Source organism: Streptomyces sp. NPDC029159 (assembly GCF_055564055.1).
The window spans coordinates 487723-666304 of sequence record NZ_JBVHWT010000002.1; the positions used below are offsets into that span (position 1 = coordinate 487723).

Sequence of the window (178582 nt, forward strand, 5' to 3'; positions counted from 1 at the left end):
GGCCAGAACCAGTACGGCAAAGCGGAGAACCGCGTCGTCAAGATCGTCCGGGACGGCGACACCCACCACATCAAGGACCTCAACGTCTCCGTCGCCCTCTCCGGCGACCTCGAAGAGGTCCACCTCTCCGGCTCCAACGCCAACTGCCTCCCCACCGACACCACCAAGAACACGGTGTACGCCTTCGCCAAGGAACACGGCATCGAATCGGCGGAGCAGTTCGGCATCCACCTCGCCCGCCACTTCGTCACCAGCCAGGAGCCGATCAAGCGGGCCCGCATCCGCATCGAGGAGTACGCCTGGGAGCGGATCGCCACCTCCGACGGCAACTCCCGCTTCATCGGCGCCGACGAGGTCAAGCACTCCTTCATCCGCAAGGGCCAGGAGACCCGCCTGACGGAGATCACCTACGACGGCGAACGCTGGCAGGTCATCTCCGGTCTGAAGGACCTCGTCGTCATGAACTCCACCCACTCGGAGTTCTGGGGCTACATCAAGGACAAGTACACGACGCTCAAGGAGGACTACGACCGGATCCTCGCCACCGAGGTCTCCAGCCGCTGGCGGTTCAACTGGACCGACGACGACCAGCGGATGCCCCACTGGGAGCGCTCCTACGCCCAGGTACGCAAGCACATGCTGGAGGCGTTCGCGGAGACCTACAGCCTCTCGCTCCAGCAGACCCTGTACCAAATGGGGTCCCGCATCATCAACAACCGTTCCGAGATCGACGAGATCCGCTTCTCGCTCCCGAACAAGCACCACTTCAAGGTGGACCTGGAGCCGTTCGGTCTCAAGAACGAAGCCGCCGACGGCGCCGTCTACTACGCCGCGGACCGCCCGTACGGCCTGATCGAAGCCACTGTTCTGCGCGACGGTGTCGAAGCCCTGATCCCCCAGGATCTGACCAACCTCTGACGGCTTGGACGCAGCGCCGTGCCTCGTGACCCCTCCCCACGCCCAGGGGGGAGGGGCCGCGAATCCTTGAGGGGACCCACCCATGGCACAGCTCCCGCACGACCGGCACCAACCCGCCCCACCGGTCCACCCCGTGGACGAGAAGCCGGGGCCCAAGCGGCTGATTCCCGCCGCGCTCCAGCACATCGCCGCGATGTACGCCGGGGTCGTCACCCCGCCGCTCATCATCGGCCAGGCCGTCGGGCTGGACGCCGCCGGCCGCACCCGCCTCATCGCCGCCGGACTGCTGATCGCCGGCTGCGCCACCCTCCTGCAGACCCTCGGCATCCGCAAGGCCGTCGGCAACCGCCTGCCCTTCGTCAACGCGGCCAGCTCCGCCGGGATCACCCCGATGCTCGCCATCGCGGAGACCACCGCCAAGGGCCACCAACTCCCCGCAATCTACGGGGCGGTGATGGTCGCCGGAGCCTTCTGTCTCGCCGTCGGACCGTTCTTCGGCAGACTGCTCCGCTTCTTCCCGCCGCTGGTCACCGGCGTGGTCATCACGCTCATCGGCGTCACCCTCATGCCGGTACCGGTCGGCTGGGCCCAGGGCGGCGACAAGCACGCCCCCGGGTTCGGCGACATGAAGAACCTCGCCCTCGCCGCCTTCACCCTCCTGGTGATCCTGCTCATCCAGCGCTTCGCCAAGGGCTTCGGCAAACAGGTCGCCCTGCTGCTCGGACTGGTCATCGGCACCCTCGCGGCGCTCCCCTTCGGCATGGCGAGCTTCGACGGACTGCGCTCGGCGCCCGTCGCCGCCCTGCCCACGCCCTTCGCCTTCGGCCCGCCGGAGTTCCAGCCCGCCGCGATCCTCTCGCTCTGCATCGTGATGCTCGTCCTGATGACGGAGTCCGCCGCCGGAATGCTCGCGCTCGGCGAGATCTGCGACCGCCGCTGCGACGGCGCCACTCTCACCCGCGGCCTGCGCACCGACGGCCTCGCCACCCTCCTGGGACCGCTCTTCGGCGGCTTCGCCACCAGCGCCTTCGCCCAGAACGTTGGCGTCGTCTCGCTGACGCGGGTCCGCAGCCGCTACGTGGTCGCCGCCGCGGGCGGCACCCTCCTCGTCCTCGGCGCGTTCCCGGTGCTCGGCGCGGTCGTCTCGCTCGTCCCGATGCCGGTCCTCGGCGGCGCCGGCATCGTCCTCTTCGGCTCGATCGCCGTCAGCGGCATCCGCACCCTCGCCGAAGCCGGGCTCGACGACAGCTCCAACATCATCCTGGTGGCCGTCTCGCTCGGCGCCGGCATCATCCCGCTCGCCGCGCCCACCTTCTACGCCGACTTCCCCGCCTGGGCACAGACCGTCCTCGGCTCCGGCATCAGCGCCGGCGCCCTGGTCGCCGTCCTGCTCAACCTGTTCTTCCACCATCTCGGCACCCGGAGCACCGCACGGACAGCGGTACTGTCAGCCGCCTCGTCCGGCTCCGGCACTCAAATCTCCTAGGGCCCTGCCGTGCCCGACCGCCGTAGTGAAAGCAGGAAGCCATGACAGCACCGGCAGCACCGGCAACCCCTGACAGGGCGACCGAGCGGTTCGTCATCGAGAACTGTGCCGTCGCGACCGTCGACGCCCACGACACCGTCCACCCCACCGGACACGTCGTGATCGCCGGCGCCACCATCGAGGCGGTGGGCGCGGGCCCGGCCCCCGAGGGCCTCGCGCACGTCACCCGCCGTATCGACGGCACCGGCCACCTGGTCACCCCCGGGCTGGTCAACACCCACCACCACTTCTACCAGTGGATCACCCGCGGCCTGGCCACCGACCACAACCTCTTCGACTGGCTGGTCGCGCTCTACCCGACGTGGGCCCGGATCGACGCGCCGATGCTGGCCGCCGCCACCCAGGGCTCCCTCGGCATGATGGTCCGCGGCGGCGTCACCACCGCCTGCGACCACCACTACGTCTTCCCCCACGACGCCGGGGACCTCGTCACCGCGGAGCTGGAGGCCGCCGCCGCGATCGGCGCCCGGCTCACCCTCGCCCGCGGCTCGATGGACCGCAGCGAGAAGGACGGCGGGCTGCCGCCGGACTTCGCCGTCGAGACCACCGAGGGCGCCCTGCTCGCCACCGAGGCGGCGATCGACACCCACCACGACGCCTCCTTCGGCTCCCTGGTCCACCTCGCCGCCGCCCCCTGCTCCCCCTTCTCCGTCTCCACCGAACTCCTGCGGCAGAGCGCCGAGCTGGCACGCCGTAAGGGCGTACGGATGCACACCCACGGCTCGGAGACGGTGGAGGAGGAGAAGTTCTGCCACGAACTGTTCGGCATGGGCCCGACGGCCTACTTCGAGACCACCGGCTGGCTCGGCGACGACGTGTGGATGGCCCACTGCGTCCACATGAACGACGCCGACATCGACGCCTTCGCCCGTAGCGGCACCGGCGTCGCCCACTGCCCGTCGTCCAACGCCCGCCTCGCCGCCGGCATCGCCCGCGTCCCCGACATGCTCGCCGCCGGCGTCCCGGTCGGCCTCGGCGTGGACGGCACCGCCTCCAACGAGTCCGGCGAACTCCACACCGAACTGCGCAACGCCCTGCTCATCAACCGCCTCGGCGCCCACAAGCAGGCCGCGCTCACCGCCCGCAAGGCGCTGCGGCTCGGCACCCACGGCGGCGCCCGCGTCCTGGGCCGCGCCGCCGAACTCGGCTCGCTGGAGCCCGGCAAACTCGCCGACCTGGTGCTCTGGAAGCTGGACGGACTCGCCCACTCCTCCATCGCCGACCCGGTCACCGCGCTGGTCTTCGGCGCGGCGGCACCGGTGACCCTCTCCCTCGTGGGCGGCCGCCCGGTCGTCGAGGACGGTCACCTCACCCGCGTCGACGAGGAGACCGTCGCCCGCGCCGCCCGTGACGAGGCGCGACGCCTGACCCGGATCGCCGCCGGGGACTGACCCGGCGCCGCTCCCGTGGCGCCGCCGGACACCGACGGCGCCACCCACCGAACCCGGCCGGGAGGGACGGCTCCCGGCCGGGCTCGCGGAACCCCAGCGGCTCCGCGAGCGCCCGACCCCGGGGACGCGGGGCGCACCCCGCGTCCCCGGGCCGCCGGACCACCGCCCATCCGCGGCCGTGCCCGCCACGAGCACCGCACCGCCGCGCCCGCACCCCGCCCACCGGCGTCCCGTGTCACACCGCCCACCCGCGCGGTCGTTCCCGTACACCCCCCACCGCGCCGGCACCCCGCAGCGCGCACCCGCACCACTCCCTCCGTGACAGCAAAGTGCGCTCCCCGCAGGAGCGCGCGGAAATCGACAGGAGGCCCGCAGTGGCCGCAACGCCGGGGTCGGACCGGAGCACGCATCCGGTCGACGAACTCCTCCCGCCCCTCAAGATGTTCACCAGCGGTCTGCAACACGTGGCCGCCATGTACGCGGGGGTGGTCGCCCCGCCGATGATCGTGGGGCCGGCCTGCGGGCTGAGCCCCACCGAGACGGCGTTCCTGGTGGGCGCCAGCCTCTTCACCGCGGGCATCGCCACCCTCCTGCAGACCCTCGGCTTCTGGAAGGTCGGCGCCCGGCTGCCCTTCGTCAACGGGGTGTCGTTCGCCGGGGTCACCCCGATGGTCGCGATCGGCAAGGCCCAGGGCCCGGGGCACGCCCTGCCGGTCATCTTCGGCGCGATCATCGTCGCCGGGGTGCTGGGCTTCTTCCTGGCCCCTTACTTCTCCAAGTTGGTCCGCTTCTTCCCGCCGGTGGTCACCGGCACCGTCATCACCCTCATCGGTGTCTCCCTGCTGCCGGTCGCCTTCAACTGGTCGCAGGGCGGCGACGCGTCGGCCTCCGACCACGGATCGCTCACCCACATCGCGATGGCGGCGGTGACGTTCGTGATCGTGCTGGTGCTGCGGCGGGTGCTGCGCGGCTTCCTGCGGCAGATCTCCATCCTGCTCGGGCTGATCGCCGGCACCCTGCTGGCGATCCCCGCCGGCCTCACCGACTTCTCCGCCCTCACCGGCGCCGCCCCGGTCGGCTTCCCGACGCCGTTCCACTTCGGCGCCCCGCAGTTCAACGCCGCCGCCGTCGTGTCGATGTGCATCGTGATGCTGGTCTGTATGACCGAGTCGACCGCCGACATGCTCGCCCTCGGCCGGATCGTCGGCCGCCCCGCCGACGAGCGGACCATCGAGGGCGGACTGCGCGCCGACACCCTCGGCACCGCCCTCAGCCCGCTCTTCAACGGCTTTGCCACCAGCGCCTTCGCCCAGAACATCGGGCTGGTCGCGATGACGAAGGTCCGCAGCCGCTTCGTGGTGGCGACCAGCGGCGCGATCCTGCTGCTCCTCGGGCTCTGTCCGGTCGCCGCCTCGGTGATCTCCCTGGTGCCGCTGCCGGTGCTGGGCGGCGCGGGCATCGTGCTGTTCGGCTCGGTCGCCGCCAGCGGCATCCAGACGCTCGCCTCGGCGGCACTGGAGAAGGGGGAGAACGCGCTGATCGTCGCCGCCGCCGTCGGCATCGGCCTGATCCCGATCGCCGCGCCGGACTTCTACCACGCCTTCCCCAAGGACCTGCTGGTCGTCCTGGACTCCGGCATCAGCACCGGCGCCCTCGTCGCCATCGTCCTCAACCTGGCCTTCAACCACCTCGGCAGCCGGTCGGCGGCTGCCGGGGACACGGCGGACGAGAGCGAGGACGAGGCCGCCGGGCCTCCGCCGCCGGCTCCGGCGCCCGCCGCTCCCGCGTCCCCGGCGCCCGCCGCGCCGACCGTCCCGCCGCAGCCCGCCCGCCGCACGGCCGACGGCACGGCCCGGTTCCCCGGCCACCGCCGCTGAGCACACCGGCGGCCCGCGCCGGACCCGGCCATGACCGGATCCGCCGCGGGGCACCCCCCCCCTTCCCCCTTTGTTTTCCCCCCCCCCCCCCTGCCCCCCCCCCCCCCCCCCCCCCCCCCCCCCCCCCCCCCACCCCCCCTCCCCCCCCCCCCCCCCCCCCCCCCCCCCCCCCCCCCCCCCCCCCGCCACCCGCTTCCCCTCGGGGTTTCCCCCTCCCGCACCGGCTCAGCCGATGTGGAAGTCCTCGCCGTAGACCTTCCACTTGAGCGGCGTGTGCAGATCGAGATTGCCGTCCTTGAGGAAGACCCGCTGCGCGGTGTCGACGCGGCTGGTGTCGCTGTGCGCCTCCTCCTGCTGCATCGCCCACACCCGGGCGTCCAGGAACGCGTTGAGGTACTTCTTCTCGTCGCCGCCCTGCGACGGCGGCTTCGCCTTCTTCAGCGCCCGCTCGCGGATGCTGGAGAAGCTGGTGTCCTCGTCACCGTCGCCGTGCATGACGATCGCGTCGTAGTACGCGAACTGCCCCAGCACCCCGAGCTTGTCCGCCTTGCCCTGCTTGACCGCCGGGTTGAAGTACACCCGGTCCCGCTCGTCGTTCTGCGCCTTCTGGAAGTCGGGGTCCTTCGCCGCCTTCTTCCAGTCCTTCACGTACGCGTCGCCGAGCCCCGCGTGCGAGTCGCTCCCGTCGACCTTGCGCAGCGCCGGCAGGTACTTCGCCAGGACGTTGTCCGGCTTGCGCTTGGCGTACAGCTCGACGAGTTCGAGCATGTCGTGGGTGCCGGAGCAGAAGCCGATGATGCCGGCGGTGTAGCCCCGACCGTCGCCGATGTCCTCGATGTACTTGTACTGGTCCTTCCAGTCCAGCGAGGAGTTCTCCGCGCTGGAGACCAGCTCCATCGCGATCTCCTTCTTCGCCGGGTCGTCGAGCCCCGACGCCGCGCGCGGGGAGCGTGCGGAGTGTGTGGCGGAATCCGATGTGCCGCCCGGGATGGCCGTTGCCGCGACCGCGGTCGCGGGAACGGCGAGCAGTGCCACGCCGAGGACGACGCGGGTGGATATTTTGGTCACACGTGACCCTATCGACCGAGAGCGCATACGATCCTCCGGTTCCGGAGTGGGCTGTGGGGAGTTCCCCAATCGTTAGGAAGCTTTCCTACCAGACTTCAGGGGACGCGTACAGGAGTCGCGCACGACCCCGGGCACGCCGATTCCCTTATGGATCAAGGGAGTTGAGAGGGGAGTGGCCCTGGGCCGGGAGCGGCGGACGCGCCGCGCGGGCCCGTGACCGGCGAAGGTGTCCGCCCAGCGCCCCGGCGCGGCTCCGCGCCCGTGGCCGCCCGCCAAGTGCCGCCCACCGCGCCGCCGCACCACATACAGTTGGCGCATGGCCGAGGAGACGCGGAACAGCGTGGGCGGTCAGGCCCATATCAACAGCCTGGTGCAGGCCGATTCGATCCAGGAACTGCACCTGCACCAGTCGACGCACCGGCCGCCCTGTCAGCTGCCGCCGGAAGTCCCCCACTTCACCGACCGTGACGACGAACAGGCCCTCGTCCTGCGGACCGTACGCGACTGGGAGCGCGAGCGCCCCGAGGCCCGGCGCCCGCTGATCGTCACGCTCCGCGGGCTGCGCGGCGTCGGCAAGACCACCCTCGGCTTCCGGCTCGCCCGGACCCTGCGCGAGGGGTACCCGGACGGCGTCCTCTACGTCGACCTCGACGGTATGCGGCACGACGGCGGCGTCTCCGTCGGCGATGTGATCGCCCGGCTGCTGCGCGACCTGGGCGTGACGCCGGAGTGGGTGGAGCCGACGTTCGCCGGACGCGCCGCGCAGTACTGGGACCGCACCCAGCACCGCCGGCTGGTCGTCGTCATCGACAACGTCCGCTACGCCGCGGAGGCCGAACCGCTCCTCCCGGCGTCCGCGGGCAGTGTGGTGATCCTCGCCGGGTCACGGCGCCTGGACGACCTGGAGTACGCCGCCGAGGTCGAGCTGTCCCTCGAACCGCTGCGGGAGGCCGACGCCGTACGGCTGCTCCAGCGCATCGTCGACGACCCCGAACTGTCCGCTGCGCCGCAGACCGCCGCCGAACTGGCCCGGCTGTGCGCGGGATCGCCCGCGGCGCTCCGCGTCGCCGGACGCTGGGTGCGCAGGCACCGGCACCGCGGCTGGCCGCGGCTGATCACCGGACTCGCCACCGAACTGAGGGAGAAGGGCGTGCCGGACATCGAGCCCGTATGGGATGCCGCCTACCGCGACCTCGGACCGCAGGCGAGGCGGCTGTACCGGCTGCTCGCCGCGGAGGCGTGCGACGTGCTCTCCGAGGCGGCCGTGGTGGCGCTGCTGGGCGCCGGTCAGGAAGCCGCCGAGGACGCGCTGGCGGAGCTGGCCGACACCGGGCTGGTCGACGTGGTGTGCGACCCGGCCGAGGAGGGCGCGGCCGGCCCGCCCGTCCGGCGTCCGCGGATGCACCCGCTGGTCCGGGCCCACGCACTGCGCCGCGCCCGCGACGAGGGCGGCCCGCAGGAGAGCGCCGACGGCCTGCGCCGCGTCGTCGGCTGGTATCTGCGCCAGGCCCAGCGCGCCGACGCACAGGCCGCCGGTACGCGGCTGACCCTCGCCCCGCCCGCCCCGCCGGTGCCCGGCGCCGACGACACGGACCTCACCGCGCCGGAGCCGGAGCGGAAGGCCGTCGCCCACCGCTGGCTGACGGCGGAGCGGCGCGCCCTGCACACCTGCGTCCGCATCGCCCACGACGCCGGCTGGTACGACCTGGCCTGGGCGCTGTGCGAACCGCTCTGGACGCACATGCTCGACCACCCGCGCAGCGCCGAGTCCGCGGTGACCTTCGCCCTGGGCCGGGACGCCGCACAGCGCGCCGAGAACCTCCGGGCCACGATCCGGATGCGCTGCCAGCTGGCCCGCCCGCTGTGGGAACAGCGCCGGTTCGCCGACGCCGGGCGCGAGCTGACCGCGGCGGTGCACGGCGCCGAACTGCTGGGGGAGGAGCCCGACGACCGCAAGCTCTACGCCTCCGCGCTGGAGTTCCGCGGCCGCCTCGGGGCGGAGGGCGGCCGCTGGGCCGACGCCGTCCCCGACTATGTGCGCTCCCGCGCCATCCACCGTGAGATCGACAACGACTACGGCGCGATGCTGCTCACCTACCAGCTGGGCCTGGCCCGCGAAGCCCTCGGTGAACTCGATCTCGCGGAGACCGAGTTGGCCGCGGCGTACGCGGCGGCGCAGGAGCTGGGGCGCGACCGGATGATCGCCCGTACCGCCTTCGCCCTGGGCCGGGTGGAGCAACGTCAAGGCCGCCCCGACACCGCGCGCGACCGCTTCGGGGCCGCGCTCGACGCCGCCCGGCGGCGCGGCTCCACCTTCGAGGAGGCGCGGGTCCTCGACGCCCTCGCCGCGCTGGAGGAGGAGGCCGGACACATGGAGGCGGCGGCCGGGCACCGGGAGCGGGCCGCGGCGATCCGCGCGCGGGAAGGCGGGGCGGCCCCCGCCTCGTAACGCGACGTCGGAGGCGTGCGGTGGCCGCTCCGCCCACGGACGGGCAGGGCGGCGGTGTGTTCCCTCCGGCGTACCGGGCCGACCCGGCCGGTGGTGCGCTGAGCTGCCGCGATCCGATATGATCATGGTGCAACTTCGCCTCCGGGAACGGCGGGTGGAGCGTGCGTCCGTGGTCCAAGGAAAGACGCCCACCAACCGGTGGGAAATGTAGGTGCAAGGCCTGCCGGGCGCTCTGGACAAGGTCCCTTCCTCAGCCGAGGAGGGGACCTTTTTCGTGAGCCGACGGTCCATCGGGGGACAGGTCAGCCGAAGGGCACCCGCTCCAGCCAGAAGTCCACCAGCGCCGCGTCGCCCTCGACCGTCAGGCCGTCACCGGCGGCCGGACGGCGGCGGTAGAGCGCCAGCAGCAGTGCGGTGAGCGGGCCGCGGACGGTGGCGGCGGCCCGCTCGCGGGTGCGGCGCCGGACGATCGCGTCGCCGGTGAAGTCGACCAGCCAGGCGGCCGCCGCCTCCGGCGGTGCGTCGGTGGCCCGCAGCGCCACCGTGCGCCCGGGGCCGAGGAGGTCACGCATCGCGGGGTGGATGTCGAAGTGCATCGGCAGCGTCCCCAACTCCAGCCACTCCTCCACCCCGTCGAGGGCGACCGGGGCGTCGAGGGCGTACGGCACGCCCAGCGCGAGGAACGCATCGGCCCGGTGGATCGCCGTCTCGTGGACGAAGCGGCGGGCGTAGAACGCCGCCGTGCCGCCGGGAACCGGTGTCCACAACGGCGCTTCGGGCCCGGCCATCCGGAGCGTGGCGGCGAGTATCGCGGCGCCCTCCGTGAGCCACGGACCGAGGACGTCCGGGTCCTCGTGTGCGTACGGCGTCAGATCGCGGAAGTGCGCATCGGACGGCGGCGCCGAGGCACTGGTGCGGACGATCTCCGCGGCCCAGCGCTGGGCGCCCCCGAGATGGCGCAGCAGCTGCCCGGCGTTCCACCCCGGACAGGACGGCACCGGTGCGGTGAGGTCGGCACCGGTCAGCGCCGAGGCGAGCAGCCCGGTCTGGCTGACGATCTCGGCGCACCGGCTCTCGAAGGTCATCCGGTCGAAGCGCATCAAGCTCATGTCCTCCATGCGTTCACGGTAGGACCGGCCACTGACAACGCCCCCTCCCCGCGCCCGGACCGGAGGGTTCCGGGCCCCGGAGCTCGCACGGCGAACAGGCCCGGGACGCCCGGCTCACAGCTCCCGGCGCGCCTGCTCCGCCGTCGCCTCCGCCACGCGGACCCGGTACGTCCGTTCCCCGACCGTGCAGGTCAGCGCCGTGGGCACGGCGGCGTCCGGGGTGGCGGTGAGCCAGGCGTGCAGCGCGGACAGCACCGCCGCCTGGTCCGGGCGGACGATCCGCCCCGCCTCCTCGTACGGTTCGGTCCGCGCCGCCAGCAGGGGGCCGCCGCGGCGGCGCAGGACCGACAGCGACGGGGTGAGGACGGCGGCCACGGTGCGCCGTCCCGGGTACGCGGCGAACGCCTCGTCGATCCAGCCGGCCGTGGTCCACGCCGCGTCGCCCGGCCCGCCCCGGGCGCGGCGGAACAACAGCGCCGCACCCTGGGCCAGATGGACCCCGGCCGCGTCCTCCTCCACGGCGAGATGCCCGGCCGGGGCGTCGGGACCGTCGTCACCGGGGTGGTCCTCGGGATCGTGGTCCGCCGGGTGGCGCACCACGGAGACCGCCGTGCCGTCCACCCGGGTGCGTACCGCGCAGGCCGCCGGGAGCGGTGCGGCGGCGCGCGGTACGGGCAGCAGCCGGGGTGCGAGGGGTGTGGTGGGCGGCGTCAGGTCCAGGCAGGCGTAGAGCCGGGCGCGGAGCCGGGGCAGGGCGTTGCCCTGTTCGGCGAAGGCCGCCGCGGCGGCTTCGGTGACCCGCTCGGCGCGGTGCGTACGCAGGGCCTCGGCGATGTCCCCGGGCTTCTCGAAGACGGGGATCGCCGCGAGGAGACGGTCCATCGGGGTGCCGGGGATCAGCTCGTCGCCGCCGTCGCACACCGACAGCAGCGGGCGGCCCAGCGCCGCCGCGTACAGCGCCGTCGACCCGTGGTCGCACAGCACGGCATCGGCCGCCACCAGGACCGACGCCCACTCCTCGTACGGCGTGGCCATCGTCAGACCGGCGGCGAGGGCGGGCGCGAGCCGTTCGGTGAGTTCGTGGCGGCCCGCGCTGCTGTACGCGTTGGGGTGGATCAGCAGGGCCAACCGGTATTCGTCCAGCGGCAGTTCGCGGGCGAGGCGGGCGGGCAGCCCGGGATGCCGGGCGAGCAGCGACCGCGGGCCCCACGTCGAGGTGAGGGCGATCAGCCGGCGGCCGCCGGCGCCGAGCGCGGCGCGGTAGCGGTCGCGCAGGCCCCGGGAGGCGAGCAGCCGGTCCAGGGTGGGATCGCCGACGACCGCGGCGCGGGCGGCGGCCGCCGGGCTCCGGGCGGCGAGCCGGTCGATCTGCCCCGGGTGGGCGAGGGCGTGCAGCGTGGCCAGCGGGGTGCCGCCCCGCACCAGATAGGCGGCGTCGAGCCCGGACGCGGCGCGGTCCGAACCGTCGGAAGGCAGCGACTTGTTGAACCCGGCGCCGTGCGGCAGCAGCGCGAGCGGCCCGCGCAGCCGGTGCAGATCGCCCTTGGGGCTGGCCGCGAGCGTCAGGTCGTAGGGGGTGCCGAGGGCCTCGCTCCAGGGGACGGTGCGGGCCCCGGCGGCCTCCAGTGCCGCGAGCGCGTCGGTGGAGAAGTCCGAGCCGGGGACGAGGGAGAAGACCCGGGTGATGCGGTGGTCACCGGCGAAGACCGGGAGGATGTCGAGGAGGCGGTGCAGCGCCACCGCGGAACGCGCCGCGAAGAGCACGGTCCGTGCGGTCTCCGCCGTCCGCCGCCCTTCGGATAAGGCGTGGCCCGCCGGCCGGAGCGCGTCACCGCCGGGGCGGACGGGCTCGGGCGGGAACGACGGCATGCGGAAGAGCGTACTCGGCGCCCGCCGCCGCCCCGCCGCCCGGTGCGGGCAATCGGGGCGGCGGTGGAGGGCGTGCCCCTGTGGCCACGCCCTCCACCGGTACGGGGCCGGGCTCAGCCCTCCAGCACCGCGTACGCCGGAAGGGTCAGGAAATCGGCGTAGTCGGCATCGAGGGCGACCTGGAGCAGCAGGTCGTGCGCCTGCTGCCAGCGGCCCGTGGTGAACGCCTCCTCGCCGACCTCGGCCCGGATGTCGGCCAGCGCGGTGGCGGCGACGGAGCGCACCAGTTCGGCGGTGACCTTCTCGCCCGCGTGGTCGCCGTCCTCGAAGACGACGCCCGCGTCGACCCACTGCCAGATCTGCGAACGGGAGATCTCGGCGGTCGCCGCGTCCTCCATCAGGCCGAAGATCGCGACGGCGCCCAGGCCCCGCAGCCACGCCTCGATGTAGCGGGTGCCGACCTGCACGGCGTCGACCAGGCCCTGGTACGTCGGCTTCGCCTCCAGGGAGTCGATGGCGATCAGGTCGGCCGCCTTGACGTCGACGTCCTCGCGCAGCCGCTCCTTCTGGTTCGGCCGGTCGCCGAGGACCGCGTCGAACGAGGCGCGGGCGATCGGCACCAGGTCGGGGTGGGCGACCCAGGAGCCGTCGAAGCCGTCCCCGGCCTCGCGGTCCTTGTCGTTCGCCACCTTCGCCAGCGCCTTCTCGTTGGCCTCCGGGTCGCGGCGGTTGGGGATGAACGCGGCCATCCCGCCGATGGCGTGCGCACCGCGCTTGTGGCAGGTGCGGACGAGGAGTTCGGTGTACGCGCGCATGAACGGCGCGGTCATCGTCACGGCGTTGCGGTCCGGCAGCACGAACTTGGCGCCGCCGTCGCGGAAGTTCTTGACGATGGAGAAGAGGTAGTCCCAGCGGCCGGCGTTCAGCCCGGAGGCGTGGTCGCGCAGCTCGTAGAGGATCTCGTCCATCTCGTACGCGGCGGTGATGGTCTCGATGAGGACCGTGGCGCGGACGGTGCCCTGGGGGATGCCGACGTAGTCCTGGGCGAAGACGAAGATGTCGTTCCAGAGGCGGGCCTCCAGGTGCGACTCGGTCTTGGGCAGGTAGAAGTACGGGCCCTTGCCGAGGTCCAGGAGCCGCTGGGCGTTGCGGAAGAAGTACAGGCCGAAGTCGACCAGCGCACCGGGGACGGGCTTGCCGTCGACCGTCAGATGCCGCTCGTCGAGGTGCCAGCCGCGCGGCCGCATGACGACGGTCGCCAGCTCACCGGCGTCCTTGAGGGCGTACGACTTGCCCGAGCGCGGGTCGGTGAAGTCGATGCGGCGCTCGTAGGCGTCGGTGAGGTTGAGCTGGCCGCCGATGACGTTCTCCCAGGTGGGAGCGGAGGCGTCCTCGAAGTCGGCGAGCCAGACCTTGGCGCCGGAGTTCAGCGCGTTGATGGTCATCTTGCGGTCGGTCGGGCCGGTGATCTCCACCCGGCGGTCGTTGAGCGCGGCGGGCGGCTCGGCGACCCGCCAGGTGTCGTCCGCGCGGATGTGCGCGGTCTCGGGCAGGAAGTCGAGGGTGCTGGTCCGGGCGATCTCGGCGCGGCGCTCGGCACGCCGGGCGAGCAGCTCGTCGCGGCGCGGGGTGAACCGGTGGTGCAGCTCGGCCAGGAAGGCGAGCGCGGCGTCGGTGAGGACCTCGTCCTGACGCGCGGGCACGCGCGCGGGGTCGACATCGGCGAGGGCCAGCGGGGACGGCGCTGGTGCGGACATGAGCTGTCACTCCATTCAGCGGCGGTGCCGAGCGGCCGCCGGGAGGCCACGTGGCACGGGGTGCCGCGGGGCCGGACGTACGGTCGCGGGCGCCGTTCGGGTTCAGGGCGCTTCTGACCAGTGGAGACTAGTTTCCTTATCGCGGAAGTTCAATCGTTTGTTGATGTCGAGATTCTCCGGGTCGACAGAAGCGGGCCCGTGGTGGCTCCGGGTGCCATGCCGCGAGCGGGGTGGGCGAGCGGGTGCGGGCGGGGGTGCGGCTTGTTTTCAGGGAGGGAGCCTGAAGGTTCCGGCGCGGCCGGGGCGCCCGCCTTCAGGAAGGGTTCCTGAAAGTTCCCCGCGCGGTGCCCGCCCCTCGGCCCCGGCCGAGACCGTCCCGCGCCCGCCTCAACTCCCTTCCCTCCCACTGCTGTTCACCCGAGGAGGTGCAGATCCTCCGGGGTGTCGATGTCGTACGCCGCCGCGATGTCCGCGCACTCGACGAGGGTCAGTGCGGCGGCGTGGTGGCGGAGGTAGGCGCGGGCGCCGCGGTCGCCTTCGGCGGTCGCGGCGATCTCCGCCCACCGGTCCGCGCCGAAGAGCACCGGATGCCCGCGCCGCCCCTCGTACGCGGCTGCCGCCAGCGCGTCCGGACCGTCGTACGCCGCGGCGACCCGCGCCACCGCCTCCGGGCCGATGCCCGGCTGGTCGACCAGCATGACGAGCGCCGCACCGCACCCCGAACCGGCGAGCGCGGCCAGGCCCGTCCGCAGGGATGAGCCCATCCCGGAGGCCCAGTCGGGGTTGGTGTGCACGGCGCAGCCGGAGAGGTCCGCGCGGGCCCGCACCTCGGACGCCGCGGCGCCCAGGACGAGGTGGACGGGGCCGCAGCCGCCCTCCCGCAGCACCCGCGCCGCATGCTCCACCAGCGGCCGGCCGCGGAACTCCAGCAATGCCTTCGGGCGCCCGCCCAGCCGCCGCCCGCCCCCGGCGGCGAGCAGCACTCCCGCGACCTCCCCGGGGCGGGGCGGGCGTCCCGGGGCCGGTGCCGTGGTGGACGGGTGCGGTGTCGATGTCATGGGGGAGTGCATACCCCATGACATCGTGTCCCGGAGCCGCACCCCGGGGCCGGGCGCCGCCCGCCGGTGCCGCACCGGCTCGCGATGCCCCTTCCGCGTCCGGCCCCTTCCGGGCTGGGCCGGTTCGCCCGGCGTCAGCCCGCGTCGCCCGCCGTACGCGGACGGGGGATCCACGGCCGCAGGGCGCCGCGGACACCGTGTGTACGCTGCTCCGCGAGGCGGCGCTCGGTGACGTACCGGTGCATGTGCTCGACGGTGATCTCCGAGGCGTCCGCGAGGCCGTAGGCGCGGCAGATCAGTTGGACCACGCTGGTGTGGCTCCGGTCGGGGGCCACTTCGTGGCCGTGCTCCGGCTCGGGGTCGCTGTACGGGTCGCGTTGAGAGTCCATCGCGTTCTCCGATTCTGGGATATACCGGATATGCCCGGAAGGATGCTGCTCCGTCCCGGCGTCCCGTACGCCTGTCCCGGCGGACGCTCACGCGGAAGGCGGGGAGGGGGAGCAGATGTGCGGAGGAATGGTCCGGCCCCTACGGGGAAGCCTGGAGGGTTCTCCGGGGCGCACTGCGCAGGCCGCGCGCCGTGCGCGACGGCGCGCGGCGGGTGGTTCGCGGCATCCTCGCGCTCCGCCGAACGGGTCCGATTCCGCGGTGGCGCGCTCGCTCGCCCGAGGTGAGGAGCTCGACGGATCGCGTCCCGCATATGGCGCATCCGGCGCGCCGTGGCGTTAACTGTCCGGCATTGTCGAACGCTCAACTTCCTTGGAGGGCGCCGTCGTCGTGGAGCAGAGACAAAGGGGGCGCGGAGGTCCGGGTGTGGCCGGGGTCGATCCGCGGAGGTACGAACTGCGCACCGCGGTGGCCCGGCTCCGCCGCGAACTGGCCCTGTTGTCCTACGAGTTACCGGACCGTGCGGTGGCCGACGATGAGCTGGCCGCCCTGGACGCGATGGTCCGTGAAGGTCTGCCCGAGGTGCCCCGGCTGCGCCGCTCACTGCTGCTGATCGCCGGCGCCGTCGGATCCGTCAGCGCCCTGTCGCCCGCATGGGCCGATGTCCGCGCGGGCGTCGAGCGGTTCTGCGGGCCATCCGGGCGCCGCTGAGGCACCGGCTCAGGAGTGCGCGCACCGGAGGGTGGCCGGGGCGCGCACCCCGGAAAACGACCGGCCCCGGGGCATCCACCCCGGGGCCGGTCCCCGTATGCCACGGGCCGACCGGCGAACCGGGACCCGTGGCACATACGGGAAGGAGTGCTCAGGCCGGTGTCTGATTCGCCAGGGCCACCGACAGCTGGGCGGCGACCTCCTGGAGGACCGGCACGATCTTCTCCGTCGACGCCTCGGTGACCCGGCCGGTCGGCCCGGAGATGGAGATTGCCGCGGAGGTGGGGGAGTCGGGGACCGGGACCGCGAAGCAGCGGACGCCGATCTCCTGCTCGTTGTCGTCGACCGCGTAGCCCAGGCGCCGGACCTCGGCGAGCGCGTCGAGGAAGGCGTCCGGGTCGGTGATCGTCTTCTCTGTCGCCGCGGGCATACCGGTCCGTCCGAGCAGCGCCCGGACCTCCTCCGGCGGGTGTCCGGCGAGCAGTGCCTTGCCGACGCCGGTGGAGTGCGGCAGGACCCGCCGGCCGACCTCGGTGAACATCCGCACGGCGTGCCGGGAGGGGACCTGCGCGACGTAGACGATCTCGTCGCCGTCGAGCAGCGCCATGTTGGCGGTCTCGCCGGTCTCCTCGACCAGCCGGGCCAGGAACGGCCGCGCCCAGGTGCCGAGCAGCCGCGAGGCGCTCTCGCCGAGGCGGATCAGACGGGGGCCCAGCGCATACCGGCGGTTGGGCTGCTGACGGACGTAACCGCAGGCCACGAGGGTGCGCATCAGGCGGTGGATGGTGGGCAGCGGGAGGCCGCTGCTGGCGGACAGCTCGCTGAGGCCGACCTCGCCCCCGGCGTCGGCCATCCGCTCCAGCAGATCGAAGGCGCGCTCGAGGGACTGGACGCCGCCGCTCGCGCCCGCGGGCTTGGCATCGGCGGCGGAGGTGCTGGCGCTGGACGGCGGCACGTCGCTTTCCTTTCGGGGCGGAGGGGTCGGTCTCGGCTGGTACGGGCGCCGGGCCCGACCGGTGCAGCCTACCGGTCCCGTTTCCCGGACACACGGCGTATCGCACAGTCGTTCGCGCCGGTCAGCGCCTCGGTCACGGAAGTCCGGCCGGGCCGGCGATCTCGCGTCCGGGATCCCTTGACCTGGTCGGCGGCCCTGGTTACGTTCTGCTTCTCGAAACTTATTATCCATTTGGCGGAATCATCTAGCCGTGTGAAGAGGTTTTCCGCTCTCCCGTCGCGAGGGTCGGCGCGCGGCTCCCCGGGCGGTGTCCGCGGGGCCCGGAAGGGTCTTGACGGGTCCGGGCCCGCCGGTGAAACTCCTTCAACAGTCTGTTGAAGACCTGGTGAGCGCCGATGTGCGGCCCGGCCGTCCGGCTCCGCGACCGGTCGTCGACGACACGGAGCACGAGAGACGAGGAGGGGACCGGGTGTCCGAAGTAGAGCTGGTGCTGCGCAGCACGCGCGTCATCACCCCGGAGGGGACGCGCGCCGCGTCCGTCGCCGTCAGCGGCGGGACGATCGCGGCGGTCCTGCCGCACGACGCCGCGGTGCCGGACGGCGCCCGGGTCGAGGACTTCGGCGACGACGTCCTGCTGCCCGGCCTGGTGGACACCCACGTACACGTCAACGACCCCGGGCGCACCGAGTGGGAGGGCTTCTGGACCGCCACCCGCGCGGCCGCCGCGGGCGGCATCACCACGCTCGTGGACATGCCCCTCAACAGCCTCCCGCCGACCACCACCACCGCCCACCTCGACACCAAGCGCGAGGTCGCCGCCGCCAAGGCCCATATCGACGTCGGCTTCTGGGGCGGCGCGATCCCCGGCAACGTCAAGGACCTGCGCCCGCTCCACGACGCCGGGGTCTTCGGCTTCAAGTGCTTCCTGTCGCCCTCCGGCGTGGACGAGTTCCCCGAGCTGGACCAGGAACAGCTGGTCCTCGCCCTGGAGGAGATCGCCGGCTTCGGCGGCCTGCTGATCGTGCACGCCGAGGATCCGCACCACCTGGACGCGGCGCCCGTGCCCAGCGGCCCCAGGTACGCCGACTTCCTCGCCTCCCGCCCCCGCGTCTGCGAGGACGACGCCATCGCCGCCCTGATCGCGCTCGCCCGGCGGCTGCACGCCCGGGTGCACGTCCTGCACCTCTCCTCCGCCGACGCGCTGCCGCTGATCGCCGCGGCCAAGGCCGAGGGCGTCCGGATCACCGTCGAGTCCTGCCCGCACTTCCTGACCCTGACCGCCGAGGAGATCCCCGACGGCGCCACGGAGTTCAAGTGCTGCCCGCCGATCCGCGAGGGCGCCAACCAGGACGCGCTCTGGCAGGGCCTGGCGGACGGCACGATCGACTGCATCGTCTCCGACCACTCGCCGTCCACCGCCGACCTCAAGACCGCCGACTTCGGCGCCGCCTGGGGCGGTATCTCCTCCCTCCAGCTGGGCCTGCCCGCCATCTGGACGGCGGCCCGCGCCCGCGGCCACTCCCTGGAGGACGTGGTCCGCTGGATGGCCACCGCCCCCGCCGCGCTGGTCGGCCTCGGACGGAAGGGCGCCATCGAGGCGGGCCGGGACGCCGACTTCGCGGTCCTCGCGCCCGACGAGACGTTCACCGTCGATCCGGCCGCCCTCCAGCACCGCAACAAGATCACCGCGTACGCCGGGAAGACCCTGCACGGCGTGGTGCGCTCCACCTGGCTGCGCGGCCACAAGATCAACGACGGCGCCACCCTCGCCGCGCCCACCGGGCAACTCCTCACCCGCCCCTAGGGGGACCCACCGCCGCCCGGCCGCACCGGCGGCCGGGCGCCGCTCAGCCTTCCAGCGCGTCCCAGAACATCAGCTCGTACGCCTGGAGGAGCCGGCCGTGCCGGTGTGCCTCCAGCGGCCGGGCCTGGCCGGTCTCCAGCCCGTGCGCGACGGCCGCCAGGGCCCGCCGGTCCAGTTCCGGCGACGGCGCGGCGAAGAGGTCGAAGAACCCGCACGCCGCCTCCGGGAGGCCGTAGTGCTCCCGCATCGCGCCGCCCACCCGGGCGCAGTAAGCACCCCAGGCGGCGATGTTCGCGGTCACCGCGATCACCACATCGACCGGCTCCACACCGAGCGCCAGCCGCGCCACGTACGAGGGGTACGCCTGGCAGCCGGGCCGCGGCTCGTAGCCGTCGACGGTGGACGGGGCGATCTCCAGCGCCTCGGTCAGCTCCGCCAGCCGCTCCAGGGCGACCGTCTCGCCGTCCGCGAGGAGCTCGAAGAAGGCGGCGACCGGCGGATCGGCATCGGCCCGGTGCGTCAGATGGCGGAGACTGAGCCGGTCCGAGGTGATCACCCGGTGCTGTTCCAGCGCGAACGTGGTGAACACCGTGCGCGGCGCCTGCCCGGCGGCGATCCGCTCGACCGTCCGGTTCGCGCCGGAGTCCGGGGCGAGGGCGCGTACGGCGGCGTCGAGCACGGCGTCCGCGGTCGGCCGGGGCGCGGTGTCGGCGGGTCGGACCATGGCGGGATCTCCTCCGGTACGGGACGGCCGCCCACGGCGCCGCACCGTGCGCGGCACGCGGCCCGGCGGCCGAGGTGTGCTCTCAGCGTGCGGGCCCGGCACCGGGCGGCCCGCCGACGCGCCGGGAGGGCCGGGGGAGCACCGCCCGCACGGGCCCGCCCGGCCCTCCCGGGGCCCCGGTGGCGTCAGCGCGTCTTGGCGGCGAAGACCAGCACGCTCATGAACGCCAGCAGCACATGCGTCGCCACGACGTAGATGAACACCCGCACGTAGAGCCCGCGCGGCGGCTTGTTCTCGACGTACTTCCGTTCGCTCGCGGGCGGCGGCGCGACGGCGTCGGAGTCGGCGGGCGTCCCGGGGACGGCAGGGGTGGAGTGGTCGGGCACGGCGTTCGTCCTTCCCTCACGAAGCGGTGCGGTGCGCGGCGGCTCCGCGGCACCGAAAGCGGTGGGCGGTCTCACAGGCCGCGTCGTGGGGTGTCGTCCCCCAGGCACAGCTCGGCGGCGCCGCTCTGCAACAGCGTGTGGACGAAGAGCATCTCGGCGCCGGCCCGGGTGGCCGCGGCGATGCGGTGCGGGGTCAGCGAATCGAAGTGCGCCGCGTCACCCGGGCCGAGCAGATGCACCGCCTCGCCGAGCGTCAGCCGCAGCTGCCCGGTGAGGACGTACAGCCACTCCTCGCCCGGGTGCACCCGCACCAGATCGCCCTGCGCCCGCTGCGGTACGTGCACCCGGAGCGCCTGCATGGCCCGGCCGGCGCCGCCGACCGTCCAGTACGTCCAGCCCCCGGCCTCCGACGGCTCGGTCCGGCCGGCCCGCATGATCGGGTCCCGCTCCGGAGCGGTCTCGCCGAGAAGGTCGGATACCGTGGTTCCGTACGTGCGTGCCAGCGCGAGCAGCATCGGCAGCGAGGGCTGCCGGCGATTGGTCTCCAGCCGGGACAGGTGCGCGGGCGACAGCCCGACCCGCCGGGCGGCCGTCTCCAGCGTCAGCCCGCTGCGGCGCCGCAGATCGCGCAGCCGGGGCGCGACGGTGGGCAGCTCCGCCGCCTCTGCGGGGGCGTCCTGCGGGGTCTCGGTCATGTACTCGGTATAGCCAGCCTTGACCTCAGAGGCAAAAGTTTTGCCAGAGAGGCAAAGTCCGGCGGCTCGTTCTCCTCACCCCTCCCTCGATCGTTCCGCGGGCTTCGCGGGGTTCCCGGCTGCCGGTGGAGGGGCCGGGGCGATGCGTCCGCGAGGGAATCGGCGGGCGATGCGGGGAGTAGTAACGGCCGCCCGGCGTGTGGGAGTCGGGTGGAGGTGACGGTGTCTCAGGGGTGCAGGGAACGGCAAGGGGGCGTGGACGTGGCCGTGTTGCGCCGTTCGGGGGATCCTTGTGAACGACCGGGAAACTTCCGCTCCTTGGCATTGACAGGGTCATGTCTACGCGCGTCATGCTTGGGGGCATGAGAATCCCCCCACGGATCACCCGGATCGGCGCCGCGGGCGCCCTCGCATCGGCCCTTCTCCTCGGTGGCACCGCCGTCGCGGCCACCCCGAGCACCGCCACGGCGCACGCGGCGGTCTCCGCGCAGCACGTGCAGGCGGCGAGCGTCGGCAAGATCTGCCAGTCGAAGCTGCCCGCCGAGGCCCACGACACCCTCGACCTGATCGCCAAGGGCGGCCCCTACCCGTATCCGAAGGACGGCACGGTCTTCTCGAACCGCGAGGGGATACTGCCGCAGCAGAGCTCCGGCTACTACCACGAATTCACCGTTGTCACCCCGGGCTCCCCGGACCGCGGCGCGCGCCGCATCGTGACCGGTGAGAAGAAGCAGGAGGACTACTACACCTCCGACCACTACGCGACCTTCAACCTCGTCGACTTCGGCTGCTGAGCCGGCGCCCGGTACCCACCGGGCACAGACGGCGGCCGGGATGCTGCGGGCATCCCGGCCGCCGTTCGCGTTGTCCGGGGTCTGCGGGCGGGGGTGGAGGTGCCCCTGCCGCCCCTGTTTCCCCTGCCGCCCATCCCTCTCTGTCCCTGTCCTGTAACCGTTGCGGGCGGTTCCCGTCTGCGTGGCGGGCCGGCGTCCGAGGTCAGAGTGGTCGCGGTGAGTTGCCGTGCGGGTAACCCTGAAAGATCCCTGGGATGTCGCCGCTTCAGGGACGTACGGTGGCCCCCCGCGGGAGAATTGTCAGTGGCTGCCGGTAGCGTTCCGGTCGAATCAAGAAATGACCGGGCATCGGTGGTAATACTCCGACCTGTCGCGGGTCGCCCGCGCGCGGAGACCGCCGCACCGGCCGCGGCCGGGTGGCACGGTCGTTCATGGACGAGGAAAGGGCGGCGAACTGCCGTGTATCGCTGGGAGATCACCCGGGCCGCGCTGGCGCAGCGGGTCTTCGCCATCGTGCGCAGCACGACGTACGACGAGGCGAGCGCCACCGCCGACACCCTGCTGTCGGCAGGCGTCACCACCTTGGAGATATCCCTGACCACACCGTTCGCGCTGGAGGCCGTCACCACGCTCACCCGTGAGCTGGGCGAGGACGCGGTCATCGGCGCCGGGACGGTCCTTGACGCGGTGTCGGCCCGGATGGCGGTCGACGCCGGGGCCCGCTTCCTGTCCTCGCCGAGCCTGGACGAGGAGGTGATCCGTACGGGCCACCGCTACGGCATCCCCGTCTTCCCCGGTGTCGCCACCCCGACCGAGATGGTCCGCGCCCTGGAGCTGGGCGCCGACGCGCTCAAGGTCTTCCCCGCGGCGGAGCGCCGGCCGTCCTGGCTCGGCGAGATCCGCGCCGCCCTGCCGCAGGCGCCGCTGCTCCCGGTGGGCGGGTTGAGCGTGGAGAGCGCGCCCGAGTGGATCGCGGCGGGCGCGGTGGCCGTCGGCCTCGGCTCCGCCCTCTCGGACGGCGACCGCGACACCGTCACCAAGCGCGCCTCCGCCCTGCTGTCCCGGCTCGCGGAGGCCGCCTCGGACACCCCGGTCCCGGAGGGCGCGATGGAGTTCTACGAATACTGAGGGCGGCGAGGGCGTCCCCCGTGTGCTGAGGGGAGTGACCGGACGCTCGTCGTTCCGGGGCCGGTTCGGTCCGGTGCGGCGAGCGCCCGGGGCGCCGCGGTCGGCGGTGGGTGGTTCACGTCCAGACGACGCACCCCTGTCGCTCCAGCGCCGTCACCAGCGGGTGGTCGTGTGCGACGGCGTTCCACCGCAGGTCCAGCTTCTCCAGCGCGGGCAGGCGGACGACCCACCCCGGGAGCTGCCCGAGGCGGTTGCTCCGCAGGTCGAGATGGCGCAGGCGCGGCAGTTCCGCCAGCGCCTCGGGCAGTTCGGTGAGGGCGTTCTCCCGCAGGTCCAGATGGCGCAGATCGTGCAGCCCGGCGACCGACGGTGGCAGCCGGGTGAGGGCATTGCCGCGTAGCCACAGTTCCCGCAGCCGGTGCAGCCGGCCGATCGTGCCGGGCAGTGCGGTGAGCCGGTTGTGGTGCCGATGGTCTCCGGCAGGGCGGTGAGGAGGTTCTCGCCGACGTTGAGGTAGCGCAGCCGCGTCAACCGGCCCAGCCGGTCGGGGAGCCGGGACAGCTTGTTGTCGTGGAGGTAGAGGCAGCCGTCCAGCCCGGTCAGCGCGCCGAGTGCGTCCGGCAGCGAGGTGAGGGCGTTGTGCCCCAGATCCAGGGTACGGAGCCGCCGCAGTCGTCCGATCTCCGCCGGGAGGGCGGTGAGCCCGGTGTCGGCGAGGATCAGTACGCGGAGGTCGGTCCGGTCCCAGACGGATGCGGGGACGGTTCCGAGCGGTTGGCGCCACAGGTTCAGGGTGTGCGGTGCGGTCATCTGTCCTCGGGGTCTCGGTCGTGTCTCCTCGTCGGACGCGATGACGATCAACCGGCCACCAGACCCGGCAAACCGCCCTCCTTCGCGACCCGTTCCAGCTCGTCCAGGGCGGAGAGGGCCCGGCGGGCCGCTTCCGGGTCGCGGGCGGCGAGGCCGCTCGCGGCGAACTCGTCCTCGTCGAGGCGGAGCACCTGGGAGCCGTCCGCCGACACCCACAGGTCGAGGTCCAGGTCCTCGACCGTCAGCTCCGCCGGGCCCGGGGCGCCGGCGCGGAGCACGGCGGGGCGGGTGATGTCGCAGTACCAGCCCTTGAGCGTCCCCCGGCCGTCGCGTACCTCCTTGACGGCGTACCAGCGGTCGCGCCAGTAGTGCTCGGTGAACTCGTCGCCGGGCTCGAAGCGGACGAAGCCGAAGTCGCGGACCCCGGGCGCCGCCCAGGCGGCCAGGACCGAGATCCGGGAGCCGTCGTCCGCCAGCACCTCGGCCGGATACCGGATCTTGGTCCGTCCGGCCTTGGTCAGCACCACGTCCAGCTGCTGGGGCATCGCACTCTCTCCACTCTCTCGCGAAGCGCTCGTTCGGCAAGTACGGCTCAGTGTGGCGGACTTGGGAGATCCGTGCAGGTGGGAATGGCATCGGTGCCCCGCACCCCGTCCCACCCACCGATCACCCTCTTCACCCCCCGCGCCCCCTCTGCCACGCTGTCCGCGCCACCCTCTGACCCCGACCCCGCGCCGTCTACAGGAGCCCGCCCCCATGAAGCGTTCTGCCGTCCTCCCCGCTCTGGCCGTGCTGCTCGCCGGCACCGCTGCCGCGCCGTCCGCGGCCACGCCTGCGCCGGCACCCGGTGCGGCGCCGACCGCGGCGGAGGCGCACCGTCCGCAGCCGGGCATCTCGCTGCTGGACACCGTGGCGCGCCGCGGGGTGCTGCGGGTCTGTACGACCGGGGACTACCGGCCCTACACCTACCGGGACCCGAAGACCGGCGCGTACAGCGGTGTCGACATCGACATGGCGAAGGACCTGGCGAAGAGCCTGGACGCCAAGCCGCGGTATATCGCGAGCACCTGGGCGTCGCTGGTCGGGGACCTCACCGCGGGGCGGTGCGATGTCGCCATGGGCGGCGTCTCGATCACGTTGCCGCGGGCCCGCAAGGTCGCGTTCACCGAGCCGACCCGGGAGGACGGCAAGACGCCGATCGTGCGCTGTGCGGACAAGGAGAAGTACGGGACGCTGAAGCAGATCGACCGGCCGGAGACGCGGGTGGTCGTCAATCCCGGCGGGACGAACGAGGAGTTCGCGCGGGCGCGGCTGAAGCAGGCGAAGATCACCGTGCACCCGGACAACACCACGATCTTCGACGAGATCATCGCCGGTCGCGCCGATGTGATGATGACCGACGCGGGGGAGACCCGCTACCAGGCGAAGATCCACCCGGAGCTGTGCGCGCTCCACCCCGACCAGCCGTTCACCTTCTCCGAGAAGGCGTACGCCGTGCCGCGCGGCGACGCCGAGTTCACCGCGTACGTCAACCAGTGGGTGCACCTGGCGACGCACGACGGGACGTACCAGAAGTACGAGGACGCCTGGATGAAGTGACCCGGGGCACCCCGCAACCGTCAGACCAGCCACTTCCCGGCGCGCATCAGGGTCCGGCCGGTCATCTCGGCGACCGTGCCCCACGCCTGGATCACCTCCGGGGTGACCTGGAAGAAGACGTACGAGGGGTGGTCCTCGCGGGGGTCCCAGCCGTCCTTGGCGGCGAAGGCGTCGCCGACCCCTTCCGGCAGCTCCTCGCGGGGCAGCATCCGGGCGGTGCCGTGGACCAGGACCACGTCCCGGGGGTGGCCGAAGGCGAGCCGGGCCCGGCCCGAGGCGCACAGGTTGCGGCCCGTCGGGTTGGTGTCGCGGGTGGCCAGCCAGACCGTCTCGCCGTCCCACCAGAAGGCGAGCGGGACCAGGCACGGCTCGCCGGTGGCGTCGGCGGTGGCGATCCAGACGTCGTTGTCCCGCGCGAGCCGATCCAGCGCCGCACGCTTGCGCCGCTCCGGGCTGCGGGGCCCGTCGGGGGAAGATCCGGTGGTCGTCATGGAAGAGGAGGGTATGGCGTACGACACCCGGCCCACAACGGAGCGTGAGCAAACCGGGCGGAGCGGCCCCTCCCGGCCCCGCCCGGCGGCATCCGTTCCTCCCGTTCTTCCGCCGCGGTCCCGCTCCGGGGCCGCCCCTGAGCTACGCTCCCGGGCCGGAGCCACCGCCGCCGGCCCGGAGCCAGACCCCACGAACCGGTACAGATCGCAGGTAACGGATACTTGGTCGGTTGGGGCCGGCGTTCCGGGAACGGCATGCGGCGACTCCCCGACAGAGCGTGACAATCGGCGGAAGGGCAAGACCTCGTGGCAAGGGTTCGAAGAGGCGTACGCGTCATGGGCGCCGTGCTGGCTGCGGTGCTCGGCGCCTCCCTCGCGGGGTGCAGCAGTACCGGAGGCAAACGTGCCGAGGACGCACGGGCGGCGCAGGTCGCCGGCGGCAAGGCGGCGGTGAACACCCCCAGGTGGACCTTTGCGATGGTCACCCACTCCGGGGACGGCGACACCTTCTGGGACATCGTCCAGAACGGCGCACAGCAGGCCGCGGCCAAGGACAACATCAAGTTCGTCTACGGCCACGACAAGGAGGCCCAGCGCCAGAGCCAGCTGGTGCAGTCCTACATCGACCAGAAGGTCGACGGCCTGATCGTCACCCTCGCCAAGCCCGACGCCATGAAGGCCGTCGTGGCCAAGGCCGAGAAGGCCGGGATCCCGGTGATCACGGTGAACTCCGGCGCCGAGGACTCGAAGAAGTTCGGCGCGCTCAGCCACATCGGGCAGGACGAGACGGTCGCCGGTGAGGCGGTCGGCGAGGAGCTGAACCACCGCGGCCGCAAGAAGGCCCTCTGCGTCCTGCACGAGCAGGGCAACGTCGGCCACGAGCAGCGCTGCGACGGCACGAAGAAGACCTTCAAGGGCGAGCTGCAGAAGCTGTACGTCGAGGGCACCAACATGCCCGACGTGCAGTCGTCCATCGAGTCCAAGCTCCAGGCCGACCCGTCGATCGACGCGGTCGTCACCCTCGGCGCGCCCTTCGCGCCCACCGCCGTCAAGGCCAAGGAGCAGGCGGGCAGCAAGGCCGAGATCGACACCTTCGACCTGAACTCGCAGGTCGCCGACGGTCTCAAGGACGGCTCCCTCGGCTTCGCCGTCGACCAGCAGCCCTACCTCCAGGGGTACGAGGCCATCGACCTGCTGTGGCTGTACAAGTACAACTCCGACATGCTCGGCGGCGGCAAGCCCGTGCTCACCGGCCCGCAGGTGATCACCAAGAAGGACGCCGCGGCGCTCCAGGAGTACACGAAGCGGGGCACCCGATGAGCCCGGCCGGAAAGGGCGCCTCCGCATCGCTCACGGACGCGGCGACCGGCGACGAACGGCTGCTGCGCCGCTCCCCGCTGCACCGCCTGATGGGCCGCCCCGAGCTGGGCTCGGTCGTCGGCGCGATCGCCGTCTTCGTCTTCTTCGCCTGCGTCGCCGAACCCTTCCTGCGGGCGTCCAGCCTCTCCACGGTGCTGTACGCCTCGTCGACGATCGGCATCATGGCCGTGCCCGTCGCGCTGCTGATGATCGGCGGGGAGTTCGACCTCTCGGCCGGGGTGATGGTGGTCAGCTCGGCGCTGATCTCGTCGATGTTCAGCTACCAGATGACCGCGAACACCTGGGTCGGCGTCGGGGTGTCGCTGCTGGTCACCCTCGCCATCGGGTTCTTCAACGGCTTCCTGCTGACCCGTACGAAGCTGCCCAGCTTCATCATCACGCTCGGCACGTTCTTCATGCTGACCGGCCTCAACCTCGGCTTCACCAAGCTGATCAGCGGCACCGTCTCCACGAAGTCCATCGCCGACATGGAGGGCTTCGACTCCGCCCGCGCGGTCTTCGCCTCGCATCTGACGCTCGGCGGCGTCGACATCCAGATCACCATCCTGTGGTGGCTCGTACTGGTCGCCGTCGCCACCTGGATCCTGCTGCGCACCCGCGTCGGCAACTGGATCTTCGCGGTGGGCGGCGGCGACGACGCGGCGCGCGCGGTCGGCGTCCCGGTCGTCAAGACCAAGATCGGGCTCTACATGGGCGTCGCCCTCGCCGCCTGGATCTCCGGCCAGCACCTGCTGTTCTCGTACGACGCGATCCAGTCCGGCGACGGCGTCGGCAACGAGTTCCTGTACATCATCGCGGCGGTCGTCGGCGGCTGTCTGATGACCGGCGGCTACGGCTCGGCGATCGGCTCCGCCGTCGGCGCGTTCATCTTCGGCATGACCAGCAAGGGCATCGTCTACGCACAGTGGAACCCGGACTGGTTCAAGTTCTTCCTCGGGGCGATGCTGCTGCTCGCCACACTGCTGAACGCGTGGGTGCGCAAACGGGCGGAGGAGAAGGCATGACGGCCCTCGTCGAGCTGGCCGGAGTCAGCAAGTTCTACGGCAACGTCAAGGCGCTGGAGGGCGTCTCGCTGGAGGTGCACGCCGGGGAGATCACCTGCGTACTCGGCGACAACGGCGCCGGCAAGTCCACCCTCATCAAGATCATCGCGGGGCTGCACCAGCACGACGCCGGCACCTTCACGATCGACGGGGAGGAGACCCGCCTGGTCAACCCGCGCGACGCCCTCGACCGCGGCATCGCCACCGTCCACCAGGACCTCGCCGTCGTCCCGCTGATGCCGGTCTGGCGGAACTTCTTCCTCGGCTCCGAGCCGACCCTGGGCCGCGGCCCCTTCCGCCGCCTGGACGTGCGCACCATGCGCGAGACCACCCGCAGTGAACTGCTGCGGATGGGCATCGACCTGCGCGACGTCGACCAGCCCATCGGCACCCTCTCCGGCGGCGAGCGGCAGTGCGTCGCCATCGCCCGCGCCGTCTACTTCGGCGCCAAGGTCCTCGTCCTGGACGAGCCGACGGCGGCGCTCGGCGTCAAGCAGTCCGGCGTCGTCCTGAAGTACGTCGCGGCCGCCCGGGACGCCGGGCTCGGCGTGGTGTTGATCACCCACAACCCGCACCACGCCTACCTCGTCGGCGACCGTTTCGTCCTCCTCAAGCGCGGGGCGATGGCCGGCAGCCACGCCCGGTCGGAGATCTCGCTGGAGGAGCTCACCCGCCAAATGGCGGGCGGCAGCGAGCTGGAGCAGCTCAGCCACGAGCTGGCCCGCGAGGCGCCCGGGGAATTCCCCGGCGGTCACCGCCCCGGCTGAGCGCGCCAGGGGGCGCGCGGCGCATGCGCCCGCGCCCCCACGTCCGCGGTGCGCCGGACCTGGCCGGTGATGCACAATCGCACCAAACCCGTGCACCCGGGGGTCTCGACGACCGGAAGGGAAGGCCCCCGCACCGCAGCCCCGGCGGAACCCCCGCCCGCACACCGAGGCCCGACCGGCCTCCCGACCCGCAGGGACGAGACGACTCTTGCGCGCACACAGCCGACCGGGCCACCACCGCAGCCACGGCGAGGTGGGCCGATGAGCACGTACCGTGAACGCGTCCCGAGGGGGCCCGCCCGGGCGACCGTGCTGCGTACCGCCGGGACCCGCGAGCGCCGCTCGCACCTGACCGCACCGCGCGTGCCGACCGTCGGCATCGACATCGGCGGCACCAAGGTCATGGCGGGCGTCGTCGACGCCGACGGGGCGATCCTGGAGCAGGTCCGCACCGAGACGCCGGACAAGTCCAAGAGCCCGAAGGTCGTCGAGGACACCATCACCGAGCTGGTCCTCGACCTCTCCGACCGCCACGATGTGCACGCGGTCGGCATCGGCGCCGCCGGCTGGGTCGACGCGGACCGCTCCAACGTCCTCTTCGCCCCGCATCTGAACTGGCGCAACGAACCGCTCCGCGACCGCCTCGCGGGCCGCCTCGCCGTCCCCGTCATGGTCGACAACGACGCCAACACCGCCGCCTGGGCGGAGTGGCGCTTCGGCGCCGGACGGGGCGAGGACCACCTCGTCATGATCACGCTGGGCACCGGCATCGGCGGCGCCATCCTGGAGGACGGCCAGGTCAAGCGCGGTAAGTACGGAGTGGCCGGCGAATTCGGCCATATGCAGGTGGTGCCCGGCGGCCACCGCTGCCCGTGCGGCAACCGCGGCTGCTGGGAGCAGTACAGCTCCGGCAACGCCCTGGTCCGCGAGGCCCGGGAGCTGGCCGCCGCCGACTCCCCGGTCGCGTACAACATCATCGAGCGGGTGGGCGGCAACGTCCCCGACATCACCGGGCCGCTCATCACCGAGCTGGCGCGCGAGGGCGACGCGATGTGCGTCGAACTGCTCGCCGAGATCGGCCAGTGGCTGGGCGTCGGCATCGCCAACCTCGCCGCCGCCCTCGACCCGTCCTGCTTCGTCATCGGCGGCGGCGTCAGCGCCGCCGACGACCTGCTGATCGGCCCCGCCACGGACGCCTTCCGCCGCACCCTCACCGGCCGCGGCTACCGCCCCGAGGCACGTATCGCCAAGGCGCAGCTGGGCCCCGAGGCCGGGATGGTCGGCGCCGCGGACCTCGCCCGGCTGGTCGCCCGCCGCTTCCGGCGCGCCAACCGCCGCCGGGTGGAGCGCTACGAACGCTACGAACGGACCGGCCGCCGATGACCACCCAGGACCTCACGGGCGCGGCTGCCCCGTCGCCCGCCGCCACCCCGCGGCGGGAGACGCCCCGCTGGCTGATGGCCGTGATCGTCTTCCTGCTGATCGCCATCCCCGCGGGCTACATCGTCATCTCCGCGGAGCAGAGCCGCGACAGCGGCGAGATGAAGGAGGCCGAGGCCGCCGCGACGGGCCTGACCAACGCCTTCCCGTCCAAGGTGCAGCAGCGGATCTACAACGTCCCGGTGCCGCTCGGCTCGACGCCCGTCTACTACTACGAGACGAACTCCTGGGACACCAGCTCGCTCTACGTCCAGTTCCGGACCAACGGCGTGGGCCTGGACCGCTATCTGAAGGAGATCGGCACCAGCACCGACGCGCTCAAGAAGGGCGAGGTCACCATCACGCCCCGGCAGGCGGCGCAGGTCGGCTGGGACTTCACCGGCGACGGACAGTTCGCCGGACTGCGCCAACACCGCGACAAGCCGCAGCCCTCGCAGCAGATCACGGTGAGCTTCGACGAGCCGGGGCACCCGGTGGTGCACACGGTCTCGACCGTCACGTTCTGACCGGCGGGCGAGGCCGGCGGCCGGACCCCAGATCCCGAGGAGCCCGGATGCGCACGTTGATCAGCACCGCCTTCGTCTCGCTCGACGGCGTCATGGAAGCCCCGGGCGGCGAGCCCGGCTACCGCAACTCCGGATGGACGTTCCACGACGTCGACTTCCTGCCCGAGGCGTACGAGATCAAGGGCCGCGAGCAGGAGGAGGCCACCGCGCTGCTGCTGGGCCGGGTCAGCTACCAGGAGTTCAGCCGCGTCTGGCCGGACGTGGCGGACTTCGCCGGCTACCTCGCGATGCCCAAGTACGTCGTCTCCACCACCCTCACCGAGGACGCGCTGGCCACGAACTGGGGCGAGACCACGATCCTGCGCTCCCTCGACGAGGTCGCCGCCCTCAAGGAGACCGACGGCGGCCCGATCCTGGTGAACGGCAGCGCCACCCTCAACCACCACCTCTCGGACGCCGGGCTGATCGACCGCTACCACCTGCTGGTCTTCCCGCTGCTCCTCGGCGCGGGCAAGCGCCTGTTCAGCACCGCCGACCAGCCCACCCGGAAGCTGAAGCTGACCGAGCACGCGACGTATCCGAACGGGCTCCAGCTGAACGTCCTCGACGTGGTGCGGTGACGGTCCCGGCGCGCTCCGCGCCGCGTCCGCTCAGGAGTCGCTGTGCCGCTGGTTCTCGACGCGCAGGCCCTCGGCGAGGCTCAGCATCCCTTCGGTGAACGCGCCGACCTGCTTCGACCGCATCTCCCGCAGCATCGCCTGCGCGGCGGCGACCGCCGTGACGACCATCTCCTCCAGCGACCGCGGATCGTCCGGGTCGATGACCGACGGGTCCACCCGCAGCGAGGTCAGGTTCCCGTCGGAATCCACCTTCGCGGTGACCAGCCCGCCGCGCGCATGCCCGGTCATCTCGCTGTCCTTCAGTCCGCCCAGACCGGCCAGGTTCCCCTGAAGGTCGCGCATCCGCTGGGTGAGCGCGGCGATGTCGAAGGACGAGCTGTCGGCCATGGGTGGGGCTCCTTGCGGGGGTGCGGGAGGGCGTGGACCGGGCCGCACGGCGGCCACGGGCAGGGACGGGTGGTCCCCGGCCATCCTGCGGTCCGGGCCGGTGCCTGCCCAGGTCCCCGTTCTGGGGATCTCCGCCCCGGCCCGGCGGCACCACGGACGGGTCCGGGGCGCGCCCCTGCGGAGCGCCCCGGACCGCCGGCTACTGCTCCCCCTCGCAGATCCTGACGACCAGGTTCGCAGGGAGGGAAATGCCCTGCATCCTGGCCACCAACCCGGTGCCGGTGCGGTGCCACAGCACGCTGTCGCCCAGGCGCGCGAAGCCGTACTCCGTGAGCATCCCGGGGGTCAGCACCGCCCCGTCGGTCTCGACGAGTACCAGGTCCGCACCGGGGTCGAAATCGCTGGGCGCGGCGAGCCCGGCGGCCCGGCGCAGCAGCGCCATGACGATGTCCGGGGCGTTGGCGTCGTCCCAGAACATCGCCCCGCGCAGATGCAGGACACGCGGTGGCTGCCCGTCGCCCCGGCCGCCCGTCGCGAGCAGCGGCGCCACGGGGCTCTCCGCCGTCAGCGCCTCGGCGTCCAAGGTGCCGAGCCGGTAGCGGATGTGGCCGAGCGCCGAGCCGGTATGCGCCGATGCGTCGGAGCCGGCCCATTCGGTGACCTCGACCCGTCCGAGGACCCGATCCTGGTTGACGACGAGCGGTACCAGGAGAGCAGGGACGGCCGGGGCGGTGTCCTGGGCGGCACCGGGTGGGTGCGCCGGGGTGGCGTCCAGGTTGGCGAGCGGCAGCGGTGCCGGTGCCGGGCGGCCCGGCGCCTGCTCCGCCGCGGGCTCCTGGTCCTGCGGCACCGGAGCCGACAGGGTCTGCGGTGCCGGTGCTGTCGCCTGCGGCGTGGTGGCCTGTGTGGCAGGCGGTGCGAGCGTCCGTGGCGGTGACGCCGGGGCGTGGTGCGGCAGGAGCTGCTGGAACTCCTCCACCGGCGGCACCACGAACTGCTCCGGCCCCGGCACGGTGATCGTGACCTGGAGCGAGGTGTCCTCGTCGCCGCTGTTCACCCCCTCATCGGTCCAGGAGCTGACGGGGTGCGGTGCGGCGGTGCTGCGGCTGCCGGAGCCCGAGCCGCCGGTCTGGTGGGCCGAGTTCTCCGGGGCGGAGCGGTCGCGCCGGGGCGCGCCACCCACGCGGCGCCGCTTGCGCCGGTCCTCCGTGCCGATCCAGGAGGCGACGGTGTCCGGCGTGCCCTCGGGCAGACCGTCGACCAGCGCCAGCGGTTCGCCGGCGAGGAATGCGGTGCGCTGCTCCTCGGTGAGCAGGTCCTGCACCTGCTGGGGGAGGGCGGCGAGGTCGTCCGCACGCTGCGCCCGGGACGCGGTTTCCGCCACGGCATGTGCCGCTGCGGGGCCTTCCACGAACAGGGCCCTCGTCACCCGCGCGATCGCGTCGGCCAGGCCCGCCCGGCGTCGGTCCGCCTCGGCGTCGGTGCCGATGACCGGGGGCCACCGCAGAATCCCGGACGCGAGCCCGGCCCGCTCCTGGTCGCCGTACGCCACCAGCTCCTGCGGGGTGAGGTCGTAAGCCTCCGCGACCTGTGCCAGAGCCAGGGGAACGGCCCCCAGTTCCTGCGCCAGTCGTACGAGGTGTGCTGCGTCTTCGCCCACGAGGTTCAGGGCGAGCAGAGTGCGGGGCACGGTGCGGAGCTGTTCGGCCAGTTGCACCAGGCGGGGCCGCGACTCGTGCGGCAGGTCGAGGACGTGGGAGAGGTTCACCAGGTCCCGGGCGTGGAACCAGGGGTGGCGGGCCGCGTCGTCGAGTGCGTGGAACCGTTCCGGGGCCAGCCCCAGATCCTGGGCGCGCCAGGCGGCGACGGCCGGGAGCACGCCGTCGTGGTGTGCGACGGCGTACTCCCACAGCTCGCGGAGTCGCCAGGGTGCGGTGTTCTCGTAGCCGTTCTCCGGCAGCAGGGGCGCCTGCGGGTCGTGCACCGCCAGGTGTTGGACGAGTGACGCGAGTTCGTCGAAACCGGCGTCCCAGGTATGGAGCGCGGTGAGCAGCTCGATGACGCGGGGTGCCTCGTTTCCGCCGCGCTCGGTCACGTCCAGGACATCGAACCCCAGCTCCTCCAGCAGCGGTTCGAATTCCTCATCCCGCCAGTCGAGGAGGGTGTCGCCCTGCTCCGCGAGGTTTTGGAGGTAGTCCTTGAACGCGGTGAGCAGAGGGTGCTGTTCGTCCGCCAGGCCGAGGGTGTCGGTGAGGTACCGGAGGTTGAACGCCACGGCCGGATCGACGTGCAGTTCTTCGGCGAGTGCGCGGACCTCGTCCACCACGGGCCGTTCGATGTCCGCACTGTACTCGTAGAGGACATGCATCAGGTCGCTGTGCGCGCCGGCCTCGTGGACGTAGTCGGCGATGGCCGCGAAGGTGACGTCGGCGTCGAGGAGCTCCCGGTACTGCTCGGCGCTCCGGTTGCCCCCGGCGTTGCCGACGCGGCCTGCCTGGGAGGCGACCTCCTCCTCCACAGCCGCCATCAGCTCCTCCCCGCCAGGGGGCAGCGGGAGTTCCTGCCGGATGTCGACCTGCATGACGATCGCCCTGACGGCGGCGGAGTCGTCGATGCGTTCGAGGAAGGCGGGGAAGTCCTCGTGGCGCATCGCGTCGAACGGGTGCCCGGCCATCAGGTGGAACAGGTGCAGCGGCGAGAGCCACCGTCCGGCCCATTGCCGTTCGGCGGCGTTGCCGGGGCCGGTGAACGCGGGGTCGGACAGGGTCCGGAACAGCCAGGCACGGTCCTGCGGGTCGTAGGCCCGCGCCAAGGCGGCGAAATCCCGGAGGATCTGCCAGTACTCCGCGGGGTCCGGGAGGCCGAAGACGCGGCAGAAGTGCTCGATGGCGGCCTGCTCGTCGTCCAGCAGTCCTGGCTGTACCGACCAGTGGGTGCCGGGGAGGGTTCCCTGCCGGACCGGGGCCTGGGCGAGTCCGTCGAGCGCTGCGACGATCCGCTGTACCTCCGGGCCGGACTCCTGGAACTGCCCGCGGGCCAGCGGGGCGAACAGCTCCCGCAGAACATCGGGTGCGGCGAGCGAGTGGAGTGTGTCCAGCCGCAGGGGGCGGTGCCTGAGCACCTGGTGGAGGGCGTGGGGGGTGTCGCTCAGTCCGAGGGCGTCGAGCGACTCCTGGAGGGCCTCCGGATCCGGGACCTCACCCGTTGCCCGGGCCAGGGCGGCGAACTCGGCCATCGAGATGTCGAGCATGTGGTGCAGGGTGCCCAGACGCAGCACCTGTTCGGTGGTGAAGCCCGTGAGTACGCTGCCGTGTTCCTGACGCAGGGCGGACGCGACCACGCCGGACACGGGCAACGGCGCGAGGCCTCCCCGTGCCGGAGGGGGATTGACGCTGTATGCGGGCAGTTCGACGAGGTCGGTGTAGGACGGCGGGCGCGCACCGGTGCCGGCCTCCGGCACCGGGTTGATCACCGTGCCTTCGGCATCGATCTCGCTGAGGGACCTGCGGAAGTCCATGTGGCGCTGCATGCGCCGGGCTTCCGTGCCGATCCAGGACCCGATGGTGCCCGGCGCCGTCGCGGACAAGCCGGGCCGCAGCGTCACGGGTGTGCCGGCGAGGAACGCGGTGTGCTGTTCTTCGGTGAGCGTCACCGGCTCGCCCGCGAGGAATGCGGTGCGCTGTCCGTCGGTGAGCCGGTCCCGCACCTGCCGGGGCAGGGCGGCGAGGTCCTGGGCACGCTGGTGGTCCGACGCGGCCGCTGCCGCCTGGCGAGCTGCTGCCAGGCCGTTGCGGAACAGTGCCCTCGTGACGTGGTCGGCCGCGTTGCTCAGCGCTGCCCGGCGGCGGTTGGTCTCGTCGTCGTTGTAGGGGCCGAGGACCGAGGGCCACCGCAGGAACTGGGCCCCCAGCCAGGGCCGTGCCTGTGCGCCGGACGCCAGCAGGGCCTGCGGGGTGACGCCGCAGGCGGCGGCGACCTCGGCCAGTGCGTAGGGCATTTCACCTATGGCCTGGGCCAGGGCCACGAGGTGTGCTGCGTCCTGGCCGGTCAGGCCGAGGGCGAGCAGGTCGCGGGGCACGGTGCGGAGCTGTTCGGCGAGGTCGACGAGGTCGGGTCGTGCCTCCGCGGGGAGATCGAGGTCGTGGGCGAGGTCCACCAGTTGCCGGGCGTCGAACCAGGGGTGGCGGGAGGTGTCGTGGAGTGCGTCGAAGCTTTCTCGGGTCAGCCCCAGCTCCCGCCGCAGTTCCTGGGCGGAGTTCTCCTCCGGTGCCTGGGCGGAGGCAGAGCCCTCCCCGGAGTTCTGGTGGTGCGGTGCGGCGGTGCTGCGGCTGCCGGAGCCGGAGCCGGAGCTGGAGCCGCCGGTCCGGTTGGTCGCCTCCTCCGGGGCGGAGTTGTCGCGTCGGCTGCTGGGCGTGCCGCCCACGAGGCGCCGCCTGCGCTGGTCCTCCGTGCCGATCCAGGACGCGACGGTGTCCGGTGCGTGCGGGGGGAGTCCGGCGCGCTGGGCCGGGGACAGTTCCACCCGCTCGCCGGCGAGGAAGGCGGTGCGCTGTTCGTCGGTGAGCAGGTCCCGGACCTGCTCGGGGAGGGCCGCGAGGTCGTCCGCACGCTGTGTCTGCGACACGGCCGTCGCGGCTGCCTGCGCTGCTGCCGGGCCGTTGCGGAACAGTGCCCTCTCCACCTGCCTGACCGCGTTGCCCAGCGCCACCCGGCGACGGCGGGCCTCCTCGTGGGTGCCGATGGTCGGGGGCCACCGCAGGATGCCGGAAGCGAGCCGGAGCCGTTCCTGAGTGCCGCCCGCCAGGAGTTCCTGCGGGGTGACCCGGTGGGCCGTGGCGACCTCGGCCAGTGCGTAGGGGACGTCGCCCAGTGCCCGGGCCATGTCCACCGAGCGTGCTGCCGCCGGGCCGGTCAGGCCCAGGGCACGCAGGGCGCGGGGCACGGCGCCGAGCTGTTCGGCCAGTTCCACCAGGCGGGGCACCGACTCCGGGGGCAGCGCGAGGTCGTGGGCGAGGCCCACCAGCTCCCGGGCGTGGAACCACGGGTGCCGGCGCGCGTCATCGAACTCGGTGAACCGCTGCCGGCTCAGTCCCAGTTGCCGGGCGCGCCAGGTGGCAAGGGCTGGGACGAGGGCGTCACGGTGCGCGACGGCGTACTCCCACAGCGCGCGACGCTGCTGATGCGTCCATTGGCCGTAGCGGGGCGTCCGCCTCCCCGGCGGTGCCACGTATTCCGCGAGAGTGGGAAGCTCCTCGATTCCCACGCCCCATGTGTGGAGTGTGGTGAGCAGCGAGATCACGGAGGAGGCTTCCTCGCTGCCGGGCAGGACCGGGTTCAGGACGCCGATGCCGTGCTGTGCCAGCAGCGCTCCGAGGTCCCCATGGGCCCAGCGGAGGAGGGTGTCGCCCTCCTCTGCGCGGCCCTGGAGGTAGCCCGTGAACACGCCGAGCAGATGGTGCTGTCCGTCCGGCAGGCCGAGGGCGTCGGCGACGCGCAGGAGGGTGACGGCCAGTACCGGAGCGACGTGCAGTTCTTCGGTGAGTGCGCGGACGTCGTGCACCACGGGGCGTGCGGCGGTCGCGCTGTCCTCGTAGAGGGCGTGGATCAGGTCGCTGTCCGCGCCGGCAGCCTCGTGGAGGTAGTCGGCGATGGCCGTGAGTGTGATGTCGTTGTCGGCGAGACGCCGGTACTGCGCGACGGTGCCGAAGCGGAGTACGTGGTGGGCGACGTGGCGTTCCATCGCCGCCATGAGCGCGTGTCCGCCGGGGGCCAGCATGTACTCGTGCTGGATGTCGACGCCCATGATGAGCGAGCGGTTGGCCGCGGCATCGTCGATCCGGTCGAGGAAGTGGGCGAAGTCTTCGTTCCGCATCTCGTCGAACGGATGCCGGGCCATCAGGAAGAACACGTGCATCGGCGAGAGCCACCGTCCGGTCCACCGCCGTTCGGCGGCGTTGCCGGGGCCGGTGAACGCGGGGTCGGACAGGGCCCGCAGCAGCCAGGCCCGGTCCTGTGTTCCGTAGGCCCTGGCGAGGGTGGCGAAGTCCTGGAGCAGCCGCCGGTTCTCCTCGGTGACCGGGAGGCCGAAGGTGTGGAGGAAGTGCGCGAGGGCGGCGTGTTCGTCGTCGAGCAGTCCGGGCTGTACCGACCAGTGGGCGCCCAGCACCGCTCCTTGCAGGGCGGGGCGTCGGGCCAGATCGTCGAGGGCCTCGACGACTTGTTGCACCTCCGGGCCGGACTCCGGGATCTGCGGGCGGGCCAGTGGCGCGAACAGCTGCCGCAGCACGTGGGGTTCGGCGAGCGAGTGGAGTGTGTCCAGTCGGAGGGGGCGCTGCCTGAGTACGTGGTGGAGGGCGCGGGGGTGGTTGCTCAGGCCGAGGGCGTCGAGTGAGGCCCGGAGGGTTTCGGGCTCCGGGACTTCGCCTGTGGCGTGGACCAGGGCGGTGAGGTCTTCCATCGGGATGTCCAGGACATGCTGGATGTCCAGCATCTGCTGGAGGGGACCCAGGTCGAGGCCATCCTGCGCCGGAGGCGGTTCTTCGCTGTATCCGGGCGGATCGATGACGTCGGCGTAGGCCGGTGGGCGGGCACCGAGAGCGGCGGACGGTGCGGTGTCGATCATCAGGCCCTCGACGTCGACTTCACCGAGGGGTTCGGAGTAGTCCATGCGGCGGCGCCTGCGCTGGTCGTCCGTGCCGATCCAGGACGCGGTGGTGCTTGGCGCCTGCCGGGGTGTGCCGGCTCGCAGCCTCACGGGTCCGTCGGCGAGGAAGGCGGTGCGCTGTTCGGCGGTGAGCGTTGCGGGTTCGCCGTCGAGGAAGGCGGTGCGCTGTTCTTCGGTGAGGGTGAGGGGGGCGCCGGTGAGGAGCGCGGTGTGCTGTTCGGCGGTGAGTGCCACGGGATCGTCGGCCAGGAGCGCGGTGCGCTGTTGGGCGGTGAGGACGACAGGTTCGTCGGCGAGGAACGCGGTGCCCTGCTCGGCGGTGAGCTCCACTTCCTGGCCGGTCAGGAACGTGGCGCGCTGCCGTTCGGTGAGCAGGTCCTGTACCCGCCGGGGGAGGGCGGTGAGGTCGTTTGCGCGCTGTGCTTGTGAGACGGCGTCCGCCGCTGCCTGTGCTGCTGCGGGTCCTTCCTGGAACAGCGTCCTCGTCACCTGCGTGATCGCGTTGCCCAGGGCCCTCCGGCGACGGCGGGCCTCGGGATCGTCGCCGGGGCCGAAGACCGGGGGCCACCGCAGGAACTGGGACGCGAGCCAGGTCCGTCCCTGGCCGTTGAGGGTCACCAGTACCTGCGGGGTGGTGCGGGAGGCCGCGGCGACCTCGGCCAGTGCCAGCGGAACGACGCCCAGAGCCTGGGTCGTGGTGATGAGGTGCGCTGCGTCCGCGCCGGTCAGGCGCAGGTCGCGCAGGGCGTGCGGTACGGCACCGAGCTGCTCGGCGAGGTCCGCCAGGAGGGGCCGGGCCTCTTCGGGCAGGTCGAGGTGGTGGCCGAGGTCCACCAGTTCCCGGGCATGGAACCAGGGGTGGCGGGCGGGGTCGTTGAGGAGGTCGAACCGGTCCTGGGGCAGTCCCAGTTGCTGCGCGCGCCATGCGGCGACGGTCGGGAGGAGGGCATCGCGGTGCGCGACGGCGTACTGCCACAGCACGCGGCACCGCTCGGGTGTCGCTTCGTCGAAGCTGCCCGCCAGCTCCGGTGCCTGGGGGTCCTGTGCCGTCAGGTACTCGATGAGTGCCGGGAGTTCCTCGATACCGGCGTCCCATGTGCGGAGCGCGGTGAACAGCGAGATGACGTGGGCGGCTTCGGCCCTGCCGCGCTCGCTCGGTCCTTCGGCGTCGAACAGGTCATCGACATCGAAGCCGTACTCCTCCAGCAGCGGTTCGAATTCCTCATCCGTCCAGTGGAGGAGGGCGTCGCCTCGGTCCGCGCGGCCTTGGAGGTGGCCCGTGAGTACGTGGAGCAGGTGGTGCTGTCCTTCCTGCAGGCCGAGGACGTCGGCGACGCGCAGGAGGGTGACGGCCGGGGCCGGGCCGACGTGCAGCTCTTCGGCGAGTGCGCGGACGTCGTCCACCAGGGGGCGTTCGACGGTTGCGCTGTACTCGTAGAGGGCGTGGATCAGGTCGCTGTCCGCGTCGGTCCCGTGGACGTGGTCGGCGATGGCTGTGAGCGTGATGCCGTTGCCGACGAGACGCCGGTACTCCGCGGCGCTCCGGTCGCCTCCGGTGTCGCCGATGCGGCCTGCCTGGTGGGCGACCCACCCCGTCAGCGCCGTCATGAGCGCATGCTCGCCGGGGGGCGGCGCCAACTGCTGCCGGACGTCTGCCTCCATGTCGGCAGCGGCGGAGCCGATCCGCTCCTGGAAGTCGACGAAGTCCTCGTAGCGCATCTCGTCGAACGGGTACTCCGCCATCAGGAAGAACACGTGCATCGGTGAGAGCCACCGTCCGGTCCACCGCCGTTCGGCGGCGTTGCCGGGGCCGGTGAACGTGGGATCGGACAGGGCCCGCAGCAGCCAGGCCCGGTCCTGTGGTCCGTAGGCCCTGGCGAGGGTGGCGAAGTCCTGGAGCAGTCGCCGGTTCTCCTCGGTGTCCGGGAGGCCGAAGGTGTGGAGGAAGTGCGCGAGGGCGGCGTGTTCGTCGTCGAGCAGTCCGGGCTGTACCGACCAGTGGGCGCCCGGCACCGCGTCTCGCAGGGCGGCGTCCTGCAGCAGTTCGTCGAGCCCGGCGGAGACCTGCAGCACCTCCGGGCCGCCCTCCTCGACCTCGCGGCCGACCAGGGGGGCGAACAGGTCCCGCAGGACGTGTGGTGCGGCGAGGGAGTGGAGTGTGCCCAGTTGGAGGGGGCGCTGCCTGAGCACCTGATAGAGGGCGTGGGGCGTGTCGGTCAGTCCGAGGATGCCGAGCGATTCATGGAGGGCTGCCGGATGCGGGATTTCCTGCATGGCCAGGACCAGGGTGATGAGGTCGTCCATCACGATGCCGAGGAGGTCGGGCAGGGGGCCGAGGAGCAGGATCTGCTCGGTGGTGAAGCCCGCGAGAGCGTCGCCGTGTTCTTCGATCAGGGCGGCCGCGGCCATCGACGTCGCGTCGGTCTCCGAGCCCTCGTCGTCGGTCCGGCTGCTGTGCCGGTCTTCCGTGCCGCCGGTCCAGGACACGACGCGGCGCAGTGCGCTCCGGGGCGGAGCGGTGCGCTGCTCGTCGGTCTGCCGGGGAAGGGCGGCGAGGTCGTCCGCACGCTGCGCCTGCGACGTGACGTCCGCCGCTTCCTGCGCCGCTGCCGGGCCGTTGTTCACCGGTTCCCGGGCGGGGTCCTCCGCCGGTACCTGGGCGGAGGCAGAGTTCCCCCAGGAGGCGAAGAGATGCTCGGGGACGTCTGTATCGGATGTATCGGAGCTGCTCGAACCGGAACCGCCGGCCTGGAGGGAGGTACGCAACGAGGCGAAGATGTCGTCCAAGTCGCGGGGCGTGCCGCCCACGAGACGCCGCCTGCGCCGCTCCTCCGTGCCGATCCAGGACCTGAGGGTGTCCGGGGTGCTCCGGGGCAGACCGGTCCGCTGCTCTTCGGTGAGCGTCACCGGCTCACCGGCGAGGAACGCGTGGCGCTGCTCTTCGGTGAGCCGGTCCTGCACCCGCAGGGGGAGGGCGGCGAGGTCGTCCGCACGCTGTGCCTGGGAGACGGCTTCCGCGGCCGCGCGGGCCGCTGCGGGCCCGCCCAGGAACAGCGTTCTCGTCACGCGCCTGATCGCGTGGTCCAGGCCGGCCCGGCGACGGTTGGCCTCGGCGTCGGTGCCGATGATCGGGGGCCAGCGCAGGATCCGGGACGCGAGCCCGGCCCGCCCCTGGGCGCCGGACGCCATCAGCTGCTGCGGAGTGGTGCCGAACTCCTCCGCGACTTCGGTCAGCGCCAGTGAGAGGGTGCCCCACTCATGGGCGAGTCGCACCAGTTCGGCGGCGGCCCGGCCGGTCACTCCCAGGCTCAGCAGCGCGTCCGGCACACCTTCCAGCCGCTCGGTGAGCGCCACGAGGTCCGGCAACGCGTCCGCCGGCAGCGCCAGCGCGCCGGCGAGGTTCCGCACCGGCTGCGTGGCGTCCACCGGGAGGGAGACGGTCTGCAGCGACGTGTCCGGTTCCTCGGCGTCGGCGTCGACGTCCGCCACGGCGAGCGCGGGCGCCTGCGCGGTGACGTGGACGTAACCGTCGTCCGTACCGCTCTCCTGCCACGTCACGGTGTACGCCGCCGTGGCCGGGTCCGCGGCCAGCTCGTCGTGGACGTACGCCTCCTCGAACGCCTGGCGCGTCAGGGGCTCGCCGTACGCGAGGACGGTGGTGTCGTCGACCGCTTGGACGCGCCACAGCAGGGCGCCGGGGGTGGCCGGAAGTTGCTGGGCCCGGACCAGGTCCAGAAGGAGGGGGTCCTGCCGGTCCGCGGCGTGCCGTGGCGGGACGAAACGGCCGGACGGCGTGTGGATGGCGGTGCGCGGCGCGTCGCCGAGACCCAGCAGGGTGGCCTCCGGTGAGTACCGCAGGGCCAGCAGGTCCGACACCCGGAAGACGAGGCCGAGGCTTTCGCCGCCGTAGCGGAGGGCGCCGCGCTCGTTGGCGCCGTGGAGCACCACCTTGACGTAGGCGTCCGCGAAGTCATGGGTGTGCCAGAGAGTGGTCTGCGCGGTGCCGTCGACGCGGCTCATCGCCCAGCCGGAGCTGGTGACGGACAGGCCGGCGGAGCGGTTGAACGACATCGGGCCGCTCACCGTGGCGACCGGCGCCTGCTCGCCCTCGCCCAGCGGGACGGCCTGGCCCCAGCCGGCCGAGAGACCCTGGCCCAGGCTCGTACCGAACGACATCCCGTTGTTCTGGGAGCCGTAGTCGCTGCGCTCGGACGTCCCCGGACGCCAGCCGAGGGACGCGCCCTGCGCGGCGGGCAGCACGGCGATGTCGAGCACACCGGTGGTGTCGGTGAACGGGCCGCCCAGGCTGCGCAGCGCCGGGCCGACGGCGGCCGGGGTGCCGGTGAGGCCGTGGAGCAGCACATGGCGGGTGAGGACGTGCGGGTCGAAGTACCGGTGCAGACCGTCCTGCGAGAACTGCCCGTCGCGGACCAGATCACCGAGGCCCGAGCCGTGGTTTCGCAGCGCCGCCGTCACCTGATCGAACAACTGCCGTACCGCGTCGGGGTGGAAGACCACGCTCACGGACTTCTGGGACAGCTCGGACGCGGCGATCGCGAACCGGTCGGCGCGCGCGAGATCGGTGTCCGGACTCGGGGCGATCAGCTGGGTGACGACGGGCCGCGGTCGCCGCGTGGTGGGCAGGTGGTCCGGCAACTGCGCCAGCGGGACGGTGATCTCCTCGCGCAGCGTGACCCGCCCCGTGTGCACGGTGGGCCCGCTCATCGCCTGGAAGGCGCGGGCGGCTTGGCGGGCCAGATCGAGGCTGAGGGTGTTGACGCCGCGGGACGGCACCACCGACCGGCGGAGGCTGATCTCCAGCACCCCGTCCAGCCGGAAGGTGGCCAGGGTGCCGGAGACGGTGTACCCGTCATGACGGCGGGTCAGCACGCTCGTGCTGAGGCTCTGCGACGTACTCGTCGAGTGGCTCAGCGACGCCGAGCCGCCCGAGAACATCGGGGTGAGCGCGTGGCCCGTCGCCGTGCCGCGGCTCCTGCCGAGTTCCTGGCGGGTGTTCCACTGGGTGTAGCGGCTGACGGTGCCGGGTGTGAGCCGGTGGGTGAAGCGCGCGCCGCGTCCTTCGGGGTCGCGGTGGAGGCGGAACACCAGTTGCAGATGGGTGGTGTGGCCGGTTCCGGGCACGGTGGTGTGCAGCACCATCCCGGCGCCGGTCATGGCGTCGGCCATCGCGTGCAGGGTGCGCGGGGTGAGGACCGTGTCCAGGGTGCCGGCCAGCGCCGTGCCAGGCGTCTGCGGCGACCACTGGGAATCCAGGGCGGCCTTGGCGTGGGTGGTGAGGAGCGCCCCGACCTCCGTCATCACCTTCTGGGTGAGGGTGGCGGGGCTCTCCAGGTCGTCCCCGTGCTCCGCCGCCTCCGCCAGGTCGCTCGCGTCGGCGGACGGCAGGAAGCGTTCGCTGACCGACGCCGGCGGCAGTGCGGTGACCGGCAGCGAGTCGGGGACCGTCCGCTCCTCGGCGGGGTCGACGGCCGGCCACTGCGGGGTGAGGAAGGTGATGCCCTGCGGGATCTCCACCTGGTCCGTCTCGACCTCCGGCGACCAGTCGCGGAGCTGGTTGACGTTCTTGGACTGCACCGTCAGATGCCACACCACCCGCCCCGTGCGGGGGCGGTGCGGCAGCGCGCCGCGCGCCACGAAGCTGCCCGGGCAGACGTTGGTGATCTCCGCGAGGCTGCGGCCCTTGCTCGGGGAGGAGGACCGCTCGTACCCCAGCCCGCCCGTCGTGTCCCCCGAGCCGCCGGTGAAGGTGGCGGAGTGGGCGTGGTTGAGGTGGTTGGTGGTGACGCTGCGGACGTCGGAGAAGCCCGCGGAGTACTCCGCGAGATCCATGGTCGACAGCGTGACCGGCTCACCGGCGTCCACCACATCGGTGATCTCCGCGCGGAAGAGCAGCCGGACCCGGCGGTTGGTCAGCACCCCGTCCAGGACCACCTGGGTGGCCGCCGAACCGGCGCCGGTGTGCAGCGCCGCCACCAACTGGTCGTGGGTGAGCGCCGTCTCCAGATGGACCCGCGCCTGGTGGGCCGGGACGCCGTGCGCCGTCAGCAGCTCCAGGGCGCGCCGGCGCAGCGCGGCGGTGCCGGACACCCCGAGTACCCGGTCGTGCTGGGTGAGGGTGACCGGTCCGGGCGCCGGCGCGGTGACCGGTGCGGCCGGGACCGGTGCGGCCACCGGGATCAGCCAGCGCGCCTCGGCCTCGATCACCCGCGGCCGGGCGGGCGACTGCCCGGTCCGTGCCGTGCCGCCGGAGTCCGAGGGGCGCAGCGCGCGCACCAGACGGTGCACCGCCCCGGTCAGGCCGGGCGCCGGAACCTTCCGTACGGTCACGGACGTGAGCAGCCGCACCCGGTACGTCAACTGGTGTGCGGGACCCGCGTAGTTGAGGCCGGACAGCAGATAGGCGTAGGACGTCAGGCCCTGCTTGGCGGTGTGGCTGCGGGAGAACAGCTGGACATCGCTCCCGTGGCCGGCGTGGGGGCCCCAGCCGGTCGCCACGCCCACGCTCAGTGCCAGCTTGGTGCTGTGCGACTGGGAGTTGGCGAAGTCCCGCATGGCGCTCGGCCACAGGTCGAACCCGGCCGCTGCCAGATGGACCGCGGACAGCGGTGCGATGCCCTCCCCGGGCCCGGCGGGCACCCGCTCGGCACGCACCTGGAAGTGGACCGTCTCGGTCTCCCCGTCGGCCAGCGGCCGGACGAAGGTACGGCGCAGCCCCTGCTCATCGAGGGCGGCGGACGGGTCCCGGTCGCCGAACAGCTCCGTGAAGCGGGCGCTCAGCGACTGGGTGTGGAAATGGGTGTCCAGGAATGTCTCCAGGGCCACCAGCTCCGCCGCCGTCCACTCCGGCGCACCGGTGGACCGCCGCTCGTGCAGGAACTGCTCGCGCAGCTGCTCCCGGACGTCCGTGTGGTGCCCGTGCCGCGTCAGGCCGGACAGCCCGACCGGGCCGTACAGGCCCGAACTGCCCGTCGGCTGCGTCAGCTCGTCCGGGATCACCGGCGCGGGGGAGTCGGCCTGCGTCGGGTACGTGATCGGCACCGGAGGCTGGGGCAGGCCGCCCCGGCTCTCGTCTTCCACGATGCTGTGCAGCGCGTGCTGGAAGGCGTCGGCCAGCTCCTCGGGCACCCGTACGACGGCCGCGACGTTCTCGCGGAACTCCCGGCCGAGGTGGTCGCCGAGCGGCCGCACCCCGGCCTCCAGCCGGACGGTCAGCAGGAACGGCACGCTCCGGCCGTTGAAGCGGGCGCTGTGCCAGCGTCCGCCGCCGGTGTCGCCCGCGGAGGTGAACGACGCGGACGTACCGACGTCGAGCTTCACCGGGAACTGGAAGGCGGGCAGGGCGGTGCCCAGGCCGGTGGTCTCGCCGGCGGAGAAGGAGAAACCGCCGCCGGTGGAGGCGGAGGCGCCCTGCAGCTCCAGCCAGCGCAGATTGAGCACGGTCGGCAGGGCGCTCGCGTCGCCGATCCGCTCGACACCGGTCACCTGCCCCGACAGCCCGCCCTGCAACGTCCGGCCGCCGCGGAGCGGCACCGGCGGCAGCGTCATCCCGCCGTTCAGGATGCGGGCGAGGTCGTTGAGCACGCTCAGTTCGCCGAGCCGGTTGTGCAGATACTCGTGGAGCGGGCTGCTGGGCCGGGCGTCGGCCGGGTAGGCGTGGATCAGCTGGTCGCGCAGGCGCCCGAGCCCGCCGATGTGCTGCCCGACGGAGAAGAACCGCAGGACCTCCTGCGTGAACCGGCGGCGCAGCGCGTCGGGCGCGGCGGCGGGCAGCGTGGCGTGCCACGGCGTGACGGTCCGGTTCGTGGCCGGCTCCACCAGCTCGGTGGGGAAGGCGACGAGGAGTTCGCCCTGCTCCGAGCGGGTCCGGCCCTGTACCGGCACCCCCGGGCCCGCCGTGGTGACCTCCAGCCGGACATCGGCGAAGGTGAAGTGCGCCAGCTCGCCGCTGTAGCCCAGGGACGGGTTGGTGTACGCGTTGGTGCTCCGGCTCTGGTCGTACGAGCGGGACGACGACAGGCCGACGCTCGCCTTGGGGGTGACCGGGACGTTGCCCGGCGCCAGCGGCACCTTGACGGCGGCGCTCAGCCCGACGGAGGCGCCGGCGTTCTCCGAACTGCCCGTCGAACGGTTGGTGGTCGCCTCCTGCGGGCCGATCAGCTTCTCGCCGTACGGCCGGTAGGGCGAGGCGGTGGGGGTGGCGCGGTGGCGGTGGATGCCGGCCAGCCGGACGCGGACGGTGTGCTCGGCGTGCCGGGAGCCGCCGGGCACGATGAGCGTCAGGCCCCCGTCGACGAGCCGCCGGGACAGGTTGTTCGCCCCCAACTGGTCCAGATATCCGCCGAGTTGGGCGCGGACGGAGGACGTCAGGCGGCCGTGGAGCGCCTCGCCGATGTCGCCCGCGGCCGGCAGCAGCGACGCGACCAGGTCACCGAGGACGCCGGAGGGCGGGCCGCCGGGCAGGACGCTGCCGTCGAAGCGGATGTCGCCGAAGGCGACGACGGAGCCGAACAGGCCGAGCGGGAACTGTGCCGACTGCCCGGCGACCCGCTCGACGCCGAAGCCGACCGGCGGCACGGGGGCATCCGGGAAGGTCACGTGCAGTTCGTCGTACGTCCGGATCTCCTGGTCCGCCGGGGCGGCGAAGACCTGCTCCGTCCCGACCGGGCGGGAGGCCGGTGCGGTTGCGGGGAACTCGTAGAACTCGATGACCTCTTCGACGATTTCCTCGAAGATGCCGCTCCCGTCGTCGGCCTCGTCGTGGAGTCCGCCGTCGGTCCCGCCGTCGCCCTCCTGGGCCGTTGCGCCGACCGTTCCCGTGGCCGGGCCGGTGGAGAGCCAGTAGGTCTCGAAAACCTCGTAGACCTCGTCCGCGAACTCTTCGCTCGCCATGACGGCCGTGTCCGGCTCGGACGCCGCGGGGAGGAGGCCGCGCGTGTCCTGCAGCGTGCCGGTGGACGAGGGGGCCGCGGCGTCGAGCGCGCGCAGGGCGTCGAGGTCGGCGGGGAGTTCGGGGAAGAGGTCCGCGTCGTCGCCCAGCGCGCGCAGGGCGGACGGCTCCGTGAGCAGCCTGCCGGTGGCGTCCACGTCGACGGAGTCGACGGTGACCGGACCGGCGGGCAGCAGCACAGCGGCGTCGGTGTGCCACAGGGGGCCGCCGGACTCGGTCCAGAGCACCCGGCCGTCGAGGTTGACGGCGAGCAGCGACGGGCGCGGGGCGCCGAACCGTACGAGCGAGGTCGCCCCCGGACCGGCTGCCAGGAGCTGCGCGGCGACCTGCCGGGCCGCGACCGGAGGCACGGTCCCGCGGGGCACGGCGGCCAGGCGGTACCGCAGCGTGAGCCACTGGTCGAGGAGGGCCGGCGGCTCGACCACGGCGGTCGCCGGTGCGCCCGGCGCCCGGTCGGTGCCGGACGGCGACTGGGGCAGCACGGTGCCGACGTCGATGGTGACGGGGGCCTGGTGGCGGGCCCCGACCGCGCGGAGGCGTTCCACGGTGAGGGGCTGCCCCCGCCGCTTGGCGTCCTGCGCGACGCCGACCAGCAGCCGGCGGCTCTCGTCGTCGATCTGTGTGGTCCGTGTGGTGGGGAAGACCTCCCGGACGAGCCCGTCGAGCACCGCGGGCGTCAGGAGGGCGGGCGCGTGCCCGGCCTCCCGCGCGGCCAGGTCGACCAGTCGGCGCAGGGCGATGAGCCGGGGGACGGCGTGGCCGTGGCCGAACCGCTCCGTGGGGTGGAGCGCGTCGTAAAGCGCCGTCAGGCCGGCGTCACGCAGGGGCTCCAGGGCGCTGTTCGCCCGCCGGCCGCCCAGCCACGCGAGGTGCGGCTCCGCCGGGGCGACGGCCTGGTGCGCCGCCGCGTCCTCGGTCCGCGGCGGCTCCTGAACGGTGTCCCGCGGCGCCTCCTCCACGGTGTCCCGCGGCAGCTCCTTGTTGGACTGCGGCGCCGGCCGCGGTACGTCGATGACGGCGGGCGGCACCATGGCCCCGGCCGGGACCGCAGCGGCGGCGTGCGGCGCCGAGGCCGCGGCCTGCTGCGGGGTGAAGGTCCGCCACGCGCCGCGGTTGCCCTGGGCGTCGTGGTAGAGGAGGAAACTGAATTCCTTGATGTGCGGGGTGGCGGCCACCTTGGTGGTCGGCGCGACGACGTTCATGCCGGTGGCGTCCGCGAGCTGCTGCGCGATGGAGTTGCCCGCCGCGTCGGTGGCCGCCGCCTCGCAGGCGGCCAGCAGGATCCACGCCTTGTTCCCCGCGCGTTCCTTCAGCGCGACGACGCTGTCGCGCCGCCGCAGCATCCGGCCGAAGTGCGTGCCCGACATCCGGACCGGCCTGCCGTTCACCGGAACGGTCAACCAGCCCTTCTCCCCGTGCAGCAGCGCCAGATACAGATCGTCGCCCGCCTGCCAGGGCACGGTGTCGAGATCGCTCCCGGACACCGTGTGCCGGACGAGGTGCCCGCCGTCCCCGTCCGGGACGCGGACCTGCCGCTCGGGGTCGAAGTGCGCGAAGTGCCGCTTGGTGAGGTCGAGATCGGTGTGGGTGAGCAGCCGCTCCCGCATGTCGTCGGCGGTGTGGAAGGAGCGGCCGGCGGGCCGCAGGGAGCCGGGGGAGACGATGAGGAGGTTGTCGATGTCGGCTGCCTTGACCTGCGCGCCGTCCGACGTCGTCAGCTCCAGCTCCGACTCCCGGGCGCCGTCCTCGACGAGTTCCAGCTCCAGCTCCGGCGGCTCGGCCTCGCGCCGGAACCACTCCCGCACGCCCGGGTGCAGCAGCTCCCGCAGCGGAACGGTCTGCTGCGGGGCGTGGTAGGCGGCATACGCCTCGGCGAACCACGCGCCGGGCGTGGCGAACTGGTAGGCGGACACCGCGTGGGCGCGGGCGTCGGCAAGGTAGCTGAGCCACGCGCCGGATTCCGGGTGGGTCTGGTAGATGCGCCCGTCGTGCTCCAGCAGGCCGGCGCCGCCGCCGTCCCGCGTCCACGGCTGGGCCATGGCGTCCCGCAGGAGCGTGACCATGGCCGTCAGCTTCCCGAACAGCTCCGCGTCGCCGTCGGCGAGCTGCTCGGGGATCCGCGCGATCCGCTGCGGGTCCGGCCCGTCGGCCTGCGCCACCGGCGTGAGGTGGGACGTCACCTCCGTGACGAGGCCGTCGAACGTCCGGGCACCCGGGGCGGCCGGGGCGAAGGTGGTTGCGGTGAGACCCGCGAGAGCGAGGAACGCCGTGGCGACCTCGGAGATCTCCCCGCCGGTGTACGTCCGCCAGCCGCCGAACTCCGGCTTGTGGGCGTGCTCCTGCGCCCACCGCGTCCGGGCGTCGACGGAGCGGCCCACCTCGTGCCGCAGTACCCAGTCGACGAGGTTGCCGCGCGGCGGCACACCGGAGATCTGGCGCGGCGCCCCGCTGGGAGCGAGGAGGTCGGCGGTGGCAAGGCTCTCGTGGTCGCCGGGTGTGACGAGATCCCGCACCCACCGCAGCGCGGTGTCGTCGGCACCGGGCCGGGTGGCCAGCCACGACGGCATGCGGAACGGGCGGGTGAGACGGAGGGTCCGGTCGGCGGGTCGCCAGGCGCTGACGGCCGTGCCGGTCGTGTCGCCGGTGACCGCCGTGAGCTGCGGGTTTTCCTCCACGTCGCGGCGCGGCAGGGCGCCGAGAACCTGCTCGATCCGGTCCAGCATCAGGTGGCCGAAGTGATAGCCGTCGTCCGGTCCGGCACCGATGAGCGTGCCGAACCGGCGGCTCAGCTCCGCCTCCCGCGCGCTCGCGCCGGTGTTCCGCAGCCAGCCGCCGACCGTGCGGGCCGGGGCGGCCGCCACCGGATGGGGCTGCGTGGCGCTCTGGGTGTCCGGGGCGGGCAGATCCCAGGCCGGCGCGGAGCCCTGCGGGGCCTGACCGGACGCGTGGGTGCCGGAGGGGGCGGGAGCCGTCTGCTCACCAGGGGTGGCCGTCGAGTCCAGGGCGAGCGAGCGCGCGAACGCGGCGGACAGGTAGGCGGCGGGGTCGGAGAGCCCTTCGGGGATCTCGAACAGGCCCTCGGGATCCGAGGCCGGCAGCATGGTGCGGAGCTCCACCGCCAAGGGGTCGGTCTCGCGCAGCATGTTGTCCCGGATCAGGGTGTCCAAGGTCCGCTTGGCCCAGCCCTGCGACGGCGCGTTGTCGGGATCGCGGCGCCACCGCTCCACGCCCAGCCTGGCCTTGTGCAGGCGGGTGCGCTTGATGTGCTTGTCGGTGTGTTCCCAGAGCAGGCCCACACCGCGACTCCGGTGCTGCTCGTCCGTTTCCCGCAGCGAGTCCGGCACCGGGACGCGCGGCATGATGGCGTTGAGGGAGTAGGCGTGTTCATCGGTGATCACCACGACGGTGCGGCCGGGGGCGGGGACGACGGTGCCCCGCTCGCCGAACGACCACCTCTCGGGGTGCGCGCACATGTCCGCGTAGAGGCGAGCCCGCACCTCGGGGAGCGGTTCGTCGAACTGCTGCGGCGGGTTCTGCGGATCCCACCGATCGACCCCGACCGCCCCCAGCCACTCAGTGACGGTCAGCGGCCCCGACTCCAGAGCGGGGTCCATCACCCTCAGCGACTCCCCGCCGCCCGCCTCCTGGACGGGGATCGCCGCGGCGATGTGGTAACGCCAGACCACGGATTCGGTGCCGAGCCGGGCGGCGACGCCCCCGGCGTGCGCGGACTCGACGGTCAGGTCCGGGTCGGTACGGGCGACGATGATCTTGCGGACGGCGGTGTCCCATTGCCGGAGCCGCATCGCGATGATGTGGGCGCGGAGGAAGCACCCGTCCTCCGGGTGCCGGTTGGGCAGGGGAAGCGGCGCCGTGTACCCCGGATGCTGGTACTTCAGCGCCCTCAACCGCTTGTACCAGTTCCGCGCGCCTCGCTCGGAGACGGGCGCCGTACGGGTGACGTCGCCGAGTGCCTTGGCGGTCTGCAGCAGGAACTGATCGGGGTCGGGGACGAGCGCGGCGGCGAGGGTGAGGCGGTACCGCAGCCCGTCCTGGTCCAGCCTCGCAAAGGCGTCCTCGACGGACCAGATCTTGCGCAGGTCCCGGCGCAGCCCCCGGACCATGTCCAGGGTCTGGGGGACGAGGCGGTCGCGCAGGAGGAGGTGGAGCCGCAGCGCGAACGCCTCGACCTGCGGCAGCTGGGGCAGCGGAATCCCTTCGGCGACATGGCGCAGATCGATGTCCCACCGGCCGCCCGGTGTCGCCGGACCGTACAGGTGCTCAAGGATCCGTGCGGCGTCCGCCGGGGTGAGCGTGCGCGTGCGCCGCACGAGGAGGTCGAGGGCGGCGGGGACCGTGCGGCCGGTCACTCCGTGGAACATGCGGTCCATGTCGTCGCGGGCGAAGCCGTCGGTGCGCCGGGCGTGGCGGGCCACCAGCGCCAGCAGCGCGGGCACGTCGATGGCCGGCGAGGTCAGGTGACCGACGAAGGCGGCGACGAACTCCTGGTTGGCGATGGCCTGTGCCAGAGCCGGAGTGACGGCCTGGGGCGGCTGGACGGGCTGCTGCTGCGACGTGTCGTGCGAGGCGCTGCCGTCGGAGACCTGGGCGTGGGCCGGGGCGGCGGTCTGCGGTGCCGGGGCACCGACCGCGAGGGTCCCCTTCGCCGTGGTGAGGTGGGCGAACGCCGCGCGCTGCGCCCGGTCGTGGCGCATCCACGCGTCCCGCAGGGCCGTCGCGGCCGCGTCGAGCCGGGCGCGTGCCCTGGTGAGGTCCGCGTCGAGTGCCTCCAGGGCGGCCCGGTCCGCGGGCTGCGTACCACGCCGGGCCTGCCGGTCGGACCGGACGAGCGCGTCGTACTCCCGCAGGCTCGCCTCGACGTCCAACTGTGCCCGCGCGTACGCCCCGGCGGCGCCGAACTCGTGGACGACATGGTCCTCGGCGCTCTCCAGCGCACCGTCCACCACGGTGGGCGGCATCTGAAGCACCGTCACCGGGTGGTGCGCCGCGTCCGTGAGCGCCGGTGTGGCGGACTGCGCGAGCGGTGCCGCGCCGAGCGGCAGCAGCCACTCGCCCACCTGCCGGGGGGCCGGGGCGTTCGCCGCCACGGGGGACAGACCGGCGCGCCGCGTCGCGGCGTCCAGCAGTTGCTGTGCCACCGCCGACTTCTCCTGGGCCGCGGCCCAGGTCTGGTGGGCCCGCTGCGCCTTCCGCCCGGCCTCCGCCAGCTGCGTCGCCGCCTGCTGCACGGCCGTCCGCGCCTGCGACAGCCGCTTCTTCGCCTGTCGCAGCTCCGCGTCGGCCGGCCTCCGCCGCCGCACGTCCGTGGCGTGTGCCTGGTCCGCCGGCGTGCTCTGCCCGGCCAGGATCAGCTTGACGTAGACATACATCCCGCTCAGCAGCGCGGCCTGGGCCTGCTGGTGCGCCCGGTCGGCCGCCGCGTGGGCGCTGTCCGCCTCCTGGCGCGCCGTGGACGCCTGCCGAAGCTGCGCCGCGGCCTCGTCGGCGTCCACCCGGAACGCCGGCAGTGCCGCGGTCGCCTCGGCGGCCAGCGCCGCCTGCCACTCCGCCCGCACCCGGGTGAAGTGCCGTTCCGCCCGCGCCACCGGTGCGTCGAACGCGGCGTGTTCGTCCGCCGTGTGCTCCGCCCGGGCCCGCCGCACCGCGCCCGCGGCCGCCGCCAGCTCCTCCAGGGCGGCCTGGGAACGGGTCAGCGGCCGCGGCAGCCCGGACACCGAAGGCACCGCATGCGGGACGGTCACGACCTGCGTCGTTGCGGGCGCGGCGGGGAACTCCTCGTGCGAGGCGGTCCGGGCCGTACCGAATGCCGCCTTCCCGGACGCGAAGCCGGCCAGCGCGGGAGAGCCGGTCCGCGTGGCGGACGCCGGGCCGGCGTCGTCGTGGTGCCAGGACGTCGCGAGGTCGTACGGCGCCCAGACCCGGCGGTAGGCGGTCATCAGGTCGTCGGTGAACCGCTCCCCGAGGCGGGTGCGGGTGGCCTCGTCGAGCGTGTGGGGGCCGGCCAGGGCGTCGAACGCGGCGCCCGCGGCGCGCAGCGCGGCCGGGACCTCCGCCTCGAAGTGGAGGTGGGCGTCGAGGGTTTCCGCCAGCCGCGCGCACCGCAGCCGCCAGTCGATGAGGCCGCCGGTCAGCTCCGCCGGCCCGGAGTGCGCCCCGGCGAAGGACGCGTCGAAGTCGGCCGCCGCACGCTCGCGGAATCCGGCCGCGGCCCGTTCGGCCGCCTCGTCCGACAGCGTGAGCGCAGGGTTCGCGGCCCGCCACTCCGTGAGCGCCTGCGCGAACGCCGCCTGTGTCCCGGCGAGCGCCGACACCTTGGCGGCGACCGCCACGAGCCGCGGGTGGAGCACAGCGGCACTGGTCAGCCCGGTGTACGTGGCCTCCCAGCCGGCCGGCGCCTGGTCATCGGCGACGGCCCGGTCGAACGCGGCGTTCACCGCGCTCGCGGTGGCGTGCTGCACCGGCGCGACGGCGGCGGCGAGCGCCTGCGCGGGCGCCAGGGCGGGGAAGTGCCGCAGGAACGCCTCCGCGTCCGCGTGCTCGGCCAGCGGCGTGGCGGCGTCCGTGACGTCCTGGAGCGCACGCGTCAGAACCGCCTCGCGGGCGGCCTGGCGCGCCAGTTGCGCCGGCAGCTCCGCCACCGTCGCCTCGTACACCTGCTGCCACCGCGCCAGCGCCTCGGGGCTCTCCCCGCGTGCCGCCGCGAGGGTGTCCGGCCGCAGATTCCGGGAGAACGCCGTGTTCACCTCGGTCAGGTGCCGCTCGCGCAGGGCGTCGAGCCCGGCCCGGGACAGAGCGGTGCCCTGTGCCCCGAACGACGTGAGCAGGGTCCGCTGCTCCTTCGACGGCTGGTCCGTGAAGGCCGCGACGGCTTCGTCGAACTCCCGCTCCGCGCGCCGGAGTTCATCGATACGGAAGGCGCGCAGGTCCAGTGCCTCGGGAAGCGGGGCGAGCAGCGTGTGCAACTGCCGCACCCCGGCCCGGACGTTGGCGGACAAACGGGTGCCCCGGGCGTCCGCGGGCGCGGCGAAGGTCGCCCGGACGTGGACGTCGAGCCGCTGCGCGAACAGCTCCCACTCCTCCTCCGCGACCCGCGCGATCAGCTCCTCGTCGAGCGCGAAGGCGGGGGACGCGGCGCCGGGGGCGAGCAGCGCCCGGCTCCAGGACTGCACGGCGCGGTCGAAGGCGGCACGGCCCCGTGCGTGGGCGGTCTCGCGTACGGCGTCCACGGCCATCCGGCCCAAGGCGGACTCCCGCAGCTCCTCCGGGGTGACACCGTCCTCGCGGAGGCGGGAGGCATCCTCGGTCAGCTGCTCCGCCTCCTGCGGCGACAGCGGCCGGCCGGCGTCCCGCGCCCACTCCTCGACGCTCTCGCGCACCTGCTGCCGGTGCGCGGCGTCCTCACTCTCCCGGGCGAGCAACTCCCCGTATTGAGACGTGAGGTGGTGCTCGGCGGCGTGCATGACCGTTGTCCGCCAGTCATCGGGCGCCGCATGCGTCGGGACGGGCGTGGCGAGGGCCGGTGCATCGGCGAGCAGATCCGGGTTCTCCCGCAGCTCGGCGCCGCGCCGCAGCACCGCCATCCGCTCCGCGTACGCCTGCTTGACCTCGGCCGACGCGCTCGGGTCACGCTCCAGGGACTCGATCGCCTGCGCGCGGTAGAGGTGCCGCTCGGCCTCGAACCAGCGGGTGGTCGCCGCGCTCCAGCCGGAGTCCGGCACGAAGTCGTAGGAGCGGCTGTACGTCGTGAACTCGCCGATGAGGTGCCCCATCGGCGCGGCAAGGGTACGGAGCCGCTGTGCCGCGGCGCGGACCGTGCGGTTCCACTCCTGGGAGATGTCCCGCGCCTGCCCGTCGGCGGCCTGCGCGGTGTGTGCCTCGACGTACTCGCCCTCCAGCTGTGTGAGCTGGGCCTTGTACCACTCCGACGCCCGGTCGTCCCAGAAGTGCTCGGTACGGGTGAAATCGTCCTCCCACGTCATCCAGCCGGGGGCCTGGCCGGACCGGGGTGTGAGCGGGCCCTGCCGGAGCGCCGCGCGGAACTCCTGCCGCAGCCCCTCCCGCTCCGCCCAGTCGGCGCGGGCCTGCCGGTACGCGGGGCCCACCGTGCGCGAGGCGGCATCGGCAGCCGCGCTCTCGGTCAGCCCGTCTTCGACACCGCGGGCGAAGTGGCTGTCGAACTCCCCTCGGAGGCGGGCGGCCTGCCGTGTCGCGTCGAAACCGCGGTGCAGGGCGTCGGTGCCGAGGTGGGAGCGGTGGTACTCCCAGGACCGCTGGGACAGGTCGTCGGGCCGGAAACGGCTCGGCTGCCGCAACAGGGAGGGTTCCTGAACGAACGTCTGCTGCTGGGCGTGCCCGGAGCCCTGCGCCCCGACCGTGTGCAGCTCCGGCGACGCGTGGGTGGTCCCCGGAGCGGCTGGCACCTGCTCCCGGGTACGGCCCGGGCCCTGCGCGGACTGCTCCCGGGTGGCCTGTTCCCGGACCTGCTGCTCCTCGGGGCGCCGGCCGGCGTTCTGCTCCTGCGGCGTGGCCTCGGTGATCTGCTGCTGCGCCGAGGGGCCGTCCTGTGTGCGCTCCGGCGTACGGGTCAGATCCTGGGCGGTGGGCCCCGGGGTCCCGCGCTCCCCGGTCAGCTCCCGGCCGGGGCCGTGCGCGGCATCCCTGCCGGCGGGGGGAGGCACGGAGTCACGGGTGCCTACGGGCGCGGTCTCCGCCGGCTGCTGCCCCTTCGGGTCCGGCGCGGGGTGCGGCTGCCGCTGCGCCCACGCGTGATCCAGCCCCTTCTGGAAGTCGTCGATGCCGTTCCGTTCGACGTCCAGCCAGTTCTTGAGATCGGTGGCACCGGGGTGACGGAAGTGGTCCTCCAGGGCGACCCAGTCGCGCCGGAACGCGGCGGCCACCTCGTCGCCGCCGGACCACCTGCCGCGGTCCGGGACGTGGTGGAGCAGCTCGTCGCCGAACTTCCTCTCGAAGATCTCGCCCGCCTTCCGGGTGGCGAGCTGCCGGGCCTCATCGATCCCCGTCTCGGCGGCGAAGCGGTCCACAACGGTCCGGGACTCCTCGCGCCACTGGTGGAAGCGCGGATCGCGGCCGCCGCCCGCCAGCGGCGACCGGCCAGTCCGCGCGCCGCCCAGATGCTTGTCGGCGACCTTCTCCAGCTCCGCGGCGAGCTTGTCGTGCACCCGCTCGACGCTCACCGGGTCGTTCAGCAGCGACGACGACTCGGCGTCGGCCCGCGACCGCAGGTCGTGGAGCCGGCCCTCCAGCTCCTCGTGGAACCGCAGCCGCGCGGCGAGCGCGCGCTCGCCGGTCATCGCCGCCATGGCGTTCCGGCCGTGGCCCGCCGCGCGCCCGGCGGCGTGCGGATCGGCCTTGCCGCCCGCGTGGAACGTGTCGAACGCGTCGTCCACCGCGGCCCGGAGATCCTTCTCCAGGCTCCGCATGGCCGTGCCGACCAGCTCGCGGTCCATGTCGTGCCGGAACGCCACCTCGTACAGCTCGTCCCGCAGCTCCGGCAGCTGCCGCTCGATGTGCAGCTGCTCCTCCAGCTTCCGGGCGGCGCCGTTCAGCACCAGATCGGATGCCTCGCGCGCCTCGACGCCCGTGGCGTGGAGGCCCCGCGCGTCGCGGTAGGTGTCCAGCAGCCGGCCGCGGGCGGTGGTCCGCCACTCGTCGCGGGCGGCGCTCTGCCCGGCGCGGTCCGCGCCGCCGAGGTCGTACCGCTTCATCAGGTCGTCGGCGTGCCGCTCCGCCCGGCGGGCGAAGTCGAGCAGGTCGCGGACGGTGCCGACCGCGTCGCCGCCGTCCGCCCCGGCCTTCCGCGCCGCCGCCAGCTCGTGCGCGTACCGGTCCTTGACCTGGCGGACGAGGTCATCGGGCAGCGGGTCGGTGCGGAACTCCGGGGTGGCCAGCGCGTCGTCGACGGCCTTGTCGGCGGCCGGGGCCCAGTCGCCGTCGCGGTAGCGCCGGTCGAAGCGGGTGGGCAGCTCGTCGATGACCTTCTGGTGGGACGCCGACCAGGAGTCGTGCAGCCCCTCCCGGTCGGCGCTCTTCACCAGGCCGGATTCGGGCAGTTCGGTGAGCTTGTCGAACCGGCCGCGCAGCTCCGTGGCGGCGTCGTCCAGCACCGCCTTGATGTCGGCCGCGCCGGGCGCGTACGCCGTGTCACGGCCGATCAGGTCGCGGAAGTGGTGCGCCCCCGAGTCCTCCGCCGCGTGCGCGGCACGCCGGGCGGCCGCCGCCGCGTCACCTGCGGCGTCGGCGGCGCGCAGGGCCTGCGCCGCGGCCTTCTCCGCCGCCTCGGCGGCCTCCCTGGCGGCGGACAGCAGGTCCGCCGTGTGCGCCGCGCCGCTCTGCTCGACCCGTCCGGCCGCCGCCGCCTGGGCGGCATCCCACGCCCGGGCGGCCGCGTCCCGCGCCGCGGTCGCGGCCTCCTCGGCGGAACGGGCCGTGCCCTGGGCCTCCTTGACCGTGGCGACGTCCCCGTGCAGCTCCTCGCCGGGGGCGGTGCTCTCCCGGCCGTGCGGAGTGGCCCGCTCCTCGGCCGCGAGGGACTTCGGCGGCACCGCCTCGCCCGGGCCGCCCTTCCCGGCGACCCGCTCCAGCGCCCCGGCGGCCTCCTTCGCGGCCGCGGCCGCCTGCCGCGCCGACCCGGCCGCTTCCTTGGCCAGCCCGGCGGCATGCTCCGCGGTCCGGGCCGCACCTTCGAACCGCTGGTGCGGCGGCTGCCACTCCCGGGCGGCGTTCCGTACGTCGTCGGCCAGGCGCGCCAGGTGGCGATCCCGCGTCCCGGCCACATCGACGAGCGTCTCGTAGTGGTCCAGGAGCCGGTCCCGGGCCGCTTGGTGCTCGGCCGCACGGGCCGCGTCGTACGGGACCTCGGGTGCCCGCTCAGGGGTGTGCCAACTGACGCCGTCCAGCCGGCCGTCCGACCAGATCTTGCCGTGTCCGGACATCCAGTCGTGGTGGAACTCCTCCCACATGCGGTCCGCGGTGGAAGGCTTCAACTCCGGGTGTCCCGAGGCCAGTTCGTCCCAGGCGGCCCGTGCTTCGGCGGTCGTCTGCGGCAGCCGCTCGGCGCCCGCCCGCAGCTCCGGCGTCGCCTTGCCGATGTCGGTGAGCGACGAGTCGAGCTTCGCCAGCGCGTCGTCGACGTGCGTGGGGGAGTAGTCGGTGCCCAGGCCCTTGCGGATGTCGGTGACGGCGCGGTGCCGCAGCTCGTTCTGCCAGCCGCGTACCTGCTCGCCGTGGGTACCGAGGTCATCGGCCGGACGCTGGTGGCTGTTCCACCGCTCGTGGACGCCGCTCTCGAAGCGGAACCGCCCGTCCAGGCTCCGGTCGAGCTTGGACAGCCCGTTCTCGGTGAACTCCCTGATGTCCTGCGCGCCGGTCTTCATCGGCTTGTGGCGCAGGTCGTCGAGGAGCGTCTCGGCGTCGCGCTTCAGTGAGGCGTGGACACTGTCGGCCAGCGGCCCCTTCGTGTGCGCGGGGCCGGGCCGGTTCGCGAGGTCCTTGTCGAGGCGGGTGGGCAGATCGTCGACGAAACGCCGGAGGTCCTTACCCGCCTGGATCTCCGCGTCCAGCCGCTTGATCAACTCCTCCTCCCGCAGCGGCCACTTCTTCACCGCGAGGTCACGGGCGAGCTGCTGCTCCTTGGCGCTGAGCTGGGCGAACGGTCGCGTGCGCCGCTTGGTGGCGAGCAGCTTCGCGGCCTCCTCGTCCACCAGATCGCCGAACGCCTGCTTCCCGCCGTGCGCATAGCGCTGGTGCAGCGCGGCGCTCTCCTCCTTGCTCAGTCCGGCGCCGAACTCCTGCCAGGCGTCGAGGTGCTTGTCGACCGTCCCCTGGAACTCGATCTCCCGGCCCAGCCGGTCGGGCAGCCCCTTGCGCAGGCCGTCGGCCATCTGGTCGAACCGCTGGCCCTTGTTGCTCACCTGCCAGTGCGGCTTCGACTTCAGCTCGCCGTACGTGGCGTCCGCGGCATGCCCCAGGGCCTCCTCGTACTCCTTGGCGGCCCGGTCGATGAGTTCCGGCTCATGGCCCTCGGCGCGCCACTGCGTCCGTGCCTCGGCGGCCTTCGTCTCGATCCGCGCGTCCACCTTCGCCTGGAGCTTGTGGAGCTGGGCGCGCCCCCGGATGGTGTCGCCGAGCTTGTCCAGCTCCTTCTGCCACTGCTGCTCAGCCTTGGTGAGGTCACCGGGGCGGACGTCACGCCCTTCCCGGAACGGCCCGAAGAGGTCGTCGAACTTCGTGCGGGCGTCGCCCACCAGCCCGTCGAAGACCTTCTGCCGCTCGACGTCGTTCAGCGAACGGAGCGCCTTGGACGAGCCGGTGGTGTCGGTGAACTTCTCCTGGAGCTTCCGGCCGCCGTCGGCGAAGTGCTCGTCCGAGGCGAGCTTCTGGGCCCGCTCGGTGGTGGCCAGCTTCTCGGCGGTGTTCTTCTTCAGGGTGTCGCTCTCGGCGGCCCACGTCTTCGCCTTGGCGGCGTCCGCCTCCTTCGCGGCGGCCGCAGCGGACTGCTCGGCCTCGCCCGCCGCACGCCCGGCGGGACCGCTGCCCGCGTGCAGGGGGGCGCTGGGGCCGGGGCCGTGGTGGACGGCGTCGTCCGCGGTGCGGGAGATCGCGGCGTGGTCGGTGCTGCTGCGGCTCCCGGCCGCGGCGTCGTGGACGTCGCCGTCCTTGCCGGCGGAGGACGCCGAGGTGGGCTCCGTGCGCTCCGGCGCCCCGGTCTGCGTCCGCCCGCTCTCGTTGCGGGCGTTGTTCCTGGTGGCGTTCCCTTCGCTCTTGGTCGTCAGCTCCTTCGACGAGCCGGCGGCGGTGCGGTCGCCGGCCGGCTTGTGCTCGACCGACGGCTTGTTCTCGGGGGGCGTCGCCGGCGTGGACTTCTGCGCTGTGGGCTTCCCCTCGGTGGACGCCGGCTGGGGCTCGTTCCGAGCCGTCTGCTGCGGCCTGCCGTGCTCCGCGCCGGACTTGGCGTCCTTCGCCCCGGGCGTGGTGACGTCCTGGGGCTTGGTGTTGCCGGGGGTGCCGGTGGCGTCCTGGGTCTTGGCGTTGCCGACGTTGCCGGTGGTGTCCTGCCCCTTGGTGCCGTTGGGCGTGAGGTTGTCGCCCCGGCCGTTGGGGGCCGTCTGGTGCGGCGTCTCGGACCTTGCGACGTCGCCCGCGGGGGCGCGGCCGGGCGGCGTGGCCTCCAGACGCGCCTTGCCCGGGACGTTCTGCAGGCCCCCCTCCCCGACGTTCTGCGTGCCCTTGCCCTGTGCGCCGGGGTTGTTCGCACCGTGCTCGGACACCTGCGTCACGGGCGGCACCCCGGTGTGCTCGTCCGCCGTCCGCGACGATGTCGGCGCGCCCTTCTGCGACGGCGTTGCCCCCGGGCCGCTCTGCTGCTCGGGGCGGCCGGCGGGGGCACCGCCGGGCCGTTCGTCGGCCAGCGGCGCGCCCGCGGGGGGCGCGGTGTTCCGGCCCGCCGGGACGTGCGCGGGCGCGGGGTCGACATGCGACAGGTTCGGGCTGTGCGTGGTGCCGGGGCCGGTACCCGGCTGGTGCGGTACCTCGCCCTGGGGGTGGGCACCGTTCGGCGGCTGGTGCGGCATCTCGCCCTGGGGCCGGGCGCTGTTCGGCGGCGTGACCTGGGTGCGGGGCGGGACACCGCCCGGGGTCTCGCGCGGCGGACCCGCCGGGTGGGGGTTGGCGTTCACCGGGATCTCGCCGCCGGGGCGGACCGGGTCCGTCTTCAAGGGCTGGACGTTGCCGCGGTTCGGGAGGACGCCACCCGTCTCGTGGGGCAGCTTGTTGACGAGATCGCCGTTGAGGTTGCCGAGGCCCGGCGGCGGGGCGACCGACCCCTTCGGCGCGCCGAACCCGGCCGCTCCCGTGCCGCCGCCCATCGGCGGCGCCTCGACCTTCGGGTCGAACTTCGGCGCCGTCAGCTTCGGGCCGCGCCCCAGATCGCCCAGCCCCCGCCGCAGCGCGCCCAGCCCCTTCAGACCCGGGCCGAGGAGGCTGAAACCGCCCGCGAGGCCGATGTTCAGGGCCTCGTGCTTCCACCACTCCTTGCTGCCGAAGTCCGGCATGTCGGTGTGGGTGACGGCGGACGCGAACGCCTCCGCCGCCATGTCGGCACCGATCTGCACGACGACGTTCAAGATCACGTCGATGGCGACGGCACCGGCGTAGGCGGCGGCCAGGGCGATGCCCTCCATGACGACGCCCATGGCCTCCAGTACCGAGGTGAGCGCCGCCAGGATCGTGCCCAGCGGCAGCAGCACCGCCAGGGCGACGACGGCGACCAGGGAGAGCAGGCCGATGATCATCGTCTTGATCGCCTGCATCTGCGCCGCGTGCAACTCCTTGGCCTGCACGTCCTTGATGAAGTCCCCGTACGCGTTGATCGCGTTCCCGACGTCCCAGGCGTGGTTGATGGCGGGCTTGAACTTGCTCTCCCGCACCAGGGCCCAGGCCCAGACGACGGCCATCTCGTGGGCGTCACCGGACCACTGGATGTCCTGTACGGAGGTGTCCATGGCGGTCAGCTTTTCCCACAGCATGTCGCCGAAATCAATCCACGCGTTGCCGAGGACGTAGATGTTGTCGGCAATGGTCGGATCGGGCTCGTACATGGCGACATCACCTGGTGGAGAGAGACGGAAAGGAAAGGGGAGAGCCGGGCCCGGGGAAGGCGCGAGCTGGGAATATCAGCGAGACGTCAGCGGAACGCAAGAAAAACGCAAGCGAGCGTCAGCGGAGAGGTGTGACGACGTACTGCGGAATTCACGACGGGAATACTTCGCTGATCGCGGACTTCGTGGGGTCGGTGATGCTCTCCTGTTTTCCCGGGGGAGCCCACCAGGTGAGGAGTCCGCCGGCGAAGGCGCCGAACTCCTGAGCGGCCGATTCCTCCGCGGAGAGGTAATTGTTGCCCGCCAGCGTCAGCGAGAAGGCGACCCGGGCCAGCACGCTGTTCGCCTGGCTCTCGGTGTCGCCGCCCTTGCCGAAGAGGCTCGTCATGCAGGCGTCGAGGCGCTGGAAGAAGGCCCCGGCCTCCTCCTGCGTCTGACCCGCCCAGCCGAGCTGGAGGTCGGTGAACGACTTGAAGATCTTGGACACCTCGTCACCGATGTCCGAGACGAGCCCGCCCGCACCGTCGGGCCCACCGATCTGCTCCCCGTACGTGCGGAGCGCCTCGCCGTCGACCCTGATCGACTCGTGTACGCCGCCGACCTGGCCGTATATGACCGGGGGGCCGGACTGGGGTTCCTGGCTGGGGCTCACCGTTGCTCCTGGGGCCGTACGAGGGAGCCGCCTCCGCACCAATGGGCAGGAAGGCTCCCTGAGGGATGTCCGGACGCAGGCGCCCGCCGGACGGCAGGGACACGGTGGACGCCCTCCGCGTGCGGGGTGCCGTCCGGGCCCGTGCGGACCGGACGGCACCCCTGGTGCTACTTGTGGAAGTTCTTCGTGTTCTTGGTCTCGACCTCTTGGTACATGTCGTACGCCGCCTGCATCCGTCGCTTCATCTCGTGCAACAGCGTGACCAGCGTGTCCATGTGCTCGCTGAACTCGCGCTGGAGGCCGGAGAAGGTCGCGCTGGACCGGGACTGCCAGACGGACTCGGCGAGCCGGAAGGCTTCCTTCACGGCGGCGATGTCCGCCTCGATGGCGGCGGTGCATCCGCCCACCGTGCCGATGGTGTCGTGGAGCCGGTCCAGCTCGATCCGGAACTCGTTGAGGGTGAAGCTGCGAGAGGCCACACGGTGACTTTAAGTGCGCGGATGACTCCGAAGCAGGTCCCTCTTCCGACGCCTGCCGCGTCACTGATCAGGGGCGACGGGACGTCACCGAACGGGGACCTGTCCGCTGTGTACCTGCATTGGATGGGATGGGTGGAACCGGCTTTCACCCGGGGTGATCACGGCGGAAGGGCACTTGTGGCAGTGGAACCGAAAGACTCCCGGTACGGTCCCCACCGGACGCCCATCTCGTCCGACGGCGACGGCGGGGACACGGGAGGCGACGGGGCGCCGCCCCCCGGCGTCACGAACCTGCCCGTCCTGTCGATGCTCTGGACCCAACCCGAGACGATCACCACCGAGGTGCCGAAGGCCGAGGGCGGCGAGGGGGAGAAGGCGCCGACCAGGGCGCCCAGCCACGCGGCCTTCACCATCAACATCGGCAACCTCGTCGACAGCATGGAACTCCTGCGGACCTCCTCCACCGACATGGTCACGGGGTACGAGAGCCTGAAGTCGCAGGTCCTCGCCGCCGACGCCGCCCACACCGTCTTCGGCGAGCAGGCGACCTACAAGGACAACATCCCCAAGCCGCGCCCGAACCAGCTGGTGGACAGGCGCAACCCGCACGAGCCGACGTTCTTCGAGCCCGACGTCGGCCCCCTCATCAAGGACGACCCGGGCGTGCGGGCGGCGGCCGAGAAGTTCGGCCCGGTGATGTACCCCAGCATGAAGAACGTGCTGATGGAGTGCGCCAACGCCATCGAACTGGTCGGCCGGTACATGGTCCTGATGGATCGCGCGGGCACCTACTACGCCCACGCCGACCACAACTCCGCCTTCCCCGAGCCGACCGGCAAACCCATCGTGGACGGCTGAGCCCGCCGACGTACCGGCAGCAACGGGCCGGGTCCCTGCCGATTCCTCGCGGAGCGGCAGGGACCCGGCCCGTCCGGTTACGCGGGTGCGCAGCTCAGCTGGACCGGCGCGGCGACGTCGTGCGCATACTGCGTCGCCGCCGTGTGGTCGACGCCGGTGTTGAACATCCGCAGCGTCACATGACCGCTGCTGACCTTGAACGGGCCGGGCGACAGCCACTTTCCGCGGCTGTTGACCTGGTCGATGTCGAACGCGGCGGCGGGGGTGCCGCCGCTGCGGTCGGCGTCGTAGATCGCGTACTTGGCGGGGTGGCCGCCGACGTAGAGGATCTTCGGGTTGTTCGGGATGTACACCGCGAGGCGGCAGGTCGCGGCGCCCTTGATCTTGGCGCGGTAGTCGAACTTCCACAGCACGTACTGGTCGGGGTCGTACTTCGTCGACGATCCCGACATCGGCAGGGAGACATACCGGCCGGTACAGCCGGAGCCCGTGTAGCCGCCGGTGCCGGACTTGACCCAGCCCTCCCGCTTCAGGTTGAAGTTGGCGTCCTTCATCCAGACCCCGGCGGTGGGGCTGGACGGGCAGCCGTACCCTGCGAGGGCGGTGAACGCCGGGGCGACGCTGCGGGTCCGGAACGTGCCGTTGCCGCTGGTGGTGGGGGTGGGGGAGGCTTTCGGGCTCGGCGGGGTGTGTGAGGAGCCCGTGGTGTCAGGGGCGTTCGGCGCGGGTATGTGCCGGCGCCCGTCCGGGGTGAGGTCCTGGCTGCCCGTGCCACCGATGCCGCCGATGCCGCCCGTCCCGCCGATGCCGCCCGTCCCGCCCGTACCGCCGCCGGTCCCGGCGCCGCCGGTGGGGGACTCCTTGCCCTTCTCGTGGTGGTCGGCCCCGGCGGTGGCGGCCGCCGGGGCCGCCTTGCCGGCGGCCTCGGTCTTCTTCTCCGCCGGGCTGTTGAGCGCGCCGATGGCGAGGGCGCCGAGGCCCAGCACGGCGACGACCGCGATGCCGATCGTCACCAGCCGCTTGCCGGGCCTGCCCTGCTCACCGTCGGAGCGGACGCCGCCCACGAACGCGGAGACGAAGCCGTGCCGGTCCTCCTCCGGCAGGCGCCCCGGCGACTCGGCAGCGGGCTGCGGGGACTTTTCCTGGTCAGCCACGTACGTACTCTCCAATTGTCTTGCCGTAAGGGACAGGCGGCAGAATACCGCTCACCGGCAATCGGAAAAGGCCCAGGAGAAAATCAGAAATCACCCGGCCGATTTGCCTTCCGGGGCCGTTCCGGGCGATTGTGTGACGCCCCGGCGGAGCAAGTGGTGTTCCGCTCCGCGACACCGTCGATCCGGGTGCGCCGATCGGTGCGGTACGTTGGGGCGCATCGCCTCGGTTCTCCGCTAGTGTGCCGCTCGGGGGAACGGGGAACGACGCGTTGATCTGACGACAGGAATACGCATGTCCAACTGTGCGCGCATTGTCATTGTCGAGCGCCAGAATCTCGTCCGGTACGGTCTGGAAAGGGCGCTTTCCCGGGCTTCGTGGCTCACGGTGGTCGCCTCGGTGGAGTGCGTGCAGGACCTCCCGCTCGCCCCGGGCCCCGACGCCCCCGACGCCATCCTCTACAGCCCGCCCGCGTACGACCATGCGGGCACGGAGTCCCCGGCGCGGACCCTCGAACGCCTCGTCGCCTGCGCCCCGGTGCTCCTGGTGTCCGGCTTCGTCCAGCCCTACCGCCTGCTGGGTGCCGTCCGCGCCGGGGTGCTGGGCTGTGTCACCGACCAGGTGGACGACGAGGAACTGCTGCGCGCCGTCGGCACCGTCGTCACCGGCGGCTTCCATCTCTCCGCCACGCTCGTGCCCCGGCTGCGGACCGAGCTGGAGCAGCCCGGCGGCATCGAGCCGCGCTCGCTCGCCCGCCGCGAGCTGGAGGCGCTGCGGCTGCTCGCCGAAGGGTTGACGCATGGTCAGATAGGCCGCCGGATGGGCCTGTCCGAGGCCACGGTCAGCACGTACATCAAGCGCATCCGGGCCAAGCTCAACGTCGGCAACAAGGCCGATCTCACCCGCACCGCCATCGAGTTGGGCCTGCTGCACGAGCCCCGGCCGAAGCTCGGCGCGAGCGCCGTGGTGCCGCTGGTCGCGCCGGGCCGGGTGTCCGGTGGGCGGCTCACGGACCGGGCGTACGCAGGATGAGCGCCGCCATGTCGTCGTGGCCGTCGCTGGGGTGGCGGTCGGCGAGGGAGCGGCAGAGCTGGTCGACCGGCTCCCGCGCGTGGTGCCGGGCGAGCGCCGCCAGTGCGGTCATCCCGTCGGTCAGCGGCCGGTCGTGGCGTTCGATCAGCCCGTCGGTGTAGAGGATCACGATGCTGCCCGGCGGCAGTACGCGGGAGTGGTCGGGCCGCGGCCGGGTGGTGTCCACCCGGAGCGGCAGTCCGGGCTCCGCGTCCAGGTAGTACGCGGTACCGTCCGGCGGCACCACCAGGGGCGGCGGGTGCCCGGCGCTGCTCCACCGCAGCCGCCAGCCCCGGTCGGCGGCGTCCAGGCGGGCCACGCACGCCGTGGTGAGCAGCTGGCCGCCGGTCATGTCCATGATGCGGTCCAGCTGGGTCAGCGCGGCGCTCGGCGGGGTGCGGCCGTCGAACGTCAGCGCCCGCAGCATGTTGCGGGTCTGCGACATGGCCGCCGCCGCTTCCAGATCGTGTCCGACGACATCGCCGATCACCGCGATGCACGAGTCGTCGGAGAGCTTCACCGCGTCGTACCAGTCACCGCCGAGCTGACCGGGCGTACGCGCCGGCCGGTAGATCGCGCCCGCCTCGAACGGCCGCAGATCCAACAGCTCCGGCAGCAGCAGCCGTTGGAACCGTTCGGAGCTGTTGCGGACCTGGTCGTACAGGCGGGCGTTCTCGATCGCCACCCCCGCGGTCCCGGCGAGCGCCAGGATCACGCCCTCGTCGTGCCGGTCGAACGGCTTCCCGTCCCTGCGGTCGGAGAGATAGAGGTTGCCGTAGATCCGGCCGCGTACCGAGATCGCGACACCGAGCAGGGAGCGCATCGGCGGGTGCCCGGGCGGAAAACCCGCCGAACCCGGGTGGGCGGCGATGCGGTCCACCCGCAGGGGCTGCGGATGGTGGATGAGGTGCCCCAGCAGCCCGCGCCCCCGCGGCAGCTCCACCCCGGCGAGACCGGCCAGCTCCTGTGTGGTGAGGCCGAGCGGGACGAACTCGGCGAGGTGCTCACCGCTGTCGTCCAGGACGCCCATCGCACCGTAGCGGGCGCCGACGAGATCCATCGCGGTGCGGACGATCCGCCGCAGCACCGTCGGCAGCTCCAGCTCGCTGCTGATGCTGACCACCGCGCCGAGCAGCCCCTGGAAGGTGCGCTGGGCGCGCGCCAGATCGTGCATCTGGTCGCCGAGACGGTCCAGATCTGAACTGAGCGGCAGGTTGAACAGCGACAGATACGGCACGTCGGCCGGCTCGTCAGGCGTCGTCTCCTCCCGCTCCTGCGCCACCGGCTGCCCCTTGCCCACCGCCACCGGAACGCGTGAACGACGCGCTCACCTCGACGTACATACCCTCCCATAAGAGCACGGACCGGATATGCCGCGCCTGGTGTGGGACGGCTGCGGTGCACCGTCCGGGGGAACCTAAGGGCTGTGCCGCCGCCCGGACGTCTCACCTCCGCGGGCCCCCGCGGCCGGGCGCCGTGCGGTGGGCCCGTGCCAGATGGTGCTGGAGGCGGGCGTGGCGGAACTGGTAGACCGCGCCCGCCTGCCGCAGCACCCCGCGCCGGTAGGCGTCGTCGAGGAAGGTGGTGACGGCCCACGGCAGCCGCCCGGTCAGCGGCAGCCAGAACCGGCCGAGCACCAGCCACTGCCCCCAGGCGGTCAGCGCGAGCGCGTACCCCAGGGCGCCGCCCACCACGCTGAGCGTGCCGAGCACGAGCCCGGCGGCGGGGCTCCACAGCAGGGGACCCAGCACCCCGCGCAGCAGCCCGACCGCGACCGCGGCGCCGCCCCCGACCAGCGCCCCGAAGAGGGGCGCCCACACGGCGAGCCGGGTCAGCACCGTCGCGCGGTGGGTGCGCAGCAGGCCCCGCGGATGGGCGGCCGACCGCAGATCGAGGGGGCGCTCCACCAGGCTCAGCAGGCAGAAGCTCAGCCCGGCGGCGACGCCGAAGACCAGCCCGTAGAAGAGCCCGTCGATGGTCGCGGCCCGCAGCCCGGCCGGCCAGCGGAAGCGACTCTGCAGCAGGCCGACGACCACGCCGTAGCCGACGCCGAAGACCGCGCCGCCCAGCGTCCCGACGGCCAGCCGGGGGCCGGCCGTGCCGCGCGGCGCTCCGCCGCCGAGGCGCAGCCGCACGGCGGACGGCGCCACCTGTACGTCCCGGACCGCGAAGGTGAGCCAGTGGACGAGCCCGAACATCAGCCCGGCCAGCAGCCCCACGACCGCCCCGTCCACCAGCGGGTACGGGCTGCCGACGGCGGCGGCCAGCACGGCGTCGGCGAGACCGACGGCCACCCCCGTCACCAGCGCGGTGACCGCCGTACGGGGACCACGCCGCAGTCCGCCGCCCAGCCGCCACCACGCCAGGTCGGGGGTCTCCAGCCGGTGGAGGTGGTGGGCGAGGTGACCGAGCCAGTGCCGGGCGCGGTCCGGAGCGACGGCGCGGCGGGGCCGGGCGCCCGGCGCCGACGGGGGCGGGCGGCGGTAGACGGTGGGCAGAAAACTCTCCAGGAGATGGTCCTCCAGCGCCTCCGGGCCGCCGAACCGCTCGCCGTCCAGCAGCTCCGCCGGATCGTGGTCCGGGGTGTCGCTGTAGACGGCGCGGGCCAGCGCGACCATCAGCGGATTGGTCAGGACGGCGGCGAGCGGCGGTGCGGGGTGCGCGCGCAGGGCGGTCAGCACCGGCTCCCAGGCGTTGGCGGCGGGCCGGGCGCGGCCGGGCTTGCGGGTGGTGCGGGGCAGATAGGCGGCCAGGTCGTCGAGGGTGAGGTCGGTGAGTTCGACCGCCGCGGCGGAGGTGAGGACATCGGTCTCGGCGACCGCGGCGGCGTACTCGGCGGGGCGGCTGGTGAGCAGCAGCGGGAGGGTGGTGGCGTTGAGGGCCTCCAGCGCGGGGCGGCGCAGTCCGGCGGCCATCTCGTCGAAGCCGTCCAGCACCGGCAGCACCCGCCCCGACTCCACCAGCGCGGCCGCCAGCGTCGTCCCGCCGGGTCCCTGGGCGGCGTAGCCGGGGTGGTCGCGGATCAGCCGGTCGGCCAGCCAGTCCCGCAGGGGGACGGCGGCCGGGTTCCAGGCACCGATGCTGAAGATCACCGGTACCGGTTCCGCGGCGGTCCGCGACGCGAGATGGTCCAGGACGAACCGGAGCGCCAGCACCGTCTTGCCCGAACCGGACCGCCCCAGCACCACCAGCCGCCCGGACGGCACCCGCCGGTACAGCGCCGCGACGCCGTCCAACCGCCCGTCCAGCGCCAGCGGCCCGGCCGCGGCACCGGGCGGCAGGCGGCGGATGTTGGCCCAGTGATCGGCCAGCTCCTCGGCGGCGGCCCGCCAGCGGACCGGAAGGGGGAACGGATCCTGGATCTGCCGCTGCTCCTCCTCCCGGCGCCAGCGGGCGGCCACCGCGGCCGCCAACTGCTCGACGGCGTCGGCCAGCGGGTCGGGGGAGGGTGGGGGAGCGGCGGCGACCGGGGCGGCGTCGGCGGCCGCTCGCGCCGCATCCGCGTCGGGGGCCGTACCGGCGCCCGGCTCGTACGGTGTCATGCCCGGGGCCGGGCCCGGGTCCTGAGCCGCATCCGGTGCGTCCGCGTCCCGCGCCGCCCCGCCGCCCATCGCCGCCCGCAGCAACTCCCCGCGCTCGTCGGGGCCGAGCGGCAGCGCCCGGGCCAGCTCCTGCACCGTCGTCATCCGCGGATTGACGCGGCTGCCGGTCTCCAGGCCGCGGATGGTGCGGACGCTCACCCCGGAGCGCTCCGCCAGCTCCTCCTGGGTCAGCCCCGCACGGCTCCGCAGCCGCCGCAGCACCTCGCCGAACACACCGGCCACAACCGACGTTCCCTCCCCATGAGATGGCGTCCCTTCGCAGGTCGAGGACTGTAGCGCGGCCACCGGCCACATATGGCCGCCTCGGCGTCCTGTCCACGGTTCCTCCACCGGGCCACCGTGACCTGCGGCCACCGGCGCGCCCGCAACCGCCGGACGACCGCACCACGGAACGGGGACACCACATGCCGACACCGGCCACCGACCGGGACCACCCGCACCTCACACCCCTCACCGCCCGGGAACGCGAGGTGCTCCACGCGCTCGGCCACGGTCTGGACGACGCCGGGATCGCCGACACCCTCGGCCTGCCCGTCCCACTGGTCACCGCACAACTGGCAGGGATCCTGCAGAAATTGGGCCTGCGCGACCGCACCGCCGCCCTCGGCCACACCGCCGACCGCGCCCTGGTCGTCCCCGGCCTCGGCCCCCGCCCGCACCGGACGGCACCGGCCCCCGGCCCGCGCCTGCGGATCTCCCTGCTCGGCCCGTTGCGGGTCCGGCTCGCCGGGCGCCCGGTCGACGTCGGCCCGGTCCGCCAGCAGGCCGTCCTCGCGGCGCTGGCGCTGAAGTCCGGACGCTCGGTCAGCCGGCGGGAGTTGCTGGACGGCGTCTGGGGACTGGAATCGCCGGACGCCGACGTCGTACCGGTCTACGTCTACCGGCTGCGCAAACCCCTCCGGCTCGGCGCGTGCCCGGACTCGGTGATCCGGCGCGACCGGTACGGCTACGGGCTGGCCCACGGCGTCGCAGAGGTGGACGTGGCGCACATGGAGGACGAGGCCACGGCCGCCGCGACGGCCGCCCGCGCCGGGGATCTGCGCACCGCGGTGCGGCACAGCTCCCGGTCGCTGGAGCTGTTCCGCGGCGAACCGCTGGCCGGGCTGCCGGGCCCGCTGGCCGAGACGGAACGGATGCGGCTCGCCGAACGCCGGGTCGCGCTGGCCCGGCGGCGCGCCGCATGGCTGCTGCGGCTCGGCCGGGTCGCCGACGCGGTCGCCGCCCTCACCACGCTGGCCTCGGAGGAACCGCTCAACGAACCGGTCGCCGCCCTCCTGATGCGCGCCCTGCACCACGACGGCCGCCGGGCCGAGGCCCTGGCCGTCTTCGACCGCACCGCCCGCCACCTCACCGACGACCTCGGCGTCCCACCGGGCGAACTCCTGCTGCGCGCCCGGTGGTCGGTCCTGCGCGGCGGCGCCACGGACACCGACACCGACAGCGGCGCCGCCCGGGCGGGCGCCGCCTGACCGGCACCCGGCAGGACCGGTCCACCGGCCGTCCCTCCCCGTACGCTCACGCCGCGCGCCGACCACCACACCCTCACCTGCTGTCACGCACCAGCTCGTTCATCCGGCTCAGGCCGGGTCTTCCAGGGCTTTGATGAGGAGATGGGACAGACGGCGGAACTCCTCGGTGTTGGCCCTGTCGAACTTCTCCAGTGCCGGAGCCAGCCGGGCCTCAATCTGGAGGAAGGTCTCATCCACCACCTTGTGTCCCTTGGCCGTGAGGTGGTTGTCCACCACCCGGCCCCGGGCTGGGGAGCGCTCCACCAGCCCCTCCTCCTGCAGGGTCCGGACGAGACGGCTGACGGCCTGCGGCGTGTGGACCGCGGCGCGCGCGAGCTCTGAAGCGGAGGCGCCGGGTGTCCGCTTCAGCTCCCGCAGCACCGTCCACTGCCCGAGGGTGAGCCCCAGAGGGTGGATGACCTGCTCGATCCGGTCGGCGAAGTGCTGCCGAATGACCCTGGACAGTGCGCCGATTTCGATCCCCTGAGGTAGCGGGTCGCCCGAGTTCTTCATGGTTGACATTGTACTCGTCGCGTTCTATGTTGAATCGAAGTTCAATATGGAATCCTGATTCTAGATCGGTCGGCTGCTCGCTCAAGCGATCGAGGTGTCCGTTTCGAGCCGGGGCACAGGTCCTGGGCCGACCGATCTGTGGAGTCGACTCGGCTTCCGCCCCTCCCCACGTCCGTATCCGGAGACAGGCCATGCCCGTGCCCGCAGCCGCCCGTGCCACATCGGAGTCAAACGCGCGACAGAAAGCCCTGCCCGGCCGGCTGGTCGTACTCCTGGCCACTTCCTGCGGGCTGACCGTGGCCAACCTCTACTGCGCCCAGCCGCTCCTGGAGATGCTGCGCCGGACCTTCCAGCTCCAGGACTCGACCGCCGGCCTGCTGGTCACCCTGACCCAGCTCGGCTACGCCGCCGGCATGGTGTTCCTGGTCCCCCTCGGCGACCGCATCGAGAACTCCCGTCTGGTCTCCGTCCTGCTCACCGTCACGGCCCTGGCCATGGCCGCCGGCGGTCTCGCCCCCACCTTCACCGTCCTGCTCATCGCCGCGCTCGTCGCGGGCGCCACCTCCGTCGTCGCACAGGTCCTCGTCCCCTACGCCGCCGACCTCGCCCCCGATCACCTGCGCGGCGCCGTGGTGGGCAAGGTCATGAGCGGACTGCTCGCCGGGATCCTGCTCTCCCGCACCGTCGGCAGCCTGCTCGCGGACGTCGCAGGCTGGCGCGCCGTCTACCTGGTCTCCGCCGCCCTGATGGCGATCCTGGCCCCTGTCCTGCGCCGCGCGCTGCCCCGCCGGGCCCCCACCAGCACCGATTCCTACACCGCGCTGCTGCGCTCCACGGCCCGCCTGATCCGCGTGCACCCGCAGCTGCGCCGCCGGTCCTTCTACCACGCCTGCATGTTCGCCGCCTTCAGTGCGTTCTGGACGACCATCTCCTACGTCCTGACCACCGCGCCGTACGACTACTCCCAGCTCCAGGTCGGCCTGTTCGCCTTCGTCGGCGCCGCCGGCGCGCTCGTCGCCCCTCTCGCGGGCCACCTCGCCGACCGAGGGCTCGTCCACCGGCTCACCCCCGTGACCTGCCTGCTCGCCTCCGCCACCCTCATCTGGGCCGGCCTGGCCGCCCACCAGATCCTCGTCCTCGCCGCCGCCGCAGTCCTTCTGGACGGCGCCGTGCAGTGCTCCCTGATCTTCGGACAGCACACCATCTACCAACTCGACGCGGACGCCCGCGCCCGGATCACCAGCGTCTACATCGCCACCTTCTTCATCGGCGGCGCCATCGGCTCCCAACTCGGCACCCTTGCCTACCACTTGGGTAACTGGCATGCGGTAGCCCTCACCGCGGCAGCCTTCCCCGTCATCGCCGCGCTCGCCTGGACCACCGACCGCCAGTAGTCCCGCCTTGCGGAGTTCGGCGAGAAGGATCTCGTGCAGGCGGGGGCGGGAACTGCTGCTGCGGCGCGCCCGCGAGCGGGACGGCGAGCCCCGTCGCCCCGGACATGGCCGTGAGCAACAGCACCAGCAGCGAGGCGCTGCGGCGGGACGCCGGTACGTTCGTGCGGGGAGCGTCGGGAGTCTCGCGGCGCGTGTCCCGGGTGGCAGGATGCACGCTGTTCCGCAGAGGACACCGTCTTACGGGCCGGGCTCATGGCGGGCGCCCGGAGGCGGAGCGATCAAGGTGATGGCGGCGTCGAGGAGAGCCTGGACCCGGCTCGGTGTGAACCTCTCCGGCTCGATGGGGAACATCATCATCCAGCCGTCGCCGATGGCGCCGAGTTGGTCGGCGAGCAGGTCGGCGGGGATGTCGTCGCGGATGATTCCCTGCGCCTGCCCGGTGGTGAGGAGTGAGGCGAGCGCGTCGCGGTGGCGGGCGTAGCGCTGCTCGATGACGGCGGCGAAGGCCGGTTCGTACCGTGCGTGGACGAGCAGTTGGGACATCACGGGCCAGAACTCGGGATCGTCCGTGGTCCGCAACAGCCACCGCTCCAGGATCGCCCTGACGTCGGGCCGGCCCCGGCCGGCCGTGAGCATGGCGTCGAAGCCGTCGAACCGGCTCTCGGCCAACGCGGTGACCAGTTCCTCCTTGTTCGCGAAGTAGTACGTCACCGCTCCGGTCGTGCATCCCGCGCGGTGGGCCACCTTGCGCAGCGAGGTGTTGGCGTAGCCCTCCTGCGCGATCACCGAGGCCGCCGCCCTGAGCAGCTCGGCCCGCTTCGCCGCGCGGTCACCCGTCGGGCGGCCACGCCGCACGACGGGCTCGGTTCCACCGTCGTCGTTCGCTTGTCGGATCGGGTTTTCGGACACCCTGTGATTCTGCCACACAATTAACGTAACTACTGTTGTGGAAAATGCTGAGGGCTCGTTACGGTGCTGCCACCACCTGACCTACGGGAGGAACAGCCCATGCAGGAGTCAGTGAGGGAAGAATTCCGCAACGACGGCGCCGTTCTCGTGAAGGACTGCCTCGACACGGCGCAGTTGGCGCGGTGCCAGGAGGCGTACCACTGGGCCGTCGAGCACGCCGGGCCCCACGCGACCCGGATGTTCAACGGGACCGAGCAGCAGTCACACGTCGACAACGCCAACCCGCTCGCCAAGTCCCGGCTGGACGCGATGGTCTCGTCGCTGCCGTTCGGCCGGCTCTTTGCCGACCTGTGGGGCTCGCGGCACGTGTGGTACTTCGCCGAGGAGATATTCCTCAAGGCCGGCGGACGAGGCGGGCGCACCGCCTGGCACCAGGACACCGCGTACCTGCCCTGGGCCGGCGAGCACTGGGCCAATGCGTGGATCAGCTTCCAGGCGCTCCCGAAAGCGAACTCGTTGGAGATCATCCGCGGCTCCCACCGCGGCACCCAGTACGACGGGGCCACCTTCGCCGACCCTCGCGATCCGACCGAACCCCTGTACGGCGGCGGCGTATTGCCGCGCCTGCCGGACATCGACGCCGAACTCGCGCGCGACCCCGACGCCTACGACGTGCTCTCCTGGGCGACCGAGCCCGGCGATGTCGTCGTGCTCCACCCCCGCTCGCTGCACGGCGGTGCGCGCGTCGACGCCGCGTGCCCGGAGCGCCACACGCTGGTCCTGCGCTTCTTCGGCGACGACGCGACGTTCCGGCCCCTCCCGGAGGAGAACGAGCACTTCGCCCGCAACGGCATCCTCTTCGTCGAGGAGATGGCGAAGCTGAACGCGGGCGACCCGTTCCGCTCGCCCGTCTTCCGTCAACTCGTCTGACCGGGCTCCGAGATGAGGTCACACGGAATGAAACGCCGATCGATCAACCCGCCTTCCACCGAAGCGCTGTACGACAGGCTGCACTTCTCGCAGGCGACCCGCGTCGGCGACACGATCTGGGTGTCGGGCCAGGTCGGGATCGACGCCTCCACCATGACCCCCGCCGACGGCATGGACGCCCAGGCCCGCATAGCGTTCGACGGCGTGCGGACCGTACTCGAAGCCGCAGGGGCGAGCCTGGCCGACATCGTCGAGCTGACCACGTTCCACACCGGTCTCCGGGAAGACATGACGGAGTTCGCCCGGGTCAAGGACGAGTACCTCCCCGACCGTTACCCGTCGTGGACCGCGGTCGGAGTGTCCCAACTGGCCCTTGCCGGACTGCTGGTCGAGATCCGCGCCGTCGCCGTCGCCGGCAGCGGCGACGACCGGCCCGACCGCTCGCCGGTCGGCTGACACCCACCGCATGGCATCGGCATGGGCCGGGGGGGGGGGGGGGGGGGACCCCCCACCCCCCCCCCCCCCCCCCCACCCCCCCCCCCGACCCCCCCCCCCCCCCCCCCCCCCCCCCTCCCCCCCTCCCCCCCCCCCCCCCCCCCCCCCCCCCGGCCCTGCGCGACGCGCACCCGCCCGGACACCGCAGGCCGCCGACGAAGGAGTGAGGACCATGCCCACCACGGGGTACACGGAAGCCGAGTACGGCGGGGTCACCGTGCTCGTCGGCGGCGAGCGGGGCGCCTACCCGTTCGGCAACTCCCTGCTCGTACGCGGCACCGAGGCCACGCTGGTCGTCGATCCGTCGCTGTCGCTCGTCGCGTCGGCGCCACCCGCGGACGTGGTTCTGGTGAGCCACGCACACGAGGACCACGTCGCCGGTCTGGGACGCTACGACGTTCCCGTCCACGTCCACGAGGGGGACCTCGCCGCACTGCGGTCCCGCGACGTCATGGTCGCCGGATTCGGCCTCCCGCCCGACGCCGCCGACCGCGCCGAGCGGGTGCTGCGGGAGCAGTTCCATGTCCAGGGCCGTCCGGATGCGACGGGGTTCACCGACGGCGCCGTCTTCGACCTCGGCGGGCGCACCGTGACCGCCGTGCACCTCCCCGGCCACACCGCGGGCCACAGCGGCTTCCTGATCGAGCCGGACGGCTTCCTGTTCGTGGCGGACATCGACCTGACGTCATTCGGCCCGTACTACGGGGACGTCGGCAGCGATCTCCTGGACTTCGAGGCGTCCTTGCGCCGCTGCCGGGAGACCGACGCCCGCTGGTACGGCACGTCCCACCAGAAGGGCGTGATCGAGGGCGCCACCGAATTCCGCAGGCGGCTCGCCGACTTCGCCGGGGTGATGGAGAAGCGGGACGCGGCGCTCCTGGCGCTTCTCGACGAGCCGCGCACCGTCGCGGAGATCGGCGAGCACCGGCTCGTCTACCGGGCGCACGTCGAAGGCGCGCACGTGGGGCCGGTCGAGCGGAGGACGGCGGCGCAACACCTGGCCCGGCTGATGGGCAGAAGCCTGGTCACGGAGGTCGAGCCCGGACGGTTCCGCGCGACGTAGCACGCGCCCGACACGCCGCGGTCCCGCCGCCACGAGGTCGAGCCGGAGCACTCGTACCATCGGCCGGGATCCGCCCGTCCAGCGTCGCCCGTCACCACGATGTCCGTCCGGAGAGGCTCGTCCGTGCACCACTGGCTTTCCGAACGGCGCCGATCGGCGGTGAGCCTGGTCATCGCGGTGTGCGCGGCAGTGGTCCTGCCCCACGACGGCGTGGCGCAGATTTCGGCAGCGGATGTCGGCGTACTCGTACTCTTCGCCTACCTGATTCCCTACCTCGCCCTCACCTTGGCCGCCTTCTTGAGCGTGGCTCCGGAGCAGGTCCGCTCCTGGGCGCATCGCGAAGCCCGCGGCACGTTCCTCCAGCGCTACATCCTCGGGACCGCACCCGGGCCCGGGGCGTCGCTTTTCATCGCGGCTGCCGCGCTGGTGGTGGCAGTGCTGTGGCTTCCCGGCCACCTCAGCACCGCCTTCTCCGCCCTCCCGCGCACGCTGGTGGCTCTCGCTCTGGTCGTCGTCGCCTGGATCTGCGTGGTCGTGGCCTTCGCCGTCACCTTCCAGGCCGACAACCTCGTGGAGAACGAGCGGGCACTCGACTTCCCCGGAGAGCAGGCCCCGGCCTGGGCCGACTACGTCTACTTCGCCTTGGCCGCGATGACGACGTTCGGCGCCACCGACGTCAACGTGACCTCACGGGACATGCGGCGGACCGTGGCGGCGAATACGGTCATCGCCTTCGTCTTCAACACCGTCACGGTCGCCAGCCTGGTATCCGCACTGGGCCGCCGTTAGCCCACCGGCGAAACAGTGCGGCGCAACACGGCACGCCCGCGCTCGTTCCCGCTGCTCGGCAGTCATGCCCCCGCCGTTGTCACGGCGCAGCCGGACTTCAGGCCCTGCGGCGGTGCAGGCGGTCCGAGATGCGGTCGACCGTCCAGGCGGCGTGCAGCGCCGGCGCGCTGAGGACGGACGGAGCGAACCGCGGCCGGGCGCGCCATACGGCGGCGAGGTCTTCGTGCATCCGGTCGCCGGCGAGCCGGTCGGCGAGCAGTGTTCCGAGGTAAGGGGACTGGGCGAGGCCGTGGCCGTTGCAGCCGATGGCGTAGAAAACGTTCTTCGTCGCCTCGCCGGCGACCGGCAGCAGCGACGACGTCATCGCGATCCACCCGCCCCAGGCGCGTCGCGGTGCGACGTCGCCGAGCGAGGGGAACCGCTCATGGAAGCCGCGGACGAGGTCCGCCACGACCGTGTCGTCCGGCTCACGAACGCCCAGCGCTCCCGGTGCCGTCCGCAGCCGTCGCGTTCCGAACATGACCGTGCCGCGTGGCGTGGGCCGGTAGTTCTCCAGGATCGTGTGCGGGGTGATGATGCCGACACGCCTCGTCCAGCCGGTCGCCGCCAGACGTTCGGGGGCGACCGGTTCGGTCTCGACCAAGCTGGTCCAGATCGGTGTGACCATCCGCTTCGGGGCGATCGCAAGGTCGCGGGAGTAGGCATTGGTGGCCAGAACGACACGCTCGGCGCGGACGCGGCCGCCGGGCACGCTGACGACGGCTCCCGAGGCGTGGGGCTCAATCGCGCGCACGGCGGTCCGCTCGTGCACCCGCACGCCCGATGCGAGAAGCACCTCGCGCAGACCGAGCGCGAACTTCCCGGGGTTCAGCAACCCACCGGCCCGCTCGAAGACGCCGCCGAGGAACGTCTTCGGCAGGCCGAAGCCGCCGCCCTCGACGAACTCGACGTCCGCCCCCGCGCCCCGGAGGATCTCGGCGTTCCGTCGGGTGCGCCGGAGCTGTCCCGGGGAGACGGCGGCGATGACGTTACCCGTCGGCTCGTACTCGCAGTCGATGGCGAGCCGTCCGATCAGATCCTCGGTGAAGTGGGCCGCCCTGTCCGCGTAACGGATGAGATGCGGCAGGCGGCGGGCGTACAGCGTGTTCAGAAGCTGCGGGTCGCCTGCCAGCGCGTTCGACAGATACCCGGCGTTGCGCGAGCTGCCGCCCCCTCCGCAGAACCCGGACTCCAGCAGAACGACATCGGCACCCCGCTCGGCCAGCCGCAGCGCCACCGACATGCCCGCGTAACCACCCCCGACAACGGCGATGTCGCACGTGAGCTCCTCTTCCAGCATCGGCGCGAAGTCGGTGGGCCGGTCGGCCCAGCCGCTGAACGCCGAGTACGTCACGCCGGCGAAGCCGGCCCCGCTCGCTGCAACGTCGTACATGTCGATCCCGGCTTCCCGTCGTGAGTCCAGAAGATGGCGGCACCGTATCGAGCCGTACGAATTCACGCAACAGGTGTTATGGAAAATGCGCGGCGCCGCCGCCGGTGCCACCTCCGGCCGGAACCGAAGCGCGCGGTCAGCCGTCCGACCGAACCGTCTTGACCGTGTCCTGCGTGGCCGGTTGGCGGCCGTGCCGGCATGAGGAGTGGACGGTGGGGACGGACCGTTCCGGATGACTTGTGGGGGTGGGCAAGGCCGTTGCTGCCGGCGGCGCGGGTTCGTCCGCAGGGCGGCGGGGAGGGCTGTGTGGACTGCGCACGCGGGCTCTACCTCGGCGACCCGGCGCCTTGATCAACATCCTTCTGTCCGCTCATCATGGCGATCATGTTGCGCGCGGCGTCCGGGCCGAAGAGGCGGGTCAGGCCCTCGGCCGACTGGGCGGCGGCCTGCTCGGCGCGCGGGAAGAGGGCGCGTTCGTATGCGGCGAGTGCGGCTTCCGCGTCGCCGGGGTGCGTGGCGAGCGCCGTCGCCAGTTCCGCTCCGTCCTGCATCGCCGCGTTCGCGCCCTCGCCCGCGAACGGCGACATCAGATGGGCCGCGTCGCCGAGGAGGGTCACGCCCGGCGTGCGGTCCCAGCGGTGGCCGATCGGGAGGGCGTGGATCGCGCGGGGGGTCGGCGTGCCGTCCGCATCGGCGACGAGGGCACGCAACCGGTCGTCCCAGCCCTCGAAATGTTCCAGCAGTGTCTGCTTGGCCGCCTGCGTGTCCGTGAAGTCGATGCCGGACAGCCAGTCCTCGGGCACGGTGAAGGCCACGTATGTGTGGATCGAGCCGTCGGTCTCCAGATGCGTGAGCAGCCCCCTGCCGTCGGCGAGCGTGAACATCATGCCGCCGCCGAGGAGTTCGGCCGTCGCGGGATGCCGCACGGCCGCCTCGTGCAGGTCCATCTCGACGAAGGAGATGCCGGTGTAGGCGGGTACGGCCGGGGAGAGCAGCGGGCGGATCCGGGACCAGGCGCCGTCCGCGCCGATGAGGACGTCCGTGGTGAACAGGGTGCCGTCGGCGAGCGTCACCTCATGGCGGCCGTCGCCCAGGGGGCGCGCACCGGTCACCTTCGCGCCCCAGCGGACGGTGCCCTCGGGCAGCGAGTCGAGCAGGATGCGGCGCAGGTCGTTTCGGTCGACCTCGGGGCGGCCTCCCTCCTCGACGTCCTTGTACCGGACCGAGCCGTCCGCATCGAGGATCCGGAGCTCCTCGCCGCCCGGATGGATGGTGGCCTGGAACTCCTCGAAGAGCCGGGCGGCCCGCAACGCGACCTGTCCTGACTCCTCGTGGATGTCGAGCATGCCGCCCTGGGGGCGGGCGTGGGGCGAGGCGTCGCGTTCGTAGACGGCCGTCTCGATGCCGTGCACGTGCAGGACACGGGCCGCGACGAGGCCGCCGAGTCCGGCGCCGACGACGGCTATGGGGTGATGGATCGCGGTGTTCTCGGTGGCCATGCCGGCCTCCTCATGAAGTAGGCGTACGTGGTGTGGTGGGCGGCTCGGGTGCCGCCGTGATGCCGCTGATCAGCACCTGGAAACCCCAGGCCAGACGCTCCTCGGGGGTGCCGGACAGAAGCACGGCGCCCAGTGCGGCGATCTGCGGGTGCCGGTCGGGCGAGGCGCCCAGCAGGGCCCGGGTCAGCGCGTCCCAGTCGTCCTCCGCCTCGGGTGCCCGATCCTGCGTGGTGTGTTCGGCCGCGCTCGCCGTGGCGTACTGCAGCAGCAGGTCGAGCCCCCACGACGCCGGACCCGGCGGGACCCCGCCTTCGGCGAGCAACGCGAGGACGGCATCCACCAGGCCGAGGTAGTTGTCTCCGAACGGGCGGGCCACCAGGGCTGCGCGGGCCAGGGCCGGGTGTGCGAAGAGCACGTCGACGTACGAGGTCAGCAGCCGTACCAGCCGCTCGCGCCAGTCTCCCTGGGCGCCGGCGGGCGACAGGTCCACCTCGCCGAGCAGCTGGTCGAGCACAGCGGCGTGCAACTCGGCAGTGTTCGCGACGTAGACGTACAGCGACGCGGGGCCCGTATGGAGTTCCTGCGCCAGCCGACGCATGGTGACTCGCTCCAGACCGTCGGAGTGCATCAGCGCGACCGCGGTGTCGACGATCCCGTCCCGGGTGAGGGCGGGTTTGGCGGGGCGTTCGCGGCGACTGCGGGGGGCTGGGGGGCGCGGTGTCATGCCGACACAGTAACGAACATGTTCGTGGCGAACAAGTTCGTCACGAACATGTTCGAATGCCTGGACTGTGCGCCTGCATCCTCTACCTCGACGGCCCGGCGGCCTGCCCCCTCCGCGAACTTCTGCGGAGCGGTGCTGGAGCCGCTATGGCTGCTTCCGCCTCCGGCTGCCCCGGTCGCCGGCCCAGTTCGCGAGCAGCAGGTCGGCCGCCGTGTGCAGGTCGGCCGCCGCCACTCCGTCGCGGAGCTGTGTGGAGATGCCCAGCAGGAAGCCGTGGATCATGACTGTCATCCCGGCGACGTCGGTGTCCGCGCCGAGTTCGCCCGCGGCGACGCCCCGCTCCACGCACCCCCTGATGCTCCTCCTGTCGGCCTCCCGGCGCGCTGCGACGGCGGCCCGCACGCCCGCGTGGTCCTCGTGGGGCGCCCGCATCGTGCCGGACAGGGCGACGAGGCAGCCGACGGGGTGGGACGGGTCGGCCTGCATGTCGATCGAGCCGTGCAGCAGACCGGCGACGGCCTCCCGGGGGCTGAGGGTCTCGTCCGCGACGACGGCGGTGACGCGGCCGGGGCCCTGTATGTAGTGCTCGACGGCCCGTTGGAACAGCCCTTCCTTCGAGCCGAAGGCGCCGTACAGGCTCGCGGAGGACAGCCCGGTGGCCGCGCGGAGCTGCGCGAGCGAGGTGGCCTCGTAGCCCTGCTCCCAGAAGAGCAGCATCGCGGCCTCGAGGGCGGCCTCCATGGCGAAGGCGCGGGGGCGGCCGGCGGACGGCACGGGGACCTCCTGTGTCGGGGCGGGTGGTCGGGGCGTCTCCCCATTCTGGCGCAGGGCGCCTCGCGTGCGGTCGGCGTGTGGCCTTCCTCACTTTCGGATTGATCGATCCAAAATAGCTTGACCTGCGACTCCGTCCGGACGAAGGATTCTGGCATGAACGATCCACAATCCGGCCGTGAACGTGCACGCGCCCCGCTGAGCCGCGCGACAGTCCTGCTGCTGGCGGTGGTGTGCGGCGCCGCGGTGGCGAACATCTACTACGCGCAGCCGCTCCTGCCGGTCATCTCCCGCGCGCTGGGGGTCTCCGAGAGCGCGGGCGGCCTGGTCGCCACCGCCTCCCAGGTCGGCTACGCGGTCGCGCTGGCGCTGCTCGTGCCGTTGGGTGACGTCCTGGAACGGCGCCGCCTGGTGAGCATGCTGCTCGGGCTGAGCGCCGTCGCCCTGCTCGGCGCGGCTGCCTCCCCGTCACCGGGCCCGCTGTACGCCGCGGTCGCGCTGGTCGGGGTGACCTCCGCCGTGGCGCAGATCGTGGTGCCGATGGCCGCTTCGCTGGCCGCCGACCACGAACGCGGCGCTGTGGTGGGCACGGTGATGAGCGGTCTGCTCATCGGCATCATGCTGGCCCGCACCGTCGCGGGGTTCCTCGCGCAGTTCGGCGACTGGCGGCTGGTGTTCGTCTTCGCGGCACTCGTCATGACAGCCCTGTCCGTCGTCCTGCGCCTGGTGCTGCGCCCGGTGCCGCCGTCCGGGACCACGCCGTACCCCCGGCTGCTGCGCTCGGTCGTGACGCTGGTGCGCACCGAGTCGCTGCTGCGGCGGCGCATGGGCCTGGCCGCGGTCGGCATGGGCTGCTTCACCCTCCTGTGGACCGCCTCGTCGTTCCTGCTCGCCGGCCCCCGCTACGGTTACGGCCCCGCCGCCATCGGCCTGTTCGGCCTGGCCGGTGTGGCCGGAGCCGCCGCGGCGGTGGCGGCGGGACGGCTCGCGGACCGTGGCCGTGGCCGGCAGGTGGCGAGCGGCGCGCTCGTCCTGCTGACGGGGAGCTGGGGCGCGCTCGGCCTCGCGGGCGCCGGCGGCGTAGGGGGAATCGTCGCGCTGGTCGTCGGGATCGTGGCGCTCAACCTCGCCCAGCAGGCCCTGCTGATCAGCCACCAGAGCGCCCTCTACCGCCGGGTCCCGCACGCGCGCAGCCGGGTGACGACGGCCCTCATGGTCGCCTCGTTCGCGGGCGGCGCCCTCTCCTCCGCGCTGGCGTCGGCGCTGTACCCGGTGGCGGGCTGGGCAGGAGTGTGCGTGCTCGGCGCCGTCATCGCGCTGCTCGGCGTCGGAATCTGGACGCTCGAACTCCTCCGCCCCAGCCCCTCCGCACCGCTCGCCGACCCGTCGGCGGACGCCCCCGCGAGCGTCGGCACCACCAGCACCACCACCTGCACACGAACGGACGAATGTGTCCGTATCTGAACGGAGAACGACACCGGCCATGGCGACCTACATGCCGAACACCTCCTGCCTGCCCGGCCCGTGGACCAGGACCCTCGGAGAGCTGACCTTGAGCTACGTTCCCGACGCCGGGGTGCACATGATCCCGACGCGGGTCTACCCCGCCACCACGGAGGAGCACTGGACGCCGCACCGTCCGCACATGACGGACGCGGGCCATCTGCCCATGGGGTGCGGCGCTCTGCTCGTCGAACGGCGCGGGGAGCGCCTGCTCCTGGACGCGGGCCACGGCCGCATCTCGGGCGGGGATCTGGAACACTTCCAGCACGGCTTCGACCATGTGAAGGATCTGCCGGAGGCGCTGGCGGACCTCGGCGTCGACCCGGCCACGCTGGAGACGGTCGCCTTCACCCACCTGCACGACGACCACAGCGGCTGGGCCCGGCCCGACGCGGTCGACGGCGCGCACAGCCTCTTCCCCCGCGCGCGCTGGATCGTCGGCGAGGGCGAACTGCGGGGCCTCGACCCCGCGGCCGGGCCGCGGCTCGCGGGACAGGACGAACGGACCACGGCCGTCGCGGACGGAACCGAGATCGCCGAGGGCGTCCGGGCCTGGGCCCTGCCGGGCCACACTCCGGGGCACACGGCCTGGGTCCTCGACACCGGCGACGGGCGCCGCGTCGTGGCCTTCGGCGACGCCATGCACTCGCCCGTCCAGGTCCGGCACCCGGAGTGGGCGGTCGTCCTCGACCACGACCGCGCCGAGGCCGAACGCTCCCGCCGCCGGCTCATCGCCTTCCTCGCCCAGGACGGGGTGCTCGGCTTCGGCGTCCACTTCGCCGACCAGCAGCTCGGCACCGTCGACTCCACCGGCCACTGGCGCAGGTACGACCGGTGACCTCATCGGCGATGGTGCGCCGTTCGGCCTGGGACGGGGCTTGGGGAACGGTCGCGTCCCCGGCACGCAGCTGACGGCGCTCGGGCCGGGCCCGTTGCGGGGAGCATCCGGCGGAAACAGGCCCTGGAACAGCGCCTGTTGGCGGCGCACGACGGCGTGCAGGATGCTCCCTTGCCTGGTGGTCAGGAGACCGACAGCGGAGCGCTGGGAGCCGGTAACCGCCAGGAGAGTGGTCAAGAGCAAGTAGACGAGCGAGGGGCAGCGGCGGGGCCCGCGTCTCTCCGCCAACCTCCAGGTCGCGGCCCACCCGGCAGACCCCTGCTATAGGGGCTTCCGTGAGATGTGAGACCGTGCGGGCGTGAGTGAGACACGGACGCACATGCTCCAATACCGGGTTGACGGGCCAGAGGACGCTCCCGTCCTCGTCCTAGGTGCCTCGTTGGGTACGACATGGCACATGTGGGACAGGCAGATCCCGGATCTGACCCGGCAGTGGCGGGTCATCCGCTTCGATCTGCCTGGTCACGGCGGTTCGCCCGCCTATCCCGCCTCCTCGGTCGCCGAGCTGGCCGACCGGGTCGCCGCCACCCTCGACGCGCTCGGCGTGGACCGGTTCGGGTACGGCGGCTGTTCCCTCGGCGGTGCCATCGGCACCCAGCTGGCGCTCACCCGCCCGCAGCGCGTCACCTCGCTCGCCCTGGTCTCCTCCTCACCGCGGTACGGCACCGCCGACTCCTGGCGTCAGCGTGGCGTGGTCATCCGCACCAACGGCCTCGACCCGATCGCCCGGACCGCGCCGGAGCGCTGGTTCACCCCGGGGTTCGCCGCCGCGCAGCCGGCCATCGTCGAGTGGGCCGTACAGATGGTGCGCACCACCGACCCGGGCTGCTACATCGCCGCCTGCGAGGCGCTGGCCTCGTACGACGTCAGATCGTCGCTGGGCAGAGTCGGGGTGCCGACGCTCGTCGTCGTCGGCTCGGACGATCAGACGACGCCGACCACCGACGCCCGCAGCCTGGTCGCCGGCATCCCGGACGCGAGCCTGGCACTGGTGCCCGGCACCTCCCACCTCGCGCCGGTCGAGCAGCCCGCGGCCGTCACCGAACTCCTCATCCGGCACTTCAGCACCGCCTGGCACGACAAGCCGTCCGCGGGCGGGCAGCCGGCCATCGGGGCGGCGGCGCCCAAGCCGCAGCTGGCGGCCGCCGCGCAGGCCACCGCGCCCGCCGCCATCGAGGCGGGGCTCGCCCAGCCCGAGGCGGTCCGCGGCAGCGCGTACGAGCGGGGCGCGAAGATCCGCCGCGAGGTGCTGGGCGATGCGCACGTCGACGCGGTCGAGGAGGCCACCGACGCGTTCTCCGGCGAGTTCCAGGACCTGGTGACCCGCTACGAGTGGGGCGAGACCTGGACGCGGCCGGGCCTGGACCGCCGTACCCGCAGCATCATCACGCTCACCGCGCTGGTGGCGGGCGGCCACCACGGCGACATCGCCGCGCACACCCGCGCGGCCCTCCGCAACGGCCTGACGCCCACCGAGATCAAGGACATCCTGCTGCACACCGCCGTCTACTGCGGCATCCCCGCGGCGAACGCCGCCTTCACCGTCGCCCAGCGGGTGATCCGCGAGGAGACCACGCCGGAGGGGTGAGCCGGGCGCGGCCGGGGCCGGGGCGGCAGGATGGCGTCCATGGAACTGACGAAGAAGACCCATTCCTGTGTCCGGCTGGAGAAGGACGGGCGGGTGCTCGTCATCGACCCCGGAGGCTTCAGCGAACCGGACGCGGCCGTAGGCGCCGAGGCCCTGCTGGTCACCCATGAGCACGCCGACCACTTCGACGAGGGACGGCTGCGCGCGGGCATGGAGGCCAACCCGGCCGCCGAGATCTGGACGCTGGCGTCCGTCGCCGAGCAGCTGTCGGCGGCGTTCCCGGGCCGGGTGCACACCGTCGGCGAGGGCGACACCTTCACCGCCGCCGGATTCGACATCGAGGTCCACGGCCGGCTGCACGCCGTCATCCATCCCGACATCCCGCGGATCACCAACGTCGGCTACCTCGTCGACCAGGCGGTCTTCCACCCCGGCGACGCGCTCACCGTCCCCGAGGGGCGGCAGGTCGACACGCTGCTGCTGCCGGTGCACGCGCCCTGGAACAAGGTGTCCGAGGTCATCGACTACGTCCGCGCGGTCGCACCCCGCCGGGCCGTCGACATCCACGACAGTCTGCTGCGCGACCACGCCCGGCCGATCTACGACGGCCTGATCGGCAACCTCACCACCACCGACCACGGCCGCCTCGCCCCCGGCACCGCCACCGGCCCGCTCTGACACTCCGCGACCGCTGTCGGTGGTGCGCTGTAGGTTTACCGGCATGCGCATCGCGACCTGGAACGTCAACTCGATCACCGCCCGCCTCCCGAGGCTGCTGGCCTGGCTGGAGAACACCGGCACGGACGTGCTGTGCATCCAGGAGACCAAGTGCTCCCCGGAGCAGTTCCCCGCCGACCAGCTGAAGGAGCTGGGGTACGAGTCCGCGGTCACCGCCACCGGCCGGTGGAACGGCGTGGCGCTGGTCTCCCGGGTGGGCCTCACGGACGTCGTCTCCGGTCTGCCCGGCGGCCCGGCGTACGACGGTGCCCAGGAGCCCCGCGCCGTCTCCGCCACCTGCGGCCCGGTCCGCGTCTGGTCGGTCTACGTCCCCAACGGCCGCGAGGTCGACCACCCGCACTACGCCTACAAGCTGGAGTGGCTGGCGGCGCTGCGGACGGCGGTCACCGAGGACGCGGCGGGCGGCCGCCCGTTCGCCGTCCTCGGCGACTTCAACGTCGCGCCGACCGACGCGGATCTCTGGGACCCGGCGGCCTTCGTCGGCCAGACGCATGTCACCGACGCCGAGCGCGAGGCACTGGCCACCCTGCGGGGCACCGGCCTGAGCGATGTGCTGCCCCGCCCCCTCAAGTATGACCACCCCTTCACCTTCTGGGACTACCGCGCCCTCGGCTTCCCGAAGAACCGCGGGATGCGCATCGACCTCGTCTACGGCAACGCCGCCTTCGCGGGCGCGGTGTCGGATGCCTATGTGGACCGCGAGGAGCGCAAGGGAAAGGGCGCCTCCGACCACGCGCCGGTCGTGGTCGACCTGGATCTCTGACGGAGCCTCGGGGCGCGCGGGGCCCGGGCCGCGCCCGGGGGCGGCGGCGCAGGCCCCCGCCCCGTACGCCTCACCCCTTGCCCGGCACCAGCTTCCGCAGGTCCACCGAGGTGGCGAGCGCCGCGAGGCCCGCGTCGCCGGGGTGGAGATGGTCGCCGCTGTCGTAGGCGGGGAGCATCCGCTGCGGACGGGCCGGGTCGCGGATCACGGCGTCGAAGTCCAGCACCGCGTCGAACGCCTCGCCGTGCGCGCGCAGCGCCGCATTGACCGCCTGCCGCCGTGCCTCGGCCTCCGCGGTGCAGTCCGGGTAGCCCTCGCAGGGCGTGAGCGTCGCCGCGACGACCCGCAGCCCGTGCGCGTGCGCCCGCCGGGCCAGCGCCCGCAGCCCGTCCACCACCTCCGGTGCCGCGGTGCCCCACCGCACATCGTTGATGCCCTCGAAGAGCACGACGGTACGGGCCGAGGTCTGCGCCAGGACGTCGCGCTGGAGCCGGTGCCCGGCGCTGACCCCGCCCATGTCGGTGCTGACGCCGTCACCGGTGTAGCGGTCGGTGACCACGCGGTTGGCGGAGATGCCCTGGTTGAGGACGCCGTAGCGGGGGAGGGCGTCCTGCTGCTGGAAGCGGCGGGTGAGGACGTCGGGCCAACGGTGGTTGGCGCCGCCGGTGGAGTGGTCCCCGTCGGTGATCGAATCGCCCAGCGTCACGATCGACCCGGGCCCGCCGGTGACATCCACCCCGGTCAGGAACGGCCAGGTGGTGAGGGTTTCGGGGAAGGCGCCGCCACCCGCGTCGGCGGTCCGGTCACCGGCGCCGGCCGCGCTGAGGTACGAGGTCTGCTCCGCCTTCTGGTGCACCGGCGCCGCCGCGACCGTCCCCGGCAGATGGATGCTGACCAGCAGATCCCGTCCGGCGGGCACGGTGAAGCCCAGCGGATCGCTGATCGCCTCCGCCCCGGCCGGGACGCGTACGCCGCGCTCGCCGTGGAAGGTCAGCCGCCGCGGTGCGCCGTCGGCCGGCGCGCCGTCACCGCGGACGGCGAGGCTCGCGGCGCCGAGGGTCACGGGCGCGGCGGCGAAGGTGTTGGCGAACCGCACCCGGACCCGCTGCCCGCCCGCGCCGGAGTGCACCACCAGCCGCAGTGTCCGGTCCCGCCACGGCCCGACCGTCGCATAGCCGGAGGTGCTGGTCCCCCAACTCCCCGTCCAGCCGCGGTCGTCACGGCGCACCCCCACCGCGAAGACGTGCAGCGCCGCGCCGGAGGCGGTGGCCCGCGGCAGTTGGACGGAGGTGACGGCGCGGCCCGGCCGCAGCGGCACGGTCACCGCGTACAGCCGGGCCGGTCCGGCGACGGTGCCCTGCTCGGTGACGAGGTGCGGCAGCGCCACCGCCGCGGTGGCGGTCGGACCGGCGCGCCAGTCGGGGGCGGTCAGCCGGTAGCTGCTCCGCGAACCGTCGCGGTAGCGGACCGTGCCGCTCCCGGTGGCGGCGGCGCCGGTCCCGGTCGCGGCGGTCAGAAAGGTCAGCGCACCGCCCGTGCCGTGGACGGAGAGGGTCTGGCCGTTCGCCACCACGTTGTCGGGCCGTCCCGCGGTGGCGCGGGGCCAGGTCAGGGCGGTGGCGTCGAGGTCCAGGGCGCGGCCGGGCGTCCAGCCGGCCGCCGACAGATCGGGTGCGGAGAGGGCGTTGCCCGCACCGTCGAAGTCGGCAGCGCCGGGTCTGGGGCCGCCGCCGATCGCGGTGTTGTCGTAGAGATGCCTCAACGGCCGGACTTTCGGGGCCTGTTGTGCGGTGGCCGCGCTCGCCGTGGCCGTCGGCAGCGTCGCCGCGGCGGTGAGCAGGGCCAGGGCGGTGCACAGATGTCGTACGCGCATCGGTCGTTCCCTCCGTGAGGCATGGGGTGCGAGAGGGTCCGTGCCGTCCGCCCGGTGACGGCGGCGGGCGGCGGGACGGTGCGGACTTCCCTTGCTGAAGCGGTCGTTCCGGTGAGAGGTGGCGGTGTCGGATCCGGAAGATCAGACGGGAGCGCCGTGAAAGAGGGGAGAAGGGAAGGAGGCGTCGGGATGACGAACGGCGGTCGGCGGTTGCCGCGCGCCTGTGGCCGGGCCCGGTGAACGGGTGGGACCCTGCACCCCATGAACATGCATTTTCTGGACAAGTGGCGCAAGGGTTCGGGCGCGCACCGCACGACGGTGCCGCCGGCGGACGCGGCGCGCGAGGATCCCGACGCCGTCGCCGAGCTGCTGTCCGAGTGCGAGCTGCTACGGGCCGAAGCCGGTAACGCCGGGGTCGAACTGGACGACTCCGCGGCGTCGTTGGAGGCGCTCGACCAGTTGCAGCCGGTGTGGCGGGACGACCCGGAGGCGCTGCCCTGGCTCGGCAACGACGCGGGCCTCTACCTCGGCACCGTCCTCGTCCGCACGGTGCCCGGCGCACGGTGGCGGGTGTGGCCGGACGGGCGGCCGGTGGTGTGTCTGGCGTCCGGCCGGGAGATCGATGTGGCGGCCGCCGGGCACGAGTGGGCCGACGACGGGGCGCCGGAACTCTCGCAGGTCTACGCGGAGGTCGCGGAGAGCTGACCGGGCCGGGCGGTCCCGGTGGCGGCCCCGTCGGCGAGCGGGCTCCGCTCCCGGCCGCGGCCGATGCGGGCCCCGCCTCCGGAGCGCTCCCGCCCCGCCGATTCCACTCTCCTCACCGCGCCCGTGCGTGTCAGCGGAGAGCTGTCGGATATGTCCCGGTAAGTTGCACACTCTCCGCTGTACGGATGATGAGAGTGAGCAGACTGCATGGCCGGTGAGGCGCTGATCGAACTGCGCGGGGTCAACAAGTACTACGGAAAACTCCATGTCCTCCAGGACATCGACCTCACCGTCGGCCGCGGCGAGGTGGTGGTCGTCATCGGCCCCTCGGGCTCCGGGAAGTCCACGCTCTGCCGGACCATCAACCGCCTGGAGACCATCGAGTCGGGCACCATCACCCTGGACGGCACCCCGCTGCCCCAGGAAGGACGGGCGCTCGCCGGGCTCCGCGCCGAAGTCGGCATGGTCTTCCAGTCCTTCAACCTCTTCGCGCACAAGACCGTCCTCGACAACATCACGCTGGCCCCGGTCAAGGTCCGCAAGCAGAAGAAGGACGAGGCCGCCCGGCGCGGGCGCGAACTCCTCGACCGCGTCGGTCTCGCCGCGCACGCCGACAAGTACCCCGCACAGCTCTCCGGCGGCCAGCAGCAGCGCGTCGCCATCGCCCGCGCCCTGGCCATGGACCCCAAGGCGCTCCTCTTCGACGAGCCGACGTCGGCGCTGGACCCGGAGATGATCAACGAGGTGCTGGAGGTCATGCAGCAGCTCGCCCGGGACGGCATGACGATGGTCGTCGTCACCCACGAGATGGGCTTCGCCCGCTCCGCCGCCAACCGCGTGGTGTTCATGGCCGACGGCCGCATCGTCGAGGACCGCACGCCGGAGGACTTCTTCACCGCGCCGCGCAGCGAACGGGCCCGCGACTTCCTCTCCAAGATCCTCAAGCACTGAACGGGGGCGCGACGATGCCGAATTCCCACCGGCGGCGCCCGGGCCGCACCCTCACCGCCCTGCTGCTCTGCGCCCTCCTCGCCCTGGCGGCTGCCGCCTGCGGCCGGGAGGGCGGCCCGCCCGCCAAGGGCCCGAGCGCCGAACAACTGCCGCACTACGCCGTGAACACCGGCTTCAAGCTGTCCGGATCGCCCACCTGGCGACGGGCCGAACGCCGCGGCCACCTCGTCATCGGCGTCAAGGAGGACCAGCCCTACCTGGGCGAACGCGACCCCGCCAGCGGCCGCTACTCCGGCTTCGACATCGAGATCGCCAAGATGATGTCGGCCTCCCTGGGCTTCGCCCCCGCCACCATCGACTTCCGGACCGTCGCCTCCGCCAACCGCGAGACCGCCCTGCAGAACGGCCAGATCGACCTCTACATCGGCACGTACACCATCAACGCGATGCGCAAGAAGCAGGTCGGCTTCGCCGGGCCGTACTTCATGGCCGGGCAGAGTCTGCTGGTGCGGGCCGACGAGGACAACATCCACGGCCCGCAGGACCTGGCCGGAAAGCGCGTCTGCTCGGCCGCCGGCTCGACGCCCTACCAGCGCATCAAGGCCGACTTCCCCAAGGCGGTCCTCGTCGGGTACGACACCTACTCGATCTGCGTCGACAACCTCCTCACCTACCAGGTCGACGTGGTCACCACGGACGACGCGATCCTGCTGGGCTACGCGGCGAAGGCCCCCGACGAGCTGAAGGTCGTCGGCAAGCCCTTCTCGAAGGAGCCGTACGGGATCGGTGTGCCGCGCGAGGACACCGCGCTGCGGATGGCGCTCAACGACGCGCTCGCCGCCCGGCAGCGCAACGGCGACTGGAAGAGGGCGTTCGAGGCGACCCTGGGCCTCTCCGGGGTCCCGGCGCCGAAGCCGCCGCCGATCGACCGCTACCCGGGCTGAGAAGGAACCGACCGATGAACGTTCTCCTCGACAACTTCTCGCTCTACGGCAAGGGGCTCCTCGGCACCGTCGAACTCACCGTCTACGCCTCGCTGCTGGCACTCGCCCTCGGCCTGCTGATGGCCGGATTCCGGGTCGCGCCGGTCGCCTCGCTCCGCGTCTTCGGCACGGTCTGGGTGACGGTGCTGCGCAACACCCCGCTGACCCTGCTGTTCTTCGCGGTGGTGCTGGGGCTGCCGCGGTTCGGTCTGGTGCTGCCGTTTCAGCTGTTCGCCGTGCTCGCGCTGGGCTGCTACACCTCGGCGTTCATCTGCGAGGCGGTCCGCTCGGGCATCAACACCGTGCCGAAGGGCCAGGGCGAGGCGGCCCGCAGCCTGGGCATGACCTTCCCGCAGACCCTCGGCGACGTGGTGCTGCCGCAGGCGTTCCGCTCGGTGATCCCGCCGATCGGCTCGACCCTGATCGCGCTGGCCAAGAACTCCGCCATCGCCGGATCGTTCAGCGTCGTCGAACTGCTCGGCACGTACAAGACCCTCAACGAGCTGGGCTACAGCATCGTCTGGTCGTTCATCTGGATCGCCGTCGGCTATCTGCTCGTGACCCTGACCATCAGCGCGCTCTTCAACGTGCTGGAGAAGCGCTGGGGAGTCCACCGATGACCACCGCCCTCTACGACGTCCCCGGACCGCACACCCGGCGCCGCCACCGCACCTACGCCGTCGCCGCCACCGCCGTCCTGCTGGCCCTGATCGGCTGGATCCTCTACCTCCTCTTCGACACCGGCCAGTTCACCGCCGCGAAGTGGACGCCCTTCCTCTACAAGGGAATCCAGGAACTGCTGCTCAAGGGCCTCGGCAACACCCTCAAGGCGTTCGCCTACGCGGCGGTGCTGTCGCTGGTGCTCGGCGCGGTACTGGCGTCCGGCCGGCTCTCCGAACACCGCGTGGTGCGCTGGGTCTCCACCCTGCTGGTGGAGTTCTTCCGCGCCATGCCGGTCCTCGTCATGATCTTCTTCGTCTATGTGGCGCTGAAGGCGGAACCGCTGGTCGCGCTGGTCAGCGGGCTGACCCTCTACAACGGCTCGGTCCTCGCCGAGGTCTTCCGTACGGGCGTGAACGCCGTCGAACGCGGCCAGGGCGAGGCGGCGCAGGCGCTCGGGATGCGCAAGACGCAGGTCATGACGCATGTGCTCGTCCCGCAGGCGGTCCGGGCGATGCTGCCGACGATCATCAGCCAGCTGGTGGTCGCCCTGAAGGACACCTCGCTGGGCTTCCTCATCACCTACGAGGAGTTCCTGCACGCGGGCAAGCTGATCGCGTCCAACCTCGACTACGACCTGCCGTTCATCCCCGTCGTCATGATCATCTCGCCGATCTACATCGGCCTGTGCATGCTGCTCTCCGCACTCGCCACCTGGGTCTCCCGGCGGCAGCGGCGCAACCCCAAGGTGGAGGCGGCCGAGGTCGGGCCGCCGGAGCCGGGCACGCTGCTGCCCGGTGCCGGACAGCACCCGGCGCCGCCGCGGGAGTGACCGCGACGGCGCCGGGCGGCCGGTCAGCCCAGACGGAGCGGGAGCGCCGTCAGCCGCCAGTTGCCGGGGCGCGGCAGCCGCACCAGCTCCTCGGGGGCGACGGCCAGCGCCAGGTCCGGGTAGTGCGCCAGCAGTCTGCCGAACGCCACCTCGCCCTCCTGCCGGGCCAGCGTCGCACCGAGGCAGTAGTGCATCCCGTGGCCGAAACCGACGTGGTTCTCGGCCTGGCCCGCCGGGTGGCGGGTGAGGTCCAGCCGGTCGGGGTCGTCGTAGTGGCGCGGGTCGTAGTTGGCGGAGACCAGGATCAGCTGGACCGCGTCCCCCTTGGCGATCCGCACCCCGGCCAGCTCGACGTCCTCGGTGGCGTACCGCAGCTGGGTGCCCTGGACCGGGCCGCACCAGCGCATCAGCTCGTGCACCGCGCGGGGCGCGAGCGCAGGGTCCTCACGCAGCAACCGCAGCTGGTCGGGGTGGGTGAGCAGGGCGGTGGTGCCGTTGGCGATGAGATGGGCGGTGGTCTCGTGGCCGGCCAGGACCAGCGTGAACACCAGGGTGACCATCTCGACGTCGCTGAGCCGGCCGCCGTCCTCGTCCTGCGTCCGGATCAGATCGCTGAGCAGATCCTCGGCGAGCGCCGCCCGGCGCCGCCGGATCAGGTCGTGGATGTGGTCGACCATCGGCGGCATCGAACGCGCCAGCCGCTCCGGCTGCATCGAGACCAGATCGGCGCCCCAGGCGCGCCACTGCGCCCGGTCCTCCTCCGGGATGCCGACGAGTTCGCAGATCACCGTGATCGGCAGCGGATAGGCGAAGTGTTCTATGAGGTCGGCGACGCCGTCCTCGGCGTGCTCGGGCAGCCCGCGCAGCAGCTCGTCGGTGATCTGCTCCACCCGCGGCCGCAGCGCGCTGATCCGGCGCGCGGTGAAGGCGCGCGAGACCAGGCGGCGCAGCCGGGTGTGGTCCGGCGCGTCCTTGTTGAGGATGGAGTCCGTGAGGTACTTGTCCAGCCCCTCGGGGATGCCGAACGTCTCCAGCGTCCGCGACAGCGGGTCCTGGCCCTCGGCGCTGCCGCGGGCGTGCGAGCGGTCGTTGGCGAACCGCGGGTCCCGCAGCACCGCGCGGACCTCGTCGAAGCGGGTGACGAACCAGATCGGTGAATCGTCGAGGAAGCGGCCCCGGATGACCGGGCCCTGCTCGCGCAGTGCGCCGTAGCCGCCGAACGGGTCCGTCAGCAGCGTGGGGTCCATGACGTTCAGCTCACCCGGGTGCTTGCCGACGTGGGCGGAGAAGGCGGCGGGCACCGCGATCGGGTCGGTGGACGGCTTCGCAGACATCTGTTCTCCTCCGGTCGGGAGTCAATCGCGCAGCTGGCGGCGCATTTCCTCGGCGCTGAGCCGGGCGACGTGTTCGTACAGCTCGATGACCGCGGGTGCGGCCAGGACCGCCGCTGCCCGGACGCCGGGCAGGTCGCCCGGGTCGGTGACGGAGCCGGCCGGGGTCTCCAGCGCGGCTCGCAGCGTGCGGGCGAGAAGGTCGGCGCGGCTCTCGGCGGTCTCCGGGACGCGCCCGTCGAGCAGCACCTCGGTGGCGAAGAAACCGCTGATGACCGCCGTGAACGTGTACAGCTGGTCGGTGGTGGCCAGATCGTCGCGGACCAGACCGTGGGTACGCAGGATCTCCAGATGGCGGAGGACGGCGTCGTTGGTGCGGTCCATCAGATCGGCCAGTTCCACGGTGGCGATGTCGTTGAGACGGCCCAGGACGTTGGTGTCGTCGGTGTGCAGGGCGCGCAGCACCGGGCTGGTCAGGAAGTCGTGGAAGTAACCGCGCGCCATCCTGCTCGGCAGCACCTCCAGCGGACACCCCCGCTGCCGCGTCAACTGCCGCCGGAGCGCGGCGTTCTTGCTGTCCAGGAGCACCGCGAGCAGCAGTGCGTCCTTGGTCTTCCAGTGCAGGTAGACGGTGCCTTTGCCGACACCGGCACGGCGGGCGATCTCGTCGATGGTCACCCTGCGGTAGCCCCAGGACACCAGGAGATCCCCCGCCACCCGGAGAATCCGCTCCCCGCGCCCCGGCTGCTCCATCGCCGCACCTCCACCCGTGCCGTGACCAGATTTCCATTCTGGTCACGGGGTCAAAGGTACGGCGGCCCTCCCCGCCCGCACAGTCAACTTCCGGACATGCCTGGCATGTTGAGCCGCGCGGGGGCGCTGTCAGTGGTCGCTTGTAACGTTCTGTAATGACCGCACCGGAGTGGTGCGGCCAGGCTCTACGGGGGGAGCGGAGCGATGGTCGACTTAGTCACGGACCGGCACCGAGAGGGACGAGGGATCGGATGCCGGGGAGGAGAGGGTGAGCTTCGCGCCGCTCGGGTTGTGTGCGAGGTAGAGCGGGTCCGCGGTGTCCACGACCACCGCGAGCCGGTGCCCGGCGGGCACGTCGTACGCGGTCGAGAAGAGTTCCAGGTCGACGCCGAAGGGGGTGCCGGGTGTCCTGTCGTGGAAGGTGTACGGCGCATGGGTGACGAGCCTGCCGATGCCGAGCGCGTCGACGTCGTAGAGGTAGGCGACGGCGGTGCCGCTCTCCGCGGTACCGGTCAGCGTGGTGTGCAGGGTCGCCGTGCCGCGGATGCGCTGGGCGGTGCGGTAGGGCTCGGACTGCCAGACGGCGGCGAGCGAACGGGGCAGCAGCGGGATCGAGGCGGTGGGCGGCAGATGGAGGAGCTGGTCCAGCACGCTGGAGAGGAAGATCAGCCCGCCGTCGGCGCCGGAGTCGAGACCGGTGCGGAGCGTATGGGTGCCGTCGAGCGCGATCCGCCGCTGCCCGGACGCCACCTCCTGCCAGCTGCGGTAGCCCTCGTAGGCGCCCGTGGAGCGGGACTTGAGCTGCACCGGCGCCGCGCGGTCGACGCCGTTGTCCGCGCCCTTGAGGTAGTGGTCGAACCACTCCCGGGCGTGCGACCAGGTGTCGTTGGGCAGCCCGAAGAGCCCGAGCCCCTCCGCCGTGGTGTGGTCGCCGGGGCGGAACTCCAGCCGCTTGGGGCCCGTCAGCTTCTCGAAGAAGTCGGCGTACTGGTTCGGCGGGAAGAGCGAGTCGCCCCAGGCGTTGCCGAGCATGATCGCCGCGCCGTTGGCGTTGAGGCGGTCGAGGTAGGTGGCGGGGGAGCGCTTCTTCCCCCAGGCGATCATGTCCTTCTCCTTGGCGAGGTTCGAGCCGAGGAAATCCTTGAGGACGGTACGGAGTTCGGGCCCGGGCCGCCCGGCGAGCGCGCCCGAGGCGCCGAGCATCGCGGTCGCCTGGAGATGCTGGGTGCGCCCGCTGTAGATGGAGTCGATGAGGTCGGCCCAGCCGCTGAGCGCCGTGACCGCCCGCACCCGCCTGTCCTGCGCCGCGGTCAGCAGGCTGATGCCGGCGCCGTAGGACACGCCGCCCATGCCGACCTTCGCCGGGGCGGCAGGGGTGTGCGCGAGAGCCCAGTCGATCACCTTGGAGGCATCGGCCACATCCCGCGGCCCGGCCGTCTCGATCTCCCCGCCGGACTGCCAGAAACCGCGCACGTTGTAGCCGATGACGACATAGCCCGCCGCGGCCAGCTTCCGCGCCTGCGCCAGATACTCGACCTGCGGCATCGCCCAGCTCGTCGGCAGCACCACGAGCGGATACCGGCGGGAGCCGTCGGCGTCCGCCGGGGTGGTGACGTTGGCCTTCAGCGTCACGCCGCCGTCGCCGCCGATGTCGGTGAACCGTACGGCGGGCGCCGCGGCACGCCCCTGCCCGGTGGTGGCCGCGCCCGCCGCCGGGGCTGCGGTGAGGGGCGTGGTGGCGAGCACCGCGGCGCAGACGGCGGCGGTCGCGGCGCGCAGCGCCGTGCGGGAGGGCGTCATCTTCTGCTCCAGAGGGTGAGGCGTACCGCCGGACACGGTTTGTCCGGCGGGGCCCGGACACCTCCGGCGCGGAGGTTCGGGCGGCGCCCGCGAGCGCCTGCCGACAGGGCGCGACACCCGGCGTGCGAGGTGAACAGGAGGGTAAGACGCGTGGCTTACCTGCGGTAACCCGGCAGTAGGTTACGTGTGGGTAACGTCGGGGCCGGAGGAGGGGAGGGGTGGGCGGCCGACGGTGTGGTGAGGGCGGCGCGGTGACGGGGCGACGGCGATCGGGAGGCGGAATGGTGGAGCGGGGAGCCCGCGGTGATGACGGAGTCCGTGGCGATGACGGAGTCCACGGGGACGACGGAGTCCACGGGGACGGCGAAGTCGGCGGGAGTGATGGTTCCCGAGGCGGGGCCACGGGTCACGGCGGCGGCGGGGGTTGCGGCGGTCGTGGCGAGCGCGGCACCGGCCGACGCGAGGCCGGAGAAGGCGACGGTAGCTGCGATGCCGACCACCCCGAGGTCGGGGACGGCGGCGCCGGGAGCGCCCCAACCCCCTTCGACCTGGGGGAACGCCGCGCCTGGGCGGGCCGGGCGGCGGCGTACGAGGCAGGGTTCGGGCGGCTCTGTGCGCACACCGTTCCGCTGCTGCTCGACGCGGCAGGGGTGCGGGCGGGGATCGCACTGCTGGATGTCGGGTGCGGTACGGGCGCGGTGACGGTCGCGGGGCTTGTGCGCGGGGCGCGGGTCACCGCCGTCGATGCGGAGGACGGTATGGTCCGCCGCACCGCGGCGGTCGCCGAACCCGCCGGGGGAGCCGAGGTCCACCGGGCCGCGCTGCCCCGACTGCCCTTCGTCGACGGGGCGTTCGACGCGGTGGCGGGCAACTTCGTCCTCAACCACGTCGGGCGCCCCCGCGCGGCCCTCGCCGAACTGTGCCGGGTGGTGCGGCCCGGCGGCCGTATCGCCCTCACCATCTGGGCGGTGCCCGCCGCCCCCGGGCAGGCGCTCCTCGGCCGGGCCGTCGCCGCGGCCGGGGTCGCCCGTCCCGCGGGCTTTCCTGCACTGGCACCGGAGGACGATTTCCCGCGCGACGCACCGGGGTTGGCCGGGCTGCTGCGGGGTGCCGGGCTGACCGGGGTGGCCTGCCGGTCCGTCATCTGGAACCACCGCACCACCCCGGAGGAGTGGTGGCGGGGCCCGGCCGCCGGGGTCGCCACCATCGGGCAGACCGTGATCGGTCAGGGGCCCGAGATCACCGACCGGATCGCCCGCCACTTCCGTCGCCTGGCGGCCCCGTTCACCGGCCCGGACGGGCAACTCGTCCTCCCGCACCGGGCGCTGCTGGCGCTGGGGGTGGTGCCGGGATGAACGGACGCGGGCCCGGGCCGGGGTGCCGGTCAGAGTCCCAGGTCGGGGCCGAAGACCTCGTAGTGCAGGTCGGCCGGGCGCACACCCGCGGTCAGCAGCTGTGCGCGGGCGGCCTTCATGAACGGCACCGGGCCGCACAGGTAGGCGATGGTCCCGTCCGGGATCTCCAGCGCTCCGAGGTCCATCCGCCCCTGACGGACGGTCGGCGTCCGCCCGTCGGCGGAGCCGGATGCGTCCGCCGCGTCCGGACCGGTCGCCCCGGCCTCGGGTTCCGGCTGCTCGTACCAGACCTCCGCCGTGGCGTTCGGCAGCTTGTCGACGAGGTGGCGGAGGTCGTCGCGGAAGGCGTGGGCGGCGGGGGCGCGGTCGGCGTGGGCGGCGATGATGCGGCGCGGGGAGCCGCCGGCGGCCAGATGGGAGAGCATGCCGATGGCCGGGGTGCAGCCGATGCCCGCGGTCGCGAAGAGCAGCGGCCGGTCGCCCTCGTCCAGGACCACCTCGCCGAAGGGCGCGCTCACCCGCAGGGTGTCGCCCTCGTGGACGTGGTCGTGCAGATGGCCGGAGACCTCGCCCGCGGGGTGTGCGGCACCGGCCGCGTCCTGGGAGCCGGGCACCCGCTTCACCGAGAACTGCAGCCCGCCGTCCGGCTGCCCGGAGAGGCTGTACTGGCGTATCTGGTGGGCCCCGTCGGCCAGTTCGACCTGGACGGAGACGTACTGCCCGGGCAGCGACGGCGGCACCGGCCGGTCGTCGGTGGGCCGGACGAAGAAGGTCGCGACGTCCTCCGTCTCCGCCACCCGTCCGACGACCCGGTAGGTGCGCCAGGTGTCGCCGTCCGAGGCGCCGGCCGCCGCGTACAGCCGTCGTTCGGCGGCTTTCAGACCGTTCGCCATCAGCCAGTACACCTCGTCCCAGGCGGCGGCGACCTCCTCGGTCACCGCCTCGCCCAGCACCTCGGCCAGCGCGGCGAAGAGGTGCTTCTGGACGATCGGGTACTGCTCCTCGCGGACGCCGAGGGAGGCGTGCTTGTGCGCGATCCGGTTGAGGAGGGCGTCCGGCCGCTCGTCGGGGTGGTCCAGGAGATGCGTGGCGAACGCCGCTATGGACCCGGCGAGCGCCTCGCGCTGGCTGCCGTCGGCCTGGTGGGCGCGGTTGAACAGATCGCGCAGCAGCTCCGGGTGGGCGGCGAACAGCTTCTCGTAGAAGAGCGGGGTGACCTCGCCGATGGCGGCGGCGACGGCGGGCAGGGTGAGGCGGACGGTCTCAGCCGATTTCGGCGACAACATGGAGGACTCCTGCTTTTCGGGAGGGCGGGACAGAGGGGAACCGCGAGGAGGAAGGGGGCGGGTGAGGGTGAGGGGTGGTCGGTGGCGTCTCCATGGGCATCAAATGTGCATGTGAGATGCGTATTTTTAATCGTGGGGAGGTGCCGGAGGAGTGGTGGTGAAGGGGTGGGTTGGTCAAGTCCGGCTGCCCGGACCGGTGGTGGGGTGGTTCGTCGGCAACGGCCGTACGGGGGAGGGGGGTCGGCGGGGCGCCCCGGGGTCATGCACCCGGGTCACCCGCCGGTGCCGTCCTCAGCCCGGTGGTCGCGGCGAGAGGCTGATCAGCAAGGGTCCGGTCGGGGCCTCGACCAGATCGTTGATGGTCAGGGGGTCCAGGGAGGTGTAGAACGCCTCCTGGGCCGTGCGCAGAGCGCCGCGCAGCCGGCAGCCGCCGCGCAGCGGGCAGCCCGGTCCGTCCTCGCAGCCGACGACGTCGTGGACGCCCTCCAGCTCCCGGACCAGGTATCCGAGTGAGGTGGTCCGTCCCGCATCGGTCAAGGTCAGGCCGCCGCCGCGGCCCCGGCGTGCCTCGACCGCGCCGAGGTGCTGGAGCTTGCTGACGACCTTGGCCGCATGGGTGTACGGGACGTCGACCGCGGCGGCCACCTCGCGGGTGGTCGGCGCGTCGCTGCCGTCGCCGATGACCGCCAGACGCATGGCGATGCGCAGGGCGATGTCGGTGCTCTTGGTGAGTCGCACGGTCACCACCGTACAGAAGTTGCATCTCCAATACCAATTTCAAAAGCGTGCCCGGAGAGGTGCTGCGGCGCGGTTGGCTCAATCCCGGTGGCCCGCGCTGAGCTGCTTTGACGCGCTGATAAGGGTCTCCTTACCGTCGATCATGTGTCGGTCGGTGGGGGCGCGGGCCGCGGCGGGGGAGTGTGCGTGACGCGGTTCACGGCGGTGCCCGGCGCGACGGCGGCCACGGCGACCGGCGGTGTTCGTGGCCACTGTCAAGAGAATGAGGAATCCCGCATGCGTGTGCTGTGCACCTCGACCGGTTCGCCGTCCCACGGCCGGGCCATGCTCCCGCTGGCCCGTGCGCTGGCCGGGGCCGGACACGCGGTCACCGTCGCCGCGACCCCCGAGATGGCGCCCGTCTTCCGCGCCGACGACGTCACCCTCGAACCCTGCCTGGCGTCGTTGCCCATGACCGAACCGGGCGCCGTATCCGCCGTGTCCCCGGGGGGTGACCTGTCGGGGGACGGGCACATCCAGCTGGTGCTGACCCTGCTCACCGGCGATCACGCCCGTGCGATGTACGGCGTGCTGGCGGAGCTGGCGGACAGGGTTCGTCCCGACGTGATCATCCGGGACGGGATGGACATGGCCGGGATCGTGCTCGCCGAGCGGCTCGGCATCCCGCAGCTGCCGATCCCGTCCGGGCTGGTCAACATGGTCGACCCGGCGCAGCTGCTGCCGAGCCTCAACCGGCTGCGCCAGGAGGTGGGCCTGCCCGAGCAGGAGGACGCCGGATCGGCCGTCCCGTACGGCAGGTTCGACTATCTGCCCGAGGAGTACGGGTTCGCCCGCTTCCCGGCGCCCGTACGGGCCTACCGGCAGACCACGCTGGTGGATCGCACCGACGGGTTGCCGTCGTGGGTGGGTGAACTCCCCGCGGACCGGCCGCTGGTGTTCGCGGCCACCGGCACCGCGCTGCCCATGATTGTCGGGCTGCAGGAGCAAGGTCTCTCCCTGCCGCCCGGGATGACGCATCCGGCGGAGATGCTGGGGGCGACGGTCGAGGCGCTGTCCCGGCTGGACTGCTCGGCGATCGTGGCGACCGGCGGCGTGCCGCTCGACGGGATCACGCCCGCCCCGCACGTCCGGCTCGTCGACCGCCTCGCCCAGCCGCTGCTGCTGGAATGCGCCGACCTGCTCGTCACCCACGGCGGCTACAACAGCGTCCGCGAGGCGATCCGGACGGGGACGCCGATGGCGGTGCTGCCGAACTTCGGCGACCAGCCGCACAACGCCGCGCGCGTGGCCGAACTGGGCCTGGGCCGGCACGTCACCGAGACCACGCCGGACGCGGTCGCCACCGCCTGCGAGGAGCTGCTGGCCGACCGGGACGTCGCCACCCGCGTCCGCCGGGCGCACCGCGCCGCGCTCGCCCTGCCGGAGGTCGGCCAGGTCGCCGCGGACCTGGAGAAGCTGGTGCAGGCGGCACGCTGAACCGTTTGTGCCGCCGGGTCCGTCGGGGTACCCGGGCCCGGCGGCAGCGGGCGCCCGCCGCCCGGCGGGGGGGGGGCGCAAGGCCGCGTCCTCCCTCGTCAGAGCCTGGTCCGCCCCGCCGCGGCCGACGATGATCCTTTACGATCGCTGACGGTCAACCCCGCGGTCACGGCGGGGAGAACGGCGAGGTGGAGCGTGTCCATGCAGCTGTCCGGCCGGCCTTTCCGGCGGCGGTACCAGGCCCTGGCCGGGCCGCCGTCCCCCTGCGGCGCGGCGCGCGTCGGCGCGGTCGCGGGAGGTGTCCGGTGAGCCGCGCGGTGCTGGTGACCGGCGCCTCGCGCGGGATCGGGCGGGCGGTCGCCGAGCGGTTCGCCGCCCACGGCGACCGGGTCGCGCTGCACTACGCCACCCGCGAGGAGGCGGCCCGGAAAGCCCTGGCTGGGCTGCACGGCAGCGGCCATGTGCTGGTCCGCGGCGATCTCGCCACCCCGGAGGGCGCCGCCGCGGTGGTCGCCGCCGCGGTCGACGGGCTCGGCGGCGTCGACGTCCTGGTCAACAACGCGGCGGTGAACCGTCCCCACCCGGCGGCCACCACCTCGTTCGACGCGTGGCAGAGCGCCTGGCGGGAGATCGTGGACGTCAATCTGCTCGGCGCCGCGCACGTCAGCCACTGCGCCGCGCGGAACATGATCGACCGGGCGGTCTCCGGCCGCATCGTCAACATCGGCTCCCGCGGCGCCTACCGGGGCGAGCCGGACCACCCGGCCTACGGCGCCACCAAGGCCGCACTGCACGCCCTCGGGCAGTCGCTCGCCGTCCATCTGGCGCCCTACGGCATCGCGGTCGCCTCGGTCGCACCGGGCTTCGTCGCCACCGAACGCGTCGCCGACCGGCTCACCGAGGACGTACGCGCGCAGAGCCCCTTCGGGCGGGTCGCCGAGCCCGCGGAGATCGCCGCCGCCGTCCTCCACCTCGCCTCACCGGAGGCCGTCTGGAGCTCGGGCACGGTGCTGGACGTGAACGGGGCCTCGTATCTGCGCTGAGTCGTAGCCGCGTCGAGGGGCGGTCCCGGAGCCGTGCCGGGCCGTGGGGAAGAGGGGAGGCCCCGGCCGGACGGGGGAATCCGGCCGGGGCGCGGCCGGATGCGCGCGGCATACCGGCCCGCGGGTGTCGTCGGCCGGATCTTCCGGGCAGCCGGGGGGACAGCGGCCCGGGCGGCGCAGTGACACCCGCTCCGTTTGAACGATAAACCACGGGGTGGGGTGATCCGCCCGAAAAGGACCTCAAAGGGGTGCGGCGTGGCGAGTGTCACGGTCCGCGCCCGAAGTCGATCTTCTATGTCGCGGCCGGTGTGTCGATCCCCTCGAAGAGTGCTTCGGTACCGGTCAGCCGGAACAGCCGGCGCACGGCGGGGTCGCTGATCGCGAGGGTGACGCCGCCGGCCCGGGCGCGCAGGGCGCGGGCGGTGCGGGTCAGCGGGGCGAGGCCGGTGGTGTCCAGGAAGGTCACCCGGCGGAGATCGACGAGGAGCCGGTCGTGGTGGGCGGCGGCGTCGGCGAGCCGGGCGGCCACGCCGGGCGCGGTGAGCATGTCCAACTCACCGTCCAGCGGGACGACGGCTCGGTCTTCGGCGGTCACGGCGGCGAGGGTCATGAGGACTCCTTCCGTGCCTCGGTGCGCGGACGCCCCGGACCTCCACCGGGGCGGCGCTTCTCAGCGTAGAGCCGACATGTGACGCAAAAGAAGCTTTATGGGGGAAGTTGGGCGAAATCGGGGCGTAGGTCATGGAGGGGTGGGGAGAGGGGCCCGGGCGGACGGCAGGGGCGGAAGTCCCGGGCGGTCGGGGCTTTCGGGGCGGTAGGCCGTCGTCGCAGGTCAGGGGCTCAGGGCCAGGACGATGTACCCGGCGAAGAGGGCGAGATGGACGCCGCCCTGGAGCGGGGTGGCGCGGCCCGGGATGACGGTGAGGGTGCCCGCGGCGACCGTCAGCGCGAGCAGCACCATATGGGTCGGGCCGAGCCCCAGCTCCAGCGGGCCCGCCAGCCAGACGGATGCGGCGGCGACCGCGGGGATGGTCAGGCCGATGCTGGCCATCGCCGAGCCGAGGCCGAGGTTGAGACTGGTCTGGATGCGGCCACGGCGGGCCGCGCGGACCGCCGCGATGGTCTCCGGCAACAGCACCAGCAGCGCGATCACCACACCGACGACGGACGACGGCAGCCCCGCCGCGGCCACCCCCGACTCGATCGCGGGCGACACCGCCTTCGCGAGCCCCACCACCGCGATCAGGGCCAGCGCCAGATGCCCCAGGCTGATCAGTGCCGTGCGCTTCGACGGCGGTTCGGCGTGGTCGGCGTCGAGCACATCGCCCGTCGCCGTCACCGGGGCGAGGAAGTAGTCCCGGTGCCGCACGGTCTGCGTCGTCACGAACAGGCCGTACAGCGCCAGGGAGGCCAGCGCCGCGAAGACCAGCTGCGGGGTGGAGAACTGCGCGCCGGTGCCGCTGGTGGTGAAGCTCGGAAGGACGAGACTCAGCCCGGCCAGGGTCGAGACGGTGGCCAGCGCCGCGCCGGTGCCCTCCGGATTGAAGATCGCGACCCGCCGCCGCAACGCGCCGACCAGCAGACAGAGCCCGAAGATCCCGTTACAGGTGATCATGACGGCGGCGAAGACGGTGTCCCGGGCCAGCGCCGCGCTCTTGTCACCGCCGTCCACCATCAGGGTGACGATCAGCGCCACCTCGATGATGGTCACCGCGACCGCGAGCACCAGCGAGCCGAACGGCTCCCCGACCCGGTGGGCGATCACCTCCGCATGGTGCACGGCGGCCAGCACCGACCCCGCCAGGAAGAGCGTCACCAGAGCGACCAGTGCGCCCGGCAGGGTCCGGCCCCAGACCAGGATCAGCAGGACGACGGCGAGGACGGGCACCGCCCGGGTCCAGTGCTGGGCGGTCGAACGGATCCGGGCGATCATGTTGACGAGCTTGGCAGATCCCACCCGGACGCGCGCGCCGACGACCGCCCGCCGGGTGCCGGGTCCGCGCCCTGAGGGACCGTCGGACGCGCGCCGCCGCTTCGGATCCGCCGACGGGTGCGCGCCCCGGCCGCACGCCGTTTCAGGAGCCGCCCCGGAAGCGCGCCCCGCCTCCTGCTCAGGCCGACGCCCGGTGCCCCCGCGGCTCGGCGGGCGTGGTCGCTGTGCGGGTCACGTCCGCGACCATCTCCACCACGTCCGGCCCGTACGCCTGCGAATTGACCACCTTCAGCAGCAGACAGAACTGCCCGTCGACGCCGTGCTTGCGGGCCAGCTGCGGATGGTTGCGGACCAGATGGCGGACCGCGGCCCGGTGGGTGACCGGACGCTGACCGGCCGCCAGGAAGACCGGACGGCCGCCCTCCCCGGCAGTCAACCGGGCCAGCAGGACGTACTCCACCGCGCCCGGCTCCATGCGGTACGCGGTCGAGCCGATGGTGAACGTCCCGCGGTCGGCGCCGGTCGCATCGCCCGGGTGCACCACCACGCCCGGCAGCAGCGAGGCGAGGTGCGCGGCGAGGCGGCGGTGGGCCGTCGGGTCGCCGACGCAGAACTCCGTCCGGGCGCCGAAACCCTGGAGCCCGGTGTCGTGCGGGGCGACCTCCGGGTGGGCGCGGCAGTTCTCGACCACCGCGGCGAGGCCGAGCAGGGCCAGCGCGTCGTGGCGCGGGATGCTGCCGTGGGCCGAGGCGCTGTCCCGGTGGGTGACCAGGACGCACTCCGAGCCCTCCGGGAGGCCGAAGAAGCGCTGGGTGCGGTGGAGCGTCCGGCGGGCGCCCGCGGAGGAGGCGGCCCAGCCGGCCGCCGCCCCGACGACGAGCGCACCGACGGCGACGATCAGGAGGAGCAGGGAGTCGTTCATGGCGGGGGAGCGTAACCCCTGTCCGGGTGTGTGTTCGAGCGGGGCGGGTGGGATGTGGGCGCTCGTCCTGGTTCGTGCGGCGTGGTTGGCCGGTATCCGTTGCCGTGGACACGAGGGCAGCTCCGACGCGTCGTCACCCGGTGTGCGGCGATGGCGCGAAACGGACGTGAAGCGGGGGAAGCGCGGCCGGATGTCTCGTATGACGCACGGTCATTCCCGGCGGCTGACGCAGCGCCGAAGTCAACCCGGACCACCTGTCGGACCCCTCTGTCACGGCACGAGTACCACGAGTAGGCTCCCGCCACCTGCGTTCCCTGCGCTTGGAGGAATCCCACCCATGTCCCGTGCCCGACGTCTCACCGTCCTGGGGGCCGTGGCCACCCTGGCCGGTTCACTGGTGGCGGTTCCGGCCGTCGCCCAACCCGCCACGGCGGGCTCCGGCGCCCCGCACCCCGCGCCCGTCCCGGCCAAGACCCCGGTCGCCATCGGCTCCGGAGGCGCCGTCTCCAGCGTCGACCAGGACGCCTCGGCCGCCGGTATCGCGGTGCTGAAGAAGGGCGGCAACGCCGTCGACGCCGCCGTCGCCACCGCCGCCGCCCTCGGCGTCACCGAGCCGTACTCCGCCGGTGTCGGCGGTGGCGGCTACTTCGTCTACTACAACGCCAAGACCCACACCGTGCGGACCCTGGACGGCCGCGAGACCGCCCCGCGCACCGCCGGGCCCGATCTCTTCCAGGAGAACGGCAAGGCCCTGCCGTTCGACGAGGTCGTCACCAGCGGCCTCAGCGTCGGCACCCCCGGCACGCCCGCCACCTGGGACTCCGCGCTGCGCAAGTGGGGCAGCCGGTCGCTCGGCCAGGTGCTGCGGCCCGCCCGCGACCTCGCGGCGCGCGGATTCACCGTTGACGAAACGTTCCGCAAGCAGACTGCCCAGAACGAGGCGCGGTTCCGGGACTTCCCCGCCACCGCCGACCTCTTCCTGCCCGGTGGCAAGCTGCCGGTCGTCGGCTCCACCCTGAAGAACCCCGACCTCGCCCGCACCTACGACGAGTTGAGCCGCCGCGGCGTCGACGCGCTCTACCGCGGTGAGCTGGGGCGCGATGTCGTCAACACCGTCCGCAAGCCCCCGGTGCGGGCCGGCGCCGACCGCAAGGTCCGCTCCGGCGACCTCACCATGGGCGACCTGGCGGACTACCAGGCGCTCGGCCAGGCCCCGACCCGCACCCGCTACCGCGGGCTCGACGTCTACGGCATGGGCCCCTCCTCGTCCGGCGGCACCACCGTCGGCGAGGCGCTCAACATCCTGGAGCGCAGCGACGTCAAGCACCTGAGCGAGGCGCAGTACCTCCACCGCTACATCGAGGCCAGCCGGATCGCCTTCGCCGACCGGGGCCGCTGGGTCGGCGACCCGAAGTTCGAGAACGTGCCGGTGAAGGCCCTGACCTCGCAGCGCTTCGCCGATGCGCGCGGCTGCCTCATCAAGGACGACGCGGTCCTCACCAGCCCCCTCGCGCCCGGTGACCCGCGCCACCCCGAGCCGTGCGGCAGCCACGGCAAGGCGTCCCCGACGACGTACGAGGGGGAGAACACCACCCACCTCACCGTCGCCGACAAGTGGGGCAACGTCGTCGCCTACACCCTCACCATCGAGCAGACCGGCGGCAGCGGCATCGTCGTCCCCGGCCGCGGCTTCCTGCTCAACAACGAGCTGACCGACTTCTCGTTCACGCCGATCACCCCGGGCGTGCACGACCCGAATCTGCCCGGTCCCGGTAAGCGGCCGCGGTCGTCGATCTCGCCGACGATCGTGCTGCGGGACGGCAAGCCCGTCGTGGCGCTCGGCTCGCCCGGCGGCGCGACCATCATCACCACCGTGCTGCAGTCCCTCGTCAACCACCTCGACCGCGGGATGCCGCTGGTCGACGCCATCGCCGCGCCCCGCGCCAGCCAGCGCAACGCGGCGAGGACGGAGCTGGAGCCGGGGCTGTGGAACAGTCCCCTCCGCAGTGAGCTGGAGGGCATAGGGCACCAGTTCACGCAGGTCGAGGAGATCGGCGCGGCGACCGGTGTGCAGCCGCTGCCCGACGGCCGCTGGCTCGCCGCGGCCGAGAAGGTCCGGCGCGGCGGCGGCTCGGCCATGGTCGTCAGCCCGAAGTAGCCGATCCACCGTCACCGGCCCGGGCCCGGCCGCCCGGACCGTCCGCGCCCGCCCGGCGACGACGCGCCCCGCCACGGTGCGTCGTTGCCGGGCGGGCGCCTGCCACATAGCCTCCCGGGGACCGCCGGTCCGCCGCAGCCCCGGGAGGCGCACGCCGTGAGCATCGACGAGAGCCGCGAAGACCGCGCGAACCGCGAAGACCGCGCGAACGGCGAGGAGCGCCCCGCCCCGCCCGGCGCCGGAGGCCCGCCGGAAGGGCTCGCCGGACAGGCCGCCGCGCTGGCCGGTGGCGAGGTCACCTCCGCCGCCCTCGTCCGCCGCTGCCTGGACCGCATCGCCGCCTCCGCACCCACCGTCAACGCCTTCCGCCGCCTGCGTGCCGAGGCCGCCGAGGCGGAGGCCGCGGACGCCGACCGCAGGCTGGCGGCCGGGGAGCGGCTGCCGCTGCTCGGCGTACCGGTGGCGGTCAAGGACGACATGGATGTCGCGGGCGAGCCCACCGCGTTCGGCTGCGCCGGGGAGTTCCCCGCCAAGACGGCCGACGCCGAGGTGGTGCGGCGGCTGCGGGCGGCCGGGGCGATCGTCGTCGGCAAGACCAACGCCTGCGAGCTGGGCCAGTGGCCGTTCACCGAGGGCCCGGCCTTCGGGGACACCCGCAACCCCTGGCATCTCGACCACACCCCGGGCGGCTCCTCCGGCGGCAGCGCCGCCGCGGTCGCCGCGGGCCTGGTCCCCGCGGCCCTCGGCACCGACGGCGCGGGCTCGGTCCGGATCCCCGCCGCCTGGACGCATCTGGTCGGCGTCAAACCGCGCCGCGGCACCTTCTCCACCTGGCCGGACGCCGAGTCGTTCCAGGGCATCACCGGCATCGGCCCGCTGACCCGCACCGTCGAGGACGCGGCGCTGCTGCTGGACGCGGCGAGCGGCAGCCACCCCGGCGACCTGCACCGGCCGCCGCCGCTCGCCGCCCGCGAGGCCGTCCGCCGCGACCCCGGCCGGCTGCGCATCGCACTGTCCTGGAAGCCGCCGTTCACCGCCACCGCCACCCCGCTCCACCCGGACGTCCGGCGCGCGGTCACCGCGGTGGCCCGGACGCTCGCCGGGCTCGGCCACTTCGTCGAGGAGGCCGAACCGGACTACGGGCTGATCGGCCTGGCGTTCGTGCCGCGCGCCACCGCCGGGGTGCGGGAGTGGGCGGCGCGGGTGCCCGACCCGGCGCTGCTGGACCGGCGCACCCGCAGCACGGCCCGTATGGGGCGGCTGCTGAGCGGCCCGGTGCTGCGCCGGGCGCGCGCCGCCGAACCCCGCCAACAGCGCCGCATCGGCGCGCTGTTCGGCCGCTACGACGTGCTGCTGACGCCGACCACCGCCACCCCGCCGCTGCGGATCGGCGCCCTCGCCGGGCTCGACGGCCGCCGTACCGATCAGGCCATGATCGCGGCCTGCCCGTACGCCTGGCCGTGGAACGTCCTGGGCTGGCCGGCGGTGAACGTCCCCGCCGGATTCACCACGGGCGGACTGCCGCTCGGCGCGCAACTGCTCGGGCCCGCCGACGGGGACGCCCGGCTGCTGTCGCTGACCGCCCAGCTCCAGGACGCGCTGCGCTGGCACGAGCGCCGCCCGGCCGTGGCGGCGGGCGGCGCCGGGGACGGGCCGGGAGGCGTCAGCCCAGCAGGGCGATGATCTCGTCGGTGGTGCCGGTCTCGCCGAGCCGCGGGAAGATCTTCTCGACGCTGTTGCGGTGCGCCGCCTCGTCCAGGTCGGTCACCGCGTCGGTGGCGATCGTGACGTGGTAGCCGTGCTCGTGCGCGGCGCGGGCGGTGGACTCCACACCGATGCTGGTGGCGATGCCGGTGAGCACCACCTGCGTCACGCCCCGGCGGCGCAGTTCCAGATCGAGGGCGGTGCCGTGGAAGGCGCCCCACTGCTGCTTGCTGACGAGGATGTCGCCGGGCCGCCGGTCCAGTTCGGGCACCAGCTCGGCCCAGTCGGCGGGCGGCGTGCCGCCCGCACGGGGGGTCTCGGTGCGGCCCGGTGCGCCGCCGGTGACGTTCACCAGGACCACGGGCAGCTGCCGCGCGCGGAACGCGGCCGCCAGCCGGGCGGAGCGGGCGATGATCTCGTCCGACGGGTGGACGGAGGGCAGCCCGGCGATGCCCTTCTGCAGGTCGATCACGACGAGGGCGGAGGTGGGGTCGAGCGTCGTCACGGACATGAGATCTCCAGGTGAGAGGGGTGCGACGTCAACGGACGGGCGCCGCGGGGAAGTCGGGGGCGTCGACCGGATCCGGCTCAGGGGCCGGCCACCCGGCGCAGCAGCGCCGTCGCCTCGGCGAGGGTGCGGCGCTCCCCGTCGGTCAGCCGCTCGGCGAGCGCGTCGGTCAGCCAGTCCCGCTTGGCCTGCCGCGCCTCGCCGATCAGGCGCCGGCCCTCGTCGGTGAGGGAGAGGACGACCTGCCGCCCGTCGGTCGGGTGCGGGCTGCGCGCCACGACGCCGTGTTCCTCCAGCGCCGCCAGCGTCAGCCGCATCGACTGCGGGCGGACCAGCTCCGCGCGGGCCAGTGTCGCGGTGGTCGCCGGGCCGTCCCGGTCGAGGCGGGCCAGGACCGCGCGCTGGGTGGGGGTCACCCCGCCGAGCGGGGCCGCGGCCCGCAGATGACGCATCAGCAGACCGACCGCCGCCGCGAGGTCGGAGGCGAGCGGTCCGGGCTCCGGGTTCGGTGCGTCGTCCATGCCGTCACCGTAGAAGTCCGACAGGGAAACTTGCAAGTTTCCCTGTCGATATTCCCGGGAGTGTGGCGGCATGGGCGCGTCCGTGCCGGGCGTGCCCCGCGACGCACCGGAGGCGGGCTTGCCCCGCCGCGCGGCGGGGCTTACGGTCGCCTCCACGCGCGCAGGGCCCGCCCGAGACCGCGTGGCCCGCAGCCTGACGCGCCGACAAAGGAGCTGTTCATGGCCGATGTTGTGCGAGCCGCACTGGTCCAGGCGACCTGGACGGGCGACACCGAATCGATGATCGCGAAGCATGAGGCCCACGCCCGCGAGGCGGCCGGGCAGGGCGCGAAGATCATCGGCTTCCAGGAGGTCTTCAACGCCCCGTACTTCTGCCAGGTGCAGGAGCCGGAGCACTACCGCTGGGCCGAGCCGGTCCCGGACGGCCCGACGATCACCCGGATGCGGGCCCTCGCCCGCGAGACCGGCATGGTCGTCGTCGCGCCCGTCTTCGAGGTCGAGCAGTCCGGCGTGTACTACAACACCGCGGCTGTCATCGACGCCGACGGCACCGTGCTCGGCATCTACCGCAAACACCACATCCCGCAGGTCAAGGGGTTCTGGGAGAAGTACTACTTCAAGCCGGGCAACGCCGGGTGGCCGGTCTTCGACACCGCCGTCGGCAAGGTCGGCGTCTACATCTGCTACGACCGGCACTTCCCCGAGGGCTGGCGTCAGCTCGGCCTCGCCGGCGCCCAGCTCGTCTACAACCCCTCCGCCACCTCCCGCGGCCTCTCCGCCTACCTCTGGCAGCTGGAGCAGCCCGCCGCCGCCGTCGCCAACGAGTACTTCGTCGCCGCCATCAACCGCGTCGGCACCGAGGAGTACGGCGACAACGACTTCTACGGCAGCAGCTACTTCGTCGACCCCCGCGGGCAGTTCGTCGGTGACGTCGCCGACGACGGCAAGGAGGAACTCGTCGTCCGCGACCTCGACTTCGGGCTGATCGACGAGGTCCGGCAGCAGTGGGCGTTCTACCGCGACCGCCGCCCCGACGCGTACGAGGGGCTGGTGCGCCCGTGACGGCGGACGGCGCCCCCGGGGCGCTGCTCGCCCGCCACCGCGCGGTGCTGCCCTCCTGGCTCGACCTCTACTACGAGCGGCCCCTCGAACTCACCCACGGCGCGGGGCGCCACGTCTGGGACGCCGAGGGCAACCGCTACCTCGACTTCTTCGGCGGCATCCTCACCACCATGACGGCGCACGCCCTGCCGGAGGTCACCGCCGCCGTCACCGCGCAGGCCGAACGGATCCTGCACACCTCGACGCTCTACCTCTCCCGCCCCGTGGTGGAGCTGGCTGAGCGCATCGCCGCGCTCTCCGGCATCCCCGACGCCCGGGTCTTCTTCACCACCTCGGGCACCGAGGCCAACGACACCGCGCTGCTGCTCGCCACCGCGTACCGCCGCTCCAACCAGATCCTGGCGATGCGCAACAGCTACCACGGCCGCTCCTTCTCCACCGTCGCCGTCACCGGCAACGCGAGCTGGTCCCCGACCAGCCTGTCGCCGTTCCAGACGCTCTACGTCCACGGGGGCGTCCGGGGCCGCGGCCCGTACGCCGGGCTCGACGACGCCGCCTACATCGCGGCGTGCGTCGCCGACCTGGAGGACGTGCTGGCGCAGACCGCCGGGGGCGTCGCCGCGCTGATCGCCGAACCGGTCCAGGGCATCGGCGGCTTCACCTCCCCGCCGGACGGGCTCTACGCCGCCTTCCGTGAGGTGCTGGACCGGCACGGCATCCTCTGGATCAGCGACGAGGTGCAGACCGGCTGGGGCCGCACCGGCGACCACTTCTGGGGCTGGCAGGCGCACGCCGGGAACGGCCCGCCCGACCTGCTGACCTTCGCCAAGGGTATCGGCAACGGCATGTCCCTGGGCGGGGTCGTCGCCCGCGCCGAGGTGATGGACGCGATGAGCGCCCACTCCATCTCGACGTTCGGCGGCAGCCCCGTCACCGTCGCCGCCGGCCTCGCCAACCTCACCTACCTCCTCGACCACGACCTCCAGGGCAACGCCCGGCGCGTCGGCGGACTGCTCATCGAACGGCTGCGGGCCGTCGCCGCCGCGAGCGATCTCGTCCATGAGGTGCGCGGGCGGGGCCTGATGATCGGTGTGGAGCTGGTCCGGCCCGGCACCGGCGAACCGTCCGCCGAGGCCGCCACGCTGGTCGTGGAGGCGGCCCGGGAGCGCGGACTCCTCGTCGGCAAGGGCGGACAGGGCGGCGCCTGCCTGCGCATCGCCCCGCCGATGACGCTGAACGTCGCCGAGGCGGAGGAGGGCGCGGAGGCGCTGGCCGGGGCGCTGGCCGACGCGCGCGCCCGCCTCCCCGCCGCCTGATACGGCGTCAGGGCGCGACGTCGCCGTACGCGCGGCCCACCGCGGCGCCGTTGAGGTACGCGGTGGCCGCGCCGGTGACGCCGTCGGAGCGGTAGACGCCCCACTTGTCGGTGACCCAGCCGGCCCGCAGCGTGGCCGCCCGGTACTGCGCGGTGTCGCCCGCCAGCTTCTGGGCGGCACCGTTGTGCCACAGCTTCACCCAGCCCTTCGCCGGATCCTTGGAGATCTTCAGCCCGACGACGAACGAGTGCCAGGAGTTGAGCTTCAGACCGGCGTGCCACAGATACGTGGTCTTCAGCTTCGGGTCGCAGTACTCCAGGTCGACGGTGCCGTCACCGCGGGCACGCAGCGACAGCGGCGGGGTGGCGGCGCCGGGGCCGTAGTCCTTGAGCTGCCACAGCGTCACCCAGTCGCCCTTCTTGGTGGGCAGCGGGCCCCACATCGAGCGCCAGCCGATGTAGAAGACGTCCCCCTCCTTCGCGAAGCGCAGCGGCCCGCCCGAGGTGCGCTGCCCGCGCGTCTCGACCCGCACCCGCGTGGCGTCGTCGACCTTGCGCCCCGAGGTGTGCAGCGCGTACGTCTTCCCGTACCGCCCGGCCGGATCGCCCACGACGGTGACCTGCCCGGGCTTGGTCTCCACGCCCTCGAACGGCTTGGTGCCGGTGGCCGGATCGGCCCGCCACAGGGGCGCGGCGCGGTGCGCGGGCGGGGCGGCCGTGGGCCCGGGGGTGCCCGGGGGAGTGCCGCCCTCGGCGTTCGCGACGGTCCAGGTGCCGACCAGGCCGAGTCCGGCCAACAGGGCAACTGACCAGAGCAGCGGGCGTGTTGAGGCGCGTTTCATGGGGTCTCCCGATGTGAGGTGGGGAGGAACGCGTGAAAGTTAGGTTTGTTGCCAGAAAACGTCAAGGGGTGTCGGCAGGCGCGCGGGCGGTCCGCGGCGGGGCCGGCACGCCGCCCGCGCCGGCCCCTCACCCGTACCCGCGCAGCTTCCGGTACAGCGTCGCCCGCGCGATACCGAGCGATGCGGCGGCCCGCGCCTTGTTGCCGCCGTGGGTGCGCAGCGCCGCCAGGATCGTCTCCCGCTCGGCGCGCTCGATGGTGCCCGGCGGTGGCGCCGTGGCCCGGCGGCGCACCGCCCGCGGCAGCTCCTCGCGGCGCACCGGCCCGGCCGACCGCCGCCCCCGCGCCACCTCCCGCACCAGCGCGCCGAGTTCGGTGACGTTCCCCGGCCAGGGCTGCGCCTCCAGCGCCCGTACCGCCTCCAGCGTCCAGGTCAGCGGCGGATGGCCGGGCGACGGCGGCGGCGCCAGCCGGGTCAGCAGCGCGGGCAGGTCCTCCGGGCGCTCCCGCAGCGGAGGGAGCGTCACCGACCGCGCCCCGAGGGTGTCGAGCAGCCGGGCGAGACACGGCCCGACCTCGGTGCCCGGGGTGTGGGTGACCACCAGCGGCAGCCGCGGCCGCGCGTCCAGCAGCGCCACCAGCGCCGCCACGTCCCGCTGCCCCAACCGCTCGACGTGCCGCAGCAGCAGCGGCGCCGGGCCCGCGCCGCCGTCCGCCGCCGGGTACGGGCGCAGCGCCGCCAGTTCCCCGTCCGGTGCGACGGCCGCATCGACGGTCAGCGGCCGCGCCGCGCCGTCCGGGCCGCGCAGCAGCGCCCGGCCCAGCGTCGTCTTGCCCGTCCCGCGCTCCCCGGTCAGCAGCAGCGGGCGCGGGCAGGAGAACAGCTCCACGGCCCGCTCCACGGCGCGCCGCCAGGCCGCCGAACTCCCCGGCGGCACACAGGGGACGGCGCCCGCCCCGGGCTCTTGCCCCGCACCGTCCTCCTCCTCCTCGACCACCGCGAGCGCCCCGGTCACCGCCCCGGACTCCCGCACCGGCAGCAGCCGCGCCGCGACCGCGCCGCCCCACCGCACCACCGGCTCGCCGTCCCAGCGGCCCGCCGGACCGTCCGCCCCGAGCAGCGCCACCGCCTGCCGCTCCAGCCCGTCCACCGCCTCCGGCGACAGCAGCCCGGCCGCCGCCTCGCTCACCAGACGGCTGTGACCGTCGAAGGCGAGCACCGCCCGCCCGGCCGCCCGCTCCCGCGCGAACGCGTCCAGCAACCGCCGCTCCGGCTCCCGCGGCCCCCGCGCCACCCACTCCGCCTCGACCGCCGCGGCCACCGCCTCCGCCAGCGCCGTGTCCGGATGCCCGCCGCCCCCGGCGCACAGCCCGCGCGCGAGGGTGACGGTGCCCAGCGCCCGCGCCGCGCCCGGCCGCCGCACCGGCACGCTCACCGCCGACACCTCCTGCCACAGGTCGAGGAAGTGCTCCGGCCCGTGCGTCTCGAACCGCTGCCCGTACCGCAGCGCCAGCGCCGCGCTGTTGTGCCCCACGACCTCCTCCGACAGGTCGTCGCGGAGCGTGCCCGGCGACGGCACACCGCCGCGGCAGACCACCCGGCACCGCGCATCGGCGACGAGCACCCGCCGCTCCCCGTCGTCCAACGCCCCGGCCAGCCGCTCCAGCACCGGCCGGGCGGCCGCGGCCAGCGGCCCGTCCCCCGGTGCGCGCGGCGCCGCGGCCGCGCCCAGATCGTGCGGGACACCGAAGAACGCGGCCCGGCGCCAGGCGGAGACCAGCGGCTCGGGCACCCCGTCGGGCAGCGGACGCCCGGCGAGGAACCGCGCCCGCGCCTCGCGGAGCAGCGCCGGTTCGGGCCCGGAACGGAAGGAATCTGTACAGCTCACAACCGCTCCACCGTACTGGGACGCGCCGCGGCGGCGGCCGGTGGCGGCGCCACCCGCACCCCGGAACACCGGCCGCCGCCGGGCGGGGTGTCTCGAAATGAGACACCCGGACACCCGCCGGACGTTCCAAGATCATGGATGCCGGTGCCGGCCCCGCGGCCCTGGGGGTGTCCTTCCGGCCTTCGTGGGCCGTGACGCCCGGCACCGCACGCCGACGAAAGGTTGCACACCCATGGCTTTCGCACTCCTCCGGCGTGGCCGGTCCGACCGCGCACGCGGCGCAGCGGGCATCCGGCTGGCCCTGCCGGTGGGCGCCGGCGGTCTCGCCCGTACGGTCACCGACCCCTCGGGGCAGCCGGTGGACGGCGCGGACGTCACGGTCACCGCGGTCACCAGCCGCAAGGTCGTCCACAAGGGCACCACCGACCCGTTCGGCCTGTTCGCCGCGGCGCTGCCGCCCGGCCGCTACAGCCTGATGGTGTCGGCCGACTCCCTCCAGCCCCACCAGGAGACCGTCGAGGTCACGGCCGGGCACGGCGCGGAGCCCGAGCCGGTACGGCTCACCGCGGCCCGCGCCCCGGAGTTGCCCACCGCCGGAACCTGGCTCTTCGACCCGCCGCACACCGCGATCCGCTTCATCGCCCGCCATGTCGGCATGGCCAACGTGCACGGCCGGTTCACCCGCTTCGAGGGCGGTATCCGCGTCGGCGCCGACATGGCCCACTCCCACGTCGAGGTGCGGATCGACGCGTCGAGCATCACCACCGGCAACCGGACCCGCGACAACCATCTGCGCTCCGCGGACTTCCTGGACGTCGAGAACTACCCGTACATCCACTTCTCCAGCAACCGCTTCGTGCACCGCGGTGGTTCGCAGTGGCAGCTTCAGGGCTCGCTGAGCATGCACGGCGTCAGCCGGACCGTCGCCCTCGACACCTCCTACCTCGGCGTCGTCAATGGCGGCTACGGCCAGGAGCTGCGCTGCGCGGCCCTCGCCAAGGCCGAACTGCACCGTGAGGACTACACCCTGAACTGGCGCACCATGCTCGCCCGCGGCATCGCCGTCGTCGGCCCCACCGTCAAGCTGGAGCTGGACGTCCAGGCGATGTACCGCAGCCACGACACCCCGACCCCGCCGGAGTGAGCCGCGCCCGCGGCCCGCGCCGGGTCACCGCCCGGCCGCGCCGCGGATCGCCGCCGCCACCTCACGGAAGAACCGCGCATGCGCCCGGCGGCTGCACGGCGCCTCCGGATTCCAGCCGACCAGCCGGGCCGACGCCGCCACCGCCTGCCAGTGCGCGCCGCCGCGCAGCGCCTCCGGCGGCGCGGCGTTGGCCCGCACATCGCTCAGCACGATGTCCGGGCGGAGCGCCGCGACCTCGGCCCAGGTGGCCGTCGCCCAGTTCGCGCCGGGCCCGGCGGCCGGCTCCAGCAGCGCCACGCCGTGCTCCCGCAGCGTCCGCAGATCCGGCCAGGCACCGGGCCGTGCCAGATACGCCTGCTCGGGACCGGCCGCCGACAGCGCGAGCACCCGGGGCCGCGGCCCGTCGCCCGCCGCCGTGCGCAGCGCGTCCTCCGCGTCGTCCAGCGCGAGGGCGGCGCTCGCCGTCTCGCCCGCGCCCAGCGACCCGGCGAGCGCCGCGAACCGCTCCCGCACCACGGCCAGCCCCCGGCCGGGCCCCACGCCCAGCGCCACCACCGGCACGTGCGCCTCCAACTCCCGCGCCGTCTTCGCCTCCAGTCCGTACACCGCCGCACCGTCGTAGGTGACGGCCACCACCAGATCCGGCGCCGCTCCCAGCACGGTGTCCGGATGCACCGCCGACCCCGCGCCCAGATACGGGATGCCCTCCCGGGGCAGCTCCCCGCTCTTCGTCCGGTCCGGCACCGCCCCGTCGTGCTGCGACCCGAAGAGCCCCACCGGGCGGACGCCGTGATCCCACAGCGTCGCCCCGGCCTGGATGTACGCGATGATCCGCGACGGCCGTTCGCCGGCCACCGCCAGACGCCCGCGGTCGTCGGAGAACTCCCACGGCGTGCTCCACTGCATGACGTGTCGCCTCTCTGCCCGGTGTCGGTCCGCTCCTGCCGCCCGTGCCGTGGCGCCCGCGCCCTCCCCGGCGGCCCCGCCCTCCGCTCCCCGGGGCGGTGAAAGGCGTCCCCCGGCGGCGTCGGTTACCTGCCCAGTCCGCGCACCCCGCACCCCTCTTGGTCCATACCTCCCCGGGCGCACCGTACGCCGCACCGTTCAACCGGCCGGATGACCGGCGGCGCCACACGGCCGCCCCGCACGGGCCACGGACACGGTATTGCCCCCGCGGCTGCCATGCTTCTACGGTCTCCTTCCCGCCCGGGAACCGGCGTCGCACGGGCCCGCCCCGCCGCGCGCGGGCACCCGTACGGAAGGAAGCGGACGGGGGCCCGGCGCGGGTCACCGTCCGCGGCACGGGCGGCCGTCCGCGCCGGGCCGCCCGCCGCACGGCACGCAACCGTGGCGCAGTGAGGGAGACCGGACGTGACACGCACTCTCATTACCGGCGGCCTGGTGATCACCGCTTCCGACGAACTCCACGCCGATGTCCTCGTCGAGGGCGGCCGGGTGGTGGCCCTCGCCACCCACGGCAGCCACGACTGGCAGGCCGACCGCGTCATCGACGCCGCACAGAAGTACGTCATCCCCGGCGGCGTCGACGCCCATACCCACATGGAGATGCCGTTCGGCGGCACCCGGGCCTCCGACACCTTCGAGACCGGCACCCTCGCCGCCGCCTGGGGCGGCACCACCACCATCGTCGACTTCGCCATCCAGCCCAAGGGCGGCTCCCTCCAGGAGGGGCTCGACACCTGGCACGCCAAGGCGGACGGCGTCTGCGCGATCGACTACGCCTTCCACATGATCATGTCCGATGTGAACGCCGGCTCCCTGAAGGAGATGGACCGCCTCGTCGAATCCGGCGTCAGCTCCTTCAAGCTCTTCACCGCCTACCCCGGGGTGTTCCTCTCCGACGACGGACAGATCCTCCGCGCCATGCAGCGCGCCGCAGGCAACGGCGCCCTGATGATGACCCACGCGGAGAACGGCCTCGCCATCGACGTCCTCGTCGAACAGGCCCTGGCCCGCGGCGAGCGGGACCCGCGCCACCACGGCGAGGTCCGCAAGGCGCTCCTGGAGGCCGAGGCGACCCACCGCGTCATCAAGCTCGCCCAGGTGGCGGGCGCCCCCGTCTACGTCGTGCACGTCTCGGCGCGCGAGGCCGTCGCCGAGCTGATGCGCGCCCGCGACGAGGGGCTGCCGGTCTACGGCGAGACCTGCCCGCAGTACCTCTTCCTGTCGACCGACAACCTCGCCGAACCGGACTTCGAGGGCGCCAAGTACGTCTGCTCCACCCCGCTGCGCCCGGCCGACCACCAGGAGACCCTCTGGCGGGCGCTGCGCACCAACGACCTCCAGGTGGTCTCCACCGACCACTGCCCGTTCTGCTTCACCGGCCAGAAGGAGCTGGGCCGCGGCGACTTCTCGAAGATCCCCAACGGTATGCCCGGCGTCGAGAACCGCATGGACCTGCTCCACCAGGCCGTCGTCGACGGCCACATCGACCGCCGCCGCTGGATCGAGATCGCCTGCACCGCCCCGGCCCGGATGTTCGGCCTCCACCCCAAGAAGGGCACCATCGCCCCCGGCTCCGACGCCGACCTCGTCATCTACGATCCGCACGCCGAACAGACCCTGTCGGCCGCCACCCACCACATGAACGTCGACTACTCCGCCTACGAGGGGCGCCGGGTGACCGGCCGGGTCGAGACGGTGCTCTCCCGCGGCACCGTGGTGATCGAGAACCGCCACCGGACGGGCCGCGCCGGACACGGCGTCTACGTGCCACGGGGGCTGGGCCACTACGCGGGCTGAGTGCCGCTTGCGGTTGCCGTTGCGTCAACTTCTACGGTCGTGACCAGGGCCGGAGAGACCGGCCCGGCGAGGAAGGGACACCGCCATGACCTGGTCGATCGCCGAGGTCGCCCGGATGAGCGGGGTGACGTCCCGGACGCTGCGGCACTACGACGGCATCGGCCTGCTGCCGCCGGCCGGGACCGGGAGCAACGGCCACCGCCGCTACGGCGAGGCGGAACTCCTGCGGCTCCAGCAGATCCTGCTGATGCGGGAGCTGGGCCTGTCGCTGCGCGAGATCCGGGCGGTGCTGGACAGCCGCGCGGACCGGGCCGCGGTGCTCCGCGAGCACCACACCCGGCTGCTGGCGGAGCGCGACCGGCTGACGACGCTGGCCGACACGGTCGGCCGCACCCTCGCCGCACTGGAGGAAGGCAGGGAACACCCCGACATGAACGGCATCAACCGGCCCGAGAACCTCTTCGAGGGCTTCGAGCACGACCCGGAGACGGACGCCGAGGTCCGCGAGCGCTGGCCGCAGGCGTGGGAGCAGTCCCGGCGCGCCACCGAGGCGATGACCGAGGAGGACACCGAGCGGTGGCAGCGGGAGGCCACGGCCCAGATGATCCGCATGGCGGAGTTCATGGTGGCCGGCACCCCCGTCACCGACCCCGCCGTCCAGGCCGAGACCGACGCCCACCACCGCGGCATCTGCCGCTTCTGGACGCCGAACGCCGAGGCGTACCGCGGCCTGGCGGCGACCTACACCGACGACCCCCGGTTCCGCGCCAACTTCGACCGCATCGCGGAGGGACTGGCCGCCTACCAGCGGGACGCGATGGAGGTGTACGCCGCGGAACGGCTGAGCTGACACCCCGGTGGGTCCGGCGGCCCGGCACCCGGCCGGACCCCGGACCCGCCGGGCCCCGCGACGAGCGCCTCGTACGTCTCCTCGGCGCTCGCCACTTCCGCGCCGGGGCCCGGCGGGCGCGGGGTTCGAAACGCCCCGGTGTGGAAGGATTCCGGCACCGTCCGCGTCGGGCGGCCCGGCGGACCCGCTCCGCACGGTGCCGTCGTGGCACGGCCGCCGGGCCCCGCCCGGCCGGTGCTCCCGGGCCCGCCCGTACGCCGAACAGAAGGAGCGCAGCGTGGACTTCGGAGTCGTTCTGCAGACCGATCCGCCCGCATCGTCCGTGGTGGGGCTGATGCGCCGGGCCGAGCGGAGGGGGTTCCGCTACGGCTGGACCTTCGACTCCGCCGTCCTGTGGCAGGAGCCGTTCGTCATCCACAGCCGCATCCTGGAACATACCGAGCGGCTCATCGTGGGCCCCATGGTCACCAACCCCTCGACCCGCACCCCGGAGGTCACCGCCTCCACCTTCGCCACCCTCAACGACATGTACGGCAACCGCACCGTCTGCGGTATCGGCCGCGGCGACTCCGCGATGCGGGTCGCGGGGCGGCCGCCCAACACCCTGGCCCGGCTGGGCGAGGCGATCGGCGTGATCCGGGACCTCGCCGAGGGCCGCGAGGCCGACGTCGGCGGTCACCGGCTGCGCATCCCCTGGGTCCGGGACGGCCGGCTGCCCGTCTGGATGGGCGCGTACGGCCCCAAGGCGCTGGCCATGGCCGGGCGGCTGGCGGACGGTTTCATCCTCCAGCTCGCCGACCCCTACCTCACCGAATGGATGGTCAAGGCGGTACGCGACGCGGCGGCGGACGCGGGCCGCGACCCGGCCGAGGTGACGGTCTGTGTGGCCGCGCCCGCCTACGTCGGCGACGACCTCGCGCACGCCCGGGAGCAGTGCCGCTGGTTCGGCGGGATGGTCGGCAACCACGTCGCCGACCTCGTCGCCCGGTACGGCGCGCACTCCGGCGCCGTCCCCGAGGAGCTGACCGCGTACATCGAGAAGCGCGCCGGATACGACTACTCCCACCACGGCCGGACCGGCAACCCCGACACCGCGTTCGTGCCGGACGCCGTCGTGGACCGCTTCTGTCTGCTCGGACCGGCCGAGGCGCACATCGAGAAGCTGCAACGGCTGCGGGAGCTGGGCGTCGACCAGTTCGCGCTCTACACCATGCACGACGCGAAGGAAGAGGTCATCGACGCGTACGGGGAGCAGATCATTCCGGCGCTGAACGGCTGAGGCGCCGACCGGCTGAGGGGCCCGGACCCGGCGCGCACGCCCCCGCCGAGCCGCTGGGCGCGCCCGCACCTCGAAGCCCCCCACCGCCCCCGGACACACCACGGGCCCGGCCGAGACGACCGGGCCCGTGGCACGTGCAGGCGCAACCTCCGCCGGATCAGACGCCCGGCGGCACCCGGGACGGGCGGCCGCGGCCGGCGGTGAGGCGGTAGCCGGCGATGCCCGTCAGGGCCGCCGCGACACCGCCCGCCGCCGTCCAGACCCAGCGGTCGGACCACCAGCCGGAGCTCCAGCCGCCGTCCGGCTCGGCCGCTGTCGCCGCAGGGGCCGCGGAGGCCGTCGACGGGCTCGCCGAGGCGCCGTCCGACGCGTCGTCACCGGCCTGATCCTGCGCATCGGAGACCGTCGCCCCCGGGACGAGCGGCGCGGCCAGCGACCCGTCCACGGCATGGGCGCCGCCCGCGTCCTTGACGTCCGCGGTCACCTCGGCGCGCACCGGCAGCCCCAGGTCCTCCTGCGGCTGCTCGGTGGTGGTCAGCCGCAGGTAGTAGCGGCCCGGCAGCGGATCGTCGGACCACGGCTCCGCCCACGCGCGGACGGTCCGCAGGGTGCAGGCCAGCTCCACCGACGTGGCGTCGGCCGCCACCGTCCGCGCCTGCATGCCGTAACGGCACGCCTGACGGCGCCGCAGCCCGTCGTACACGTCGAGCCGCCAGGTGGCCTCGCCGTGCCGCGCCGACTCGGGCAGCTTCACCTTCGCCCGTACCGTCGCGTCCTGCCCCTGGTCGAGGGGGACGGCCCAGTACAGGTAGTCGCCCGTGGAGGCGTCGGCGGTGGCGCGCTGGCCGGGCAGCATCAGGGCGGCCGTACGGAACGCCGTGCCCGCCTCGGTCGGCGCGGGCACCTCACCGTCGGCCCCCGGGCTCGGGGAGCCGTCGGTGGCCGTGGGCGTCGGGTCGTCGGCGAGGGCCGGTGCCGCCGCGGCGAACAGGGAACCGGCGGCGAGCAGCGCCGCCGTCAGGGTGCGCAGGGTCCGCATCAGTTGGTCCTCCAGACGGAGATGCGCCAGCGGGAGATCCAGCCCCACACGAGGCCGCCCACCAGACCGGCCAGGGCGAGGGTGACCAGCAGCCACCAGCCGCGGCCCAGCCCGAAGGCGGCCGGGTCGGCGGCGGCGCGCGGCGCGTCCACCAGGTCGACGGCCAGCTCGACGGGGAGCCCCGGATCCCGCTTGACCGACGCCGGTGCGGAGAAGGAGTTGCTGACCTGGAGGCAGACCGTCTCGGCGGGCGGGGTGTCGCTGCCGTCCGGCGCGTCCTCATCCGGCTTCGGGTAGCGCAGCCCGGTGGAGAGGACGTCGGTGCGCCCGTCGCCCGCCTCCGAGCCGCGGACGATCTCCCGGCCGTGGACCGTCACCGCCCGCAGCAGCACGCCGTAGTCGTTGTCGACGGCCCGGTCCGCGGCGACGCTCACCGAGGTCCGCAGCTCCTGGCCGGGCCGGACGTCGACGCGGTACCAGCGGTGCTCGCCGAAGCGCTCCCGGTCGTTGTAGAGACCGGGCTTCAGCTCGGGCGCCTTCGCGCACTCCGCGGCGCCCTCGGTCGCCACCGGCGTCACCACCGGATCGGCCGCCCGGTCCACCAGCTGGTGCACCCGCTTGCGGAGCTGATCGGTGTGGTGGACGGAGGTGTACGTACCGCCGGTGGCCTCCGCGATGCAGCTGAGCTGCTTACGGGTCTTGGCGTCCGGCAGCAGGCCGAGCGTGTCGACGGTGAGGTGGATGCCCTTGGCGGCGATGTCGCGGGCCACCTCGCAGGGGTCGAGCGGCTGGCAGGTGTCCTCGCCGTCGGTGATCAGGACGATCCGGGCCGAGTCACCGCCCTTGAGGTCGTCGGCGGCGGCGAGCAGCGACGGGCCGATGGGCGTCCAGCCCGTGGGGGCCAGCGTGGCGACCGCGGCCTTCGCGTCGTTCCGGTCGAGCGGGCCGACCGGGTAGAGCAGCTTGGTGTCCTTGCAGCCGACCTGGCGGTCCTCGCCGCGGTAGTTGGCGCCGAGGGTGCGGATGCCCAGCTCGACATCGCCGGGCACCGCGTCCAGCACCTCGTTGAAGGCGGTCTTCGCCGCCGTCATCCGGGTCTGGCCGTCGAGGTCGCGGGCGCGCATGGAGCCGCTGACGTCGAGGACCAGCTCGACCTTCGGGGTGGGCTGCGCGTCCGGCTCACCGGCCGCGGCGGGTGTGGGGAGCAGGCCGACGGCCACCGTGGCGAGCAGGCCGCACACCCCGGCCGCCAGCCGCTTTCTTATGATCATCGACGGATCGTATGGAGGATTCGCCGCCAGAACAAAACGGCCCGTCAGATACCGGACGCGGACCGCCGGACACCGCCACGGCCCGCGGACCGGGCGGCCCGGGGCCCGGCCCGCCCCGCCGCTACGGCACCCGCGCCGTCCACTCCTCGTCGGCGAACTTCGTCCGCACCAGCTCCTCGGCGCGCGCCAGCTCCGCGTCGGTGACCGCGCCGCGGGTCAGGCCGTACCGGTCACGGAACGAACCGATCATCCGCGCGATGACCTCCTCGCGCGCCAGCCCCGTCTGCCGCCGCAGCGGATCGACCCGCTTCTTGGCGCTCTTCGTCCCCTTGTCGGACAGCTTCTCCTTGCCGATGCGCAGCACGTCGAGCATCTTCTCCGCGTCGATGTCGTACGACATGGTGACGTGGTGCAGCACGGCGCCGGGCCCGCCGTCCGGGCCGACCATCCGCTTCTGTGCGGCGCCGGCGACCTTGCCGACCTCGGTGGCGATGTCGTTGAGCGGCTGATACCACGCCCGGATGCCCATGTCGCCGAGGGCGCCGAGGACCCAGTCGTCGAGATAGGCGTAGCTGTCCGCGAACGACAGGCCGGAGACCAGCGCCTCCGGGACGGCCAGGGAGTACGTGATGGTGCTCTGCGGTTCGGCGAACATCGCGCCGCCGCCGGAGATCCGGCGCACGACCGTGACGCCGTGGCGGGCGGTGCCCTCGGCATCGACCTCGTTGCGCAGCGACTGGAAGCTGCCGATGATCACGGCGGGGGAGTCCCACTCCCAGACCCGCAGCGTCGGCGCCCGGCGGCCCGCCGCCACCTCCGCCGTGATGACCTCGTCGAGCGCCATGTGGAGGGCGGGCGGCTGCGGTTGGTCGTGGATGAGCTGCCAGTCGTAGTCGCCCCACTCGGTGGCCTGAGCCAGCGCCCGCCGCACGGCGATGGCGACGCCCTCGGCCGTCAGCCCGAACATCACCGTGTCCTTCGGCAGCGCCGCGGTGATCCGGGCGGCGAGCCCCGCCGCGTCCGTGGTGGCGGGGGCGCCCTCCAGCGCGTTGTCGATCGCGCCGATCGCCTCGTCCGGCTCCAGGAAGAAGTCCCCGGCCACCCGGACGTGCCGCAGCACGCCGCCTTCGACCTCCAGATCCACCACGACGAGCTTGCCGCCGGGAACCTTGTACTCGCCGTGCACCGTGCCGCCTCCGCGCCGCCGTCGGCCGCACCGGCCGAGATCCGTCCTGTTTGTCCCACCGTAACCGAGACCGCCGACAGCCGGGCCCGCTCACCTCCATTCCCCGGCGCCCCCGCCCGGCTCCAGGCCACAGGCGTACGGCGGCAACTCCCCGGCCCCCGGAGGATCTTGGCAGCCCTGGCCAGAGCCGTCCCCCAGCTCCTACGATGCGGGGGAACGGGGAGGGGGAACGACGTGGTGCAGCGTGTGGGACGGGTGGAGTTCGGCGTCGCCTGGGTGATCAGGAACCTCGATGTGCTGATCGCCGTGGGGCTCGGTCTGACCATCGGAATGATGGATGTCTTCGGCGATGTCATCAGCGACGACGTGTCGTCCGGCGCGACGCTGCTGGTGCTCGGCACCCTCGCGGTCGGCTCGATGACGGAGCGGCTGCGCCGCAAGTCCGACATCGAGGAGGCGTCCGCGGACACCCGCCGCGCCCTGGAGGACCTCGCCATGGTCCGCTCCCTGTCGGGCGAGGAGGTCGGCGACGCCCTGGAGCGGGCCCGCGCCCAGACCAACCGCTGGGCCTTCAAGGGCGGCACCGGCACCTATCTGCGCGCCGTGACGCTGCCGCGCTGCGTGGCGACCGCCACCCGCCAGCGCGCCCAGCTCAGCGTCAAGATCGACATCATCAACCCGGCCGACGAGCGCACCTGCGCCGCCTACGCCCGCTTCCGCCAGACCTTCGCCCACCGCCGCAACGACGACACGGCGCACGCCTGGACCGTCGACCGCACCCGCAAGGAGGCGTACGCCACGGTCCTGGCCGCCTGCTGGTACCGCCAGCGGCTCGACACCCTGGAGATCAGCGTCCACCTCTCCTCGGGCGTCCCCACCCTCCGCTTCGACCTCTCCGAGTCCTGCCTGATCATCACCCAGGACGACCCCAACCGCGTCAACCTCCTCGTCCCCCGCGACCGGCCGCTCTACGACTACTACGTCACCGAGCTGCACCAGAGCCGCGAACAGGCCGTCCACCTCAGCCTGCGCGACGCCGCCCCGCTGAGCGACGAGCCCACCGTCGACGAGGTCCGCGCGGTCTTCGACGACGTCGCGCTGCCGCTGCCCTCGGTCTTCGGCGACACCGACGTCGCGGAGATCATCGACAAAGCCCTGCACGCCGAGGACCCCTACCGGAGGTGAGACGCCCCGGGCGCGGCTCATGGACTACGACACGCTCGACCGACTGCTCCGGCCCGGCGCGCCGCACGAGGCGCCGCGCGCCGGTATCACCGGCGTCCTGGAGGACATCGCCCGCGGCAGAAGGCGGCTCCGCGCGGTCCACCACCCGCTCGGCTTCCTCTGCCTGCCGCTGGTCCGCGACGGCGCCCGCGGCGTCTGCGTCCACCTCTTCGGCACCGGCGCCCGCCCCGACCCCACCGCCGCCCCCATGCACGCCCACAGCTGGGAGCTGCGCAGCTACGTCCTCTACGGCCGGGTCGGCAACCTCCCGGTCACCGTGACGGACGCCGCGCAGGCCCCCACCCACCGCATCTTCGAGGTCATCAGCGCCCCCTCCGGCGTCGACGAACTGCGCCCCACCTCCCGCCTGGTGCGCTGCGAGCCGGGCCCCGCCGCCGCCAGCGGCAGCGGGGAGACGTACAGCCTGCCGGCCGGTGAGTTCCACGCCACCGTCGTCACCCGCGACGAGCCCGCCGCCACGCTGGTGCTCGGCCGGTCGCTGCCCGGCCACACCGACCTCTCCCTGGGCCCCCTGCACGGCCGCGGCCACCGTACGGTGCGCCGGCTGTGCGGCGCCGAACACACCGAACGGACCGTCCGCACAGCACTCAGGAGGATCCATGCCGAGCAGCGCGAGTGACCGGGACGCCGCACCGTACGCGCACGAGACGCGGGTGGCCGTCGCCGCCGCCGAGGAGGCCGGGGCGCTGCTGCGCGGCCGCTTCGGCGCGGCGCGGGCGGTGGGCGTGAAGGACGCCGAGGGCGATGTCGTCACCGACCTCGACCTGGCCGCCGAGAAGATCATCCTCGCCCGCCTCCAGACCCACTTCCCGCACGACCGGATCCTGTCCGAGGAGGCCGGTCTCCTCGACGCCGTCGGCCGCCGCACCTGGCTGGTGGACCCGCTCGACGGCAGCAACAACGTCGCGATCGGCCTGACCGCGTACGCCGTCGGCATCGGGCTGTGCGTGGACGGCGCGCCGGTCGTCGGGGTGGTGCACGAACCGGTCACCGGCCGCACCTGGCAGGCGGTCCACGGCCGGGGCGCCACCAGCGGCCCGGACCGGCTGCCAGGACCGTCCGGCGCGGTCCCGCGCAGCGGGCCGGTGGTGGCCTGGACGCAGGGCCACGCGGTGGGCCGGGCCGATCCGGTGGCCGCCGGGCTCCGCGGCCAACTGGAGTGCCGCGCCCGCCGGGTGCTCCAGCTGTGGGCACCGCTGCTGGGCTGGTCCATGCTGGCGCGCGGCGCGATCGACGGGTTCGTCGGCTACCGCGCGGAGGGCATCGACTTCCCCGCGGGCGCGCTGCTGGCCGCCGAGGCGGGCGTGGAGTTCCGCACCCTGAGCGGCGGCCCCTTCACGGTGGACGCCACGGCCCCGGACACCGACCGCAGCTTCGTCGCCGCCCGCGCGGACACCCTCGCGTACCTGCTCGACGTGGTCGGGGAGGCGCGGGCGGCCTGACCGGGCCGCCCACGGGTGGGTGCCGGGACGGCGCCCGGTCACCGGCCTCCGGCGACCGCCCGTCTCACCCCACGGCCAGCGCCGCCGTGGCCGCCAGCGTCGCCGTCACGGCCAGCACGAGGCCCGTGCCCATGAAGCGCCGCAGCGGGACGGCGGTGCCCTGGCCGCGGCACCGTTCGAACCACAGAAGCGTCGCCAGCGAGGCCCACGGGGTGACCAGCGGGCCGACGTTGGTGCCGATCAGCAGCGCCAGCAGCTGATGGTGGTTGCCGACCGGCACCGCCGCCTCGCCCGCCATGTAGACCGGCAGATTGTTGAGGACGTTGGACAGCCCCGCGCCGACCCCCGCCGAGCGGAGCATGCCGAGCAGCCCGCCGTCCGGCCCGATCGCGGCGGTCAGCAGCGTGTGCAGCCCGTGCGCGTTGACCGTCTCGACGACCAGGAACATCCCCGGCACCAGCACCAGCAGCCGCCACGGCACCAGCGACCACCGCAGCTCGGCCGGGCGCCGCAGCGCGAACGCCACGACCACGATCAGCATCGTCGTCAACGACGCCGACCACAGCGGCACATCCGCGACGAGGATCGCCACCAGGAACCCGGCACAGGCCAGCGCACACACCCGGAACAGCACCGGATCGGCCGGCGCCTTCGGCCCGGGCGGGACGTACGTGTCCGAGCCGCGCCGCCCGCGCCGCCAGTAGAAACCCCACAGGCACACCGTCGTCACGGCGATGGCGGCCAGCTGGGGCAGGCCCATCGTCGCCGCCATCTGTGTGGGGGAGAGGCCGACCCGGTCCGACGCCAGCAGGTTCGTCAGGTTCGACACCGGCAGCAGCAGGCTCGCGGTGTTCGCCAGCCAGACCGTGGTCATCGCCAGCGGCACCGGCGCGATACCGACCCGGCCGGCCAGCGCCAGCATCACCGGCGTCAGCAGCACCGCCGTGGTGTCGAGGTTCAGCGCGATGGTGGTGACGGAGGCGAAGAGCACACACAGCCCGAAGAGCCGCGGATAGCTGCCCCGGCCGGTCCGCGCCACCCAGGACGCCACCGCGTCGAACACCTCGGCCCGGCCGGTCAGTTCGGCCATCACGATCACCGTGGCGAGGAACGCCAGCAGCGGCCCGATGCGCGCCATCGCCTCCCCGGCCGGCGCGGTCGGCAGCAGCCCCGTGGCCACACACATCAGACCGCAGGCGAGCAGCCCGGCGGCGAGCCAGTCCAGGGGATGCAGACGTTTGAGGAAGCGCACGCCCGACAGCGTCGCACACACGGCCGGACGGAACGGGGGAGAGGGAAGGATCAAGCGCCCCGGCGGAAGGCTCCGGCGCCCGCCGCCCCGCCCCGCACGCCGGAGCCCGGCGCCGCCCGGACGGCGGCCCGCCGCACGCCCGCCCACCGCGACCCGATCCCGCCCACGGCCCGCCATCCGCACAGGTGATCCCGTCGAACCCCCTGCCCCGCCACCCCCGACCTCCTACGATGGGGCCATGGTGACAGACGGGGAACTGCTCGGCCGCACGCGTGACTTGGACTTCTTCATCAGCTATTCGCCCGCCGACGAGCAATGGGCGTCCTGGATCGCGTGGACCCTGGAGGAGGCCGGGTACCGCACCGTCATCCAGGCGTGGGACTTCGTCGCCGGGACCAACTTCATCGACTTCATGGACCGCGGCGTCAGCGAATCCGTCGCCGTCATCGCCGTCCTCTCCGGCCACTACGGCCGCTCCACCTACGGCCGCATGGAGTGGCAGGCCGCACTCCGCGCCGAACCGGAGCAGCCCGAGCGCAAACTGCTCACCGTCCGCGTCGAGGACATCCCGATCGAGGGCCTGCTCGCCACCATCACCTACGTCGACCTCGTCGGCGTCACCGACCCGGCGACCGCCCGGAGCATGCTCCTCACCCGCGTCGGCCAGGCCGTCGAGGGCCACGCCCGCCCCGGCCACAGCCCCGGCTACCCCGGCTCCCTCTCCGCCACCGGCTCCTTCCAGCTGCCCGCCCCCGCCACCGCAGGTGACGACCGGCAGCGCCCGCTCGGCCGCACCGGCTGGTCCGGCCGCCGCCGCCCGGCCCGCGCCCCGCAGTACCCGCAGTCCCCCGGCCCGGCCCGCGACCAGGGCGCGCTCACGGTGCTCCATCTCGCCGGTCCCGACTTCGGCCGCGGCCGCGAACCGGACGCGCTGCGCCGGGAGATCCGCGGCGACCTCGTCGAGCTGAAGGACGCCGGGGCGCCCTCGCCCGACCTCCTCGTCGTCACCGGCGACCTCACCGCCTCCGGCAGCCCCCGCGAGTGCGACCAGGCCCTCAGCTTCCTCACCGGACTCCGCTCCCAGCTCGACCTGCCGCCGCAGCGCGTCGTCGTCCTCCCCGGCAACCAGGACGTCAGCCAGGCCGCCTGCCGCGGCTACTTCCACACCTGCGAGGCGGACGAGATCCCGCCGCAGCCCCCGTACTGGCCCAAGTGGCGCCACTACACCCGCCTCTTCCGCGGCCTCTACGAGGGCCTGGACACCGTCTTCGACAGCGACCAGCCCTGGACCCTCTTCCCGGTCCCCGAACTCCACACCGTCGTCGCCGGGTTCAACTCCTCCATCGCCTCCAGCCACCGCCCCGAGGACCAGTACGGCTTCCTCGGCCGCGACCAGGCCACCTGGTTCGCCGAGGCGCTGCGCGGCTACGAGGAGGAGGGCTGGCTGCGGATCGGCGCGCTCCGCCATCCGCTCACCGGCCGCCGCCGCCCCCAGGACGCCCCCGGCGGCCCCGGCATCCTCCGCGACGTCGACACCTTCACCCGGCTCGCCGCGCCCCGCCTCCACTTCGTCCTGCACGGCCCCAGCGGCGGCCCCCGCACCACCGGCGGCGAGCCCTCCCACGACCACCTCCCGCTCCAGAACGGCGCGCTGCCGCTGTACGGTTCCGCCGCCCCCGCCGGGTTCGAGCTGCTGCACGTCACCGCCGACGGCGTCACCCGCTGGACCGGCGAGGGCGGCACCGAACCGACCGTCTTCCCGGTCAGCTGGCAGGGCGCCGGCCGGCTCTTCGCCCCGGCCGGGGAGCCCGCCGGTCCGCCGACCGCCGCGCCGCCCGCCGACCCCCGCGCCGTCGACGAGCCCGCCGACTCCCTCGCCGAACGCGTCAAGGAGGTCTGCCGGGCCCGCCAGGAAGGCGTCCGCTTGCGCGACGTCCCCCGCGCCACCGCCGACGACCTCACCCAGATCATGGTCACCTGGAGCGACGAGGGCGTCATCCGCCAGCAGCGCATCGCCGTCCACCCCGGCACCCCCACCGACGCCGAACTCGACCGCTTCCTCGCCCAGGCGCACGCCACCGACACCGGCTCCGACGCCGAACTGGTCCACGACGGGCCGCCGCCCGAGCCGTCGCTGCGCGAACGCGCCGGGCGCCGCGGCATCCGCGTCCGCAGCTTCCTCGAATTCCAGGGCCTGCTCGACCTGCGCACCTACGTCACCGCCCAGACCGCCCGGCTCAGCAACGACGACCGCTACGCCCCCGACCTCTACCTCCCGCAGCGCTACCGCGACGCCGAACGCCCCGACAGCGACGAACGCGACCACCTCGTCGAGGAGATGCTCCGGCTCCTGGAGACCGACCACGGCCGCTTCCTGCTGCTCCTCGGCGACTTCGGACACGGCAAGACCTTCGCCCTGCGCGAGCTGGCCCGCCGCATCCCCGAACGCCTCCCGCACCTCACCCCGATCCTCATCCCGCTGCACACCCTCGACCGCGCCCACAGCCTCGAAGGGCTCGTCGCCGCCCACCTCGCCGGCCACGACGTCGACACCATCGACCTGCGCGCCCTGCGCTACATGCTCGGCCAGGGCCGCGTCGTCCTCCTCTTCGACGGCTTCGACGAACTCGTCAACCGCGTCAGCTACGACCGCGCCGCCGACCACCTCCAGGTGCTCCTCAACGCCGCCGTCGACAACGCCAAGATCGTGGTCAGCAGCCGCACCCAGCACTTCAAGTCCCAGGACCAGGTCCTCACCGCGCTCGGCGAACGCGTCGGACTCCTCTCCCAGCGCCGCATCCTCGCCGTCGAGGGCTTCGTCCCCGAGCAGATCCGCGCCTACCTCGTCAACCGCTACGGCGACGAGGAGACCGCCGCCCGCCGCTTCGAGCTCCTCACCAACATCCCCGACCTGCTCGCCCTGTGCGCCAACCCCCGGCTGCTGAGCTTCGTCGCCGACCTCGACCCCGACCAGCTGCACGCCGTCGCGGGCGCCGGCCGCGCCCTGAGCCCCGCCCGCCTCTACGAGGACGTCTTCACCGCCTGGCTCGCTCACGAGGAGCGCCGCGGCCAGGGCGGCCCCGGCGCTGCGCCCGGCCTCACCCTCGACCACCTCTGGGCCGCGGTCGCCGCCCTCGCCCGCCGCCTGTGGGAGACCGGCCGCAGCGCCCTCCACCTCGACGAGCTGACCGACACCGTCGCCACCGCCCTCGCGGGGCTCGCCGGGACCACCCTCACCACCCAGGAGAGCGCCCAGGCGGTCGGCGCCGGATCCCTGCTGATCCGCACCGACGACGGCCTGTTCCAGTTCATCCACGGCTCCGTCGTCGAATGGCTGATCGCCCGCGAGGCCGCCGACCGCCTCGCCGACGGCGACAGCGCCCTGCTCGCCACCCGCCCGCTGAGCGCCCTGGCCGTCGAGTTCTTCTGCGACCTCGCCGACCACGACCTGTCCACCGCCTGGGTCCGCACCGTCCTCAACGCCCCCGGGCCCGGCGTCAGCGACGCGGCGCGCGCCAACGCCGTCCGCGTCATCGACCGGCTCCGCGTCCCGGCCGGCGCCGATCTGCGCGCCGCCCGCCTCTCCGGCGAGGACCTCTCGGGACGCGACTTCTCCGGCGTCGACCTCACCGGCGCCGACCTCACCGACACCCGCCTCATCGGCGCCAACCTCTCCGGCGCCGTGCTGCGCGACGCCCGCCTCAACGGCGCCCGCCTCGACCACGCCGACCTCTCCGGCGCCGACGTCACCGGCGCCGATCTGCGCGGCGCCCGGCTGACCCGCGCCGATCTGCGCGGCGCCGTCCTGGCCCGCAGCCGCTGGCACCGCGCGGCCCTCATCGACCCGCTCCTCGACCCGCAGGTCCGCGCCGCCCCCGAACTGCGCACCGCCTCCGTCGCCCCCGGCATGCCCGTCGAGGTCGGCTACCGCCCCGCCGCCGTCGGCGTCCCGTACGGCTTCGACATGCGCACCAGCCGGCTGCCCGAACCCCTCTCGTACAGCCCCGAGGGCGAACTCCTCGCGGTGGGCAGCGAGGACGGCGGGGTGCTGGTCTGCGCCGCCGACACCGGGCGTGCCCTGCGCACCCTGCACGGCCACGAAGGCCGGGTGTACGCCGTGAAGTTCCGCTCCAGGGTCCTCGCGACCGGCGGCGCCGACGGCACCGTCCGGCTGTGGGACCCGGTCTCCGGACGCCAGCTGCACCGGCTGGACATCCACCCCGGCGGCGTCTGGCCGGTCTCCCTCGACGACGCCGGCACCCTCCTCGCCACCGGCGACGCGGACGGCCTGGTCACCCTCTGGGACACCGCCACCGGCGAGCCGCTCCAGCAGCTGCCCGGCCACGCCGCGCCCGTCTACACCGCGGTCTTCAGCGCCGACGCCCGCACCCTCGTCACCGGGGACGCCGCCGCGAACCTCCGCATCTGGGACACCCGTACGGGAGAGTGCACCGGCACCCTCGACGGCCATGAACACGCGGTGTTCCGGGCCCGGTTCAGCCCCGACGGCACGCTGCTGGCCACCGGTGACCACGGCGCCGGCGGCCAGGGCACGGTCCGCGTCTGGGATCTGGCCGAGCGCCGGCTGCTGCACACCTTCACCGGCCACACCGGCCGCGTCTACACCCTCGACTTCCACCCCGAGGGAAACCTCCTGGTCAGCGGCGACACCGACGGACAGGTACGGCTCTGGGACCCGGTCGTCGGCGCGCCCGCGGGTGCCCTGGAGCGGTGCACCGGAGCGGTCTACCAGGTGATGTTCGGCAACGGCGGACGGCTCCTGGCGGCCTGCGACAGCGACGGCACCGTCCGGCTGTGGCGGGTCGCGCTGAGCGGCGGCCACCGCGCCATCAGCCTGCTGCGGCAGCAACCCGTCGAGCACCGCGGCTCCGCCTGGGCCTGCCGGTTCCGCCCGCAGGGCAGCCAGCTGGTGACCGTCGGCAACGACGGCGGCGCGCAGATCTGGGACGCCGACACCGGTCAGGGCCAGCGGATCCTGCGCGGCCACGGCCGCCGGGTCAACACCGTCGCCTTCAGCGCCGACGGCGCCCGCCTCGCCACCAGCGGCAACGACGGCATAGTGCGCCTGTGGGACGCCCGCACCGGCCGTCGCACCGCCGAACTCACCGGCCACGGCGACCGGTTGATCTCCGGCGTCTTCAGCCCCGCCGGTCCGATCCTGGGCACCGCCAGCAACGACGGCGACGTCTACCTCTGGAACGCCGTGACCGGCGAGTATCTCCGCGAGATCGACGTGGAGACCGACCACACCTGGGCCGAGGCGTTCAGCGCCGACGGCACCCTGCTCGCCACCGCCAACGACGACGACTCCGTCCGCCTGTGGTGGCGCGCCACCGGCGCCCACATCGCCACCCTCGCCGACCACCGGGGCCGGGTGCGGTCGATCGCCTTCCGCGGCGATGGCGCGGCGCTCGCCACCGGCTGCGACGACGGACGGGTCCGCCTCTGGGAGCAGGACAGCGGCCGGATGACCGCCGAACTCGACGGCCACGCCGACCGCGTCTACGCCGTCACCTTCGGCTCCGACGGCGACTGGCTGGCCAGCGCCTCCTGGGACGGCACCGCCCTCATCTGGCGCGACGGCGCACCCCGCCACGTCCTCACCGGCCACCACGGCCGTCTCTGGGCGGCCGTCGCCCACCCCCGGCTGCCGCTGCTCGCCACCGCCGGTGACGACCGCGTCATCTGCCTCTGGGACGCCCGCACCGGCACCCGCGTCGCCCGCCTCACCGGCCACACCGGCCGCATCTTCTCCCTCGCCTTCAGCCCCGACGGCACCCGCCTGGCCAGCGGCGGCGAGGACGGCACGGTCCGCCTGTGGAACGTCCCCGCACCGGACGGCCCGCCCACCCCGCACGCCACGCTCCTCGGCGTCCCCGGCGGCTGGGCGGCGCTGACCCCCGAGGGCGGCTACAAGTACGAGGGCGAGGTCACCGGCGAGTTCTGGCACGTCGTCGGCATGGCCCGCTTCACCCCGGGCGAGCTGGACGCCTATCTGCCGGGCGTCCACCGGCTGCCGCTCGACGCGGAGTTGTGAGGGCGGGGCCGGGCGTTCCGGGGACCGGCCCCCTGCGTGCGGTGCGCCGGGGCTCTGCCGTCCCGCCGTGATGATCACTACCGGGTCGGGGGGATCCGGGGCGGGAGCGCACGGGCCCGACCCGGCACGCCCCCCATTGCGTCCCGCGCGCCCCGTGCGGTCTGCTGGCTGCGTCGATCATCCGCCCGGGCCGGTCCCCGTCCGGCCCGGCGGCCCTGCGCGCCCCGAGGAGTCCGCCCGTGTTCACCACCCGCCCCACCCTCCAAGGCACCTTCGGGATGGCCGCCACCACCCACTGGCTGGCGTCCCAGTCCGCCATGGCGGTGCTGGAGGACGGCGGCAACGCCTTCGACGCGGCCGTCGCCGCCGGGTTCGTCCTGCACGTCGTCGAACCGCATCTGAACGGCCCGGCGGGTGAGGTGCCGATCCTCCTCGCCCCGGCGGGCGGCCCCGTCCAGGTCCTGTGCGGCCAGGGCCCCGCGCCCGCCGGGGCGAGCATCGCCCACTACACCGGCCTCGGCCTCGACCTGGTCCCCGGCACCGGCCCGCTCGCCGCCGCCGTGCCCGGCGCCTTCGACGCCTGGATGCTGCTCCTGCGCGACCACGGCACCAAGCGCCTCGCCGACGTCCTGCGGTACGCCATCGGGTACGCCGAACACGGCCACCCCGCCGTCGAGCGGATCGGCGAGACCGTCGCCACCGTCCGCGAGCTGTTCACCACCGAGTGGACCACCTCCGCCGCGCTGTATCTGCCCGACGGCCGCCCCGTCGCCCCGGGCGCCCTGCTCCGCAACCGCCCGCTGGCCGCCACCTGGCGGCGGCTGACCGCCGAGGCGGAGGCCGCAGGTTCCGGCCGCGAGACACAGATCGACGCGGCCCGCCGTATCTGGCGCGAGGGCTTCATCGCCGACGCCCTCGCCGACTTCGCCGCCCGCCCCGCCATGGACACCTCCGGCGCCCGCCATGCGGGGACCCTCACCGGCGCCGACCTCGCCGCCTACGCCGCCACCTACGAGACGCCGGTCACCCACGACTGGAACGGCTGGACCGTCGCCAAGGCCGGCCCCTGGTCGCAGGGCCCCGCCTTCCTCCAGCAACTCGCCCTGCTGCCCGACACCCTGCCGCCCTACGGGAGCGCCGCGTACGTCCACACCCTGATCGAGGGCTGCAAACTCGCGATGGCCGACCGCGAGGCGTGGTACGGCGACGCCGCCGAGGTCCCCGTCGCCACGCTCCTCGGCGACGCCTACAACGCCGCCCGCCGCACCCTGATCACCGGCACCGCCAGCCATGAGCTGCGGCCCGGCAGCCCCGACGGCCGCGCCCCGCGGCTCGCCCGCCACGCCCTCGCCGCCGCGGACACCGCCGGGGCCGCCTGGTCCCCGGGCGCCGGCGAACCGACCGTCGGCACCGGTCTGCCCGCCGCCGACCCGGTGACCGGCCCGGACGGCGCCACCCGGGGCGACACCTGCCACCTCGACATCGCCGACCGCTGGGGCAACCTCGTCTCCGCCACCCCCTCCGGCGGCTGGCTCCAGTCCAACCCGGTCGTCCCCGGCCTCGGCTTCCCGCTCGGCACCCGCCTCCAGATGACCTGGCTGGAGGAGGGACTGCCGGGCAGCCTCACCCCGGGGCGCCGCCCCCGCACCACGCTGACGCCGTCGATGGCGCTCCGCGACGGCGTGCCCGTCATGGCGTTCGGCACCCCGGGCGGCGATCAGCAGGACCAGTGGCAGGTCCACTTCTTCCTCGCCGTGGCGCTGCGCGAACAGGTCCGCGCAGGGCTCGACCTCCAGGGCGCCATCGACGCCCCGAACTGGCACAACGACTCCTTTCCCGGCTCCTTCCACCCCCGCACCATGCGGCCCGGCGCGGTCACCGTCGAGTCCCGGATCGGCCCGGACGTCATCGACGGACTGCGCCGCCGCGGCCACCACGTCACCGTCGGCGGCCCCTGGTCGGAGGGGCGGCTCTGCGCCGTGGCCCGCGATCCGGAGACCGGGGTGCTCTCGGCCGCCGCGAACCCGCGCGGCATGCAGGGCTACGCGGTCGGACGCTGAGCGATCCGCAGGTCACGGGCGGTTCCCGGCACCCGCCCGTGGCCTGCGGCGCACCTGGAATTCACCTCGGGTCCGGCTGCCGTGTCAGTGGGGCGTGGTTCGATGGACGCATGATCGAAGCAGTCGATAACCGTAATCCGGGAGATATCGCACACCACACCGCCGCCCCGGCCCCCCGGCCGCAGGCCGCCGTCCCGACGCCCGAGGAAGCCGCCGCCGTCGAGGACGCGATACGCCGCGCCGCGGCCGAGGAGATCCTGCCGCGCTTCCGGCAGCTCGCCACCGAGGACGTCGTGGAGAAGAACGGCCCGCACGACCTCGTCACCACCGCCGACCGCCGCGCCGAGGAACAGCTCACCGCCGCCCTCGCCGCGCTGCTGCCCGGCTCCGTGGTCGTCGGCGAGGAGGCCGTCCACGCCGACCCGTCCGTCCTCGACGCGCTGAGCGGCGACGCCCCCGTCTGGATCGTGGACCCGGTCGACGGCACCCGTCAGTTCGTCCACGGCGACCCCGGCTTCGCCACCCTCGTCGCCCTCGCCCACCACGGCGAGGTGCTCGCCTCCTGGACGTACGCACCGGCGCTCGGCCTGATGGCGGTCGCCCGCCGCGGCCACGGCGCCACGCTCAACGGCGCGCCGCTCGTCCCGCACCCCGCCGTCCCCGGCGCCGCCCTCGAAGTCGCCATCTCCCACTACGACTTCACCACCGACGACCAGAAGCGGGTGCTCGGCGCCCTCGACGCCGAAGGTGTCGCCCCGCGCCCCTGCGGCTCGGCCGGTCTGGAGTATCTGCGCATCGCCCGCGGTGAGATAGCGGCGACCGCCTTCAGCTGGGAGAACGCCTGGGACCACGCCGCCGGGCTGCTCCTCGTCCAGGAGACGGGCGGCACCGACGCCACCGTCGCCGGTGTGCCGTTCGCGCTGGCCGGGGGCAACGCCCTGCCCTTCACCGCGGCACGGGACACCGAGGTGGCCCGGCGTATCCTCGGACTGCTGGCAGCCGCCAACTGACCCCCGCGGCGGCGGGGGCCGACACGAGGGAGTGGCACAGGTGCCGAGAATGCTCGATGCCGTGGTGATCGGCGCAGGGCCCAACGGCCTGACGGCAGCGGTCGAACTGGCCCGCCGCGGGCTCGCCGTGGAGGTCTTCGAGGCCCGTGACACCATCGGCGGCGGCGCCCGCACCGAGGAGCTGACCCTCCCCGGCTTCCGCCACGACCCCTGCTCCGCCGCGCACCCCTTCGGCATCGGCTCCCCGGCGTTCGCCACCATGCCGCTCGCCCGCCACGGCCTCGAATGGCTCCACGCCGACCTGCCGATGGCGCACCCCTTCCCGGACGGTACGGCCGCGGTGCTCGCCCGCTCCGCCGCCGAGACCGCCCGCTCCTTCGGCGCCCACGACGCGGGTGCGTACCGCAGGCTCGTCGCCCCGTTCCTCGGCAAATGGGACACGATGGCGCAGGACTTCCTGCGCACCCAGTGGCTGGGCCTGCCGCGCGACCCGGTGACGTACGCCCGCTTCGGGCTGACCGCGATGCAGCCGATCACCCTGCTGGAGCGGCGTTTCCGCGACGAGAAGGCCCGCGGTCTGCTCGCCGGTCTCGCCGCTCACGCCATGGCTCCGCTCGGCGGCTTCGGCACCAGCGGCCTGGCCATGATGTTCGCGCTCGCCGGGCACGAGCGCGGCTGGCCGGTGGCGCGCGGCGGCTCCCAGGCGATCTCCGACGCGCTCGCCGGGCTGCTGGGCGAGCACGGCGGCACCGTCCACACCGACTTCGAGGTCAAGCGGCTCGACGATCTGCCCCCGGCCCGCGCCTACGTCTTCGACACCTCGCCCACCGCGCTCGCCCGTATCGCCGGTCTGGGCAACGCCTACCGCGGCGTCACGTACGGTCCGAGCGTCTTCAAGATCGACTACGCGCTCTCCGGCCCGGTGCCCTGGACCGCCGAGGAGGCCCGCCGCGCCGGGACCGTCCATATCGGCCCCACCAGCGGCGAGATCGCCGCCGCCCTCGACGCCGCCTCCCGGGGCGCGGACCCCACCGTCCCGTTCCTGATCACCACCCAGCCCAGCCTCATCGACCCCACCCGCGCCCCCGAGGGCAAGCACACCTTCTGGGCGTACGGCCATGTCCCCAACGGCTGGGAGGGGGATGCGACCGAGGTCGTCGAGCGGCAGATCGAGCGGTTCGCCCCCGGCTTCCGCGATCTGGTGCTGGCCCGCGCCGTCGCCGGGCCGCCCCAACTCGCCGCCCGCAACGCCAACTACGTCGGCGGCGACACCGCCACCGGCTCCGCCGCGGGGCTGCGCCTGCTGATCCGCCCCAAGCTCGCCCGCGTCCCGTACGCCACCGCGCACCCCGCCGTCTTCCTCTGCTCCCAGGCGACCCCGCCCGGCCCGGGCGTCCACGGCATGTCCGGCCACCACGCCGCCCGCTTCGTCTGGCGCCGGCTGGGCGGAGCGTCGGTACGCCGGCCGTAGGGGGCGCCGGCTCCCCGGACGCCGCGTCCGGCCGCGCCTGCCGAGGGCCCGGTGCGGTGAGGCGCCTCGCCCCTGCCGGGAGGGCGCGGCGCCTCACCGCTCCGGCCGCCGGCGCTCTCCTTTCCCGCGCCGCAAGGCCGTTCCGGGCGGGGCGAGTTCGTCGTCCGGGTTGACGATGGCGCAGCGGCTCATGGACAGGCAGCCGCAGCCGATGCAGTCGATGAACTGGGAGCGCATCTGCTGGAGCGTCTCGATGCGTTCCTCGATGGCCTCGCGCCAGAGGCCGGTGAGGTGTTCCCATTCGGCGCGGTTGGGGGCGCGGTCCTCGGGGAGCGTCCGCATCGCCTCGCGGATGTCCGCCAGGGGGATGCCGACTCCGGAGGCCATGCGGATCAGGGCGATCCGGCGCAGCAGATGGCGTGGGTAGCGGCGTTGGTTGCCCGCGGTGCGCTGCGGGCTGAGCAGGCCGAGGTCCTCGTAGTGGTGGAGGGCGGCGACGGTGGCGCCGCTGCGGTGGGCGGCCTCCCCGACGGTGAGCAGCTGATGGGCGTGGGACACACCCCGGACGATACGGGCTTGACCTCAGGTCTTCCCGAGGTTTTACCGTCGAGCGCATGTCCAGTGATCAGGATGAGCAGGTGAACGGGGCGTCCGGGCACGGTGGTTGGGGCGACCTGTTGGGAGGCCGGAACCGGCGGGTGGCCGTGGTGCTGGCCGGCGGCGTCGGGCTGTACGCGACGAACGTGTTCCTGACCACCAGCCTGCTGCCCGCAGCGGTGCAGGACATCGGCGGCGGGCAGTTCTACGCCTGGGTGACCACGGTCTTCCTGCTGGCGTCGGTGATCTCGTCGACGCTGGTGAGCACGGTGCTCCAGCGGCTGGGCGCCCGGAACGCGTACGGCGTGGCGCTGGGCTCCTTCGCGCTCGGCACGGTGGTGTGCGCGGTGGCGCCCGACATGGTGGTGATGCTGGCCGGACGGTTCGTGCAGGGGCTGGGCGGCGGCCTGCTGGCGGGGCTCGGGTACGCGCTCATCAGGTCACTGCTGCCGGACCGGCTCTGGTCGCTCGGCACGGCGCTGGTGTCCGGCATGTGGGGCGTGGGGACGTTCCTCGGCCCGGCGGTCGGCGGTGCGTTCGCCCAATTCGGCCTGTGGCGCGGTGCGATGGTGACGCTGCTGGTGGCGACGGTGCTGGTGATGGCCGTGGTGCCGCTGGCCGTTCCGGCGACGAAGGCCGGCGACGTGTCCCCGGCCGCGTCGCCACTGACGGTCGTCCTACTGGTGGGATCGGTGCTGCTGGTCGGCATCGGCAACGTGGTGGGATCGACGGCGGTGCTGGCGGCTCTGCTGGTGGCCGCCGTGGTCGGGCTGGCACTGGGCCTGGCGTACGACCGGCGCGGCGGCGGGCGCATCCTGCCCCGCTCGGCGTTCTCCTTCTCCTCACCGCTGCCCTGGTGCTACGCGGCGATCGCGCTGCTGTCGACGGCCTCGCAGATCGAGGCGTTCATCCCGCTGTTCGGACAGCGGCTCGCCGGTCTGGCCCCGCTGCTCGCGGGCTTCGTGGGCGCCGCCATCGCGCTGGGCTGGACGCTGGGGGAGATCCCCAGCGCCGGCGTCTCCCGGCTGTCCGGCAGGAGCCGGGTGGCCTCGGCCGGACCGCTCCTCATCACGGTGGGATTCGTGGCCACCGGACTGCTGGCCGCCCAGGGCATGGGAACCGGCCCGGTCATCGCCTGGGTGGCGGGCCTGCTGCTGGGCGGCGCCGGGATCGGCATCGCCTGGCCGCACGTGGCCACGCGGGTCATGGGCGGTGTGGCCTCGGAGGACGAGGGCGACACCGCGGCCGCGGCGATCAACACCGTCCAGCTCGTCTCCAACGCCGTCGGCTCCGCCGTCGCCGGCGTCCTCGTCCATCTCGGCGGCCCCGCACCGGCCGGTGCGGCACGGCTCTCGCTCTGCGGCATCGGGCTCACGGGCGTACTGGCAGCCTGGTGCGTATGGCGCGGCACGGCCGCCTGGCGGCACGGGAACGGCCCCCGGGACCAGGCCACCGCGGACGGAGCGGCTCCGGGGGAGGCGGCGGCCCGGCGGGCGCCGGATGCCGCTCCTGGGGTGACCGGCGAGCGGTGAGCGGCGGCGGGGGAGCCGCCCGGTCGGCTCTCGGCCCGGTCGTCTCCACACCCCATGCGATGGAAACGGCGATCGCGCGCCGCTACCGTCGGACACCATGCGCCTTCTCGTCCTTGGCGGTACCTCATTCGTGGGCCGGGCCCTCGTCGAAGACGCGCTCCAAGTGGGCGTGGACGTCACACTGTTCGGCCGGGGCCGGACGGGGCCCGAGCTGTTCCCGCGAGTGCCCCGGCTGACCGGCGACCGCGACACCGGTGACTACACGGCTCTACGGGAAGGGAGGTGGGACGCCGTCGTCGACGTCAGCGGCTATGTGCCGCGCCATGTCGGTCAGGCCATGGACACCCTCGGCGACCGCGTCGGAAGGTACCTCTTCATCTCCAGCCAAGCCGTATACGTCCGCACGGGCGTGGCCGCCGGAGCGGACGAGGACACCCCGCGCCGACGGCCCGTCCGGCACACCGAAGAGCTGACGGAGGAGACCTACGGACCGCTCAAAGCGGCGTGCGAGGACGATGTATTCGCCCGGTACGGCGCGCGGGCGACGGTGGTGCGGCCGGGAAAGGTCGTGGGGCCCCACGACGGGCAAGAAGGCGTCACCTACTGGCTGCGCCGGGCCGCGCGCGGCGGTCGGGTGGCGCTACCGGGCCGCCCGGAACAGCCGGTACAGGTGGTCGACTCCCGGGACCTGGCCCGCCTGATCATGCGGCTGTTGACGGACGACCGACCCGGCGCCTTCCATGCCGTCGGGCCGGCCGAACCGACCACCCTGGGCGGGCTGATCCACGCCTGCGCACGGATCGCGGGCAGCAGTGTCGACCTCGTGCCGGTGCCGGCCTGCGCGGTGTCACCGCAACTCCCGCTGGTCCGGCCCGAGCCGATGTGGTCGACCCAGCAGCGCAGCCCGGCGCGGGCACGGGCAGCCGGTATGCCCGCGACCCCGCTGGAGGTCACCCTCTCCGACGTGCTCGCCTGGGACCGCGCACGCGGCGAACCGCCCCTGGACCACGGCTTGACCCCACAGGAGGAAGCGCGGCTGCTGGCCGGGGCGTGATCCGAGGCGGCCGCACGCTGCCGACCGGCGCCGGGCCGGGTACCTGTGGCAAGGTCACACGGCAGGCCCGGGCGCCGACGCTCGCCTGACGATATCCCGCCGGGCGATGGCCTCGGTGACCTCCTCCAGCGCGGTGCGCAGGAGATCGCCGTAGGAGTCCTGCGGAAGGTGGTGGGCGTGCTCGTTGGCCGCGTCGATGTGTGCGGTGGCGGCGTCGAAGGAGCCGAGGCGGCGGTAGTTGTCCGCGAGGTTGAGGTGGAGGGAGGGGTAGAAGCCGGCGATGTGGAGGTCGGAGTGGTGCTGCCGGACGCGCTGTTCGGTCACCGCGTCGGCGGCATCCAGGGCTCGGACGTCCCAGCTCAGGGCCTGAGCGGGATCCTCCTGGAGATCGGCCAGGTAGTGCGCGAGAGTGCAGCGGTGGAGCGGGTCGCCGGTGACGCCGATCGCGGACCAGAGGTCCAGGAGCTTCCGGCGGGCGGAGGCGGTGTCGCCGGCTCGTCCTTCGGTGACGGCCCGGCCGATGGCGTCCATGGTGGGGTCGGGGGCAGCGGCCATGGGTGGACTCCTCGTCGTCGTGCTCAGGCGGGGTGGCCGTGCTTGACGGGCATGGCCAAGGTGGTGAGATCGCCGCGGGCGGCGGAGCGGATGGTCACGGGCTGGTCGGGCCCGCGCAGGTCGAGCAGTACGTCCGGGCCGATAGCCGTGCTGACGGCGGGGTAGAGCGTGGTCAGTTCGAACGAGATCCGCAGTGCCTGGCCGGTGAACGTGACCGGGAGCGGGGGAGAGGGGAGTTCCGCACCGTCCGGCAGGATCGGCAGGACGGCCATTCCTCCCTCGCTCATCTGCAGCGTGACCCGATCGCCGGGGTGTTCTTCCAGCGCTCGCAGCAGCGGTTCCTTGGCGACCGTGACACAGGTGGTGGCCTCGCGCAGTGATTCCAGCATCAGCCGGTGGTCGGGGAAGTCCTCGGTCAGTAACCGCCAGTGCCGGTCTTCCCGGTCGGTCGGGCGGAGCCGGATTCCGTGCGGCGTCGCTTCGATGCGGACCAGCGGGCTACGGCGGATGTCGGGGAGCGAGGCGCGCAGCTCGTCGCCGTGGACCGTGGCCGCCCAGGTCACCGTCGGCGTCTCGACGGGCACCAGGGTGCGGATCGAGAGGCGGTAGCGGTCGGTGGCGGTCAGGGTGACCGCTTCGGGGTTCGCCTCGATGCGCAGGCCGTTGAGCACCGGCATCCCCGGCTCATGTGCGGTCACCGCCAGGACCTGCTCGACCGCGTCGGCCAGTACGGGTCCCTTCAGCGCCGCGATCAGTGGAGCGGGCGCCGTGGTGAGTGAGGACTTGAGGGCGGCTGCCGTACGTTCGGCTGCAGCGGCGTCGATCCGTACCTGTGCGAGGTACGCGTCGATCAGGTGGGACGCCTCGTCGGCCTCGGCGTCGAGGACCGCCTCGACAGTCTTGAGCGGCATGGCCATCTCGCGGAGACGGCGGAGCACGGTCGCCCGTGCGACCTGTTCGGGGCGGTAGTAGCGGTAGCCGGAGAGCTGGTCGACCGCTGCCGGGTGGAGCAGCCCGGAGTCGGCGTAGAACCGCAAGGCGCTCGCTGTCAGACCGCTGCGTCGGGCGAAGGCCCCGATCGGCATCAACTCGGAGTTCGGCACCCCGCCATCGTGGGGCTTCAAGCAGCTCGAAGGTCAAATGTGAACTCGGTGGAGCCGGTGACCGTCCCGTGGGCGGGAGCATCGCGGCGTTCGAGCCGCGCGCCGCCGCCGTTCCGGGGTGGCCGCCCGGGACCGCCCCGTCGCCTACCCCTCCGCGGCGGCGCGTTCGTAGGCCCGGGTGAGTTCGGCGAGGACGCCGTCGGTGGGGAGGGGGTGGCCTTCGAGGTGGGTGGCGCGGAGTTCGGCCATGAAGCGGGCGCCCAGTTCGGGGCCGCCGGCTGCGAGGAGCTGGGCGCGGATGGACAGTTCGGGCGTGGTGGGGAGCCAGCGGGCGCCCCAGGCGCCCAGTTGGGTGAGGACCGGGACGAGTTGGATGGCGGCCTCGGTGAGCCGGTACTCGATCTTCTGGCGGTGGCTCGGGTCGTCGTGCCGGGTCAGCAGCCCGGCGCCGGTGAGCTTGGTGAGGCGGGCGGCGAGGATGTTCGACGCGATGCCCTCGACGGAGTGGGTGAGCAGTTCGCGGAAGTGCCGGTGGCCGCTGAACATCAGGTCCCGCAGCACGATCAGGCTCCAGCGGTCGCCCAGCAGCTCGACGGTGAGGTTGATCGGGCAGCCCGACTTCCCCGGCGGCACAGGAAGTCGTCGGGCCGATTCCGCTTGCGGGCTGTCCATGGTGGAGTACCGTACCACCGGTTGTTGTTTGCAATCGGATGCCGGGGTTGACTCCGGCCCCTTGAGGAGGGCTCATGTCACAGCTGTTGCGGGTGCAGTGCTTCACCGTGTCGCGGGACGGTTTCGGTTCCGGCGAGGGGCAGAGCCTGGAACGGCCCTTCGGGCACGCGGACCCCGCCGCACTGTTCTCCTGGGCGGGCGCCACCGCGAGCTGGGTGAACCGCACGGACCCCGGCGGCACCCGCGGTCTGGACGACTACTTCACCCGCGACCACACCACCAACATCGGGGCGGAGATCATGGGGCGCAACAAGTTCGGCCCCCAGCACGGGCCTTGGGAGGGCCACACGTGGCAGGGCTGGTGGGGCGACACCCCACCGTTCCGCACCCCGGTCTTCGTCCTCACCCACCACCCGCGCCCGTCCCTCTCCCTGGCCGACACCACCTTCCACTTCCTCGACGCGACCCCGGCCGAGGCGCTGGCCCGCGCGAAGGAAGCCGCAGGCGGGCGCGATGTCCGCCTCGGCGGGGGAGTCGCCACCGTCCGGGAGTTCCTCGCCGCCGACCTGGTCGACACCCTGCACATCGCCGTCGCCCCCGTCGACCTGCACCGCGGCGCACGCCTCTGGGAGAGCCCCGACGAACTCCTCGACCGCTTCCACCTGGAGAAGGTGGAGAGCTCCAGCGGCATCACCCACCATCTCTTCTGGAGGCGCTGACCGGCCCGTTCCGCCCGCGCCGCCCCCGTAAGCCTGACGCGCTGTCGCCCAGGCACCCCCTAGGCTCCCGCCCATGAACGACGCATCCGATGCCGCCCCGGTCCCGCCCTCCGGACCCCGCCTCGTGCTCGTCCGGGGTGACATCGCCGAGCAGGAGGTGGACGCGGTGGTGAACGCCGCCAACTCCTCGTTGCTGGGCGGCGGGGGAGTGGACGGCGCGATCCACCGGCGGGGCGGTCCGGAGGTGCTGGCCGCCTGCCGGGAGCTGCGGGCGTCGCAGTACGGGCGGGGGCTGCCGACGGGCCGGGCGGTCGCGACCACGGCGGGCCGGCTGCCGGCGCGCTGGGTGATCCACACCGTCGGCCCCCGCCACTCGCCGGACGAGGACCGGTCCGCGCTGCTCGCCTCCTGCTACCGGGAGTCGCTGCGCACCGCCGATGAACTGGGCGCGCGCACCGTTGCCTTCCCCGCGGTCTCCGCCGGGATCTACGGCTGGCCGATGGCGGACGCCGCGCGGATCGCGGTGGCGACGGTACAGGCCACGCCGACCGCGGTGGAGGAGGTCAGGTTCGTCCTCTTCGACGACCGGGCGTACGAGGCGTTCGCCGCACAGCTGACCTGACCCCGCGGGGCCCGGCTCCGCTCTCACTCACCCCGCGGCCAAGGCTGTCCCCCCGAGCGTTCGATGTCGGCGTTGAAGCGGTGCAGATAGGCGGCGAAGGCGGTGAGGTCCTCGTCCGACCAGTCGGCCATGACGTGGTCCAGGGCGCGGACCGTTCCCGCGCGTTCCTCGTCGAGGGCGCGGGCGCCCTTGTCGGTGAGGCGGAACTTGCGGGCCATACCGCCGTCGGGGTCGGGGATACGTTCCACATGGCCGGCGCGGAGGGCCGCGGCGGTCTGCCGGTTGAGGGTGGAGGGGTCGAGGCCGAAGGCGTCGGTCAGTTCGCCGATCGACATGGGCCCCTGGACACGGATGCGGCTGAGCAGGAGATAGACGCTGTGGTCCAGTTCGCCGCCGCGGCGGCGCCCGCCCCGCCGGTTCAGCGTGTGGCGGCTGAGCAGCATCTGCTCGTACTCGATCGCGTCTGTCGGTCTGTTCATACCTGCCGTCGCTTCCTGACTCCTGCCATGTGACATCCCGTCACTTTCCCGGCTCCCGCCGCGGAGAACCGGCCGTCTGTCATCCTCTCACGCGCTATGCGTCGTGCATATCGTGTGCATGATGCATAGTGTGTGCGTGATGCACATCGCCGCGGATCGGCGGTGGTGTCCCGCATGCCGTGCCGCCGGGCGCTCCGCCCGGCCCGTGTCGCCCGTACCGCCCCACTCCCTGCCGCCGCCCGGTCCGTACCGCGTCCGCGCCGCGGCACGGACCACGGAGAGGAAGAGGAACACCCATGCCCTACCCCCAAGGCACCCCCGTTCCGCCCGACGGACCGCAGGTCGACGACGGTCTGGAGGCCCTCCGTGCCCGCTACCGCGCCGAACGGGACCGCCGCGTCCGGCCGGCGGGACGTGGGCAGTACCAGCAGGTCACCGGCCGGTTCGGCTACTACGACGAAGACCCGTACGCCGACGGTGAGTTCACCCGGGAGCCGCTGGCGGACCGCGTCGAGGTGGTGATCCTCGGCGGCGGGTTCGGCGGGCTGCTCGCGGGGGCGCGCCTGCGGCAGGCGGGCGTGGAATCGATCCGGGTGATCGAGAAGGGCGGCGACTTCGGCGGCACCTGGTACTGGAACCGCTACCCGGGCATCCACTGCGACATCGAGTCGTACATCTACCTGCCGCTGCTGGAGGAGCTGGACTACGTCCCGAAGTGGCGGTACGCGCCCGGCGAGGAGATCCGGCAGCACGCCCGGGCGATCGGCGACGCCTTCGACCTCTACCGCGACGCCTGCTTCCGCACGCAGATCACCGAGTTGCGCTGGGACGAGGAGGCGGCCGAATGGCTCGTCGCCACCGACCGCGGCGACCGGATACGCGCCCGCTACGTGGTGACCGCCAGCGGCACCCTCAGCGAGGCGAAACTCCCCGGCATACCGGGCATCGAGACGTTCCGGGGCCACACCTTCCACACCAGCCGCTGGGACTACGCGTACACCGGCGGTGACGCCGACGGGAACCTCCACCGCCTCGCGGACAAGCGCGTCGCCCTGATCGGCACCGGCGCCACCGCCATCCAGTGCGTCCCCCACCTCGGCGCCGACGCCCGGGAGCTGTACGTCTTCCAGCGCACCCCCTCCTCGGTCGACGTCCGCGGCAACCGCCCCACCGACCCGGAGTGGGCCGCCTCGCTGACCCCCGGCTGGCAGCGGCGTCGCCGGGAGAACTTCCTCTCCCTCGTCACCGGCGGTCAGGTGGCCGAGGACCTGGTCGACGACGGCTGGACCAGCACCGCCCGCCTCCAGCAGAAACTCATCCCCAGCGACAGCTACGCCGCCGTCCCGCCCGAGGAGCGCGAACGCGCCTACGAGCTGGCCGACTTCCGGAAGATGGACGAGATCCGGGCCCGGGTCGACGCCGTCGTCACCGACCCGGCGACCGCGGAGCTCCTCAAGCCCTGGTACCGCTACATGTGCAAGCGGCCCACCTTCAGCGACAGCTACCTCCAGACGTTCAACCGCCCGAACGTCACCCTCGTCGACACCGCCGACAGCCACGGCGTGGAGCGGATCACCGAGGACGCCGTCGTGGTCGGCGGCCGCAGCTACGAGGTCGACTGCCTCATCTTCGGCACCGGCTTCGAGGTCGGCGTCTCCGGACTGACCTCCGGACGGCTGCCGGTGTACGGCAGGGACGGCGTCACGCTGACCGACACCTGGCGCCGGCACGGCCCCCGAACGCTCCACGGCTTCTACAGCCCCGGCTTCCCCAACCTCTTCCAGCTCGGGCCGCTGCAGAACGCCAGCTCCGTCAATTACGCCCACATCCTCGACGAGCAGGCCACCCATGTCGCCGAGGTCGTCGCCGCGGCCCGCCGCAGCGGCGCCCGCTACGTCGAGCCGACCGCCGAGGCGACCGACGCCTGGGTCGCCACCATCCGCGAGAAGGCCGCCGACCTCTACGCCTTCCAGGCCGAATGCACCCCCGGCTACTACAACAACGAGGGCCGCCCCCGCGAGCGCAGCGAGTCGTTCGGCGACGGACCGGTCGCCTTCCACGCCCTGCTCCGCGCCTGGCGCGAGGGCGGCGGAATGCGCGAGGTGCTGGTCGGCGCGGAGCCGCAGGAGGAGGGCCGGTGAGCCCCGGCCGCTACGGCCCCGCCGAGCCGTCGTCCCCCACCGGCCGCCGGCTGCGGCGGCTCAACCTGCCCAACCCGCTGTGGGGTTCGAACGGCGTCGCCTTCGGCCCCGACGGACGGCTGTACGTCGCACAGTTCCTGGCCGGGCAGATCAGTGCTGTCGACCCGGCCACCGGGGACGTCGAGGTCGTCGTCCCGATGGACGGCCCGGTGCAGTCCCCCGACGACCTCGCCTTCGGCGCCGACGGCTCGATGTACATCGCCGACCTCGTCCCCGGGCGGGTCTGGCGCCGCACCCCGCAGGGCGAGTTCAGCCTCGTCTCCGACGAGGTCGCCGTGGTCAACGGCATCACCTGCGTCGGCGACCGGCTCTTCGTCAACGAGATGCGGATGAACGGCCGCCTCCTCGAACTGTTCCCCGACGGCGGCACACCCCGGGTCCTCACCGAGGGCCTGGCGCTGGGCAACGCCATGCAGCTCGGGCCGGACGGCCACCTCTACTACCCGCACATGGTCACCGGCCAGGTCTGGCGGATCGCGCCGGACGGCGGGGCGCCGGAGATGGTCGCCGACGAGGTGCACGAACCGGTCGCGGTCCGCTTCGACCGCGGCGGTGTGCTCTCCGTCCTCTCCCGGGGCGTCGAGGGGCTCGTCACCCGTATCGACCTGCACGGCACGGGCTCCCGGACGGTCGTCACCAGCGGCCTCGCGGGCCTCGACAACGCCGCGTTCGACGCCGAGAACCGGATGTTCGTCTCCAGCTACGCCAGCGGCGGCATCACCGAACTCCACCCCGACGGCCGCACCCGGGAGATCGTCCCGCGCGGACTCGACGGCCCCTACGGCGTGACCGTCGCCCCCACCGGCACGGTCCACGCCGCCGACCACTACCGGGTGGCCGGGCCCGTGGACGGTGCCCCCGACGGCGTCCCCACCGAGGTCCTGCGGCCGTTCGCCCACGGCATCGCCGCCGACGGCGACCTCCTCCACCTCACCTCCCAGTACGGTGAGATCACCACGTACGACCCGGCCGACGGCACCACCCGGGTCCGGGCGCGCGGGCTGCGGCAGCCGACCGGGCTGTGCCTGCGGCCCGGCGGCGGGCTGCTCGTCGCCGAGACGGGCGCGGGCCGGGTCCTCGCCCTCGGCGCGGACGACACCGTCACGGCGCTGGCTGAGGGGCTGGAGCGGCCCGTGGACGTCGCGGTCGACGCGGACGGCCGCTGCTACGTGAGCGAGGAGCGGCGCGGCGCGGTGCTGCGGCTCGACGACGGCGGGGCCACCGTCGTCGCGGACGGCCTTGACGCGCCGCAGGGGCTGGCCGTCCACGGCGACGAGCTGTTCGTGGTGGAGACCGGCGCGCGGCGGCTGACCGCGCTCTCGCTCACCACCGGCGAACGGCGCGTCGAGGCCGAGGGGCTGGCGGTCGGCCCGCCGCCGGGCACCGCGCCCCGGGAGCGCCCCGCACTCTTCACCCACGGCATGCCCGGGGTGGCCCCGCCGTTCGCCGGGCTCGCCGCGGCCCCCGACGGCTCGCTCCTCCTCGCCGCCAACGGCGAGGGCACGGTGCTGCGGCTGTCGGCCCGTGGCGCGCCGGAGCGGGACGCGGCGCCCGACGATGTCACCGCTGATCACGAGGAGACCCCATGAGCACCCCCACGCCCACCCCCACGCCTGCCGGACGCTCCGTCGTCGTCACCGGCGCCGCCTCCGGCATCGGCCGCGCCGCGGCCCTGAAGTTCGCCGCGGACGGGGACCGGGTCCTGGCCGCGGACCTGGACCGCGAGGGCGTCGAGGCCACCGTCCGTGCGATCGAGGAGGCCGGCGGCACCGCCCTCGCGGTCGCCGGTGACCTCGGCGAACAGCAGGTCGTCGACGCCGTCGTCGCCCGGGCCGTCGCGGCCTTCGGCGGACTGGACGTCCTGGTCAACAACGCCGGGATCATGGACCGGATGTCCGCCCTCGGCGAGACCGGTGACGCGGAGTGGGAGCGGGTCCTGCACATCAACCTCACCGCCCCCTTCCTGCTGACCCGCGCCGCACTGCCGCACCTGCTGTCCGCCGGTGGCGGCGCGATCGTCTTCACCGCCTCCGAGGCGGGGCTGCGCGGCGGCGCCGCCGGAGCCGCCTACACCGCCGCCAAGCACGGCGTGGCCGGGCTGGTGAAGAGCCTCGCGGTCACCTACCGCGACCAGGGCATCCGCGCCAACGCCGTCGCGCCCGGCCCCACCGCCACCGGCATCCGCGTCGACGCGGCACCCGAGGCCCACGGCCCCGCGGTGATCGGCCGGCTGATCGGCGCGGTCACCGGCCGCATCAGCACCCCCGAGGAACAGGCCGCCGCGATCACCTTCCTCGCCTCCGACGCCGCCTCGTTCATCAACGGCGCCGTCCTGCCGGTGGACGGGGGCTGGTCGGCGGTCTGAGCCCGGGCGGCCCGGCGGCTGCCCGGACCGGCGGCGGGCGGGCGCCGGGCCCGCCGCCCCGGCCGCGGCGTGCGCCGGTGGGCGCGGGCCGGCACCGGCCCGCCACCCGGCGCCGTGGTACCGGCCCGCGGCCTCCATATGGCAGGGTCTACGTGGCCGCACCCCGATCAGGAGTTTCCCCATGCCGCAGATCCTCGTCTCCTACGACGCGTCCCTGGACGACGTCCTCGACCGCCGGGCCTTCGCCCGGGACCTGCACGCGGCGGCCGCGGAGACCGACGAGGGCATCACCGTCGGCGGCTGCCGGACCCGCTTCCAGCGCGTCGAGGAGACCGTCGTCGGCGACGACCAGCCCGGGCAGGCGCTGATCCACCTGGAGTTCGCGATACTGCCGGGCCGCACCGAGGGCGCCAAGCGGGCGCTGGGCGCCGCCGCACTCACCGTGCTGCGCCGCCACACCGCCGCGGTGCCGCCCGGCACGGTGGTGCACGCCTCGGTGGACGTCACCGAACTGGGCACCGCCTACACCGCCTACAAGGGCCCCGGCGGCACCGGCGCCTGACCCGCCCGCCCGGGCACCGACCGAACACGAGAGGGACACCATGGCCGAGCTGTACCCGCCGATCGAACCGTACGGCCACGGCATGCTGGACGTCGGCGACGGCAACCTCGTGTACTGGGAGGTCTGCGGCAACCCGCAGGGCAAGCCCGCCCTCGTCGTGCACGGCGGACCGGGCTCCGGCTGCACCGAGCGCGTCCGCCGCAACTTCGACCCGGCGCGCTACCGCACCGTCCTCTTCGACCAGCGCGGCTGCGGCCGTTCCACCCCGCACGTCGCCGACCCGGCGACCGACCTGCGCCACAACACCACCGCGCATCTCGTCGCCGACATGGAACGCCTCCGCACCCATCTCGGCATCGACCGCTGGCTGCTCTTCGGCGGCTCCTGGGGCTCCACGCTGATCCTCGCCTACGCCGAGCAGCACCCGGACCGTGTCTCGGAGATCGTCATCCCGAGCGTCACCACCACCCGCCGCCGCGAGACCGACTGGCTCTACCGCGGCGCCGGCCGTTTCTTCCCCGAGCAGTGGCAGCGGTTCCGCGAGGGCGTCCCGGCGGCCGACCGCGACGGTGACCTGCTCACCGCGTACGCCGCGCTGATGGCCGACCCCGCCCCGGCGGTACGGGAGCGGGCCGCGGCCCACTGGTGCGCCTGGGAGGACACGGTGGTCTCCCTGGAGCCGCACGGCGCACCCGATGTGTACGGCGGCCGCCCCTCCGCGGCGCGGCAGGCGCTGGTACGGCTCTGCGCGCACTACTTCTCGCACGGTGCCTGGCTGGAGGAGGGCGCCCTGCTGCGCGACGCGGGCCGCCTCGCGGGCATCCCCGGGGTCCTCGTCCACGGACGGCTCGACCTCAGCACGCCGCTGGAGACCGCCTGGGAACTGGCCCGCGCCTGGCCCGGCGCGGAGCTGACGGTCATCGACGACGCCGGGCACAAGGGCAGCGCGGCGACCCGGGACGTGGTCATCGGCGCGCTCGACCGGTTCGCGGCGGCCGACGGGGCGTGACCGGGCGCCGGCGGCCGGGGGCGGACGCCACCCGGGCTCGGCATCGGCCCCGGCAGCCGCACGCCGATGTCGGATTTCCGCCAGCGCCGCGCCTTCGGGCGGGCAATCCTGGAGACATGCACACCGACACCGAGAGCTGTCTGCGCGCCGTGCAGTCCAAGGACGCCCGCTTCGACGGCCGGTTCTTCACCGCCGTGCTCACCACCCGTATCTACTGCCGGCCCAGCTGCCCCGCGGTGCCGCCCAAACCGCAGAACATGTGCTTCTACCCGAGCGCCGCCGCGGCCCAGCAGGCCGGTTTCCGCGCCTGCAAACGGTGCCGCCCCGACGCCGCACCCGGCTCCCCGCAGTGGGACGAACGCGCCGACCTCACCGCCCGTGCCATGCGGCTGATCGCCGACGGCGTCGTCGACCGCGAGGGCGTCCCCGGACTCGCCGCCCGCCTCGGGTACAGCACCCGCCAGATCGAGCGCCAGCTCCTCGCCGAACTCGGCGCCGGACCGCTCGCCCTGGCCCGCGCCCAGCGCGCCCAGACCGCCCGGCTGCTGATCGAGACGACCGCGCTGCCGATGGCCGAGGTGGCGTTCGCCGCCGGGTTCGCCAGCATCCGCACCTTCAACGAAACGGTCCGCGAGGTCTTCGCCCTCGCCCCCGGTGACCTGCGAAAACGCGCCGCCCCCGGCCCGCGTCCGGCACGGCCCGGCACCCTCACCCTGCGGCTGCCGTTCCGCCGCCCGCTCTGCCCCGACAACCTCTTCGGCCACCTCGCGGCCACCGCCGTCCCCGGCGTCGAGGAGTGGCGCCACGGCGCCTACCGCCGCACCCTCCGCCTCCCGTACGGCCACGGCATCGCCGCGCTCACCCCGCGCCCCGACCACATCGACTGCCGCCTCTCCCTCACCGACCTGCGGGACCTGACCGGCGCCATCGCCCGCTGCCGCCGGATGCTCGACCTGGACGCCGACCCGGAGGCGGTCGACGGGCAGCTGCGCCGCGACCCGGTGCTGGCCCCGCTGGTCGACGCGGCCCCGGGACGACGCGTGCCGCGCACCGCCGACGCCGACGAGTTCGCCGTCCGCGCCGTCCTCGGCCAGCAGGTCTCCACCGCCGCCGCCCGCACCCACGCCGGACGGCTGGTCCTCGCCCACGGCGAGCCGGTCGACGACCCCGAGGGCGGCCTCACCCACCTCTTCCCGACCCCGCAGGCGCTCGCCGGACTCGACCCGGAGCAGCTGGCGATGCCCCGCACCCGCCGCACCACCCTCACCGGGCTGATCGCCGCCCTCGCCGACGGCGCTCTCCACCTCGGCCCCGGCGGCGACCGCGCCGAGGCCCGCGCCCGCCTCGCCGCCCTCCCCGGCATCGGCCCCTGGACCGTCGAATGCATCGCCATGCGCGCCCTGGGCGACCCGGACGCCTTCACCCCCACCGACCTGGGCCTGCGCCGCGCCGCCACCGCCCTCGGCCTGCCCGGCACCCCCGCGGCCCTCATCCGCCACGCCACCGCCTGGAGCCCCTGGCGCGCCTACGCCGTCCAGTACCTCTGGGCGACGGAGGACCATCCGATCAACGTCCTCCCGGCCGACTGACACACGCGCCCGCGCCCGCTCCCCACGCCCCTCACCTTCACGGACCCGACCGCCCCGACCGACCGCCCCGACCGACCGCCCCACACCCGCCGCACCCCCACTCCGAACGACTTTCCGGCACCCTGCATCCCACTCCGACCGACTGAGACGGCACGCCATGACCACGTCCCCGCCCTCGGGAACCGCCCCCGAGCCGCCCGCCGACCGCGCCCACACCGTCCTCGACGCCACGCCCGTCGGCCCGCTCACCCTCGTCGCCACCGGGCCCGCGCTCTGCGGCGTCTACATGACCGACCACCGCCACCGCCCGCCGCTGGAGACCTTCGGCCGCCGCGCCGACCCCGACGAACCGCCCTTCGCCGCCACCGCCGCGCAGCTGAACGCCTACTTCCGCGGCGAGCTGACGGTCTTCGACCTCCCGCTGGACCTCGGCGGCACCCCGTTCCAACGGCGCGTCTGGGCCGAGCTGGTCACCATCCCGTACGGGACGACCCTGACCTACGGGCAGCTCGCCGACCGCCTCGGCATGCCCTCCGCGGCCCGCGCCGTCGGCCTCGCCAACGGCCGCAATCCGGTCAGCATCATCGTCCCCTGCCACCGCGTCGTCGGCGCCAACGGCAGCCTCACCGGCTACGGCGGCGGCATCGACAACAAGCGCCGCCTGCTGGCGTTCGAGAGCGCGGAGCAGGACGGCGACGGGGCGCTCTTCCCGGCGGCGGAGGTGGGGTGAGGGGCGCACCCGCAGGGGCCGCACCCGTACCGGGCACACCCGGCCGCGCCGAGCCCGTAGGACCGGCCCGGACCGGGGTGCGTCCGGGCGAACTCAGGGAAGCTGCACGCTCAACGCGTAGAGGCGGGTGGTCTGTTCACTGTTGGTGTTGTCGTCCGAGACGAGGTACAGCGGACGTCGGCCCTTGTGGGGGCCGGTGGTCCACGGCGCGCCGAGGGCCATTCCCTCGACGTTCTCCAGCAGCGGATTGACGATCCGTCCCGCATGGGTGGGGACGACGCCGGGGTCACCGGCAGGGCACTGTCCGAGGTCGAAGAGCAGGCTGTGCTCGACGAACACATCGGCCGGCTGGTCGTAGAGCACCTTGCGCGTATCCACGGGCTGGGCGCCCTTGAGGGGGACGTCGTAGATCCGGATCGCGTTGCCGATGCCCTCCACGTACTGCCGTTCCAGGGCGAGCAGCCGGTCGTCGGCGGACGCGACCAGTTCGGCGAGGTACATGCCCTCCTTGGCCTGGTACGCGTACTGCCGGTCGAGGCGGTAGGCGCCGCCCGGGGTGCCGACGTAGCGCTGGATGCGGAGCATGTTGCGGCCGCGGGAGTCACCGTCCTTGGCCAACGCACCCTCCATCGCGGCGTAGAGATACCTGCCGTCCGGGGAGGCGGTCAGCGACTCGATCGTCCGCCCGGCCTGTCCCTGGCCCAGTGGGCTGGTCCGGAAGTCGGGCGGAATGGGCAGGTCGGGGCCGACCTGTGTGCCGGTGGCCAAGGTGAAGCGGCGGATGGTGGGTCCGGACTCCGAGGCGACGAGGATCGTCTTTCCGCCGCGCTCGACGACCAGGCCCTCGCCGTCGAACCACTCGGAGGGTTTGGTGCCGCTCCGGGTGCGCAGGGTCCGGGCGGTCAGGGCCTCGGGGTGGAGCTGCTCCGGTGCACCGAGACGCAGCGGGTAGACCCGGCTCGTCTGATTGTCCGTCAGCGCCAGGGCCTGGCCGGGCCCGGTGAGCGCGAGCGCGGAGAGGCCGCCGAGGGTCTCACCCGACGGCTGCTGCTTGTCGAGCGCGTCGGAGTAGCTCAGCAGGGTGGCCCGCGGAGAGCAGGGGCCGCCCGGCGGACGGGGGTGGAGCTCCTGCACCCACCGCCACACGGGCGGCGCGGCGAGTCCTGCCAGCAGGCCGAGGACCAGTGCGCCTGCCGCCAACGTGCGGCGCGGGATGCGCATGCGTGGCGCAACAGGCGGCTCTGTGACTCTCGGGGGCGGCAACACCGCCAGATTGCGGATGAACGGCAGGAGGCCGACCCCGCCCTCGTCCCGGTCCTGGGGCTCCTGCGGCTGCGGTAACCGGCGCTCGGCCATCCGGTCCCGGACCGCCTCGAAGATCGCGTGCAGCCCCAGCAGCTCGGGCCCGTCCGGCACGCCCTCGCGCAGTACGCCCACGAAGGCATCGGTGAATGCCGTACACCGGCGGGGGTCGGGAGCGTGCGACTTGCGGTCCGCCGACGTGGAGGTCATCACGTAGGCGCCGCGCACGCCCTTCAGCGTCTTTCTCGACGCCCGTACGCCACGGTCCGCGACGGACATGCCGCCCTTGAGCACCCGGCCGCTGTAGCAGCAGTCCAGCAGGAGGACCCGGCGCTCGGCGGAGCCGTGATCGCGCATGGCGCGGCGGACGTAGGAGTCGCTGACGGCCGTCTCGGGCTGGTCCTCGACGGAGTCGGGGAGGGTGAGATAGAGGTCCTCCTCCGCGCGGTCGAGCAGGCCGTGCCCCGCGTAGTAGACGATCAGGGTGTCGGTGGCCACCCGGGCGGCCTCGCGGATCGGGCCGACGAGAGCGGCCGCGGACTCCGGGTTCCGCACCACCGTGATCCGCTCCGCGGGGATCCCCAGGATCGCTTCGTCGGTCAGCGCGGCGGCCAGTTCGGTGAGGTTGTGCCCTACGCTGCTCAGCGATTCGAGTGCGGAGTACCGGTCGACGCCGATGAGGACACAGGCCGAGCGCGCGGGGTCGATCCCGAGCGCGTCCCCGGCGCCCGTGCCCTCCGTCGTCGCGTCGACGGTCACCTTCCCGACTCCTGCTCCGTACCCGGCTCTTGACCGTCCCCGGCGGCCGGCCGCACCGAGGCGTCCGGGAAGGCTTCCCGGACCGCTTCCAGCTCCTCGGGCGTGGCGCCCCCGACGTGGATGTCGACCTGGGACCGGGGTCTGCGCCCGTCCCGCCAGGCGGCGTAGGAGAACGGCAGCTGTGCCAGCGTCGCGAGCGTGGACACCAGCGCGAGCACGGCCTCCAGATCGCCGCCCATCTCGCCCCGCCCGGCCGCTCCGCGCACCGGCTCGATCGGAATCCGGCCGCGCAGCGAACGGTCGTCGCACAGCCAGGTGTAGAGCGACCGCAGCTCCCGCCGGCTGTCCGGACCGATCAGCTCGAACCTGATGTCCATGGCACCCCCTGGGCTCAATGTCAGCTTGCTTTCAGTGTGCCCCCTGCCACTGACACAACTTCCCCGTCTTCACGCGAAGTTCCTCGTCCGCACACCTTCCGGCGCCTGGACCGGAAGCCGCCATGGACGCCGGCACGGCGACCCGGCCCCGCGGGTCACCGGTCGTCCGACCGAGGCGGGTACGCAGGTGGGCGCTACCGGCCCACGACCTCCCGCACCCGCGCCACCAACTCCCGCGCCCGCTCCAGCGACCGGCGCAGCGGTTCCTCCTCGGTGCCGAGGCCGCCGAGCAGCGCGGCGGCCTCGCGGGCGAACCCCGGCGGCGTGCCGGGCAGCGCCGCGGCTGCCGCGAGGGCGCCCTTCTCGTTGAGGCACCAGACCCGGTGGTGCGCGTGGAGCGCCTGGACGAGGGCGCCGACCGCCCGCGACAGACAGAGCGACGCATGCAGCACATCCCCGCGCCCGGGCGCCTTCGCGGCCATCGCCACCGAGAACTCCGCGTCCCCCACGGCCCGCCCGCACAGCGCCGTCCGCAGCGCCTCCGGATACTCCCGCACCGTGCGCCGCAGCTCCGCCAACTCCCCGGAGGGATCGGCCAGTACGCGCCCCAGCGCGACCTCACCCGGATACGCGGGCGACCAGAACCCGAGCGGATGCCCGAGCTGTTCCCCGATCTCGTACCGCCCCGCGCGGCACTCCTCCCACACCCGCCGCACCCGGTCCACATCCCGCAGAATCCAGTCCACGGACGCCCCGCCCCCGGCCGGCGTCAACCACGCCCCGCCGTTGACCCACGCACCCCACGCCCCCGGCGGGAACACCTCGACGGGCCCACCGGCGACCTCCGCCGCCAGCACCTCCAGGGCCGGTACGTCCACCTCGCCCCGGTAGTACACCCCCAGATCCCAGTCGGAATCCGCCCGCTCCGCCCCTCGCGCCCGACTCCCGCCGAGCATCACCCCGACGACCCCCGGCACCTCGGCGAGACGCGCGGCGATCTTGTCCATGGTGGCTCCTTACGAGGGCGGGGGAGGGGAAGGCCGGGCGTCAGGCGGGGGCGGGCAGGGCGCGCTCGGCGACGATCTGCCCGCCGCTCGTGAGCGGCGCCGGCCGGGGTGATCGCACCATGCGGGCACCGTACGGTCGGCCGGAGAGGTGCTCAACGGGTTTTCCCGGCCGGCGGGCCGGGCCCCGTCCGCCCCGGTCTCAGGCCCTCGCCCGCCTCCGCGGCACCCGCCCGTCCTCCAGCTCCACCGTCCCCGTGCCCCGCTCCAGCGCATCGAGGGCGGCCCGGGCCCGCAGTGCCAGCTGGGGATCGAGCAGCCGGGCGGCCTCCTCCCACGGGGCCATGCGCCAGGAGAGCAGTTCGCCCTCCTGGAGGCGGATCGAGGCGAGTGCCGCGTCGTCGAGGACGCCGCCGTCGAAGAGGTACGAGACCACGGGCGGCCAGCCGGGGCTGCGGACCCAGTCGACGGCGAGGAGGGCGCCGACCTCGACGTCCAGGCCGATCTCCTCGGCCGTCTCACGGTGTGCGGCCTGCCGCGGGGACTCCCCGGCGTCCGACTCGACGGTCCCGCCGGGCAGCAGCCAGCAGTCCCGGTAGTCCGGCTCCACCAGCAGGATCCGGCCCGCCGCGTCCCGCAGGACGGTTCCGGCGCCGGACAGCACCCGCGGCAGGCTCGCGATATAGGTCGCCTCATCCATCGTCGTCATGGCCGCGAGCATAGGAGAGACGCCCCCTGGTACGGGGCCGCGGACGCCGAAGGAAGCCCTGTTCGTGGTGGCTTTCGCCGGATAGGGTCGCTCCGGCGCGACTGCCAGTTCGAAAGCAAGGGGAAACACGATGGCGGACGCAGCAAGGACAGCGGCACAGGTGCTGATCGCCGCGGACAAGTTCAAGGGCTCCCTCACGGCCGTCGAGGTCGCCGCGCACGTCACGGCGGGCCTGCGCCGCGCCGTCCCGGATCTCGACGTGACGGCCGTACCGGTCGCGGACGGCGGGGACGGTACGGTCGCCGCCGCGCTGGCGGCCGGGTTCGCCCGGCACGAGGCGCAGGTCACCGGCCCCACCGGCACTCCGGTCACCGCGACCTTCGCCCTGCGCGCGGACGGCACCGCGGTCGTCGAGATGGCCGAGGCGTCCGGCCTCCAGCAGCTGCCGACCGGCGTCTTCGCACCGCTGACGGCGACCACGTACGGCACCGGCGAGCTGCTGCGGGCGGCGCTCGACGCCGGGGCCACCTCGATCGTCTTCGGCGTCGGCGGCAGCGCCACGACCGACGGCGGCGCGGGCATGCTGGCGGCGCTCGGCGCCCGCTTCCTCGACGCGGACGGCGCCCCGGTCGGCCCCGGTGGCGGCGCCCTGCGCTCCCTGGCCACCGCCGACCTCTCCGGCCTCGACCCCCGGCTGACCACCACGGACATCGTCCTCGCCAGCGACGTCGACAACCCGCTCACCGGCCCCAAGGGCGCGCCCGCGGTCTACGGTCCGCAGAAGGGCGCGAGCGCGGCCGACGTCGCGGAGCTGGACGCGGCGCTTACGCACTACGCCGCCGTCCTGGAGCGGACGCTCGGCGCCCGGGCCGGGGAGTGCGCCCAGGCGCCCGGCGCGGGCGCGGCCGGGGGCATCGGCTACGGCGCGCTGGTCGGTCTCGGCGCCACCTTCCGGCCCGGGATCGACGTGATGCTGGAGGTGCTGGGCTTCGCGCCCGCGCTGGCCGGGGCGACCTTCGTGATCACCGGCGAGGGCTCGCTCGACGAGCAGACGCTGCACGGCAAGGCGCCCGCCGGCGTCGCCGCGGCGGCCCGCGCGGCCGGTCTGGAGGTCGCCGCGGTCTGTGGGCGGCTGCGGCTGACCCCCGAGGCGCTGGCCGCCGCCGGGATCCGCCGGGCATATCCGCTCACGGACCTGGAGAGCGACCCGGAGCGCTGTATGGCCCAGGCGGGCCCGCTGCTGGAGCGCGCCGCGGAACAGCTCGCCCGCGAGCTGCTGAGCTGAGGCGGGCGCCGCACACATGAAGAAGCCCCGGGCGGATCGCCCGGGGCTCCTTCATGTACGGATGCGCAGTTACGGCAGCTGCGCGGCGCGGGCCTCGCGGCGGTTGTCGCGGAAGGTGTTCACCCGCCGGGCCGTCGCGAAGAGCGGGATCATCGCGCCGAGGACGATCTGCAGGGCGCAGCCGGTCTGCAGCAGCCGCTGGCCGGCCGGGGCGTCCAGCGCCCAGGCGGCGAGCATGCCCATGCTGAGCACGATCCAGCTGAGCATCGCCACGGCGAGGCGGCCACGCGGCTTCGGGTACTCGACCCGGCTCACCATCAGCCAGGCCACCCCGATGATCGCCAGCAGCGTCGGCAGGAACGGCAGCTCCAGCAGGACGATGGCGACGACGGTCAGCGCGCCGAACGGTCCGGGCATGCCCTGGAACATCCCGTCGCGCATCGGCACGCACGAGAAGCGCGCGAGCCGCAGCACCACGGCGAGCAGGACCACGACCGCGGCCACCACCGACACCTGCTGGTTCGCGTCCTGCGCGACCATGCCCCAGGTGACGACGAAGTAGGCGGGCGCCAGACCGAAGCTGATCAGGTCGGAGAGGTTGTCGAGCTCGGCGCCCATCGCGGAGGCCCGCAGCTTGCGTGCCACGAGTCCGTCGAAGAGGTCGAAGACCGACGCCAGCAGCATCAGGATCACGGCCATCGCCGCGCTGTGCCGCGCCATGCCGCCGTCGTCCATGCCCGTCAGATGCGGGATGAGGACGCCGGTGGTCGTGAAGTAGACGGCCATGAAGCCGCAGATGGCGTTGCCGAGGGTGAGGGTGTCCGCTATTGACAGCCGCGTGGACAGCGGAATGTCGACGTCACCCTCCTCCTCGTTCTCGGGAGACCAGCCGGCCTGGGTTTCGGAATCAATCACGGTCAAGACGAGTCACCCCCGCGGTGGTGGCCTGGCCGACCTCGACCGCCGCCTCGACGCCTTCCGGGAGGTAGACGTCGACGCGGGAGCCGAAGCGGATCAGACCGATGCGTTCGCCCTGCTCCACCTTGGTGCCCTGCGGCACGTAAGGCACGATGCGGCGGGCCACCGCACCGGCGATCTGGATCATCTCGACGTCACCGATCTCGGTGTCGAAATGCCAGACGACGCGTTCGTTGTTCTCGCTCTCCTTGTTGAACGCCGGCACGAACCCGCCGGGGATGTGCTCCACGGACGTCACGGTGCCGGCCAGCGGCGCGCGGTTGACGTGGACGTTCAGCGGGCTCATGAAGATCGCGACGCGGGTGCGTCCGTCCTTCCACGGCATGATGCTCTGCACCACACCGTCGGCCGGGGAAATCACGCGGCCCTGAGCGATCTCACGCTCGGGGTCGCGGAAGAACCACAGCATGCCCGCCGCGAGAGCGGTGGTGGGCACGGCGACGGCGGCCCAGCGTCCCGAGCGACGGGAGCGGGCCAGGCTGACCGCTGCCGTTGCCACGGTCGGGAGGAGCCACGGCGACGCTCCGCGCGCGAGGCGGACGCGACCGCGTGGTGCAGAGGATTGGCTGTGGGGCATGGATGACCTTCGTAGCGGAGGATGCCGCGTAGTGGTTACGGGGGACGGCGGCTTTCCGGGGATGCTATCGGTTGCGGGCGGCAACTGGCCAAGAGCCAGAGCCAATCCGTGGCCGAACAAGGATGACGCGGTGTGATCTTCGTCTAGAAGAAATGCGGGCAAAAGGGAATTTCACCCCTGGATTCGGTACTCCTCCAGTAGCCGCCGGCCGATGATCATTTTCTGGATCTCGGCGGTACCTTCACCGATCAGCAGCATCGGGGCCTCGCGGTAGAGGCGCTCGATCTCGTACTCCTTCGAGAAGCCGTAGCCACCGTGGATGCGGAATGCGTCCTCCACCACCTCCTTGCAGTATTCGGAGGCCAGGTACTTCGCCATGCCCGCCTCAAGGTCGTTTCGTTGTCCCGAGTCCTTTTTGCGTGCAGCATTCACCATCATCGCATGGGCTGCTTCGACCTTTGTCGCCATTTCTGCCAATTTGAACTGGATGGCCTGATGCTGGGCGATCGGCTTGCCGAAGGTGTGACGCTGCTGTGCGTAGTCGATGCCCAGCTCGAAGGCGCGCCGGGCGACACCGCAGCCGCGCGCGGCGACATTGACCCGGCCGACCTCGACGCCGTCCATCATGTGAGAGAAGCCACGTCCGGTCCGCCCGCCGAGCACCCGGTCGGCCGGGATCCGCAGGCCGTCCATGATCAGCTCGGTGGTGTCGACCCCCTTGTACCCCATTTTCTCGATCTTGCCGGGAATGGTCAGACCGGGGCGGACCTCGCCGAATCCGGCCTCCTTCTCCACCAGGAAGGTCGTCATCGACTTGTGCGGGGCGGTGCCCTCGGGGTGGCCCTCGTCGGTCCGGCAGAGCACCGCCACCAGCGTCGACGAGCCGCCGTTGGTCAGCCACATCTTCTGGCCGCTGAGGAGGTAGTCGCCCCCCGCGTCACGGACGCCCTTGGAGGAGATCGCGGCGACGTCCGAGCCGAGCGCCGGCTCCGACATCGAGAAGGCGGCGCGGATCTCGCCCGTCGCCATCTTGGGCAGGAAGTACTCCTTCTGTTCCTGCGTGCCGTGCTGCTTGAGCATGTACGCCACGATGAAGTGGGTGTTGATGATGCCCGACACGCTCATCCAGCCGCGGGCGATCTCCTCCACCGTCAGCGCGTAGGTGAGCAGGGACTCGCCGAGACCGCCGTACTCCTCGGGGATCATCAGCCCGAAGACGCCCAGCTCCTTGAGGCCCTCGACGATCCGGGTGGGGTATGCGTCGCGGTGCTCCAGCTCCGTGGCGACGGGGATGATCTCCTTGTCCACGAAGTCGCGGACGGTGGCGAGGATCTCCCGCTGGATGTCGGTCAGGCCCTCGGTCTGTGCGAGACGGGACATGTCTACTTCTCCTTCCGGGCCGCCGGGGCCTTCAGCTCGGGGCGGCCGGGCTGCTCGCCGCCGCGCTGTGCGATGTACTCCGCGGTCGGCACCATGACCTTGCGCCGGAAGACGCAGACCAGCGTGCCGTCCTGGTTGTAGCCCTTCGTCTCGACCTGGACGATGCCGCGGTCCGACTTGGAGCGCGACGGCGTCTTGTCGAGCACCGTCGTCTCGCCGTAGAGCGTGTCGCCGTGGAACGTCGGCGCCACGTGCCTCAGCGATTCGACCTCCAGGTTGGCCAGCGCCTTCCCGGAGACGTCCGGCACCGACATGCCGAGCAGCAGCGAGTAGACGTAGTTGCCGACGACGACGTTCTTGCCGAAGTCGGTGGTCTCCTCGGCGTAGTGGGCGTCCATGTGCAGCGGATGGTGGTTCATCGTCAGCAGGCAGAAGAGGTGGTCGTCGTACTCGGTGACGGTCTTGCCGGGCCAGTGCTTGTAGACGTCGCCGACGGTGAACTCTTCGTAGGTACGGCCGAACTGCATGGTGCTCACTCCTCCGGAGCCTGGGGCGGGGATGGACGGGTGGCGCGGGCCCGCGCCGGGGTCATGCGGGGACCTCCAGAGGGGCGAGCCCGTTCGCCGCGCGGATCTCGTCGACGATACGGCCGATGATCTCGGTGATACCGAAGTCCTTCGGGGTGAACACCGCGGCCACCCCGGCCTCGCGGAGCGCGGCCGCATCGGCGGACGGGATGATCCCGCCGACGATGACGGGCAGCTCCTCGGCGCCGGCCCGTGCCAGCCGCGCCAGGACGTCCGGGACCAGCTCGGCGTGCGAACCGGACAGGATCGACAGGCCCACGCAGTGCACGTCCTCGGCGACCGCGGCCGCGACGATCTGCTCGGGCGTGAGCCGGATGCCCTGGTAGACCACCTCGAAACCGGCGTCGCGGGCGCGCACCGCGATCTGCTCGGCGCCGTTGCTGTGGCCGTCCAGACCGGGCTTGCCGACCAGCAGCCGCAGCTTGCCGGTGCCCAGATCGGCGGCGGTCTTCGCCACCTTGTCGCGGACCAGGGCCAGCGGGCTGCCGTCCTCCGCCGGGACGGCCAGCGGCGCGCCGGAGACGCCCGTGGGTGCCCGGAACTCCCCGAACACCTCGCGCAGCGCGCCCGCCCATTCGCCGGTGGTGACCCCGGCGCGGGCGCACTCCACGGTGGCCTCCATGAGGTTCTCCGTACCGGCCGCGGCCTCCTTGAGCAGGTCCAGGGCCTGCTCGACGCGCGGGAAGTGGAACGGCTCACCGCGCCCCTGGCGGTCGGCCAGCTCCTCGCGGGTGGCCCGCCAGTCGGCGAGGGCCCGCACCACGCGCGCCTCCACGGCCGGGTCGACCGTCTGGACCGCGGTGTCCAGGTCGGCGGTGAGCGGATTCGGCTCGGTGGACTCGTAGCAGTTGACGCCGATGATCTTCTCCTCGCCGGACTCGATCCGCGCCCGCCGCTCGGCGTGCGAGGAGACCAGCTGCGCCTTGAGGTAGCCGGACGCCACGGCGGCCATCGCGCCGCCCATCTCCTCGATCCGGTCCATCTCCGCCCGGCACCGGTCGACGAGGTCGTCGACCTTGGCCTCGACGACGTGCGACCCGGCGAACAGGTCCTCGTACTCCAGCAGGTCGCTCTCGTGGGCGAGGACCTGCTGGATGCGGAGCGACCACTGCTGGTCCCAGGGGCGGGGCAGGCCCAGCGCCTCGTTCCACGCCGGGAGCTGGACGGCCCGCGCGCGGGCGTCCTTCGACAGCGTGACCGCCAGCATCTCCAGGACGATCCGCTGGACGTTGTTCTCCGGCTGTGCCTCGGTCAGGCCCAGCGAGTTGACCTGCACGCCGTAGCGGAAGCGGCGCTGCTTGGGGTTCTCGATGCCGTACCGCTCGCGGGTGATCGTGTCCCACAGGCGGCCGAACGCCCGCATCTTGCACATCTCCTCGACGAAGCGGACGCCCGCGTTCACGAAGAAGGAGATCCGGGCGACGACATCGCCCTTGCGGTCCTCGGGGACCTGCCCGGAGGCGAACACCGCGTCCAGCACCGCGATGGCGGTGGACAGCGCGTACGCGATCTCCTGGACCGGCGTGGCCCCGGCCTCCTGCAGGTGGTAGCTGCAGATGTTGATCGGGTTCCACTTCGGGATGTGGTGGACCGTGTACGCGATCATGTCGGTGGTCAGCCGGAGGGAGGGGCCGGGCGGGAAGACGTGCGTGCCCCGCGACAGGTACTCCTTGACGATGTCGTTCTGCGTCGTCCCCTGGAGCTTCGCGATGTCCGCGCCCTGCTCCTCCGCGACCACCTGGTAGAGCGCCAGCAGCCACATCGCGGTGGCGTTGATGGTCATCGAGGTGTTCATCTGCTCCAGCGGGATGTCGCGGAACAGCCGCCGCATGTCGCCGAGGTGGGAGACCGGGACGCCGACCCGGCCGACCTCACCCCTGGCGAGGATGTGGTCGGGGTCGTATCCGGTCTGCGTCGGGAGGTCGAACGCGACCGACAGCCCGGTCTGCCCCTTGGCGAGGTTGCGCCGGTACAGCTCGTTGGACGCCTCGGCCGTGGAGTGCCCGGCGTAGGTCCGCATCAGCCACGGACGATCCTTCTGACGCTCAGTCATGGTGGTGCAACCGCCTATCGGTTCGGACAGTGCGACGGCGCGTTCCGGGTCTGCCGGAAGCGCGCTCAGGCGTCGCGGAAGAGGTTGATCGCGTCGAGGTGCCGGGCGCGCATCTCCGTGTCGCGGACGCCGAGCCCCTCCTCGGGGGCGAGCGCGAGAACGCCGACCTTGCCCTGGTGGAGGTTGCGGTGGACGTCGTACGCGGCCTGGCCGGTGTCGTCGAGGGAGTACACCTTGGAGAGCGTCGGGTGGATCTTGCCCTTGGCGATGAGGCGGTTGGCCTCCCACGCCTCGCGGTAGTTGGCGAAGTGCGAGCCGACGATCCGCTTCAGTGACATCCACAGGTAGCGGTTGTCGTACTCGTGCTGGTAACCCGAGGTCGAGGCGCAGGTGACGATGGTGCCGCCCTTGCGGGTGACGTAGACGGAGGCGCCGAAGGTCTCGCGGCCCGGGTGCTCGAAGACGATGTCGACGTCCTCGCCGCCGGTCAGCTCGCGGATCCGCTTGCCGAACCGCTTCCATTCGCGCGGGTCCTGCTCGTGCTCGTTCTTCCAGAACCGGTAGCCCTCGGCCTTGCGGTCGATGATCGCCTCGGCGCCCATCCGCCGGCAGATCTCCGCCTTGTCCGCGCTGCTCACCACGCAGATCGGGTTGGCGCCGCCGGCCAGCGCGAACTGCGTGGCGTACGAGCCGAGTCCGCCGCTGGCGCCCCAGATGAGGACGTTGTCGCCCTGCTTCATCCCGGCGCCGTTACGGGAGACCAGCTGGCGGTAGGCGGTGGAGTTGACCAGGCCGGGGGCGGCGGCCTCCTCCCAGCTGAGGTGGTCCGGCTTCGGCATCAGCTGGTTGGACTTGACCAGTGCGATCTCGGCGAGCCCGCCGAAGTTGGTCTCGAAGCCCCAGATCCGCTGCTCGGGGTCGAGCATCGTGTCGTTGTGCCCGTCGGAGGACTCCAGCTCCACGGAGAGGCAGTGCGCGACGACCTCGTCGCCGGGGTGCCAGGAGTTGACGCCGGGGCCGGTGCGCAGCACCACGCCCGCCAGGTCGGAGCCGATGACGTGGTACGGCAGGTCGTGGCGCTTGGCGAGCGGGGAGAGCTTGCCGTAGCGCTCCAGGAAGCCGAAGGTCGGCAGCGGCTCGAAGATCGAGGTCCAGACGCTGTTGTAGTTCACGGAGGACGCCATGACGGCGACCAGCGCCTCGCCGGGGCCCAGTTCGGGCAGCGGGACGTCCTCGACGTGCAGGGACTTGCGCGGGTCCTTCTCGTGGGTGGCGAGTCCGGCGAACATCTCGGCCTCGTCCTTGTGGACGGTGACCGCGCGGTAGGACTCGGGGAGCGGCAGGGCGGCGAAGTCGTCGCGGGTGGTGTCGGGCGCGAGGATCGCGTCCAGGATTTCGTTCACGGTGTGCCTCCGGCGAAGCTCGTTCAGGAACGGCTTGAGGGAACGTCGGGGGTGGTGCGGGGTGCGGATGAGGGGTCCGCGGGGGTCGGCGCCGGTGAGCGCGGTGTGCCTGTGACGCAGGCGTCCGAACGGACGGCCCTGACAAGGCCGTTGGGACATCCGGCACACGGGGGTGGGGTGTGTGCCGGTCGCTCGGACCCCCTCAACGTATGACACCGGGTGTCAGTGAACAAGACACTGAGTGCCATGAATTTCTCTCAGATGAAAGAAAGTCCTCACATCTGAGCGATGATCGTTCAAAGGGGTCCCGGAGGCGATGGATGATCGTTCAAAGCGCCTGCGGATGCGCGATGATCGCGCAGGTCAGCCGGGGATCCGGACACGCCACGGCCCCCGGGGACCGGACGCGCGGTGGCGTCGGATCCCCGGGGGCCGGGTGGTGCGGGCTCGGTGGGTGAGTGGGGGCGCGGCGGGCGGTGCCCGGGCGGTCAGCGCTTCTTCAGCGCCCGTTCGATGGTCCTCATGACCTCGTCCAGCGGGGCGTCCGTCCGCGCCACCGTGACCAGCACCTCGCCCTCGCGGGAGACCGTCGCGGGCGCGCCCTCGCCCGCCTCGCCGCGGCCCGCGCCGATGCCGGTGCCGAAGGTCTCCCGGACGATCTCGAAGGCGTGGTCCAGCTGGGTCTCCACATCGCCCTGCGCGCCGGCCCGCAGCCACCGCCGCAGCACGTGGTTGTGCGCGGTGACCACCGCCGACGCGGCGACCTCGGCCAGCAGCGGATCGTCGTCGCCCTCGCGGTGCGCGCCCTCGTCGAAGTGGCCCAGCAGATAGCGGGTGAACAGCCGCTCGTAGCGGGCCACCGAGGCGATCTCGGCCTCCCGGAGGGTGGGCACCTCGCGGGTCAGGTGGTAGCGGGCCACGGAGACCGCGGGGGACGCCGCGTACATCCGCATGACTTCCTTGATCCCGCGGCAGACCGTGTCGAGCGGGTTCTCGTGCGCCGGTGCCGCGTCGAGGACCGCCGCGGCGCGCACCAGGGTGTCGTCGTGGTCGGGGAAGATCGCCTCTTCCTTGGAGCGGAAGTGGCGGAAGAACGTCCGCCGGGCGACACCGGCGGCCGCCGCGATCTCGTCGACCGTGGTCGCCTCGTAGCCCTTGGTCGCGAACAACTCCATGGCCGCGGCCGAGAGTTCCCGGCGCATCTTGAGTCGCTGGGCCGCCGCGCGGCGGGCGCCGGGAGTACTGGTCTCCGGGGTGTCGGGGGACGGGGAACGAGCGGGCTGGGACATGTGGGGACGGTACTTCATATTCCCGCGGCCCGTGGCATTCGGTGCCACCCGCGCCCCGCTGACCTGGGGCGGGCCGCCCGAAGGCGCCAGCAGCCCGCCCCACCGGTCCCGGTCAGCGCCGGGCGTACTCACGGAAGCCGCGGCCGGTCTTGCGGCCCAGGCAGCCCGCGGCGACCAGGTGCTCCAGGAGCGGCGCCGGGGCCAGCCCTGGATCGCGGAACTCCGCGTGCAGCACCTTCTCGATCGCCAGCGAGACATCGAGCCCGACGACGTCCAGCAGCTCGAACGGGCCCATCGGATAACCGCCGCCCAGCTTCATCGCCGCATCGATGTCGTCCGGCGTCGCATAGTGCTCCTGCACCATCTTCACCGCGTTGTTCAGGTACGGGAACAGCAGCGCGTTGACGATGAACCCGGCGCGGTCCCCGCAGTCCACCGCGTGCTTGCGTGCCGTGGTGCACACCTGCCGGACGGTGGTGTGCACGTCGTCGGCGGTCAGCACCGTCCGCACCACCTCGACCAGCTTCATCGCCGGCGCCGGGTTGAAGAAATGCATCCCGATGACGTCCTGCGGCCGGGAGGTGGCGCGGGCGCAGGCGATGACCGGCAGCGACGAGGTGGTGGTCGCCAGGATCGCGCCCGGCTTGCAGACCGCGTCCAGGGCGGCGAACAGCTCCTGCTTGACCGCCAGATCCTCGGCCACCGCCTCGACGGCGAGATCGACCTCGGCCAGCGCGTCCAGGGAGCCCGCCGGCGTGATCGCGGCCAGCGCGGCGTCCCGCTCCCCGGCGGTCAGCCGGCCCTTCTCCACCGAGCGGCCCAGCGACTTCGCGATCCGCGCCACCGCCCGCTCCGCCTTCTCCCGGCCACGGGCCGCCAGCACGACGTCGAAGCCCGCCTTCGCGAAGACCTCGGCGATCCCGGACGCCATCGTCCCGGACCCGGCGACACCGACGGCACGCACCGGCCGCCCGGCGCCGCGTCCGCCGCCGTCCGCCGGGGTCAGCGCGTCCGGCACGACGGTGGCCGAGCCCGGCGCCTCGTACGTGTAGAAGCCGCGGCCCGCCTTGCGGCCGGTCAGCCCCGCCTCGGCGAGCTGGCCGAGGATCGGCGCCGGGGCGTGCAGCCGGTCGTGGGACGCGGCGTACATCGCCTCCAGAACGGTGCGGGCGGTGTCCACGCCGATCAGGTCGAGCAGCGCCAGCGGACCCATCGGCAGACCGCAGCCCAACCGCATCGCCGCGTCGATGTCCTCCCGCCCGGCGTACCGCGACTCGTACATCGCGGCCGCCTGGTTGAGGTAGCCGAACAGCAGCCCGTCGGCGACGAAACCGGGCCGGTCCCCGACCGCGATCGGGTCCTTGCCCAGGTCACGGGCGAGCTGGGTGACGGCGGCGACGGCGGTCGGCGCGGTCAGCACCGAGGAGACCACCTCGACCAGCTTCATCGCCGGCGCCGGGTTGAAGAAGTGCAGTCCGAGGACCCGCTCGGGGTGCTGCGAGTCGGCGGCGAGCCGGGTCACCGAGAGCGCGTTGGTGCCCGTCGCGATGATCGTGTCCGGGCGCACCACCGCGTCCAGCGCGGCCAACACCTCCCGCTTGAGCGCCTGGTCCTCGGGCACCACCTCGATGACGAGGTCCGCGTCGGCGGCGGCCCGCACCTCGGGGAAGGTACGGAACCGCGCGAGGACCGACTGCCGCTCCCGTTCGGTGATCCGGCCGCGCTCGACGGAGCGGGCGGTGGCGGCGGCGAGGGCGTCCGCGGCGGTACGGGCGGCGGTGTCATCGGTGTCGACGCCGATGACCTCACGCCCGGCGCGGGCGAGGATCTCGGCGATCTGGCTGCCCATCGTGCCGAGGCCGATGACGGCCACGGTCGCCGGCGGCGGCGTGCCGCCGGACAGGTCGGAGGAGAGATCGGGGGTGGACTGACGGTCCATCGAGGGACTCCAGAGGGTGTTCCCCCGCGCGCGGGGGAGAGTGACGACTGAGGAGTTGCGCCCGGCGGCGCGCTACGGCGTACGGCGCTCACCACGGCAGGCGTACGCGCCGGGGCGGGCCGGACACCGCGGGCGGTGCGGGGCGGAGGGGTGCGGATGCGTGAAGAGGCGGACGGCAGGCCCTGTCCCGGGGCCGTGCCGTGCTCTCCGTGACGGTCTCGCGCGGGAAAACCGGGCCGGGCGTGCGGACCGGACCGGGTGGTGCTCACCGAACCGACGTACTGCAGGCGGCTGCGTCACCAGGCCGCCGGAGCAGGGGTGCTGCTCGTTCCCCGAGGTTAACCGGTGGGTAACCGCTGGTCCAGGGGTAGGGCGGGGCTTGTAGCGTGGCGCGGGCCACAGCGGGCGGGCCCGGCGGGACATCGGCCGGTCGGCGGGAGAGAAGGCGGCAAATGGAAGAAGAATTCCACGAGTTGACGGACCGGGTGCGCGCGGAGCTGCGCACCGCGGAGGATCTGGCGGCCTACGAGCGGCTGCTCGGCCTCGCCCGCCGCGGCAGCGCCGCCGCCCGCGACGAACTGGCCGCCGTACTCGTCGCGGTGGAGCGCCCGCTGTGGGCCCGGGAGATCGCCGCCTTCGCCCTCGGCTGCGCGGGCGACACCCGCGCCTTCGAGACACTGGTACTGCTGCTCAACTACCGCGACCCGGTGCGGTGCGCCACGGCCGCGCACGCCCTGGCCCGCCTCGGCGACCCGCGCACCGCCCGCGCGGCCGCCGCCCTCGCCACCAATCCGCTGCGCACCGCCTACGCCCTGCACCCCGTCCGGCTCCTGGCCGAACTGCGCGCCCCGCAGTCCGTCCCGGCGCTGATCGCCACCCTGGAACGCCTCACCGCCCCCCACACGCCGTACTGGCGCGTCGCCCTGGCCTGCGTCGAGGGCCTCGGCGCCCTCGGCGACCGCCGCGCGGTCCCCGCCCTGACCACGGCGACGGGGCACCCCCGCCTGGCGGCTGCGGCTGCGGCGGCGTTGGCGCGGTTGGGGGAGGCGGGGGGTACGTGACGGGGGAAGGGCACGTGGGGCGGGTGGGCGGCGGCCGCCCTCACTCTCACCTCACCGGCTGCCGTCTCGCCCTCACCCCACCACCCGCCGATACCGCAGCTCGGGGACGGTCTCGCCGTCGACCTCGTCGGTCTGTTCCGTGCCGTCCGGGGTGAAGCCGGCACGGGCGTAGAACCGCTGGGCGCGGGCGTTGCCGCGTACCACCCACAGGCGCAGTTCGGCGAAACCGGCCTCACGGGCGTGCTCCAGCGCGGCGGTCATGAGGGTGCGGCCGATGCCCGTACCGATCAGCTCCGGCGTCACGTACAGCGCGAACAGTTCGCCGACGGGGGCGGGCGCCGGGCCAGAGCCGTCCGGTGCGGTACTGCCCGGTGCCGGGGGAGCGGTGGCGTCCGGCGCGGGCGCGGGCCCGACGCACGCCCAGCCGACGACGGTGCCCGCCCGCTCCGCCACCAGATCGCGGATCGCGGGCGACCGCCGTCGCAGCCGGGCCCGCTGCGCCGCCGCCTGCTCCGGCACGCTCAGCCCGTCCAGATACGCCCGCGGCATCAGCCCGTCGTACGCCACCTGCCAGCCCCGCACCCGCACCGCGGCCACCGCCTCGGCGTCGGCCTCGACCATTTCCCGGACGCGTATCGGCGCCCTGTGCTCTGTTGCCATGCGGGGACGGTAGGGCCCGGGCCCGGTGCGGGCACGCTCTTTTCCTGCGGCCCCGGCGTCACGGCGGCGTCAACTGCGTCGGCTCAGCAGGCGGTTCGGGGCGCCCCTCGGCGCTGCTCGTGCGCCCTTGACGGTGATTACGCGCTGGAGTGAAGCTCGTGCACGCTGGTGCAACGCACTCGACAGTGGGAGTGATCGTGACCTTAAAGTTCCTCGGGATCATCCCGAACACGCCGACCGACGAGTCTCCGACGATCTGGCTTGACGAGGAGACCGGCGACCTGCTCATCCAGTCGTACAAGGCGACCGAGGAGGAGGTGAAGGCGTGCCAGGAAGTCGGCTCGATCCCTGGTCATTCCACGGACGTGCCGGAACACGAGACGATCATCAGGCTTCCGGCAGTGATGCTGAAGTACATCCCCAGTCCGGCCGACAACAACGGAGAGACGGCAAGTGCAACCCCCGGCGCGTAACGCCCTGGCACAGGCCCGGCACACAGCATTCCACGCTGAATTCCGGGACTCGTACATGCTTGACGATCCCGAGTTCATCGCATGGCAGGAGGGTAAGCGGCTCGTCCCCACCGACCGGTCGTCGTGGTGGGGAGGATGGCATGATGCCGTGCGCGATGCGGTTGCGCGTGGCGTCGTGGTCCGGCGTGTACGGATCGTTTCCGAGCCGATCAGCGACTATGTGCGGTACGAGTACGACTGCACGTTCACCAATATCGCGGCGGGCGAGCTTGTGCGCTGGCTGCCGAGGCGGCAGACGACCGACCTGGCGTTGCCCGGCACGGACTTCTGGGTCTTCGACGGCGCGCAAGCTCTGTTCCATCACTTCACCGGTGAAGGGCAGCTGGACGAGGACGGGCGGGAGTACACCGGTGATCCTGCACGGGTGAAGTTGTGCACCGATGCCTTCGAGGCTGTGTGGCGGCGGGCGATCCCGCATGAGGAGTACCGGCCGCGCTGATTCCCCGGAACCATGGCTGTCTCTCCCTCTTCAAGCGCTCAGCAGGCCCGGCAGGCTCTCGCGGATCGCCTCGCAGAGCTGTGCCGGGACGCCGGGCTGAACGGGCGTGATATTGCCGAGCGCTGCGGCTGGCACCCGTCCAAGTCCTCTCGGATCATGAACGCCAGGACGCCTCCGTCCGCTGGCGACATTCGGGCATGGTGCGCGGCGTGCGGAGCGGATGACCAGATACCCGACTTGCTGGCCTCTCTACGGACCGCGGAGGGCATGTGGGTCGGCTGGCGGCGCATGGAGCGGGCCGGACTCAAGCAGGCGCAAGAGGCGCGCCTTCCGCTGTTTGAGCGCACACACCGATTCCGCTCCTACTCGTCGTGGTTCGTACCGGGGCTCATTCAGACACGCAGCTACACCGAAGCAGTCTTGCGTGCCGTTCAGCGTCGCCGTGTTGAGGTGGACGATGTTGCCGAAGCGGTGGCCGTGCGGATGGAGCGTCAGCGTGTGCTGTACGAGGGTGGCCGACGGTTCGCGTTCCTCGTAGAGGAGTCGGTCCTGCGCAACGGTCTTGGTGGCACCGACGTGCAGATCGGGCAGCTCGGCCACCTCCTCGCGATTGGCTCATTGCCTAACGTCAGCTTGGGAGTTGTGCCCATGGGGGTGTGCCGTTCCCGGATGCCGGTGGAGGGGTTTTGGATCTTCGACGCGGATCAGGTCAACGTTGAGTTGGTCTCCGGATACCTCACGCTCACTCAGCCGAGCGAGGTTGGCGCGTACGCCGACACCTTCGCGGAACTGGCCGACTTGGCTGTCTACGGGGCGAACGCTCGTGTGCTGATCACATCGGCAATGGACACCCTTGGGTGATTGCCGTGCAATCCCGTGCACACGAAGGGGAGTTGGGGACTCGCTGTCCCTAGCGTTGTTGTCGTACGGACGCCCGCTCCGGCGCCGAAGCCCTGGACAGGTAGAGCGCCGGAGCGGGTGACCCCACCACAGAGGAGAACCTCTGTGGCCCCTGGGCCATGCCATCGACGGTACGGCGGCGTGGCCCCTCGCGAAAGAGGAGGTTGGTACATGAGCGGTGTGGCCGTCGAGACGTATGAGACCCGTACGCCCGATGCGGAAGGGTGGCGCGGCGTGCCCTTCCGGCATCCCCGGGATCTGCGGGCCGTCGCCCTGGACGACGGCGGTAAGCACGATGGTGGGCCGATGCCCCCGGAGGCTCCCCGTGACCCGGAGCCGAGCGGGGGCGGTGGGGACGAGTAATCCCCGACCCGCTCCGGTGAACCGCTGAACCGGCCTCGTCCGTGCGTCTCGGCGGGCGGACGGGGCTTTTCCCGCCGGTCCGCGGAATTCCTGTGCTGAACGGTTCCGACGGGCGCTCGCCCGGGTGGTTCCGCTGCATCGTGCCTCCTCGCCCGCCCTGCCGATCCCCTCACATCCAACAGAACACCTGTTCGTTCGGATCGGTTGCACCCGATTTTGGGTGGGTGGCCCCGGGATGGTTGGCTGAGCGCGCACCGCGGGACCGCGCTGGGCAGGACCGCGCCGAAAAGTGGAGGACAGCACACATGGGTCAGGTCGAGGCCGTCACCGAGCGGGAGATCGCTGCGGACCCGGAGGACGTGTTCGACGCGCTCGCGGACTACGCCGGCACCCGCGGCAAGCTGCTGCCCGAGCAGTTCAGCGAGTACGAGGTCCGCGAGGGCGGCGACGGCAAGGGCACGCTGGTGCACTGGAAGCTCCAGGCGACCAGCAAGCGGGTCCGGGACTGTCTGCTGGAGGTGGACGAGCCGACCGACGGGCAGCTCGTCGAGAAGGACCGCAACTCCTCCATGGTCACCACCTGGGTGGTCACCCCGGCGGGCGAGAAGCGCGCCAAGGTCGTCGTCACCACCACCTGGCAGGGCGCCGGCGGTATCGGCGGCTTCTTCGAGCGGACCTTCGCGCCCAAGGGCCTCGGCCGGATCTACGACGCGATTCTCGCCAATCTCGCCACCGAGACGGAGAAGTGAGCGAGGCGGCACCCGGCGGCGTACGCTGCCGCTGATCCGGCGGGCCCGCGCACGGGCCCGCCGGGCGTAACGCTCCGGCGGTGGGTTCCCGCGCCTCGTGCAGGGTGCGGGAACCCACCGCCGGTTTTCCGTGCGGCGCCCGGCCGGACCGTACGCCGCCGCGGGTCAGCCGCGCGGCCGGGGCGCGGCCCCGGACGCCTGGAGGGCGAAGTCGAACGTTGCCTCCTTGCCGTCGCCCGCGTCCCGCACGGTCATCAGCAGCTCCGGGTCGAAGATCGGGTCGGTGTTGTTGCGCGGCTCGCCCGGGAAGTAGAGCTGCGTGGTGAGGATCGGGCCGCCCGGCGCCTGGACCTTCACATGGAGGTGGCGGGTGCGTCCTGGGTAGAGTCCCGGCACGATCGTCGTCAGCGTGAACGCGCCGCGTGCGCCGGTGAACTGGTGCCCCCGGAAACGGAATCCGGTGTTGTCGTAGGCGCCGTCGTCGTCCGCCTGCCACCAGTCCAGCAGCACGTCGGCGAGCGGGGTGCAGGACAGGCCGAAGACGAAGCCGCTCACCGTCAGCGGCGTTCCCTGGGTGCCGGGTTCGACGAGCGAGTCGCGCAGCGGGGAGTGGGGCTTGAAGTACGGGCCCTCGATCTGCGGCGGTGTCGGGTCGTCCCCGTCGTCGCAGTAGGGCGTCGGGGTGAGCGGGCCGTCGGCGGGCCTGCGGTCGCGGGCCAGCGCGACCCCGCCGAGCAGCATCGTCGCCGGTACGGCCGCGACGGCGGCCCTGAGCACGTTCTTCCGGCTGATCGGACGCGAGGGCCGGTCGGCGCCACCGTCCGGTGCGGCGCCCGGCCGGAGGCCCTGACTGCGGTCGTCTTCCATCGCGCGCTCCTGGGGGAGAGGGGAAGGGGGAGAGGGAGTTCGGTGGGGTGACGGCGAGGTCCGTGTGTGACGGGTCGTCACGGGTGGCGGGCGTCCCCGCCGTGTCCGCACATGGTCCGGACCATGTGCGGGCCGATGACGACAGACGGTAGGGCAGACGGCGCGGGGCGTTCGAGGGACTGGACGCGGGGGTCATGGTGAATTCCGTGGCTCGGACGGAGACGCCCCCTGGGCCGCGGCTCGCCGTGCCCCCGGAAGCTCGGGGCGCCTCGGCGCGCCCACGTCCCGGCGCGCCCGCGCCCCGGCCTCGTCCGGAGCTGTCCCCCGGCCCCGCCCGCTACGCCCCCGCCTCCTCCAAAGGCGCTCCGCCACCGGCCCGCCCCCGCGCCGTGCCGCTCGTCGCGCGGCGGAAGTCGCCGGGGCTCACCCCGGTCTCGCGGCGGAAGAAGCGGCAGAAGTAGGCCGGGTCGGCGAAGCCCAGCCGGGCGGCGACCTGGGCCACGCTCAGGCCGCTGCCGGACAGCAGCCGCTTCGCCTCGACCGTCTGGGCGTGCCGGATCAGACCGCCCGGCGTCCGGCCGGTGCCCCGCTTGACCACCTCGGTCAGATGCCCCACCGAGACGCCCAGCTCCTCGGCGTAGGAGCGGACCGTGCGGCCCGCGGCGCCGGGTCCGGCCAGCAGGGCGGCGAACTCCCGGGCCAGCGGCGGCATCCGGCCGGTGGCCGGCGCCGGGCCGGAGGCGCCGGGCAGCCGCAGTGCCTGGGCGATGAGGATGTGCAGCTGTGCCTGGAGCACCGAGGCGAAACCGTCGGCCCGCTCGCCGTGCTCCCGGACCATCTCCGCCACCAGCGACGCGAACCGCGGCGCCGCCCCGGCCGTCACCCGCAGCCCCGGACAGCCGCCGAGCGTCGCCAGCGCGTCCCGGTCGCCGGGGTGCGCCAGCAGGAAATCCTCGGTGAAGAGGATGACCCAGCCGTGCAACTGCGCCACCTGCTCCCAGTGGTGGACCTGTCCCGGCACGATCACGCTCAGCTCCGGTGGCCGCAGCGGACGCCGGACCAGGTCCACGACATGGGCGCCGCGGCCCCCGGTGACGTAGGCGATCTCGTGGAACGAGTGCCGGTGCGGGAAGTTCGCGCGGGCGAGCGGGCCGATCGTGTCGAACGAGCCGATCGCGAAGGGCAGGAGATGCGGCGTGGGCACGTCGAGGCGGTGCAGGGGCACCGGATCGTCGTGGCGCGGGCCGTCGTTGACACCGCCGCGCGGGACGAAGACGTCGGGTGCGGGGCCCGCCGCGCGGCCACCGCGCGCCGGCCCGGCCTGTTCGCTGCGTCTGGGCACGCCCTCACCCTACGAACCCCCGCAAGGCTCGGGACCCGGCCAACGAAGCACCCCCGATCGGCCAAGAGCACGTAAAAACAAGGGGGTTGGGGCCGTGCCTACGGCACCGGGGGGGGGGGGGGGGGGGGAGGGGGGGGGGGGGGGGTGGGGGGTGGGGGGGGGGGGGTGGGGGGGGGGGGGGTAGGTGAAGTTGCCGGCCTTGGCGAGGTCGAGCATCTCGTTGTAGATCTCGGGAGTTGTGATGGGCATCTGTCCGCTCG

Annotated in this window: 134 protein-coding genes and 1 pseudogene (1 of these 135 cut by a window edge); 70 read left to right on the forward strand and 65 right to left on the reverse strand. The window is 73.3% G+C overall.

Annotated features, from left to right (window positions below; all coding sequences use genetic code 11):
• The 4 genes from pucL to ACZ4U4_RS06345 all read left to right on the forward strand — a co-directional run.
• Positions 1 to 918, forward strand: the 3' portion of a protein-coding gene (gene pucL, locus ACZ4U4_RS06330) for a factor-independent urate hydroxylase (RefSeq protein WP_467869498.1). 42 nt of this gene lie to the left of the window's left edge; the window shows 918 of its 960 coding nt (coding positions 43-960); the start codon falls outside the window, past its left edge; it ends in the stop codon at positions 916 to 918.
• A gap of 82 nt (positions 919 to 1000) precedes the next feature.
• Positions 1001 to 2404: a nucleobase:cation symporter-2 family protein gene (locus tag ACZ4U4_RS06335; protein ID WP_467869500.1), complete on the forward strand. Its 1404-nt coding sequence runs from the start codon at positions 1001 to 1003 to the stop codon at positions 2402 to 2404.
• A gap of 41 nt (positions 2405 to 2445) precedes the next feature.
• Positions 2446 to 3855 (forward strand): 8-oxoguanine deaminase, encoded by a 1410-nt coding sequence (locus ACZ4U4_RS06340; RefSeq protein ID WP_467869502.1) that lies wholly within the window; start codon positions 2446 to 2448, stop codon positions 3853 to 3855.
• A gap of 374 nt (positions 3856 to 4229) precedes the next feature.
• Positions 4230 to 5732: a nucleobase:cation symporter-2 family protein gene (locus tag ACZ4U4_RS06345; RefSeq protein WP_467869504.1), complete on the forward strand. Its 1503-nt coding sequence runs from the start codon at positions 4230 to 4232 to the stop codon at positions 5730 to 5732.
• 225 nt (positions 5733 to 5957) lie between these two features.
• On the opposite strand, the gene ACZ4U4_RS06350 is transcribed toward ACZ4U4_RS06345, so the two are convergent.
• Positions 5958 to 6827 (reverse strand): chitosanase, encoded by an 870-nt coding sequence (locus ACZ4U4_RS06350; RefSeq protein ID WP_467869506.1) that lies wholly within the window; start codon positions 6825 to 6827, stop codon positions 5958 to 5960.
• A gap of 289 nt (positions 6828 to 7116) precedes the next feature.
• Here ACZ4U4_RS06350 and ACZ4U4_RS06355 point away from each other — a divergent pair, with 289 nt between their 5' ends.
• Complete coding sequence (locus ACZ4U4_RS06355) at positions 7117 to 9249, forward strand: tetratricopeptide repeat protein (RefSeq protein ID WP_467869508.1); 2133 nt, start codon at positions 7117 to 7119, stop codon at positions 9247 to 9249.
• Between the two features lie 302 nt (positions 9250 to 9551).
• Here the strand turns inward: ACZ4U4_RS06355 and ACZ4U4_RS06360 are convergent, their stop codons facing one another.
• The 5 genes from ACZ4U4_RS06360 to ACZ4U4_RS06380 form a co-directional block, all read right to left on the reverse strand.
• A complete protein-coding gene (locus tag ACZ4U4_RS06360) occupies positions 9552 to 10367 on the reverse strand; it encodes a maleylpyruvate isomerase family mycothiol-dependent enzyme (protein WP_467869510.1) in 816 nt (271 codons plus the stop codon).
• 105 nt (positions 10368 to 10472) lie between these two features.
• Positions 10473 to 12227 carry a translation initiation factor 2 gene (locus ACZ4U4_RS06365; protein WP_467869512.1) on the reverse strand — a complete coding sequence of 585 codons (1755 nt, stop codon included), beginning with the start codon at positions 12225 to 12227 and terminating at the stop codon, positions 10473 to 10475.
• A gap of 113 nt (positions 12228 to 12340) precedes the next feature.
• The gene (gene aceB / locus ACZ4U4_RS06370) at positions 12341 to 13984 is read right to left on the reverse strand and encodes a malate synthase A (RefSeq protein ID WP_467869514.1); all 1644 of its coding nucleotides are present in this window, start codon (positions 13982 to 13984) and stop codon (positions 12341 to 12343) included.
• A gap of 413 nt (positions 13985 to 14397) precedes the next feature.
• Positions 14398 to 15042 (reverse strand): nucleotidyltransferase family protein, encoded by a 645-nt coding sequence (locus tag ACZ4U4_RS06375; RefSeq protein ID WP_467869516.1) that lies wholly within the window; start codon positions 15040 to 15042, stop codon positions 14398 to 14400.
• A 134-nt stretch (positions 15043 to 15176) separates the two neighbouring features.
• On the reverse strand, positions 15177 to 15431 hold the full coding sequence (locus ACZ4U4_RS06380) for a hypothetical protein (RefSeq protein ID WP_467869518.1): 255 nt from the start codon (positions 15429 to 15431) through the stop codon (positions 15177 to 15179).
• Positions 15432 to 15855: 424 nt separating this feature from the next.
• On the opposite strand from ACZ4U4_RS06380, the gene ACZ4U4_RS06385 reads away from it, so the two are divergent.
• Positions 15856 to 16140, forward strand: coding sequence for a DUF5955 family protein (locus ACZ4U4_RS06385; protein WP_467869520.1), 285 nt, complete (start codon positions 15856 to 15858; stop codon positions 16138 to 16140).
• A gap of 151 nt (positions 16141 to 16291) precedes the next feature.
• Here the strand turns inward: ACZ4U4_RS06385 and ACZ4U4_RS06390 are convergent, their stop codons facing one another.
• On the reverse strand, positions 16292 to 17095 hold the full coding sequence (locus ACZ4U4_RS06390) for an IclR family transcriptional regulator (RefSeq protein ID WP_467869522.1): 804 nt from the start codon (positions 17093 to 17095) through the stop codon (positions 16292 to 16294).
• 469 nt (positions 17096 to 17564) lie between these two features.
• Between ACZ4U4_RS06390 and allB the strand changes: the two genes are divergently transcribed.
• Positions 17565 to 18899: an allantoinase AllB gene (gene allB, locus ACZ4U4_RS06395; protein ID WP_467869524.1), complete on the forward strand. Its 1335-nt coding sequence runs from the start codon at positions 17565 to 17567 to the stop codon at positions 18897 to 18899.
• Between the two features lie 43 nt (positions 18900 to 18942).
• Here allB and ACZ4U4_RS06400 read toward each other — a convergent pair whose 3' ends face one another.
• From ACZ4U4_RS06400 to ACZ4U4_RS06410, 3 genes are all read right to left on the reverse strand, one after another.
• Positions 18943 to 19623 carry a thiaminase II/PqqC family protein gene (locus ACZ4U4_RS06400; protein ID WP_467869526.1) on the reverse strand — a complete coding sequence of 227 codons (681 nt, stop codon included), beginning with the start codon at positions 19621 to 19623 and terminating at the stop codon, positions 18943 to 18945.
• A 185-nt stretch (positions 19624 to 19808) separates the two neighbouring features.
• Positions 19809 to 20009: a DUF6126 family protein gene (locus ACZ4U4_RS06405; protein ID WP_467869528.1), complete on the reverse strand. Its 201-nt coding sequence runs from the start codon at positions 20007 to 20009 to the stop codon at positions 19809 to 19811.
• Between the two features lie 71 nt (positions 20010 to 20080).
• The gene (locus ACZ4U4_RS06410) at positions 20081 to 20704 is read right to left on the reverse strand and encodes a helix-turn-helix domain-containing protein (RefSeq protein ID WP_467869530.1); all 624 of its coding nucleotides are present in this window, start codon (positions 20702 to 20704) and stop codon (positions 20081 to 20083) included.
• 362 nt (positions 20705 to 21066) lie between these two features.
• On the opposite strand from ACZ4U4_RS06410, the gene ACZ4U4_RS06415 reads away from it, so the two are divergent.
• Positions 21067 to 21498: a ribonuclease gene (locus tag ACZ4U4_RS06415; protein ID WP_467869532.1), complete on the forward strand. Its 432-nt coding sequence runs from the start codon at positions 21067 to 21069 to the stop codon at positions 21496 to 21498.
• 459 nt (positions 21499 to 21957) lie between these two features.
• The gene (locus ACZ4U4_RS06420) at positions 21958 to 22626 is read left to right on the forward strand and encodes a bifunctional 4-hydroxy-2-oxoglutarate aldolase/2-dehydro-3-deoxy-phosphogluconate aldolase (RefSeq protein ID WP_467869534.1); all 669 of its coding nucleotides are present in this window, start codon (positions 21958 to 21960) and stop codon (positions 22624 to 22626) included.
• 115 nt (positions 22627 to 22741) lie between these two features.
• Here the strand turns inward: ACZ4U4_RS06420 and ACZ4U4_RS06425 are convergent, their stop codons facing one another.
• The 3 genes and pseudogenes from ACZ4U4_RS06425 to ACZ4U4_RS06435 form a co-directional block, all read right to left on the reverse strand.
• Positions 22742 to 23212, reverse strand: coding sequence for a leucine-rich repeat domain-containing protein (locus tag ACZ4U4_RS06425; RefSeq protein ID WP_467869798.1), 471 nt, complete (start codon positions 23210 to 23212; stop codon positions 22742 to 22744).
• A pseudogene (locus ACZ4U4_RS06430) lies at positions 23191 to 23436 on the reverse strand (leucine-rich repeat domain-containing protein); the annotation flags it as partial. The pseudogene ACZ4U4_RS06430 and the gene ACZ4U4_RS06425, both read right to left, overlap by 22 nt.
• 47 nt (positions 23437 to 23483) lie before the next feature.
• Positions 23484 to 23981 carry a ribonuclease FAU-1 family protein gene (locus tag ACZ4U4_RS06435; protein WP_467869536.1) on the reverse strand — a complete coding sequence of 166 codons (498 nt, stop codon included), beginning with the start codon at positions 23979 to 23981 and terminating at the stop codon, positions 23484 to 23486.
• Between the two features lie 211 nt (positions 23982 to 24192).
• Between ACZ4U4_RS06435 and ACZ4U4_RS06440 the strand changes: the two genes are divergently transcribed.
• Positions 24193 to 25035 (forward strand): transporter substrate-binding domain-containing protein, encoded by an 843-nt coding sequence (locus tag ACZ4U4_RS06440; protein ID WP_467869538.1) that lies wholly within the window; start codon positions 24193 to 24195, stop codon positions 25033 to 25035.
• Positions 25036 to 25055: 20 nt separating this feature from the next.
• Here ACZ4U4_RS06440 and ACZ4U4_RS06445 read toward each other — a convergent pair whose 3' ends face one another.
• A complete protein-coding gene (locus tag ACZ4U4_RS06445) occupies positions 25056 to 25526 on the reverse strand; it encodes a pyridoxamine 5'-phosphate oxidase family protein (protein ID WP_467869540.1) in 471 nt (156 codons plus the stop codon).
• 336 nt (positions 25527 to 25862) lie between these two features.
• Here ACZ4U4_RS06445 and ACZ4U4_RS06450 point away from each other — a divergent pair, with 336 nt between their 5' ends.
• The 6 genes from ACZ4U4_RS06450 to ACZ4U4_RS06475 all read left to right on the forward strand — a co-directional run bounded on the left by ACZ4U4_RS06450 (position 25863) and on the right by ACZ4U4_RS06475 (position 31282).
• Positions 25863 to 26846, forward strand: a complete 984-nt coding sequence (locus ACZ4U4_RS06450; protein WP_467869542.1) for a sugar ABC transporter substrate-binding protein — start codon at positions 25863 to 25865, stop codon at positions 26844 to 26846.
• Entirely contained in the window at positions 26843 to 27910 is a 1068-nt protein-coding gene (locus ACZ4U4_RS06455) for an ABC transporter permease (RefSeq protein WP_467869544.1), read from the forward strand. The genes ACZ4U4_RS06450 and ACZ4U4_RS06455 overlap by 4 nt, the downstream gene beginning before the upstream one ends.
• The gene (locus ACZ4U4_RS06460) at positions 27907 to 28716 is read left to right on the forward strand and encodes an ATP-binding cassette domain-containing protein (protein WP_467869546.1); all 810 of its coding nucleotides are present in this window, start codon (positions 27907 to 27909) and stop codon (positions 28714 to 28716) included. The genes ACZ4U4_RS06455 and ACZ4U4_RS06460 overlap by 4 nt, the downstream gene beginning before the upstream one ends.
• A gap of 261 nt (positions 28717 to 28977) precedes the next feature.
• The gene (locus ACZ4U4_RS06465) at positions 28978 to 30099 is read left to right on the forward strand and encodes an ROK family glucokinase (protein ID WP_391641396.1); all 1122 of its coding nucleotides are present in this window, start codon (positions 28978 to 28980) and stop codon (positions 30097 to 30099) included.
• Entirely contained in the window at positions 30096 to 30662 is a 567-nt protein-coding gene (locus ACZ4U4_RS06470; RefSeq protein WP_467869548.1) for a hypothetical protein, read from the forward strand. The genes ACZ4U4_RS06465 and ACZ4U4_RS06470 overlap by 4 nt, the downstream gene beginning before the upstream one ends.
• A 47-nt stretch (positions 30663 to 30709) precedes the next feature.
• Entirely contained in the window at positions 30710 to 31282 is a 573-nt protein-coding gene (locus ACZ4U4_RS06475) for a dihydrofolate reductase family protein (RefSeq protein WP_467869550.1), read from the forward strand.
• A 30-nt stretch (positions 31283 to 31312) separates the two neighbouring features.
• On the opposite strand, the gene ACZ4U4_RS06480 is transcribed toward ACZ4U4_RS06475, so the two are convergent.
• The 4 genes from ACZ4U4_RS06480 to ACZ4U4_RS06495 form a co-directional block, all read right to left on the reverse strand.
• The gene (locus ACZ4U4_RS06480) at positions 31313 to 31669 is read right to left on the reverse strand and encodes a YbaB/EbfC family nucleoid-associated protein (protein ID WP_467869552.1); all 357 of its coding nucleotides are present in this window, start codon (positions 31667 to 31669) and stop codon (positions 31313 to 31315) included.
• A 199-nt stretch (positions 31670 to 31868) separates the two neighbouring features.
• Entirely contained in the window at positions 31869 to 61937 is a 30069-nt protein-coding gene (locus ACZ4U4_RS06485) for a protein-glutamine glutaminase family protein (RefSeq protein WP_467869554.1), read from the reverse strand.
• A 151-nt stretch (positions 61938 to 62088) separates the two neighbouring features.
• A complete protein-coding gene (locus ACZ4U4_RS06490; protein ID WP_467869556.1) occupies positions 62089 to 62589 on the reverse strand; it encodes a WXG100 family type VII secretion target in 501 nt (166 codons plus the stop codon).
• Between the two features lie 167 nt (positions 62590 to 62756).
• Complete coding sequence (locus tag ACZ4U4_RS06495) at positions 62757 to 63068, reverse strand: WXG100 family type VII secretion target (RefSeq protein WP_467869558.1); 312 nt, start codon at positions 63066 to 63068, stop codon at positions 62757 to 62759.
• A gap of 306 nt (positions 63069 to 63374) precedes the next feature.
• On the opposite strand from ACZ4U4_RS06495, the gene ACZ4U4_RS06500 reads away from it, so the two are divergent.
• Positions 63375 to 63926, forward strand: coding sequence for a hypothetical protein (locus ACZ4U4_RS06500; RefSeq protein ID WP_467869560.1), 552 nt, complete (start codon positions 63375 to 63377; stop codon positions 63924 to 63926).
• A 77-nt stretch (positions 63927 to 64003) separates the two neighbouring features.
• On the opposite strand, the gene ACZ4U4_RS06505 is transcribed toward ACZ4U4_RS06500, so the two are convergent.
• Positions 64004 to 65080, reverse strand: a complete 1077-nt coding sequence (locus ACZ4U4_RS06505) for a hypothetical protein (RefSeq protein WP_467869562.1) — start codon at positions 65078 to 65080, stop codon at positions 64004 to 64006.
• A 292-nt stretch (positions 65081 to 65372) separates the two neighbouring features.
• Between ACZ4U4_RS06505 and ACZ4U4_RS06510 the strand changes: the two genes are divergently transcribed.
• Positions 65373 to 66110: a response regulator transcription factor gene (locus ACZ4U4_RS06510; protein ID WP_467869564.1), complete on the forward strand. Its 738-nt coding sequence runs from the start codon at positions 65373 to 65375 to the stop codon at positions 66108 to 66110.
• On the opposite strand, the gene ACZ4U4_RS06515 is transcribed toward ACZ4U4_RS06510, so the two are convergent.
• Together ACZ4U4_RS06515 and ACZ4U4_RS06520 are read right to left on the reverse strand one after the other, a co-directional pair.
• Positions 66085 to 67431 (reverse strand): PP2C family protein-serine/threonine phosphatase, encoded by a 1347-nt coding sequence (locus tag ACZ4U4_RS06515; RefSeq protein WP_467869566.1) that lies wholly within the window; start codon positions 67429 to 67431, stop codon positions 66085 to 66087. The two genes, ACZ4U4_RS06510 and ACZ4U4_RS06515, sit on opposite strands and share 26 nt — an antisense overlap.
• A gap of 163 nt (positions 67432 to 67594) precedes the next feature.
• Positions 67595 to 69973, reverse strand: coding sequence for a helix-turn-helix domain-containing protein (locus ACZ4U4_RS06520; RefSeq protein ID WP_467869568.1), 2379 nt, complete (start codon positions 69971 to 69973; stop codon positions 67595 to 67597).
• 182 nt (positions 69974 to 70155) lie between these two features.
• Here ACZ4U4_RS06520 and ACZ4U4_RS06525 point away from each other — a divergent pair, with 182 nt between their 5' ends.
• Complete coding sequence (locus ACZ4U4_RS06525) at positions 70156 to 71220, forward strand: BTAD domain-containing putative transcriptional regulator (protein ID WP_467869570.1); 1065 nt, start codon at positions 70156 to 70158, stop codon at positions 71218 to 71220.
• 108 nt (positions 71221 to 71328) lie between these two features.
• On the opposite strand, the gene ACZ4U4_RS06530 is transcribed toward ACZ4U4_RS06525, so the two are convergent.
• Positions 71329 to 71772, reverse strand: coding sequence for a MarR family winged helix-turn-helix transcriptional regulator (locus tag ACZ4U4_RS06530; protein WP_467869572.1), 444 nt, complete (start codon positions 71770 to 71772; stop codon positions 71329 to 71331).
• Between the two features lie 191 nt (positions 71773 to 71963).
• On the opposite strand from ACZ4U4_RS06530, the gene ACZ4U4_RS06535 reads away from it, so the two are divergent.
• A complete protein-coding gene (locus ACZ4U4_RS06535) occupies positions 71964 to 73166 on the forward strand; it encodes an MFS transporter (RefSeq protein WP_467869574.1) in 1203 nt (400 codons plus the stop codon).
• Between the two features lie 237 nt (positions 73167 to 73403).
• On the opposite strand, the gene ACZ4U4_RS06540 is transcribed toward ACZ4U4_RS06535, so the two are convergent.
• Positions 73404 to 74075, reverse strand: a complete 672-nt coding sequence (locus ACZ4U4_RS06540) for a TetR/AcrR family transcriptional regulator (RefSeq protein WP_467869576.1) — start codon at positions 74073 to 74075, stop codon at positions 73404 to 73406.
• A 99-nt stretch (positions 74076 to 74174) separates the two neighbouring features.
• On the opposite strand from ACZ4U4_RS06540, the gene ACZ4U4_RS06545 reads away from it, so the two are divergent.
• From ACZ4U4_RS06545 to ACZ4U4_RS06560, 4 genes are all read left to right on the forward strand, one after another.
• Positions 74175 to 75005 (forward strand): phytanoyl-CoA dioxygenase family protein, encoded by an 831-nt coding sequence (locus ACZ4U4_RS06545; RefSeq protein WP_467869578.1) that lies wholly within the window; start codon positions 74175 to 74177, stop codon positions 75003 to 75005.
• A gap of 27 nt (positions 75006 to 75032) precedes the next feature.
• The gene (locus tag ACZ4U4_RS06550) at positions 75033 to 75461 is read left to right on the forward strand and encodes a RidA family protein (RefSeq protein ID WP_467869580.1); all 429 of its coding nucleotides are present in this window, start codon (positions 75033 to 75035) and stop codon (positions 75459 to 75461) included.
• A gap of 211 nt (positions 75462 to 75672) precedes the next feature.
• Positions 75673 to 76563, forward strand: a complete 891-nt coding sequence (locus tag ACZ4U4_RS06555; RefSeq protein ID WP_467869581.1) for an MBL fold metallo-hydrolase — start codon at positions 75673 to 75675, stop codon at positions 76561 to 76563.
• A 123-nt stretch (positions 76564 to 76686) separates the two neighbouring features.
• Positions 76687 to 77352 (forward strand): DUF1345 domain-containing protein, encoded by a 666-nt coding sequence (locus ACZ4U4_RS06560; RefSeq protein WP_467869583.1) that lies wholly within the window; start codon positions 76687 to 76689, stop codon positions 77350 to 77352.
• A 97-nt stretch (positions 77353 to 77449) separates the two neighbouring features.
• On the opposite strand, the gene ACZ4U4_RS06565 is transcribed toward ACZ4U4_RS06560, so the two are convergent.
• The 4 genes from ACZ4U4_RS06565 to ACZ4U4_RS06580 form a co-directional block, all read right to left on the reverse strand.
• Positions 77450 to 78784 (reverse strand): NAD(P)/FAD-dependent oxidoreductase, encoded by a 1335-nt coding sequence (locus ACZ4U4_RS06565; RefSeq protein WP_467869585.1) that lies wholly within the window; start codon positions 78782 to 78784, stop codon positions 77450 to 77452.
• 326 nt (positions 78785 to 79110) lie between these two features.
• Positions 79111 to 80283 (reverse strand): FAD-dependent oxidoreductase, encoded by a 1173-nt coding sequence (locus tag ACZ4U4_RS06570; protein ID WP_467869587.1) that lies wholly within the window; start codon positions 80281 to 80283, stop codon positions 79111 to 79113.
• Positions 80284 to 80293: 10 nt separating this feature from the next.
• Positions 80294 to 81007 carry a TetR/AcrR family transcriptional regulator gene (locus tag ACZ4U4_RS06575; protein ID WP_467869589.1) on the reverse strand — a complete coding sequence of 238 codons (714 nt, stop codon included), beginning with the start codon at positions 81005 to 81007 and terminating at the stop codon, positions 80294 to 80296.
• Between the two features lie 144 nt (positions 81008 to 81151).
• The gene (locus tag ACZ4U4_RS06580) at positions 81152 to 81781 is read right to left on the reverse strand and encodes a TetR/AcrR family transcriptional regulator (protein WP_467869591.1); all 630 of its coding nucleotides are present in this window, start codon (positions 81779 to 81781) and stop codon (positions 81152 to 81154) included.
• Between the two features lie 153 nt (positions 81782 to 81934).
• Between ACZ4U4_RS06580 and ACZ4U4_RS06585 the strand changes: the two genes are divergently transcribed.
• The 5 genes from ACZ4U4_RS06585 (at position 81935) to ACZ4U4_RS06605 (ending at position 87268) form a co-directional block, all read left to right on the forward strand.
• On the forward strand, positions 81935 to 83242 hold the full coding sequence (locus tag ACZ4U4_RS06585) for an MFS transporter (RefSeq protein WP_467869593.1): 1308 nt from the start codon (positions 81935 to 81937) through the stop codon (positions 83240 to 83242).
• A gap of 19 nt (positions 83243 to 83261) precedes the next feature.
• Positions 83262 to 84119: an MBL fold metallo-hydrolase gene (locus ACZ4U4_RS06590; RefSeq protein ID WP_467869595.1), complete on the forward strand. Its 858-nt coding sequence runs from the start codon at positions 83262 to 83264 to the stop codon at positions 84117 to 84119.
• Positions 84120 to 84477: 358 nt separating this feature from the next.
• Positions 84478 to 85767: a bifunctional 3-oxoadipate enol-lactonase/4-carboxymuconolactone decarboxylase PcaDC gene (gene pcaDC, locus ACZ4U4_RS06595; protein WP_467869597.1), complete on the forward strand. Its 1290-nt coding sequence runs from the start codon at positions 84478 to 84480 to the stop codon at positions 85765 to 85767.
• Between the two features lie 39 nt (positions 85768 to 85806).
• Positions 85807 to 86445 carry an MBL fold metallo-hydrolase gene (locus ACZ4U4_RS06600; protein WP_467869599.1) on the forward strand — a complete coding sequence of 213 codons (639 nt, stop codon included), beginning with the start codon at positions 85807 to 85809 and terminating at the stop codon, positions 86443 to 86445.
• A 43-nt stretch (positions 86446 to 86488) separates the two neighbouring features.
• Positions 86489 to 87268 (forward strand): exodeoxyribonuclease III, encoded by a 780-nt coding sequence (locus ACZ4U4_RS06605; protein WP_467869601.1) that lies wholly within the window; start codon positions 86489 to 86491, stop codon positions 87266 to 87268.
• A gap of 70 nt (positions 87269 to 87338) precedes the next feature.
• Here ACZ4U4_RS06605 and ACZ4U4_RS06610 read toward each other — a convergent pair whose 3' ends face one another.
• Positions 87339 to 89141: an SGNH/GDSL hydrolase family protein gene (locus ACZ4U4_RS06610; RefSeq protein ID WP_467869603.1), complete on the reverse strand. Its 1803-nt coding sequence runs from the start codon at positions 89139 to 89141 to the stop codon at positions 87339 to 87341.
• A gap of 261 nt (positions 89142 to 89402) precedes the next feature.
• On the opposite strand from ACZ4U4_RS06610, the gene ACZ4U4_RS06615 reads away from it, so the two are divergent.
• From ACZ4U4_RS06615 to ACZ4U4_RS06635, 5 genes are all read left to right on the forward strand, one after another.
• Complete coding sequence (locus ACZ4U4_RS06615) at positions 89403 to 89846, forward strand: DUF6278 family protein (protein WP_467869605.1); 444 nt, start codon at positions 89403 to 89405, stop codon at positions 89844 to 89846.
• A gap of 207 nt (positions 89847 to 90053) precedes the next feature.
• Positions 90054 to 90797, forward strand: a complete 744-nt coding sequence (locus ACZ4U4_RS06620) for an amino acid ABC transporter ATP-binding protein (RefSeq protein ID WP_467869607.1) — start codon at positions 90054 to 90056, stop codon at positions 90795 to 90797.
• Between the two features lie 14 nt (positions 90798 to 90811).
• Positions 90812 to 91741, forward strand: coding sequence for a glutamate ABC transporter substrate-binding protein (locus ACZ4U4_RS06625; protein WP_467869609.1), 930 nt, complete (start codon positions 90812 to 90814; stop codon positions 91739 to 91741).
• 14 nt (positions 91742 to 91755) lie between these two features.
• Positions 91756 to 92400, forward strand: a complete 645-nt coding sequence (locus ACZ4U4_RS06630) for an amino acid ABC transporter permease (RefSeq protein WP_467869611.1) — start codon at positions 91756 to 91758, stop codon at positions 92398 to 92400.
• Positions 92397 to 93272, forward strand: coding sequence for an amino acid ABC transporter permease (locus ACZ4U4_RS06635; RefSeq protein ID WP_467869613.1), 876 nt, complete (start codon positions 92397 to 92399; stop codon positions 93270 to 93272). Before ACZ4U4_RS06630 ends, ACZ4U4_RS06635 begins: the two co-directional genes overlap by 4 nt.
• Before the next feature lie 23 nt (positions 93273 to 93295).
• Here the strand turns inward: ACZ4U4_RS06635 and ACZ4U4_RS06640 are convergent, their stop codons facing one another.
• From ACZ4U4_RS06640 to ACZ4U4_RS06650, 3 genes are all read right to left on the reverse strand, one after another.
• Positions 93296 to 94606 carry a cytochrome P450 family protein gene (locus ACZ4U4_RS06640; protein WP_467869615.1) on the reverse strand — a complete coding sequence of 437 codons (1311 nt, stop codon included), beginning with the start codon at positions 94604 to 94606 and terminating at the stop codon, positions 93296 to 93298.
• 21 nt (positions 94607 to 94627) lie between these two features.
• The gene (locus ACZ4U4_RS06645) at positions 94628 to 95356 is read right to left on the reverse strand and encodes a TetR/AcrR family transcriptional regulator (RefSeq protein ID WP_467869617.1); all 729 of its coding nucleotides are present in this window, start codon (positions 95354 to 95356) and stop codon (positions 94628 to 94630) included.
• Between the two features lie 213 nt (positions 95357 to 95569).
• Positions 95570 to 97156 (reverse strand): alpha/beta fold hydrolase, encoded by a 1587-nt coding sequence (locus ACZ4U4_RS06650; protein ID WP_467869619.1) that lies wholly within the window; start codon positions 97154 to 97156, stop codon positions 95570 to 95572.
• Between the two features lie 548 nt (positions 97157 to 97704).
• Here ACZ4U4_RS06650 and ACZ4U4_RS06655 point away from each other — a divergent pair.
• Positions 97705 to 98511 carry a class I SAM-dependent methyltransferase gene (locus tag ACZ4U4_RS06655; protein ID WP_467869800.1) on the forward strand — a complete coding sequence of 269 codons (807 nt, stop codon included), beginning with the start codon at positions 97705 to 97707 and terminating at the stop codon, positions 98509 to 98511.
• 29 nt (positions 98512 to 98540) lie between these two features.
• Here the strand turns inward: ACZ4U4_RS06655 and ACZ4U4_RS06660 are convergent, their stop codons facing one another.
• Positions 98541 to 99797, reverse strand: coding sequence for a globin domain-containing protein (locus tag ACZ4U4_RS06660; RefSeq protein ID WP_467869621.1), 1257 nt, complete (start codon positions 99795 to 99797; stop codon positions 98541 to 98543).
• A gap of 291 nt (positions 99798 to 100088) precedes the next feature.
• The gene (locus tag ACZ4U4_RS06665; RefSeq protein WP_467869623.1) at positions 100089 to 100535 is read right to left on the reverse strand and encodes an RrF2 family transcriptional regulator; all 447 of its coding nucleotides are present in this window, start codon (positions 100533 to 100535) and stop codon (positions 100089 to 100091) included.
• Positions 100536 to 100811: 276 nt separating this feature from the next.
• Here ACZ4U4_RS06665 and ACZ4U4_RS06670 point away from each other — a divergent pair, with 276 nt between their 5' ends.
• Both ACZ4U4_RS06670 and ACZ4U4_RS06675 read left to right on the forward strand, forming a co-directional pair.
• Positions 100812 to 102011, forward strand: coding sequence for a glycosyltransferase (locus tag ACZ4U4_RS06670; RefSeq protein WP_467869625.1), 1200 nt, complete (start codon positions 100812 to 100814; stop codon positions 102009 to 102011).
• A gap of 305 nt (positions 102012 to 102316) precedes the next feature.
• Positions 102317 to 103054, forward strand: a complete 738-nt coding sequence (locus ACZ4U4_RS06675; RefSeq protein ID WP_467869627.1) for an SDR family NAD(P)-dependent oxidoreductase — start codon at positions 102317 to 102319, stop codon at positions 103052 to 103054.
• A gap of 292 nt (positions 103055 to 103346) precedes the next feature.
• Here the strand turns inward: ACZ4U4_RS06675 and ACZ4U4_RS06680 are convergent, their stop codons facing one another.
• The 3 genes from ACZ4U4_RS06680 to ACZ4U4_RS06690 all read right to left on the reverse strand — a co-directional run bounded on the left by ACZ4U4_RS06680 (position 103347) and on the right by ACZ4U4_RS06690 (position 105909).
• The gene (locus tag ACZ4U4_RS06680) at positions 103347 to 103664 is read right to left on the reverse strand and encodes an STAS domain-containing protein (RefSeq protein ID WP_467869629.1); all 318 of its coding nucleotides are present in this window, start codon (positions 103662 to 103664) and stop codon (positions 103347 to 103349) included.
• 222 nt (positions 103665 to 103886) lie between these two features.
• Positions 103887 to 104987, reverse strand: coding sequence for a calcium:cation antiporter (locus ACZ4U4_RS06685; protein WP_467869631.1), 1101 nt, complete (start codon positions 104985 to 104987; stop codon positions 103887 to 103889).
• Positions 104988 to 105165: 178 nt separating this feature from the next.
• Positions 105166 to 105909, reverse strand: a complete 744-nt coding sequence (locus ACZ4U4_RS06690; RefSeq protein ID WP_467869633.1) for a hypothetical protein — start codon at positions 105907 to 105909, stop codon at positions 105166 to 105168.
• 337 nt (positions 105910 to 106246) lie between these two features.
• Between ACZ4U4_RS06690 and ggt the strand changes: the two genes are divergently transcribed.
• Both ggt and ACZ4U4_RS06700 read left to right on the forward strand, forming a co-directional pair.
• A complete protein-coding gene (ggt, locus tag ACZ4U4_RS06695; RefSeq protein ID WP_467869635.1) occupies positions 106247 to 108067 on the forward strand; it encodes a gamma-glutamyltransferase in 1821 nt (606 codons plus the stop codon).
• Positions 108068 to 108223: 156 nt separating this feature from the next.
• Complete coding sequence (locus ACZ4U4_RS06700; RefSeq protein WP_467869637.1) at positions 108224 to 109750, forward strand: amidase; 1527 nt, start codon at positions 108224 to 108226, stop codon at positions 109748 to 109750.
• Here the strand turns inward: ACZ4U4_RS06700 and ACZ4U4_RS06705 are convergent.
• Both ACZ4U4_RS06705 and ACZ4U4_RS06710 read right to left on the reverse strand, forming a co-directional pair.
• Positions 109731 to 110282 carry an isochorismatase family protein gene (locus ACZ4U4_RS06705; protein WP_467869638.1) on the reverse strand — a complete coding sequence of 184 codons (552 nt, stop codon included), beginning with the start codon at positions 110280 to 110282 and terminating at the stop codon, positions 109731 to 109733. The genes ACZ4U4_RS06700 and ACZ4U4_RS06705 overlap by 20 nt on opposite strands.
• A gap of 77 nt (positions 110283 to 110359) precedes the next feature.
• On the reverse strand, positions 110360 to 110800 hold the full coding sequence (locus tag ACZ4U4_RS06710; RefSeq protein WP_467869640.1) for a MarR family winged helix-turn-helix transcriptional regulator: 441 nt from the start codon (positions 110798 to 110800) through the stop codon (positions 110360 to 110362).
• 219 nt (positions 110801 to 111019) lie between these two features.
• On the opposite strand from ACZ4U4_RS06710, the gene ACZ4U4_RS06715 reads away from it, so the two are divergent.
• Together ACZ4U4_RS06715 and ACZ4U4_RS06720 are read left to right on the forward strand one after the other, a co-directional pair.
• Entirely contained in the window at positions 111020 to 111862 is an 843-nt protein-coding gene (locus tag ACZ4U4_RS06715; RefSeq protein WP_467869642.1) for a nitrilase-related carbon-nitrogen hydrolase, read from the forward strand.
• Positions 111859 to 113178: an aspartate aminotransferase family protein gene (locus ACZ4U4_RS06720; RefSeq protein WP_467869644.1), complete on the forward strand. Its 1320-nt coding sequence runs from the start codon at positions 111859 to 111861 to the stop codon at positions 113176 to 113178. Before ACZ4U4_RS06715 ends, ACZ4U4_RS06720 begins: the two co-directional genes overlap by 4 nt.
• A gap of 7 nt (positions 113179 to 113185) precedes the next feature.
• Here ACZ4U4_RS06720 and ACZ4U4_RS06725 read toward each other — a convergent pair whose 3' ends face one another.
• Together ACZ4U4_RS06725 and ACZ4U4_RS06730 are read right to left on the reverse strand one after the other, a co-directional pair.
• A complete protein-coding gene (locus ACZ4U4_RS06725; protein WP_467869646.1) occupies positions 113186 to 114019 on the reverse strand; it encodes a heparin lyase I family protein in 834 nt (277 codons plus the stop codon).
• Positions 114020 to 114146: 127 nt separating this feature from the next.
• Positions 114147 to 115907, reverse strand: a complete 1761-nt coding sequence (locus ACZ4U4_RS06730; protein ID WP_467869648.1) for a helix-turn-helix domain-containing protein — start codon at positions 115905 to 115907, stop codon at positions 114147 to 114149.
• 232 nt (positions 115908 to 116139) lie between these two features.
• Here ACZ4U4_RS06730 and ACZ4U4_RS06735 point away from each other — a divergent pair, with 232 nt between their 5' ends.
• Complete coding sequence (locus tag ACZ4U4_RS06735) at positions 116140 to 117051, forward strand: YceI family protein (protein WP_467869650.1); 912 nt, start codon at positions 116140 to 116142, stop codon at positions 117049 to 117051.
• A 24-nt stretch (positions 117052 to 117075) separates the two neighbouring features.
• On the opposite strand, the gene ACZ4U4_RS06740 is transcribed toward ACZ4U4_RS06735, so the two are convergent.
• Complete coding sequence (locus ACZ4U4_RS06740) at positions 117076 to 117957, reverse strand: substrate-binding domain-containing protein (protein ID WP_467869652.1); 882 nt, start codon at positions 117955 to 117957, stop codon at positions 117076 to 117078.
• Between the two features lie 465 nt (positions 117958 to 118422).
• Here ACZ4U4_RS06740 and hydA point away from each other — a divergent pair, with 465 nt between their 5' ends.
• The 3 genes from hydA to ACZ4U4_RS06755 all read left to right on the forward strand — a co-directional run bounded on the left by hydA (position 118423) and on the right by ACZ4U4_RS06755 (position 121943).
• Positions 118423 to 119814, forward strand: a complete 1392-nt coding sequence (gene hydA, locus ACZ4U4_RS06745; protein ID WP_467869654.1) for a dihydropyrimidinase — start codon at positions 118423 to 118425, stop codon at positions 119812 to 119814.
• Between the two features lie 85 nt (positions 119815 to 119899).
• Positions 119900 to 120664, forward strand: a complete 765-nt coding sequence (locus tag ACZ4U4_RS06750) for a MerR family transcriptional regulator (RefSeq protein ID WP_467869656.1) — start codon at positions 119900 to 119902, stop codon at positions 120662 to 120664.
• A 277-nt stretch (positions 120665 to 120941) separates the two neighbouring features.
• Positions 120942 to 121943 carry a TIGR03842 family LLM class F420-dependent oxidoreductase gene (locus ACZ4U4_RS06755; RefSeq protein WP_467869658.1) on the forward strand — a complete coding sequence of 334 codons (1002 nt, stop codon included), beginning with the start codon at positions 120942 to 120944 and terminating at the stop codon, positions 121941 to 121943.
• Between the two features lie 157 nt (positions 121944 to 122100).
• On the opposite strand, the gene ACZ4U4_RS06760 is transcribed toward ACZ4U4_RS06755, so the two are convergent.
• The 3 genes from ACZ4U4_RS06760 to ACZ4U4_RS06770 all read right to left on the reverse strand — a co-directional run bounded on the left by ACZ4U4_RS06760 (position 122101) and on the right by ACZ4U4_RS06770 (position 125439).
• Positions 122101 to 122982, reverse strand: coding sequence for a hypothetical protein (locus ACZ4U4_RS06760; protein WP_467869802.1), 882 nt, complete (start codon positions 122980 to 122982; stop codon positions 122101 to 122103).
• Positions 122982 to 124253: a VWA domain-containing protein gene (locus ACZ4U4_RS06765; protein ID WP_467869660.1), complete on the reverse strand. Its 1272-nt coding sequence runs from the start codon at positions 124251 to 124253 to the stop codon at positions 122982 to 122984. Before ACZ4U4_RS06765 ends, ACZ4U4_RS06760 begins: the two co-directional genes overlap by 1 nt.
• Before the next feature lie 121 nt (positions 124254 to 124374).
• Positions 124375 to 125439 (reverse strand): lipoate--protein ligase family protein, encoded by a 1065-nt coding sequence (locus tag ACZ4U4_RS06770; protein ID WP_467869662.1) that lies wholly within the window; start codon positions 125437 to 125439, stop codon positions 124375 to 124377.
• A 234-nt stretch (positions 125440 to 125673) separates the two neighbouring features.
• On the opposite strand from ACZ4U4_RS06770, the gene ACZ4U4_RS06775 reads away from it, so the two are divergent.
• Genes ACZ4U4_RS06775 through ACZ4U4_RS06785 form a run of 3 tightly spaced genes read left to right on the forward strand, consistent with a single transcriptional unit; the run spans position 125674 to position 128126 of the window.
• A complete protein-coding gene (locus ACZ4U4_RS06775; protein WP_467869664.1) occupies positions 125674 to 126624 on the forward strand; it encodes a hypothetical protein in 951 nt (316 codons plus the stop codon).
• Positions 126625 to 126643: 19 nt separating this feature from the next.
• Positions 126644 to 127303: a hypothetical protein gene (locus ACZ4U4_RS06780; protein ID WP_467869666.1), complete on the forward strand. Its 660-nt coding sequence runs from the start codon at positions 126644 to 126646 to the stop codon at positions 127301 to 127303.
• Positions 127284 to 128126 (forward strand): inositol monophosphatase family protein, encoded by an 843-nt coding sequence (locus tag ACZ4U4_RS06785; protein ID WP_467869668.1) that lies wholly within the window; start codon positions 127284 to 127286, stop codon positions 128124 to 128126. Before ACZ4U4_RS06780 ends, ACZ4U4_RS06785 begins: the two co-directional genes overlap by 20 nt.
• Before the next feature lie 64 nt (positions 128127 to 128190).
• On the opposite strand, the gene ACZ4U4_RS06790 is transcribed toward ACZ4U4_RS06785, so the two are convergent.
• Positions 128191 to 129312, reverse strand: coding sequence for an ArsB/NhaD family transporter (locus ACZ4U4_RS06790; RefSeq protein WP_467869804.1), 1122 nt, complete (start codon positions 129310 to 129312; stop codon positions 128191 to 128193).
• Positions 129313 to 129616: 304 nt separating this feature from the next.
• Here ACZ4U4_RS06790 and ACZ4U4_RS06795 point away from each other — a divergent pair, with 304 nt between their 5' ends.
• From ACZ4U4_RS06795 to ACZ4U4_RS06810, 4 genes are all read left to right on the forward strand, one after another.
• Positions 129617 to 135436, forward strand: a complete 5820-nt coding sequence (locus ACZ4U4_RS06795; protein ID WP_467869670.1) for a WD40 domain-containing protein — start codon at positions 129617 to 129619, stop codon at positions 135434 to 135436.
• Positions 135437 to 135675: 239 nt separating this feature from the next.
• Positions 135676 to 137496 carry a gamma-glutamyltransferase family protein gene (locus tag ACZ4U4_RS06800; protein WP_467869672.1) on the forward strand — a complete coding sequence of 607 codons (1821 nt, stop codon included), beginning with the start codon at positions 135676 to 135678 and terminating at the stop codon, positions 137494 to 137496.
• A 110-nt stretch (positions 137497 to 137606) separates the two neighbouring features.
• Entirely contained in the window at positions 137607 to 138506 is a 900-nt protein-coding gene (locus ACZ4U4_RS06805) for an inositol monophosphatase family protein (RefSeq protein WP_467869674.1), read from the forward strand.
• Between the two features lie 49 nt (positions 138507 to 138555).
• A complete protein-coding gene (locus ACZ4U4_RS06810; RefSeq protein WP_467869675.1) occupies positions 138556 to 139977 on the forward strand; it encodes a phytoene desaturase family protein in 1422 nt (473 codons plus the stop codon).
• 93 nt (positions 139978 to 140070) lie between these two features.
• Here the strand turns inward: ACZ4U4_RS06810 and soxR are convergent, their stop codons facing one another.
• Positions 140071 to 140535 (reverse strand): redox-sensitive transcriptional activator SoxR, encoded by a 465-nt coding sequence (gene soxR / locus ACZ4U4_RS06815; protein WP_467869677.1) that lies wholly within the window; start codon positions 140533 to 140535, stop codon positions 140071 to 140073.
• A 56-nt stretch (positions 140536 to 140591) separates the two neighbouring features.
• Here soxR and ACZ4U4_RS06820 point away from each other — a divergent pair, with 56 nt between their 5' ends.
• Both ACZ4U4_RS06820 and ACZ4U4_RS06825 read left to right on the forward strand, forming a co-directional pair.
• Positions 140592 to 142106 (forward strand): MFS transporter, encoded by a 1515-nt coding sequence (locus ACZ4U4_RS06820; RefSeq protein WP_467869679.1) that lies wholly within the window; start codon positions 140592 to 140594, stop codon positions 142104 to 142106.
• A gap of 97 nt (positions 142107 to 142203) precedes the next feature.
• A complete protein-coding gene (locus ACZ4U4_RS06825) occupies positions 142204 to 143160 on the forward strand; it encodes an NAD-dependent epimerase/dehydratase family protein (protein WP_467869681.1) in 957 nt (318 codons plus the stop codon).
• A gap of 54 nt (positions 143161 to 143214) precedes the next feature.
• Here ACZ4U4_RS06825 and ACZ4U4_RS06830 read toward each other — a convergent pair whose 3' ends face one another.
• The 3 genes from ACZ4U4_RS06830 to ACZ4U4_RS06840 form a co-directional block, all read right to left on the reverse strand.
• Complete coding sequence (locus ACZ4U4_RS06830) at positions 143215 to 143715, reverse strand: hypothetical protein (RefSeq protein WP_467869683.1); 501 nt, start codon at positions 143713 to 143715, stop codon at positions 143215 to 143217.
• Between the two features lie 23 nt (positions 143716 to 143738).
• Complete coding sequence (locus ACZ4U4_RS06835; protein WP_467869685.1) at positions 143739 to 144818, reverse strand: DNA polymerase III subunit beta family protein; 1080 nt, start codon at positions 144816 to 144818, stop codon at positions 143739 to 143741.
• 144 nt (positions 144819 to 144962) lie between these two features.
• On the reverse strand, positions 144963 to 145490 hold the full coding sequence (locus tag ACZ4U4_RS06840; RefSeq protein WP_467869687.1) for a winged helix-turn-helix transcriptional regulator: 528 nt from the start codon (positions 145488 to 145490) through the stop codon (positions 144963 to 144965).
• 74 nt (positions 145491 to 145564) lie between these two features.
• Between ACZ4U4_RS06840 and ACZ4U4_RS06845 the strand changes: the two genes are divergently transcribed.
• Complete coding sequence (locus ACZ4U4_RS06845; protein ID WP_467869689.1) at positions 145565 to 146209, forward strand: dihydrofolate reductase family protein; 645 nt, start codon at positions 145565 to 145567, stop codon at positions 146207 to 146209.
• A gap of 73 nt (positions 146210 to 146282) precedes the next feature.
• The gene (locus ACZ4U4_RS06850; RefSeq protein WP_467869691.1) at positions 146283 to 146831 is read left to right on the forward strand and encodes an O-acetyl-ADP-ribose deacetylase; all 549 of its coding nucleotides are present in this window, start codon (positions 146283 to 146285) and stop codon (positions 146829 to 146831) included.
• Between the two features lie 23 nt (positions 146832 to 146854).
• Here the strand turns inward: ACZ4U4_RS06850 and ACZ4U4_RS06855 are convergent, their stop codons facing one another.
• A complete protein-coding gene (locus ACZ4U4_RS06855) occupies positions 146855 to 147310 on the reverse strand; it encodes a MarR family winged helix-turn-helix transcriptional regulator (RefSeq protein ID WP_467869693.1) in 456 nt (151 codons plus the stop codon).
• Positions 147311 to 147606: 296 nt separating this feature from the next.
• Here ACZ4U4_RS06855 and ACZ4U4_RS06860 point away from each other — a divergent pair, with 296 nt between their 5' ends.
• The 7 genes from ACZ4U4_RS06860 (at position 147607) to ACZ4U4_RS06890 (ending at position 155766) form a co-directional block, all read left to right on the forward strand.
• Complete coding sequence (locus tag ACZ4U4_RS06860; RefSeq protein WP_467869695.1) at positions 147607 to 149451, forward strand: flavin-containing monooxygenase; 1845 nt, start codon at positions 147607 to 147609, stop codon at positions 149449 to 149451.
• Positions 149448 to 151100: an SMP-30/gluconolactonase/LRE family protein gene (locus ACZ4U4_RS06865; protein WP_467869697.1), complete on the forward strand. Its 1653-nt coding sequence runs from the start codon at positions 149448 to 149450 to the stop codon at positions 151098 to 151100. The genes ACZ4U4_RS06860 and ACZ4U4_RS06865 overlap by 4 nt, the downstream gene beginning before the upstream one ends.
• On the forward strand, positions 151097 to 151876 hold the full coding sequence (locus ACZ4U4_RS06870; protein ID WP_467869699.1) for an SDR family NAD(P)-dependent oxidoreductase: 780 nt from the start codon (positions 151097 to 151099) through the stop codon (positions 151874 to 151876). Before ACZ4U4_RS06865 ends, ACZ4U4_RS06870 begins: the two co-directional genes overlap by 4 nt.
• 181 nt (positions 151877 to 152057) lie before the next feature.
• Positions 152058 to 152438 (forward strand): 5-carboxymethyl-2-hydroxymuconate Delta-isomerase, encoded by a 381-nt coding sequence (locus tag ACZ4U4_RS06875; protein WP_467869701.1) that lies wholly within the window; start codon positions 152058 to 152060, stop codon positions 152436 to 152438.
• 40 nt (positions 152439 to 152478) lie between these two features.
• Positions 152479 to 153447, forward strand: coding sequence for a prolyl aminopeptidase (pip, locus tag ACZ4U4_RS06880; protein WP_467869703.1), 969 nt, complete (start codon positions 152479 to 152481; stop codon positions 153445 to 153447).
• 116 nt (positions 153448 to 153563) lie between these two features.
• Positions 153564 to 155036: an AlkA N-terminal domain-containing protein gene (locus ACZ4U4_RS06885; protein ID WP_467869705.1), complete on the forward strand. Its 1473-nt coding sequence runs from the start codon at positions 153564 to 153566 to the stop codon at positions 155034 to 155036.
• A 157-nt stretch (positions 155037 to 155193) separates the two neighbouring features.
• Positions 155194 to 155766: a methylated-DNA--[protein]-cysteine S-methyltransferase gene (locus tag ACZ4U4_RS06890; RefSeq protein WP_467869707.1), complete on the forward strand. Its 573-nt coding sequence runs from the start codon at positions 155194 to 155196 to the stop codon at positions 155764 to 155766.
• Positions 155767 to 155859: 93 nt separating this feature from the next.
• Here ACZ4U4_RS06890 and ACZ4U4_RS06895 read toward each other — a convergent pair whose 3' ends face one another.
• The 4 genes from ACZ4U4_RS06895 to ACZ4U4_RS06910 all read right to left on the reverse strand — a co-directional run bounded on the left by ACZ4U4_RS06895 (position 155860) and on the right by ACZ4U4_RS06910 (position 159917).
• Positions 155860 to 157827, reverse strand: a complete 1968-nt coding sequence (locus ACZ4U4_RS06895) for a caspase, EACC1-associated type (RefSeq protein ID WP_467869709.1) — start codon at positions 157825 to 157827, stop codon at positions 155860 to 155862.
• Positions 157824 to 158204 carry an effector-associated constant component EACC1 gene (locus ACZ4U4_RS06900; RefSeq protein ID WP_467869711.1) on the reverse strand — a complete coding sequence of 127 codons (381 nt, stop codon included), beginning with the start codon at positions 158202 to 158204 and terminating at the stop codon, positions 157824 to 157826. Before ACZ4U4_RS06900 ends, ACZ4U4_RS06895 begins: the two co-directional genes overlap by 4 nt.
• 194 nt (positions 158205 to 158398) lie before the next feature.
• Entirely contained in the window at positions 158399 to 159211 is an 813-nt protein-coding gene (locus tag ACZ4U4_RS06905; RefSeq protein ID WP_467869713.1) for a DUF4037 domain-containing protein, read from the reverse strand.
• 199 nt (positions 159212 to 159410) lie between these two features.
• Positions 159411 to 159917: an NUDIX domain-containing protein gene (locus ACZ4U4_RS06910; protein ID WP_467869715.1), complete on the reverse strand. Its 507-nt coding sequence runs from the start codon at positions 159915 to 159917 to the stop codon at positions 159411 to 159413.
• A 130-nt stretch (positions 159918 to 160047) separates the two neighbouring features.
• On the opposite strand from ACZ4U4_RS06910, the gene ACZ4U4_RS06915 reads away from it, so the two are divergent.
• Positions 160048 to 161202 (forward strand): glycerate kinase, encoded by a 1155-nt coding sequence (locus ACZ4U4_RS06915; RefSeq protein WP_467869717.1) that lies wholly within the window; start codon positions 160048 to 160050, stop codon positions 161200 to 161202.
• A 69-nt stretch (positions 161203 to 161271) separates the two neighbouring features.
• On the opposite strand, the gene pssA is transcribed toward ACZ4U4_RS06915, so the two are convergent.
• The 8 genes from pssA to ACZ4U4_RS06955 all read right to left on the reverse strand — a co-directional run bounded on the left by pssA (position 161272) and on the right by ACZ4U4_RS06955 (position 171408).
• On the reverse strand, positions 161272 to 162123 hold the full coding sequence (gene pssA, locus ACZ4U4_RS06920; protein WP_467869719.1) for a CDP-diacylglycerol--serine O-phosphatidyltransferase: 852 nt from the start codon (positions 162121 to 162123) through the stop codon (positions 161272 to 161274).
• The gene (locus ACZ4U4_RS06925) at positions 162110 to 162757 is read right to left on the reverse strand and encodes a phosphatidylserine decarboxylase (protein ID WP_467869721.1); all 648 of its coding nucleotides are present in this window, start codon (positions 162755 to 162757) and stop codon (positions 162110 to 162112) included. Before ACZ4U4_RS06925 ends, pssA begins: the two co-directional genes overlap by 14 nt.
• Positions 162758 to 162928: 171 nt before the next feature.
• Complete coding sequence (locus tag ACZ4U4_RS06930) at positions 162929 to 164137, reverse strand: acyl-CoA dehydrogenase family protein (protein WP_467869723.1); 1209 nt, start codon at positions 164135 to 164137, stop codon at positions 162929 to 162931.
• A gap of 2 nt (positions 164138 to 164139) precedes the next feature.
• A complete protein-coding gene (locus tag ACZ4U4_RS06935) occupies positions 164140 to 164664 on the reverse strand; it encodes a MaoC family dehydratase (protein WP_467869725.1) in 525 nt (174 codons plus the stop codon).
• A gap of 61 nt (positions 164665 to 164725) precedes the next feature.
• On the reverse strand, positions 164726 to 166777 hold the full coding sequence (locus ACZ4U4_RS06940) for a protein meaA (protein WP_467869727.1): 2052 nt from the start codon (positions 166775 to 166777) through the stop codon (positions 164726 to 164728).
• A 65-nt stretch (positions 166778 to 166842) separates the two neighbouring features.
• On the reverse strand, positions 166843 to 168180 hold the full coding sequence (gene ccrA / locus ACZ4U4_RS06945; protein ID WP_467869729.1) for a crotonyl-CoA carboxylase/reductase: 1338 nt from the start codon (positions 168178 to 168180) through the stop codon (positions 166843 to 166845).
• A gap of 488 nt (positions 168181 to 168668) precedes the next feature.
• Positions 168669 to 169469, reverse strand: a complete 801-nt coding sequence (locus ACZ4U4_RS06950; RefSeq protein ID WP_467869731.1) for a TetR family transcriptional regulator — start codon at positions 169467 to 169469, stop codon at positions 168669 to 168671.
• A 112-nt stretch (positions 169470 to 169581) separates the two neighbouring features.
• Positions 169582 to 171408: a 3-hydroxyacyl-CoA dehydrogenase family protein gene (locus ACZ4U4_RS06955; protein ID WP_467869733.1), complete on the reverse strand. Its 1827-nt coding sequence runs from the start codon at positions 171406 to 171408 to the stop codon at positions 169582 to 169584.
• A gap of 452 nt (positions 171409 to 171860) precedes the next feature.
• Here ACZ4U4_RS06955 and ACZ4U4_RS06960 point away from each other — a divergent pair, with 452 nt between their 5' ends.
• Positions 171861 to 172469, forward strand: coding sequence for a HEAT repeat domain-containing protein (locus ACZ4U4_RS06960; RefSeq protein WP_467869735.1), 609 nt, complete (start codon positions 171861 to 171863; stop codon positions 172467 to 172469).
• Between the two features lie 72 nt (positions 172470 to 172541).
• On the opposite strand, the gene ACZ4U4_RS06965 is transcribed toward ACZ4U4_RS06960, so the two are convergent.
• The gene (locus ACZ4U4_RS06965) at positions 172542 to 173129 is read right to left on the reverse strand and encodes a GNAT family N-acetyltransferase (protein ID WP_467869737.1); all 588 of its coding nucleotides are present in this window, start codon (positions 173127 to 173129) and stop codon (positions 172542 to 172544) included.
• Between the two features lie 197 nt (positions 173130 to 173326).
• Between ACZ4U4_RS06965 and ACZ4U4_RS06970 the strand changes: the two genes are divergently transcribed.
• The 5 genes from ACZ4U4_RS06970 to ACZ4U4_RS06990 all read left to right on the forward strand — a co-directional run bounded on the left by ACZ4U4_RS06970 (position 173327) and on the right by ACZ4U4_RS06990 (position 176113).
• Positions 173327 to 173602, forward strand: a complete 276-nt coding sequence (locus ACZ4U4_RS06970; RefSeq protein WP_467869739.1) for a hypothetical protein — start codon at positions 173327 to 173329, stop codon at positions 173600 to 173602.
• On the forward strand, positions 173583 to 174101 hold the full coding sequence (locus ACZ4U4_RS06975; RefSeq protein ID WP_467869741.1) for a DUF6879 family protein: 519 nt from the start codon (positions 173583 to 173585) through the stop codon (positions 174099 to 174101). The genes ACZ4U4_RS06970 and ACZ4U4_RS06975 overlap by 20 nt, the downstream gene beginning before the upstream one ends.
• A gap of 12 nt (positions 174102 to 174113) precedes the next feature.
• Positions 174114 to 174962 carry a helix-turn-helix domain-containing protein gene (locus tag ACZ4U4_RS06980; protein WP_467869743.1) on the forward strand — a complete coding sequence of 283 codons (849 nt, stop codon included), beginning with the start codon at positions 174114 to 174116 and terminating at the stop codon, positions 174960 to 174962.
• A 210-nt stretch (positions 174963 to 175172) separates the two neighbouring features.
• The gene (locus tag ACZ4U4_RS06985; protein WP_467869745.1) at positions 175173 to 175364 is read left to right on the forward strand and encodes a hypothetical protein; all 192 of its coding nucleotides are present in this window, start codon (positions 175173 to 175175) and stop codon (positions 175362 to 175364) included.
• A gap of 305 nt (positions 175365 to 175669) precedes the next feature.
• Positions 175670 to 176113 (forward strand): SRPBCC family protein, encoded by a 444-nt coding sequence (locus tag ACZ4U4_RS06990; RefSeq protein ID WP_467869747.1) that lies wholly within the window; start codon positions 175670 to 175672, stop codon positions 176111 to 176113.
• A 165-nt stretch (positions 176114 to 176278) separates the two neighbouring features.
• Here the strand turns inward: ACZ4U4_RS06990 and ACZ4U4_RS06995 are convergent, their stop codons facing one another.
• Both ACZ4U4_RS06995 and ACZ4U4_RS07000 read right to left on the reverse strand, forming a co-directional pair.
• Positions 176279 to 176980 carry a dioxygenase family protein gene (locus ACZ4U4_RS06995; protein ID WP_467869749.1) on the reverse strand — a complete coding sequence of 234 codons (702 nt, stop codon included), beginning with the start codon at positions 176978 to 176980 and terminating at the stop codon, positions 176279 to 176281.
• A 337-nt stretch (positions 176981 to 177317) separates the two neighbouring features.
• Positions 177318 to 178322: a helix-turn-helix domain-containing protein gene (locus ACZ4U4_RS07000; RefSeq protein ID WP_467869751.1), complete on the reverse strand. Its 1005-nt coding sequence runs from the start codon at positions 178320 to 178322 to the stop codon at positions 177318 to 177320.
• Positions 178323 to 178582: the final 260 nt, after the last annotated feature.

Excerpts from the sequence above, each read along its gene's own strand:
- ACZ4U4_RS06335 (WP_467869500.1), top strand. The coding sequence starts at position 1,001 with ATGGCACAGCTCCCGCACGACCGGCACCAACCCGCCCCACCGGTCCAC.
- ACZ4U4_RS06340 (WP_467869502.1), top strand. The coding sequence starts at position 2,446 with ATGACAGCACCGGCAGCACCGGCAACCCCTGACAGGGCGACCGAGCGG.
- ACZ4U4_RS06350 (WP_467869506.1), bottom strand. The coding sequence starts at position 6,827 with ATGCGCTCTCGGTCGATAGGGTCACGTGTGACCAAAATATCCACCCGC.
- ACZ4U4_RS06355 (WP_467869508.1), top strand. The coding sequence starts at position 7,117 with ATGGCCGAGGAGACGCGGAACAGCGTGGGCGGTCAGGCCCATATCAAC.
- ACZ4U4_RS06360 (WP_467869510.1), bottom strand. The coding sequence starts at position 10,367 with ATGGAGGACATGAGCTTGATGCGCTTCGACCGGATGACCTTCGAGAGC.
- ACZ4U4_RS06365 (WP_467869512.1), bottom strand. The coding sequence starts at position 12,227 with ATGCCGTCGTTCCCGCCCGAGCCCGTCCGCCCCGGCGGTGACGCGCTC.
- aceB (WP_467869514.1), bottom strand. The coding sequence starts at position 13,984 with ATGTCCGCACCAGCGCCGTCCCCGCTGGCCCTCGCCGATGTCGACCCC.
- ACZ4U4_RS06375 (WP_467869516.1), bottom strand. The coding sequence starts at position 15,042 with ATGACATCGACACCGCACCCGTCCACCACGGCACCGGCCCCGGGACGC.
- ACZ4U4_RS06380 (WP_467869518.1), bottom strand. The coding sequence starts at position 15,431 with ATGGACTCTCAACGCGACCCGTACAGCGACCCCGAGCCGGAGCACGGC.
- ACZ4U4_RS06400 (WP_467869526.1), bottom strand. The coding sequence starts at position 19,623 with ATGGTCCGACCCGCCGACACCGCGCCCCGGCCGACCGCGGACGCCGTG.
- ACZ4U4_RS06410 (WP_467869530.1), bottom strand. The coding sequence starts at position 20,704 with ATGACCGAGACCCCGCAGGACGCCCCCGCAGAGGCGGCGGAGCTGCCC.
- ACZ4U4_RS06415 (WP_467869532.1), top strand. The coding sequence starts at position 21,067 with ATGAGAATCCCCCCACGGATCACCCGGATCGGCGCCGCGGGCGCCCTC.
- ACZ4U4_RS06435 (WP_467869536.1), bottom strand. The coding sequence starts at position 23,981 with ATGCCCCAGCAGCTGGACGTGGTGCTGACCAAGGCCGGACGGACCAAG.
- ACZ4U4_RS06440 (WP_467869538.1), top strand. The coding sequence starts at position 24,193 with ATGAAGCGTTCTGCCGTCCTCCCCGCTCTGGCCGTGCTGCTCGCCGGC.
- ACZ4U4_RS06445 (WP_467869540.1), bottom strand. The coding sequence starts at position 25,526 with ATGACGACCACCGGATCTTCCCCCGACGGGCCCCGCAGCCCGGAGCGG.
- ACZ4U4_RS06450 (WP_467869542.1), top strand. The coding sequence starts at position 25,863 with ATGGGCGCCGTGCTGGCTGCGGTGCTCGGCGCCTCCCTCGCGGGGTGC.
- ACZ4U4_RS06455 (WP_467869544.1), top strand. The coding sequence starts at position 26,843 with ATGAGCCCGGCCGGAAAGGGCGCCTCCGCATCGCTCACGGACGCGGCG.
- ACZ4U4_RS06460 (WP_467869546.1), top strand. The coding sequence starts at position 27,907 with ATGACGGCCCTCGTCGAGCTGGCCGGAGTCAGCAAGTTCTACGGCAAC.
- ACZ4U4_RS06465 (WP_391641396.1), top strand. The coding sequence starts at position 28,978 with ATGAGCACGTACCGTGAACGCGTCCCGAGGGGGCCCGCCCGGGCGACC.
- ACZ4U4_RS06470 (WP_467869548.1), top strand. The coding sequence starts at position 30,096 with ATGACCACCCAGGACCTCACGGGCGCGGCTGCCCCGTCGCCCGCCGCC.
- ACZ4U4_RS06475 (WP_467869550.1), top strand. The coding sequence starts at position 30,710 with ATGCGCACGTTGATCAGCACCGCCTTCGTCTCGCTCGACGGCGTCATG.
- ACZ4U4_RS06480 (WP_467869552.1), bottom strand. The coding sequence starts at position 31,669 with ATGGCCGACAGCTCGTCCTTCGACATCGCCGCGCTCACCCAGCGGATG.
- ACZ4U4_RS06485 (WP_467869554.1), bottom strand. The coding sequence starts at position 61,937 with ATGTACGAGCCCGATCCGACCATTGCCGACAACATCTACGTCCTCGGC.
- ACZ4U4_RS06500 (WP_467869560.1), top strand. The coding sequence starts at position 63,375 with ATGCTCTGGACCCAACCCGAGACGATCACCACCGAGGTGCCGAAGGCC.
- ACZ4U4_RS06510 (WP_467869564.1), top strand. The coding sequence starts at position 65,373 with ATGTCCAACTGTGCGCGCATTGTCATTGTCGAGCGCCAGAATCTCGTC.
- ACZ4U4_RS06525 (WP_467869570.1), top strand. The coding sequence starts at position 70,156 with ATGCCGACACCGGCCACCGACCGGGACCACCCGCACCTCACACCCCTC.
- ACZ4U4_RS06530 (WP_467869572.1), bottom strand. The coding sequence starts at position 71,772 with ATGAAGAACTCGGGCGACCCGCTACCTCAGGGGATCGAAATCGGCGCA.
- ACZ4U4_RS06535 (WP_467869574.1), top strand. The coding sequence starts at position 71,964 with ATGCCCGTGCCCGCAGCCGCCCGTGCCACATCGGAGTCAAACGCGCGA.
- ACZ4U4_RS06545 (WP_467869578.1), top strand. The coding sequence starts at position 74,175 with ATGCAGGAGTCAGTGAGGGAAGAATTCCGCAACGACGGCGCCGTTCTC.
- ACZ4U4_RS06550 (WP_467869580.1), top strand. The coding sequence starts at position 75,033 with ATGAAACGCCGATCGATCAACCCGCCTTCCACCGAAGCGCTGTACGAC.
- ACZ4U4_RS06555 (WP_467869581.1), top strand. The coding sequence starts at position 75,673 with ATGCCCACCACGGGGTACACGGAAGCCGAGTACGGCGGGGTCACCGTG.
- ACZ4U4_RS06565 (WP_467869585.1), bottom strand. The coding sequence starts at position 78,784 with ATGTACGACGTTGCAGCGAGCGGGGCCGGCTTCGCCGGCGTGACGTAC.
- ACZ4U4_RS06570 (WP_467869587.1), bottom strand. The coding sequence starts at position 80,283 with ATGGCCACCGAGAACACCGCGATCCATCACCCCATAGCCGTCGTCGGC.
- ACZ4U4_RS06575 (WP_467869589.1), bottom strand. The coding sequence starts at position 81,007 with ATGACACCGCGCCCCCCAGCCCCCCGCAGTCGCCGCGAACGCCCCGCC.
- ACZ4U4_RS06585 (WP_467869593.1), top strand. The coding sequence starts at position 81,935 with ATGAACGATCCACAATCCGGCCGTGAACGTGCACGCGCCCCGCTGAGC.
- ACZ4U4_RS06590 (WP_467869595.1), top strand. The coding sequence starts at position 83,262 with ATGGCGACCTACATGCCGAACACCTCCTGCCTGCCCGGCCCGTGGACC.
- ACZ4U4_RS06600 (WP_467869599.1), top strand. The coding sequence starts at position 85,807 with ATGGAACTGACGAAGAAGACCCATTCCTGTGTCCGGCTGGAGAAGGAC.
- ACZ4U4_RS06605 (WP_467869601.1), top strand. The coding sequence starts at position 86,489 with ATGCGCATCGCGACCTGGAACGTCAACTCGATCACCGCCCGCCTCCCG.
- ACZ4U4_RS06610 (WP_467869603.1), bottom strand. The coding sequence starts at position 89,141 with ATGCGCGTACGACATCTGTGCACCGCCCTGGCCCTGCTCACCGCCGCG.
- ACZ4U4_RS06615 (WP_467869605.1), top strand. The coding sequence starts at position 89,403 with ATGAACATGCATTTTCTGGACAAGTGGCGCAAGGGTTCGGGCGCGCAC.
- ACZ4U4_RS06620 (WP_467869607.1), top strand. The coding sequence starts at position 90,054 with ATGGCCGGTGAGGCGCTGATCGAACTGCGCGGGGTCAACAAGTACTAC.
- ACZ4U4_RS06625 (WP_467869609.1), top strand. The coding sequence starts at position 90,812 with ATGCCGAATTCCCACCGGCGGCGCCCGGGCCGCACCCTCACCGCCCTG.
- ACZ4U4_RS06630 (WP_467869611.1), top strand. The coding sequence starts at position 91,756 with ATGAACGTTCTCCTCGACAACTTCTCGCTCTACGGCAAGGGGCTCCTC.
- ACZ4U4_RS06635 (WP_467869613.1), top strand. The coding sequence starts at position 92,397 with ATGACCACCGCCCTCTACGACGTCCCCGGACCGCACACCCGGCGCCGC.
- ACZ4U4_RS06640 (WP_467869615.1), bottom strand. The coding sequence starts at position 94,606 with ATGTCTGCGAAGCCGTCCACCGACCCGATCGCGGTGCCCGCCGCCTTC.
- ACZ4U4_RS06645 (WP_467869617.1), bottom strand. The coding sequence starts at position 95,356 with ATGGAGCAGCCGGGGCGCGGGGAGCGGATTCTCCGGGTGGCGGGGGAT.
- ACZ4U4_RS06650 (WP_467869619.1), bottom strand. The coding sequence starts at position 97,156 with ATGACGCCCTCCCGCACGGCGCTGCGCGCCGCGACCGCCGCCGTCTGC.
- ACZ4U4_RS06660 (WP_467869621.1), bottom strand. The coding sequence starts at position 99,797 with ATGTTGTCGCCGAAATCGGCTGAGACCGTCCGCCTCACCCTGCCCGCC.
- ACZ4U4_RS06670 (WP_467869625.1), top strand. The coding sequence starts at position 100,812 with ATGCGTGTGCTGTGCACCTCGACCGGTTCGCCGTCCCACGGCCGGGCC.
- ACZ4U4_RS06680 (WP_467869629.1), bottom strand. The coding sequence starts at position 103,664 with ATGACCCTCGCCGCCGTGACCGCCGAAGACCGAGCCGTCGTCCCGCTG.
- ACZ4U4_RS06685 (WP_467869631.1), bottom strand. The coding sequence starts at position 104,987 with ATGATCGCCCGGATCCGTTCGACCGCCCAGCACTGGACCCGGGCGGTG.
- ACZ4U4_RS06690 (WP_467869633.1), bottom strand. The coding sequence starts at position 105,909 with ATGAACGACTCCCTGCTCCTCCTGATCGTCGCCGTCGGTGCGCTCGTC.
- ggt (WP_467869635.1), top strand. The coding sequence starts at position 106,247 with ATGTCCCGTGCCCGACGTCTCACCGTCCTGGGGGCCGTGGCCACCCTG.
- ACZ4U4_RS06705 (WP_467869638.1), bottom strand. The coding sequence starts at position 110,282 with ATGTCCGTGACGACGCTCGACCCCACCTCCGCCCTCGTCGTGATCGAC.
- ACZ4U4_RS06710 (WP_467869640.1), bottom strand. The coding sequence starts at position 110,800 with ATGGACGACGCACCGAACCCGGAGCCCGGACCGCTCGCCTCCGACCTC.
- ACZ4U4_RS06715 (WP_467869642.1), top strand. The coding sequence starts at position 111,020 with ATGGCCGATGTTGTGCGAGCCGCACTGGTCCAGGCGACCTGGACGGGC.
- ACZ4U4_RS06725 (WP_467869646.1), bottom strand. The coding sequence starts at position 114,019 with ATGAAACGCGCCTCAACACGCCCGCTGCTCTGGTCAGTTGCCCTGTTG.
- ACZ4U4_RS06735 (WP_467869650.1), top strand. The coding sequence starts at position 116,140 with ATGGCTTTCGCACTCCTCCGGCGTGGCCGGTCCGACCGCGCACGCGGC.
- ACZ4U4_RS06740 (WP_467869652.1), bottom strand. The coding sequence starts at position 117,957 with ATGCAGTGGAGCACGCCGTGGGAGTTCTCCGACGACCGCGGGCGTCTG.
- ACZ4U4_RS06750 (WP_467869656.1), top strand. The coding sequence starts at position 119,900 with ATGACCTGGTCGATCGCCGAGGTCGCCCGGATGAGCGGGGTGACGTCC.
- ACZ4U4_RS06760 (WP_467869802.1), bottom strand. The coding sequence starts at position 122,982 with ATGCGGACCCTGCGCACCCTGACGGCGGCGCTGCTCGCCGCCGGTTCC.
- ACZ4U4_RS06765 (WP_467869660.1), bottom strand. The coding sequence starts at position 124,253 with ATGATCATAAGAAAGCGGCTGGCGGCCGGGGTGTGCGGCCTGCTCGCC.
- ACZ4U4_RS06780 (WP_467869666.1), top strand. The coding sequence starts at position 126,644 with ATGGACTACGACACGCTCGACCGACTGCTCCGGCCCGGCGCGCCGCAC.
- ACZ4U4_RS06785 (WP_467869668.1), top strand. The coding sequence starts at position 127,284 with ATGCCGAGCAGCGCGAGTGACCGGGACGCCGCACCGTACGCGCACGAG.
- ACZ4U4_RS06790 (WP_467869804.1), bottom strand. The coding sequence starts at position 129,312 with ATGTGTGTGGCCACGGGGCTGCTGCCGACCGCGCCGGCCGGGGAGGCG.
- ACZ4U4_RS06795 (WP_467869670.1), top strand. The coding sequence starts at position 129,617 with ATGGTGACAGACGGGGAACTGCTCGGCCGCACGCGTGACTTGGACTTC.
- ACZ4U4_RS06805 (WP_467869674.1), top strand. The coding sequence starts at position 137,607 with ATGATCGAAGCAGTCGATAACCGTAATCCGGGAGATATCGCACACCAC.
- ACZ4U4_RS06810 (WP_467869675.1), top strand. The coding sequence starts at position 138,556 with ATGCTCGATGCCGTGGTGATCGGCGCAGGGCCCAACGGCCTGACGGCA.
- ACZ4U4_RS06820 (WP_467869679.1), top strand. The coding sequence starts at position 140,592 with ATGTCCAGTGATCAGGATGAGCAGGTGAACGGGGCGTCCGGGCACGGT.
- ACZ4U4_RS06825 (WP_467869681.1), top strand. The coding sequence starts at position 142,204 with ATGCGCCTTCTCGTCCTTGGCGGTACCTCATTCGTGGGCCGGGCCCTC.
- ACZ4U4_RS06830 (WP_467869683.1), bottom strand. The coding sequence starts at position 143,715 with ATGGCCGCTGCCCCCGACCCCACCATGGACGCCATCGGCCGGGCCGTC.
- ACZ4U4_RS06840 (WP_467869687.1), bottom strand. The coding sequence starts at position 145,490 with ATGGACAGCCCGCAAGCGGAATCGGCCCGACGACTTCCTGTGCCGCCG.
- ACZ4U4_RS06845 (WP_467869689.1), top strand. The coding sequence starts at position 145,565 with ATGTCACAGCTGTTGCGGGTGCAGTGCTTCACCGTGTCGCGGGACGGT.
- ACZ4U4_RS06850 (WP_467869691.1), top strand. The coding sequence starts at position 146,283 with ATGAACGACGCATCCGATGCCGCCCCGGTCCCGCCCTCCGGACCCCGC.
- ACZ4U4_RS06855 (WP_467869693.1), bottom strand. The coding sequence starts at position 147,310 with ATGAACAGACCGACAGACGCGATCGAGTACGAGCAGATGCTGCTCAGC.
- ACZ4U4_RS06860 (WP_467869695.1), top strand. The coding sequence starts at position 147,607 with ATGCCCTACCCCCAAGGCACCCCCGTTCCGCCCGACGGACCGCAGGTC.
- ACZ4U4_RS06870 (WP_467869699.1), top strand. The coding sequence starts at position 151,097 with ATGAGCACCCCCACGCCCACCCCCACGCCTGCCGGACGCTCCGTCGTC.
- ACZ4U4_RS06875 (WP_467869701.1), top strand. The coding sequence starts at position 152,058 with ATGCCGCAGATCCTCGTCTCCTACGACGCGTCCCTGGACGACGTCCTC.
- pip (WP_467869703.1), top strand. The coding sequence starts at position 152,479 with ATGGCCGAGCTGTACCCGCCGATCGAACCGTACGGCCACGGCATGCTG.
- ACZ4U4_RS06885 (WP_467869705.1), top strand. The coding sequence starts at position 153,564 with ATGCACACCGACACCGAGAGCTGTCTGCGCGCCGTGCAGTCCAAGGAC.
- ACZ4U4_RS06890 (WP_467869707.1), top strand. The coding sequence starts at position 155,194 with ATGACCACGTCCCCGCCCTCGGGAACCGCCCCCGAGCCGCCCGCCGAC.
- ACZ4U4_RS06900 (WP_467869711.1), bottom strand. The coding sequence starts at position 158,204 with ATGGACATCAGGTTCGAGCTGATCGGTCCGGACAGCCGGCGGGAGCTG.
- ACZ4U4_RS06905 (WP_467869713.1), bottom strand. The coding sequence starts at position 159,211 with ATGGACAAGATCGCCGCGCGTCTCGCCGAGGTGCCGGGGGTCGTCGGG.
- ACZ4U4_RS06910 (WP_467869715.1), bottom strand. The coding sequence starts at position 159,917 with ATGACGACGATGGATGAGGCGACCTATATCGCGAGCCTGCCGCGGGTG.
- ACZ4U4_RS06915 (WP_467869717.1), top strand. The coding sequence starts at position 160,048 with ATGGCGGACGCAGCAAGGACAGCGGCACAGGTGCTGATCGCCGCGGAC.
- ACZ4U4_RS06925 (WP_467869721.1), bottom strand. The coding sequence starts at position 162,757 with ATGCCCCACAGCCAATCCTCTGCACCACGCGGTCGCGTCCGCCTCGCG.
- ACZ4U4_RS06930 (WP_467869723.1), bottom strand. The coding sequence starts at position 164,137 with ATGTCCCGTCTCGCACAGACCGAGGGCCTGACCGACATCCAGCGGGAG.
- ACZ4U4_RS06935 (WP_467869725.1), bottom strand. The coding sequence starts at position 164,664 with ATGCAGTTCGGCCGTACCTACGAAGAGTTCACCGTCGGCGACGTCTAC.
- ACZ4U4_RS06940 (WP_467869727.1), bottom strand. The coding sequence starts at position 166,777 with ATGACTGAGCGTCAGAAGGATCGTCCGTGGCTGATGCGGACCTACGCC.
- ACZ4U4_RS06950 (WP_467869731.1), bottom strand. The coding sequence starts at position 169,469 with ATGTCCCAGCCCGCTCGTTCCCCGTCCCCCGACACCCCGGAGACCAGT.
- ACZ4U4_RS06955 (WP_467869733.1), bottom strand. The coding sequence starts at position 171,408 with ATGGACCGTCAGTCCACCCCCGATCTCTCCTCCGACCTGTCCGGCGGC.
- ACZ4U4_RS06960 (WP_467869735.1), top strand. The coding sequence starts at position 171,861 with ATGGAAGAAGAATTCCACGAGTTGACGGACCGGGTGCGCGCGGAGCTG.
- ACZ4U4_RS06965 (WP_467869737.1), bottom strand. The coding sequence starts at position 173,129 with ATGGCAACAGAGCACAGGGCGCCGATACGCGTCCGGGAAATGGTCGAG.
- ACZ4U4_RS06980 (WP_467869743.1), top strand. The coding sequence starts at position 174,114 with ATGGCTGTCTCTCCCTCTTCAAGCGCTCAGCAGGCCCGGCAGGCTCTC.
- ACZ4U4_RS06985 (WP_467869745.1), top strand. The coding sequence starts at position 175,173 with ATGAGCGGTGTGGCCGTCGAGACGTATGAGACCCGTACGCCCGATGCG.
- ACZ4U4_RS06990 (WP_467869747.1), top strand. The coding sequence starts at position 175,670 with ATGGGTCAGGTCGAGGCCGTCACCGAGCGGGAGATCGCTGCGGACCCG.
- ACZ4U4_RS06995 (WP_467869749.1), bottom strand. The coding sequence starts at position 176,980 with ATGGAAGACGACCGCAGTCAGGGCCTCCGGCCGGGCGCCGCACCGGAC.